Origin of the sequence: Burkholderia perseverans (assembly GCF_022870505.1) — a bacterium.
Classification (GTDB): Bacteria; Pseudomonadota; Gammaproteobacteria; order Burkholderiales; family Burkholderiaceae; genus Burkholderia; species Burkholderia plantarii.
This window is the reverse complement of the sequence record NZ_CP045094.1, coordinates 2,283,190-2,513,875: the sequence shown is the minus strand read 5'-3', so window position 1 is coordinate 2,513,875 and position 230,686 is coordinate 2,283,190. Positions and strand designations below refer to the sequence as shown.

Below are 230,686 nucleotides of genomic sequence, written 5' to 3'. Positions count from 1 at the left end.
ATGCCCATGTTGCTGCTGTTGCCGGGCCCGGCGGGGCTGCAGTTCGAACTCGAGCCGCAGACCTCGGTGATGGCGAGCACCTGCACGTTCTCGGCTTTGACCGATGCGCTACCGGCGCCCGACACCTGTACCGGAACCTGAACCAGGTAGCCGAAATACGAATTCCCGCTGCTGGAATACCGGTAGGGCAGCTTGCCCGAGATCACGAGGCCGGTGGTGTCGTGCTCCGGGTCGGCGGGGAAGCCGTTGATCCGCCAGGCGGGAATCGCCAGTGCGTTCGAGCCGGTGTCCACCAGCACCTTGGCCGCATCGCCGCCGTTGACCTTCACGGACAGATGGTAGCCGCCCGCCACGGTGAACGGCTTGCCCTTGGCGGCCGTCGCCTGCAGCGCGACCGACAGGCCGGTCGGCGACACGGTGCAGGACGGGGTGCGGGAAGTCTGCGAAAAGGCGGGCGTCACGAGGGCCGCGTTGCCGGACAGCAGGCCGATGACGGCGGCGCTGCGCAAAGCCATGGCTGTTTTCATGAATGTCATTGTTATCTCTGTGGGATATGGAGTGTTGGCCTCTTCGGTCATGATGGCGGATTTCGCTCGCGCTCCGTATCGCGGCACATCATGATTTGAAAATGCCGCGCAACCTGCTGGTCGAGAGGATTGACGTTCGCGAAATCGCCCCCGCGAAAAATTCGCAATTCATATGCCAATCCAGAACCGTTGATGATTCACGGAGATGCGGGGCGCGGTTGGTGAATCGTTGCTTGGTTTCGCGTAAAGCGGGCGGCGCAGCTGGGTTGAATCGCGCCCGGTGATGTCGGGGGATGTCAGTCAGTGAGGTGGCCGGCGATGTAGCGCTGGAGACGCGGCGCGAATTTGTGTCGTATTCCGGCGCGGATGGCGTCTCGAGCCAAAGGAATGGCGGCCTCCGTTCAGGAGGCCGCGATATGAGCGAATCGCCGCGTTCAACGCGGCTTGCGTCATTTCCGGATCATCATCTCGCGATGAAGCTCCAGTCGATTCACTGATGAATGTCAGCAGAAGCGCGATCGGAGCACGTCCGCTGAATCCCGGTCATGCCGCTTGGCTTCGGATCCGGTCGAGCACCGGCAGCAGTTCTTCGGGATCGGGCCGCCGCGTGTAGTCGGGATTGACTTCGGCATAGACGATCACGCCGTCCTGGCCGATCACGAAGCGCGCGGGCATCGGCAGCGTCCAGCTCGGATCGCCGTTCGCCACGGCCAGATCGTTCTTGAAGACGTTTTTATAGAGATCGGCCAGATAATCGGGCAACTGGAAGCGAATGCCGAATGCGGCGGCCACGGCATTGCCCGGGTCCGACAGGATCGGGAAGCTCAGCTTGTTGTCGCGCTGGCTGCGCCGGCTGTTCGGCGCGGTCTGCGGGGAAATGGCCACCAGCCGGGCGCCGCGATTTTCCAGTGCCGGGAGCGCGGCCTCGATCGCCTGCAGATCGAAATTGCAGTAAGGGCACCAGACGCCACGATAGAACGTCACGATCAACGGCCCCTGCGCGAGCAGGTCGGCGGACGCGTGGGGTTTGCCGTCCGCGTCGTCGAGCGTGAAGGCCGGTGCCGTGTCGCCGACCTTCAGGGCCTGTCGCGCGGCGCCCGATTCGATCAGTTCGCGGGTGGCGCGATGCATCGGCTCGTGAATATGGGCGGGCGCATGGTAGGGCGGGCCGCCGGCTTCGAAGTTGGCACGGAATGCGTCGAGTTTGTCTTGCAGTGACATGGGAGAGCCTCGGTGGGAGTCGGGGGAGTCAGGCGGCGGTTGCCGCGGCGTGGAACGGGTAATCGACGTAGCCGCGGTGATCGCCGCCGTAGAACGTCGAGCGGTCGTAGGCGTTGAGCGGAAGGTTCCGCCGGAACCGCTCGGGAAGATCGGGATTGGCCAGGAACGCCCGACCGAACGCGATCGTGTCGGCGACGCCGGCCTCGAGAATGGCTTCGGCGCTCGCGCGATCGAAACCGCCGGCCGCCATCAGCGGGCCCTGGAAGTGCCGGCGCAGCATCGCGGCGGCGACCGGCTGCGCGCCGTCCTCGAGATCCTCGGTGCCCTTGATGCGCGGCTCGATGACGTGGAGGTAGGCGAGGCCGAAACGATTCAGCGCTTGCGTTGCGTAGGAGAACGTAGCTTGTGGGTTGCTGTCGGACATGCCGCCGAACTTGCCGCTGGGCGAAATCCGCACCGCGGTCCGGTTGCCGCCCCAGACCGAGGTCATGGCTTCCACGACCTCGAGCAGGAAGCGGGCGCGCTTTTCGAGCGTGCCGCCGTAGGCGTCGGTCCGGACGTTGCTGCCGTCCTGCAGGAATTGATCCGTGAGATAGCCGTTGGCCGAGTGCAGCTCGACGCCGTCGAAACCGGCCTCCATCGCTCGCTCCGAGGCACGCCGGAATTGTGCGACCAGCTCCGGGATTTCGTGCGGCTCGAGCGCGCGTGGCAGCGCGAACGGGATCTCGCCGTTGCGGGACACGGCCACGCCTTCCGCGAGCAAGGCGGACGGGCCGACCGGCGTTTCGCCACCGATCAGGTCGGGGTGCGATTGACGTCCGCTGTGCCAGAGCTGCAGGAAGATCCTCGAACCGGCGGCATGCACCGCGTCGGTGACCTTGCGCCATCCCGCGATCTGCGCGTCCGCGTAAATGCCGGGGGCGCCGGCATAGGCGATGCCGAGCGGCGAAACCGGCGACGCCTCGGCAATCATGAAGCCGCCCCGGCTCGCGCGCTGGCGGTAGTACTCGACCATCAAGTCCCCCGGTATGTCGCCGGGCTCGGAACGCATTCTCGTCAGCGGCGCCAGGATCACGCGATGGGCGATTTCGTAAGGGCCGATCACGCTCGGGCTGAATAACTTGCTCATGGAAACTCACTCGTGTGATGGGTGAGTCAGCACGTTAATTTATTCCTATAAAATCGAGTAGATCGATTAAAGCCATAACATTGATTCCACCAAGGAATGAGAAATGGACAGGTTCGCCACCATGGAAGCGTTTGTGCGCATTGTCGAGACGGGCTCGTTTTCGGCCGCGGCGCGACAGTTGCGGATTGGCCAGCCGGCCGTGTCGAAGGCGATCGCGCAGCTCGAGGCGCGGCTCGGGGTCCGCCTCCTGTCGCGTTCGACGCGCGGGCTGGCGGCGACCGAGGCCGGCCAGGGTTTCTATGAGCGGGCGAGGCGCGCGCTCGAGGAGGCGAGCGAAGCGGATCTGGCGGCCACCGGAGCGGGAACGGGGCTCGCCGGGCGCTTGCGTTTCAGCGCCACCGTGACGTTCGCGCGGCTGCACGTCATGCCGCTGTTGCCCGCTTTCGTGGAGGCGCATCCGGCGCTGACGGTCGAGGCGATTCTCGATGACCGCAACGTCGACCTGATCGGGGAGAACATCGACATTGCGCTGCGGATGGGCGACCCGACCTCGATGACGGCGTCGGGCAGGCGGATCGCGACGTCAAGGCGTCTGGTGGTGGCGACGCCGGCCTATCTCGAACGGCATGGCGTGCCGAAGCGGCCGGTGGACTTGCCGCGGTTTCCGGCGGTGATCTACACGCAGGGTGGGGGTGGGGAGACGTGGACGTTCACTCGGCGTTCGGCGTCGGAAGTCGTGACGCTCAAGGATACGGTCAGCACCACGGCCGCCGAGGGCGTGCGCGAGGCCGTCTTCGCCGGGATGGGGCTGGCGGTGGCCACGGAGTGGATGTTCCAGCCGGATCTCGATCAGGGCCGCGTGGAGGCGGTGCTGACCGACTGGGCGCTGCCGTCGCTCGATCTGTGGGCGGTGTATCCGGCGGGGCGGCAGGCCAGTGCGAAGGCGCGGGCGTTTGCGGGGTTTATTCGGGAATGTCTGGCGAAGACGCCGTTTGCACCGGAGTCGGGATGAGGCAGTCCGTCCGCCCGATCGCGTCGATGGCAGGCGGCGTGTTGGTCGCGCGTTGGTCGCGCGCCCGGGCGGATGAGACATCGGGCGGGTATTACGCCTGCGCCGGCGACGAGCACGGCCCGGTCTTCCCGGCGGCCGGCAGCGTCGATGCTTTCCTGACGATCCAGGCTCGGCCGCCACGCGGCTGGCCGCACCGGCGCGCTCGACCGTCGCGGCGAGGGCATCGCGCGGGCTTCGAGACGGATCCGATCGGCGGCACGAGGAATGCATGCGGTCCGGTTCCTTCGTATCGGCATGCTTGAAATATTGCGATCGCCTGCTGCAAAAATGTCGAGGCACCAGCGCGGCGGCTGGATGCGCCTGCCTATCGCCGAAGCCCGTGGGGCAAGCGGCGCGAGCCCGCGTCGTGGCTTCTCGCGATGGGCATGAAGCTTGCGGAGCCGATGTCGTGACCATTCATGACGAGAACGCGACGATGCCGAAGATACCCGGAAAGCAAAACCATTGCGCCGCCGCCGCGGGTGTGGCCGTCGTGGGCGTGACGAACGCGGGCATGCCGCGCAGCGAGGCCGTCGATCAAACACGTCGTGCCGGCCGGTCCGTCACGGCGGGCGGCTACATCGTTCGCGATGACGGCATCCCCGGCTGTGTCCCGTACCGCAGCGCCACGCAAGGCAAGCCCCGCGCCCGCAACGATCACACGCGTGACGCTTCGCAGAGGTTCGACCCGCATCCGCATCGATGACCCCGCCGACCCGGCGTTTCGTCCAACTTCCCGCTCCGGTGACGGCACCGGAGGCGATCCATCGCGCCGGTCCGCGCCGGCCGCGTTCCCACGGCAAGGAGCCCTCATGATCGGCGTCGTGATTCCCGCCCACAACGAAGCCCGCCGGCTCGCGCGATGCCTGGCGGCGGCCGGCGCGGCCGCGCGGCACCCGGCGCTGCGCGGCGAGCCCGTGCGCATCGTGGTGGTGCTCGACAGTTGCACCGACGCGTCGCCGCGCATCGCCGCGCGCCATGGCGTCGAGACGGTCGCGGTGCAGGCGCGCAACGTCGGTGCCGCGCGTGCGGCCGGCGCCGACCTCCTGCTGCGTCACGGCGCCCGCTGGCTGGCATTCACCGACGCCGACAGCCGCGTGGCATCGGACTGGCTCGTCGCGCAGCTTTCGCTCGGCGCGGATGCCGTGTGCGGTACCGTGGCCGTCGACGACTGGCGGGGCCATCCGGCGAGCGTCGTCGAGACGTGGCGGCTTCGCTATCGCGACGCCGACGGCCATCGCCACGTGCATGGCGCGAACCTTGGCGTCAGTGCGCGGGCCTACCGCCGCGCGGGCGGGTTTCCGCCGCTCGCCTGCGAGGAGGACGTGGCGCTGGTGGCGCGGTTGACCGCCACCGGCGCGCGGATCGCCTGGAGCGCCGCGCCGCGCGTGACCACCAGCGCGCGCCTCGATCCGCGCGCGCGAGGCGGCTTCGGCGACACGCTCGCGGCCTGGGCGGGCAGGGGCCTCAACACGCTGCGCGGCGAGGGCGGCGCAGCGATGATCGAGCCGGCGCCGCTGGCCGACGGTGCCGCATGAGGCCGTCCATGCCTCGCGTCAGGCCCGGCCCCGAGATGCCGCGCCACGAAGCCGACGAGGCGCGCCCGGCCCGACGCGCGTCGGCGGGCCGCCAGCGTTCCCGCGCCGACGATGACGACGCGATGCCGGCGCTCCACGCCGATGCGCCGCTGTTCGTGGTGTCGCCGCATCTGGACGACGCCGTGTTCAGTTGCGCGTCGCTGGTCTCGACGCGCCCCGGCACGGTGGTCTGCACCGTGTTCGCGGGCACGCCGGAGCCGCCGCAATGCCGGCCGTGGGACGTGGCGGGCGGTTTCGCCGATTCCACGGCGGCCTTGCGCGAGCGCGTCCGTGAGGATGACGAAGCATTGAGGATCTGCGGCGCACGCGGCGTGCGGCTGCCGTTTCTCGACGGGCAGTACGGTCCGCCGCCCGGCGTGCGGACCCTGGCGCGCGCGCTGGCGGCGCAGTTGGCGCGCTGCCCCGGTGCCGTGCCGCTGGTCCCGCTCGGCTTGAACCATCCCGATCACCGTTGCGTGGCCGACGCGTGGCTGCTGCTGGCGCGGCGCCGGCGGCTGCGGACCTGGCTCGTGTACGAGGAGGCGATCCATCGCGGCGTAGCGGGCGTGACGGCCGCGCGCCTGCGCGAACTGGAGCGGGCGGGCTGGCGCGTCACGCCGCTCGACGCCGGCTGGTGCGCGGCGCGCGGGAGCGAGCCGGCCCGCGCCGTCAGGCGGCGCGCGATCGCGGCCTATGCGAGCCAGCTGCGTGCGTTCGGCGACGCGAGACTCACCGATCTCGACGCGCCCGAGCGCTACTGGCTCGCCGAGCGCCGCGATCGCATGCGCTGACGGCGCGGCCGGCGCCGTTGCCGCGGCATCAGCGCGGCGTGAGGTCCGAGGCCCTGGTGCTCCAGATATCGAGCAGGAAATCGGCGTCGGCCACGCGCGTGAGCGCATGCAGGCCGGCGCTGCGGGCGGCCCGCGCGAACAGCGCGTGGACCGCATCGCCGGTCAGCCGCATGTCGTCGGCGCCATGGCGCCAGTGGCAGCACGCCAGCGTGCCGTCGGTGTCGAGCGCTTCGCAGGCGAGCCGGGCCAGCCGCGCGCAGCGCGCGGCGTCGAGGTAATAGGCGAATTCGCTGATGACGATCAGATCGAAGCGGTCCTCGGGCCAGTCATCGGGCATCGTCAGCACCTCCACGGCGGCCTGCGCGAAGCCGGCGAGGCGCTCGCGCGCGAGCGCGGCGGCGCTGGGGGCGAAGTCGGCGCACCGCAGCGTCTCGCAGCGCGGTGCGAGCCACGCCGACAGTTCGCCGTTCGCGCAGCCGGGCTCGAAGCCGCGCCGATAGTGCTGCCGCGGCAGCGCGGCCAGCATCAGCGCGCGCTTGCGCGCCTCGTACCAGCTCGTGCGGTAGTGCCACGGGTCCGCATGCTGCGCGAACATCGCCTCGAAATGGTTGAGTTGGGCGCGGTGGATTTCCCGTTCGTCAGCCTCGGCCATCGTGCGTCCCCTCAAAGGCGCCACGGCGCGGGCTCGTTCGCGACGGCTGCGCCGAGCGCGGCCAGATCGCGTTCGGCATGGCTTTGGCGCAGAAACACCGGCAGGTCGGCCGCCATCTGCGCGAACCAGCGGTCGCGGCACAGCGGGCCGGCGCCGAGGCCGTGCGCGGCGGCGCGCAGTACGACTTCGGCCGCGGCCTCCACCGCGCCGCGCACGCGCAGCGCGAGCGCCATGGCATCCGCCCCGGGGCTGGCATCGATCTGCTGCGACGCCTCGCGCAGCAGCGCGCGGGCGCTGGACAGCGCGACGTCGGCGGCGCCCAGGTGGGCGCGCAGATGCGGATCGTCGCGCCGCGCGGCGGCGTCGCGCAGGCGGGTGGCCAGCGCCGCCGCCGCGCCGTACCAGCACGCGGCGATGCCGGCGCCGCCGTGCCAGAAGCCGGGACGCTCCAGATAGGCGCCGCTCGCGCCGACCAGCCGCGCGCGCGCGTTGACCAGATCGATCTCGACGCTCTGCGTGGCGCGCATGCCGAGCGCCTCCCAGCCACGCTCGCTGACCGTCACGCCGGGCTGCCGCATTGAAACCAGCGCCAGCTCGTCGCGCCCGTCCGCGCCGACGCAGGTGACGAGCGCCGCGTCCACGAAACGCGCCCCCGAGCACCACGGCTTGCTGCCGGTGAGCCGCACGTAGCGGCCTTCGGGGCGCGTCGCGGGCGTAAGGTCGTGGCCCAGGTCGTGCGCGACGATGCGCAGCTCGTCGCGCGGCGCGCGCGCGGCCCAGACCGCGAGCAGACCGCAGTCCGGGGCCGGCTCGGTGCCGAGCTCGTCGAGGATCGCGCGCGCGTCGGCATGGGCCTCGTAGATCTTCACGAGCGGCAGGTCGAGCGCGGCCAGCTCGGCCAGGAAGCGCCAGCGCGCGAGCGTGTGGCCGCCGCCGGGGCGCGGCAGCGACGGGCAGGCGGCGGCCACGCGGCGGGCGGCGACGGCCAGCGAGGTGTCGTCGAGCGGCAGCGTCAGGCCGTCGAGCAGCGCCTCGGGGTGCACGGCATGCGCGGCCGGCATGCGGGCCGCGGGCGGGACGGCACCGGGCGCCTGCCGCTGCGCGCTTCGCGGGCCGGAGGGGGGGCGTTCCGGAGTGGTCGGCGTCATCGCGGGTTCCTCGTCAACAAGGGAGTGAAGGGGGAGGCCGATGCCGCGGCGCGGCGAACGGCGCTTTTTCGGGGTGTCCCGGCGCGCCGGACGAACCCGTCGCGAGCGGGTTTCCGGCCGTCGCCGAAGCGTCGGCGCCCGACGCCGCAGGAATGCCAAATGCCCGCATCGAACGCGCCTCGTCAGGTCGGGGCGACGATGCGCACCGGAATCGACTTCGCGCCCGGCACCTTGCTGCCCTTCGCGTGATGCCAGAGCGGCAGCAGCGGATTGCATTCCGGGTAGTAGCCGGCCACGCAGCCGCGCGGAATGTCGTAGGGCACCAGTTTCAGGCCCGCCACGCGCCGCTCGATCCCGTCGTCGGCGACGGTCTGCAGCGTGATGCGCCGGCCTGCCTCGAGCCCGTGCGCGGCGATGTCGTCGCGATGCATGAAGAGCACCATCCGGTCGCCGTAGACGCCGCGAAACCGGTCGTCGAGGCTGTAGATCGTGGTGTTGAACTGGCTGTCGCCGCGCATCGTCATCAACCGCAGCACGCCGGGGCCGCCCGCGGCCATGTCGGGGTCCGCCCCGAGCGATTCGACCATCGCGAATTCGGCCTTGCCGCTCGGTGTCTGCCAGCGCCGCTCGCGAGCCGGCAGCGGCCGGGCGAAGCCGCCGGGCGTCCACATCCGCGCGTCGAAATCGTGGAAGATGTCCGGATAGGTCAGCGCGATCGCCTCGCGGACCAGCCGGTAGTCGTTGCGCCAGGCGCTCCACGGCACCGTGCTGCGCGCGCCGAGCGTGGCCGCGGCGAGTTCCGCGACGATGAACGGCTCGGAGCGCAGCGCGTCGCCGGCCGGCTCGACCACGCCGCGCGAGCCGTGCATGCGGCCGGTGCTGTCCTCCATCGACACGGCCTGCTCGCCGCCCGCCTGCCGGTCGATCTCGATGCGGCTCAGGCACGGCAGCAGATACGAGGCCCGGCCCGGCAGCAGGTGCGTGCGGTTCAGCTTGGTGGCGACGTTCACGGTCAGCTTCAGCGCCCGCCAGGCCGGTTCGATGCGGCCGCGGTCGGGCACCGAGCGGACCAGATTGCCGCCGAGGTTGAACACCGCGTCGACGCGTCCGTCGATCATCGCCTCGAACGCCTCCACCACGTTCATGCCGGTCTCGCGCGGCGGCTCGAAGCGGAACTGGCGGCCCAGCACGTCGAGCGGCGCGAGCTCGGGCTTCTCGGTGATGCCGACGGTGCGCTGGCCCTGCACGTTCGAATGGCCGCGGATCGGCGAGACGCCGGCGCCGGGCTTGCCGAGGTTGCCGCGCAGCATCAGGAAGTTGCAGATCATCCGCACGTTCTGCACGCCGAGCCGGTGCTGCGTGATGCCCATCCCGTAGTGGACGATTACCGCGTTCGCGCGCACGTAGAGAGCGGCGGCGCGCTCGATGTCGGCGCGCGCGAGCCCGCTCTCGCGCTCGATCGCATCCCAGCCGGTCTCGCGCATCTGCCGCGCGAACGCATCGAAGCCGTGCGTGTGGGCCTCGATGAACGCCACGTCGAGCACGCGCGGCTCGCCCGCGGCGAGCGCCGCGTCGTCGGCCGCGATCACGGCCTTGCAGAGCCCGGCCAGCACGGCGCCGTCGCCGCCGATCCGCAGCTGGTGGTACTGCGTCGAGATCTGCGTGTCGCCCGGCGTCAGCATCTCGCGCGGCGACTGCGGGTTCGCGAAGCCGACCAGGCCCGGCTCGCGCAGCGGGTTGAACGTGACGATCGGCACGCCGCGGCGGCGCGCGTCCTGCAGCGGGTGCAGCATGCGCGGGCTGTTGGTGCCGACGTTGTGGCCGAAGAAGAACATCAGGTCGGTCTGCTCGAAGTCCTCCAGGCCGATGGTGCCGACGCCGACGCCGATCGACGCCTTCAGGCCGACGCTGCTGCTCTCGTGGCACATGTTCGAGCTGTCGGGCAGGTTGTTGGTGCCGTACTGGCGCGCGAACAGCTGCAGCATGTAGGAGGTTTCCAGCGAGGCGCGGCCCGAGGTGTAGAACACCGCGCGGGCCGGTTCGGTGGCGCTCAGTTCGCGGCCGATCTCGTCGAACGCCTGCTGCCAGCTCACCGGCAGGTAGCGGTCGCTGGCTGCGTCGTAGCGCAGCGGCTCGGTGAGCCGGCCGGCCGCCTCGAGATCGTGGTCGTGCCAGGTTTCGAGTTCGGCCAGCGTGTGCGCGGCGAAGAAATCGGCGTCGATGCGCTTCGAGGTGGCGTCCCAGGCGGTCGCCTTCGCACCGTTCTCGCAGAACTCGAACGGATGCGGGCCGGCCGGCTTCGCCCACGAGCAGCTCACGCACATGAAGCCGTCGGGCTTGTTCTGCCGCATCAGCGCGGCGCCGCCCTTGCGGATCGCGTGTTCGCTCGCGAGGATCGAGACCACCGCCTTCATCGATCCCCAGCCGCCCGCCGGACGGGGATAGGCCTCGTTGCGGTGTTCCGGATCGGCGTCGAGCTGGCCGTCGTGCGTGGCGTGATCGTGGGTGTCGTGCATGATCGATGCTCCCTGGACAGGTTCGGCCGGCACGGTTCAACCGTGGACCGGGCAGCCGTTGAAGCGCTCGCGAAACGCCGCGGACTGTTCGTAGGCCGGGCGGCGCACGCGCATCACGCCGCCGATCGGCCGGTGCGCGGCGAGTCCGTGCCACGGGCTGAACGACATGCCGTCGTCGATCGCGGCCGAGCGCGCGTCGCTCCAGCCCGGCTGCGCGGCGACGCGGACGGTCGCGACGGTTACATATGGGCTCAGGTCCTCGGGCCAGACCACCGAGGCGTCCTCCACCGGCATTCGCTCGATGTCGGTCGCCAGCTGCGCGCGCAGCTCCCAGACGCCGCCGTGGCGCGCGAAGAACGCTTCCACCTCGTCGCGCAGCGCGTCGGGGCGATCCTTCAACTCGACCGGCGCGTCCTTGAGCGCGACCAGCTCCGGCGACACCGGCACCATGGCCAGCTTCGCGAAGTACGGCCCGTAGAGGCACGGCGCGCAGGTGTAGAAGGTCTCGCCGAGAATGTGGGTGGCCGGGTGGCCGCCGAGATTCTTCAGCGTCGCGCTTTGCGCGCCGAGCGCCTCGATCGCGCGCTCGGCGCCGCGCATCACGGCCGACAGCGCCTTCTTGCCGCCCGGCGCGCGGTCGGTCGTCTTCGACAGCATCTTCAGGCTGCGCACGAAGGCCTTGGGGGTGGGCGCGGCGAAGGCCGGCGCGTTGACCATCACGAAGTCCTGGGTGGTCAGCGCCTCGCTGCCGGGCAGCCGTTCGCCGTCGACGTCGGCGATCTTCAGCGCGAGGCCGCGCGGCGTCGACACCGCGTCGTCGAGCAGGTCGCCCGGGTTGGTGGACAGGCGCAGCGTCACGCGATAGCTGCCGCGGCGCGCGAACACGCCGTGCGCGAGTGCCGGCGGCAAGCTGCCGGCCACCGTCAGCTCGCCGTCCAGCAGGCCGTGGCTCTTGGCGTGCACGCTGCGCACCGCGTGGCCGTAGTCGTTCGCGGTGATCGTCTGGATGTGGTTCAGCGCGTCGATCAGCTCGCGCACCGTGTCGGCTTCGTCTTCGGGAATCTGCTCGAACATCGGGTCGAACGGCAACGGCTCGATCGTCAGCAAGGGAACGGTCATCGGGAGCTCCGCGTGGCGGGTGGGATGCGTCATGGCGCAAGCGGCGTGCCCGGTGGTGCCGCCCGCCCGCAGCGCGGCTGCGCGCCGCGAAGCGCGTGGCGGGGGTGGCGCGGTGCGCGCAACCGGGCGGTGCGGTTTGTAGAAAGGTGTGACCCCCGATCTCGTCGACAGGGCGCGTCGCGCGACGCCATGGCGATGCGCCTCGCCTGCGCGCGGCGGGCCGGGTTCGAAGGGAACGTTTTTTTCTTCTTCAAACTCCGAAGCCGAGCAACGAGGGGCGGGTCATGCGGACGGCCGCGGTCCGGATTGAAATTATGGATAGCACGCTATGGAGGTGGGCGGCCGACGCACGATCCGGCGGATCGAAGCGCCGGTTCGACATGCGCGTGCCGGGCTTGCGATCGGTTGCCGGCACGGCCGGCCTCGGGGCGGGGTTGCCGAACACCCGGCGGATCGAGGCCGATGCGCGAACCGGAACGCCCTTGACTGGCTGGTGGGAACGTGCGGGCCCGCAAGTCACACTTCGGAAACCACAATACACATTCTCGGCACGCTTTATTTGCTGATCGGCCGCATGATAGGAAACACGTAACAAAGGAAAGGACGGTATGAACGCCATTCACGCCACCCGCTGTTCGCCCAGGACATTCCGGCGGCCCGACGATCAGGCAATCCGGGTGCTCGTGGTTGACGACCATGCCGACGCGGCCGAAGCGACCGCCTTGTACCTGTCGGTGGTGGGATACGACGTGCGGTATGTGACGACGGCGCATGCCGCCGTTGACGCTGCCGCGCAGCATGCGCCCGCGATCGTGCTGCTCGACATCAACATGCCGGACAAGAACGGCTTTGTCGTCGCGGGGGAACTGCGTGCGCTTGACGTCACCGCACCCGCAATCCTGATCGCCTATACGTCGGACGAGTGGGCCGCCATCCGCGAGCCCGCCGCAAGTGCCGGATTTGACGGGTATTTCCGCAAGGCCTCGGAGCTGTCGGCACTGTTGAGCCTGATGACGTCGTATGCGGTGGACGACGCCGTCGAACTCGGGGCCGCCGTCAAATCGTCATGAGCGCGGTACCTCGATGGTGAGGACGGTAGCGCCGGGATCCGCGGATTGGACCGTGGTCCGCCCCGTGCAGGGGGACCCGCCGAACGACGTTGCGTCCCGATGTTGCGCTCGCCGTGAACGGCTCGAACCGGCGGGGATTGCGTCACCGTCAGTTCGCGAGCCTGTTGTAGATGGTTTTCAAACTGACGTCCAAGGTTTCGGCGGCCCGCGACTTGACGCCACCATGATGGGCAAGCGTCGCGGATATCAGGCGGCGATCCATTTCCTCGAGCGCGGTTCCGAGCGGCACCGTGACGACCTGGTCGCCCGTCGTCGCGCCTATCGACAACTCTTCCATGACAGGCATCGGTAGCGAATCGATCACGTCGCCGCTGCAGAAGATCGCCGCGCGCTGGACCAGGTTCCGTAGCTCCCGGACATTGCCGCGCCATGTCCTGCCTTCCAGGTCGGCAATGGCCGTGGGCGAGAACGCGAGGCGGCTACCGGTTTCCTGATTGATTGCCGCGAGAAACGCATTGGCCAGCAGCACGACATCGCGGCCGCGGTCACGAAGCGGCGGCAGCGCGATGGGGTAGACGTTGATCCGGTGATAGAGATCCGCCCGCAGCGCTCCCGATTCGATGGAAGCCTCCGGGTCCCGATTCGTCGCGGCGATGATGCGCACGTCGACGTCGATTTCGCGCGTTCCCCCCAGCCGCACGATCCTCCCTGTCTCGAGCACGCGAAGAAAGCGAACCTGCAACTCGGTCGGCATTTCGGTGATCTCGTCGAGAAACAGCGTGCCGCCGTGGGCGCGCTCGAAAAAGCCCTTATGCTCGCGCTCCGCGCCAGTGAAGCTGCCGCGTTCATGGCCGAACATTTCACTTTCGATGAGATTGGGCGGAACCGCGCCACAGTTGATCCCGACGAACGCGCCATGACGGCGATCGCTGAATTCGTGGATCGTTTGAGCGGCGACTTCCTTGCCGGTACCGGACTCGCCGGTGAGGAGCACGGACGCGCCGGTGGCTGCAACACGTGCGATCGAGTCGTAGACGGTCAGCATCGGTGGAGAGTCGCCCAGCATCCGGCCGAATCTGCCGGATTTCCTGAGTTCCTCGGCCAGGCCCGTGATGTCGGCAACGGGCGACCCCCGTCGAGATACCTGGGAGAGAAGCTGCTGTAGCCGCTCGATGTTGAGAGGCTTGACCAGGTAATCGGTTGCGCCCGCACGGATCGCGCTGATCGCGGAATCAAGCGAAGCGTGGCCGGTCGCGACGACGAAGTCGCAACCTGCGGGAGCCGAGTCGAACAGCAGCATGCCGCTGCCGTCCGGCAGCATCAGATCGCACAGAATCAGATCGGGCCGGCGCGAGGCAAGACACGCGCGGGCTTCGTCGATCGAGGCGGCGGTATCGCATGTCACGCCCAGCACGTCGGCGAGCGCGGCCAGCGAGGCGCGCGTTTCGAAGTCGTCGTCTACGACCAGGATGTGGGGCACGGGCTTCCTGTGAGTGGATGTTTATCGCGAGCACGCCCCGCATGCATCTTCGGGCCTGTCGTCGAACGCTGCGACGCGAATACCCGGAAGATCGGTGACGTCATGACGTCGATCTTCAGCATAAGTCGTTCCCACAGCGAATTCGTCAAGGCGTGAAAGCTCGGTTGGGAAATGCTGATGGAAAGCGGAGCACGTGTTGGCTTCCGGTATTGTCGGAAGTGATTCGGGATTCCATTCGCCAGATAGTCGTTTCTTTCCGGAGCGGTTGCGGGAAAACCGGGCTTCATCGGGGCGGGAAGCGCCGTGAAGACGGCTGCCTTCACATGGCAGCGCCGATCGCGAAACGATGCGCGTCGGGTGCGGCAGCACGCGCTTTCTGCAACGTTTGTAAATCGCGCTGACCGTGACGCCGGCGGTCGTGTTCGATTTCACCTGGCGGCGGCGATCTTCTCGCTCCCGACAGCTGGAACACCGATTGCCTGATCCGCACCAAGGCGCCGTTCATGGCGTGCCGTATTCCCGTCCCATGAAGGAGAACAGCATGAAGGCAATCGTTTTTCACGGCATCGGCGACATTCGGCTCGACACCGTGCCGGACCCCGGCATCCGCCAGCCCACCGACGCGATCGTGCGGATCACGGCCAGCGCGATCTGCGGCACGGACCTGCACATGGTGCGCGGGACCTTGGGCGGCATGCGCGAGGGCACCATCCTCGGCCACGAAGCGGTGGGGGTGGTCGAGGCCGTCGGCAGCGACGTGCGCAACTTTCGCGCGGGCGACCGCGTGCTGGTGCCGTCGACGATTTCATGCGGCGCCTGCGTCTACTGCCGCGCAGGCTACACGTCCCAATGCGACACGGCCCATCCCGGCGGCATGCGCGCCGGCACGGCGTTCTTCGGGGGGCCGAAGGCGGCGGGCAGCTTCGACGGCCTGCAGGCCGAGTACGCGCGCATCCCGCACGCCAACGCGAGCCTGATCAAGCTGCCCGACGCCATCGACGACGATCGCGCCATCCTGCTGTCGGATATCTTTCCGACCGCCTGGTTCGGCGCGGAGCTCGCCGAGATACGCCACGGCGACACGGTGGCCGTGCTCGGTGCCGGGCCGGTGGGCCAGTTCGCGATCGCGAGCGCGCGGCTGCAGGGCGCCGGTCGCGTGATCGCGATCGACCGCGTGGCCTCGCGGCTCGACATGGCGCGCGCGCAGGGGGCGGAAAGCGTCGACTTCGATCGCGACGACCCGGTGGAGACGGTGCTGAGGCTCACGGGCGGGATCGGCGTGGATCGCGTGATCGACGCGGTGGGGGTGGACGCGATCCGCTATCCGTCCGCCGCGGCCGACCCCGCGCAAGCCGGCGCGTTCGACGCGGAACTCGACGCCGTGGCGCCGGAGCGCCATCCGGACGGTGCCAACTGGGTGCCGGGCAACGGGCCGTCGCAGGCGCTGACGGCGGCCACGCAGATGGTCGCGAAGGCGGGCACGATCGGCATCGTCGGCGTGTATCCGCCGCAGTTGCGCGTGTTTCCGATCGGCGAGGCGATGAACCGGAATCTCACGCTCAAGATGGGCAACTGCAACCACCGCACGATCGCGCCGCGGCTCGTCGAACTGGTGGCCGGCGGCACGTTCGATCCGCTGTCGGTGCTGACGCAGCGCGAACCGTTGATGAGCGCGATCGATGCCTACCGGATGTTCGATACGCGCGAGCCCGGCTGGATCAAGGTGAAACTGGAGCCCTCGGCCGGACCGCGCTGAGCCGGCGCCCGCCCGGCGCGCCGCGATGCGGTACGCTCCTTGCGGCACCCGGGAAGCGATAACGCCACGCCTGACAAGGAGGCACGATGAACCCGTTGAACGCTGCCGTGATCCAGATTCCCCCGATGCCCGATCCGGACCCCGGCGACCTGCCCGGGCAGGACGACCTGCCCGACCTGCCGCCCGAACCGTTACGCGATCCGCAGCGGGTGCCGCCGCTGCCCGTCAATGGTCCCGCCATCCGGTGTCCGGCTCCCGGCCTGGCGGGGCGCGGTGCCCACGCGAGGTGCCCGACGCCATGACCGATCAACGCGAGATGTCCCGGAACGCGCGCCGCGGCAGGCGGCAGGGCGGGGCATGGCTGCGTCACGCGGCCGTCTGTTTTCTGGTCGCGACGATTGCCGGGGTACGCGGCTTCGGCGCCCATGACATGCCGGCCGGCGCCGCGGCGGCGGCGCAGGTCGTCTCGGTGGCGGGGTTCGCGGCCTGCGTGGCGCTGTTCGTCATGGCCGTGCGCCGGCGGCGAACCTGACCGGCACGCCGCAAGCTCGCCGGGCGCGCGCACCGGATGGTCGCCAGTCCCGCCTTGCCTGACGCATCATTCCCCGAACACCCTTCGCGCCGGCCAGTGTCACGGTCGTCGATGGCGAGGTCTCGCGCTGGAAAACGCGCGATCCGCCAGGCCGATCTTCCATGCGCGACTCGCTCGCCGGCCACGTGTCGCGGTCGCTCCCAGGTTTTTGCGCACGATGCGCTGGCGTGCGTCGCAAATTGTTCTATAACCCCTATATCCGAGAGACGGGGGCGGGCTGGATCGCGTCCGGTGCCGCCGGCATGCCGCATACGCTTTTTCACAAAGCAGACCTGTGTCCCTGAAGGCTGGCCGCGCCTGAGGGCAGTGCTGGTTGCCTGTTTCGAACCCGCCTGCATCGAGAGCACCCGTTATGAGTCTGCCGGTTTTCATAGAAACCCATATCGAAGCCCTGATCGACGACTGGGCACGGCATGCAGCCAGTCTCGTTGAAGGGCGTAGCCGCCTTTCGACCACCGAATTGCGCAATTCGGCCCGCCGCATCCTCATCGAGGTCGCGGCGAACATGCGAAAGGCGCAGACCGCCGTCCAGCAGGAAGACAAATCCCACGGCGCCAAGCGTGAACTCGATCAGGCGCTCGATTCCGTCTCGGTGCTGCACGCCGACGACCGTCTCGCGCAGGGATTCGATCTCAACGAAGTGATCGCCGAATATCGCGCCCTGCGCGCGAGCGTGCTGCGTCGCTGGGAGCAGGGCGGTGCGGCGGGGCCGCTGGCGTTCCAGGAGATGATCCGCTTCAACGAGGCGATCGATCAGGGCATCACCGAGTCGGTGCGCCAGTTCTCGCAGCGCACCGAGCGGATCCGCGACCTGTTTGCCGGCGCGCTCGCGCATGACCTGCGTTCGCCGCTCGGGGTCGTGCTGATCTCGGCCGAGATCCTGCTGCACGACGACACGCTCGCGCCGTCCAGCCGCCACGCGGCGGTGTACGCGCAGCGCAGCGGCCTGCGCATCAAACGGATGATCGACGATCTGCTGGTCTTCACGCGCACGCGGCTCGGCGACGCGATGCCGATCGACGTCTCGCCGCAGGACATGGGGCGCCTCTGCCACGACGCGTGCGACGAGATCCGCCTGCTGTTCGCGGAAACGGTGATCGACGTGGACTGCGCGGGCGAACTGGTCGGCACCTGGGATGGCGGCCGCGTCGGGCAGCTGCTGTTCAACCTGCTGTCCAATGCCGCCCGCTACGGCACCGGCGAGATCGGCGTCGAGGTGCGCGGCGGCGGCGGCTGGGTGACGCTGGCGATATCGAACCCGGGAGAACCGATCCCGGCGCCGGCGCTGCCCACGCTGTTCGATCCGCTCACGCGTGCCGACTCCGTGCCGCGCCGCGCCGGCATGGCCGCCGGCATCGGGCTCGGGCTGTATATCTGCCGCTGCATCGCGACGGCCCACGGCGGCACGATCGACGTGGTGTCGGACACGCGCGGCACGCGCTTCACGGTGCGCCTGCCGCTCGATGCCGCCGCAGCCGGGACGGCGCCGTCGCCGCCCGGCGGCGGTGCCGTGTGAAGCGGGGACGCGTATCACGGGCTGCCTTGGGCGTTCAGCGATGGATCGCCGCGCGCAGTGCCTGCACCTCGCGGGTGGCGACCGGCGCCGCGCGGTTGCTCCACGCGCCGCGCACGAAGCTGACCACGTCGGCGATCTCGGCCGATGAAAGCCTGCCGGCCATCGCGGGCATGGCGCGCGAGTCCCGCGCCGGATCCGGTGGGCCGGGCGGCGGGACGTAGCCCTCGACCACGATGCGGATCGCGCTGGTCGCATCGTCCGCGACGACGACCGGATTGCCGTCCAGCGGCGGCGCCCGGCCGCCGCGACCGCCGCCGTCGGCACCGTGGCAGCGCGCGCAGAAGCTCGCGAAGAGTCCCGCGCCGGGCACCTGCCGGCCGCCCGATGTGGCCGGGCCGGCGGGCGTCGCGCGCGGCAGGCCGATCGCGAACGGATTGGCCGCGGCAGTCGGTTGCGCGGGCAACGACTTCAGATAGACGGCGATGGCGCGGCGATCGCCGTCGGTCAGGCGCGAGGTGCTTTCCGTCACCACCGGCGCCATCGCGCCGAACGCGGCGCCGCCACGCGCGTGTCCGGTCGCGAGGAAGGCCGCGATGTCGTCGGCGGACCAGCGGCCGAGGCCGTCGCGAGGCGCTGCGGTCAGGTTCGGCGCGAACCAGTGGTCGTTGAGTCCGCCCGTGAGGTAGGCCCGGCTGTCGTCGCCGTAGCCGCGTTCGTTGTAGGCCGGGCCGCGCGGCGTATGGCAGGCGCCGCAATGGCCCGCCCCCTGCACGAGGTAGGCGCCGCGATTCCACTCGGCCGAATGCGCGGGCGACGGCACGAACCGCGCGTGATTGCCGAACAGCGCGCTCCACACCGCCAGCCCCCAGCGCTGATCGAACGGGAACGGCAGCCGCGTGGCCGGGACCGCGTTCGACGCGGGCGCCACGCCCTGCATCAGATAGGCGTAGAGCGCCGCGGTGTCGGCGTCGTTGAGCTTCGCATAGGAGGCGTAGGGCATGGCCGGATACAGGCGCGCGCCGTCCGCGCGCACGCCGCGACGCAGCGCGGCATCGAACTGCTCGTAGCTGTAGCGGCCGATGCCGTGGACCGGATCGGGCGTGATGTTGGGCGCGTAGATCGGCCCGAACGGCGAGTTGACGGGCAGGCCGCCCGCCAGCGGCCGGCGGTCGGCGCCGTCGTGGCAGGCCGCGCAGTCGGCCGCCGTGGCCAGGTAGCGGCCGCGCTCGATCCGGGCCGCTTGCGCTCGGCTCGGGTCGGGACCGAGCACGCCTGGTGGCGACGCCGTGACCGGCGCGGGAGCGGGCGCGCTCGCCGAGGCGGCCTCGACCGGCCCGACAGGCCGCGCCGGCTGATGGCAGCCGAACAGCCCGCCCGCGATGAGCCAGGCAATCGCTGTGCGGGGCAGCGACGCGGTGCCGGATGCGGCGCGCTTCACCATGATGCGCAGGGCTCCACGAAGTACACCGCGATGCCGGTAAACACGAGGCCGATCGTGAAGCCGAGCGCGGCCAGCAGCCCGCATCGCGCGAGAAACTGCCGGCCGCCGTCGGGTTCGCCGCGCGGCGCCCGACCGGCCGGGTCGGTCGCGCGCAGCACCGTGCGCCCGACCCAGGCGACGCAGCCGAGCGCCAGCACGAACGCGATCGCGGCCAGCGCGGCCAGCGTGGCGCCGAACGGCAGCCGGTGCGCGAGCGCGGGCCCCACGCCATGCGTATCGCAGACGGTGGCGGCGAGCGTCTCCGAGCCCAGCATCTGCAGGCCCCAGAGCGCGGGCGCGCCGAGCAGGCCGGCCGCCACCGGCATCCAGCGCAGCAGTCGCGCACGCGATGGCGGGGGCGGCCTCATCCCGCGCTCCTCAGCCACCAGGGCGTGAGTGTCAGGGCGGTGAAAATGAACAGCCAGACCACGTCGACGAAATGCCAATACAGCGCGCCGACCTTCAGCGCGGCATGGCGGCGGCCGTCGAACGCGCCCAGGCCGGTCCAGACCGCGAGCATCGCCAGCATCAGCAGGCCGGCGAATACGTGGGCCAGGTGGAAACCGGTGATCGTGAAGTAGAGGCTGCCGTACAGATGCGTGGCGGGACCGTAGGCGCGCTCATGCCATTCGTGCAGCTGGACGAGCGCGAACGCGGTGCCGAGCATCAGCGCCAGCGCCAGCATCGTCACCGCGCGCCAGCGGCGGCCGGCGCGCACGGCGCGTTCGGCGAGCCAGACGAAGCCGCTGCTCGACAGCAGCACGACGGTGTTGACGGCCGGCGTCGCAAGCTTCGGCGGTCCGTCGGGCGGCCAGACGGCGTGGGTCTGCGACTGCAGGTAGAAATAGCAGAACAGCAGGTAGCCGAACAGGCCGGCCTCGGTGACGATCAGCGTGACCACGCCCCACCAGCCGCTCGCGTGCTCGCCGGTGCTGCCGACCGGCAGCGGCGTCTCGCAGGGCGCGGGCGCGCCGGCGGGCAGCCCGGCCGGCGCGGGCGGCGGGCGGCCCGCGCCGGCGTGCGATTCGGGGGCCGCCGGGCCGCGCGCCCGCTGCCCGAGGGACCCGCGCGGCCACAGCCAGAACCCCAGCGCCGCCGCGCAGCCGGCCGTCGCAAGCGCCGCGAGCGCGGGCGAGCGCACCAACATCGCCGCGCCGAGCGCGGTGGCGAGCAGCGCCAGCACGAGCGGGACGCAGCTGTCGTCGGGCATCTTCAGGATCGCGTCCGGCTGCGCGGCCAGCGGCGTGACCGCCAGCGCCTCGCGGCCCTCGCGCAGCCGGTAGCCGACGCGCAGGCTCGAGCGCCGCGGCGCGTCGGCCGGTTCCCACATCGGATGGCGCGAGCCGATCAGCGGCAGCGTCGCGAAGTTGTAGGCGGGCGCCGGCGACGGCACCGACCACTCGAGGCCGGGCGCGTCCCACGGGTTCGCGTCGGCGCGCCGGCCGCGCCGCGCGCTCACGAGCGCGTTGGCGACGAACATCAGCGTGCCGATGCCGAACACGAATGCGCCGATCGTCGTCAGCAGGTTCGAGGTGTTCCAGCCCATGTCGGGCGGATAGGTGTAGATGCGGCGCGGCATGCCCAGCAACCCGGAGACGTGCATCGGAAAGAAGCCGAGGTTGAAGCCGATCGCGATCACCCAGAACGTGGCGCGGCCGAACCGCTCGTGCATCAGGCGGCCGGTGAACTTCGGGAACCAGTAGGTGATGCCGCCCAGCACCGGGAACACGTTGATGCCGAGCAGCACGTAGTGCAGGTGCGCGACCACGAAGTAGGTGTCGGTGAGCTGCCAGTCGAGCGGCACGGCGGCCGTCATCACGCCCGACACGCCGCCCACCGTGAACATCAGCACGAAGCCGGCGAAGTAGAGGAACGGCGTGCGGAACACCGGCCGTCCGGTCCAGATCGTCGCGATCCAGGCGAACACCGCCACCGCGCTCGGGATCGAGATCAGCATGCTGGCCGCGCCGAAGAACGCCAGCGCGAGCGGCGTGATGCCGGTGGCGAACATGTGATGCACCCAGACCTCGAAGCCCACCAGCATGGTGGCGACGGTCGAGACGGCCACCGCCTCGTAGGCCACCAGCGGGCGCCGGCAGAAGGTGGGCAGCGCATCCGAGACGATCCCCATGGCCGGCAGCACCACCACGTACACCCACGGATGCGCGAACATCCAGAACAGGTGCTGCCAGAGCAGCGGCCGGCCGTCCTGCGCGACGTCGAAGAAGTGAGTGCCGGCGTTGCGGTCCATCCAGAGCAGGAAGAACGCGAGGCTCACCGACGGCACCGCGAGCAGATTCGCGACCGAGGCCGTCAGCGTGCCCCAGACGATGATCGGCAGGCGGTCCACCGACATTCCATGCGCGCGCATGCGCAGCAGCGTGACGACGAAGTTCGCCGCGCCGCCGGTGGTCGAGATGCCGAGCAGGATCATGCCGATCGCGTAGATGTCGATGTTCACGCCGCGGCTGTAGTCGAGCGAGGCGAGCGGGACGTAGTTGAACCAGCCCGCGTCGGGCGCCGCGCCGAGCGGAAAGCTCGCGTACAGGAACAGGCCGGCGAACAGGAACGACCAGTACGAGAACGCGTTCAGGCGCGGGAACGCCATGTCGCGCGAGCCGAGCATCAGCGGCCAGAGATAGTTCGCGAAGCCCGACAGCACGGGCAGCGCGTAGAGAAAGATCATCGTCACGCCGTGCATCGTGAACAGCGCGTCGTACTGCTGCGGCGTGAGCACGGTGGAATCGGGCCGCGCGAGCTGCACGCGCATCAGCAGCGCCTCCGCGCCGCCGGCCAGCAGGAACGCGAACGCGGTCACGATGTAGCGCAGGCCGATGCGCTTGTGATCGACGGTGCCGAGCCAGCCGCGCAGGCCGGGCGGCGATTCCCACAGTTGCGCGAGCGCCTCGGCGTCGGGCGAGCCGGGCGCGATCTCGCCGACCTCGGGAATCCGGGCGAGCGGCGGCGGCCGGGTGTCGGCGGGGGGACGAGTGGAAGGAGGGGAGGCCATGGTCGGCTCAGCGCAGGGTGGCGAGATAGGCGGCGAGCGCGTCGGCGTCGCCGGCGCCGAGCGCGATCGACGGCATCGCGCTGCCGGGCTTGAGCTGCTGCGCTTGCGCGATCCAGCGGCGCAGGTTGGCGGGCGTGTTGGGCAACGCGCCGGCCGCGAGCAGCCGGCGCGAGCCCAGGTGCGTGAGATCGGGCCCGGCGGTGCCGGCCGCCTCGCTGCCGCGGATCGCGTGGCAGCCGGCGCAGCGCGCCGCGAACACGGCCTGGCCGCGTCGCGCGTCGGCCGCGCGCGGCGCCTCGGCCGGCCGGCGCTGCGCGGCGAGCCACGCGCGGTAGGCATCGGGCGGCTGCGCGATCACCTCGAACGCCATGTGCGCATGCTGCACGCCGCAGTATTGCGAACACTGGCCGCGGTAGACGCCGGGCTGGTCCGCCTGCAGCCACTGGCGGTTGGTCTGGCCGGGAATGGCCTGCGTCTTGCCGGCCAGCTGCGGCACCCAGAACGCGTGGATCACGTCGGCGCTGTGCAGTTCGACCAGCACGGGCTCGCCGACCGGAATGTGGATCTCGTTGGCGGTCACCATCGCGGCGCCGTTCGCGCCGTCCGCGTCCGGATAGGCGACGCGCCACCACCAGTCGTAGGCGGTCACCACGATCGTCAGCGCCGGCGGACGCGGCGGCGCGGCCACCACGCCGAGCACGCGCAACATCGCCACCATCGCCGCGAACAGCAGCACCGTCGAGACGATCGTGCCGCTCACCACCATCGTCAGGCCGCCGCGCCCGTCGCGCCGGCCGCGGCGCCAGATCGCCAGCGCCAGCAGCACGGCGATCACCACGCACACGCCCGCCGTCAGCGCGATCAGGGCCCAGCCCAGCACCAGCACCGGCCGCGCGGCCGGCCCCGCCGCGTGCGCGACATAGGCGAGCGGCAGCGCGTCGTGGCCGGTCTGGTCCGCGACGGCGCACGCCGGCAGTCCCGCGGCGAAGCCGCCGACGGCGGCGTACCGGGCGGCGCTGCGCAGCGACTCGGCGGACTCCGCACGCGGCCTGCGCCTCGCGGGACGGCGGGCGGCGAGCGCGGACGGACCGGCGGCCGGCGTGGACGCGCGGCGCGCGGGCGTCGGGTGCGCGGCGGCGCGACATGCGGTGTCCGGGAACGGAAGGGAACGAGCCGGCAATCGGATCTCTCGGAACGGGGCGCCGCGGCGCGGCGCCGATGCGAAGCCGGCGAGCAATCTCCATGCGCACTCCATGCGCGGCGCGGCGGCCGCGCACGGGCCGGCCGGCGGCGGCGCGGCCGGCATCGGTTACAAGCGTTTGTACAAAAGCCGTCTTGACCAAAGCCGGTCGCGAGGCGGCGGCGCGGCGGGCGGTGGCGGCGTCGCGCATCGCGAACGCGACGCGGCGCGTGCCTTCGCGCAGCGGGGGGCGCGGCGGACGGATCGCGGCCGCGAGGCGCGCGGGATGGCAGCGGGACGGCGGCGGGACGGCGAAGGCAGGGCCGGCGGATCCGGGCACCGCGTTTGCGGATGCGCCCGGGCGGCCCGCCCGGGCCGCGTCGTTCAGTTGACGTTTACCGGAACCCCACATGGCATTGTCGAAACAACCCGAAATCGGCGACGTTCGCGCCCGCGTCTGTCGCGTGCCGACCGAGCGCCCCGAGGCGGATGGCACGCTCGAATGGAACGAGACCACCATCGTGATCGTCGAGCTCGACGCCGGCCCCGTGACGGGGCTCGGCTATACCTACGCGGATGCGGGCGCCGCCGCGCTGATCGCCGCCACGCTCGCGCCGCTGCTGCGCGGGCGCCATGCCTGCGACATCCCCGCGGCCGTCGCGGCGCTGTGGCGCGCGGTGCGCAACATCGGGCGGGCCGGCATCGCGGCGAGCGCGATCTCGGCGCTCGACATCGCCCTGTGGGACGCCAAGGCGAAGCTCGCGGGCCTGCCGCTCGCGAGCCTCGTCGGCCGGGCGCGCGAACGCGTCGAGCGTTACGGCAGCGGCGGCTTCACCAGCTACGACCTACCCACGCTCGCCGCCCAGCTGGAGGGCTGGCGACGCGATGGCATGGCGGCCTGCAAGATCAAGATCGGCGCGCGCGACGCGTCCGACCCGTCCCGGCTGCGCGTCGCGCGCGAGGCGCTGGGGCCGGACGGCGTGCTGTTCGTCGATGCGAACGGCGCCTACACGCCGCGCGGCGCGACCGGCTTCGCCGATGCGGCCGCCGCGTTCGACATCGCGTGGTTCGAGGAGCCGGTGAGCAGCGACGATCTCGACGGCCTGCGCTTCGTGCGCGAGCACGCGAGCGCCTATTGCGAGATCGCCGCCGGCGAATACTGCTATGTGCCCGACGACTTCCGTCGCCTTCTCGCGCATGGCGCCGTGGACGTGCTGCAGGCCGACGCGACGCGCTGCGGCGGCGTGAGCGGCTTCCTCGCGGCGGGCGCGCTGGCCGACGCCCATCACGTGGACCTGTCCGCGCACTGCGCGCCGGCGTTGCACCGCCAGCTGGCCTGCATGGTGCCGCGCATGCGCCACATCGAATGGTTCCACGACCACGTGCGCATCGAGCGGCTGCTGTTCGACGGCGCGCCCGAGCCGGGCGGCGCGAGCGTGGCATCCGACAACGGCGAGCCCGGGCTCGGTCTGCTGCTGAAGGCGGCCGACGCCGAACGCTACGCGCAATGACGACCAGGAGCCGATCATGTTCCGCCGAACCCGACACGCCGCCATGCAGCGTCACGACGCGCTGGCGATCGACGCGGCACGCCTGCTCAACCGCGCCACGCTGCTGCTGTCGGCCTCGGTGCTGGCCGACAGCAGCGTCGAGCACTACCGCGGCACGTTCCACAACCCGGCGATGCTGACGCCGCTCGCGGCGGCGATGCTGTCGATCGCCGCCAGCCTGCACGGCCACGGCGACGACACGCGGGCGCGCCACCGCGTGCGCGATGCGATCCATCTCGGCTCGGCGGCGGCGGCGCTGGCCGGGCTGGCGTTTCATGCCTTCAACGTGGTCAGGCGGCCGGGCGGCCTCGATTGGCACAACCTGTTCTATGGCGCGCCGCTTGGGGCGCCGTTCGCCTTGCTGCTGTCGGGGGCGCTCGGCGCGGCCGGGGAGCGCCTGCGCGATGGCGCCGCGAGCAGGCCGACGCTGGCGGGCTACCCCGCCGGGCGCGCGCTCGCGGCGCTGGTCGCGGCAGGGCTGGCGGGCACGGTGGGCGAGGTGGCGCTGCTGCATTTCCGCGGCGCGTTCCAGCATCGCGCGATGGTGCTGCCGCTGGTGCTGCCGCCGGTGGCCGCCGCGGCGATGGCGCGCGTCGCGTGCTCGCCGCGCGCGGCGCCCGACCCCGGCGGCCTCGGGCGCGCGTGGCTGCGCGCCACCGCGGCGCTCGGCCTGGCCGGTGCCGCGTTCCACGCGCGCGGCGTGGCACGCCAGATGGGCGGCTGGCGCAACTGGACGCAGAACCTGCTGTCGGGGCCGCCGCTGCCGGCGCCGCCCGCGTTCACGGCGCTCGCGATGGCGGGCCTCGCCGCGCTGGAGCTGGCCCGCCACGACGCCGGCCCGAACCCGGAGGACGCGCGATGAGCGACGCCCGCCCGCCGCAACAGCGGCCCTATCCCGGCTACGACGTGCTGGCCGGACGCGACAGCCCGTCGTGGAACGACGCCACGCGCCGCGTCGTCGATGCGCGCCTGCGCTTGCCGTCGCGCGCGCCGCGCTTTTTCGACGCCGCCGCCTACGCGACGCTTGGCGCCGTGGCCGCGCGCATCGTGCCGTCGCCGGCCGACGCGCCGGTACCGGTGGCCGCGCTGCTCGACGCGAAACTCGCCGATGGCCCCGGCGACGGCTTTCGCGACCACCGCCTGCCCGCCGCCGGCCAGGCATGGCGCATCGGGCTGGCCGCGCTCGAGGCGATGGCGCGCGCGGCGCACGGCAGCGCGTTCGCCGCGCTCGACGGCGCCGCCGCCGACGCGCTGCTGCGGCGCGTGCAGCAAGGCGAGGTCGCGGCCGACGCCGGTGCCGATGCTGGTGCCGACTGGCACGGCATGGACCCCGCCGTGTTCTTCGCGAAACGCGTGCTGGCCGACCTGAGCGGCGCGTACTACAGCCACCCGGCGGCGTGGAGCGAGATCGGCTTCGGCGGCCCGGCGAGCCCGCGCGGCTACGTGCGGATGGGTTTCAACCGGCGCGACCCGTGGGAAGCGCCGCTCAGGGAGCGCAACGATGACACGAACTGACGCGCCGCCGCCCGCCGACGCCGTCCCGCGCGGCAAGGACGGACGCGCCCCCGATCCGCTGCGCCCGGGCGGGTGGGTGCCGATGCGCGAGTATCGCGACAGCGAGCCTGTCGATTTCGTGATCGTCGGCACCGGTGCCGGCGGGGGAACGCTCGCGGCCAGGCTTGCCGAGCACGGCTATTCGGTGGTCGCGCTTGATGCCGGCGCCTGGTGGCGGCCGCTCGAGGAGTTCGCCTCCGACGAGGCGCACCAGCACAAGCTGTTCTGGACCGACGAACGGATCTGCGACGGCGCCGATCCGCTCACGCTCGGCTCGAACAACAGCGGGCGCGCGGTGGGCGGCAGCACCGTGCATTTCGCGATGGTGTCGCTGCGGTTCCGGCCCGAGTGGTTCCGCTCGCGCAGCCGGCTCGGCTACGGCGTGGACTGGCCGCTCGACTGGCGCGAGATGTGGCGCTACTACCGCGAGGTCGAGCAGGCGCTGCGCGTCAGCGGCCCGCTGCGCTACCCGTGGGGGCCGAAACGGCCGCGCTATCCCTATCGCCAGCACGAGCTGAACGCGGCCGCGCTGGTGCTCGCGCGCGGCGCCGACGCGCTCGGCATCGGCTGGACGCCCACGCCGCTCGCCACGATTTCCGCGCCGCGCGGCGCCGCGCCGCCGTGCGTCTACCGCGGCTTCTGCATCAGCGGGTGCGCGACCAACGCCAAGCAGAGCGCGCTCGTCACCTGGATCCCGCGTGCCGTGGCGGCCGGTGCCGAAGTCCGCGATCTCGCCACGGCGCTGTCGATCGAGGCCGCCGGCGATCGCGTGACGGGCGTGCATTACGTGCGCGAGGGCCGCAGGCGCTTTCAGCGCGCGCGCAACGTGGTGGTGGCCGGTTATGCGATCGAGACGCCGCGCCTGCTGCTGCTGTCGGCCGACGGGCGGCATCCGGCCGGGCTGGCGAACGGCTCGGGCCTGGTCGGCCGCAACCTGATGGCGCAGTTGAACCAGGCCGCCTGGGGCACCATGGACGACGAGGTGCGCGGCTACAAGGGCCCGCCCTCGCTGGCGCTGACCGAGCACTGGAATTACGCCGATGCCGGCAAGGATTTCTTCGGCGGGTACTGCTGGATGAGCCAGGGGCCGCTCCCGGTCGACTGGGCGCGCAAGCTCGCCGGACGCGGGCTGTGGGGCGAGGCGCTCAAGCGCGAGATGGCGAACTACAACCGCGTGGCGGGGCTCAAGATCGTCGGCGAGACGCTGCCGAACCCCGAGCGCCGCGTGACGCTGGCCGACGAGCGCGATGCGTTCGGGCTGCCGGTGGCGCGCGTGACCTATGCCTACGACGACAACGACCGGCGCATGATCCGCCATGCGCTCGCGCAGATGTCGGCCTCGCTCGCGGCGGCCGGCGCGCATGACATCTGGCACGAGACCGACGACACCTGCCACCTCGCCGGCACCGCGCGCATGGGCGACGATCCGGCCACCAGCGTGGTGGACGCCGATTGCCGGAGCTGGGATATCCCGAACCTGTGGATCTGCGACGGCTCGGTATTTCCCACCGTCGGCGGCGTCAACCCGTCCCTGACGATCCAGGCGATCGCCTGCCGCACCGCCGATCGCATCCGCGCGCTCGACCGTCGTGGCGAGGGCATCACGCGGGCGCGGCGCCGCTGAGCGGCGCGGGCGCGGATCGGGTTTCGTTGCGCGTGCAACCAGCGGCACGAGGCACCGGCGGTGCGATCCGCACGCATGCGCATGCTTGAAATATGGCGAACGGCCGCTGCAAAAATGTCGGCCCCGGCGCGCCGGCCGTGCGGTGCCGGTCGACCGCCGAGGCCCGCGAGGCAGGCGCGGCCGGGGACGGAGGGTGATTGACGGTAACGGGCATGACGTTTGCGGCGCCCATCTCGTGACCATTCATGACGAGGATTCGACGATGCCGAAGACACCCGGGAAGAAAAGCAACTTTGCCATCGCCACCGGCGTGGTCGTGGTGGGCGTGATCGCCTACATGGCCTACATGGCCAGCTCGGGCACGCAGCGCAGCGAGGCCATCAACGAAACGCAGCGCGCCGACCGGTTCGTCACGGCATGCGGGCGCATCGACCAGGACCAGGGCATCCCCGACTGCGTCCGTTACTACAACGACACGCTGAACGTGGTGTACGCCGACAAGAGCGGAAAGTGGCCGTTCGTGGGCGGCCCGGACCAGGCCGATTACGAGGCGACCTACCACAAGCTCGCGGACCGGACGCGCGCCTATAACGACCGCACGAGCGACGCCTCGCAGAAGCTCGACCTGCATCCGTATCGATGAGCCTGCCGGCCCGGCTCCGGGCTTCGGGCTCCTGGCTCCGTTCGCCGGGAGCCAGGCGACGGGCCCGGTTTCTGGCGCGCCGTGCCACGCAACCGGGATGGCGCGCTCGCCCTGATGCGCGTGGCCGGCCCGTGATCGTTCCCGCGGGTCGACGAGGCCGCGCTCCACGTCGAATCGCCTCGCGTGGTGCCGCCGCCATGCCGGCGCGGCGGCGCGCCGGCCAGTTTCTCGCCGGTGCCGCCGCGGCGGCGCGCCCCCTAGCGGCTTCGTCCCAGCGAATCCGTGCGCAGATCGGATCGAACGGCAACGACCGGCTCGTCCCACCGGCGGTGGTCGTCGGTGCCGTGGCTCTCGCCGCCCTCGCGGCCGCAGCCGGTCGCGCCAGCGCCGGCCTCGATCCGGTCGCGGAAATAGCGGGCCGTGGCGGCCAGCCCGTCGTCGAGCGTCGTGGAAGGCTGCCAGCCGAGCAGCGCACGCGCGCGCGCGATGTCGGGCTGGCGATGCCACGGATCGTCCACCGGCAGCGGGTGCAGCACGATCGGCGAGGCCGAGCCGGTGAGGGCGACGATCCGCTCGGCCGTCGCGCGCATCGTCATCTCGTGCGGGTTGCCGAGATTGACCGGGCCGCCGGGATCCTCGTCGAGGTTCATCAGGCGCACGAACGCGTCGATCATGTCGTCGACGTAGCAGAACGAGCGGGTCTGCGAGCCGTCGCCGTAGAGCGTGAGGGGCTTGCCCTGCAGCGCCTGCATCATGAAGTTCGACACCACGCGGCCGTCGGCCGGATGCATGCGCGGCCCGTAGGTGTTGAAGATCCGCGCGATGCGGATCTGCAGGCCGTGCTGGCGCCGGTAGTCCATGAAGAGCGTCTCGGCGCAGCGCTTGCCCTCGTCGTAGCAGGCGCGCGGGCCGAGCGGATTGACGTGCCCCCAGTAGTCTTCCTTCTGGGGATGCACGAGCGCGTCGCCGTACACCTCGCTCGTCGAGGCCTGGAAGATGCGCGCCTTCACGCGCTTGGCGAGGCCCAGCATGTTGATCGCGCCGTGGACGCTGGTCTTGGTGGTCTGCACCGGGTCGTGCTGGTAGTGGATCGGCGAGGCCGGGCAGGCGAGGTTGTAGATCTGGTCGACCTCGACATAGAGCGGGAACGTCACGTCGTGGCGCAGCAGCTCGAAGTTGCCGCAGTCGCGAAGGTGCGCGATGTTGTCCTTGGTGCCGGTGTAGAAGTTGTCGACGCAGAGCACGTCGTGGCCGTCGGCCACCAGCCGCTCGCATAGATGCGAGCCGAGAAATCCGGCGCCGCCGGTGACCAGGATTCGTTTGCGCGTCAGTTCTTTCATGGTGCCTCGTCCCTCGATGAATTCAGAATGCGCGCTCGCGCGCGCTCCGGCCGATGCGTGTCACGCGGCGACCTGCAGCAGCGTCCGGTGCCAGTCGTCGGCGAAGCGATCGATGCCGAACCGCTCGAGCGCGGTGCGCCGCGCGCCGTCGCCGAGCCGCCGTGCCTCGGCGGGATCGCGCAGCAGGGCCCGCATCGCGTCCACCAGGGCGGCCGGATCGGTGTGGATGAAGCCGTTGTCGCCGTTGCGGATCACGGTGGCGAGTTCGGTGGCGGCGAGGCCCACGATCGGCATGCCGATCGTCATCGCCTCGACGATCGCGAGGCCGAGGCTGGTCCAGCGAATCGGATTGAAGAAGAACCGGTAGCGCGCGCTGAACGCGGCCAGCTCGAGGTTGCCGATCTCGCCCAGCCCGCCCAGCCGTTCCGCGTCCATCCCGACCAGATCGAGCGGCACCTGCTCGCGCGCGGCCTCGAACAGGTCGGCGCCGAGCCGGCGCCCGCGCTGCGCGAGATGATTGACCACCACGATGCCGCGCTCGAGTTCGCCGCTGTAGCGCACGCCGGCGGGCACCACCACGCCGTGCTCGATCACCGCGGTCGGCGTGGCGCCGCAATCCCACATCACGCGGTTGAAATGCGTGACGTGGACCAGCAGCGTGTCGCGATCGTCCACCCAGTGCCGCTGCGCGAACGGGTTTTCCTGCGGCGGATCGTGCTCGATATAGATGCGCGGCAGGCGCTGCTGCGTGGCGCTCAGCACCTGCTCGCGATCGTGCTCCCAGTGCGTGCGGTGCTGGTACAGGATCACGTCGAAATCCTCGTGGCGCACCTGCCCGGCGGGGATCTCGTGGACGTTGTCGCCCCACGGCAGCACGCCGACCCTGCCCGCGTAGCCGGGCGGATTGCCTGGCTGCGTGACGAGATGGAATTCATGGGGCGTCTGGGTCAGGTAGTACAGGTAGTTGCCGTGGACGTGCCAGGTCAGCACGCGCAGCCGGCGGCGGTCATGCAACATGATGGGTCTCCTTCGCGGGGCCGGTGGCCCGCGCATGCAGGACGTCGGGCGCGGCCCGGCGGGCGCCGTGGACGCGTTCGAGTTGCGCGCGCGCCGCGCCCGCGATCTGGTCGACGCTGACGTTCAGCGCGCAGACGTGGCCGTAGGGGCAGTCGCGGAACATGCAGGGGCGGCACGGCGGATAGTCGGCCAGCACGCGGTGCAGCACGCGGTCGAGCGGTGCCCAGCGGCGCGTGTCGCTGCCCGAGGCGACCACCACCGAGGCGGTACACATGGCCGCCGCGATGTGCGAGATGCCGGTGTCGTTGCAGACCACCAGGCGTGCCTTCGCGACCAGCGCGGCCAGTCCGCCGAGCGAAGTGGCGCCGGCCAGATGCAGCGCGGGGGCCGTCATCGCGCCGAGCACGGCGCCGGTGAGCGGCGCTTCGGCGGCGGTGCCGGTGATCGCGATCTGCCAGCCGTCGGCGGCCAGCTGGTCCGCCACCGCCGCGAAGCGCCCGGACGGCCAGCGGCGCGACGGCAGCTGCGCGCCCGGGTGGACCAGCACCAGTCGCTCCGGTTCGAGGCCATGTGCGGCGATCAGGGCCGCGCACGCGTCGTGGTCGCGTGGCTGCAGCGGGAACGCCAGCCGCCGGTCCGCCGCCGGCGCGCCGAGCGCCTCCATCAGCACGAGGTAGCGCTCGGGCTCGGGCAAATCGTCGGGCCAGTCGACGAAGGTGCCGTGCCGCGCCGCCTCGCCGGGCTGCACGAAGCCAGCGTTGGCGCGCGCGCCGAGTTCGAGCAGCAGCGCATTGGCCACGCCGCCGCTGCCGTGCAGCTGGATCGCCAGATCGAACTGCCGCGCGCGCATGGCGGCGAAGAACGCCGGCAGGCCGGCGTCCGTTTCGGGCTGTTCGGGGAATCCGGCCGCGCCGGGAAACACGATCAGCTCGTCGAGCAGATCGGCGTAGCGCTCGACGAACGCCTGCGCCCAGGGCAGGCCGATCAGCGCGATATGGGCCTCGGGCGCCGCGCGGCGCAGGGCGCGCAGGGCCGGCACCGCGCACAGCATGTCGCCGAGCTGCAGCGCCCGGAATACGACGATGCGGCGCGGCGCGGGCGCCATCGGAAACGGGGATGCGCTCATAGGAAGAACACCTTGAACCGGACCGCGCCGTAGAGGCGCCAGTACAGGGAGAGAAACGGAATCGGCACCGAGGTCCAGGCCATCTCGGCGATGTGTCGCCAGCTGCGGTCGCGGCCGCGCAGCCGCATCACGCAGAACCGCGCGGTCAACGCGAGCCAGATCGCGAAGGCGGTCAGCGCCAGGGCGGCGGCGCCCGCCAGCGCGGCCGCGCAGGCCGTCAGCGCCGCCGCGAGGATCGCGTAGTAATGCAGCGGCGGCCCCGCGCTGATGCGCGCGCGGTACAGCTCCGGGTGCTTGCGGTAGAGCAGCGCGTCGAACTGGCTCTTTCGCTGCTGCGCGATGCTGACGCCCCACGGAGCCGGGCGCACCGGATGCACGACCACCGCATCGGGCGCGCGCACGATCTCGCCGCCCGCGCGCAGCAGCGAGAACTGCAGGTCGGAATCCTCGCGCCAGGCGGCGGTGAAGCGCTCGTCGAAGCCGCCCGTGGCGGCGAGGAAGCGGCGCGCCACGAACACGTTGGCGGTGGCGAACTCGGCGCGCTCCAGGCCGCTCGCGTCGGCCTCGTAGTCGGTCGGCCAGGCCGGCAGCGGCACGAAGATCGTGCCGGCCGCGGCGGCCGCGCCGTGCCTCAGCGCCGCCGAGCCGGCCGACAGCCAGCCCGGGTCGGGCCGCGTGTCGTCGTCGGTGAAGGCCACGAGCGGCGCGCGGGCGGCCTGCCAGCCCGCGTTGCGGGCGCCGGCCGGGCCCTGCGTGCGCGTCACCGGCAGATAGCGCACGACGAGCCCGCGCGCGGCGTGCTGCGCGGCGAAGCGCGCCACGCAGGCATGCGTGGCCGCGTCGGGGCCGTCGTCGCAGACGAGGATCTCGTAGCGGCCGGGCGCGAAATCCTGCGCGCAGAGCGCGTCGAGGCAGGTCGCCAGCAGGGCCGGCCGGCGATAGGTGGGCACCACCACCGAGACGTCGAGATCGGCCGGCGGCACCCGCGTGGCATCGCCGGCGGCGCGCGCGTCGATGCCGTGCCCGTGGTCGGTGACATGGGCGGCCTCGAACGGATCGAACGCCGAGGTGCTCATGACGCACCTCCGGCCTTCTCGATCAGGAACGGGCCGATCACGAGCGCGTCGAGCGGCGAGGTCCAGAACGATTCGACCGCATCGCGCGGTGAATTCACCATCGGCTCGCCGCGCGTATTGAACGAGGTGTTGACGAGGATCGGCACGCCGGTGCGCTTGCGGAACGCCTCGAGCAGATCGTAATAGAGCGGATGCTGCGCGCGGTTGACGGTCTGGATCCGGGCCGTGCCGTCCACGTGGCGCACGGCCGGAATCCGCTCGGCCCGGTCGGCGCGCACGTTGAACACGAACAGCATGAACGGCGCGGCGCGGCCGCCCACGAACCAGTCGTGCGCGTGTTCTTCCATCACCACCGGCGCGACCGGCCGGAAGTCCTCGCGGTCCTTGATCTCGTTGAGCCTGGCCTGCATGCCGGGGTCGACCGGCGAGGCGAGGATCGAACGCGCGCCGAGCGCGCGCGGCCCGAACTCCGTGCGCCCCTGGTACCAGCCGATCACCTTGCCGTCGGCAAGCAGCGCGGCGGTGTCGCCCGGGACGTCGGCCAGCCGGCGGTACGGCAGCTTCGACCAGCGCAGGAACTGCTCGATCTCGTCCTCGCCGTAGTCGGGGCCCAGGTAGGCGTGGTCCATGGTCCAGCGCCGCTCGGGGTCGCCTTGCGCGGCACGCTCGCGATGATCGATCCAGAGCGCCGCGCCGAGCGCGGTGCCGGCGTCGCCCGCGGCCGGCTGCACCCAGACCTCGGAGAACGGCCCCGCGTCGCGCAGCTTCGCGTTCATCACGCAGTTCAGCGCGACGCCGCCCGCGAGGCACAGCCGGTCGAGCCCGGTGCGCCGGTGCAGCCAGGCCGCCAGCTGCAGCACGGTGTCCTCCAGCACGCGCTGCAGCGAGTGCGCGATGTCGAAGTGGCGCTGTTCGAGCGGGCCGCCGCGTTCGCGTGGCGGGCCGAAGCGCTCGACGAGGCGCGGCGCGTCCACCGTATAGGTGCCGTCGTTGCGATAGCGGACGATCTCGTGGAACGCGTCGAGGTAGGCCGGCTCGCCATAGGACGCGAGCGCCATCACCTTGTATTCGTCGGACGACCGCAGGAAGCCGAGCCAGTCGGTGACGGCCTCGTAGAGCAGGCCGAGCGAGTGCGGCAGCTCCACCTGCCTGAGCCGCTCGTACCGGCCGCCGACGAACTGCCCCATGCTGGTGGTGACCCCTTCGCCGCGGCCGTCCATGGTCAGCACCGCCGTGTCGCCAAACGGCGCGGCGAGAAAGGCGCTGGCCTCGTGCGCGAGATGATGCTCGACGAAGTGCCACTGGAAGCCGCGTTCGCGATCGACCCCCTGGAAACGCTTGCGCAGATGATGCGGCGCGCCGTCGAGCAGTTGCTCCTTCGCGTTCGTGATGTAGCTGAGGAACAGCGGATCCCACGGCGAGGCGGACGGGTCGGCGAGCGGCGCGGCGCCGGGGCGCAGCGGCAGCTCGATGGTGGCGCCGGCCTTCGCGGGCATGCCGCCGAACCGCGCGGGATCGTAGGAATAGGCGACGTGGTCCACCTCCGCGAGCGTGATGCCCGCCGTCTTCAGGCAATAGTCGATCGCGTCGAACGGCAGCTGCCAGGTGGAAAACGGCACCGGGCGCTTGGCATGCTTGACGTGGGTGAAGCGTTCGTCTTCGGCGGCGGCGAGTACCACGCCGTCGCGCATCAGGGCCGCGGCACTGTCGTGATAGACGGCGTTGATTCCGAGTGTGTACATGGGCGTTCGCTTGGAGTGAGGGGTTCAGGGGATCACGGCCGCGCCGGCTGCCGGCTGCACCGGCGAGGCGGCCCGCGGCGCGAGCAGTTCCAGCGCCGCCGCCGCGACCTCGTCGGGCGTCACGCCGAGCAGGCAGCCGTGGTGTTGCTGCGGACAGACGCCGCGATAGCACCAGCGGCATTCGACGTCGCGGAACAGCACGCGGTGCGGCGTCTGCCACGGCGCATGCTGCGGGTTGGTCAGCGCGTAGATGTCGACGACCGGCGTGCCGAGCGCCGAGGCGAGATGCACCGGGCCGCTGTTGTTCGACACGAGTACGCCGGCACGCTCGATCAGCGCGCCGAGCTCACCGAGCGCGAGCGCTCCGCTCAGGTCGTGCAGCCGCGCGCGCGCGGCCGGCCCGGCCGCCTCGATCAGCGCCGCGGCCAGCGCGCTTTCGCCGGCGCCGCCCGTGACCAGCAGCGGCAGGTCGGTGTCGCGCGCGAGGCGCGCGGCCACTTCGCCGAAGCGTTCGGGCGGATAGCGCCGCGAGGCGGCCGTGGCGCCGGGATGCAGCACGATCCAGCCGGCCGCGCGGGCGATGCCGCGGGCCGCGAGCTTCGCGTCGAGCGCATGACGGTCGCCGGCGGCGAGCCGAAAGCGCATGCGCGCGTCGCTCGTCTGCGCACCCACCTGCCGCACCAGATCGAGCTGGCGCGCCACCTCGTGGCGCGTGTGCTGCTGCGGCTCCGTTTCGCGCACCCAGTCGGTCAGCACGCCATACGGATTCTCGCGGCAGTGCGCGAGGCGCCGCGGAATGCCGGCCAGCCGGCACAGCATGGCGGCCGGTAGCGGGCTCTGGCTGTAGACGGTGAAGATCACGGCGGCGTCGAAACGGCGCTCGCGCAGCGCGGCCAGCATCCGCGCATCGTCGTCGGCCGTGCGCGCCGTGCCGGGCGGCTGCGCGACCCACGGCGCGTCGTAGGCGATCAGTGCGTCGACATCGTCGAGAAACGGCGCGAGCGCGGCGCCGCTGCGCGAGGCCAGCAGCGTGAGGTGGCGCCCGGGGGCCGCGTGGCGCAGCGCGTGCAGTGCCGGGGTGGTCATCAGCACGTCGCCGAGATTGTCGGGGCGCACGCAGAGGATGCGGCGCACGTCCTCTCCCCAGGGGGCGAGCGGTGCGGTGTCGGGCACGCGGGCATGCGGCAGCGTCGGCTGGACGATCGACAGCGGAGAAGTCACGGTGCCGCCTCCTCGCCGGCGCGCCGTGCGTCGACGCTCGCGCCGGCGTCGTGCGCGACGATCAGGCGGGCGGCCTCGTGCAGATCGGCCGCGCGGGCGTCGGGCACGCGACACTCGCCGGGCAGCCACTCGGTCTCGTGGCCGTTGTCGAGCAGCACGGTGCGGCAGCCGGCGCGGTTGCCGGCCTCCACGTCGTCGAGGATGTCGCCGACGAACCAGCTGCGCGCGAGGTCGAGCCCATGCTCGCGCGCGGCTTGCAGCAGCATGCCGGGAGCCGGCTTGCGGCAGTCGCAGGCGCGCGCGTAGGCGGCAACGCTGCCGCGCGGATGATGCGGGCACCAGTACACGCCGGCCAGCGTCGCGCCGCACTCGGCGAACATCGCGCGCAGGCGCGCGGCGACCGCGTCGAGCGCCTCGGGCACGAAGCGGCCGAGCGCGACGCCCGACTGGTTGCTGATCACGATCAGCGCGACGCGTTGCGTGGCCAGCAGCGTCAGCGCCGCGCGCGCGCCCGGCGCGAAGCGCATGCGCGCCGGATCGACGTTGTAGGGGACGTCGTCGAGCAGCGTGCCGTCCTTGTCGAGAAACACGGCGGTCGAGGTCATGGGTGTCGAATGGCGGGAGTCGGGGGAAGGGCGGAGCACCGCGTTCAACCGGCCGAGGCGCGCGCCGCGGCGTGCTTCGGCCGAACCGCCGGCGCCGCATGCTCCGGCGCGAGCCTGGCCACGCGCGCGTAGATTTGCGCGAGCGCGTCGCCGACGCCCTGCCAGGTGAATTCCGCGCGCGCACGGGCCAGCCCCGCGGCGCCCATGCGCCGGGCGAGCGCGGGATCGGCGCGCAGCTGCGCGAGCCGCTCGGCCAGCGCGGCGGGATCGCGCGGCGGCACCAGGAAGCCCGTCACGCCGTCGGCCACCGAATGGCGGATGCCGCCCACGTCCGCGCCGATCACCGGCGTGGCGCAGGCCATCGCCTCGACCGGCGTGATGCCGAACGGCTCGTACCACGGCGTGGTCACGAACACGTCGGCGGCGCTGTAGAAATAGCGCAGATCGGCGCGCCCGCGGCGGCCGAGGAAGGTGGTCAGGTCGGCCACGCCGGCCTCGCGCGCGACCGCGCGCAGCCGCGCGATCTCGGGCGTGGCCTGCTCGTTCGGCGCATCCGAATTGCCGCCCACCACCATCAGCCGTGCCTCGGCGCGATGGGCCTGGCGCAGCACGCCGACGCCGCGGATCACGTTGTCGATGCCCTTGCGCTGCACCAGCCGGCCCAACTGCAGCACGACGAATTCGTCGTGGCGCCAGCCGAGCGCGTCGCGCGCGGCGGCGCGCTCGAGCGGATGGAACTCGGCCGCGTCGAAGCCGCACGGCACGATCTCGATGCGCGCCGCGTCGGCGCGGTAGTGTTCGAGCAGGTCCGAGCGGTCCTGCGGGCATTCGGCGACGACCAGGTCCGAGCGGGCGACCAGCTCGTCCTCGATCGCGAAGCGCGCGTCGGGAAAGCCGTCGTCGGCGCCCTGGTGGATCCGGCGCACGCGGCCGAGCGCATGGAACGTGGTGACGAGCGGCACGCCGAGCGCGGCCTTCACCTTCAGCGCGGCGAGGCCCGACATGAAGAAGTTCGCGTGCATGACCTGATAGGGCTCGGCCTCGTGCCGGAAGAACTCGATGAGGAACGCGGCGAATTCATCCATGAACGGCAGCAGCTGCTCCTTCGGCAGCTGTGTCGGGGGCCCCGCGGGGACATGGATCACGCGCACGCCGTCCATGGCCGAGATGCGCGGCAGCAGCGAGCGGTCGCGCCGCGTGAAGACGTCCACGCGGTGCCCCGCCTCCACGAGCTGCCGCGCCACGTTCGCGACATAGATGTTCTGTCCGCCGCTGTCGACGCCGCCGGCCACGGCCAGCGGCGAGGCGTGTTCACTGATGAGCGCGATTTTCATGGCGATCCTTTGCAAGCTTCGATGGAGGGGACGGTTGGGGACGGCGCGGGCCGCTGCCCTCGTGCGGGGCGCGGGTAAAAGCGGCGTCACGGCAGATCCAGCATTCGCCGTGCCCATCTGCGCGGCCGGCGCGAAAGACAGGTTCGAGACGTTGGCGGAAACGCTTGATGGACGGGCGATCCGGACGACGATGGCGAGCGCCTTGCCATGGTTTTTTACAAACGCTTGTAATGCAGCGGCGCTGGAGGATGGTCCGGAGTCCGATTGATCACATGGGTGCCGAAAAAACCCGGAAATGCGCCGCGCGGCGGGCCGGGCGGCAACGCGCGCGAGCGGCCCGGCCGGGCGTGCCGTTTGCTCGACTGCGCCCGCATGAGGTGGGCGAAGCGAGCGGGCGCCGGCACGGCCGGCCCGCCGCGCCGTCCACGGCCGCCGTTCACCGCCGCGCCGCGCGCGGACCGAAACCGGGGATCCGATGCCGAATACCGCCGCACCGCCACGTTCACGACTGACCGGCCGGATCGCCGGCGAACTCGCGCGTGCCGTCTGGCGCCACCGCCGGCCGACCGTGAGCGCGTTCTCGCTGCTGGTAACCGCCCGGCTCGCCACCGTGCTGATCCCGCTGGTGCTCAAGCAGATCGTCGACGAGCTGGGCCACGGCGCGGCCCGCGCGCTGTTCCCGGTGTTCCTGGTGCTGGCCTACGCGCTGCTGCGCTTCCTCGGCGACGCGCTCAACGAGGCGCGCGACGTGGTGTTCAGCGGCGTCACGCAGCACACCGTGGCCGATTTCACCGAACGCACCTTCGCGCACCTGCACCGGATGGGCGCGCGCTTCCACGCGCGGCGCGAGACCGGCGGCATCGTGCGCGACGTGCAGAAAGGCGCCGACGGCATCGGCTTCCTGCTCGGCACGGCGCTGTTCGCGATCGTGCCGACGCTGATCGAGATCGCCGCGATCGTGGCGATCGTGGTGCGCGGCTACCCGCGCGAGTTCCTGTTCGTGATCGTCGCGACGTTCGCGGGCTACACGGCCTGGACCGTCGTCTTCACGCGCCGGCGCGTGGCCTACCAGCGCGCCGTGAACGGCATCGAGGCGCAGTCCGACGGCCGGCTCGTCGACAGCCTGCTCAACTACGACACCGTCAAGTATTTCGCCACCGAGCCCACCGAGACGCGCCGGCTGCGCGACGTGCTCGACCGGTGGATCGTGGCGCGGGTGGCCAACCAGCGCGCGCTGACCGCGCTGCACGTGGGGCAGAGCGCCGTGATCGCGCTCGGCATCGCGGCGATCATGCTGCTCGCCGCGCAGCGCGTGGTGGCCGGCACCCTGAGCGTGGGCGACCTGATCCTCGTGAACGCGTACATCATCCAGGTCTGCGCCCCGCTGAACACGCTCGGCTTCGTGTTTCGCGAGACCAACGACGCGCTCGTCAACGTCGAGCGCATGTTCGCGATCCTCGACACGCAGGGCCGCGTGGGCGAGGACGTGGACGAGCCCGCCGCGCGCGCGCTGGTGGTGGGCGCCGGCCACATCGAGTTCGACGCGGTCGATTTCGGCTACGAACCGGCGCGGCCGATCCTGCGCGGCGTCTCGTTCCACGCCTACGCGGGCCGGACGCTGGCCGTGGTGGGCGGCAGCGGCTCGGGCAAGTCGACGCTCGTCAAGCTGCTGTTCCGGCTCTACCAGCCCGGCGCCGGCGCGATCCGCATCGACGGCCAGGACATCGGCGGCGTCACCCAGCACAGCCTGCGCGAGGCGATCGGCATCGTGCCGCAGGACACCGTGCTGTTCAACGAGACGATCGCCTACAACATCGCCTACGGGCGGCCGTCGGCCACGCGCGCCGACGTCGTGCGCGCCGCGCGGGCCGCGCAGCTCGACGCGTTCGTCGAGCGCCTGCCCGATCACTACGACACGCGCGTGGGCGAGCGCGGCGTGCGGCTGTCGGGCGGCGAGCGGCAGCGCATCGCGATCGCGCGCGCGATCCTGAAGGATCCGCGCATCATCGTGTTCGACGAGGCGACCTCGGCCCTCGACACGCGCGCCGAGCGCGCGATCCAGACCGAGCTCACGCGGCTGGCCGAGGGGCGCACCTCGATCGTGATCGCGCACCGGCTGTCGACCGTGGTGGACGCCGACTGGATCCTCGTCATGGAACACGGCAGCGTGGTGGAGCAGGGCACGCACCGCGAACTGCTCGCGCGCGACGGCGTGTATGCCCGGATGTGGTCGCTGCAATGGCAGCAGGGCGAGCTCGAGCATGCGCAGCGCAGGCTGACCGCGCAGTCGATCAGCCTCGCCGCGCTGGCCGCGGGCGTGATCGACGCGCTGCACGACGAACTCGCGGCGCGGCATGTGAGCGTGCAGGCCGAGCTCGGCGAGCGCGACCTGCGCGTGACCGGCGACCCCGGCGTGCTGCTGCCGCTCATCGTCGAGCTGTGCCGTACCGAACTCGCGCAGGCGCGCCCCGGCGACCGGATCACGCTGCGCGCGGCACGCCACCAGAACCATGCCTGGGTCAGCGCGCTGGGCATGGGCGAACAGCCTGCCGAACTGTCACAGGAACTCGCGCAATGGCTGGAAGGCGCGCTCACGGCGGCGGGGGGCGACTTCACGCTGACGCCGCTGAACGGGCGGCTGGCCTACGTGGCGATGCTGCCGCTGCGCCCTCTGGCCGACGGCGGCGCGGGCGCCTCCCGGCAAGCCGCCGGCGAGGGGCCGCTGCGCGGATGCAGCGTGCTGGCCGTGGATGATCAGGAGGCCGCGCGCGACGCGCTGGAGGCGGTGCTGCTTGCGAACGGCGCACGCGTGAAGCTGGCGGCGTCGGGGGACGAGGCGCTGGACTGGCTTGAGCGGACCGACGCCGCGCACTGGCCGCAAGTGCTGCTTTGCGACATCGTGCTGGCCGGCGAGGACGGTTACGCGGTGCTGTCCCGCGTGCGCGCGCTGGAAGACGCGAGACGGGTGCCGCCGCGCGCGCGGCTCCCGGCCGTCGCGTTGACCGGACACGTCGACGAGGCAAGCCTCGCCCGCTCGCAACAGGCGGGATTCGAAGTCCACTTGAGCAAGCCGGTGGAGCCGGGGCGCCTGATCACGGAAATCGGTGCGCTCGCGCGGGGCGGCGAGGCGGCCGCGGGCGGCTGACGCGCGTCGGCCCGTGGTTGCGCCGCGGTTTGGCAGATCGGGCTTCGTGGACGGCGTGTCGGCTGGCGCGGTCGATGGCGTCGGCGGGAGGCCGCGTCGGCCGGCGGGCGGAACCGTCGCCGCCGGCCAACCCGGCCTGCAAACCCGGCCCGCGAATCGGCCCGACTCTGTCGCCGAGGCGTCGTCCGGAGCCGGCCCGCTTGCCGAGTCCGGCGCACGGAGTCCGGCGCACCGAGGCTGGCGATGATCGTCTCAGGAGCTGACGTCCACCTTGCCGGCCGGCTGCCGCGCGGCGGCTTCGGCCTCGACCGCGGCTTTCGCCATGGCCACCGCCGTGGCGGGCGCGGGCGCATGGGGGCGTCGCTCGGCGAGCGCCACGCGCCGGCGCAGGGCCATCAGGTTCGGCGGCACCACCCTGCGGCGCGGCAGGATCCATCCGAGCCCGCGCAGCAGCGCGAGGGCGTCGCGCAACAGATGGCCCTCGCGCGCGAACGTGCCGAGGGCGCGCAGCGTGGCCCGGCATGCTTCGGGCCAGGGCAGGCGCAGCCAGCCGACCCAGGCGGCGTTGCGCGCCAGCATCCGCCGGCGCAGGCCGCTGTCGCGCTGCATCGACGGATGATGATGCACCGTCAGCTGGTCGCAGTAGACGATCGAGTGGCCGCGGGCGAGCACGTCGAGCGCGACCAGTTCCTCTTCGCCGCCGATGAACAGCCTCGGCTCATAGCCGCCGACGTCGCGGAACAGCGCGGTGCGAAACACGCAGGCGCCGGCCATGTAGCCCACCAGCGCGGGCCCGGGCAGGCCTTCGCTGCCGAGCGGGCTCAGGCTCATCGCCGCGCAGGTCGGATCGGTGGCGGCTGCGTCGCCCACCACCACGCGCGCGCTCAACACGCCGACGTTCGGCCAGGCGTCGAGCACCTGCACCGCGCGCGCGAGCGCGCCCGGCTCCCACCAGGTGTCGTCGTCGCAGAACGCGACGTAGTCGGTCGCCACGCAGGCCGCCGCGAGATTGCGTCCGGCGGCGCCGCGGTTCTCGCCGCATTCCACCACGCATACGGTCGGAAAACGCGCCTTCACGAGCGCGACCGTATTGTCGTCGGAGCCGTTGTCCGCCACGAAGATCGGGGGGCTCTCGGGCAGTGCGAGCAGATGGCCGAGCGTGGCCGCCAGTTCATCGGCGCGGTTCCAGGTCAACACCACCACGGAGATGCGTTGCGAAATCGGTGCGTGTTCCATCCGTTCGATCCTCCCTAGCGTAATGATGATGACGTTGCGCGCGCTTCCGGCTCGCGGCGCGAGGCGCCGGGATCGCCGTTCGTGGCGGTGCCGGCCGTCCCGCGCACGCGCCAGTGGCGCTCCGCGGCATGCAGATTGGCCTGCCCGTCGGGGCCGAAGGCGCGCAACTGGCTGCGATAGGCCGCGATGGCGGCCGGTTTCAGTCTGCCGAGCCGGGTGTCGTCGCTGGCGCTCGCGAGCTCGACCTGCTCCATCGACCAGTCGTTCGCCGCGAGCAGGCGCAGGCGCGCCTCGACGAAGCCGTCCATCATCCGATACGGCACGTCCTCGTAGGCGTAGGCGGCCGGCGGGGCCGGCGGCGCGTCGCCGGATGCCTCCGGTCGCAGCCCGGCTAGGCAGGCGAGCACCGCGTCGGCCACCAGCGTGTGATCCGAATGGAACAGCCCGAGCGGCATCAGCAGCGTGTCCGGGCGGACCGTGGCGAGCGTGTGGCGCAGCACCGTCTGCAGCCGGTCGAGCGCCGGCGGCGTCTCGTACTGGGCGTCGCAAAACGGCAGATGCACGGCGGACGCGCCCAGCAGTGCCAGCGCCTGCCGGTCCTCGTCCCTGCGCACGCGCATCGCCTCAAACGCATCGGCGAAGCCCGACGCCCGGTCCCACGCCGTCGACATGTTCCGTTCCGGCGGCGCGCTCAGCACCGTGCAGACGACGGCCCCGGGATGCTGTGCCAACACGTGGCCGCAGCTGAGCACCGCGTCGTCGAGATGCGGGGAGACGACGAGCAGGCGGCCTGCCATCGGGATTCGGCTCATGGCAGGTGATGGCCGCCCGTCACGCCGTAGATCTCGCCCGTCACGTAGCTCGACTCCTGCGAGGCGAGCAGCACGTACACGGGCGCAAGTTCGGCCGGCTGGCCGGGGCGCTTCATCGGCGCCTCGGAGCCGAACACCTCGACCTTTTCCTGAGGCTGGCCGCCGCTCGGCTGCAGCGGCGTCCAGATCGGCCCCGGCGCCACGGCGTTCACGCGCACGCCGCCGCCCACCACCTGCTTGGCGAACGCGTGCGTGAACGCGGTGATGGCGGCCTTGGTGGAGGCGTAGTCGAGCAGGCCGGGGCTGGGCTGGTAGCTCTGGATCGAGGTGGTGTTGATGATGCTCGCGCCGGGCGGCAGGTGCGGCAGCGCCGCCTTGCAGAGCCAGAACATCGCGAACACGTTGGTGCGGAACGTCGCCTCCAGCTGCTCGGTGGTGAGATCGGCGATCTGCTCGACGTAGACCTGCTTGCCGGCCACGTTGACGAGGATGTCGAGGCCGCCGAGGCCGTTGACGGCGTCGGCCACGAGCTGGCGGCAGAAGGCCTCGTCGGCGATGTCGCCGGGCAGCGCGAGCGCCTGGCGGCCGGCGCCCTCGACGAGTTCGACGACCTCGCGGGCATCGGCTTCCTCGCTGTGTAAATAGTTCAGGGCGAGGTTGGCGCCTTCGCGCGCGAAGGCGATCGCCACGGCGCGGCCGATGCCGCTGTCGGCGCCGGTGATCAGCGCGCGGCGGCCGGTCAGGCGGCCCATGCCGCGATAGCTGGTTTCGCCGTGGTCGGGCTTCGGGTGCATGTCGCGGGCGAGGCCCGGCGCGGGCTGCGGCTGCTTCTCGAAGTCGGGGCGCGGGTATTGCGTGAGCGGATCACGCATCGTGGTTTGATCGGGCGTATCGGCCATCGACAGACTCCTTCCTGGAACGGGGTGCCGGCGCCCGGGGAGGGGCCGGCGGATGTTCATGTCCAGCAATGACCGTGCCGCGCGCGGACCCACGGGACGATTCGCTTCGGAATCGACGTCGTGCGTGGCGCCCGCGCTTCCCGGTTGCCGCCGATACCGGGCCACCGAGCGAATGCTTGCCGCGACGTGATGCGCGAGCCACGCGCGCGCGTGAATTCGTTCGACTCGTTTTCAAGTCGGCTCGGCGCGTGCTGCCCGGCCCGATCGACGGGCATGCGGCGCGCCGTCGAGGTGCCCGATGGCGAATGTCGAGGCCCGACGGGATCGCGGCCGGTACTTCACCTTTTTGCACGGTCTTGCAGTCATGCCGCCGTCGTGGCGGTCGCCAGCCACCGCCGCCGGGGTGCGTCGCCGGTACGGCGCTTGCGGCTGGCCTGCCGGGCGCGGCTTCCGCGTCCTGCTCGCGTCCGTGACGCGTCATTCCGAGGAGCTCACGATGAGTGTGATGAAAGCATGGCGGATCCACCGTTTTGGTGGCCGCGAAGCGTTGCAGTGCGACGAAGTCGGACTGCCGGCGCCGAGGCCGACCGACGTGCGGGTGCGCGTCAGCGCGGCCGGCCTGAATCCGGTCGATCTGAAAACCAGCAAGGGGCAATATCCATTGGTGGAAGAGGGCGCGCTGCCCTACACGCTCGGCCGCGATTGCGCGGGCGTGGTCGACCAGGTCGGCTCGGCCGTGACCGGCTGGCGGCCCGGCGACGAAGTGATGGCGTTTGTCGGCCAGCGCGAAGGCGCGTTCGCCGGACAGGTTTGCGTGGCCGCCGACGCGCTGGCCCGGCGCCCCGCGAAGGTGGATTTTCCCGTGGCTGGCGCGCTGCCGCTCGCCGCGCTGACGGCATGGCAGGGGCTGGCCGAGCATGGCCGGCTGACGACCGGCCAGCGCGTGCTGATTCACGCGGCGTCGGGCGGTGTCGGCCATCTCGCCGTCCAGTTCGCGAAACGACTCGGTGCGCACGTCATCGCGACCGCGTCCGGCGACGGTGCCGATTTCGTGCGCGGGCTCGGCGCCGACGAGGTGATCGATTATCGGCGCGAGCGTTTCGAGGACGTGGTGCGTGACGTCGATCTCGTCTATGACCTGCTGGGCGGCGAGACGCAGACGCGTTCCTGGCGCGTGCTTCGCAAAGGCGGCACGCTGGTCTCGACGCTGACGCAGCCGTCCGGGGAAAAAGCGGCAGAGCATGGCGTCCGGGCGATGCGCTACACCACGCGGCCGGACGGCGCCGCGCTGGCGCAGATCGGCGCCTGGCTCGACGAGGGGGCGATCGCCGTGACGCTCGTCGACCGTTTCGGCTTCGATGCGCTGCCCGAGGCCTTCACGCGGCTCGAGGCCGGCCACCTATACGGCAAGCTGGTGCTGACGCGCGCCGCGTGACGCCTCATCCGCGGAGACGGGAGGCGCCGCGGCTCAGCCGGGCGCGCGCATCCTCGCCACCAGCGGGTAGTGGTCCGAGGCACGCCGCGCCAGCGCGCTGCGATGCGCGCTCACCTCGACCAGCCACTCGCCGGGGTGAATCCAGATCCGGTCGAGCGCGAACAGCGGGCAGACGGTCGGAAACGTGCGCAGCGCCGGCGCGCGGCGGAAATGCGAGGTCAGTGCGCGCAGCGCGCGGCCGTGGACGAACCACTCGTTGATGTCGCCGAGCAGGATCACCGGCATCCTGCCGGTGTCGAAGCTGGCAAGCAGGCGCCGCACCTGTTCGCTGCGCTCGGCCGCCGACAGGCCCAGATGGCACGCCACGACGCGCACCGGCGCGCCGCCGATGCGCAGGTCGGCGTCGAGCGCGCCGCGCGGCTCGCGCCCCGCCACCGACAGGTCCAGCGTGCGCGCGGCGAGCACCGGAAAGCGCGACAGCACGGCGTTGCCGTAGCGCCGCGAGTGCGTGTCGATGGTCGGCCCGGCCACCGCATGCATGCCGGACGCCGCGGCGAGGGCGGCCAGCACGTCCGGCGCGTCACGGCCGCCGAGCGGCACTTCCTGCAGTGCCACCACGTCGGCGTCGAGTTCCGCGATCACGGCCGCGATGCGTCCGGCGTCGACGGCATGCGGCGTGGCGATGCCGCCGTGGATGTTGTAGGTGGCGATCCGCCACGCGTGCCCGGGCGCTTCTTCGCCGCCGGGCGCCCGGGCGGCGGTCGTGACGACCGCATGCGGCCCGGCTTGCGGGGCCGTCAGCGCCATCGCCGCACCGCCCGGATCAGCAGCGCCGAGAGGGCGACCAGCGCGAGACCGATGCCGATCAGCCAGGCGAACGCGGCGGCGTCCGGGTGGCGCAGCGCGGCGCTCAACTGATGGGCGAACGCCACGGTCAGCGCGATGCCCGGCAGCATGCCGAGCGCCGTGCCGATCAGGTAGTCGCGCAGGCTGATGTGCGAGGCGCCGGCCACCAGGTTGACCGCGGTGAATGGCGCCACCGGCAGCAGCCGCAGCACGATCATCGCGACGATGCCATGCTCGCCCAGTTGCTCGCTGACGCGCCGTGCGCGGTTGCCCGCGTAGCGGTGGATCGCGTCGTGACCGAGCCATGCGCCGGCCGCGTAGGTCGCTGCGGCCGACAGCAGGGTGCCGACGGCCGCGTAGGCGAAACCGGGCCAGGCGCCGAACACCAGCCCCGTCACCGTGATCAGCAGGGTGATCGGCACCGACAGCGCGGCGGCGACCACATAGGCGGCCACGATGACGAACGGCGCGAACGGATACGCGGCGATGCGCAGTGCCGCGTGCGACAGCGAGGCGATGCTGACCTGCTGGCCGAGCGGCGAGTAGCGCCAGAACAGGGTGAGCGCGGTGATCGCCAGCACGGCGAGGCCAGGCGCGAGGAAGCGTGCGGCGAGCGAGCGGCGCCGGTGGGGCGGCACCACTTCGGTGACCACGCGTGTCGGCTCGATCGGCTTTTCCGGATCGAACACGGCGCTGACCGGAATCAGCGCGTCGAGCGCCGGCGAATTGGCCGGCTCGAGCGGCAGCAGCGTGCGGCCGTGCGGCCGGCGCAGCCGGTCGATCGCCGCGTTCGGCCGCGCGCCCGAAGCCAGTGCCTGCGCGACCGCCTCGACGGTGGTGCCGAGATGCTCGGCGAGCAGGCGTTCGCGCAGCTTCGCGATGGCCGCGCGCACGCGCGGCTCGCCCGCGGCGACGAGCGCGACACCGCATTCGGTGTCCAGCAGCATCGAGCGGTTATTGAAATTGGCGCTGCCGATCAGCAGGCATTCGTCGTCCACGATCAGCAGCTTGCTGTGGACGTTGATGCAGTGCTCGCCGAGGCCGTCCGCGTGTGGATACAGCAGGCGATAGCGATCGTGCCGGTCCGCTTCACGCAGGGTCGCGTGCAGGCGCGCGCGCAGCACGCCCATGGTCGCCTCCTGGAGCCAGCCGCTCTGCACGCGCGGCACGATCACCGTCACGTCCGGCGCGTCGGGCCGGGCAAGCCGGGCGCTGAGGCTGTCGCGCACCACCGCCGCGGTGAAGTACTGGTTCTCGATGTAGAGATGGTGCCGCGCTGCGCGTATCGCATCGGCGATCAGCGCGGCGGTCTGGGTGAGCGCGGGCTGCGCGCCGTGGCGCGGCGCGGTGAGCACGATGCCGAGCCGGACGTCGGTCACGTCGGCCGGCACCCCGGCCGGCCAGGGGTCGCCGGGTGCCGATGAGGCCGGCGCGGCAGCGGGCCCGTCGTCGGCGTGGGCTTCGCCGTGCGCGTGCTGCCAGCGCCGCCGTACCAGCGCACCGATAGCGGCGGCGGCATCGCCGTCGAACATGGCCTGGATGTCGTGGAACGGCCCGTAGGGGGAGCCGTCCGGGCCGCGTCGCAGCGGATTGGCCGCGTCGTGCGCGCAGTCGTCCCAGCGCGCGCTCGTCAGGTCGAGGCCACCGACGAACGCGAGCCGATCGTCGATCACCACCATCTTCTGATGATGCGAGGCGCCGGGCGGATGCGTATCGTCGAGCCGGAATTCGATGCCGGCGTGGCGGAACCAGCCGGCCCCCGGCGCGAACGGCGATTCGCGTTCGAGCGCGTAGATCATCGCGAAGTCCCAGGCAAGCACGTGAACGCGCAATTCGCGGCGCGCGAGCGTGAGCGCCTGCAGGAACGGCGCGAGCGGCTCGGGAAACCCGTCGTTCGCGCCGTCCGGCACGAGCCGGAGGCGGCTGTCGATATCCCAGCCAACGATGAACACCGAGTGCTGGGCGCGACACAGGGCGGCGCGCAGCGTCCGGAAATAGGCTGCGCCGTCGACGAGCGCCGTGAAGCGCCCGGCGTGGCGAATCGTGTCGCAGTTGCGGCCCGCTTCGAGCAGCCCGTGGCGGCTGCGTGGCGCGTCGTGGAGGCCGTGGCCGGCGTCGGGCGGGTGCCGGACGCCGGTGGGCGCGGCGGGGCGGTCGGGCCTCATCGACGCGTCTCCGTCGCGCTTGCCATGTCGGGCGCGCCCGGCGGCAGCGTGCGGCTGCCCGCGCGAGCGCAGGGCGGCCCGGCGGCGGGCGAGACATGCGCACCGGCGGGCCGCGGCGCGGGAGCCGGCCGGCCGCGGTATCGGCGTCGGATAGGCGGAGCGGGCCGATGTCGCTTCGGCGGCCGGTGGCATGAGGGCGGCATGATGTTGGTGGGCTCTGGCGGCACGGCGTCCGGGCTTGGGCGGAGCAAGAGGGTCAGCAGATAGCGTGCCCACCGCGTCGCGGGTTGCCCGTCGACGCGGCGGGCACATCACGCGATGCGCGATGCAGGGGCCACCGCGCGAAAATTGCAAACGCCGGCGAAAGAAAGTCTCGAATCGAACGGCCGGATGGAAGGCCCGCCGCGTGACGCGCTCGACGCGTGCGCCATGCCCATGGCACGCGGGTTGCGCATGCCTTGCGTTCTTCCACCGCGAGCCGTCCCGGCATCGCCAACCGCAAAGGAGCATGACGATGGAACCCTACGACAGCGCCGAGCCGGCCGATTTCGCGACGCGTCCCCGTGACGGCGGCAACGAGGTGGAGATCGACGACATGGGAACGGTCCGTCGGACGGGCCAGGGCGGTGTGGACGACATCAGGGTGGCGCAGTGGCCCGAGCCGGATCGCGAGTTGCACGAACCGGCCGGCGGCCGCCTCGACGAGGTGAGGGCGATCGGGCCGCACGGCGACACGGAGCTTTCCGCCTGAGCTGCCGTGCCGATGTGCAAGCGCGCCGCAAGGTCATCGTTGCGCGGCGGCTGGCACGTGCGTGTCCTGGATGAGGGATGGCCGGCCGCCCGGCGTGGGGTCGTGCCTTCCGGCCGAAGGCGCGTGCGTCGTCCGCGGCGCGGGCCCGATCCGGGGCCGGCGCCGCCTCGGCTTTGGGGCATTGCGCGCGCTTCGTGGAACTGAACCCGAATTCGAGGAGATGCGCGCTGGTAGTCGTCTGGTCAGTGCCGTGGAGCGGGCCGGCGAATCGGACGCGCGCGTCAAGACGCGGATGGATTGCTTCAGGGTGGAGTGCGGAAGGCATAGGGCTGCAAAACCGAAACTGTCGCCTGAGCAGTGGGCCCGTGGCCCGAATGCATCGGGAGCTTGATCCGCGAACTGCTACGCCTGAGTGGTCGAGGCGCTTCATCTACCGGTATCGGCACCAGCCGTGCGTGAGGTTTCTCTGCGCGATGCATGGGCCAAGCGCGTGGACGTGAGCACGGCCCGTGACTTGCCTGATTTCATCGGACCGCTTGAATCCCCGAGTGAAAGGGACGCATCGATCAACCGCCCTCGCTCCGCCGCCCGGTGCGCGGTGAGCTCGAGTTGCCGGCCAACGCTGTTCCGGCCCGTTTGTTTTGAATCGCAGAACCCTAAATCGCTGTAAACTCTCGCTTTTGCCGCCACACCCCCCACAAGATTCCGATGTCCCATACCCCGAAAGTAGGATTTGTAAGTCTTGGCTGCCCGAAGGCTTTAGTCGATTCCGAACAAATCATCACCCAGCTGCGCGCCGAGGGCTACGAGATCTCCGGCACCTACGACGGTGCCGACCTCGTCGTCGTCAACACCTGCGGCTTCATCGACGACGCCGTCCAGGAAAGCCTCGACGCGATCGGCGAGGCGCTGACCGAGAACGGCAAGGTGATCGTGACCGGCTGCCTCGGCGCGAAGAAAAGCGCGAGCGGCGCGGGCCTGATCGAGGAAGTCCACCCGAAGGTGCTGGCCGTCACCGGCCCGCACGCGCTCGGCGAGGTGATGCAGGCGGTCCACAGCCATCTGCCGAAGCCGCACGATCCGTTCGTCGATCTGGTGCCGGCCGCCGGCATCAAGCTCACGCCGCGCCACTACGCGTACCTGAAGATTTCCGAAGGCTGCAACCACCGCTGCACGTTCTGCATCATCCCGTCGATGCGCGGCGATCTGGTCTCGCGCCCGGTCGCGGAAGTGATGCTGGAAGCCGAGAACCTGTTCAAGTCGGGCGTGAAGGAACTGCTCGTGATCTCGCAGGACACGAGCGCCTACGGGGTCGACGTGAAGTACCGCACGGGCTTCTGGAACGGCCGCCCGCTCAAGACGCGCATGACGGAACTGGTGGCGGCGCTCGGCGAACTCGCCGCGCAGTACGGCGCCTGGGTGCGCCTGCACTACGTCTATCCGTATCCGCACGTCGACGAGATCATCCCGCTGATGGCCGAGGGCGCCTATCGCGGCCATGTCCTGCCGTACCTGGACGTGCCGTTCCAGCACGCGGACCCGGAAGTGCTCAAGCGCATGCGCCGCCCGGCGAACGCCGAAAAGGTGCTGGACCGCGTGCGCAAATGGCGCGAGATCTGCCCGGACCTGACGATCCGCAGCACCTTCATCGCGGGCTTCCCGGGCGAGACGGAAGCGCAGTTCGACACGCTGCTCGACTTCATCCGCGAGGCGGAACTCGATCGCGTCGGCTGCTTCGCCTACTCGCCGGTGGAAGGCGCGACGGCGAACGAACTCGACGGCGCGCTGCCGGACGAGGTTCGCGAGGAGCGCCGCGCGCGCTTCATGGAAGTGGCCGAGGAAGTGTCGGCGGCGCGCATCGAGCGCAAGATCGGCCAGACGCTGAAGGTGCTGATCGACGAAGTCAACGCCGAGGGCGGGATCGGCCGCACGGCGGCCGACGCACCGGAAATCGACGGCGTGGTCTACGTGGAACCGGCGGCGAAGGGCGCGAAGCGCTACAAGGTCGGCGATTTCGTGTCGGTGGCGATCACCGGCGCGGACGGCCACGACCTGTGGGGCGAGGTCGAAGCGGCATGACCCAGGCGATGCCGGCACCGGGCCAGCCGGCGCGGCCCGAGATCCTCGCGTTCGGCGAGGCGATGGTCGAGTTCAACCAGTCGCAGCCGGGCTCGCCGCAGTATCTGCAAGGCTTCGGCGGCGACACCTCGAACTTCTGCATCGCGGCGGCGCGCCAGGGCGCGCGCACCGGCTTCGTCTCGGCGGTCGGCAGCGACCACTTCGGCCGTCTGCTGCTCGAGCTGTGGCGGCGCGAGCAGGTGGAGACGGCGACGGTCCGCGTCGACGCGGCGGCTCCCACCGGCGTCTATTTCGTCTCGCACGGCGAGCATGGCCACGCGTTCGACTATCTGCGCGCCGGCTCGGCCGCGAGCCGCTACGCGCCGGGCGACCTGCCGCTCGACGCGCTGGCCGCGGCGCGCGTGCTTCATCTGTCCGGCATCAGTTTCGCGATCAGCGCGAGCGCCTGCGACGCGGCGTTCGCGGCGATCGATCAGGCGCGCGCGCACGGCGTGCAGGTCAGCTTCGACACCAACCTGCGCCTGAAGCTGTGGCCGCTCGCGCGCGCCCGCGCGGTGATGCTGGAGGCGCTGCGCCGCACCGACATCTGCCTGCCGAGCTGGGACGACGTGACGGTGCTGACGGGCCTCGACGAGCGCGACGCGATCGTCGACGCGCTGCTCGACTGCGGCCCGGGGGTGGTCGCGCTGAAGCTCGGTAAAGAAGGCGCCTACGTGGCCACGCGCGACGCGCGGCGGCTGGTGCCCGCGTTCGTCGTCGATGCGCTCGACGCGACCGGCGCGGGCGACTGCTTCGGCGGCGCGTTCATCGCGCGGCTGGTGGCCGGCGACGACGCGTTCGCGGCGGCGCGCTACGCGAACGCGGCGGCGGCGCTCTCGACGCGCGGCTACGGCGCGGTCGCGCCGATTCCGGACGCGCAGGCGGTCCGCGCCTTGCTGGACGGCTGAGCCGGCGGCCGGCCGGGCGCCGGCTCAGCGGCCGCGCAAGGTCCGCGGCCCGGCCCGGTCGAAGGATTCCTCGGTTGCCGTCGACGGCTTCCGTATTACCCTGCGGGTCATCCGACACACAATGAGGCAGGGAGGCGCGATGCAACGCGAAGTGGTGGTGGTCAGCGGGGTCCGTACCGCGATCGGCGGGTTCGGCGGCAGCCTGAAGGATTTCGCGCCGACGGCGCTCGGCGCGCGCGTGCTGCGCGAGGCGCTGGAGCGTGCGGGCGCGGCGGGCGACGAGGTCGGGCACGTGGTGTTCGGCAACGTGCTCCACACCGAGCCGAAGGACATGTATCTGGCGCGCGTGGCGGCGATCGAGGGCGGCGTCTCGCAGCACGTGCCGGCGCTGACGGTGAACCGGCTGTGCGGTTCGGGTCTGCAGGCGATCGTCTCGGCGGCGCAGAGCGTGCTGCTCGGCGACGCCGAGATCGCGGTGGCGGGCGGCGCGGAAAGCATGAGCCGCGCGCCGTACTCGATGCCGGCGGCGCGCTTCGGGCAGCGCATGGGCGACGCGAAGGTGGTCGACATGTTGCTCGGCGCGCTCAACGATCCGTTCCAGGCGATCCCCATGGGCGTGACGGCCGAGAACGTGGCGGCGAAGTACGGCATCACGCGCGAGGCACAGGACGCGCTCGCGCTCGAATCGCACCGCCGCGCCTCGCACGCGACGAAGGCCGGCTACTTCACGACCCAGATCCTGCCGATCGAGATCGGCTCGAAGCGCGGCACCGTCACGTTCGACACCGACGAGCACGTGCGCCACGACGCGGCGGCCGAGGATTTCGCGAGGCTGCGCCCGGTGTTCGCGAAGGAGAACGGCACGGTGACGGCCGGCAACGCGTCGGGCATCAACGATGCGGCGGCCGCCGTCACGCTGATGGAGCGGCGCGTGGCCGAGGCACGCGGCCTGAAGCCGCTGGCGCGGCTGGTGGCCTACGCGCACGCGGGCGTCGATCCGGCCTACATGGGCATCGGCCCGGTGCCGGCCACGCGGAAGGCGCTCGAGCGCGCCGGCATCGGCGTGGCCGAGCTCGACGTGATCGAGGCGAACGAGGCGTTCGCGGCGCAGGCCTGCGCGGTCGCGAACGAACTGGGCTTCGATCCGGCGAAAGTGAATCCGAACGGCTCGGGCATCTCGCTCGGCCATCCGATCGGCGCGACGGGCGCGCTGATCACCGTCAAGGCGCTTTACGAGCTGCACCGGATCTCGGGCCGCTACGCGCTGGTGACGATGTGCATCGGCGGCGGGCAGGGCATCGCCGCCGTGTTCGAACGTATCTGACGACATCCGGGCGGCCGGCCTGAGCCGCCCCGCAACCGAAGGAGTGACACGACGTGGCAGCCAGCCGAACCCGAATCCGCATCCTACTCGCGACGGCGCTCGCGCTGGCCCTCGCGGCCGGCACGCTGCAGGCGCAGCAGAATCCGCCGGTGGCGAAGCCGCATGCGCCGCCGGCCGCCGCCACGGCGGGCGCCTCGACCACCGAAGCCGCCGCGGCCGCGGCCGCGGCGCCGCCGGAGCGCGACGACACGGCGCCGGCCAGACCGCTGAAGCCGGACCCGGCGCTCGAAAAGCTGCCGCGCTACACGGGCACGCTCGGCGGCCGCGCGATCGTCGCGCATCTGGGACCGAAGACGAACGAGTCGGGCCTGCACGGCGAATACCGCTACAGCGACACGGGCCAGGTGATCCTGCTCGCCGGCGATCGCGACGGCGAGACGCTCGAACTCGAGGAATCGAACGACGGCACCAACATCACGGGCCTCTGGACCGGCCGCCTCGATGCCTCGGGCGCGCTGTCGGCGGACCGCACCAACGCCGACGAATCGGACCCGCAGCCGGTCGTGCTGCAGCTGGCCACGACGCCGACACCGGCACCGGCGCCGCACCCGGGCGCGACGGCACCGGCCGGACACGCGGTCGGCGGTGTCGGCAACCTCACCACCTCGGATTGAGTCTCGCCGCCCGTGATCGCAGCGGGCCGCCGCGTCCCGGCGGCCCGCCGTTTTCTTGACGGCGGTCCGCCGATCCGGCGCCGCTGCGATCGACTGTATCGGGTCACGGCGCGTGATTCGGGCTACGCTGTGCGGATCGTTCGATCCCGCATCGTTCCCGATCCACTCATCTCGCTCACCGATCCCGCCATGACCGATACCACCCCGAAGCGCGCGCTCCAGACCCGCATCGTCCAGCCCGAAGCCGAACTGCCGCCCGGTTTCGCGTCGTTCGTCACGCCGGTCACGCGCGCGTCGACCATCGTGTTCCCCGATCTCGCGACGATGCGCTCGCTCGACTGGCGCGAGGACGACCGCTGGCGCTACGGCCTGCACGCCACGCCGACCTCGCTCGAACTCGCGCGCCAGATCGCCGTGATCGAGGGCGGCGCGCATGCGCTGCTGCAGCCCTCGGGCCTCGCGGCGATCATGAACGTCTACTTCGGCTTCGTGAAGACGGGCGACGACGTGCTGGTCCCGCACAACGCCTACAACCCGAACGCCGATCTCGGCAACTGGCTCGCGCGCGACTACGGCATCTCGGTGCGCTTCTACGATCCGCTGGTCGGCGCCGGCATCGCCGAGCTGATCCGCCCCGAAACGAAGCTGCTGTGGCTGGAGGCGCCCGGCTCGGTCACCATGGAAGTGCCCGACGTCGCCGCGATCACGGCCGTGGCGCGTGAGCGCGGCGTGGTCACCGCGATCGACAACACCTACTCGGCGGGCCTCGCGTTCCAGCCGTTCGAACACGGCGTCGACATCTCGGTGCAGGCGCTCACGAAATACCAGTCGGGCGGCAGCGACGTGCTGATGGGCGCGACCATCACGGCCGAGCGCGCGCTGCACGAGAAGCTCAAGCTCGCGCGGATGCGGATCGGCATCGGCGTGTCGGCCGACGATTGCGCGCTCGTGCTGCGCGGCCTGCCGAGCATGCGCGCGCGCTTCGAGGCGCACAGCCGCTCGGCGCTCGGGCTCGCGAAGTGGCTGAAGGCGCGGCCCGAGATCGCCGCCGTGCTGCATCCGCAGCTGCCCGACTGTCCGGGGCACGCGGCGTTCGTGCGCGACTTCACGGGCGCGGGCGGGCTGTTCTCGGTGGTGTTCGACGCACGTTACCGGCCCGAGCAGATCGACCGTTTCGTCGAGGCGCTCGCGCTGTTCGCGATCGGCTGGAGCTGGGGCGGCGCGCGCAGTCTCGCGATGCCGTACGACGTGCCGTCGATGCGGCCGAACTGGCCGCATCGCGGCACGCTGGTGCGCTTCTACGCCGGGCTGGAGGAAGAGGCGGACCTGCGCGCCGACATCGAGCGCGCGCTCGGCAGCGCGCTCGCTTGAGCCGGCAGGCTTCGCCGCGGCGACGCGTCTGATCGAGGGCGCGGCCGGCGCGGCGGCGCAACCGCGTTCGCCAGAACAAACGGCGTATCGGCCCGGGCCCCGGGCCCCGGGCCGATACGCCGTTTCCGCATGGCACGCCGTGGCGACGCGCGAGTGCGTCAGAACAGCCGCAGCAGGCCGTCTAGCCCGACATGGTCGAACGCGACGCTGGCGGCGTCGCGCACCACCGGCTTGGCCCGGAACGCGACCGAGAAGCCGGCTGCGGCCATCATCTTCAGGTCGTTCGAGCCGTCGCCCATCGCGATCGCGCGGGCCGGCTCGATGCCGAGCGTCGCGCAGGTCTCGCGCAGCGTGCGCGCCTTCACGTCGGCATCGACGATCTCGCCGATCACCTTGCCGGTCAGCTTGCCGTCGACGATCTCGAGCCGGTTCGCGTTGGTGAAGTCGAGGCCGAGCCGCTCGCGCAGCCGCTCGGTGAAGAACGTGAAGCCGCCCGACACCAGCAGCGTCTTCAGGCCCGCGGCGCGCGCGCCGGCCAGCATCGTCTCGGCGCCCGGCGACAGGCGCAGCCGCTCGGCGTAGACGGCTTCGAGCGCGCTCGCGTCGAGCCCGGCCAGCAGCGCGACGCGGCGCGTCAGGCTCTCGCTGAAATCCTTGATCTCGCCGCGCATCGAGGCTTCGGTGATGGCGGCCACCTCGGCCTTGCGTCCGCAGAAATCGGCGATCTCGTCGATGCACTCGATCGTGATCAGCGTCGAATCCATGTCCATCGCGAGCAGGCCGAAATCGCCGAGCTTGCGGCCGGCCTCGACGAACGCCGCGTCGAGCCCGTGTACGCCGCAGTACACGGAGATATCGGGCCGCTGCGCGGGCTGCGCGTTCTCGATGCGGATCGCATGCGCGTCGACCGGGGCGAGGCGGGTGCCGCGCGCGAGCGCCAGCAGCGTCTTGTGGTGGGTGGAGGACAGCGGCGCGGGGCTCTGGATGACGAGATTCGTGGTCATGACATGTCGCGTGGGACGAAAACGGCGCGCCAGGCGCGCCGGAAGAGGCCGCTATTGTAGCCGGTCGGCGCGCGCCGGCCGTCAGGCTTTGCCCGGATCGGCGCGGCGGGCGGCGGCCGGCGCGCGAGCGTGCTCGTCCACGCGATCCCAGTAGGGCGGGTCGCCCAAGTGCGCGGCGATGAAATCGATGAACGCGTGCAGCTTCAGCGGCACGAACGCGCGGCTCGGATAGACGGCCCAGATCGCCGACGGCTCGGCGAGCGGATAGTCGGCCAGCACCGGCACCAGCGAGCCGTCGCGCAGGTTCGGCCCGACGTCCCAGGTGGACTTGATCGCGATGCCGAAGCCGTCCACCAGCGCCTCGCGGATCGCCTCGCCGTTGCTGGCCACCAGCCGGCCGCCCACGCGTACCGTGAGCGGGCCGGCCGGCGTCTCGAAGGCCCAGTCGCGCTGCTCGCCGAGGATCACGCACTCGTGGCGCGCGAGATCGGCCGGATGGCGCGGCGCGCCGTGCTCGGCCAGATAGGCGGGCGAGGCGCACACCACGCGCCGGTTCACGGCGAGCCGGCGCGCCACCAGCGACGAGTCGCGCAGCGCGCCGATCCGGATCGCGACGTCGATGCCGTCGTCGACGAGGTCGACGATCTCGTCGGACAGCCGCAGGTCGATCGACACCTGCGGGTAGCGGCGCAGGAACGCGGGGATCACGGGCGCCACGTGCTGCCGCCCGAACGACGACGACATCGACACGCGCAGCCGCCCATGCGGCTCGCGGCGCGCATGCCCGACCGCCGCGCGCGCCGCGTCGGCCGCCTCGAGCAGCGCCTGCGCGCGCAGCAGGAACAGCTCGCCGTCCTGGGTCGGCGTCACGCGCCGCGTCGTGCGGTGCAGCAGCCGCGCGCCGAGCTGGCGCTCGAGCTGCGCGAGCCGCGCGCTCGCGACCGTGGCCGAGACGCCGAACTCGCGCCCGGCCGCCGAGACGTTCGCGAGCAGCGCGGCACGCACGAACATCGCGACGTCGAGCAGGTCGAGCGGCTTGTCGGGCGAGGCGGCGGGCGAGGCGGGTGAGATTGCCGGAGCGGCATCCGGGAGCGGGCGCGAAGTCATTATCCGGAAATTCCAAAAGATGTTTCCGGGATTATGTCGGTTTTTCTTCAGGATCGGACGGCTTACGATCGCTTCCATCGTCAACCCGGATTCCCCTCTCTCGAAGGAGCCCCACCATGAAAGCCGTAGGACTGACCCGTTATCTGCCGATCGACCATCCCGAGGCGCTGCTCGACGTCGAGCTGCCGACGCCCGTGCCCACCGGCCGCGACTTGCTCGTCAAGGTCGAGGCGATCTCGGTGAACCCGGTCGACACCAAGGTGCGCGCGCCGAAGGACAAGCTCGAGGACAGCCCGCGCGTGCTGGGCTGGGATGCCGCCGGCACGGTGGCCGCGGTCGGCCCGGAGGTGACGCTGTTTCGCGTCGGCGATCCGGTCTACTACGCCGGCAGCATCACGCGCGCCGGCGCCAACAGCGAGTTCCATCTGGTGGACGAGCGGATCGCGGCGCTCAAGCCCGCGTCGCTCGATTTCGCGGCCGCGGCGGCGCTGCCGCTGACGGCGATCACCGCCTGGGAGGCGCTGTTCGACCGGCTCAAGGTGTCGCCGCAGGGCCGCGACGCGGGCAAGTCGGTGCTCGTGATCGGCGGCGCGGGCGGGGTCGGCTCGATCGGCATCCAGCTCGCGAAGCAGCTCGGGCAACTGAAGGTGATCGCCACCGCGTCGCGCCCGGAATCGGCGCAATGGGTGCGCGAGCTCGGCGCCGACCACGTGGTCGATCATTTCGGCGACCTGCCCGCGCAGGTCCGCGCCGCCGGCTTCGAATCGGTCGATTACGTGCTGGTGTTCAACGACACCGATCGCCACTTCCCGGCCGCGGCCGAGATCATCAAGCCGCAGGGCGCGATCTGCACGATCGTCGAGAACGCGCGGCCGGTGCCCGTCGAGCAGCTGAAGGCGAAGAGCGCCGCGTTCCACTGGGAGTTCATGTTCACGCGCGCGATGTTCGGCACGCCGGACATGATCGAGCAGCACAAGCTGCTGACCGAGGTAGCGCGGCTGGTGGATGCCGGCACGCTGCGCGGCACGGTCGGCCAGAACCTCGGCGCGATCAACGCGGCGAACCTGCGCGAGGCGCATCGCCTGCTCGAAGGCGGGCGCGCGATCGGCAAGCTGGTGCTGAGCGGGTTCTGACGCGCCGGCCGCGCGGCGTGCGGAGCCGGTGCCGGCCGGGGCGGGGCGACCCGCCCGCCGGAACGGGCCGGCGCACTGTGCCCTGGCTCACGACACGACGAACAACGGCGGCTGCCGCGAGAGATCGCGGCGGCCGTCGTCGTTCGGGGCATGCCATGCCGAGACCCGGCGCCGCCGCGCGCGAAATGCAGCGAGGCCAGGGCCAGTGAGGCCGGCGAACCGGAACGACCGGCGGACGTGACGCGGCGACAACACCGGGCAGTTCCCGCTCACCGGGGCCGCCGCCAGCGACTAGACTGGATAGCGCGTACATCGGGTCTTGCCATAAAACCAGGCGCCCGCCGCGGCGCCACGATATCAGGAGGACAGCATGAGCCTGCGCAATCCGTCCGTCGTCGTCTGCCTCGCCGCGCTCGCGGCGGCCCTGGCCGGCGCCCCCGCGCTCGCGGCGCCGCCGATCAAGGCCAGCGCCAGCGGCGGCAACGACGGCCAGCTCCAGTACACGGTGAAGGTCGATTCGAAGCGCTACGGCGCCTCGCAGGAAACGCGCAAGATCCGCTCGGGCGAGACCGACGACTTCAACTGGAAGTCGGTGCCGCCGTCGGGCGCGGTGGCGATGCCGGACGGCTGCCCGGACGCCGATTCGGTGCCGCGCGACGCGAACGGCGCGATGGTGCGCCAGACCCAGGTGCGGCTCGCGCCGTCGGTCGACGCGAAGGGCGTGGCGACGGTGCAGGTCAGCTTCCAGGCCAGCGCGCCGGACGGCACCGCGCCGGTCACGGCGGGCGGCAGGACGCTACAGTGCCCGAAGGCGGTGACCGTCAGCGAGGTGCGGCGCGTGTCGATTCCGACCAAAGGCGGCGCGAAGACGCTCGCGCTGCGCGACGGCACGCACGTCACGATCTCGATCCAGCCCTGAGTCGATGCCGCACGCGGCTGGCCGCCGGCGGGCCGGCCGTGCCCGGCGCGGGCGCGTGACGATACCTGATGACGCACGAGCCGATCGGCCTGCGTCCACCTGAATCCGTCAGCCCGGGCCCGGCTCAGGCCGCCTTTCTGCGTCGCTTGCGCTCGACGAGCCGCGCGGCGAGGAAGCGGTGCTCGGCCGAGAACAGCCGGCGGTAGGTCAGCAGCACCGCGCCGACGGTGGCGAGCGCCGCCGCCGCGGCGATCAGGAACATGATCACGATCTGGTAGCGCACGGCCTGCAGCGGCGGCTGGCCGGCCAGCACCTGGCCCGTCATCATGCCCGGCAGGCTGACCACGCCCACCACGGCCATCTGGTTCAGCGTCGGCATCATGCCGGCGCGCACCGCCTGGCGCGCGGCGTCCTGCGCCGCCTCCCAGCGCGTCGCGCCGAGCGCGAGCGCGGCTTCCACGCGGTCGCGGCGCGCGGTCAGTTCGCCCGTCATGCGCTCGACGCCAAGGCCCACGCCCGTCAGCGCGTTGCCGAGGATCATGCCGAGGATCGGGATCGTGTATTGCGGCTCGTACCAGGGATGGATGCCGATCACGACGAACAGCCCGAGCGCGCCCACCGCCCACGAGCCGATCCAGATCGACACGATGCTGTCGATGCGCTGCCCGCGGTAGCCGCGCTCGCCGCGCGCGGCGCCGGCGAAGCCCGCCACCAGCGTCATCACGACCATCAGCGGCAGCACCACGTACCAGCGCGGATGCCCGAACACCCAGCCGAGCAGGTAGCCGATCGCGAGCAGCTGCACCACGGTGCGCGCCGCCGCAATCGCGAGCTGGCGGCCGAGGCCGAGCGAGAGCGCGAACGACAGCGCGCCGTTGACGGCCACCAGCGCGGCCGCGAGCGCGACGTCGCCGAGGCTCAGGTCCTGCAGCACCGGGCTCATCGGGCCACCCCGCCGTGGCGGTCGTCGCGGCTGCCTGCCTCGCGCGGCGAAGCCGCCGGGCCGCTATCGACATCGGCATCGGCAGCCGTTTCGCCGAGCACGCCGGCGCGCATCGTCACGTGGCGCGCCGCGATCCGTGCCGCCTGGGCGGGATCGTGCGAGACCCACAGCAACGCGCGCGCCTCGGGCGCCGCGGCGAACCATGCCTGAACCAGCGCCTCGATCGCGCGTGCCGATTCGGGGTCGAGCGCCGAGGTCGGCTCGTCGAGCAGCAGCACCTCGGGGTCGAGCAGCAGCACGCGCAGCAGGGCCGCGATCTGCGCCTCGCCGCCCGACAGCTCGCTTGCCTCCTGGTCGAGGAAGCCGTCGGCGCGGCCCGCCTGCCGCGCGAGTTCGACGGCGCGGTCGCGATCGAAGCGCAGGTCGCGGTACACGGCCAGCGAATACGGATAGCGCAGGATGTCCTCGACGGTGCCGTCGGCGGTGGCCGGCCGCTGCCGCAGATAGGCGACGCTGCGCCGGTAGCGCGTGATCGATGCGCGCGCAACGACCGCGCCGCGCCAGTGCAGCGTGCCGCCGTCGAGCGGATCGAGCAGCGCCAGCGCGCGCAGGAACACGCTCTTGCCCGAACCGGACGGTCCCGTAACAGCAATGCGCATGCCCGGCGTCACGCTGAAATCGGTCGGTGCGACCAGCACCCGCCTGGAGACTGGGTCGCGGCGGGTCAGGCCGCGGGCTTCGATCAGGCCGGCTGCTGTCATAAATGCAATAAAGGGTAAATGGGGGAGGAGACTTCGCGCGCGGTGCCATAATACCGATACTCGGTTGCGGCAGGCTCGGCGCGGCCTTCGCGTCGATCATCTTCCCGATAAAAACAACGGAGCTCGGCATGACGCTTCCACGAGTCATCGGCAAAACGGCGGCCTGGATCATCGGCATCCTCGTGGTGCTGGTCGTCGCGCTCGTCGTCTTCATCATCACTTTCGACTGGAACCGCGCGCGCCCCTGGATCAACCAGCGCGTGAGTACCGAGATCGGCCGGCCGTTCGCGATCCGCGGCGACCTGAAGGTCGGCTGGCATCGTCCCCGGGACGAAACCGGCTGGCGTTCGTGGGTGCCCTGGCCGAGCTTCACCGCCAACGACATCGCGATCGGCAACCCCGACTGGACGAAGTCGCCGCAATTCGCGACGCTCGACTCCGCCCACTTCGATCTGGCCGTGCTGCCGCTGCTCGTGCATCGCGTCGTGATTCCCTCGATCGACCTCGTCAATCCGGCGCTCGACGTCGAGCGGCTCGCCGACGGCCGCAACAACTGGACGTTCCAGTTCAAGCAGTCGGGCGAGCCGTCCACCTGGAAGGTCGAGCTGCACAACTTCGGCTTCGCGAAAGGCACCGTCACCTATCGCGACGCGATCACCAAGGCCGACCTGAACGTCGCGATCGACACGCTCGGCCAGCCGATCCCGCTCGGCGAGGTGATGAAGCAGCAGGAGGCGACTTCGCGCGCGGCGTCGGCGCAGCGCGTCGGCAAGGCCGGCGCGACGCAGCTGGCGAACAAGGTGGAGGCGGCTTCCGCGGCGTCGGCCGCCTCGGCCGCGCAGGCCGGGGCCGATGTCCCGGCAGCTTCGGCACCAGCCGCAAGCGGAGCGAGCGCGGCCGCGGCCACTTCCGGCACGACGGCCATCGCGTCAGGCGCCTCGGCATCCGCCACGGCGAGCGGTGCCAGCGGCGCGGCCGCGTCGGCACCGCCACCGCCCACCTACGCGTTCGGCCTCGTGGTCCACGGCCGCTACAAGAACGTGCCGATCGACGGCACCGGCAAGATCGGCGGCGTGCTCGCGCTGCGCGACACGAGCCGGCCGTTCCCGCTGCAGGCCGACGTGAAGGCCGGCGACACGCGCCTGGCGATCGTCGGCACGCTGACCGATCCGATGCAGCTCGCGGCGATCGACCTGCGGCTCTGGCTGCAGGGCTCGAGCATGTCGCATCTCTATGCGCTGACCGGCGTGACGCTGCCTGACACGCCGCCCTATGCGACCGACGGCCATCTGGTCGGCCAGTTCCGCCGCAACGCCAGCACGTTCCGCTACGAGAACTTCGACGGCCGCGTCGGCGGCAGCGACCTGCATGGCACGCTGGTCTACGCGCAGGGCTCGCCGCGGCCGAAGCTGTCGGGCGAACTCGTATCGAACCTGCTGCGCTTCTCCGACCTCGGGCCGGTGGTGGGCGCCGACAGCAACGCGAGCAAGCGCGCGCGCGGCGACACCACCAAACAGCCGGCCGACCGCGTGCTGCCGGTCGAGACGTTCCGCACCGACCGCTGGAAGGCGCTCGACGCGGACGTGAAGTTCACCGGCCGCCGGCTGATCAAGGACAAGGCGCTGCCGATCTCGGACCTCTACACGCACATCGTGATGCAGGACGGCGTGCTGTCGCTGATGCCGCTGCGCTTCGGCGTGGCGGGCGGCACGCTGTCCACCGACGCGCGCCTCGACGGCAGCACGGTGCCGCTCAAGGGGCGCTTCTCGGTGGCCGCGCGCCACCTGAAGCTCAAGCAGCTGTTCCCGACCGCGCAGGTGATGCAGTCGGCGCTCGGCGAGATCAACGGCGACGCGACGCTCTCGGCCACCGGCAATTCACCGGCCGCGCTGGCCGCCACCTCGACGGGCGAGTTGAAGGCGCTCGCCACCGACGGCGCGATCAGCCGGCTGCTGATGGAGGCGGCCGGGCTCAACGTCGCGAACGTGGTCTACGAGAAGCTGTTCGGCAACCGCGACGTGAAGATCAACTGCGCGGCCGTCGATTTCGTCGCCACCGACGGGATCCTGAACTCGAAGCTGTTCGCGCTCGACACCGACGACGCCGTGATCCGCGTGGACGGCAACGTCGACCTGCGCAACGAGGGCATGGATCTCGGCATCCATCCGCAGACCAAGGGCTTCCGCGTGTTCTCGCTGCGCTCGCCGCTCTACGTGAAGGGCACCTTCAAGAACCCGAAGGTGGGCGTCAACGTCGGCGCGCTGGCGCTGCGGGCCGGCGCAGCGGTGGGCCTTGGCCTCATCAACCCGTTCGCGGCGCTGATTCCGCTGATCGCGCCGAGCCACAACCGCGACGTGCCGTGCTCGGAGCTGTTCTCGCAGTTGAAGGCGTCGCCGCAGGCGAAGGCCGCCGCGGACGCGGCGAAAAAGAACTAGCGCGCCGGCGCCGCGCCGCCCGCCGGCGCGGCGCCACGCTGGCGGTCGATCGGGCGCGGCCGTCGCCATGCGGCGGGTGCCTGCGGCGGCCAGCCGGCTCGGCCGCCTGCCTGCGTCGGTTGCCCGCAGGCCGGCTCCCTGACGTGGCGGCCCTCGCAGCCGCCACCCTCGCAGGGCCACCGCCCATATCGGCCCCCCCCATCGGCCGCCTCCTACCGGCCGCCTCCCTATCGGCCGCTCGTCACCGGGAAAATCACCCGATAAAGGCGTCGCATCATATTTTCCCGCGCCGCGGTGACGGCGCCGGCCCGCAGCGCTTCACCGAGACCTGCTAAAATGCCTGGTTTCAGTCGATCCATCATCTACCGGGCCACGCTGTGCTTTCTACCGCCAACATCACGATGCAATTCGGGCCGAAGCCCCTGTTCGAGAACATCTCGGTCAAGTTCGGGGAGGGCAATCGCTACGGCCTGATCGGCGCGAACGGTTGCGGCAAGTCGACCTTCATGAAGATCCTCGGCGGCGATCTCGAGCCGTCGGGCGGCAACGTGGCGCTCGAACCGAACGTGCGTCTGGGCAAGCTGCGCCAGGACCAGTTCGCCTACGAGGACGTGCGCGTGCTCGACGTGGTGATGCAGGGCCACACCGAGATGTGGGCCGCGATGACCGAGCGCGACGCGATCTACGCGAACCCGGAAGCGACCGACGACGACTACATGCACGCGGCCGAGCTGGAGGCGAAGTTCGCCGAGTTCGGCGGCTATGACGCCGAGGCGCGCGCGGGCGCGCTGCTGCTCGGCATCGGCATCGACGAGAAGTACCACAACGGCCCGATGAGCGAGGTCGCGCCGGGCTGGAAGCTGCGCGTGCTGCTCGCGCAGGCGCTGTTCTCGAAGCCGGACGTGCTGCTGCTCGACGAACCGACCAACAACCTCGACATCAACTCGATCCGTTGGCTGGAAGACACGCTGAACCAGTACAACTCGACGATGATCATCATCTCGCACGATCGTCACTTCCTGAATTCGGTCTGCACCCACATGGCCGACATGGACTTCGGCACGCTGAAGGTCTGGCCGGGCAACTACGACGACTACATGCTGGCCTCGGCGCAGGCACGCGAGCGTCAGGCCAACGCGAACGCGCGCGCCAAGGAGCGCGTGGCCGAACTGCAGGACTTCGTGCGCCGCTTCTCGGCGAACAAGTCGAAGGCGCGCCAGGCCACCAGCCGCGCCAAGCAGATCGACAAGATCAAGATCGAGGAATTCAAGCCGTCGTCGCGGCAGAACCCGTTCATCCGCTTCGAGTTCGAGAAGAAGCTGCACAACATCGCGGTGGTGGCCGAGGACGTCACCAAGAAGTACGACCGCACGATCTTCAGTCACTTCAGTCTGTCGGTGCAGCCGGGCGAGCGCATCGCGATCATCGGCGAGAACGGCGCGGGCAAGACCACGCTGCTGCGCACGCTGCGCGGCCAGATCGATCTCGATCACGGCACCGTGAAGTGGGCCGAGAACGCGAACGTCGGCTACATGCCGCAGGATACCTACGAAGAGTTTCCCGACGACGTCACGCTGATGGACTGGATCGACGACTACCGCAAGGAAGGCGACGACGAGACGGCCGTGCGCGGCACGCTCGGCCGCCTGCTGTTCTCGGCGGACGACATCAGGAAGTCGGTGAAGGTGCTGTCGGGCGGCGAGAAGGGCCGCATGATCTGGGGCAAGCTGATGCTCGGCCGCCACAACGTGCTGCTGATGGACGAGCCGACCAACCACATGGACATGGAATCGATCGAGTCGCTGCAGATCGCGCTCGAGAAGTTCGAAGGCACGCTGATCTTCGTCTCGCACGACCGCGAGTTCGTGAGCGGCCTGGCCAATCGCATCATCGAGGTCAAGACCGACGGCACGCTGACCGACTTCGGCGGCAACTACGAGGACTTCCTGGCGACGCAGGAAAAGGCGTAAGCGGCAGGTTCGAGGTCCGGGCGCCCCGCGCGTTCCGCTCATTCCGCGACGACGATCGCCGGGATGGCCGGAAGCGCGGGGCGCCGCCGTTTACAGCCGGACGCCGGCGCGCCGTACCGCCCGGTCACGCGGCTTCGGGATCGCACTATCGCGAGCGCAACGCGCCGGCACCTTGAATTTGACGCGTATCAACCTCTGCATTTCCCGATCCCCGATCATCGAAGCTTTCGACACGTTCGACGAGTTTTCGATGACCATTTCCAGTTCCTTCCCGCCGCTCATGATCCGCGGCCGTGCGCTGCTGCCCATCGTGCAGGGCGGCATGGGTATCGGCATTTCCGCGCACCGGCTGGCCGGCAGCGTCGCGCGGGAGGGAGCGCTCGGCACGATCGCGAGCATCGACCTGCGCCACCACCATGCCGATCTGCTCGAACGCTGCCGCGCCAACCCGGTGCGCGACACCTTCGACGCCGCGAACCTCGAGGCGCTGCGCCGCGAGATCAGCCGCGCCCGCACCTGGAGCGAGGGCCGCGGCATGATCGCGGTCAACGTGATGAAGGCGGTGCGCGCGCACGCCGACTACGTGCGCGTGTCCTGCGAGGCGGGCGCCGACGCGATCGTGATGGGCGCGGGCCTGCCGCTCGACCTGCCCGACATGACCGAAGGCCACGACATCGCGCTGATCCCGATCCTGTCCGATAGCCGCGGCATCGCGCTGGTGCTGAAGAAATGGATGAAGAAGGGGCGCCTGCCCGACGCGATCGTGATCGAGCATCCGGCGCATGCGGGCGGCCATCTCGGCGTCGGCAACGTCGACGAGATGCACGACGCGCGCTTCTCGTTCGCGCGCGTGCTCGAGGAAGCGGGCGAGGCGATCCGGACGCTGGGGCTCGCGCGCGAATCGATCCCGCTGATCGTCGCGGGCGGCATCAACAGCCACGAAGCCGTGCGCGCGGCGCTCGCGCTCGGCGCGAACGGCGTGCAGCTCGGCACGCCGTTCGCCGTCACCGAGGAAGGCGATGCGCATCCGGCCTTCAAGCACGTGCTCACGCACGCGCAGCCCGAGGACATCGTCGAGTTCGTCAGCGTGACCGGCCTGCCGGCGCGCGCGGTGCGCACGCCCTGGCTCGACCGCTATCTGCGCCATGAAGCGCGCATTCGCGCCAAGCTCGGCGCGTTCCGGCAGCGCTGCCCGACCGCGTTCGAATGTCTGTCGGTGTGCGGCCTGCGCGACGGCGTCGAACGCTTCGGGCATTTCTGCATCGATACGCGGCTCGCCGCCGCGTTGCGCGGCGACGTGGCCAACGGCCTGTTCTTCCGCGGCCGGGAGGCGCTGCCGTTCGGCGAGGCGATCCGCAGCGTGCGCGATCTGCTCGCGTTGTTATTGACCGGTGTGGCACCGGAGGCTGCGACAAACCGCCCCATGTTCTCTCTGGCTTGACGGGCATCAAGTTGACGCAGTCGACACCCCCCGACAATCACTACCGTTCCCAGGGGGTTATTGCCATGAAAGAAAAAGTTCGCTGTCTGGTCTCAGCCGTTGCCGCTGCCGCAACCTTCGCGATGATCCCATCGGTCTCACATGCCGCGTCGCCAGGCGAAGGCATTGCTGCGGGTGACTTCCTCGCGCGCCTGCGCGCGATCGAGATCGCACCCGCGGATCGCGGCAGCGGCACGCTGTCGGCGATCCAGGCCGGTGTGAACAATGCCGTGGTCCCCGAGCTCGACTTCACCTACATGATCCGCGACTACCTCGGCGTCGAGCTGATCCTCGGTACGTCGCGGCACCAGGTCAATTCGAACCTCGGCCATCTCGGCGGCGTGAACGTGCTGCCGCCCACGCTGCTGCTGCAATACCACTTCAACCACGCGGGCAAGGTCCGGCCGTATGTCGGCGCGGGCCTGAACTACACGTACTTCTACAACGACGGCCTCAATGTCGGCGGCGAGGGTGTCGCGGTCCACAAGAGCAGCTTCGGGCCGGCCCTGCAATTCGGCGTCGACGTCCAGGTCACGAAGCGCTTCTTCGTGAACGTCGACCTGAAGAAAATCTGGATGCATACCGACGCGACGCTCGGCGGCCAGCCGATCGGGCGCCTGCACATCGATCCGATCATTGTCGGCCTTGGCGTGGGTATGAAGTTCTGACGAACCGGTAACAAGAGTTGGGGTTGGACGGCACGGCTGTATCGCGTGCCGCTTTTTTTTGCAAATCGCCCGGACATAGCGTGGCGTGATGCGGCAGCGCGCGCCGTGCTCGCTACGCCGCTCGCCACGCGTCAGAGCTTGTCGTACTGGAAGCGCATCGCCGTGCCTTCGCGCGTGATGCGCGCCCACACCGCCGCCTTTTCCTCCTCGCTCATGAACACCCAGTTCGCGACTTCGAGCGCGGTGCGCCCGCAGCCCTTGCAGACGTCGTCGAAGAGGGTCGAGCAGACGCCGATGCAGGGGCTGTCCGGTTTGTCGTGAAGATTGGAACTCATGGATGGGCGGCGGTCGGTGGGTGCGGCAAAACGTTATGGTAAAGCATCAGCGCGCGATGCTCACGCCAACGCGCGCGATCCAGTGCTGGCGCTGGTTGTAGTCGAGCAGGTCCTCGCCGTAGCCGTCGAAGAAGCCGAGCCACAGATAGCCGCCCCAGGCGTTGCCGAACAGTTTCGCGAGCGGGTACGAGAGCTGGGTGTCGACGCTGCCGTACCAGTGGTGGGTGCCCTTGCGCAGCGTGGTGGCCAGCTGCCAGCCATCCGGGCTGCCGTACTTGACGAGCAGGTCCATGTAGCCGCGATAGTCGGCGATGTCGCGGTTGTCGCTGATGCCGACGTAGTAGTAGAGCATCGGCGACACCTGCAGGTGGTAATCCGACAGGTCGCCGAACTCCCAGGTCGGTTGCACGAACGCGATGTTCAGGCTGCGCGAGTCGGTGCCGGCCTTGCCGTTCGACTCATGGCCGATCCCGGCCGCGAAACCCATCCGCGTGAACCAGCTGCTGCGCAGGCCGGTGTCGGCCACGTAGTAGAACAGCCGCGGCTTGTAGCTGGTGTCGCGAAACGGGCTCGAATCGGCGGACAGATCCCAGATCGACGTCTGCGTGTAGCCGAAATAGAGGTTGTCGAGCAGTGCGTGCGACGACGGATCGTCGGGTATGTGCAGCCGGTACTTGAAGCTCAGCTGCAGCTTGGCGGTGACGTCGCCGTTCACGCCCGCGCCGATGAACATCGGTTCGTAGTACGAGATTCTCGACAGCAGGCCCTGCGCGCCGGTGGTCAGCGCGTCGGAGACCGGCGGCGGCGTGCCGGCCGTCGCGGCGACGGTGGTGGCGGCCGCGGCCACGCCGGCCGGCGTGGTCTGGTGCGTCTCGGCCGCTTCGGCCTGCGCGACGCGCGCCTGGTTCGGGCCGCGATCGAGCGAGACCACGGCGGCCGAGGCGTCGAAGCCGACCGGCGTGATGGTCACCGTGCCGCGCGCGCTGTCGGGCCACGGCGCGGAATATCGCACCTTGCGGAACTGGCCGGCGTGCAGCGTGAAGCGCGCCGGCGCGCCGGGCTCGCGCGCGAGCCGGACCGGCACCGGCGGCTGCTCGGCGTTGGTGACGGTCACCTCGAGCGAGTCCGGCGAGGTGATCGCGAGCGGCGCACGGTCGTCGTCCGAGTAGATCAGCGTCAGCGTGAGCGGCGCGCTGGCGGCGGCTTCGCGCGGTGGCTGCACGAGCGAGACGGTGGCGCGCGCCGGCATCGCGGCGCAGGCGAACGAGGCGGCGGGGATCAGCGCGGCGAGCACGCGGCGGGCGGAACGGGGCAGGGCGAGGCGATGGCGGGAGCGATGGCGCATGAGTTCGAGGAATTGACGAAGCACGGTGGAAAGTCGTGCCGCAAGCGGACACTGCGACGAGTCGGGCTATTGTAAAGGACGTGCAGGGGTCGAAACTCAGGGGGTGCAACGGATTGGCGGTCCTGGCCGGGTCCAGCCAGGCAGGATTGGTGCGCGCCAGTTGGCGGCCCGATGGGCGTGGCAGCGCAGGCGCCGCGCTCCGGCCGTCCGCGCTCGCGCGACGGTGTGCATGGATCGGGGCGCATCGTTCCGGTGCCCGTGCCCGAGGCTCGCGCATGACGGCCGGCAACGCGCGGCTACCCGGTTATTTTTCCGGGTGGACACGCGCGTATAACCCGATAAAATGCGCGCACTTCCCGATCCCCGTCCGGCCGCGGCGGTACGCACCGGCTCGGGGAAGGCGAGGTGTCCCGTTTGCGCGACATCGGCGCATTTTTTTTGTGACACCACGGGATTAGTGATACTTTTCGGGGTTTTGAGGGACGGGTCGCGCGGGCGCGGGCCGTCGTGACGACAAAGTCGATACCGGCCGCGCACGGCCGGACGGGAGAACGGGATGAAAGCAAAGGTGGCAGGCCGGTTCGTGGCGCTCTCGCTTTGTGTGGCCGCGTCGGCGGCTGCGGCGAAGGATACCCAGCTCAACGTGTACAACTGGTCCGACTACATTGCCAAGGACACGATCCCGAACTTCGAGAAACAGACGGGCGTGAAGGTCCGCTACGACAACTACGACAGCGACGACACGCTGCAGGCGAAGCTGCTGACCGGCAGCTCGGGCTATGACATCGTGGTGCCGACCAGCAACTACGCGGGCAAGCAGATTGCTGCCGGCATCTTCTCGCCGCTCGACAAGTCGAAGCTGCCGAACCTCAAGAACCTCGATCCGCAGCTGATGGCGCTGGTGGCCGGCGCCGATCCGGGCAACAAGTACGTGGTGCCCTGGGCCTACGGCACGACGGGCCTTGCCTACAATGTGAACAAGGCGCAGCAGATCCTCGGCAAGGTGCCGCTCGACAACTGGGACATCCTGTTCAAGCCGGAAAACATCTCGAAGCTGAAGGCCTGCGGCGTGTCGGTGCTCGACGCGCCGGACCAGATGTTCGCGGCCACGCTGCACTACATCGGCAAGGATCCGATGAGCACCAACCCGGCCGATTACCAGGCCGCGATGCAGGTGCTCAAGAAGATCCGCCCGTACATCACGCAGTTCAACTCGTCGGGCTACATCAACGACCTGGTCGGCGGCGACATCTGCTTCGCGTTCGGCTGGTCGGGCGACGTCGTGATCGCCAAGCACCGCGCGCTGGAAGCGAAGAAGCCGTACAAGGTCGAGTACTACGTGCCGAAGGGCGGCGCGCCGGTCTGGTTCGACGTGATGGCGATCCCGAAGGACGCGAAGAACAAGGAAGCGGCCCTCGAGTGGATCAACTACATCGAGGATCCGAAGGTACACGCGGCGATCACGAACGCGGTCTACTATCCGAGCGCGAACGCCGAGGCGCGCAAGTTCGTGAGCCCGGACGTGGCCAACGATCCGGCCGTCTATCCGCCGGCCGACGTCGTCAAGACGCTGTTCCTGCTCAAGCCGCTGCCGCCGGAAATCCAGCGCCTGCAGACCCGGCTCTGGACGGAACTGAAGTCCGGCCGCTGAGCGCCAGCCCGGAACACCGGCGCCGGTTCACCAAGCCCCTGGTAGCCCCGGGGGCTTTGTTCGTGTTCGCGCGCCTTTGTCGATGCGCGCCGTCGTTCGTTCGCCTCGGTTCATCAACACGCAGGAGTGATGCAGCAGATCATGAATAGCCAGTCGCGCATGCCGGTAGCCGGCGCGCCGTCCACCGTCGCACCGTCCGGCGCCGCCGCGAATTTCGTGCAGATCGTCGACGTGGTCAAGCAGTTCGGCGATACCACCGCGGTGCGCCAGGTCAATCTGTCGGTCGGCAAGGGCGAGCTGTTCGCGCTGCTCGGCAGTTCCGGCTGCGGCAAGTCCACCTTGCTGCGCATGCTCGCCGGCCTCGAGACCGTCACCTCGGGCAGGATCCTGATCGACGGCGAGGATCTCGCGCAACTGCCGCCGTACCGGCGGCCCGTGAACATGATGTTCCAGTCGTATGCGCTGTTCCCGCACATGACGGTCGAGGCGAACGTCGCCTACGGGCTGAGGCAGGAAGGGGTGCGCAAGGCCGAGCTGAAGGAACGCGTGCGCGATGCGCTCGAACTCGTGCAGATGAGCCGCTACGCGGGCCGCAAGCCGCACCAGCTGTCGGGCGGCCAGCAGCAGCGCGTGGCGCTGGCGCGTTCGCTCGTCAAGCGGCCGAAGCTGCTGCTGCTCGACGAGCCGATGTCGGCGCTCGACAAGCAGATCCGCCAGCGCACCCAGATCGAACTCGTCAACATCCTCGACAAGGTCGGCGTCACCTGCATCATGGTCACGCACGACCAGGAAGAGGCGATGACGATGGCCAACCGCATCGCCGTGATGAGCGAGGGCGAGATCGTGCAGATCGGCGCGCCGCGCGAGGTCTACGAATATCCGAACAGCCGCTTCTCGGCCGAGTTCATCGGCTCGACCAACCTGTTCGAGGGCAAGGTGGTGGAGGACGAGCCCGACTACGTGTTCATCGAGTCGCCGGACCTGCCGTGCCGCATGCACGTGAGCCACGGCATCACCGGCCCGCTCGGCATGGCGGTGACGGTGTCGGTGCGCCCCGAGCGCATCGCGCTGACCCGCAAGCCGGGCGAGGGCGCCTACAACTGGGCGCACGGCGTGGTCACCAACGTCGCCTACATGGGCGGCTACTCGCTGTATCACATCAAGCTCGATTCCGGCAAGACGGTGATCGCGAACGCGACGAGCCTCGCGCTCTCCGAGATCGACACGCCGCAGTGGAACGACGAGATCTACGTGCGCTGGAGCGCCTCGGCCGGCGTGGTGCTGACCTCATGAACACCCTGTCGACGTGGTTCTGGTGGCCGGTGCGCAAGCTCGGCCTGAGCGGGCGCTCGGCCGTGATCGCCGGGCCGTTCTTCTGGCTCGTGCTGTTCTTCCTGGTGCCGTTCGTGCTGGTGGTGAAGATCAGCTTCGCCGAACTCGAACTCGGGATTCCGCCGTACACCGAGCTGACCTCGTTCGCCGACGGCGTACTGAACATCAAGCTGAACTTTACGCACTACGCGTTCCTGTTCACCGACAGCCTGTATTTCGCGACCTACGTGAACTCGGTGCTGGTGGCGGCGGTCACGACGCTGCTGTGCCTGCTGCTCGGCTATCCGATGGCGTACTACATCGCGCGCTCGAACCCGGCCTCGCGCAACCTGCTGATGATGGCGGTGATGCTGCCGTTCTGGACGTCGTTTTTGATCCGCGTCTACGCCTGGATCGGCATCCTGAAGAACAACGGCCTGCTGAACAACTTCCTGCTCTGGATCGGGCTGATCCACGCGCCGATCGAGCTGTACCGCACCAACACGGCGGTCTACATCGGCATGGTCTACACCTACCTGCCGTTCCTCGTGATGCCGCTCTACGCGCATCTGGTCAAGATGGACCTGCGCCTGCTGGAGGCGGCCTACGACCTCGGCGCGAAGCCGTGGAAGGCATTCCTGACGATCACGCTGCCGCTCTCGAAGAACGGCATCATCGCGGGCTGCCTGCTGGTGTTCATCCCGGCCGTCGGCGAATACGTGATCCCCGAGCTGCTCGGCGGCGCGAACACGCTGATGATCGGCCGCGTGATGTGGAATGAGTTCTTCAACAATGCCGACTGGCCGATGGCCTCGGCCGTGACCTGCGCGATGGTGCTGCTGCTGCTGGTGCCGATGGCGATCTTCCAGCATTACCAGGCCAAGGAAGCGGAGGGCCGCCGCAAATGATGCCGAATCGTTACCTGCGATTCCTCGCGCTGGCGATCGGCTTCGCGTTCCTCTACATCCCGATCCTGAGCCTGATCGTCTACTCGTTCAACGAGTCGCAGCTGGTGACGGTCTGGTCCGGTTTCTCGACGCGCTGGTACGCGGCGCTGCTCGGCGACGACGAGCTGATCGCGGCGGCCTGGCTGTCGCTGAAGATCGGCGTGCTGACGGCGTTCGCCTCGGTGGCGATCGGCACCTGGGCCGGCTACGTGCTGGCGCGGATGGGCCGCTTCCGCGGCTTCGCGCTTTATTCGGGGATGATCAACGCGCCGCTCGTGATTCCCGAGGTGATCCAGGGCATCTCGCTGCTGCTGCTGTTCATCGAGCTGGCGAAGTGGATCGGCTGGCCCGCGCAGCGCGGCATGCTGACGATCTGGCTCGGCCACGTGATGCTGTGCCTGTCCTACGTCGCGATCATCGTGCAGTCGCGCGTGCGCGAGCTCGACCCGTCGCTGGAGGAGGCTGCGCTCGATCTCGGCGCCACGCCGCTGAAGGTGTTCTTCACGGTCACGCTGCCGCTGATCTCGCAGGCGCTGGTGTCGGGCTGGCTGCTGTCGTTCACGCTGTCGATCGACGACCTGGTGCTGTCCGCGTTCCTGTCCGGCCCCGGCTCGACGACGCTGCCGCTGGTGGTGTTCTCGCGCGTGCGGCTCGGCCTGAATCCGGAAATGAACGCGCTCGCGACGCTGTTCATCGTCGCCGTGACGATCGGCGTGATCGGCGCGAACATGATGATGATGCGCCGCGAACGGCGCCGGCTCGCGGTGGCCGCCTGAGCAGGGGCGGGGCCGCGCTTCGCCCGGATTTGTTGGCACGACGCCCGGCATCGCTGGCCACGATGCCGGGCGTCGTCGTCTGGGGCGTTCGTGCTCCAGGCGTGGGCGCTCACGCCTCGCTGATCATCGGCCGCGCGTACCACTCGCGGCCTTTCAGCATCGCGTGCCAGTACAACGGCGGCAGCACCTTCTCCTTCAGGAACCAGGCGAGGCGCGACGGCCGCGTGCCGTCGTTGACCCAATTCGGGAAGGTCGGCGCGACCTTGCCGCCGTAGAGGAATTCGGCCAGCACGATGCGGCCGCGCTCGACCGTCAGCGGGCATGAGCCGTAGCCGTCGTAGCGCGCCACGCCGCGCGCGCGGCCGAGCGCGGCCAGGACGTTGTGGGCGACCACCGGTGCCTGCTTGCGCGCGGCGGCGGCGGTCTTGGCGTTGGTGGTGCCGGTCGCGTCGCCGAGCGCGTGGATGTTGGCGAACGCGCGATGGCGCAGCGTCGCCGGATCGACGTCGATCCAGCCGGCCGCGTCGGCGAGCGCGCTGTCGCGCACGAAGCCCGGCGCGCGCTGCGGCGGCACCACGTGCAGCAGGTCGAACTCGCGCGTGATCTCCTCGCTGCCGCCGCCGTCGGCCTCCGCGCGGGCGCGCCGGAACGTGGCGCGCCGGCCCGGGCCGTCCACGGCGATCAGCTGGTCGCCGAAGCGCAGGTCGATCCCGTAGGCCTGCACCGACTCCATCAGCGCGGGCACGTAGGCCGGCACGCCGAACAGCGCGGCGCCGGCCAGGTGGAACTCGATCTCGATGCCGGCGAGCCGGCCGGTGCGGCGCCAGTGATCGGCGGACAGGTACATCGCCTTTTGTGGCGCGCCCGCGCACTTGATCGGCATCGGCGGCTGCGTGAACAGCGCGCGCCCGCGCGTGAGCGACTGCACGAGCTGCCACGTGTAGGGCGCGAGATCGTAGCGGTAGTTCGAGGTCACGCCGTGGCTGCCGAGCGTGTCGACCAGCCCGTCGATACCGGCCCAGTGCAGTTCCAGCCCGGGGCAGACGATCAGCTCGCGATAGCCGAGCGTGGCGCCGCCGTCGAGCGTGACGGTGTTGTGCTCCGGCGAGAATCCGGTGACCGCCGCGCGGACGTGCGTGACGCCGGGCGGCAGCACCGATTGCATCGGCCGCGCGGTGGACGGCGCGTCGAAGATGCCGCCGCCGACCAGGGTCCAGCCGGGCTGGTAGTAGTGCGTGTCGGCCGGGTCGACGAGCGCGATGTCGAGCGAGCGGTCGCGCCGGAGCAGGCTCGCCGCCGTGGCGATGCCGGCGGCGCCGGCGCCGACGATCACGATCTCGTGGCGCGCGGACGGCGTTCGGGCGGAACCGGCGGCGGCCGGTGACGGGACGGACATGGTTGGGGCTCCTGACAGGGATGTTTCGTGATGGATGTTGTGGTGGCCGTGAAGCGGAGCACCGGGCGGGCTCGGCGCCTGCCGCGCCCGGCGGTGCGTTACAGCGCGTCGATCGGCAGCTTCAGGTAGCGGACCCCGTTCGTCGCGGGCTCCGGCAGCCGGCCCGCGCGCATGTTGACCTGCACCGACGGCAGGATCAGCACCGGCATCTCGAGCGTCGCGTCGCGCGCGGTGCGCATCGCCACGAAGGTGTCCTCGTCGATGCCCTCGTGGACGTGGACGTTGTCGCGCCGCTGCGCGCCCACGGTGGTGACGAGGCAGACCGGGCGGCCGTCGGGCGCGTAGTCGTGACACAGGTAGAGCGGCGTGTCGGGCGGCAGGCTCAGCACCTTGCGGATCGAGCGGTAGAGCGTGCGCGCGTCGCCGCCGGGGAAGTCGCAGCGCGCGGTGCCGTAGTCGGGCATGAACAGCGTGTCGCCGACGAACGCGGCCGTCTCGGCCGGCGCCGACGTGCCGTCCGCGCGCTCGACCAGGTAGGTCATGCAGGCCGGTGTGTGGCCCGGCGTGTGGATCGCGCGGATCGCGAGCGTGCCGAGCGCGAGCGTGTCGCCGTCGTCGACCAGCCGGTCGAACGGGCGGCCGTCCGGCACGAAGTCCGGACCGGCGTCGAACAGCGCGCCGAACACCTGCTGCACGCGCGTGACTTCGCGGCCGATCGCGATCTCGCCGCCGAAGCGCGCCTGCAGCAGCGGCGCGGCCGAGAGGTGATCGGCGTGGACGTGCGTTTCCAGCAGCCAGCGCACGCGCGCGCCGAGCGCCTCGACATGCGCGGCGACGCGCTCGGCGCTGCGGTGGCCGGTGCGGCCCGACTTCGGATCGAAGTCGAGCACCGGGTCGACGATCGCGCACGCGTGCGTGGCGGTGTCGACGACGACGTGGGTGGCCGTGTTGGTGACCGGATCGAAGAACGAATCGACGGTGAAGGCGGGATGGGACATCATGCGGCACTCCGGAATCAGAAATCGGGAAAACGCCTGATCGAGACAAGATACGTGCCAGCGTCATGCTTGGCGCGCGCTTATCGCTTAATTGTTTGATCCGACTGCTATTTTTCGCGAACGCCGGTGGGGCCGCCGCCTCGAGACGCGCGAGCCGGATGCGCGATGGCTGCCACGCGTGGCAGCGGCGTGGCAGAATTGGCAGCGTGTCGCGCGGAGGCAAAATGCCCCAGCGCGCGGCGCGCCCGCCGCTTTCCGTCCCGCGAACCGAGCCCGTCCGATGCCGATTTCCCCTCCCGCCGAGATGGCGGATACGCCGCCGCCCGCTGATTCCTCCGACTCGTCCGCCGCCGCCGGCGCCCCCGATGCGGCCGCGCGCCGCCCGCGCACCGCGCGGCGCGCGATCCCGATCGTGCCCGCCGATGCTGCCCCGGCGGCGCTGCCTGCCGAGGCGGCCGCCGCCTCCGGGATCGGCGCGCTCGTCTCGTATCTGGAACACGATCCGCAGCCGATGATCGTGGTCGATCGCGACTACCGGATCCTTGCCGCGAACGGCGCCTATCAGCGGCAGTTCGGCGGCGCGGGCCGCGAGCACGTGGGCCGCCACTGCTACCGCGTCTCGCACCACTACGACGTGCCGTGCGACCAGGCCGGCGAGCACTGTCCGATGCGCGCCGCGCTCGAATCGGGCGCGGCCTCGCGCGTGCTGCACATCCATCACACGCCGCGCGGGCCGGAGCACGTGGACGTGGAGATGCGCCCCGTGTTCGATGCCGGCGGCGCGGTGATCGCCTACGTCGAGCGGCTGACCACGGTGCGCAGCGCCTCGGCGCGGCCGAGCGCGGGCGGGCTGGTCGGCAGTTCGGACGCGTTCAACGACGCGCTGTCGGCGCTGCAGCGCGTCGCGCCGTCGATGCTGCCGGTGCTGCTGCTCGGCGAATCGGGCACCGGCAAGGAGCTGTTCGCGCGGGCCCTGCACGAGGCCAGCGCGCGCGCGGGCGGGCCGTTCGTGGTGGTCGATTGCTCGGGGATCGCCGAGTCGCTGTTCGAGAGCGAGCTGTTCGGCTACGAGAAGGGCGCGTTCACGGGCGCCAACGCGCGCAAGCCGGGGCTCGTGGAGACCGCGCAGGGCGGCACGCTGTTCGTCGACGAGATCGGCGACGTGCCCGCCTCGATGCAGGTCAAGCTGCTGCGGCTGATCGAGTCGGGCACGTTCCGGCGCGTCGGCGGCGTGGAGGCGCTGCGCGCCGACTTCCGGCTCGTCGCGGCGACCCATCAGCCGCTGCGCGAGATGATCGGCGACGGCCGTTTCCGCCAGGATCTCTATTACCGGATCAGCGCGTTTCCGATCGAGCTGCCGCCGGTGCGCGAGCGGCCCGGCGACATCGGCCTGCTGGCCGAGTCGATCCTGCGCCGCATCGCCGCCGCGCGGCCCGGCGCGCGCGCCCACGTGCTGCACGAGACGGCGCGCGCCTGCCTCGACGCCTATGCGTGGCCGGGCAACATCCGCGAGCTGCGCAACGTGCTCGAACGCGCCTGCCTGTTCGCCGACGACGGCGTGATCCGCGTCGAGCACCTGCCCGACGCGCTGCGCGCGCCGCCTGCGGACGAGGCCGCGCGCGGCGCGCCCGACGACGACACGCTGCGGCAGGTGGCGCGTACGTTTCGCGGCACGCGCAAGGCGCTGGCCGCGCGGCTCGGCATGAGCGAGCGCACGCTGTATCGGCGGATGCGGGCGCTGGGCCTGGGTGGGAGCGGCGAGTGAGCCGCGCGCCGGCTTGGGACGATGAGCGGCCGGCGCGATCGAGATAATCGCCTTATCAACGGGCTATCCACCTCACTGCTCGACCACCCGCTTCGCTTCCTCCGGCGGCGTGCCCATCGCCTGGAACAGTCGCGCCGTATCGCTGAGCCGCGTGCCGGTCGCGCGGATCGCGTCGAGCTGCGCGTTGCGATACTGCTGCTCGCTCGAACGGCCGGCCGACGGCGGCAGCGCGCCGAGCCGCACGCGCGCGGCCGTGTCGTCCGAGGCGCCGCGCGCGGCGTCGGCCGCGCGGCTCGACGCGTCGAGCGCCTGCGCGTCGTTGTCGAGCGCGGCCAGCGAATCGGCCACGTTCTGGAACGCGCTGAGCACGGTCGCCTTGTATTGCTCGACGGCGGCCTGGTAGCTGGCCTGCGCGGCCCGCCGCTGCGCCAGCAGCGCGCCGCCGTGGAACAGCGGCTGGGTCAGCGAGGCGCCCACGCTCCAGATGCCGCCCGCGCCGGACAGCGCCGCCGGCCAGCTGAAGCCGCCCTGGCCGAGCGAGGCGGACAGCGAGAGCTGCGGGAACAGCTGCGCGGTCGCGGCGCCGACGGCGGCGGCCGAGGCCTTCAGCGCCGCGTCGGCCGCGCGGATGTCGGGCCGCGTCTGCAGCAGCGTGGACGGCACAGCCACCGGCACGTCCTCGGGCAGATGCAGCTCGGCGAGCGCGAGATCGTCGGGCGCCTGGTCCGGCGTGCGGCCGAGCAGCACCGCCAGCGCATGCCGCGCGCCGAGCCACTGCTGGCGCAGCGCGGGCAGCGTGGCCGCGAGCGAGGCGGCGCTCTGGCGCGCGTTCAGCAGATCGGCATGCGATGCCGAGCCGAGCCGGTTGCGGCGCTCGGTGTCGTCGGCCTGCTGGCTGGCGAGCGCGACGAGCCGCTCGGTGACGCGCATTTGCTCGGCGAGCGTCGCCGAGGTGATCACGGCGGTGACGATGTTGGCGGCGAGCGCGCGCCGCGTCGAATCGAGCTGGAACGCGGTCACGTCCACGCGCTGGCGCAGTTCGCGGTTCGCGAAGCGCGCGGCGCCGAACAGGTCGAGCGTGTAGTTGGCCTGGAGCTGGCCGACGAAGGTCCGGTACAGCACGGTCTGCGGGCCGAAGCCCGGCACCCCGAGGCCGCGCTCGCGCGTGGTCTGGCCGCCGGCGTCGATGGTCGGCAGCAGCGAGCTGCCGATCTGCGCGCGCAGCTGCTCGCGCGCGGCCTGCAGCGAATGATCGGCGGCGGCCAGCGTCGGGCTCGCGCGCAGCCCTTCGTCGACCAGCGCGTCGAGCCGCTCGGAGCGATAGCGCGTCCACCACGCGGGTACCGGCTGCGCGCCGACCTCGAAATGCTGCGCGACGCCCTGCGCGGCGACGGTGCGCTCGGGCAGCGGCGCGGCGCCGTATTGCGCCGGCGACGGCATCTCGGGCGCGGCGCCCGACGGCCCGAACAGCGAGCAGCCGGTGAGCGCGACCAGCGCCGAGAGTGAGGCTGCGGCAGCCAGCGGCCGCAGCGAGGGCAGCGACCGCAGTGCCCGCGGCAGCTTCGGCGAGCGTGGCGCGGCGCGTGACGGACGGGGCGACGTGAAACGGGAAGGGAAGCGTGGCATCGTCAGGCTCCGTGGGACGTGGCGGGCGGCGGCGTGCGATCCGCATCGGCGCGCTCGGTGGGCTTGACGCGGAACCAGGTGGCGTAGAGCGCCGGCAGATAGAACAGTGTCAGCACGGTCGCGCTCGTGATGCCGCCCATCAGCGCGGTCGCCATCGGCCCGAAGAAGTTGGAACGCAGCAGCGGGATCAGCGCGAGCACGGCGGCCGCGGCGGTCAGCGTGATCGGCCGGAAGCGCCGCACGGTGGCGCCGACGATCGCGTCGAAGCGCGCGTGGCCGGCGGCGATGTCCTGCTCGATCTGGTCGACCAGGATCACCGAGTTGCGCATGATGATGCCGAACATGGCGATCACGCCGAGCATCGCGACGAAGCCGAACGGCTGGCCGAACAGCAGCAGCGTGGCGGCCACGCCGATCAGGCCGAGCGGTGCGGTCAGCACCACCATCAGCACGCGCGAGAAGCTCTGCAGCTGGATCATCAGCAGCGTGAGCACGGCGATCAGCAGCAGCGGCATCTGCGCGTTGATCGAGGCCTGCGCCTTGCCGCTTTCCTCCACCGGCCCGCCGATCTCGATCCGGTAGCCCACCGGCAGTTGCGCGCGCAACGTGTCGAGCTGCCTGTCGATCGCCTGCGTGACGTCGATGCCCTGGGCGCCGGCGCGCACGTCGGCCTGCACCGTGATGGTGGGCTGGCGGTCGCGTTCCCAGATCACGCCGTATTCGAGCGTGTCGTGGAAGTGGCCGAGCGAGCCGAGCGGCACCGGGCCGTTCGGCGTCGGCATCGCCAGCGTGGCGAGCTTCGACGGATCGACGCGCTCGGCCTTCGGCGCGCGCAGGTCCACGGCGATCAGCTTGTCGCGTTCGCGGTACTGCGTGACGGTGGTGCCGGTCAGCGTCATGGCGAGGAAGCTCGACACGTCCTGCGAGGTCACGTTCAGGTCGCGCGCCTTGTTCTGGTCGAGCTCGAAGCGCACCGAGCGCTCGGCCGGCTCGTCCCAGTCGAACTGCACGTTCAGGCTGCGCGGATCCTTGCGGACCGCGGCGGCCACCCGGTCGGCGATCGAGCGCACCGTGGCGATGCTGTCGCCGCTCACGCGGAACTGCACCGGATAGCCGACCGGCGGCCCGTTCTCGAGCCGCGACAGACGCCAGCGGATCGCCGGGAACTGGTCGCGCAGCGTCGGGGCGAGCCAGCTCGCGAGCTTCTCGCGGTCCTTCACCGATTTCGCGGTCACCACCAGCTGCGCGAAGTTCGGCTGCGGCAGCTGCTGGTCGAGCGGCAGGTAGAAGCGCGGCGCGCCGGTGCCGACGAAGCTCACCGTGTGGTCGATCTCGGGGCGCTTGGCGAGCACCTGCTCGAGGCGTTTGGTCTGTTCGAGCGTGGCCGGGTACGACGCGCCCTCGGGCAGCCGCACGTCCACCAGCAGCTCGGGGCGGTCCGAACTCGGGAAGAACTGCTGCGGGATCAGCGAGAAGCCGCCCAGCGCGACCACGAACAGCACCACCGTGATCGCCAGCACCACGAAGCGGCGCTCGATGCACCAGCCGATCCAGCCGCGCAGCCGCGCGTAGAAGCGCGTGTCGTAGATGTCGTGCTCTTCGTGATGATCGGCATCGTGCGGCGCGGCCGGGTTCGTGCCTTGCGTCGCTTCGCGCTTGCGCTCGGGCAGCAGGTGATAGCCGAGCAGCGGGATCAGCACCACCGCGGCGAACCACGAAGCGATCAACGCGATCGCCGAGACCTCGAAGATCGAGCGCGTGTATTCGCCGGTGGACGACTGCGCGAGCGCGATCGGCAGGAAGCCGGACACGGTCACGAGCGTGCCGGTCAGCATCGGGAATGCGGTGCTGGTGTAGGCGAACGCGGCGGCGCGCGTGCGGTTGTAGCCCTGCGCGAGCTTCACGGCCATCATCTCGACGGCGATGATCGCATCGTCCACCAGCAGCCCGAGCGCGAGCACCAGCGTGCCGAGCGAGACCTTGTGCAGGCCGATGCCGAACAGGTTCATGAACAGGGCGGTGATGGCGAGCACGATCGGGATCGAGATCACCACCACCATCCCGGTGCGCAGCCCGAGCGAGACCAGGCTCACGATCAGCACGATCGCCACGGCCTCGGCCACGGCCTCCAGGAAGTCGTCCACCGAGTGCGAGACGGCGAGCGGCATGCTCGACACCTCGGTCAGCGTGAGGCCGGCCGGCAGTTGCGTGCGCAACTGCCGGGTGGCGGCTTCGAGCGCCTTGCCGAGCCGGATCACGTCCCCGCCGGGCTGCATCGTCACGCCGATGCCGAGCACCGGCCGGCCGTTGGCGCGCATCTGCGAGACCGGTGGATCGTCGTAGCCGCGCTTGACGGTGGCGAGTTCGCCGAGCCGGAAGGTGCGGCCGTTGACGCGTATCACCATGTCGGCCAGCGCCTCGACCGTCGCGAACTGGCCGCTCGGGCGGACGTAGACGCGGTCGTTGGTGGTGGTCAGCGTGCCGGTGGAGGCCACCGCGTTCTGCGCGTTGATCGCCTCGCCGAGCTGGGTCGGCGAGATGCCGAGCCGCGTGAGCCGCGCGTTGTCGACCTCGATGAAGATCCGCTGGTCGGGGTCGCCGAAGTAGTCCACCTTGCCCACGCCGGGCACGCGCAGCAGCACCGCGCGCAGCTGGTCGGCGTAGTCGTGCAGCTGCGCGGCCGAGAAGCCGTCGCCGTCGAGCGTCCAGATGTTGGTGTAGACGTCGCCGAACTCGTCGTTGAAGAACGGCCCCTGCACGCCCTGCGGCAGCGTGGTGCCGATGTCGCCGACCTTCTTGCGGATCTGGTACCAGGTCTCGGGCACGTCCTTGACGGGCGCCGAATCCTTCATCGTGAAGAAGATCATCGACTCGCCGGGCCGCGAGTAGCTGCGCAGGAAGTCGATCGCCGGGGTTTCCTGCAGCTTGCGGCCGATCCGGTCGGTCACCTGCTCCTGCACCTGCCGCGCGGTCGCGCCGGGCCAGAAGGTGCGGATCACCATCACGCGGAACGTGAACGGCGGGTCTTCCGACTGCGCGAGCCGCGTATAGGCGAAGATGCCGGCCAGCGTGGCCAGCACGATCAGGTAGACCACCAGCGCCTGGTGGCGCAGCGCCCAGGCGGACAGGTTGAAGCGGCTTTCTTCGCGGGCGCTCATGAGGCGGCGTCCTCCGCGTGCAGCGGCGCGACCGCGCGCACCTTCTCGCCGGCGCTGACGGCATGCACGCCCTGCTGCACGACGCGTTCGCCGGCGCGCAGGCCCTGCGAGACGGTGACGCTGTTCTCGCCGTAGCGCGCCACCGTCACGCGGCGCAGCTCGAGCGTGTCGTCCTGGCGGATCACCCAGACGGCCGGCGCCGCGCCGTCGTGGAACAGCGCGGTGGACGGCAGCGTGTAGCGCGCGCCGTCGGCGGCCACGCCCGCGAGCGCGACGTTGGCGGTCATGCCGAGCCGCACGGCTGGATCGGGATTGCCGAGCGTGAGCCGCACGCGATAGGTGCGGCTCTGCGGATCGGCGGCCGGCGCGATCTCGCGCACGCGCGCCTCGAAGCTGCGCCGCGGCAGCGCCGGCAGCGTGACGGTGGCCGCGTGGCCCGGCTGCAGCAGCGCGAGCGTGGCCTCGGGCACGTCGGTGACGATATCGACGTCGCCCGACCAGGCGAGCTGGTAGACGGCCTGGCCGGCCGACACGTTCTGGCCGGTGTCGGCCTGCTCGGCCGTGATGTAGCCGGCGTGGTCGGCGACCAGCGTGGTGTATTGCAGCTGGTTCTTCGCCAGCGCGAGCTGCTGGGCGGCCTGGTCGCGCTGGGCGCGCGCCGATGCGTAGGCGTTCTCGGTCTGTTCGAGCTGGGCGGGCGCGATCAGGTTCTCGCGGGCCTGCGCGCGATCGCGGTCGACCTGCTGCTGCGCGTAGGTGAACGCATGCGCGGCCGCATCGTATTGCGCCTGCGCGCTCGCCGCGTTCTTTTCGGGATCCGAAGGATCGAGCCGGGCCACGGCCTGGCCTTTCTTCACCGTATCGCCGAGCCGCACGCTGCGCTCGATGATCTTGCCGGCGATCCGGAACGACAGCGGGGTGGCGTAACGCGGCTCGACGTCGCCGGGCAGCGTGGTCGCGACGGTCGCGCCGTCGGCGGCCACCGGCGTGGCGACGACCGGGCGCGGCGCGGGAGGCGCGCCGTCGCCCCCGGGATGACAGGCGGCAACGAGGAGCGCGGCGCCGAGGACGACGACCGCGCGGGAACCGGAACCAATCACGACAACCTCACGAGAAAGGGCTGAGGAAATCCGGCAGGCGCGGCGCGCCTGCCCGGGCGCCGCCGGTGCCGCGCACCCGGAGGGCGGCGGCGCTGGCAGCAACATTACACTTATTACAACGGAGCTTACACTTCCCGCTCTATCTCGAAAACGGTGATGGATTCTAATACATGGCTGTATCTGAATGCAAAGCTGAATCGGAAATTGAAAAGTGCTAGACTTCGCGCCTATGAAACCGAAGCGCCTGACCCGCGAGCAGAGCAAAGACCAGACGCGTGAGCGCCTGCTCAATTCCGCGCACGCGATATTTACGAAGAAGGGGTATGTGGCCGCGAGCGTCGAGGACATCGCGGCGGCGGCCGGCTACACGCGCGGCGCGTTCTATTCGAATTTCGGCGGCAAGGCCGAACTGCTGTTCGAGCTGTTGCGGCGCGACCACGAGACGGTGCGCTCGGAGCTGTACCAGATCTTCGAGGCGGGCGGCACGCGCGAGCGCATGGAGGCGAGCGCGCTGGCGTTCTACAGCGGCTTCCTGCGCAAGAGCCCGGCGTTCCTGCTCTGGTGCGAGGCGCGGCTGCAGGCGGCGCGCGACGCGAAGTTCCGCACCCGCTACATCGCGTTCATGCGCGAGAAGCTCGAGGACATGACGCACACCATCGAGATGTTCGTCGAGCAGTCGGGCACGCCGCTGCTGCTGCCCGCCGAGGTGCTCGCGATCGGCCTGATGGGGCTGTGCGACGGCGTGCAGTCGTTCCACGTCGCCGACCCGCAGCACGTGTCGCTCGACCTGACCGAGGCGACGCTGGCCGGCTTCTTCGCGCGCGTCGTGCTGGGCCGCGCGCCCGACTGACCTGCGCCGGGCCGCGGCCGGCGTTGCTCGCGCGGCGTCGCCGCCGTTCCGTTCCCGCCGTTTTTTCCTGCTGCCGCTTGCCGTTGCCGCTTGCCGCGCGTCGCCTCAGCGGCTCGCGTTCATGCGCCGGTACGCGTCGAGCAGCGAGGTCTTGTAGACGACCCCCGCCAGCACCGGCTCCGCGAGGCTTTCCACCACCGGCAGCCGCTCGCCCTGGAAGCTCATGAAATGCTCGAAGGCGGCGCCGAGCGCCATGTCGGGCGTGAGCAGCGGGAACGGCGTGTGGACGTAGCCGGCGGCCGTCCGGTGCGCGGTGTCGCGGCCTTCCAGCAGGTCCGAGGTGATGTCCTTCAGCGCCACCGCGCCGCGGAAGCGGCCGTCCTCGTCGGTCACGTAGAGGTACTTGACCGGATATTCGAGGAACACGCGCGTCATCTCGGCGACGCTCGCGTCGAGCCGCACGACAGTCTGCGCGGGCTGGATCAGCGCGCGCATCTGGGTCGCGCGCAGCCGCAGCCGCTCCTCCTCGTCGCGATGGCGGCGCAGCGTGATCTCGTACATCGAGGTCCGGCCGAGCGCGCGCGCGCCGAAGTAGGCCACCACGCACGACACCATCAGCGGCAGCACCACCTGGTAGCTCAGCGTCATCTCGAAGATCATCAGGATCGCCATCAGCGGCGCCTGCGTCGCGCCGGCCAGGAACGCGCCCATCCCGACGATCGCGTAGGCATACGCGGCCGACACGTGGCCCGGCAGCAGCGCCTGCATGGCGAGGCCGAACAGCGCGCCCACCGTGGCGCCGACGAACAGCGTCGGCGTGAAGATCCCGCCCACCGCGCCCGAGCCCGAGGTGGCCGCGGTGGCCAGCAGCTTGAACACGAGCACGATGACGAGTGCCTGCCAGGTCCACGGCGCGTGCAGGATCGAGTTGACCACGCTGTAGCCGTTGCCCCAGACGTCGGGCACCCACACCGAGATCACGCCGACCGCGAGGCCGCCGAGCGCGAGCCGCACCGGCAGCGGCGCGGGCAGCTGGCGAAAGCGCGCCTTCGAGGCGGCCAGCAGGCGCAGGAACTGCGGCGCGGCGGCGCCGCACAGCAGGCCGAGCGCGACGAACGCGAGCACCTCGAGGCCCGCCACGGCCGGGAACACCGGCATCTCGTAGGGCGGGCGGTAGCCGGCGAACTCGCGCATCGTGATGTTGGCCACCACCGAGGCCACCAGCATCGGCCCGAAGCTTTCCATCGCGATCGCGCCGAGCACGATCTCGCCGACGAAGAACGCGCCGGCGATCGGCGCGTTGTAGGCCGAGGTGATGCCGGCCGCGGCGCCGCAGGCCACCAGCAGGCGCAGGCGCGGCGGATCGAAGCGCGCGACGCGTCCCACCAGCGAGGCGGCCAGCGCGGCGAGCTGGACCATCGGGCCTTCGCGGCCGATCGAGCCGCCGCTGCCGATCGTCAGCAGCGACGACGCGCTGCGCCAGAGGCTTTCGCCCACCGGCACCACGCCGTCGCCGAGCGCCACCGCTTCCATGTAGTCGGCGCCCGATTTCTTGGCCTGGCCGCGCTGCGCGGCCAATAGCACGCAGCCGGCCAGGAAGCCGCCCGCGGCCGGCAGCCAGACCCGCGTCTGCCACGGCAGGCGCCTGGCCATCTCGACGAAGCTGCCGGACGAGCCGGACACCAGCCGCTGGATCGTGTCGATGCCCTCGCGGAACAGGATCGTCGCGAACGCGCCGCTGATGCCGACGATCACGGACCAGATCAGCATGGTGTGGGCGTCCGACAGGCGGAACAGCGCTTGTGCGCGGGTGCGCAGCTTCAGGAGAAAGGACAGCACGAGGTCGACGGGCGGGCGGAGAAAGTCGACGGCAAGCATAGCACCGCGCCGCGCGCGCCTGAGCCAGGCGGGCGCGGCGCGGAGGCCGGGGCGGCGGGCGCGGTCGGGCGAATCAGCCAAGCCAGCGCTCGACCAGCCAGGTGATGCCGAAGCCGCCCGCGATCAGCCACAGGTACAGCACGAAGCCGGCCGTCAGCGCGCGCGGGCCGGCCGCGCGGATCTGCGAGAGGCGCGTCTCGATGCCGAGCGCCGTCATGGCCATGGTCAGCGCGAACGTGTCGAGCGTGTTCAGCGCGTGGACCGTCGGGTCGGACAGCACGCCGAGCGAATTCACGATCACGAAGCCGAGGAAGCCGAGCGCGAACCACGGCACCGCGAGCCTGCGCCGGCCGTGCCCGGCGGCGCCGCCGTGCTCGCCATTCGCGCCATGCGCGCCGCGGACCGGCCGCGCGAGCCAGGCGCCGAGCGCGAGCAGCACCGGCACCAGCAGCATCACGCGCGTCATCTTGACGATCGTCGCGGTATGCACCACCTGCGCGCTCACGTCGCTCGCCGCGCCCACCACCTGCGCGACCTCGTGGATCGTGCCGCCGAAGAAGAGGCCGAGGCCCTGCGCGTCGAGCGGAATCCAGCCGGCGTGCCAGGCGAGCGGGTAGGCGAACATCGAGAGCGTGCCGAACAGCACCACGCTGCCGACCGCCATCGCGCTCTGGTGCGGCTTCGATTGCAGCGTCGATTCGAACGCGAGCACCGCCGCGGCGCCGCAGATCGCGCTGCCGGCCGCCGTCAGCAGCGCCGTGTCGCGGTCGAGCTTGAGCAGCTTCGTGCCCACCCAGGTGCCGATCACGAGCGTGCTGACCACCACCAGCACCGAGACGGCCAGCCCGGGCAGCCCGACCTGCGCGATCTCCTGCAGGCTCACGCGCAGCCCGAAGAACGCCACCGCGATGCGCAGCAGCTTGCGCGCCGAGAAGTTGACGCCGGCCGCCCAACTGGCCGGCATGCCGTCGCGCAGCGCGTTGCCATAGACGGTGCCGGCGATGATCCCGACGATCAGCGGCGAGAGGCCGAGCCGCGCGACCGCGGGCAGCGCGGACAGGCTCGTGACCGCCGCGGCGAACAGCGCGACGAACAGCACGCCGTTCAGCTGGCCGCGCAGCGACGGCGCGGCGGCATGCGACAGGGTGGGAGTGGCGGTGCTCATGGCGGTGGTTCCGGCGTTCGATGCGATGGCCTAATCCTAATTTGGATATATAGATATGAAAAATTGTGATTAGTGACATCAATTATCGGAAAATCTGATATTTTTCAGGAATGAACCCGGATCAACTGATAACGTTCGTGACCGTGGCCGAGTTGCTCAACATCAGCCGCGCGGCCGAGGCGCTGCATCTGTCGCAGCCGGCCGTGTCGGGCCAGCTGCGGCAGCTGCAGGACGAATTCGGCGAGCCGCTCTACCTGCGCGACGGGCGTGGCGTGCGCCTGACGCCGGTGGGCGAGCAGCTGGTGCCGCTGGCCGCGCGCCTGCGGGACACCTTCGCGCAGGCGCGTGCCTATCGCGACGCGGTGCGCGGCGTCGAGCGCGGCACGCTGCGGGTGGGCGCCAGCACCACGCCGGCCAGCTACCTGCTGCCGTACCTGATCGCCGAATTCCGGCCGCTCGCGCCCGGCGTCGCGATCCAGACCATGACCGGCAACACGGCCGACGTGGTGGCCGCCCTCGGCTCGCTCGATCTCGCGCTGATCGAAGGCCCGCCCGGCGACGCGCTGCCGCCCGGCACGGCGGTGCATCCGTGGCGCGAGGACGAGATCGTCGCGATCATGCCGGCCTCGCATCCGCTCGCCGCCTCGGCGGGCCGCGCGGTCACGCTCGAAGTGCTGGCCGAATCGCCGCTGGTGCTGCGCGAGGCCGGTTCGGGCGTGCGGCAGCTGGTGGAGCGCGCGTTCGCGCGGGCCGGCGTGCCGGTGCGCGTGGCGCTCGAGATTGCCGGCGTCGAGGCCGTCAAGGAGGCCGTGCGGGCCGGGATGGGCGTGGGCTTTGTCTCGGCGATGTCGCTGCGCGGCGACGCGGCGCTGGTGATGCGCTCGATCGCGCCGCAGCCGCTGGTACGGCGCTTCTCGGTGCTGGTGCCGCATGCGGCCACGCCGTCGCGCGTGGCCGCGAAGTTTCTCGAGATGAGTCTGGCGCAGGGCGACGCGCCGGACGAGCGGCGAGCCGGCGATTAGGGCGTGACGAGCGGCACGACGAAGCCAGCCCGGCGACGGACGCGGCGCGATCTGCCGAACCGGCTTTCGCCGCGCTTTCGCCGCCGATCCCCTCGCCGCCGCACCGGTATTTCCTAGGGATTTCCTCTATGGCCGCCGCAAAACCCGAGGCGCACCATTCGGTCCATTGAACTGGAACCGGTTCCAATCATTGCGGGTCGAATCGGTTCGACCTGCATCATTGATCGAGGGAAGGGCAGACATGGCAGACATCGTGATCGTCGCGAGCGCCTACGGGGCCGACGCGATTCGCCGCGAGGGGCACGCCGCGTTCGTCGCGGCCGCGGCGCAGGCGGGCGCGTCGGGGTTCGAGGTGCGCCGCGAGCTGTTCGCGGCGGAGCACGACGCGTCGGGCGCCGCGCTGGCCGCGCTGGGCGGCGCGATCGCCGCCGCCGGCCTGTGGGCCGTCTATTCGACCCCGGCCAACCTCTATCGCGACGACGGCGCGCTCGACCGCGACGCGCTCGTCACGTCACTGACCGAGGCCGACGCGCTTGGCGCGCGCTTCGTGAAATTTCAGCTTGGCGGCTTCGCCGGCGCGACGCATGCGCGCGCGATCGCCGAGGCGGCGCGCGGCGCGCGGGCGCGCGTGCTGGTCGAGAACAGCCAACTCGTGCTCGGCGGCACGCTCGCGCAGTTCACCGGCCTGTTCGGCGCGCTGCGCGAGGAAGGTGCCGCGGACCTGATCGGCATGACGTTCGACGTCGGCAACTGGATCTGGCCCGGCGAGGTGCCGCTCGACGCGGCCGGCGCGCTGGCCGCCCATGTCGAGTACATCCACTGCAAGGCCGTGACGGGCGAGGGCGCGCGTCGCTTCGCGGTGGCGCCGCAGCCGGCCGATCCGCTCTGCGTGCCGGTGCTCGCGGCGCTGCCGCGCCACGTGCCGCGCGGCATCGAGTTCCCGTTCGATCCGGCCGACCTCGCCGCCGACGCGCGTCGCCGCGTCGCCTGGCTCGAAGCCGCCTGATCCCGTTTTCCGAAGGAGTGTTCCGTATGTCGCAATCCCCCGTCGAAATCGTCACCTACGGCGAGGCGATGACGCTGTTCGTCGCGAACGCGCCCGGCCCGCTCGCGCAGGCCGAGCAGTTCACGAAGCGCATCGCCGGCGCGGACCTGAACGTCGCGATCGGCCTCGCGCGGCTCGGCTTCCGGGTCGGCTACGTGAGCCGGGTGGGCGCCGATTCGTTCGGCCGCCACGTGCTCGACACGCTCGCGCACGAAGGCATCGACGCGTCGTGCGTGACGATCGACGAACGCCACCGCACCGGCTTCCAGCTCAAGGCGCGCGCCGAGGACGGCGCCGATCCCGACGTCGAATACTTCCGCAAGGGCTCGGCCGCGAGCCATCTCTCGCTCGACGACTACGCCGCCGGCTACGTGCTCGGCGCGCGCCACCTGCACCTGACGGGCGTGGCGCCGGCGATCTCGTCGAGCTCGTGCGAACTCGCGTTCCATCTCGCGCGCGAGATGCGCGCGGCCGGCAAGACCATTTCGTTCGATCCGAACCTGCGCCCGACCCTGTGGCCGTCCGCCGAGGTCATGGCGCGCACGCTCAACGAACTCGCCTCGCAGGCCGACTGGGTGCTGCCCGGGCTGGCCGAAGGCCGCAAGCTGACCGGCCTCGACACGCCGGCCGAGATCGCGCGCTTCTATCTGGCCAACGGCGCGCGCGCCGGCGTCGTGATCAAGCTCGGCGAGGCCGGCGCCTACTACCTGACGGCGCGCGGCGAGGAGGGCACGGTGGCCGGCGAGCGCGTCGAGCGCGTGGTCGACACGGTCGGCGCCGGCGACGGCTTCGCGGTCGGCGTGGTCAGCGCGCTGCTCGAAGGCCGGCCGATCGAAGCGGCGGTGGCGCGCGGCAACCGGATCGGCGCGCTCGCGATCCAGGTGATCGGCGACTCCGAGGGGCTGCCGACGCGCGAGCAGCTCGACCGCCTCGAAGGCGTAGTGGCGGCGCATCATCCATCGCAGGCCACCGCCGAGGCGCCGCTCGCGCGATAATCGGCGCGCGCCGGCGCCGTGCGAGCGGCGCGGCGCGCGACCGGCCGCAACCCGCGGGCGCGGCCCGCGGTAGACGAAGAACCCGATACGGCGGCTCACGCCGAAGGAGACAACCCCATGCCCCAAACGCTCGCGATTCGCCGCTGGTGGAAGATCATGCCGATCGTCTTCATCACCTACAGCCTCGCCTATCTCGATCGCGCGAACTTCGGCTTCGCCTCGGCCGCCGGCATCAACCACGATCTCGGCATCGGCAAGGGGCTCGCCTCGCTGATCGGCGCGCTGTTCTTCCTCGGCTACTTCTTCTTCCAGATTCCCGGCGCGATCTATGCCGAGCGCCGCAGCGTCAAGCGCCTGGTGTTCTGGAGCCTCGTGCTGTGGGGCGCCTGCGCGGCGCTGACCGGCGTGGTCAGCAACATCCCGTCGCTGATGGCGATCCGCTTCGCGCTCGGCGTGGTCGAGGCCGCCGTGATGCCGGCCATGCTGATCTACATCAGCAACTGGTTCACGAAGCACGAGCGCTCGCGCGCCAACACGTTCCTGATCCTCGGCAACCCGGTCACGGTGCTCTGGATGTCGGTGGTGTCGGGCTATCTCGTCCATGAATACGGCTGGCGCCACATGTTCGTCGCCGAGGGCGTGCCGGCGCTGGTCTGGGCCGTGTGCTGGTGGTGCCTGGTGCAGGACCGGCCGGCGCAGGCGAAATGGCTGTCAGCCGACGAGAAGCGCGACATCGAGCGCGTGCTCGCCGGCGAGCAGGCCGCGCTGAAGCCGGTGCGCAACTATCGCGAGGCGTTCCGCCAGCCGGCCGTGATGGTGCTCAGCGCGCAGTATTTCTGCTGGAGCATCGGCGTATACGGCTTCGTGCTGTGGCTGCCGTCGATCGTCAGCAACGGTTCGTCGCTCGGCATGGTGGCCACCGGCTGGCTCTCGGCGCTGCCGTACCTGGCCGCCACCATCGCGATGCTCGTCGTGTCATGGGCGTCGGATAAACTCGATACCCGCAAGGCGTTCGTCTGGCCGTTCCTGCTGATCGGCGCGCTCGCGTTCGCGGGCTCCTACGCGCTCGGCTCGACGCATTTCTGGCTCTCGTATGCGCTGCTGGTGCTCGCGGGCGCCGCGATGTACGCGCCCTACGGGCCGTTCTTCGCGATCGTGCCCGAGCTGCTGCCGAAGAACGTGGCGGGCGGCGCGATGGCGCTGATCAACAGCATGGGCGCGCTCGGCTCGTTCGTCGGCTCCTATTTCGTCGGGTATCTGAACGGCGCCACCGGCACGCCGGCCGCCTCGTATGCGTTCATGAGCGTGGCGCTGCTGGCGTCGGTCGTGCTGACGCTGATCGTCAGGCCGCAGCCGGACGAAGCGCCGCCGCTCGCGCACTCCACTACAGGGAAATGAATCGCATGACTTACCGTATCGTCGCCTACAAGGCGCTGCCCGATGATGTCCTCGCCTATCTGCGCGACCACGCCGAGGTGATCCAGGCCGACGGCGCCGCCGCGCTGACCGAGGCGCTCGCCACGGCCGACGGCGCGATCGGCGCGAGCGTGCCGGTGACCGCCGCGATGCTCGACGGTGCGCCGAAGCTGCGCGCGTGGTCGACCATCTCGGTCGGCTACGACCAGTTCGACGTCGCGGACCTGACGCGACGCGGCATCGTGCTCGCCCACACGCCCGACGTGCTGACCGAATCGACCGCCGACACCGTGTTCGCGCTGATCCTCGCGAGCGCGCGCCGGGTGGTGGAGCTGGCCGAGTACGTCAAGGCGGGCGAGTGGAAGAAGAGCATCGGCGAGCCGCATTACGGTACCGACGTGCAGGGCAAGACGCTCGGCATCGTCGGGCTCGGCCGGATCGGCGCGGCGGTGGCGCGGCGCGCGGCGCTCGGTTTCCGGATGCGCGTGCTGTACACCAACCGCAGCCCCAACGAGCAGGCCGAGGCGCAGTTCGGCGCGCGCCGCGTGCCGCTCGACGAGTTGCTCGCCACCGCCGACTTCGTCTGCCTGCAGGTGCCGCTGACCGAGGCGACGCGGCACCTGATCGGCGCGCCCGAGTTCGCGAAGATGAAGCGCAACGGGATCCTGATCAACGCCGCGCGCGGGCCGGTGGTGGACGAGGCCGCGCTGGTCGAGGCGCTGCGCGCCGGCACGATCCGCGGCGCCGGCCTCGACGTGTTCGAGCACGAGCCGGTGGCCGCCGATTCGCCGCTGCTCGCGATGAAGAACGTGGTGGCGCTGCCGCATATCGGCTCGGCTACCGCCGAGACGCGTCACGCGATGGCGCGCAACGCGGCCGAGAACCTGATCGGTGCGCTCGACGGCACGCTGCGCGAGAACATCGTCAATCGCGACGTGCTGAACGGGCGCGGCTGAGGCCGGGCCGCAAACGAGACCATACGGGCTGGGCCGGAGATGCCGGCGTCCGGATAGACGATATCGGATGGCCGGTATTCGGCGTTGCGCGAACGGCCACCGGGCGTGCCGGCGCGAAGGTGTCCCATGGAGCGCGCCGGCGCGGCCACTTCGGCCCGGGAGCCGCGCCGCGTGGGCGGCCCAGCCGAATCGCGCCGCTGGCCGAGCGCCGATGGTTACCGCGCACCGTCGCGGGCCTTGCCCGCCGGCGCCGATCGCCGGCCCGCGACCGCGGCGCGCGAACCGAGTGAACCCTCGTTTCGGGCCGCGACCGGCTGCGTTATGATCGCGCGCTGGCCATGCGATCGTGCCGGTTCGCGAGCGCGGCATCACGCTGTCGCGCGGGCCGGGCGAACCTGCCGCGGCGCCGCGCTCACTGGAGAATTGATCAGTTGACCTGCTTGTTCCGATCCCGCCGACGTCGCGCCCGCCTCGCGCGAGCCGCCCACCCGCAGGCCACGCGATGAGCGAGTTCCGTCCGCCGTCGGCCGCGCGCCCGGCCACGATCAGCGACGTCGCGCGCGAAGCCGGCACCGGCAAGACCAGCGTCTCGCGCTATCTGAACGGCGAGACCAACGTGCTGTCGGCCGACCTGCGCGGGCGCATCGAGGCGGCGATCCAGCGTCTCAACTACCGGCCCAACCAGATGGCGCGCGGGCTCAAGCGCGGCCGCAACCGGCTGCTCGGGCTGCTGGCCGCCGACCTGACCAATCCCTATACCGTCGAGGTGCTGCAGGGCGTCGAGGCGGCCTGCCACGCGCTCGGCTACATGCCGCTGATCTGCCATGCGGCCAACGAAGCCGACATGGAGCGCCGCTATCTGCAGCTGCTCACCACCTATCGCGTGGAAGGCATGATCGTCAACGCGCTCGGTGCGCGCGAGGATGCGCTGCTGCCGCTGCGCGGCTGCGGGATTCCGACCGTGCTGGTGGATCGCCGCGTGGACGGCTTCGACGCCGACCTGGTCGGCCTCGACAACGCCGCCGCGGTGCGCGCCGGGCTCGCGCATCTGCTCGACCGCGGTTATACGAGCGTGACGTTCGTGGTGCAGCCGTTCGAGCAGGTCAGCTCGCGCCGGCTGCGCGAGGCGGCGTTTCGTGCCGCGCTCGCCGAGGCGGGCCACGAGGTCGCGCCGAGCGTGATCGCCGATCTCGGCGAGCCGGACGCGCTGCGCGTCGCGCTGGCCGAGGTCGATGCGCGCGTCGAGGCGGCCGGCCGGGCCGGGCGGCGCGCGGCGCTGTTCGCCGCCAACGCGCCGGTCGCGCTCGCGCTCGCGCGCCATCTGCACGCGCGGCATGGCGCCGGCTGGCAGGCAAAGGCAGCGCTGCTGTCGATCGACGATCCCGAATGGGCCGAACTGCTCGGCATCACCACCATTCGCCAGCCGACCTATGAAATCGGCCACCGTGCCGTGGAATTCGTCCACGACCGGATCGACGGCGCCACCGGCGCCGCGCGCGAGGCGCTGCTGCCCGGCGAGCTGGTGGTGCGCACGTCCACCTCAAGCTGAGTATCATGCGGGGTCGCGCACCGCTCGGTGCGCCCGCACTCGCTCAAGGATCGTCATGACTGTTGCTCCCGCCACGCTGGTGGCGCTGATCGTCGGCACGCTGCTGGTCGCGCTGCTGCCGATCGTCACGTACCGTCTGCTGAAAGCCCCGATGAAGCTCGACCGGCGCGACGCGATCGTCGGCATCGCCGCGTTCATGCTGTTCGCGACGCTGCTCGAACGCGGCTTCTACGCGCTCGCGCTCGGCATGCCCGCCATCACGCAGTTCCTCGTCAAGCCGGCCGCGTTTGTCGCGTTCGGCACGATCGCGGCCGCCGTGTTCGAGGAGGCCGGCCGCTATCTCGGGATGCGCTTCGTCGAGCGGCGCTACGGCGCGTCGCCCGGCGACGGACGCGGGCTCGGCTACGGCATCGGCTTTGGCGGCGCGCAGGCGTGGTTCGTCGGCGTGATCGTGCTGGGCCAGTGGACCTGGCTCGTCTGGCTCGCGCAGCGCGGCCAGCTCAACGAACAGCTCGCCACCATGCCGACCGATCTCGCGCTGCGCATCCAGATGATGCTGGTGACGATGTCGGTGCCGTCGATCGGCGTGCGCGTGTTCGAATGCATCGCCGCGTTCACGTTCCAGCTCGCGATGTCGGTGATCGTCTGGCGCGGCGTGCAGGCGCGCAAGCGCTGGATCCTGCCGCTCGCGATCGTGCTGCATCCGATCGGCGACCTGCCGCTGATCGCGTTCAATGCCGGCGCGATTCCCATTTCGACCATGGTCACGCTGTACGGCGTGCTGACGATGATCCTGATCGCCGGGCTCGCCCGGTGGTGCCGGGCGGCGTCGAACGCGGCCTGAGCCGCCACGGAGACCACTGATGGATGACTACCACTACGATTGCGCGAGCGCCGAGTTCAACGAACTCGCGCATGTGATCTGCGACCTGTTCCCCGAACAGACCAGCTTTGCCGAGCGCCGCGACGACGCGGGGCGCCTGCTGCACGTGCAGTGGCTCGGCATGCGCTTCGGCTCCGCGCCGCGGCGCATGGCGCTCGACGTCCGGATCGAGGCGGCCGCGCTGGCGCGCTATCTGGCCATGCGGCCGATGCAGCGCGCGCGCAGCCACGCGGTGCTGCGCGCCTATGTCGAGGCGTTCATCGGTTCGCTCGAGGAGCGGCACGCGGAAGGGCAGGCCGTGGAGCGCGAGGCCGCGCTCACGTTGGGTGAGGAGTTCGCTTAGGCGTGGTTTGCCGCGTTGTTTGCTGTCGCGTCGCGGCTCAGTCCGCGACGCGATAGACCTGCGCGAAACGCTGGGCCTGGACGACGCCGTAGTCGCCGGGCGCATATTGCATGACCCAGTCGCCGGCCGCGCCGCGCAGCACGTCGCCGTTCTCGGAGCGCGCGATCGTGAACGGCGCGTCCATTTGCCGGGCCAGCACCACGCTCGGACGATTGCGGTACGCGCCGGGTCGGCCAGGTTCGAGGTCGGGCTGCGCGGGCAGGTATTTCGCATCGAAGCGCTCGCGCGACACCACCCAGCGGTCGCCCGTCGAGCCCGTCACGAGCGCGTCGCCGGCCGCATAGCGGTTCGGGCCTTCGAGGCTCATCAGCTCGCCCGCCTCGGGCGCGAATTCGACTTCCACCGTTTCATCCTTGACGACGCGTTGCGCGGCCGGGTCCGTGCGCAGGTCGATCTGCTGCAATTCGATCATGATTCGCGTGCTTTTCGGTGAAAAGCACGCACTGTAGCGTGAAATCTGGCGGCTGTGGGGAGGCGTGGGGCGGCCGGGTTGCGCGGGGAACCCTTTTTTCGGCAGAATCGCCGGAGCCTTGTGGGGCAAGGGGGGGCGGGGAGAGGGGAAATTCGGGTGGAGAGGGTGTTTGTTAAGGGAAGGTTTTTAAAATCAGTGGGTTGTGGGGTTGTGGGGCTAGTTCGCTGCCGCGTAGGTAGCTTAGAAAGTCAGCGCGAAGAGCCTCGACGCCGTCAACGGGTTCGCTGCCGCGTAGGCAGCTTAGAAAGATGCAAACCAGACCGAGTTCGGACACGTTACGTTCACTGCCGCACAGGCAGCTTAAAAATCCGGACGCGGCCCAAAAAAGGTAATCGACGGCACCCGCCTCCACACCTCCCACGCCGCCTCCACCACAAAAAACCGCCGCAAAAAAAACCGGCCCACCGCGATACCGCGGTGGGCCGGGCCGTCAGCGTCCCGGAGCAAAGCCCCGGGCAGCCGTCCTTACTGCGCAGCCGGGGCGCTGGCCGCGTCGGCGGCCGGTGCTGCCGGTTTCTTCATCGCATGATGCGGTGCTCGCTTCGCGGCGTGCTGGCCGTGATGCTCCCAGCGCTCGCCGAACGTCTTGTCGGCCAGTGCCTTCTGCTCCGGCGACAGCGCGTCGTAGAGCGGGCTGAACGTGTCGACCAGCTTCTTCGCGCCGTCCGCGTTCGCCTGGGCGATGTCGGCGTATTGCTTGACGTCGTCGACGGCGGTGGCCGTCTTCTTGTTTTCCATGCGCTCGCCATAGAGGCGGCCCATCGTTTCACCGTTGTCGCGCATCGTGTCGGCGAACGGCTTCCACTGGGCTTCCTGCGCCGACGTGATCTTCAGCTGCTTGTGCAGGTAGGCGATCCGTTCCTCGACACGTGCCTCGTGGCGGGCAGCGTGCGTGGCGGCCGACGCCGATGCGGCAGCGGGAGCCGACGCGGGCGTCTGGGCTTGGGCGGCGATCGAGCCGGTGAGCGCGAACAGCGCAGCGAGGGTCAGCGAGATCTTTTTCATTTGAACTCCTGTGTGGTGTCATACGGCAACCGGCGGCGCCCGTCCATCGATCGGAAGCAAGCCGCGAGCCGGAGCCGCGCGCTATTAGTAGCATGCTCCCGGCAAAATGTGCAGTGCAGCGACATCTGCTTACAACCGAAACGAAACCGAAATCGCCGCGACCAAACCGTCCGCACGGTCGCCAGGCCTCGCGCGAACGCCGTCTCGCGCGGCCGCGGGGCGGGCCGCGTTTATCTCGGAAGGCGCTATTATCGCGACACCTTGTCACGGAAATTGTCATGCGCCCACCCCGACTCGACCAGCTCGATGCGCTCGACCGCAATCTCGTCGCGCTGCTGCAGGCCAACGCCCGCGCCAGCGTGGCCGAGCTCGCGCGCCAGCTCGACGTGGCGCGCACGACGGTGATCGCGCGGATCGAGCGGCTCGAGCGCACGCAGGTGATCGCCGGCTACAGCGCGCGGCTGGGTCAGGACGTGCTCGATGCGAGCCTGGTGGCCTATGTCGGCATCATCCTCGCGCCGAAGTTCGGCCAGGACGTGCTGAAGCGGCTCGACCGGATGCCCGAGGTGCAGTTGCTCTGCGCGGTGAGCGGCGAATACGATTACGTCGCGTGGCTGCGCGCCGATTCGCCGGGCCGCCTGAACGACCTGCTCGACGAGATCGGCTCGCTCGACGGCGTGGAGCGCACCACCACCTCGATCATCCTCGCGCGCAAGATCGATCGCGGCACGATCGCGGTGTGACGCCCGGCATGGCCGCCACGCGCGGGCCGCCGCGCAGCGCATCGACGCGAGAAACAGGGCGGCGCGGCACGGCGCACGCGCGCCGCTGACGCCGCTAGCCGCGAAGGCACGCCCGGCACGCGGGCGCGAAGCGGTTCCACGCGGCATGAACTGCACGAGCGGCAGCAGGCGGCATCAGCGATCCCAGACGGAGAGAAGCCATGAAGACCAGTCAGGCGTTTTCCCGCCCCGAACGGTGGCTGCGCATCGCATCATGGGCGATCGCGATCGTGTTCGCGCTGTTCCTGAACATGCTCGGCAGCCTCGTGATCCGCGACCTGATGTTCGCGCCGCGCGGCGGCCCGCCCGATATCTCGCAGTTCTCCGACACGGCGCGCGACGCGGCCCTGCGCGACGAGCGGCGCGCGCTCGACGGCGAGCGCGAGAGCCTGAGCGCGCGGCAGGAGACCGCGAACGCCGGCGCCACGCGCGCGCGGCGTGATTACGACAACGCCCGCGAGGGCTTGCGCAACTGGGTCGCCACGCGCAGCGCGACGGGCGACAGCAGCCGCAATCCGGAACTGCTCGCGCGCACGCAGGCGCTCGACACGCTGCAGGCGGCGCTGGCCGGCTGGCAGAAGCAGCAGGACACGCTCGGCGACCAGCTCCACGCGCTGGCGGCGCGCTCGGCGGTGCTCGACGTGCGCACCGAGCAGGCGCACCGCGACGCCGACACGCGCTACGAGGCCGCGCTGCGCCGCTATTCGCTGACGGTGTTCGGCTATCGCCTCGCGTTCACGCTGCCGGTGCTGCTGATCGCGGTCTGGCTGTTCGTGCGCCATCGCCGCGCGCGCTACTGGCCGTTCGTCTATGGCTTCGGCCTGTTCGCGCTGTCGGCGTTCTTCGTCGAGCTGGTGCCGTATCTGCCCGACTTCGGCGGCTATGTGCGCGTGGTGGTCGGGATCGCGCTGACGGCGTTCGCGGGCGTGGCCATGCTGCGGGCGTTCCAGCGCTATGTCGAGCGCAAGCGCGACGAGCTGCAGCGCAGCCGGGACGAACGCGCGCAGGCGATCGGCTACGAGAAGGCGATCGCGTCGTTCCAGAAGAAGACCTGCCCGTCGTGCGACAAGCCCTGGAGCCTCGGCGGCGAGCACGCCACATTCTGCATCCATTGCGGGCTGCGTCTGTTCCAGACCTGCGCCTGCACCACGCGCAATTTCGCGTTCTTCCCGTTCTGCAGCGGCTGCGGCACGGCGGTGCAGCGCGAGGCGCCGCCGGCGAAAGCGCTGTAGCCAGGCCGGAGGCGAAGGCGAGGCCAAGGCGAGGGTGACGATGCCGCTCGCGATCGGCGTGCGTGCCGGTTCGTACCGGAGCATGCCGGCGGGGCCGGTGGTGGCGATTGCCTTGTACCTCGACGCCGCCCTGGCGCGCCAGCCAGGGCGATGGTCATTCGCGCGGGCCGCCCCCGCCATCCGGCCGCCGCACGGGGATGCGCCGCGGCGCGTCCGCATCGCGCCTCGAGCTTGCCAGGGCGGGCCGTATCGACGCTGCCCGAGGCCGCTTCGCCATCGTCGCGCTGAAGGCGGACGTGCCGCCCCTCGCCCGCAAGCGGCGGATTGTTTCCGTCCGGACAACATGGCGTCTGCACCCGCGATGCTACTGCCGCGCGTCGCCTCTGATTACTATCCCTCACGCGCTTCTTCGACATTCGATCGCAACGGGTACGAGGCACTCCGGGCCTCCCGTGAATCGCGCCGCAAGTAATCCAGACTCCCCCATTCATAAGGACTATTGATGATGAAACAGGCGATCCGCAATATCCAGCCCGTTACCAGCAACCTCGGCACGGCAGGCGCGGGAGAACTCGTGCCGTCGCGCTACGCCGTTCAGGTGGGCGACGTTCAGGTCGTGCTGATCAGCGACGGCGTCCTGCCCCTGCCCACTTCCACGATGTCCACCAACGTGAGCGAAGCCGACCGCAACGCATGGTTCGACGGCCGTTTCCTGCAGCGCGACATGTTCGACTGGGCGCTCAACGTCGCGCTCGTGCGCAGCGGGGAGCGCCTGATCCTGATCGACTCGGGCGTGGGCGACGGCTTCGAGTACTTCACGCGCGCCGGCCGCTCGATGATGCGGCTGGAAACGGCCGGCATCGACCTGGCCGGGATCACCGATATCGTGATCACGCACATGCACATGGACCACGTCGGCGGCCTGAACGTCGACGGCATGAAGGCCCGGTTGCGCGAGGACGTGCGCATTCACGTCTCGGCACAGGAACTCGCGTTCTGGAAGAATCCGGACTTCAGCAGGACGGTGATGCCCGCAGCGGTGCCGCCGGCGCTGCGCAAGGCGGCTGCCAGCTTCGTGGAGCAATACGGCGGCAACATCGTGCCGTTCGACGGGGCCGCGCAGATTGCCCCCGGTGTATCGGCGCGCGTCACGGGCGGCCATACCCCGGGACACTGCGTCGTGGACATCGCCTCGAACGGCGAGAAACTGACCTTCGTCGGCGACGCGATTTTCGAAGTCAATTTCGATCATCCCGAGTGGCAGAACGGTTTCGAGCACGACCCCGAGAAAGCGCTCGACGTGCGTGTCGCGCTGCTCGAGGAGGCGGCCGAAACGGGGGCGTTGCTGGCTGCCGCGCATGTGGCGTTTCCGTCCATCGGCCACGTTTCGAAACACGGCGATACGTTCCGGTTCGTGCCGGTAACTTGGGATTACTGATCGATTCCCGGCGGGCGGTTCGCCGCATCATTCATCGGAACGAAGCATGACTATGAAGACCCTTCTGTCCGCGTTGACCTGCAGTGCGATGGCGCTGTCGCTGATGCCGGCGGCCGCCGGCGCCGAGCCGTTCACGGTCAAGGTCGCGGATCTCACGCGCGGGCGGTTTTCCGGCGAGCAGGTGTATGGCGGCTTCGGCTGCCATGGCAAGAACGTCTCGCCCCGCATCTCGTGGACCCACGTGCCGCGCGGCACGAAAAGCCTGGTGGTGACCATGTTCGACCCCGACGCCCCCACGGGCGGCCTCGGCTGGACCCATTGGGAGATCGCCAATCTCCCGCCGTCCGTCTCGGTGCTCGAAAAAGGCGCCTCCGGCCATCCCGAGCGGTTGCCGGCGGGCGCGATCGAGACCTTGACGGACTTCGGTGAATCGCGATACGGCGGCCCGTGTCCGCCCGCGGGCGAAACGCATCGGTACGTCGTGACGGTATCGGCGCTCGACGTCGCGCGGCTCGACGTGGCGCCGGCGGCCAGCCCGGCCGTCGTCGCGTTCCAGATGCACGGGAACGTGATCGGCCGCGCACGCTATGTCGCCCGATACCACCGCGCTCCGGACTGACGCCCGGCGGATGGCCCGGCCGGACGAACGTCAGGCGTGCGCGGCGATCGCGGCCGGGTGCCGCGGGGCGCTCGCCCGCCCGGCTTTCCAACGCTCCCGGGGATTGTTGCCGCGCAGGCAACGCGGTGACTTCCCCGGGGGATCTACTGCCGCTGAATGGCGGCGTCTACGCTTTGTCACGACGGCGATCGGCGCGGACGGGATCGCCCGGCCACCGGCAATCGTCGCGGCGTGCCGCCGGTGCCGGGCGTGGCTGGCCCCGGAGCGCGCCGCCTGTCTGGCAACCCGAAACCTGAGGTGTGAAACATGTCGCAGAAAATCTTGATTGTGGGCGCCGGCTTTGCCGGCGTGTGGGGCGCGCTCGGCGCGGCGCGGGTGCTCGACCGGGCCGGCATGGCCGCCGAGGTCGACGTCACGCTGATTTCGCCGAAACCCGAGCTGCAGATTCGGCCCCGGATGTATGAGAGCGAACCGCGTCGCATGTTCGCGCCGCTGTTGCCGCTGCTCGATGCCGCGAACGTGCATTACAGCGCCGGGCGTGTCGACGCAATCGCCGTTCACGACAGGACCGTGCGCGTGACGGGCCCCAGCGGCGAAACCCGTTCGCTCGATTATGACCGGCTGCTGCTGACGAGCGGCAGCCAGCTCGCCCGGCCGGCGATTCCCGGGCTCGCCGACTATGCGTTCTCGGTCGACTGCATGGAGGACGCGGCCGAACTCGAGAGCCATCTCGAGGAGCTGGCCAGGCTACCGGATTCGCGTGCGCGAAATACGGTGGTCGTGGCGGGATGCGGCTTCACCGGCATCGAGATCGCCACCGAGCTGCCCAAGCGGATGCGCGCGCTGATGGGCCCCGACGCCGCGATCAAGGTGATCGTCGTGGGATCGCAAGCCGAGATCGGACCCGACCTCGGGCCGAACCCGCGGCCCTATGTTGCCGAGGCGTTCGAGGCGCTCGGCGTGGAAACCGTGCTGGGCGCCCCGGTCGTGTCGGTCGAAGCGGGCGGCGTTCGCACGGCATCCGGCGCGCATATCGAAGCCATGACGGTGGTGTGGGCGGGCGGCATGCGCGCGAGCAAGCTCGCCGCGCAGGTGTCGTCGCGCCTCGATCAACTCGGCCGCGTCGAAGTTGCGCCCGATCTTCGCGTGGCGGATGCGCCCGAGGTGTTCGTGGCGGGCGACGTGGCACGCGTGCGGACCGACGATGCCGGGCATGACGCGTTGATGTCATGCCAGCATGCGATGGTGATGGGGAAGTTCGGCGGCCACAACGTGGCGGCCGATCTGATCGGCGCGGCGACGCTGCCGTATCGCCAGCCGTTTTACGCGACCTGCCTCGATCTCGGCGAGTGGGGGGCAGTCTACTCGGAAGGCTGGGACCGGCAGATCAAGCTGACGCACGCGGAGGGGAAGGCGCGCAAGCAGATGATCAACACGCAGTGGATCTATCCGCCGGCGCCGAATCGTGCCGATGCGTTGGCGGCGGGCGATCCGCTGGCGTCGTTCGGCTGAGCGGCGCCATGCGGCCGGTCGGTTCCGGCGCACGGGAGCCGACCGGTCAGGCCGATGGCGAACGGCGCGCCGCGTGGCCCGCGCCGGCCCGATCCGCCGCTTGGGGAAGGCCTTGCCCGGCAGGCCGTTGCGGTTCATCCGGTTTCGTGGCGGAATACGGGCCGGCGGTGCGATCGCCCCGGGCGCCTTGCGGGGCACCGGGCGCGCTTGCGGCACGGCGCATCGTCCGCCGCCTTCAACGTCACTGTGCATGAGGATCGCCCGATGGACGACGCGAGTGTTTTCGACCGGCTGCGCCCCCGGCTGCAGGGCATCGCCTACCGCATGCTGGGCTCGGTGGCGGAGGCCGAGGACGTGGTCCAGGACGCCTGGCTGCGCTGGCATTCGGCCGCCCGCGACACCATCGAGAACGCCGAGGCGTGGCTCGTCGCGGTGGCCACGCGCATCTCCATCGACCGTCTGCGCGCCGCGAAAATCCAGCGCGAGCGGTATATCGGCATCTGGCTTCCCGAGCCGCACCTCGCCGAGGCGCCCGCCACGCCGGAGCAGGTGAAGGAGCGCGCGGACGACATCTCGGTCGCCTTCCTGATGCTGCTCGAACGCTTGAGCCCGGAAGCGCGCGCGGCGTTCCTGCTGCGCGAGGTCTTCGATGCCGACTACGACGAAGTGGCGAAGGTGATGGGCAAGAGCGAGGCGGCGTGCCGGCAGATGGTGAGCCGCGCCAAGGCGCAGTTGCGCGAGGGGCGGCCGCGCTACGCCGTGTCCCCGCAGACGCACCATCGGCTGCTTCAGACGTTCGCCCACGCGCTGGAGCGCGGCGATTTCAGCGTGATCCATTCGATGCTGGCCGAGGACGCGATGCTGCTGGGCGACGGTGGCGGCCGGGTGCAGAGCTTTCCGGAGCCGATGGTGGGCGGCCGGCGCATCGCCCAGCTTTTCTACGCCGCGGCGCTGCGCTACCGGGCCGACCTGCAGGTCAGGCTCGTCGTGCTCAACGGGCAATGGGCGCTGCTGCGCTTTATCGAAGGCGCGCTCGAATCGGCGCAGACCTACGAGACCGACGGCGAGCGCATCGTGCTGATCCAGGTGCAACGCAATCCCGACAAGCTGGCGCGCATCGCGGCGCGCGTCGCCGGCGGCTGACGGGCGGCTCGGGTGGCCGACGGGCGGCCGGCCTGTGGCCGATTTGCGGCCGGTTTGCGGCCGGCCCGAGCCCGGACGAACCAGCCCGATTGATCCGATCGACCCGATTGGCCGGGCGGCGCCGGATCGGCCGGCGGCATTGCGCAGCGCGGCGGCTCGTCAGGCCACCGTTGCTGGCCGGCCATGTCACAGCGGATTCGGTTGAAACGTCTTGTCGAAGACGAAACCCCGAATCATGCCGACCATGTCCGACGAATCGTTTTCCCGCCTCCACGCCGCCAGCTCGCTCGCGAGCTGTTTCGCCACCAGTTATGCCGGCGTCGTGTCGTTTCTCGCCGTAGCCGACGAAGGCAGCTTCGCCAGGGCCGGGGACCGCCTCGGCATCGGCCGCTCGGCGGTCAGCCGGAACGTGCAGAAGCTCGAGGCGCAGCTCGGCGCCCGGCTTTTTCTGCGTACCACGCGCAGCACCTCGCTGACGCGCGAGGGCGAACTGTTCTATCGAAACTGCCACCCGGGCGTGGAGCGCATCGTGCAGGCGCTGGAGGACATGCGCGAATTGCGCAGCGGGCCGCCGAGCGGGCCTTTGCGGATCAGCGCGCCGCCCGGATTCGGGCGCAAGGTCGTCGCGCCGCTGCTGCGCGGCTTCCAGGCCCTGTATCCGGACATCGGGCTCGAACTCCTGCTCGACGACCGTCCCGCCGACTTCATCGCGGCGCGCGTCGACGTCGGATTTCGCGACGGACGCATGGAAGACAGCGAGGTGGTGGCGAAGAAACTGATCCCGATGCAGATGATCGTCTGCGGCTCGCCGCTCTATGCGAAACAGTACGGCCTGCCGCGGTGCATCGACGAGCTTGCCCAGCATCGCTGCATCAACTTTCGCAGCACCTCGGGCCGCGTCAGCGAGTGGGAATTCAAGGTCGACGGCGTGGTCCGCAAGCAGCTGCCGCGCGCGCAGCACACCTTCAACGACATCGACCTCATCGTGCAGGCGGTGCTCGACGGCGTGGGCATTGCCCAGCTGCCCGCCTATCAGGTCTGCGATCTCCTGCGGCAGACGCGCCTCGTGTCGTGCTTGACGCCTTATGCGCCCGACGACCGCGGCCACTACGTGTGCTACCTGAGCCGCAAGCATCTGCCGGCCCGCATTCGCGTGTTCGTCGACTACATGGCGGAGCAGGTTCGCGCGCTCGATCTGCATTGCGCGAGCGAGGCGGCGGCGCTGTCGGCGCTCTGATGCGCCCACGCCGTGCCTTCAAAATGACGGGACGTCGAAACGACGAAATCGATCGTCGAAACGACATGATTCGGCGTCGAAGCGCATCATTTTCCGTCTATCAAGTGTTTTTGCCGATCCGTACACTCTTCGACAGGCAAGCCGCCATGCCACTCACAACAATCACGTCAGGAGCGTCACCATGAAGATCGCCATCGTCGGCGCCGGTCTCATCGGCCATACCATTGCCCATCTGCTGCGTGAAGCCGGCGACTACGAGGTGGTCGCGTTCGATCGTGACGCCGACGCGCTCGCCAGGCTCGCCGAGGCCGGCATCGCCACGCGCCGCGTCGATTCCGCCGATTCGAACGCGCTGCGCGACGCGCTGAAGGGCTTCGACGCGCTCGTCAACGCGCTGCCGTACTACCTGGCCGTGAACGTCGCGCGCGCCGCGCGAGCCGCCGGCGTCCACTACTTCGACCTGACCGAGGACGTGCGCGCCACGCAGGCGATCCGCGGCCTCGCCGACGGCGCCGAGCATGCGTTCATGCCGCAATGCGGGCTCGCGCCGGGCTTCATCGGCATCGCCGCGCATTCGCTGGTGGCGGGCTTCAGCGAGGTCCGCGACGTGAAGATGCGGGTGGGCGCGCTGCCCGAATTTCCGACCAACGCGCTGAAGTACAACCTGACCTGGAGCGTGGACGGGCTCGTCAACGAATACTGCCAGCCCTGCGAGGCGATTCGCGACGGCCAGCGCCAGTGGGTGCAGCCGCTCGAAGGGCTCGAGCATTTCTCGCTCGACGGCACCGAATACGAGGCGTTCAATACCTCGGGCGGGCTCGGCACGCTTTGCGAGACGCTGGCCGACAAGGTCGGCACGCTCGACTACAAGACGGTCCGCTATCCCGGCCATCGCGACCTGATGCAGTTCCTGCTCGGCGACATGCGGCTCGAATCCGACCGCGACGCGCTGAAGGCGATGCTGCGCCGCGCGGTGCCGACCACCACGCAGGACGTGGTGCTGGTGTTCGTGACCGTGACGGGCGTGAAGCGCGGCCAGCTCGTGCAGGACGTGTTCACGCGCAAGATCTTCGCCAACGAGATCGGCGGCATGCCGATGAGCGCGATCCAGATCACCACCGCCGGCTCGATGTGCGCCGTGCTCGACCTGTTCCGCGAAGGGGCGCTGCCGCAGCGCGGCTTCGTGCGGCAGGAGCAGGTGTCGCTGGAGGCGTTCCTCGGCAACCGCTTCGGCAAGCTCTACGACGGCGCGACGCTGGTGCCGGTCCACGCGCTGGCCTGAGTGCGGCCCGCCGGCGGGCACGCGATCCGGCACGCGCGAGCGCGCCGGGAACGGCGCTCCGTAGGCCCGCGGCGCGTCAGTGTGGCGGCTTGCCGATCGCCGAGGCGCCGGCATGCATCCGGGGGCGGCTCTCCCACGTAATTGCGAGGGTTGCGCCGCCATTCCGGCGGCGCGCGAACCGGAGCCGGACATGAAGCTTCTGATGACGAGCATGGCAATTCTGGCGGGCGCGGCATGCTGCCCGCCTGCACAGGCCGGGCAGGGCGGCAATGCGCATGGCGCCGCCACTGCCGGCATGACCTATCACGGCGATCCCGTCTCCGGCCCCACGAGCCCGCTGACGCCGTCGGCGCGGGCCTCGCGGCCGGCGCCCGGCGATCGGGGCGGCCCGCACGCCGCGTCGATGGCGCAGCCCGCCGAGCCGAAGGCGAACGGCCGGTAACGCCGCCGGACCAGGGCGGACGCCCGCCGGCACCTGCGGCGGCGCGCGGTGCCGGATGCTCGGCGGCAATCGAGCAGCAACCGGGCAGTAACCGGGCAGTAACCGGGCGGGCGAGGTCGGTCTCGCAAGCCCGGCGGCACCGGCCACGGCGTCGCGCGAAAAACGCGGGGCCGGCCTCGCGCCAGCGCTGCAAGCGCTCCGGTCCACAGGCCCGGCCCGGCCGTGATCGCTTCGCTGTCGCGCCTCAGCCCCGCAGCTTCTCCGGCAGCAGCGGCGTCTCGCGGATGCGCTTGCCGGTGGCATCGAAGATCGCGTTGGCGATGGCGGCGGCGGTCGGCCCCTGCGCGGCCTCGCCGACGCCGAGGAAGGGCATGGCAGGCCGGTCGATCAGATGCACCTCCACCGAGCGCGGCAGCGAGCCGAAGCGCAGGATCGGGTAAGCGCTCCAGTCGAAGCTGGTCACGCGCTGCGTGTCGAACGTGGTGCGCTCGAACAGCGTCCAGCTCGCCGACTGCACGATGCCGCCTTCGATCTGGTTTTTCACGCCGTCGGGGTTGACCACTTGCCCGCAGTCCACCGACGCGACCACGCGCCCGAGCGCGACCTCGCCGGTGTCCGCGTCAACGGTCAGTTCGACGGCGATCGCCAGGTAGGCCATCAGGTTCTTGTACTGGGCGAACGCGAAGCCGGTGCCGTGCCCGCGCCCGCCGGCGGGCCGGCGCGGCCAGTCGAAGCGCGCCGCGGTGAGCCGGATCACGTCGATCGCGCGCGCGTCGCCGAGATGCGCGAGGCGGAACGCGACGGGGTCGGCGTGCGCCGCGTGCGCGAGTTCGTCGATGAAGCTCTCGGTCGAGAACACGTTCATGTAGGCGCCGAGCCCGCGCATCGCCGAGACGCGGATCGGCGCGGTCTGGATGAAGTGGTCGGTCACGCTCAGGTTCGGGATCGCGTAGAGCGGGACGCTGTTGCGGTCGGCGCCGCCTTCCGGCATCGGAATTTCCTTTTGCGGCTTCGGCGTGAACGGTTGCGCGAGCAACCAGGTCGGCATCAGGCGCCCGGCGTTCTCGACGCGGTTGTTGTGGCCGTTGCTCCACAGTTCGTAATGCCAGCCGACGATGCGCCCCGAGGCGTCGAGCCCGGCCGAGACGCGTGTCGTCATGGCCGGGCCGAACGGCTCCCAGCCATGTTCCTGCTCGCGCATCCATTGCACGCGCACCGGCCGGCCGGGCACGGCGCGCGCGATCAGCGCGGCGTCCGCGGCGGCGTCGTCGGCGCCGTTGTGGCCGTAGCAGCCGGCGCCTTCCAGATGGATGCAGTGAATCCGCTCGGGCGGCATCGACAGCATCTCGGCCAGGCCCGCGCGCAGCGGGAACACGCCCTGGGTGTGGGTCCAGACCGTCAGCGTGTCGCCGTCGAGATGGGCGACGGCGCAGGACGGCCCGATCGAGCCGTGCGAGAGATAGGGCTTGCGGTATTGCGCCGAGCGCGTGGTCACGGCCGCGCCGGCCGGCGCGGCGCGCGCGGCCACGGCGATGTCCTCGGCGGGAAACGTCATCAGCAGGTCGTGAACGGTGGCCTGGGCCGGCAGCGCGGGGCCGGGCCGCCATTGCGCCGACGCCGCCAGCGCGCGCATGGCCTGAATGGCCTCCCATTCGTCGCGGGCGACCACCGCCAGATAGCTGCCGTCGCGCACCACCGCGAGCACGCCCGGCATGGCCCGCACCGCGTCGAGATCGGCCGAGATCAGGCTCGCGCCGTAGGCGGGCGGGCGCACCACGCGCGCATGCACCATGCCGGGCAGGCGCAGGTCCTGCACGTAGCTGGGGCCGCCCGAGACCTTGCCCGGGATGTCCACGCGCGGCACCGGCCGCCCGACGACGCGCCAGGCGTCCGGCGCGCCGAGATCGGAGCGCGCGGCGGCGTTGCGATGCAGGTTCACGTCGCGCACCACTTCGGCGTAACTCAGGGCGCGGCCGTCGTTCGCGAACACCTTGCCGTCGCGGGCGCGCAACTCGGCGGGGGCCACGCCGAGCTTGCGCGCGGCCGCCTCGACCAGCAGCTCGCGGGCCTGCGCGGCGGCGTTGAAGATCGCGGTGCCGCTGTCGGCGATCGAATGGCTGCCGGCCGTGTAGCCCTCGTTCGGCGTGAGCCGCGTGTCGGCGGTGACGAGCGTGACGGCATCGACGCCCACCCGCAGCTGCTCGGCCGCGAGCTGGATCATCGCGGTGCGGATGCCGGTGCCCAGCTCGACCTTGCCGGTGCAGACGGTGATGCCGTGTTCGTCGATCCGGATCCAGGCGTCGAGCAGCGGCGCGAGCTTCAGGCTGCCGGGCAGCGTCGGCGCGCTGGCGGTGAAGCTGCCGGCCTCGGTGGTGGTCTGCTGCGCCATGGCGCGCAGCGCGGGCGCCAGCGTGAAGCCGACCACCAGCGCGCCCTCGGTCAGGAACCGGCGGCGCGCCGCGCTCGCCGGCCTCGCGAGCGGCTTCATGCGCCGCTCCGGGGCGGATGGGCGGGGCCGCCGGCCACGTCGCGCACGGCCGCGAGGATGCGCATGTGGGTGCCGCAGCGGCACAGGTTCGGCTGCATGTGTTCGCGGATTTCCGCGTCGCTCGGATGCGGATTCGCTTCGAGCAGCGCCTCGGCGCGCATGATCATGCCGGCGATGCAATAGCCGCACTGCGCGGCCTGCCGGTCGATGAAGGCCTGCTGCAGCCGGCCGGGGCGCGCTGCCGTGCCGAGCCCCTCGACGGTCCGGATCGCGCGGCCCGCCACGGCCGACACCGGCAGCAGGCACGAGAACACGGCGTCGCGGTCCAGCATCACGGTGCAGGCGCCGCATTGGCCGAGCCCGCAGCCGAACTTGGCGCCGTTCAGGTCGAGATGATTGCGCAGCACGTACAGCAGCGGCATGGCGGGATCGACGTCCACCGCGCGCGGCTGGCCGTTGACGCTGAGGATGAGCTTCACGGTGAGGTCTCCATGCGCAGCCGCGCGACATAGGCGGCGTCGAGATCGGGCCAGGGCGGGCCGGAGCCGTAGCGGTCGCGCACATAGCGCGTGAGCTGCGCGATCTGTTCGTCGGTCAGCAGGTTCGCGAAGCCGGGCATGTAATAGGCGCCGTGGCTGCCGTCCCAGCCGTTGCCGTCGAGGATCATCCGCACGGCGTTGCGCGGCGAACCGGCATGCAGGCTCGTCGCGTTCGACAGCGGCGGCCGCGCGCCCGCGATCTGCATCGGCGAGCCGGCGGCATGACAGGACGCGCAGGCGCCTTCGAACAACGGGTTCGGCGCGAGCGAACGCGGGCCGGGCGCGGGCGAGGGTGGCGCGGCCGGACCGGGATCGAGCGACAGCAGGTAGGCGGCGATCGCTTCCACCTCGGCGCGCGGCACCTGCCGCAGGCTGTCCGTGACCGGTCGCATCGGCCTGGCCGCGGCGCCGTGCGCGGACGAGAAGCCGTCGTGCAGATAGTCGGCCAGCTCGCTCGCGGTCCAGCGCGGCGCGCCGCTGCCGCCGCTGTTCAATGCGTTCAGCGCGGGCGCGTCCCAGCCGTCGATCAGGCCGCCGCGAAACGCGCGCGACGGCTGCTCGGCGCCGAGCCGGTTCATCGGCGTATGGCAGGCCCCGCAGTGGCCGAGCGCGTCGACCAGATAGCGGCCGCGATTCCAGTCGGCCGGGCGGGCCGGGTCCGGCTGCTGCGGGCCTTCGTGCAGGAACAGCAGGTTCCAGAACGCGACGAGCGGCCGGTGATCGAACGGAAACGCCAGATGGTTGCGCGGCGGCGGCGCGGCGGCCGGCCGGCGCGACATCAGGAACGCGTAGAGCGCCGCGATGTCGGCGTCGGACAGCTTCGTGAAGTGCGGATAGGGGAATGCCGGGTAGAGGTAGTGTCCGTCGCGGGAAATGCCGCGACGCATCGCGCGCGCGAACGCTGCCACGGACCAGCGGCCGATGCCGGTGTCGGGGTCCGGCGTGATGTTGGTCGATTCGATCGCACCGAACGGCGTGGCGAGCGGCCGGCCGCCCGCATAGGGGCGGCCGTCACGCGCGGTATGGCAGACCATGCAGTCGCCGGCCGCGGCCAGCACGGCGCCGCGCCGGGCCGGCTCCGACTGCGGCGACACCATGGGCACGCTCGCCAGCGCGTCGATCGGCCGGGGCCGCGCGAACCACCACGCGACACCGGCCAGCACCACCAGGCAGGCAGCGAGCCACATCACCGTGCGCCATCTCGATCGCATCGTGTCTCCGTTGGTGGCGGCCATTGCCGGCCGGTGGCATGCCGGGCGCGCGGGCGCATCCTGTGCCGGGGTGACCTCGATCGCGGCGCGCCGGTCCGGCACCGGCCCGCTTCGGCGCGAAGCGGGTGCCGCAATCGTGCTTATGCCGGCAGCGGCGGCACCATCGCGCCTTGCGCGGGCGGCACGATCCGGTGCATCAGCGCCTCGATGTCGGCGCCACCCGGCGCGCTGTTGTCGAACCTCAGCAGTCCTTCGCAAGCGGCGCCGTCCGGCACGAAGCGGCGCTGCCGATAGTCATCCCAATGCGCGAGCTTGTAGGCATCGTTCGGATTGCCGCGCGCGATGATGCGCGCGCGCGCGGTGTCCTCCGAGGTTTCCACCCACACCACGCGCAGTTCGATGTCGTGGCCGATGCCGAGCCATTGCCGGTTCAGCAGCCGCCCGTCGCGGATCTCGCGCGACAGCGGCGCCACCACCAGCACGCTGATGCCGAGTTCGAGGTTCTCGCGCGCGGTGTCGAGCAGGCCCTGGTATTCGGGGTCGCGCAGATGCTGCAGGTAGAGCGGGCTGTCGCGATCGTTCGGGTCCTGCGTGAGCGCGCCCATCGCGGCCGAACTGTAGCGGCCGTACAGCGTGTCCTTGTCGAGCAGGCAGAACGCCTCGCCCGTGGTCCGCATCAGCGGGCCGATCAACTGCTTGGCGAGCGTGGTCTTGCCGGTGCCGGCGTGACCGCAGAAAAACACCAGGTATTTCACGAGCGCGGGCCTCCGGAAGTGGCGGCGGCAAACCGAACGGGAACGGCACGAACACCCTAAGCGCCATGAATGCCATGACGACAGTGAATGCGAGGCATGCGGGGGACGCGCGACGCTTCAGGCCGCGCTTCCGGCCGAAAGCGCGCCGCATCCGCCGTGTCGGCGAAACGAAAGTCGCGGCCGACGGTGCCGCCATGCATCCGCGATCATGACCGCGAACGGCGGGGCGTGCAAGCGCGCGCGGCGCGACGCGGGCTCCTGCGCGCGGGGGGGCGGAGCCGCTACACTAGCGGATCGACTTCAAGACCGAAACAGACGTTTCCCACGACACAATGTTGATCAACTGCGTTGCGTATCAGAACGGCCAGAAGCTGGCCGACATCGAAATCGACGACATCAGCGACTACGTCGCGCGCCCCGAGTGCTTCGTCTGGGTCGCGCTGAAGGAGCCGGCCCCGGAGGAGCTCGAGCGCATGGGCGAGGAGTTCGGCCTGCACGAGCTGGCGCTCGAGGATGCGCGCAACGGCCACCAGCGCCCCAAGATCGAGGAGTACGGCGATTCGCTGTTCGCGGTGATGCATACGGTGGAATTCGATGCCGACGACGAGTTCGAGATCGGCGAGCTGAACGTGTTCGTCGGCCCGAACTACATCCTGTCGATCCGCAACCACACCTCGCACGGCTTCCAGGACGTGCGCCTGCGCTGCGAGCGCGAGCCGCACCTGCTGAAGGAAGGTTCGGCGTTCGTGTTCTACGCGCTGATGGACCAGGTCGTCGACCGCTATTTCCCGACCATCGAGCGGCTCGGCGCGGAGCTGGAAGCGCTCGAGGACCGCATCTTCGAGAAGTCGTCGCCGGCCACCGCGCGCGCGATCATCCAGGATCTCTATTCGCTCAAGCGCCGGCTCGTGACCGTCTACCAGCACACGGCGCCGCTGCTCGAACCGCTCTCGAAGCTGGTGGGCGGGCGCACGCCGCAGGTCTGCAGCGGCATGGAGCATTATTTCCGCGACGTGTACGACCACCTGCAGCGCATCACCAAGACGCTGGAGGCGCGGCGCGAAATGGTGGTGACGGCGGTGCAGGTGGACCTCGGCATGATCTCGCTGGCCGAGAGCGAGGTGACCAAGCGGCTCGGCTCGTTCGCCGCGCTGTTCGCGATCCCGACCATGGTGGCCGGGATCTACGGGATGAACTTCAACAACATTCCGGAGCTGCACTGGCGCTTCGGCTTCTATGCCTGCCTCGGCGTGATGGCGGTGGCCGATCTCGCGCTCTGGTGGCGCTTCCGGCGCGCCGGCTGGCTGTGAGCGCCGGCGGCCGGCCCGCCTGAGTGGCGGGCGTGGGGCGTGTCAGGGCGTGGCGGGATCAGAGCTTCGCGTAATGGCCGGCGGCGACGTTCCAGAGCCGCACCTGCCACTGCCGCACGAGCCCGTTGCGCACGTAGGGGTCCGCCGCCGCGAACGCCTCGGCGGCGGCCGGCGTGTCGCCCGTGAACAGCAGCACCGCGCAGTCGGCCGGGTCGGCGAGCGCGCCGCCGAGCAACAGCTCGCCGCGCGCGGTCGCGGCCTGCGCGAGCGCGAGGTGTTCCTCGCGATACGTGCCGCGGCGTTCGGGATAGTTGTCGACCAGATCGTAGGTCAGCAGATAGAACATCGGGCCTCCAGTGGCGGGATCGGGTAGCGGTGCCGCGGATCGGCCGGCGGCCGGGAACGTCCAGTATAGGCGCCGCGCCGGCGCCGGCGAACAAATGCTTACGATTCGATACGGTAGCGAATGGCGTGCCGGGGCACACTGCGCCCGCGGCCTGGCCGGGCGCGTCGCGAGGGGCGGCGCGCGGCGGGCCGCTGAAGGATCCTGTCGATGAAAGTTCGTACCCTGTTGCTCGCCGGCGCACTCGCGCCGCTGATGGCCGCCTGCGGCTGGTTTCACGAGGGCCCCGCGCCGGCCGACATCGACGCCGCGGTGCGTCGGGCGCTCGACGCCGAGAATCATGGTCCCGTGAACGCATTCCTCGGGCGGCCGCTGCCGGTGGCCGCCGACATCGCCTCGATCCGCGAGGACGGGCCGTGCCGCAAGACGGCCGAGCACGCCTACACCTGCGAGGTGGTGATCGCGTGGCACTCGGGCAAGGCCGACGACGCGTCGTCGTCGCGCGCCTCGCTGGTGTTCTCGAAGAACGGGCAGGACGAGTGGCAGACCGATGGCGTCGATACGGCGATCGTGGCGGGCGCCGCGCATGCGATGGTCGACGGCATCCGGCAGGCGCTGCCGGGCAGCGCGGCGTCGGAGAGCGGGGCGCAGTAACGCGAGGGCGGCCGGCGCGGTGATCCGCGCGGCCGCCCGTGCATGCCGATGCGCCGAGGGCCGGCGCTGACTCAGTGATGAGAGTAGGCGGGCGGTGGCGCGGCGTGATGGGGGCGGCGAGCCCGATGCCGGCTGCGCGAAGGCGTCGGGCGATGGGCCGGCGCGCGATGGGCGCCGGGGGCCGGCTGCGGCCGTGCGTCGGGCGCTCGCGGCGGCGCGGCGTGACCGTCCGCATGCTGGCCCGGCAGCGTCGACTGGCCTTCGCCGAAATGGAACGTCTGGGTTTGCGCCGACGCGGCGTGACTCGCGGCCAGCGCGGCCAGCGTGGCGAACGCGAGCAGCGTGCGCAGCAGCGGATTCAGGGTAGGGAGGGGCATCGCGGGAGGGGAAGGAGCAGGTCGGGAAAGCAGGCGTGACGCGCGAGCTTCACGACGAACGAAGCGAGGCGCACGTGCAGGTGCATACGGTCACGCGGGCCGGCGTCGAACGTTCAGGCCGGCCCGCCGCGATGCTTACCAGCGGTGGTCGTCGTGGTCGTGATCATGGCCGTGGTCGTCGTGGCCGCGATCACGGCCGCCGCCCGGCGGATGCGAGCGGTTCCACTCGTCGCGGCCCCAGTAGCGGCGGCCGTCCCAGTAGCGGTCGCCGTGCCAGCCGACGCTGACGTCCACCACGGCCACGCCCGGCTGCGCATAGCCGGGCTGCGCGGCGTAACCGCCGCCGCCATAGCCGCCGCCATAGTCCGGGCCGGCCGGATACGCGACGCAACCGGTCAGCAGCGAGCCGGCGGCGAGCGCCGGCAGCAGCAAGGTGAGCTTGTTCATGGCATTCCCCCAAAGGTGTTGGTGTGATGATCGCAGCATAGAGGGAGCGATCGTCACATGCGGTAAAGGATTGCAACCGTGTATGACGACGGTGAAAGCCGCGTGAACGGCGCGTGTCAGGTATGCCGCCGGCCTCACTGTCGCCGGGCCGCGGCGGCGTCCTCCACGGGGAGGGCGCCCGGCGCGTTCTGGATCATCAGCATCTGCGGGCTCGACAGCGTGATCGCGGCGGCGCGCAGCTGCTTCAGGATCTCGAACAGCAGGTCGCTCTTGGTCGAGGCCGTCACGCGCGGGCTGCTCACGTAGCCGGTCACGCTGAGCGTGATGCCGTCCGGCGTGAGCTGGCTGAAGGTCACCGACGGCGCCGGTTTCTCCAGGATGCCGGGGTGCGTCTGGTAGGCGTTCAGCAGCAGGTCGCGCACCTGTTCGGGATCGGTGTTGAGCGGGAACGTGAGCATCAGCGTGGCCACGCCCTGGGTGCTGTTGCCCATCGTCACGTTGCGCAGGTTCTGCGAGATCAGCTGCGAGTTCGGCACGATCACGGTGGAGCGGTCGGCGAGCTGGATCTCGGTGGCGCGCACGTTGATGCGGCGGATGTCGCCTTCCACGCCGCTGATGCTGACCATGTCGCCCACCTTCACCGGCCGCTCGGTCAGCAGGATCAGCCCCGACACGAAGTTCTTGACGATCTCCTGCAGGCCGAAGCCGATCCCCACCGACAGCGCGCTGACGATCCAGGCCAGGCTGCTCCACTGCACGCCGAGCAGCGACAGCGTCATCAGCACCAGCAGCACGTAGCCGAGGTTGCTGAACAGCGTGACGAGCGAGGCGCGCATGCCCGGGTCCATGCCGAGCGTGGGCAGGAACTCGTTGTCGAGCCAGCGGCGGATCGAGCGCAGCAGCCAGAAGCCGATCACCAGCGCCAGCACCGCGTTGACGATGCGGTCCGGCACGATGTTGAGGCTGCGCAGCCGGGTGCCGCCGAGCATCGTCAGCAGGCTGTCGAGCAGGTCGCTCGGGGTGGTGCCGAAGCCGCCCGTGACCAGCGACAGCGCGGCGAGCAGTACCAGGATCGCGACGCCGAGACCCGACAGCAGCGTCGAGGCCTGTTCGAGATGGTGGTCGGCGAGCCCGAACAGATGCTTGATGGTGTTGCCGCTCGCGTAGCTGGTGGAGAACAGGCTCGCGCAGACGTCGCGCGTGAGCTGGGTCAGCACGTAGAAGCTGCACAGCACGATCTCGAACCAGACCAGTTCGTAGGTGATGAAGCGCGCCACCGTGACGTAGCCGATCAGCAGCGCGGCGAGCGAGGCGATCACGGCCAGCGTCACGCCGGCGTGGATCAGGCCGGTCAGCGTGGAGCGCGACTCGGGCGGCTCGCCGGCGGCGGCCAGCTCGGCGCGCGCGCGGTTGGCGCGCAGCAGCGAGGCGCCGATCGTCAGCGCCACCACCAGCGCGACGATGCCGCGCCCGAACACGGTCACGGGCAGGCTCGTGTCGGCGATCCGGTTCAGCTGTTCGAGCGTGCCGGAGACGAGCAGCAGCGCGGCCAGGATGGTCGGGAAGCGCCGCATCGCGAGCGCCACCGGATCGGCGATGGCGGGCAGCCGCCAGCTCGGGTGGCGCGTGCAGAGCAGCGCGCGGCCGAGGCCGGCGATCAGCGCGCAGGTCAGCGCGAGTTCGGCGAACTTCGCGGCGAAATCGTCGAGCGCGGGCGTGAGCGCCTCGCCGCGCGTGAGCGCGAGCAGCAGCAGCTGTACGGCGATGCCGGTGGCCAGCAGCGTGGCGAGCGCGGTGGTCAGCGCCAGCGCGCTGCGGCGCAGCCGGGTGGGCGGCAGCCGGTTCAGGCAGAACCACGAGAAGCCGCGCTCGAGCAGGCGCCGGCCGGCGCTCCAGATCGCCACGGCCAGCACCAGCATCACCAGCGTGCCGACGCGCCGCTCCGGGTCCCAGGCGAACGCGAACTGCTCGGCGATCTGGCCGGAGAACGCGTGCAGGCGCTGGCGGTCGTCGGGCAGCGGGGTGTGCAGCGGCGCCCAGAAGGTCGGCCCGAACAGACTGCCCGAGCGCAGCGCGAGCTGGTCGCGCAACAGTCCGCGCCGCAGTTTCGCGAATTGCTGGTTCAGGTTCGTGAGGTCGTTCTTCTCGGCGGTGGCCTGCTTGAGCACCGCGTCGAACTGGTCGCGGCGCGCGGTGAGGTCGGCGCGCTGCCGTGCCACGGCCGGCGTCTCGGGCGCCGCGCCGGCCGCGGGCGGCGGGCCGAGCACGTCGAGCTGCGCCTGCAGCTGCGCGCGTTGCGGCGTGAGCGCGTCGAGCAGGTTGTCGACGTTGGTGACGAGCTGCTCGGCGGCGGCGTCGAGCGTGTCGAGCTGCTGGTTGCTGGTGGCGGCCGAGGTCTGCTGCTTGATGCGGTCCTGCTCGGCCTGCAGGCGCTTGAGCGAGGCCACGGCATCGTCGTAGGAGATCGACGGCGCGGCGGCGCCGCTCGCGCTCGGGGCCGAAGCGGCGAACGGCGCGGCCTGCGCGGCGGGCGAGAGCGGCACGGCGACGAGGCCGAGCAGCATCCATGACAACGGCGCGAGCAGGCGCGCGAGTCGGGCGGTCAGGGGCATGGACGAAAAACCTTTTTCTTGTCGGCGGGGCCGGCGACGGCCGGCGATCCGGGCCGCCAGCTTGCCATGAAGCGCGGGATCGAGATGTTACCGGCTGCGCCCGCGAATGGGGAGCGGGGGCGCGTACCCGGGCCGGCGCGGACGAGGCGTGGGCGGCGTGCCCCGTCGGTCGCGCGCGGGCCGCCGGCCGGGGCGGTGGCGCGCTGCCGGGGCTGCCGCCGCGTCGCGCGCGGGGGCGTGCCGCGTCACAGATGGTTACGCGCGTTACATCGAAAACGCGGGGCGGGACGCGGCAGGCGAAGCGGCACGGCCTTCGCGGCGGCGGGCAGGGCGATGGCGAGGCGATGCAGGACGGTGCCGGCGCGCTCCGGGTGACGCCGGTTGGCGGGCCGTTCGCCGGCCGCTGTCATCGCTGCTGTCACCGCCGCGATTGCCCATGCGTCCACGCTCCGGCTAGCTTTTCGACGTCGATCATGCGTAGAATCGCGCCTTTCGCGCGCATGGGCGGCCGGGGGGCCGCCGTCGCCGCGTCGCGGGTGGGGTTGCCGTGCGGGCGAAAACCGGAATATCCATGACAAATCGGCCTGCCGCGCCGCGACGCGCGAGGCGGGCCGCCCGACGTGTCTCGCCATGACTGAATCCACCTCCGTCGCCGCGGCGACGCGCGACGCCCGAGCGCCGACGGCCGCGCCCCGTGCCGCGGCCGGCTATCGGCCCGACATCGACGTGCTGCGCGCGCTGGCCGTGCTCTCGGTGGTCGTGTTCCACGCGCTGCCGGCGGCGCTGCCCGGCGGCTTCGTCGGCGTCGACGTGTTCTTCGTGATCTCCGGCTACCTGATCACCTCGCACCTGCTGCGCGATCTCGACGAGTCGCGCTTCTCGCTCGCCGCGTTCTACGGCCGGCGCATCCGCCGCCTGTTTCCGGCGCTGCTGGTGGTGCTGGTCGGCGTCTACCTGTTCGGCTGGTTCAACCTGCTGCCCGACGAGTTCAAGTCGCTCGGCGAGCACATCGCCGGCGGCGCCACCTCGGTGGCCAACCTCGTGCTGTGGTCCGAGGCCGGCTACTTCGATGCCTCCGCCGACCACAAGCCGCTGCTCCATCTCTGGTCGCTCGGCGTCGAGGAACAGTTCTACCTGGCCTGGCCGCTGCTGCTGTGGGCGGCGAGCCGCGTGCGGCGCGGGCCGCTGTGGGCGGTGCTGGTGCTCGGCGCGCTGTCGTTCGCGGCCAACCTCGCGATCGTCGGGCATGCGCCGACCGCGGCGTTCTACTGGCCGGTCACGCGCGCCTGGGAGCTGATGATCGGCAGCCTGCTGGCCTGCCGCGAGGCGCGCTCGCCGCAACCCGCGCCGCGCCATCCCGAACTCGGCGCGCTGGCCGGCCTCGCGCTGCTGCTCGGTTCGATGGCGCTGATGAACGCGCAGCTGACGTTTCCGGGCGGCTGGGCGCTCGCGCCCACGCTCGGCGCGGCCCTGCTGATCCACCACGGCCGCGCCTCGCGGCTGATGGCGCGGCTCGCCACGCGGCCGGTGCTGCTGGTCGGCCTGATCAGCTATCCGCTCTACCTGATCCACTGGCCGATCCTGTCGTTCCTGCGCCTGATGTCGATCGGCGTGCCGGCCTGGTCTCTGCGCGTGGCCGGCGCGCTCGCCGCGGTGCCGCTCGCCTGGCTCGTCTACCGCTGCGTCGAGCGACCGGCCCGCCGCTCGCGCCGGCCGCGCCTCGTCACCGGGCTGCTGCTGGTGCTGGTGCTCGCGATCGGCTACCTCGGCTACAACACCTACCGGCGCGACGGCCTGGCGTTCCGGATGTCGCGGCTCACCGAGCGCTTCGCCGGCGGCGCGCATTTCGATCTCGACCACGACTGGCGCCGCGGCACCTGCTACCTGGAAGGCGCCGACCAGGAGCACTTCGCTTCGACCTGCGTGGAGCCCGGCCATGCGCCGCTGGTGTTCCTGTGGGGCGACTCGCGGGCCGCCGCGATCTACCCGGGCTTCGTCGCGCAGCAGGGCCGCTTCGGCGTGCGGCTCGGCGAGTTCAGCGCCTCGGGCTGCCCGCCGCTGCTCGGCGGCGACGATCACTGCGGGCGCATCGCCGCCGGTGCGCTCGACGCGCTGCGCGCGGCCCGGCCGCATACGCTGGTGCTGACCGCGAACTGGGACGCCGCGCGCCTCGCCGCGCTGGACCGGACCGTGGCGGCGGCCCGCGCGGCCGGCGTCGAGCGAATCGTATTGCTCGGGCAGGTCGCGACGTGGCAAAGTTCGTTGCCGACCCTTTACTGGGTCTACTGGCGTGCGCACCATGTCGAGCTGCCCGAGCGTTCGGATTTCGGCATCGATCCGGCGGCGCGCCGCTACGACCTGCTCGGCGCGGCCACCGCGCGGCGGCTCGGCATCGACTACGTGTCCGCCTACGACGCGATGTGCGACGCGGCCGGCTGCGTGACGCGCTCGGGCGACGGCCGCGGCAGGATCGTGTCGTTCGACGGCTCGCACCTGACGCCGGACGGCGCGCGCGACGTGATGAGCCGCATCGCCCCGCAGTTGCTGCACTGAAGCGGGGGCACCCTGGCGGCGCGACGATCGCCGGCATGGATCATCTTTACGGAGGGCATCGAGATGGCATTTCCGAACCGGCCGATCGCTTTCGTTCTGGCTGCTTCGAATCACGGCACGATGATCGTGAACCGCCACGATCACAACACGGCCGCGGAGGGCTACACCTACGGCGTCGGGCATCAGATCCTGCAGAACGGCTGCTTCGACGCGAGCGAGATCGGCTTCGTGCTGGCCATGCTCACGCGCCGCCGCGAGCTGCACGGCGACGGCATCGTGGCGATCGACGGCGGCGCCAACATCGGCGTGCATACGATCGAATGGGCGCGGCACATGCACGGCTGGGGCCGGGTGCTGAGCTTCGAGGCGCAGGAGATCGTGTTCTACGCGCTGGCCGGCAACATCGCGCTGAACAACTGCCTGAACGCGCGCGCCAAGCTGGCCGCGCTCGGCGAGCGCTGCGGCGAGCTGGTGGTCCCGCAGCCCGACTATCTCTCGCACGCCAGCTTCGGCAGCCTCGAGCTGCGCCGCCGCGACGGCAACGAATTCATCGGCCAGGTGATTTCGTACGACACGGCCGCCGGCACCACGGTGCCGATGGTCAGCATCGATTCGCTGGGCCTCGCGCGCGTGGACCTGATCAAGCTCGACATCGAGGGCATGGAGCTGGAGGCGCTCACCGGCGCGCGCGACACGCTGCGCCGCTGCCGGCCGATGCTGACCATCGAGGTGCTGAAGACCGACCCGGTGCTGGTCGAGCGCTTCCTCGACGAGTTCGGCTACCGCTGCGTGCCGGCCGGGTTGAACATGATCGCCGTGCATCGCGACGATCCCGTCTCGCCGCACCTGCAGCAGGGCGACGGGGTGGTCTACATCAGCTGAACGGCAGCCGCCCGGGAGCGCGGCGTGCCGTTCCTGCCGGCGCCACAGCCGCGCCCGGCCGGCGCGGCGTGCATTGTCGGCATCCGGAAAACATCAAGTAAGACAAATGTCGGAAACGCGCGCGTTTCGGCATCCTGCCGATGCCGCGTTGGTTCGTCATGCCAAACGCGCGCGGCCGGGCCGCGGTTGGCCCGACCGGACCCGTGGAAACCCGCTAGGGGCTTGCCTTTACGTAGTCGCCGCGAGGGGCGCCGGCACGCTTTTCCAGTATCATGCGCGGATTCCGGCGTGGCGCGCGCTCGCCGGCCGGGGGCGGTTCGCCCGCCGTTCGTCAGAACCCGGTCGGCTTGCGAAAAACAATTTGTAATGTCGCTCCGGTAGACTCGCGCATCCCTGACGCCGGCACGGGCCGGACGTCATGCTTGCGAAGACCGCGTCCGGGGACGCGGCCGCATACGACGATGACAACGGCTGCAGCGTCAATTCTCGCGACAGGTTTCAGCCTGACTTTTCAGATTCATGTCCTTCAGTGATTTACCGCGGCGCGCGACGGCCACGATCGCGCGCGTTCGCCAGTCCGTCCCGCTCGATCGGCTCGTCTCGCCGCTGCTCGCGCTCGGCATCGGCATCGCGCTGCTGTTCGTGTTCCAGCACCTGTCGGAGACCGTCGACTACAAGTCGGTGATCCGCAACCTGCGCCATCTGGCGCCCGGCGAATGGGCCGGCGCGCTCGGCGCCACCGCGCTCAGCTACGTCGGGCTGGTGGCGCGCGACGCGATCGGCCTGCGCTACGTGGGCGCGAAGGTGCCGCGCGTGTCGCTGTGGATCGGCACCATCGCCGGCACCGCGCTCGGCAACGCCACCGGCTTCGGCGCGCTGACGGGCGGCGCGGTGCGGGTGCGCGTGTACGGCGCCTCGGGCGTCACGGCCGCGCAGATCGGCCGGATGACGGTGTTCATGGGCGGCACGCTGGTGCTCGGCATCGTCGGCATGACGGCGCTCGGCATGGTGGGCGGCTCCGTGCCGCTGGCCTCGATGCTGCCGGTGGCGAGCGGCTGGCTGCGCGCGGTCGGGGTGGCGCTGCTGGTGCTGCTGGCGGGGCTGATCGCCTGCTGCGGGCCGGCGCCGCGCCAGATCCGCTCGCGCTGGCGCTGGCTGGCGTTCGACATCCCGTCGCGGCGCGACCTGGCCGGCCAGCTGGTGTTCGCGGTGGTCGACGTCGCCTCGGCCGGCCTCGCGCTGTGGTCGCTGCTGCCGCACGGCCACGTCGATCTGGTCACCTTCCTCACCGTCTACGCCGCCGCGCTGCTGCTCGGCATGATCGGCCACACGCCGGGCGGGATCGGCGTGTTCGAGGCGGCCATGACGTTCGCGCTCGGCGGCGCGGTGCCGCCCACCTCGATGCTGGCCGCGCTGATCGCCTATCGCGCGATCTATTTCGGCGTGCCGCTGGTGCTGTCGGCCGGGCTGCTGGCCGTGTTCGAGGGGCGCGCGGTCAGCCAGCGGTTCGTCTCGTCGCAGGCGGCCCAGGTCTCGCAGCTCGCGCCGCTGTTCCTGAGCCTCGTCACGTTCGCGGTGGGCAGCATGCTGGTGGTGTCGGGCGCGACGCCGGCGTTCTGGCAGCGCATCGCGGTGCTGCGCAACGTGATTCCGCTGTGGGTGCTGGAAGGCTCGCAGGTGCTCTGCAGCGTGCTCGGCGTGTCGCTGCTGTTCGTCGCGCGCGGGCTGCTGCGCCGGCTCGACGCCGCCTGGTGGATGGCGCTCGCGCTCACGCTCGCCAGCCTCGCGCTGTCGTTCTCGAAGGGGCTCGCGTTCGTCGAGGCCGGCGTGCTGGTGGCGCAGCTGGTGCTGCTGCTGGTGTCGCGGCGCCGTTTCAACCGCCATTCCTCGCTGTTCGCCGAGCCGTTCACGGTCGGCTGGTTCATGTCGGTCGCGCTGGTGCTGATGCTGGCGGTGTGGGTGCTGCTGTTCGCGTTCCGCGACATCCCCTACACGCACGGGATCTGGTCGCAGTTCGCGTTCGACGAGCGCGCCTCGCGTGCGCTGCGCGCCACGCTCGCGGCCGGCGTGTTCGCGGCGATGGTCTCGCTCTGGCAGCTGCTGCGCCCGGCGGCCGGCCGCTTCGTGGTGCCCGAGCCGCAGGACCTGGCCGACGCGGCGCGCATCATCCGCGCGCAGGACCGCAGCGACGTGGGCCTCGCGCTGATGGGCGACAAGAGCTTCCTGTTCTCGGAGTCGCGCGAGGCGTTCCTGATGTACGCCAAGCACGGCCGCACCTGGGCCGCGCTCTACGATCCGGTCGGCCCGCGCGGCGAGTGGGCCGGGCTCGTCAACCAGTTCATCGCGCGCGCCCATTCGCACGGCGGGCGCGCCGCGTTCTACCAGGTGCGCGCCGAGGCGCTGCCGCTCTATCTCGACGCCGGCCTCACGCTCGTCAAGCTCGGCGAGGAGGCGCACATCGCGCTCGACCGCTTCGACCTGAAGGGCTCGAACCGCTCGCACCTGCGCTACGCGCTGCGGCGCGGCGACCGCGACGCGATGTCGGTGGAGGTGATCCCGCCGCACGGCGTGCCCGACATGCTGCCGGTGCTGCGCGAGATCTCCGACGACTGGCTCGACAGCCGCGACGCGCGCGAGAAGAGCTTCTCGATCGCCGCGTTCCACGACGGCTACCTCGCCACCCAGTCGGTGATGCTGGTGCGCCAGAACGACGAGCCGGTGGCGTTCGTCACGTTCATGACCACCGACCTGAACACCGACGCCACGGTGGGCGTGATGCGCCACGTGCCCGAGGCCTCGCCGTATGCGATGGAATATTTGTTCACGCAGCTCGCGCTGTACCTGAAGGAGGCCGGCTTCCGGCGCCTGAGCCTCGGCATGGCGCCGTTCTCGGGGATGGGCACCGCGCCGATGTCGTCGCTCTGGCACCGGCTCGGCCGCGTGGTCTGGCGCTTCGGCGGGCGTTTCTACAATTTCCGCGGCTTGCGCGCGTTCAAGAGCAAGTTCGAGCCGCAATGGGAGCCGCGTTATCTCGCGGCGTCCGGATCGGTCGGCGTTTTCGTTACACTCGCCGATCTTTCCTTGCTGGCGGGAGGTCGGCGTTCATGATGGGACAGGGTTGGAAGCGGCTGGCGGCGATGGCCGCGGCCGGAATCGCATTCGCGCAGGCGCCGGGCGCGTTCGCGGCACAAACAGCACAAGCGGCACCGGCGCATGCGGGACATGCGGGACATGCGGAAACAGGCAGGGCGGCCAGCGGCGCGGCCGCGCCTGCCGTGACGGCCAGCGCGGCTTCGGGCGCGACGCTGGCCGGCCGCAGTTCGGGCCGGCTGCCGGGCGGGCGCTACGGCGACGTGACCGTGGTGCGGCCGGACGGTGAGGTCCACGGCTTCGTGGTGCTGTATTCGGCGGCGGGCGGCTGGAGCGCGGCCGACCAGGCGACCGCCGAGGCGCTCGCGAAGGCGGGCGCGCTGACGGTGGGCGTCGACACGGCGCGCTACGCCGCGAACCTGGCGAAGACCAAGGAAAGCTGCCATCAGCTGGTGGGCGACGCCGAGGCGGTCAGCCACCAGCTTGAACGGCAGCTGAAGACCTCGCGCTATTTCGCGCCGATCGTGGCCGGCATCGGCCAGGGCGGCACGCTCGCGCGGCAGGTGCTCGCGCAGGCGCCCGAGAACACCATTTCGGGCGCGGTGACGGTGGCGCCGGCCGCCACGCTCGATCCGCGCTTCAAGATGTGCCCGCCGGACCCGACCGTGAGCCGCCGCAAGACGCCGGGCTTCGTCGACACGGCCGCCAGCGGCGACGTCGCGCGGCTCGTCACGCTGCTCGCGCCGCATCTGCGCGACGGCAGCGCCGACGAACTCGACGTGTCGGACCTGCCGCTCGTCGAGCTGCCGGCCGCGAAGGGCGGTGCCGGCAACGGTCTGCTCGCGATCGTGATCTCCGGCGACGGCGGCTGGCGCGATCTCGACAAGACCATCGCGGAAGCGCTGCAGAAGGACGGCGTGGCGGTGATCGGCTGGGACAGCCTGCGCTACTTCTGGAGCGAGAAGACGCCGGCGCAGACCAGCCACGATCTGGCGCGCGTGATGCAAACCTACATGGCGCGCTGGCATGCCTCGCATGTCGCGCTGATCGGCTATTCGTTCGGCGCCGACGTGATGCCGTTCGCCTACAACCGGCTGCCGCCGCCGCTGAAGGACAAGGTCGCCGTGATTTCGCTGCTCGGCTTCGCGCCGGCCGCCGATTTCCAGATCCGCGTGACGGGCTGGCTCGGCATGCCGGCGAGCGACAAGGCGCTGCAGGTGCGGCCCGAGTTCGACAAACTGCCGCTCGCGCAGGTGCAGTGCTTCTACGGCGCCACCGAGGAAGACACGCTGTGCCCGGCGCTGGCGAAAAGCGGCGCCGAGGTCATCAAGACGGGCGGCGACCACCATTTCGGCGGCGATTACGTGGCGCTGGAGCGGCGCATTCTGGACGCGCTGCGCAGGAACGCGGCGGGGCACTGAGGCGGGATGAGGCGGAGCGGGCGGCACGCCGGATGGCGTGGCCGCCCGTTTGTTTTTGCGAGACCGGCACTCGCGGGACGGCATCAGGGAATCAGAGTTCCACGCTGAACGGCCCGATGTGGAATTTCTTGAACGGCCAGATTTTCCCGCGGCCTTCGAGGACCAGTTCGACGTCGTCCGAAAAATCGATTCACGCCGCGGCCAGCGCCGGCAGCCCCGCCGCATATTTCCCCGGCGTCACGCCAAGCGCGCGCCGGAACATCTCGATGAACGCGCTGACGTTGTCGTAGCCGAGTTCGAGCGCGATGGTGGTGACGGGCGTGCCGTCGGCGAGCCGCTCCAGCGCGCGCAGCACGCGCGCCTGCTGGCGCCACTGCGCGAAGCTCAGGCCGGTCTCCGCGACGAAGCGCCGGCTCAGCGTGCGCGGCGCGATGCCGGCCCAGCGCGCCCAGGCCTCGGCGCCGCGGTTGTCGGACAGGTCGGCGGCCAGCGCGTCGGCGATGCGCGCCACCCGTGCTTCCACCGGGCGCGGCAGGCCCAGCGCCTGGGCCGGCGAGGCCGCGATCTCCGCGAGGATCAGTTCGGCGATGCGCGTCTCGTCGTGCCCGAGCGGGCCGCCCGACCAGGTGGCCGCGCGCCGCGCCGCCTCGCGCAGCAGCGGGTTGGCGCGGATCGCGCGCGGCGCGGCCGGCAGCGCCGCGCAGGCCGCCTCCTCGACGAACACGCTCCAGCCCGAGAACGGCCCATACGAACGCAGCGAATGCAGATGGTGCGGCGGCACCCAGATCGCATGCGTGGCCGGCACCACCCACTGCTGCGTCTCGAGCCCGACCGACAACAGCCCGCTCAAGGCGCCCACCAGCTGGCCGCGCGGATGCCGGTGCGTGTCGGTGGCGCGCGCGGCTGCCTGCGTCAATTCCGCAGCCGCAACTAACGGTCCGCCCGATTCGAGCACGAGGGGGGGCGGGAGCAGTGGATCATGCATGGCCGAAACTCCGTATCGATTGGCTTTCATGCCGGAGGCGGGCCGATTGTATCTCGATAAAGTGACGACATCGACCAACCCGGAGGATCATCATGCAAGCCGAACAACTGCTGCCCGACGGCATCAACGAAGTGGAACTGAACGGCGTGACGGTGCGCAAGGGCACGGTGGGCGCGTTTCTCGCCAACGTCCGCGTGCTGGGCACGCCCGATGCGCCGCAGGCGGCGCGCGAGGCGGCGCGGGCCGACATCGCGGCCGCGCTGCCGGCGCTGCGCGTGCTCGGGCTGTTCGAGGTGTTCGAGATTCGCGATCCGGCGCTGCGTGCCTGGGTCGAGGCACACTGAGTCCGGCGGACCGGCCCGATGCGCGTGGCGAGTGTCGAGTGGCGCGCGGCGTGTGGACCCGGGGCCGGCGCCCAACGAATGGAGGAATCCGCAATGAACCCCAGCATGAAAGCCGCGATCGTGAGCGCGGCCGGGCAGCCGCCCGTCTATGGCGAGTTCGACGCGCCGCGCGCGGCCGAGGGCTGCCGCACGATCCAGGTGCGCGCCTCGGCGCTGAGCCACGTCGCGCGCTCGCGCGCGGCGGGCGTGCATTACACCTCGGAGAACGCGACGCACGGCCTGCCGTTCGTGGCCGGCATCGACGGCACGGGAGTGCTCGACGACGGCCGGCGCGTCTATTTCTTCGGCCCGCTGGCGCCGCACGGCGCGCTGGCCGAATACACCGTGGCCGCCGACGCGCACTGCCTCGCGCTGCCCGAGGGGCTCGACGACGTGACGGCGGCGGCGCTCGCGATTCCGGCGATGTCGTCGTGGGCCGCGCTGACCGAGCGCGCGCGCTTCGAAGCGGGCGAGACGGTGCTCGTGAACGGCGCGACCGGCTCGTCGGGGCGGCTCGCGGTGCAGATCGCGAAATATCTCGGCGCGGGCAAGGTGATCGCAACCGGGCGCGACGCGACGGCGCTGGCCGAACTGGCCGCGCTCGGCGCCGACGTGCTGGTGCCGCTGACCGGCGACGAGGCGCAGGCCGACGCGCTGCGCGGGCAGTTCGCGCAGCGCGTGGACATCGTGCTCGACTACCTGTGGGGGCCGAGCGCCCATGCGCTGCTGGTGGCGGCGGCGCGCGCGCTGCCCGATCTGGCGGTGCTGCGCCACGTGCAGATCGGTGCGATCGGCGGCTCGGAGATCTCGCTGCCGGCCGCCGTGCTGCGCTCGACCGCGATCACGCTGCTCGGCAGCGGGATGGGCAGCGTGCCGATGCCGAAGCTGATCGAGTCGCTGCGCATGGTGCTCGACATCGCGCCGAAGGCCGGGCTCCGGATCGACACGCGCGCGGTGCCGCTCGCGCAGGTCGGCGAGGCCTGGGCGAAAGCCGACAGCCGCACCCGCACGGTGTTCACGATCGGTTGAGGCGGGGTGGGCGCGGTGCGATGCGGCGTGCCGCGTGGGGTTCGCATGCGGGATGTTCGTCGCGTGATCGCTGCTCGTGGAGCGGACGCGTTTCGCCTCCCGAATAGCGCGTCATGTCATTTATCCACCGCGCCGCGCCTGACGTGAACGCGCCGCCGGACATTCTCCACGATGCGTTCCGGATCGGACCGCAACCGGAATCGAGTCGATCAATCATGCGGATGTTTACCGCTAACATGGCAAGACCATCGACTCGAATTCGATTTCCGGATGAATGACCGATTCCAATCGCTGCAGCTGTTCGCGCGCGTCGCGCGCACCGGCAGCTTCTCCGCGGCCGGCCGCGAACTGGGCATGTCGCAGCCGACCGTGTCGCGGATCGTGGCCGCGCTCGAAAAGCAGGTGGGCGCCGCGCTGTTCACGCGCACCACGCGCGCCGTCACGCTGACCGAGGCCGGCACCGACTATCTGGCGCGCATCGAGGCGATCCTCGCCGCGCTCGACGAGGCCGATCACGCGGTGCGCGGCACGGGCGAGCTGCGCGGCGTGCTGCGGCTCGCGCTGTCCACCTCGTTCGCGGTGCGCAGCGTGATGCCGCGCATCGAGCGCTTCACGAGCCGGCATCCGCGGCTGCGCATCGAGTTCATCCTCAACGACGAGATGCAGGACCTGGTCGGCGACGCCGTGGACGTGGCGCTGCGGGTGGGCCACCTCGGCGATTCGACCGCCGTGGCGAGGAAGCTCGGCGTGGTCCATCGCGTGCTGGCCGCCTCGCCCGACTATCTGGCGCGCGCGGGCACGCCGCGCGTGCCGGCCGATCTCGCCCGCTTCTCGATCATCGTCGGGCCGGCCGGGCGCGGCATGGAGGCCTGGGCGTTCCGCAAGGACGGCAAGACCACCACGGTGCGCGTGGACGGACGCTTCATCCTGAACGGCGGCGAGGGCGCCACGGCCGCCGCGGTGGCCGGGCTCGGCATCGTCTCGGCCGGCTCGCTCGGCATGCTGCGCGAGCTGCAGAGCGGCCAGCTGGTGCGCGTGCTGCCGGACTGGGAAATGGGCAGCGCCGAGATCCACGCGATCCTGCCCGCCGGCCGCGCGGCCAAGCCGTCGGCGCGTGCGTTCGCCGACTTCATCGGCGCCGAACTCGGCGAGATGGAGGCGGCCTGCCGCGAACTGCGCTGCTAGGGCGGCGGCGCTCGTTCGGTTCAGTCCAGTCTTGTTCGTATCCATTCGGGAATCGAATGAATGAAAGTCGATTCTCGCGGCTACCGGGCCACCAACGGATCAAACATCATCTCCCTGGTGCTGCGGGTGCAGCCGGTCGCAGTGCCGCGCGCCGCCACGACTTTGAATCGGACGACTGAATCGACAAGGAGCAGGATCATGCTGGACCTCTATACCGACGCCACGCCGAACGGCCTGAAGATCTCGATCGCGCTCGAGGAGCTGGGACTCGACTATCGCGTCCATCGCGTCTTCCTCGGCGGCGAGCAGAAGACGCCCGACTTCACGCGGCTCAATCCGAACCAGAAGATCCCGGTGCTGGTGGACGATGGGCTCGTCGTGACCGAATCGGGCGCGATCCTGATCCACCTGGCCGAGAAGGCCGGCAAGCTGCTGCCCGCCGAACCGGCCGCGCGCGCCGCCGTGATCGAGATGCTGATGTTCCAGATGGCCTCGGTCGGGCCGATGCTGGGCCAGTTGCTGGTGTTTCGCGGCCCGTGGCAGAACCGGGCGCCCGAGGTGTCGAACCGTTATTTCCAGGAAGTCAGCCGGCTGTACGGCGTATTGAACACGCGGCTCGCGGGGCGCGAGTATCTGGCCGGCGACGCGTTCTCGATCGCCGACATCGCGCTGCTGCCGTGGATCCGCACCGGCTCGCTGGCGCCGTTCACGGCCGACCTGCCGCTCGACGCGAATCCGCACCTGAAGGCCTGGTTCGAGCGCGTGATGGCGCGCCCGGCGGTGCAGAAGGGGCTGACGATTCCCGAGCCGTTTGCGCCCGAGAAGCAGTTCGAGGGCTTCATCAAGGCGACGGTCGGCCTCGGCGACCTGCACGCGGCCTGAGCGGCGAGGTCCGCGCACCGGCGCGCGAGAGCGCACGCTATCGCCGCGATAGCGACAATTTCTCGAAGCAATCCGTACCGGCCGGAATAAGCCGGCATCGTTCGTGTTCACCTTGATGCAAGCCCCTCAACATTCGAATCGCTCGAATACTCGTCAAGGAGTCGAACATGAAGACCCAGATCGCCCGTCTCGTCGCGTTGTCCGCCGTCGTGCTCTCGTCGCTCGCGCATGCGCAGGGCCTCACGCGCGCCGAAGTCCGCCAGCAGTTGATCGAAGCCGAACAGAACGGCTCGCTGAACTACACCGACGCGTCGTACCCCGAGGTCAATCCGGCGTTCCGCCAGGGGCTCGCCGCCAGCCTCGGCGTACCGGCCGCCTCCGCCTACGGCAGTGCCGCGGCGGCGCGCAGCGAGGGCGGCCGCCGTGCGATGCCGCCGGTGGCGGGCATGCCGCCGGCCTGTACCGGCCCGGTCAGCTTCTGCAACGTCTACGCCGGCTCCTGATGCATCTCCGCGCCACGTCCAAAAATATTTTTCCGGCGAGGGAATAACGGACGGCATGCGGTGTTTGCCGTGTCGTCACCCTCTCCGTTTCGCCATGAACTCCGCACCCGAACCGATCCCGACCGAGCAGGACATGCAGGCCTACGCCGATGGCCGGCTTGCCGCCGAGCGGCAGGCGAGCGTGTTCGCGTACCTGGCGCGACGTCCCGCCGAGGCGCGCCGCGTCGCGTTCTACGCACGCGTCAACGCGCAGTTGCGCGCCGGTTTTCCCGATGACGGCCACGGCGTCGGCCCGGCTTTGGCCGCCATCCCGTCCCAACCCGACCGTCGCGGCACCGCGAAACCCGTCCGCCGATATCCGGCGCTGCGCATCGTGCTGGCCGCCGTCGCGGCCGCGATCGTGGCGGCCAGCCTGCCGACGCTCGCGCGCGTGCCGGACCATCGGCTCGACGCGGCCGCCTACGACACGCTGGTCGCGCTGTCCGCCCACGCTCCGGCCTTGCCGGGCGCGGGCGCGGGCGCGGGCGAGGGCGAGGGCACGGGCGCGGATGCACGCACATCGTCGCCGCTCGCGCCGCTCGCGCCGCTCGCCTCGCCGCGCTTCGCCCCGGCGCCGCCGGCACCGCTCGACACGGCCCCGGACCTCAGCGCGGCCGGCTTCCATATCGCCGACGCCCGCCGGCTCGAAATCTGGCCGTTCGCCGGCGCTAACGCGTTCGTCTACCGCAACGCGGCGGGCGAGCCGGTGGTGCTGGTCGCGCCCGGGCCGCCCGACGGCGGCGGGCGCTGGCAGGCGCGCCGTGTCGGCGCCGCCCGGCTGCTGGCGTGGACATCGCGCGCCGGACAACATATCGTGATCGCCGGCGGCGCGCGCACGCGCGGGCTGATGCGGGCCGCCGATCTGCTGGCCGGAGACTGAACGTGCCGCCGAACCTCCTGAGTGTCCGTCATCGGGCCAACCTGCTGCCATGACCATACGAGACGAACTGATCGACCATGTCCCGCGCCTGCGCCGCTACGCGCGGGCGCTGATCCACAACCGCGAGCTCGCCGACGATCTGGTGCAGGACACGCTTGAACGCGCGCTGCGCCATACCGAGCAGTTCCAGGCCGGTACCGACCTGCGCGCCTGGCTGTTCACGATCATGCACAACGTGTTCGCGAACCAGGCGCGGCGCCCCGGCGCGCGCGCCGAGCACGTCTCGGTGGACGACGATTCGCTGCCCGAGGCCGCGCTTGCCGTGGCGGGCGCGCCCACGCGCTCGCTCGAAGTGCGCGATCTCGACTACGCGCTGCAGCGTCTGCCGCTCGACCAGCGCCAGGTGGTGCTGCTGGTCGGCCTCGAGGAGCTCAGTTATGCCGAGGTGGCGCTCGCGCTCGGCATTCCCGTCGGTACCGTGATGTCGCGGCTTTCGCGCGGCCGCGAGCGTCTGCGCACGCTGATGTCCGGAACCCAACCCAGCGCCAATCTGAAGGTGGTGCGATGAACGACCCAACCACGCCGATCACCGAATCGGAACTGCACGCCTATGTGGACGGCACGCTCGACGACGCGCGCCGCGCGCGGATCGACCGCCTGCTCGAAACCGACGAGGCGCTCGCCGCGCGCATCGGCGACTTTTTCTCGATCAACGCGATGCTGCACGAGCGCTATGACCGCGTGCTCGACGAGCCGCTGCCGGCCCGGCTGCTGCCGCCCGAGGATTTCGCGCCGGCCGGCGAGGGCGCCGCTTCGGCCGGTGCCACCGCTTCGTCCTCTTCTTCCGCTTCTTCCGCTTCTTCCGCCGCGCAGGCGCTGCCGCCGGGCGTGACCACGGTGGCCGGCGCGGCGCGCCCGGCCGCGAACTGGAAGCGCTTCGCGGGGCTGGCCGCGGCGCTCGTGATCGGCATCGGGATCGGCGCGGGCGGCATGCTGAGCCCGGTCGGGCGCGGCGTGATGAACGGCGACGACGGCGGCCCGTCGATCCTGCGCGCGTCGTATGGCGGCGAGGCGCTGGCGCGGCAGTCGGCGATCGCCTACGTCACCTACGCGCCGATGGTCACGCGCCCGGTCGAGGTCGGCGCCGATCGCGAACAGGAACTCGTGCAATGGCTGTCGAGCCGGCTCGGCACCGACGTGCGGCCGCCGGTGCTCACGCGCGCGGGCTACGAGCTGATGGGCGGGCGCCTGCTGCCCGGCGACGACGGCCCGATCGCGCAGTTCATGTATCACAACGCGCTCGGCGAGCGGATCACGCTGAACATCTCGCACCGCAAGCTCAGCTCGGACGTGACGGCGTTCAAGCTCTACCAGAGCGGCCCGGTGAACGTGTTCTACTGGGTCGACGGCCGCTTCGGCTACGCGGTGTCGGGCGGCATGGACCGCCACGCACTGCTGGACCTGTCGCACGAGGTGTACGAGCAGCTGACCGCGAGCGGCGGGCCGCGCCCGGCCAACTGAGCGGCACCGAGCGGCACCCTGGCCTCGGGAATCGCCGCGCCCCTTGCGGTTTCGGGCGCGGCGTTTTCGCGTGATGCGCCGCGTTATTGCTCGGCGGGGAAGTGGATCGAGGCGATCGGCGAGAACTCGCCCGGGTCGCGGTTCAGCAGCCGGTCGGGCGCGAAATCGGCGAGCAGCGCGTCGCGCCGCTCATGCACGAGTTCCTCGGCGACGAGGCGCCCGAGCAGCGGGCCGAGCGTCATGCCGCTATGGGTGGCGGCCACGTAGGCGCGCCGGCGCGGCGTGAGGAAGCCGATGGCGGGCAGCCCGTCGGCGGGGCGCGAGCGCTGGCCCACCACCAGCCGCTCGATGCGCGCGTGCGCGGTGTTGTCGAACCAGCCATGCAGCCGGCGCAGCATCTCGCGTCCGATCTCGCTGTCGGGCGCGGGCGGGTTCGCCGGGTCGGCCTGGTCGTCGAGGTCGACGGCCTGCAGCAGCAGGCGGCCGCCGCCGTCGGGGCGCACGTTCAGGTCCGGGCCGATCAGGTTGCTGCGCAGCTGCACCAGCTGCGGATCGGTCGAGGCGAGGAAGCCGCAGGCGACGCGGTCGCGGCGCTCGGCGTCGACCATGGCGAGGCCGATGCCGAGCGAGGCCACGAGGCGCGCGGTCCAGCGGCCGGTGGCCAGCACGCAGAAGTCGCCGTTCCAGGCCTCGCCGGCGGCGAGCCGCAGCGACACGCCGTCGGCGCGTTCGTTCACTTCCAGCACCTCGGCCTGCTGATGCAGGACCGCCCCCGACGCGCGCGCGTCCGACCACAGATACGCCATCAGGATCGCCGGATCGAGCAGTCCTTCGCTCGGGAAATGCCAGATCGGGCCGGCGTGGGACGCGATCCGCCATTCGGGAATCCGCGCGCGCACGAACCCGGGCGAGACCTCGGCGGCCGGATAGTCGAGCGCCTGCAGTTTCCGCACGCGCTCGTCCAGCCGCTGCTGCCCGGCCGCGTCGGCGGCCCATTCGAAGGTGCCGCACGCGTCGAACCAGCGTGCCTCGCTGCCGGCGCGCTGCTGCAGCACCGCGTGTTCGGCCATGCCGGCGCAGTTGAGGCGGTGGTAGCTGGCCGGCGCCTTGCCGTTCGAATTGACCCACGCGAAGCTGGTGCTGCTGGTGCCCGCGCCCGGGCGGCTCCGTTCGAGGATCGTCACGGCGGCGCCGAGCTGCGCCAGCGAGCGGGCGATCGCCAGGCCGATGACGCCGCCGCCGATCACCGCGATGCGGGGGGAATGGGTTTGCATGAGGCATCCTGTGCGAGAGGGGAAAACACGCGCGGCATGGCCGGCGCCATGCGCGTTCGATCGCGTCGCGGCGCGCAAGTTCGGGCCGCCGGAGTCGACATTCTTTCGCGGATCGTCGATGCGGGCCAGCGTTTCAATTTTGGCCGGCCGCGCCACTTCCCCCTGAAGGAGCCGCCATCGGCGTCAGCGGGCGCGCGGTCAGGCTCCCGCGCGCGCCGCTCGCCCCGCGCCACTCGTTGCTGGTCAGGCCTCGCCGAGCGCCTGCCGCCCCGCCTCCAGGTAGGCATTCATCTCGGCCGCCGGGACCATGCCGCCGCCCGTCGCCCAGATCACGTGGGTCGCCTCGCGCATCGCCGCCGCGTCGAGCGCCATGCGCTCGCGATAGCCCTGCCGCTCGTGGACGACGCGCGCGAAGCCGGGCGCGCCGGCCAGCGCGGACGGCTCCAGCCGGATGTCCTCGGTGTTGGCCATCAGCGCGAGCAGCGCATGCAGCTCGCGGTCGTCCACCGTGTAATAGCCGTCGATCATGCGCTGCATCGAGCGCCCGACGAAGCCCGAGGGCCGGCCGACCGCGAGGCCGTCGGCGGCCGTCAGGTTGTCGATGCCGAAGTCCTGCACCGCGAGCTGTTCGTGCAGCCCGGTGTGGACGCCCATCAGCATGCATGGCGAATGGGTCGGCTCCGCGAACACACAATGCACGGCGTCGCCGAACGCGAGCTTCAGGCCGAACGCCACGCCGCCGGGGCCGCCGCCCACGCCGCAGGGCAGGTACACGAACAGCGGGTGCCCGGCGTCCACGCGCAGGCCGGCCGCATCGAACTGGCGCTTCAGGCGCTCGCCGGCCACCGCGTAGCCGAGGAACAGCGTGGTGGAGTTCTCGTCGTCGACGAAGTGGCAGCCCGGATCATCCGCGGCCAGCCGCCGGCCGCTCTCGATCGCCTCGCCGTAGTCGCCCGCGTATTCCACCACCGTCACGCCGTGCGCGCGCAGCCGGTCCTTCTTCCACTGGCGCGCGTCGGCGGACATGTGGACGGTGGTCGTGAAGCCGAGCGTGGCGCTCGCGATGCCGATCGACATGCCGAGGTTGCCGGTCGAGCCCACCGCGATGCGGTGCTCGCGAAACAGCGCGCGGCAGGCGTCGCCGGCCAGCACGCGGTAGTCGTCGTCCTCGGTGAGCAGGCCGTGCCGGATCGCGAGTTGCTCGGCATGGAACAGCACCTCGTAGATACCGCCGCGCGCCTTGATCGAGCCGGAGATCGGCAGATGGCTGTCCTGCTTCAGCAGCAGGCGCGGCGGCGGCTCGACGCCGTAGCGCCGGCTCGCGGCGGCGGCGAATGCGGGGATCGCGGTCAGCGGCGACTCGATGATGCCGCCCGCCTCGCGCACGTCGGGGAACGCCTGCGCGAGCAGCGGCGCGAAGCGTTGCAGGCGCGCGCTCGCGTCGGCCACGTGCGAGGCGTCGAGCGCGATGTCGTGGCGCGCCTCGGCCAGCGGCGCGACCGCCGGGTTGAACCATTCGACCGGCTGCAGCGCCAGCAGCGGCTTCAGCAGCGGGTAGTCGCGAAGCCAGGCGTCGAGCGGCTTGCCGTGGAGGGAGTCGGTCATGGCGGGATCAGACGGCGGAAGCGGAAAGGTTGAGGGACGGCGCGGCGTCGAGTACCGGCGGATGCGTGACGATCGACTTCAGGTCCACCGTCGTGGCGCGCAGCTTCGCCGCGTCGGGAATCGGGCGGCGCGTCTCGTCGGAGCCGGCGAACAGCGTTTCGACGGCCAGCGCCGCATCGAGCAGCGCGAGATCGCCGCGAAACGCGCCGATCATCTGCAATCCGAACGGCATGCCGCGATGGTCGAGCCCGCACGGCAGCGACAGCGCCGGATTGGTCGCCAGCGTGACGACGTAGGTGAGCGACAGCCAGCGGTAGTAGTTCTCCAGCGCCACGCCGTTCACTTCCTTCAGGTACGGCGTGCTCCACGGGAACGGCGAGACCGGCGTGGTCGGCGAGACGATCACGTCGTAGCGCTCGAACAGCGCCTGGAAGCGGCGGAACAGGCGCGTCTGGTCGGCATGCGCGCGCACGCAGTCGGCGAGCCCGAGGCCGATGCCCATCTCGTAGTTGGCGCGCGGGTTCGGGCCGAGCAGGTCGGGATCGGTCTCGTAGGCCGATTGCAGCCCGGCCACGAAGGCTTCGGCGCGCAGCACGTCGAAGGTGCGATGCGCACCCTCGAAATCCACCGCCACCGGCTCGCACACGGCCACCTCGCGGCGCAGCACCTCGAGCTTGCGGCGGAACACGGCGCGGATCTCGTGATCGACCTCGCAGACGCCGAAGTCCTCGGTATAGCCGACCCGCAGTTTGGCGAGATCCACCGGCGCGCGCCCGTGCAGGGTCGGCGCCAGCGTGCAGGCATAGCCGAGCGGATCGCCGGCCGGCACGCCGACCGTGGCAGCCAGCTGCAGCCAGGTGTCGCCGACGTCGCGCCCCATCGGCCCGACCACCGCGAGCGGCGTCCAGCCAAGCGGCTTGCGGTCGCTCGGCACGAGGCCCGGCGAAGTCCGCAGCCCGACCACGCCGCACTTCGCGGCCGGGATGCGCAGCGAGCCGCCGGTGTCAGAGCCGCTCGCGAGCGGCACCAGGTCGAGCGCGAGCGCGGCGGCCGAGCCGCCCGACGAGCCGCCGGCGTTCAGGCGCGGATCGAACGGGTTGCCGGTGGCGCCCCACACCGGGTTGAAGCTGTTCGCGCCCGCGCCCATTTCCGGCACGTTGGTCTTGCCGACCACGATCGCGCCCGCCGCGCGCAGCCGGCGCACCAGCGTGTTGTCGCGCGCCGGCAGGTTCGCGCGGTGCAGCGGCGAGCCGTAGGTGGTCAGGAGGCCTTCGGTCTCTTCCAGATCCTTGATGCCGATCGGCAGGCCGTGCAGCATGCCCACGGCCTCGCCGCGCGCGAGCGCGGCATCGGCGGCGCGCGCCTCGGCCCGCGCGCGCGCGAAGCAGGTGGCGGTGATCGCGTTGACATACGGGTTGAGCGCCTCGATGCGCGCGATGCAGGCTTCGAGCAGTTCGACGGCGGAGATCTCGCGCGCCAGCAGCATGGCGCGTAGCGCCACGGCGCCGTGCCGGGTGAGTTCGTGATGATCGGTCATCGGGCAGTCCTTCATGCGGTGATCGGGAATGCGCCCAATGTAGACGAGGCCGCTGCCCGCAACCAGTGATGTTTATCGAACGCTCGCTTCACTTTTCAACAACCGGCGCCGGCGGCGCGAGTTCGTCGCCGAGCCGCGCGATGAACGCCTGCAGCAGCGCCGGCAGCGCGCGGCGCGCGAGCGTCTGGATCTCGATGGTGCGCTCGCTGGTGGCGAGTTCGGGCACCGGCAGCACGACCAGCTCGCCGGACGCGAGGCGCGGGCGCGCGAACAGCTCGCCGCTGAACGTGACGGCATCGCTGGCGAGCGTGAAGCCGAGCAGCGTCTCCAGCGTGGCGCTGCTGAGCACGCTCTGGCAGGCCACGCCTTCGCGGCTGCAATAGATGTCGATCAGCTTGTGCAGCGTGGAGTGCGGGCCGGGCAGCGCGAGCGGATAGGCCAGCAGCTCGCGGAACGACACCTGCGGCGCGCGCGCGAGCGGATGCGAGGCCGCCACGATCGCGAACACCGGCGACGGCGCGCTGAACGCGACGTGGACGTCCTTCGCGGGGCCGAAGCTGAACGTCAGGCCGAGATCGCATTCGGCCTCGCGCACGCGCTGCGTGACGCCGGCGGCCGTATCGACCACGACCTCGAACGAGGCCGGCGCGACGTCGCGCCGGAAGCCCGCCATCGCGCGCGGCAGGAAGGTGGCCGCGAAGCCCTCGGTGCAGGCGATCCGGATCGTGCGTTCGGTCTCGCCGCGCAGCGCGTCGATCTCCAGCGAGATCTGTTCCGCGTCGAGCTGCGAGCGGCGCGCGTAGGCGGCGAGCATCTGGCCGGCCTGGCTCGGCACCATGCCGCGCGACTGGCGCACAAACAGCGGCGTGCCGAGTTCGCTCTCGAGCCGCGCGATCTGCCGGCTCACGGCCGAGGGCACCACGTTCAGCCGGCTCGCGGCGTCGGCGACGGAGCCGGTGTTGACGACTTCGAGGAAATAGCGGACGGCGGTTTCCTGCAGGATGCGGGCGCTCATGACGAATCGGGGGAAGGGCGCGAAGCACGCGAGGCGCCCATCATAGCGCCTGCCCGCCGGGGCGAGGCAGGCCGCGCCCGCGGCGCTTCGAGCCTTGCCGCGCGCTCAAGCTTCGCGGGTCTCGCCGAGATGCGGCTGCACCTGCGGCCCGAGGCGGATCGACAGGCTGGTGACGAGCGCGAAGCCGGCGGCCGCGATCAGGAAGCCGAACACCGCGTCGTAGTTGCCGGTGGTCGAGACCAGCAGGCCGATCACGGCCGGCGCGACGAAGCCGGCCACCTGCCCGCCGAAGTTGACCATGCCGGCGCCGGTGCCCATCAGCGTGGTCGGCAGGAAGCGGGCCGGCAGCGCGAACACGCCGGCGAACACGAACGATTTGAAAAAGTAGACGATCGACTGGTAGGCGATCACGCCGCCCACCGTCCGGGCCGTATACATCTCGTAGAGGAAGAAGCCGGAGATCGCGCAGCACGCGGCCATCAGCCATTTCTCGCGGCCGTCGAACCAGCGCGTGAGGATCCAGCCGCCGAGCGCGGTCGAGATGCTCGCCGCCACGAACGGCAGCGGCGTGAGCAGGCCCACCGCCTTCAGGTCGAGATGACGCTCGGTCAGCAGATAGGCGGGCATCCAGGCGTCGAGCCCCTTGTTGACAATGCCCATGCCGAACCAGGTCAGCAGGATCTTCCACATCAGCGGCATCTTCAGCAGCGCGCGCGTGGCCGCGCCGTCGATGCGCGCCGCGCGGCCCGCCGCATCCCGGCCGCGATGCGTGTCCTTTACCGCCAGCAGGTAGAACAGCGCGAATCCGATCCCCACGCAGCCGGCCACCATGAACGCGTGGCGCCAGCCGAGCCAGAGGATCAGCGGCGCGATCGCGAGCGGCGCGATGAAGCTGCCGACGTAGTTCGACGACATCAGCAGCGCCGACATCTTCGGGCGGTCGGCGCGCGCGCAGGATTCGGTGACGCCCTTGACCGCGGCGCCCGGATAGCCGCCCTCGCCGAGCCCGAAGATGAAACGGATCGCGATCAGCGAGGCGACCGACCAGGCCAGCCCCGTCATCAGCGTGAACAGCGACCAGAACGCGATCGACACGACGATCACCTTCTTGCTGCCCCAGCGGTCGGCGATCCAGCCGCCGGGAATCTGCATGGCCGCGTAGCTGACGTAGAACGTGCTCATCACCACGCCGAGCGCGGCCGAGCCGACGTGGAACTCCTTGCCGATCGCGACCAGCGAGAGCGCGATCGCCGAGCGATCGATGTAGGAAAGGCAGTAGCCGATGTAGAGCAGCACGAATACCGCGAGGCTCGCGCGCCGGCCTTGAGTGGGATCGATCATGATGGGTTGCTTGCCGATGGTGATGAAATCGGGCTCGCGCCGGCCGTGCCGGGCGCGCCCACCGTGACTAGTCGAATCGATCCTAAGTAGCCTTAAATGGGCCGGCAAGTGACGAATTCCGATGCCTGCGTTCACGAAAACTCATCGGAGACGTGGCGGGCGAGGGTGGTTCGAATCTGCGGTTACGATCGGAGGAATGCGTGCCGGCGCATGGGCCGGGCGGGGGCGTTCGGCGCGGATGGGGATCGTCACGCCATCGCGGTGCCATCGGGGCAGGCGGAGCGGGTACCACCGATCATGAGGAGAACTGCCGAGCGCGGGCCGATGGTCGGCTTCGCGGCAAGGGGCGTGAAGCGGATGATGGAATCGCGGCGGCTTCATGCCGTCGCCGCGAGTCTCGAATGCGAATGCGTGAACGCCGGGCCGAGCGTGCGGCATGCATGGGCGCTGACGCACTCCATGCATGCCCGCGCCCCTCAGCGGTTCACGTCCACCACGAGCCGCCCGCGCACCTGGCCGGCCAGCAGTTGCGCGGCGGCCGGAATCGCGTCGGCCAGCGCGATCTCGCGCGTGATGGTGTCGAGCTGCGCGAGGTCGAGCGTGTCGGCCAGCGCGCGCCAGGCCGCCTCGCGTTCGGCGTAGGGGCGCGTGACGCTGTTGATGCCGAGCAGGCTCACGCCGCGCAGGATGAACGGCGCGACCGTGGCCGGGAACGCCATGTCCTGCGCGAGCCCGCAGGCGGCCACCGCGCCGTCGGCGCGCGTCGCCGCGCAGACGTTGGCGAGCGTCGTGCCGCCCACGGAATCGATCGCCGCGCCCCAGCGCTCCTTCTGCAGCGGCTTGCCGGGCTCGGCCAGCGTGGCGCGGTCGATCACCTCGGCCGCGCCGAGCGCGTGCAGGTAGTCGGCCTCGCGCGTCTTGCCGGTGGACGCCACCACGCGGTAGCCGCGCCGCGCCAGCAGCGCGATCGCGAAGCTGCCCACGCCGCCGCTCGCGCCCGTCACGAGCACGTCGCCGTGCGCGGGGCCGATGCCGTGGCGCTCCAGCGCGAGGAGGCAGAGCATCGCCGTGTAGCCGGCGGTGCCGGCCGCCATCGCCTGTCGCGCGGTGAGCCCGGCCGGCAGCGGAATCAGCCAGTCGCCGTTGACGCGCGCCTTCTGCGAGAGCCCGCCCCAGTATTGCTCGCCCACGCCCCAGCCGTTCAGCACCACCGCGTCGCCGGGCCGGTAGGCCGGATGCGCGCTGTCGGCCACGGTGCCCGCGAAGTCGATGCCGGGCACCATCGGGAAGCGCCGCACCACCGGGCTCCTGCCCGTGATGGCGAGCCCGTCCTTGTAGTTGAGCGTGCTGTAGGCGACCTCGACCAGCACGTTGCCGTCGGGCAGGCGGGCCTCGTCGAGCGTCTCGACGCGCGTGCGGCTCGCGCCGTCGGCGTCCTGGTCGATCAGAAGACAGTGGAACATGGTGCGTCTCTCGTTGGGAAATCAGTCCGCTGGCGGACGGGCGGGCGCCCGGGCCGGCCGCGTGCGCGGCAGGCCGGCGAGGAACCCGTTGAAGAACGTGTCGAGCGGCGTGGCGTTGCGCACCAGCCGCGCGCGCAGCACCGCGCCTTCCCAGCCGATCCAGAAGAACGCGGCGAGCGCGTCGAGATCGGCGTCGGCCGCGAGCACGCGCTCGTGCTGCGCGTCGCGCAAGCAGCGTGCGATGCGCGCCTGCCAGCCCGCGAAGATCCGTTCGAGCGCCTCGCGAAAGCCGTCCGGCAGCGCGCCCACCTCGAGCCCGAGATTGCCGATCAGGCAGCCGCGCGTGAAATCGTGGCGCGCCATGCCGGCCTTCGCGTCGTCGACGAACGCGGCGAGCCGCGCGAGCGCCGGGCGGCTCGCGTCGAGCAGCCAGTGGTCGAGCTTCGCGGCGAAGTAGGCGTCGTAGGCGTCCATCAGCTCGCGGCCGAACGCCTCCTTGCTCGCGAAGTAGTGATAGAAGGAGCCCTTCGGAATGCTGACGCGCTTGAGCACGGTGTCGAGCCCGGTGGCCGCGAAGCCCTGCTCGGTCAGCAGTTCCATGCCGGCGCGCAGCAGCACGGCGCGCGTGTCGGCATGGGCCTGCGGGTTTTTCGGGGGGCGGCCGCGGCGCGGCTTGTCGGGGGGCGTGAGGGGTGGCGTGCTCATGCGGCGAATTTTAGACCGATCGTCTATAAAATTCAACGACGAGATGGGAAGCGTGACGATGAAGCCCGTGCGTGGCGAGTGCCGGGCGGACGAAAAAAGGGGAATGAACGGGGGAGCGATGCGGTCGCGAGGGAGCTGGCAGGGGCCGTGATCCGACGTGAAACGGGGCGCGTTCGGACGGTGCGCAGCGCGAATCGGGCGGCCCGCCCGGCACCGTCATGTCGCGTTTGAGGGGACACGTGCCGGCCAACCGGCATCGCCTGTTTCATCTACGCGCCGCGCCGGCGCGGCTCACGCCTGGGCGTCGGCCGCGCTGCGCAGCGCCGTGACGAGCTTGCGGCCGGCGTCTTCGATGTGCCGCACCAGGATCGCGCAGGCCCGCTCGAGATCGCGCCCGCGCAGCGCGTCGATGATCTCCATGTGCTCGGCGCGGCTGTTGGAGCTGTGGCTCATCACGTCGTATTGGAACCGCAGATACCGGTCCGCCTGCATATGCAGCGCGTCGAGCGTGATCAGCAGGCGGTGGCGCTGGCCCTTCTCATATAGCGTGCGGTGAAACAACCAATTGACGTGGCTTTGTTTCGCGGGGTCGTTGCCGATGTGCTCGACCTTGTCGATCAGGTCCTCCGCTTCGCCGAGCACGCTCTTGGTCAGGAACGGGAACGCCATCTCCAGCGCGAGCGGCTCGAGGCGCGAACGCATCATCCACAGATCCTCGGCCTCGTCGGCGCGCAGCGGCGCCACCGTCAGGCCGCGCTTGCCTTCCTGGCGGGCCAGTCCGTCGGCTTCCAGGCGCACCAGCGCCTCCCGGATCGGGATGCGGCTCACACCGTATCGGGCCGAGAGATTTTCCTGGATCAGCGGCGTTCCAGGCGGCAGTTCCCCGCGCAGGATGTCCTCGCGAATGGCGTCCGCAACGAGCGTGTTTGGGGGTCGCAATGCCCACCTCCGGTTCAATTTTTTTGTTCTTGCCAATTGTATCTTGGCAACGATATGCTACGAATGTATCCAAATATGAAATATGGATACATAGGAAGATTTGAAGCGTTGCATCGTCCTCGCCGAAAGCGGCGAATCCGGGGGCGCCGGGCGTTGCCGGATGGGCTGTGATCGAAGGGCGGGTAGTGGTTCAAACATGGACCCGGCCAGCCGGGCACTACGGGAAGCCCCTAAAAAAACACTCGCAGGAGAGCACCAGTTGAAACGAGCAAATTCATCCAGCGTTCTGAAGCTTTCGCTCACCGCCACGGCCACGTTGTTGGTGCTTGCCGCCACGACGGCAGCGAGTGCCGATCAGGTCGTCGTGAAGATCGGCAGTGTCGAGCCGCTGACGGGCGGTATCGCCCATCTTGGTAAGGACAACGAAAATGGCGCGCGCCTCGCGATCGAGGAAATCAACGCGAAGGGGCTGACGATCGGCGGCCAGAAGATCACGTTGCAGCTCGATGCGCAGGATGACGCGGCCGACCCGCGCACCGCCACGCAGGTGGCGCAGAAGCTCGTCGACGACAAGGTCGTGGCGGTGATCGGCCACCTGAATTCGGGCACCTCGATCCCGGCCTCGAAGATCTACAGCGATGCCGGCATCACGCAGATCTCGCCGTCCTCGACCAACCCGGTCTACACGCTGCAGGGCTTCAAGACCACCTTCCGCGTGGTGGCCACCGACGCGCAGCAGGGCCCGGCGCTGGCCAACTACGCGAAGAAGCTCGGCACCATCCACCGCGTGGCGATCGTCGACGACTCCACCGCCTACGGCCAGGGTCTCGCGAACGAGTTCGAGAAGCGCGCGAAGGAACTGGGCCTCACGGTGCTGTCGCACGACGCCACCAGCGACAAGGCCGTCGACTTCCGCTCGGTGCTGACCAAGATCAAGGGTGAGAACCCGGACGCGATCATGTACGGCGGCTCGGATTCCACCGGCGGCCCGTTCACGAAGCAGGCCAAGCAGCTCGGCCTGCGCGCGAAGGTGTTCACGGGTGACGGCGTCTGCACCGAGTCGCTGGCCAACCTGGCCGGCGACGCGACCGAGAACGTGGTGTGCTCGCAGGCCGGCGCGGCGATCGAAACGATGCCGGGCGGCGCCGAGTTCCAGGCGAAGTACAAGAAGCGCTTCGGGCAGGTGGTCGAGTATGACGCGCCGTTCGCCTACGACGCGGTGAACATCATCGTCGACGCGATGAAGCGCTCGAAGTCCACCGATCCGGCCAAGATCCTGGCCGCGATGCCGTCCACCGACTACAAGGGCGTGATCGGTGAAACCACCTTCGATTCGCACGGCGACCTCGCGCATGGCGTGATCTCGCTGTACGTCTACAAGGCGGGCAAGAAGACCTTCCTCGATCAGGTGAAGATGTAAGCCGGCTCGAGCCGGGATCGCGGAATCGAGAAATTTTGCACGGCGGTCCGGTTGAGGCCGGGCCGCGCGCGGATCTTTTTCAAGGAGAGCCGTTGTGTCCGTAATGACCTATTTCGAATTCCGCGACCAGCTCAAGCGGGCGCGGCTGACCGCGCGGGAATTCGCGAATCTGGTGAAGATGAATGAAAATTCGATCACCAATTATTCACAAAAGGGCGTGGTGCCGTCGCATCTCGCGGTGATCGTGTTGCTGATGGGCGAGATGGCGGAGCATCAGGTCGAGTTTCGCGACATCATCGAACAGATGGAAATCGAGCAGAAGAAGCCGCGCGGCGCGTCGGTCAAGTTTGGCATCAGTGCGACCAAGGCAGCCCTGCAAGGTTGAGCTGTCATTCCGCTTTCGGTTCGCGGCACGCCTGTCGCGAACCTTCCCCGCCGTTCGCAATCCCTCCCCCGGCAGTCGAATCAAAATAAAACAATAATAAAAACAAAAATAATCCCACCTTGTCAGTGAATTATTCTGGATATAAAACGTTATCTCCAATCCGAGGGCCGGAGAAATAACCGTGAGTAATCAAATCGAGGTAGCTGCATCCCAATTCGCCCTGAGCCAGGATGAGTTGGCGAGTTTCCATCGCAATGGCTATATCGGGCCGTTCGATCTTTATCCGGGCGATGAAATGGAGGCGAATCTCCAGGCGTTGCGTCCCAAGCTGCTCAATACCAAAAAAGCCATTTACAGCCAGGAAAAATCGATTTCCGGCGTGACCAATCTGGCCAATTACGATCGCCATCTCGATGTCGATTTCCTGGCCTCGCACATCACGCGTCCCGAGATCGCCGACCGGGTGGCGAGCATTCTCGGCCCGGACGTGCTGTGCTGGCGCACCGAGTTCTTCCCGAAGTACCCGGGCGACGAAGGCACCGACTGGCACCAGGCCGACAACTTCTCGAACGTGGCCGGTTCCAAGCACCCGCAGATCGTGTGGCCGGAGGATGCGGAGTTCGGCGGCACCATCACGGTGTGGGCCGCGTTCACCGAGGCGAACGTCGAGAACGGCTGCCTGCAGTTCATTCCCGGCACGCACCGCACCATGAACTACGACGAGTCGAAGGTCATGGAGTACCGCGAGGACGCCATCAACAACCTGGAGAAGGACGGCGTGCGCCGCGGCTTCTTCGGCTACGACTACCGCCAGCTCCAGAAGGATCCGGACTGGAGCCCGGACGAGAGCCAGGCCAAGTCGATGGTGATGCGCCAGGGCCAGTTCATCATCTTCTGGTCGACGCTGATGCACGCCTCGCATCCGCACAGCGGGCTGACCGACAAGATGCGCCTGGGCTTCGCCGCGCGCTACCTGCCGAACTCGGTGCGTGTGTACCCGTATTCCAACACGCTGGAGGAATTCGGCGGCAGCGCCAATCTCGACAAGTTCGGCTGCGTGCAGGTGGCGGGCCAGGACGCGTTCGGCCATAACCGTTTCGTCAGCGAAAACGTCAACGGTTTCCGTTTCCAGTCGCGTTGATCCAGGAGCAGGCAGACATCATGAGCAATCGCAACGACATCAAGGACGTCCAGGCGTGGCTGGTCGACGCCTGCGGCGCGCTGGGCCTGCGCGTCGAGAGCGCCGATAGCGACTTCTTCGAGGCGGGCGGCACCTCGATCACCGCGGTCAAGCTGCTCTCGCGCGTGGAAGGGCACTTCGGCGAGGATGCGCTGACCCCGGAGGCGCTGTTCGAGCAGAGCCGCCTGTCGGACATCGCGAGCCACATCGTGCAGCACGGCGAGACGCGCGCCTCGTGAGCGACGCGCGAGCCCGGCAACGGGCCGCCGATACGGCACGCTGGTGCCTGATCCCGCGGCCCGTCGCCAAGCCTCGTCTGCGGCTTATCTGCTTTGCCTATGCCGGCGGCAGCGCCGACCTGTTCCGCGGCTGGGTCGACCTGCTCGATCCCGACGTGGAACTGGTGGCGGTGCGCCTGCCGGGCCGCGGCATGCGCCTGCGCGATCCGCTCTACGACGCGTGGCCGGCACTGGTCGAGGACTGCGCGTTCGCGCTGGCGCCGTACCTCGCCGAGCCGCACGCGCTGTTCGGGCACAGCTTCGGCGGCCGGCTCGCCTACGAGATCGCGCAGCAGGTCCGCCCGGCGATCGAGCCGGGCACCTGCCGGCGCCTTTTCATCGGCGGCTGCCGCAGCCCCGACCACCCGCAGGCGCGGCCCTACCTGCACGACCTGCCGGAGCCCGCCTATCGCGTCGCGGTGCGCGCGATGGGCGGCACGCCGGCCGACGTGTTCGACGACGAGCGGCTGATGAAGCTGGTGCTGCCCACGCTGCGCGCCGACATGCGGCTCGCGGAGCTGTGGGGCAACTGGCACGTCACGCCGCTCGAGGTGCCGCTGCACATCTACTACGGCCATGCCGATCCGACCGACGGCGCGGCCAGCGTGGCCGGCTGGCAACGCTTCACCCGGTCCCGATGCGAGCTGGTCGGTATCGACGGCGCGCATTTCTTTCTCGATAGCCATCGCGAACCGTTGCTCGAGCACATGGTCGCGCGTATGAGGAGCCAGTCCGATGAAACCGCTTCGCTGCGATGAAGCCGCCCTGTCGCTTCACGAGCGGATCAACCAGACTTCCGTGCCGTATCCGGACGAGGTGAGCATTGCCGCGCTGTTCGAGGCCGCCGCGGCGCGCTGGCCCGACGAGCCGGCCGTCGTCTCGGCGGCCCGCAGCTGCAGCTATCGCGAGCTCGACCACGGCGCCGACGTGCTGGCGTGGCGCCTGATCGAGCAGGGCGTGCGGCCCGGCGACGTGGTCGCGCTGAGCCTGCCGCGCGGCGCGGACCTGATCGTCGCGCTGGTGGCGATCCTGAAGGCCGGCGCGACCTACCTGCCGCTCGACGCGGCCTGGCCCGCGCAGCGGATCACCCACCTGCTCGGGCAGACCAACTGCCGCCACGTGCTGTGCGCCGCCACCGGCCTGACCCACCCCGCGCTCGAATCCTGCCGTGCGCTGCCGGTCTCGCTCGACGCGCTGCGCGAGGCGGGCCGGCGCGAGGTGCCCATCGGGCTGGCCACGGCCGATTCGATCGCCTACATCAACTTCACCTCGGGTTCCACCGGCCAGCCCAAGGGCGTGCCGATCGCGCATCGCAGCATCGCGCGGCTGGTGTTCGGCGCCAGCTACGCGCGGCTCGATCGCGACAGCCGCGTGCTGCACATGGCGCCCGTCACGTTCGACGCGGCCACCTTCGAGATCTGGGGGCCGCTCCTCAACGGCGGCGTCTGCGTGGTCTACGAGGACGGCTTCGTGCGTGCCTCGCGGCTGCGCGAGCTGATCGAGCGCCAGCGCGTCAACCTGCTGTTCCTGACCACGGCGCTGTTCAACGCGCTGGTGGACGAGGCGCCGGCCACGCTCGCCAGCGTCGCGACCGTGCTGACGGGCGGCGAGGCGCATTCGTTGCGCCACATGCGCGAGGCGCTGCGCCGCTACGGCACGGAGCGCATCGTCAGCGTCTACGGTCCGACCGAATGCACGACCTTCACCACCTGGTATCCGGTGCGCGAGATCCACGCCGACGAGACCATGCTGCCGATCGGGCTGCCGATCCAGAACACGCGCCTGTACCTGATCGAGGACGACGCACTGTGCGGCGCCGGCGAGCCGGGCGAGATCTGCGTGGCGGGGCCGGGCCTGACGCCGGGCTATCTCGGCATGCCGGAGGTCACGCGCGAGCGCTTCGCCGAGTACGAGATCGGCGGGCGCCGCGAGCGCCTCTACCGCACCGGCGACATCGGCTACCTGCGCGAGGACGGCGTGCTCGTGTTCAAGGGGCGCCGCGACGACCAGGTGAAGATCAACGGCTTCCGGATCGAGTTCGGCGAGATCGCGTTCCACCTGCAGAGCCGGCCCGAGGTGCGGCGCAGCTACGTGACGGTGCATGACAACGGCATCGAGAAGCGGCTGGTGGCGTTCGTGGTGCCCGTGGACGACGGCTGCCGCCCCGAGCAGATCCGCGCCGCGCTGGCCGAGGTGCTGCCCGCCTACATGGTGCCGGCGCAAATCCATCTGTGTGACGATCTGCCGATGTCGGCCAACGGCAAGATCGACCATCGACATCTGAAACAGACACTGGAGTGATCGAGCAATGAGTCTGAGCAAACGCGCCCAATATTTCCAGGAAGTGCTGGCCGAACGTGGTCTGGAGATGGAAGTCCTCGAGCTTCCCGCCTCGACGCGCACCGCCGACGATGCCGCCCGCACGCTCGGCTGCGAGAAGGCGCAGATCGTCAAGTCGCTGGTGTTCCGCTCGCTGGCCGACGACCGGCCGGTGGTGGTGCTCGCGAGCGGGCCGAACCGCGTCAACGAGGAGGCGATCTCGCAGCTGATCGGCGCGAAGATCGTCAAGGCCGACGCCGATTTCGTGAAGGAGGCGACCGGCTTCGCGATCGGCGGCGTGCCGCCGCTCGGGCACAAGCAGGAGGTCGCGTTGCTGGTGGACGAGGATCTGCTCGCGTTCGACGAACTCTGGGCGGCGGCCGGCACGCCGAGCGCGGTCTTCAAGATCGCGGGCCGCTTCACCGACATCCTGCCCGCGCATCGCGTGGTCTCGGTGAAATGACCGGACCCAATCATGTCTAGTCCCTATCCGGCCGAGTCGTACCGGACCTTCGCCGGCGAGGTGCGCGAGCGGCTGCGCGCCTGCCTGCTGCCCGAGGCCGAGGGCGCCGAGGCGCGCGGCCATCTTCCGCGCGCGATCTGGCGCACGCTGGCCGGCGAGGGGCTGCTCGACCTGCCGCTCGAAGGCGAGGGCTTCGTGCGCAGCGCCGTGTTCCTCGAGGAACTGGGGCGGCTCGGCTATGCCGGCGTGCGCGCGGCGGTGGGCGTCCACGCGTTCATGGCGGCGTCCTATCTCGCCTGGTTCGGCAGCGAGGCGCAGCGCGAGCGCTATCTGGCAAGGATGCGCGACGGCACGGCGGTGGCCGCGCTCGCCATCACCGAGGACCAGGCCGGCAGCGACCTGAGCAACCTGCAATGCCTGGCCGAGGCGGATGGCGACGCGTGGCGCGTCAACGGCACCAAGCGCTTCATCTCGAACGGCTCGCAGGCCTCGCTGATCGTGGCGCTGGTGCGCAGCAACGCGCAGCGGCACGCGCTGGGCGGCTGCAGCCTGCTGCTGATCGACGCCGACGCGCCCGGCGTCACGCGCACGCCGCTGGATCTGCTCGGCTGGCGCAGCGCCGACGTCTGCGACATCGGCTTCGAGCAGGTCGCGGTGCCGCGCGAGAACGTGCTCGGCAAGCCCGACAAGGCGTTCACCTACCTGATGCGCTGCCTCGACTTCGAACGCATGGTGGCGGGCATGCTCGCGCTGGGCGGCGCGGCGCACGGCATCCGGCTGGTCGACCGCTTCGTGCGCCAGCGCGTGGTGCGCGGCGCGCCGCTGAGCGCGAACCAGTCGGTGCGCCACGAGCTGGCCGACCTGATCGCCGAGCTGCGGCTGCTGCGCTGCTTCGGCTACCAGCTGGTCCTGCAATATGCGGGCGGCAGGCTCGGCAGCGGCGACGCATCGATCCTGAAGCTGCGCAGCACCGAACTGGCCAAGCGCGCCGCGCATCTGTGCGCGCAGTTCCATGGCGCGCGCGGCTACCTGTCGGAGTCGGAGGTCGCGCGGCTCTATCGCGACGCGACGGCGGGCACCATCGCCGCCGGCGCGAGCGAGCTGGTGCGCGAGATCATTTTCGACAGCGTCGACGCGGAGGCGCTGCTCGATTAGCATGCCGGGCCGCGCGGCGCGGGTTCCTTCTTTTGCACGGAGCATGGGATGTGGCTGATACAGGTAGCGCTCGTCGTGCTGGTCTGCAACGGCTGCGGCGTGATCGCCGAACGCATGGGGCAATGCAAGGTGATCGGCGAGATCGCGGGCGGCATCCTGCTCGGCCCGCTCGCGCTCGGCTTCGTCACGCCGTCGCTCTATCACGAGCTGTTCGCGCCCGGCACCACCTCGGCGATCAGCCAGTTCGGCGAGATCGGGCTCGCGCTGCTGATGTTCGAGATCGGCCTCGACGTGCGCCTGCCGTCGCAGCGCGCGCTGCTCGGCCCGGTGCTGATCGCCGTGCCCGGCATGCTGCTGCCGTTCGGCGGCGGGCTCGCGGTGGGCTGGTTCGCGCACGACGCCATCGCGCCGCAGCAGCCGTTCTGGCCGTTCGTGCTGTTTTGCGGCGTGGCGCTGTCGGTGTCGGCGGTGCCGGTGATGGCGCGCATCGTCACCGACCTGAACCTGACGCGGCACCCCGCGGCCGCCTCGGCGCTGTCGGCGGCGATGGTCGGCGACCTGCTCGGCTGGTGCGCGCTGTCGCTGATCATCGGCGTCTCGCGCCATGACGCCGGCTGGCGCGCGCTCGGCATCAACCTCGCGCTGCTGGCCGCCTACGTGGGGCTGCTGGTGGTGGCCGCCAGGGGCGTGCTGCTGCGCGCGGTGGAGCGCTCGCTCGCGCAGGGCTGGTCGCGCTACACGGTGGTGGCGCTGGCCGCCGCGGTGCTGGTGTCGGGATGGATCACCTCGCGGCTCGGTTTTCACAGCGCGTTCGGCGCGCTGCTGATCGGCATGCTGCTGCGCCGCGTGCCCGGCGTGCGCGAGCAGTTCGACCGCCTGCTGGGCGGCTTCCTGCACACCATCCTGATGCCGATCTTCTTCGCCTGCGCCGGGCTGAGCCTGCAGTTCTTCGATTTCACCGCGCATTCGCAGTGGCTCTGGCTGATGGCGTTCATCGCGGCCGGGTTCGCGGGCAAGTACGTGGGCGTGTTCCTGGCGTCGCGCGTGATCGGACACGGGCGCGCCGACTCGACCCTGATCGCCACGCTGATGAACGCGCGCGGCCTGATGGAGCTGATCTTCCTGTCGATCGGGCTGCAGTTGCGGATCCTGCCGCAGAACGTCTACACGATGCTGGTGATCTTCGCGCTGTTCACCACCGGCGTGACGGCGCCGCTGCTGCGCCGGCGGATGCGCCCGGTCGCGGCCGGCGCGACCGGGTCGGTCTGAGCGCGGGCGGCGCGGTTGGCACGACGAGTTTGACGCGATGAGGGGTGCGTGCCGGGCGGCGCCGGGCACGCGAGATGGGGGGAGACGCGGCGCCGGGCGAAGGGCGGCGGTCCGGCCGAACGACGCGCCGGGCCGCCGCATCGCGCCGGCCGATCGGTCGGTCGCCCCCCGTCAGTCGAAGCTCGTATCCGCGGCGAGCAGCACCAGGCAGTCGCCGGGTTCGACGCCCGCGAACGAGCGGATGCAGACCACGGTGCCGTCGGCGTCGAAGCGCAGCTCGCGCGGCGCGGCCCACGGCGCGTGCGGATCGAACACGCGCCCGGCCGGCTGCTGCCGGCTCACGCGTTCGCCGAGCCGGACCGCGGGCTCGAAGATGCCGGCCACGGGCGAGAACACGTAGTGCTGCTCGCCTTCCACCTGCAGGTAGCGCGTGGGCTGGTGTATCGGCGGCGGCGGCAGCGCGTCCGGCCGCACGATGCCGAGCGTGGCGAGCAGGCGCAAGAGCCCTTGCTCGACGATCGCGAGGCCGTCGGGGTTGCAGGTGCCGAAGCCGCCGAATTCGCCGCACAGGAACAGCTTGCCCTGCCGCTCCACGGCCGCGCCGTAGGTGCGATCTTCGCCGAGCATGTCCATCACCATCGCGTGGGGCGCGGCGAACGCGCGGACCAGGCGCAGGTAGGCGTCGCGCTGCGCCGGCTCGCGCGGCGGATAGACCAGCAGCGTGGGCAGGTGGTTGAGCGACTGGCCGCCCGAATGGATGTCGAACACGACGTCGGCGCGCGGGAACAGTTCGGTGTCGGCGTAGTGCGCGATCAGCTCGGTGACGGTGCCGTCGCGCTTGCCGGGGAACACGCGGTTCATGTTGGCCTGATCGATCGGCGAGGTGCGCCGGCCGGCGAGGAACGCCGGGAAGTTCAGGCCGGGCACGACGATCACGCGGCCCTGGATGGCGCCGTGCGGTAACTGTTGCAGGCGCTGCAGCAGCTTCATCAGCGCGATCGGGCCTTCGTATTCGTCGCCGTGGTTGCCGCCCGTGAGCAGCAGCGTGGGGCCTTCGCCGTGCTTCATGACCGCGATCGGCACGGGGATGTGGCCGTAGGCCGAACGATCCACCGAATGCGGCACGCGCAGCGTGCCGGTCTGGAAGCCGTCGTCGTCGAAGCGGAGGGCGGTGGTGATGCGTGATTTCCGTGCGTCCACGCTGGATGGCCCGATCGGTTGAATGAAGGGCGGCGCGCGGGCGCGCCGGGCTGCCTGCATGATCGACCAGGCCGGGGCGCGCGTTCCAATGCCGTTTGCTGCGCGCGGCGATGCTTGCGCGGCATCGCCATGTTGCGTCGCAGGCGAGGCTAGGCGGGCACGCCCGCGTGCAGCGATTTCAGCATCTCGATGAAGCGCGCGAGCGTGGGATTGCGGTTGTCCGCCCGGTAGGCGAACACGAGTGGAATCTCCATCTCCAGGTCGGGCAGTTCGAGGAACTGCACGCGTGCCGGCTGGCGGCTGCGGTTCGCGGCGTTGACGATGGCCGCGCCGATCCCGGCCGCCACCAGCGACAGGATCGATGCCTCGGTGCTGACCTCCTGCACCACGTTCAGCGTGAGCCCGGCGCGCGCGCAGGCCTGCACCAGATAGTCGTGATAGGCCGGATAGGTGTTGCGCGGAAACGAGATCAGCGGCGTGCCGTTCAGCTCGCCGGCGCGCACGGCCTTGCCGTCCGGCCACTGCCAGCGGCCCGGCACGGCCAGGATCACGCTGAAGCTCACCAGCGCGATGCTGACGATCCCGGCCGGCAGCGCCTCGAACGTGTAGAGGAAGCCGCCGTCCACGCGGTCGGCCATGATCGACTCGATCTGTTCGGGCGAGCCCTGCGGCAGCAGTTCGAGATGGACGTCCGAGGCCTGCGCCTGATAGCGCGCGAACATGTCGGGCACCAGCCCGTCCCAGCCGCTGTTCTCGACGAAGCCGATGCGCAGGTTGCCGGCCAGCCCGCCGGCGACGCGTCGCGCCGAGAGCGTCGCGGCGCGCAGCGCCGACAGCACCGTGCGCACTTCGCGCAGGAACAGCTCCCCGGCCGGCGTCAGTACGGCGCCCGCCGGCGTGCGCTGGAACAGCGCGACGCCGATCTCGGCCTCGAGGTATTGAATCTGGCGCGTGATGGCCGGCTGCGTGATGTGGATGCGCTCGGCCGCGACACGGAAGCTCTGGTTTTCGGCCACGGCGATGAAGTAACGCAGATGACGCAATTCCATGTCGAGTCCGTGCGGGAGGGAAGTGGCGACGTTCCATTATCGGGCCGTGCCGCCGCGTTCGGACGGGGAAAATGCGTGGGGTGGCCGGGGGCGTGCGCTAGCGCCGGCCAGCGGATTCAGCCAGCTGGTCCGACTGCGCGGCCGGCTCGTCGCGCGTTCCAGGCAGCAGGCTGCCGACGATGCCGAGCGCCGCGCCGAACAGCAGATAGAACGCGAGCGAGAGCGGCGAGCCGGTGGCGTGCAGCAGCAGCGTCAGGAAGAACTGCGCGAAGCCGCCGAAGATCATCACGGTGATGTTGTAGCTGATCGCCATGCCGGTCGAGCGGATCCGCGCCGGGAACTGTTCCGCGATGGCCGCCGCGTAGGGCCCGAGAAACAGGCCCAGCACGCCGCACAGCACGATCTGCGTGATCATCAGGCGCGCCGCGCCGGGCGCCGCGAGCAGCCAGCCGAACAGCGGCAGCAGCAGGAGGAAATAGCCGGCCAGCGAGGCGACGATCAGCGGGCGCCGGCCGATGCGGTCGGACGCGGCGCCGGCGAACGGCGTGACGAGCGTCATCGCCAGCACGGCCACGCACTGCGAGCCGAACGCGGCGTCGAGCGCGATCCCGAGGCTGCGATTGGCGAAGGTCGGCATGTAGATCACCAGCACGTAGAACGCGATCGTGACGGACGCCGTGAGCAGCGCGCTCGACAGCAGCGCCCGGCCGTGGCGGCCCAGCGTCGGCGCCATCGATGGCCGCGCGTCGCGGGGCACCTGCCCGGCGCGCGCGGCGGCATCCGGCTCCTGCAGGTGGCGGCGAATCCAGAACCCCACCGGCGCGATCAGCAGGCCGACCGCGAACGGGATGCGCCATCCCCAGGCGTGCAGCTGCACGGGCGACAGCAGGTGCGTGACGAGCGCGCCGATCGCCGTGCCGGCCAGCAGCGCGAGGCCCTGGCCGACCATCTGCCACGAGCCGTACAGGCCGCGCCGCCCGGCCGGCGCCAGTTCGATCAGCAGCGCCGTCGAGCTGGCGAACTCGCCGCCGGTGGCGAGTCCCTGCAGCATGCGCGCGACCACCACGATCAGCGAGCTGCCCACGCCGATCGCCGTGTAGGGCGGCGCGAACGCGAGCAGCGCGGTGGCCAGCGCCATCAGCGCGATGATCAGCTGCAGCGCGGATTTGCGGCCGCGGCGGTCGGCGTGGATGCCGATCAGGATGCCGCCGACGGGACGCATCACGAAGCCCACGCCGAAGCTGGCCGTGGTCAGCAGCAGCGCCGCGTAGGCGTCGCCGGCCGGGAAGAACACCGGCGAGATGATGGCGGCCATGAAGCCGAACACGATGAAGTCGTACCACTCCAGCGCGTTGCCGATGACCGCGGCCGCCACCTGCCGGAGATGCGTTTCGCTGCCTGTCGATGCCATGTCTGGGGTCCTGGAAGGGGCGGGACCGGACGAGGTCCGGTGGCGTCGCGAGCGTGCCGGCGCGCCGCCGCCTGGCGCAGGCGGCGACGTCGGGCCGGCCGGTCGGCTCCGCTTACTGTCCCCCGCGGAAAACAGGATTTCAAATGCCGATTGGTGTCGTTCGCGATGCCTGGCCGGCATCGCGGGTGGCGGGGCGGGAGGCGCAGACGCGGCGGCTGGCGAGTGGTGTTCCGAAGCCGGCGCGGCAGCGTGGCGGGGCGGTTGCGTGGTGGTGGGCTTGGCGGGCTGCGTGTCGTATCGCCCGAGCGGACCGGCACGAGCGATCCACGCGAGCGGCTGGCCCGAGCCGTCAGCGCGGCGCGGACGCGCCGTCCGCCGCCGGCGTGAGATCGAGCACGCTGGTTTCGCTCGCGACGAACCGGCCGCCGGCCGCGTCGTGGTCGTAGCGCGTGACGAGCACGCGGCGCGCGCCCGTCGAGGCCCCTTCATACGCGATCAGGTTGACCGAGTTCGGCCGGCCGTCGCGCACGCGCCGCGACACGGCCGTGCCGCCCTGGATCGCGTAGACCCGGCGCGTCGAGCCCGCCATCGCCACCACGTTGATTTCCGGCCGGTGCGTATGGCCGCCGAGGATCAGGTCGATGCCGGCATCGGCCCAGCGGCGCAGCGCGGCTTCGCTGCCGTGCAGGCGGTCGCGCGGCTTGCGCGGCCCGGCGCCGGCGATCGGCTGGTGCACGACCGCCACGCGCAGTTGCGCCGGCTGCGCGAGTTCGAAGCGCCGCGCGACGCGTTCGATCTGCGCGGCCGAGATCTCGCCCGCCGTATGGCGCGCGGGCCGCGTCGTGTTCACGCCCTGGACCAGCAGCGCCGGCGCGTCGAACACCGGCTCCAGGTCGGCGCCGAACGCACGACGGTATCGCGCGTAGGGGCGGAACAGCCGCGCGATCGGATCGAACAGCGGGATGTCGTGATTGCCGGGAATCGCGAGCAGCGCCTGCGGGCCGAGCCGTTCGACGAACCCGCGCGCTGCCTCGAATTGATGGCGCCGCGCGCGTTGCGTCAGGTCGCCCGACAGCACCACGAGGTCCGGGCGCAGCGCGGCCGCGAGCGTCACCAGCGCATCGACGGCGGCCGGCCATTCGGCGCCGAAATGCGGATCGGAGACCTGCAGCAGCGAGCTCATGCGCGGTTGCGCTCGGCCACGTCGGGCTCGGGCTTGAGCAGGCGCAGCGGCCGGTCGGCCACGCGAAATTCGAGCGGCAGGTCGAGCCAGGCGATCTCGCCGTCGGTGGCGACCTTGATGCGGCGGTGCCGCCGCGAGGCGCGCGCGACGGTGAAGCGCGTGAAGCCGAAGCCGACCACGTCGCCCGCGTCGCGCACCCGGCTGAACGCGCCGCGCAGCGACAGCAGGATCTGCGCGAGCCGCCCGTGCGCGAGCGGCGCCAGCGCCACCAGCATGCCCTGCGCGAGCAGCGGCGCCTCGGCCGCGCCCACCTGCTCGAGCTGGAGCCGGTTGTTGGCGACGAACAGCGTGGTGGTACGCAGCTCGCGCGCGGTGCCCTCGTGGTCGACGCGCAGCCGCAGCAGCCGGTGCGGACGCAGCAGCGTGGCGATCGCCGAGCCGAGCGCCACCAGCCGGCTGCGGCCGAACTGGCGCTTGTAGGCCTCGCGCTGTTCGAGCAGCTTCGGATAGAGCCCGAGGCTCGCGTTGACGAGAAACAGCGCGTCGTTGACGAAGCCGACCTGCACCGGATGCACGCGCGCCGTGAGCAGCAGCGCGATGGCCTGTTCGGGATCGGCGGGGATGCCGTGATCGCGGCTGAAGTAATTGAAGGTGCCGCGCGGCAGCACGCCGAACACGCAGCCCGCGTCGAGCGCGGCGCGCGCCACCGTGCGCAGCGTGCCGTCGCCGCCCACGCCCACCAGCACGCCGCCGCGCGCGAGGCTGGCCGCGCGCGCCACGCTCGCCTCCAGCCGCGACGGCTCGGTGACGCTGACGAGTTCGTAGCGGCGCCCGGCGCGGCCGAACGCGTCGTCGAGCCGGGCGACGAGCGTGTCGAGTTCGCGCCGCCGGCCCGAGCCGGCGTTGACGACGAACACGAACGGCGCGTCGGCGGTGGGGGCAGGTTCGGGGGCAAGGTCGGGCGCGGACGGTAATGCGGCTGGGGTGGACATCGTGGCGGCCCTCGCGGCGAATGAATGCTTACGATTGTATTTCAGTTGCCGGGCGCCGGGCGATTGCGTCGCCGATGCGTCTGCGCATCGCCAAGCCGGTCTCGCCCCGATACACTGGCCGGCGAACCGGTCGCGCGGCGGCCGGAGCGTCGCGACCGGCCGTGGGCCGCGCGGTGCCCTCGACAGGAGATGCAGGACATGAACGGCATGAAGGCGACCGGGGCGGACGCGATCGCGGTGACCACCTGGCGCGGCGACGCGCTCGAGAACTCGCATCGCGCGCATATCGCGGTGGTCGATGCGGGCGGCCGGCTGCTGGCCGGTTTCGGCGACCCGTTCCGGGTCACGCTGGCGCGCTCGGCCGCCAAGCCGGCGCAGGCGCTCGCGGTGGTGGAGACGGGCGCGCTCGAGCGCTTCGGCTTCGACGCGGCCGATCTCGCGCTGATGTGCGCCTCGCACAGCAGCGAGCCGCGCCACGTCGAGCGTGCGCGCGCGATGCTGGCCCGGCTCGGCGCGGCCGAGGACGACCTGCGCTGCGGCCCGCACCAGCCGATCTCCGACGCCATCGCGCGCGACTGGATCCGGCGCGGCATCGAGCCGAGCGCCGTATGCAGCAACTGCTCGGGCAAGCACGCGGGGATGCTGGCCGGCGCCCGCGCGCTGGGCGCGACGCTCGACGGCTACCATCTGGCCGGGCATCCGATGCAGCTGCGCGTGAAGCAGACCATGGCCGAGCTGTGCGGCCTGCCCGAGGACGGCGTGGCTTGGAGCATCGACGGCTGCAACCTGCCCACGCCGGCGTTCCCGCTCGATCGCCTCGCGCTCGTCTATGCGGGGCTGGCGCAGGCGGCGGACGCCGTCGCCGGCGGCGTCGACGAACCGCGCCCGGCGGCGCTCGCCCGGATCCATCACGCCATGACGCGCCACCCGGAGATGGTGGCCGGCGAGGGGCGTTTCTGCACCCAGCTGATGCAGGCGTTCGACGGCGCCGTGGTGGGCAAGCTCGGCGCCGACGGCTGCTACGGGATCGGCGTGCGGGCCTCGGACGACACGCGGCGGCTCGGCGCCGACGGCGCGCTCGGCATCGCGGCGAAGATCGAGGACGGCAACGTCGCCGTGCTCACCATGCTGGTGAGCGAGCTGCTGGCGCGGCTGGGCATCGGCAGCGAGGCGCAGCGCGGCGCGCTGGCCGCGTTCCATCGGCCGCCGATGCGCAATACGAAGGGCGTCGAGACGGGACGCGTGGCGTTTCCGTTCGAGCTTCAGGCGCACTGAGGCAGGTGGCGCCGGGCGCCGTGGGCGCGAGGCTGGCGGCGAAGTTCGCGGCGTGTGGCGTCGTAGCCGTTGCCGCGGGCTGCATCAACGCCGCATCAAGTTCGCCCTCGCCAGGCCCGCGCCACCAACGTCATCGCGGCAGCACGCGCATCGGTTGCCCCGCTCCGGCGCCACTGATTCCCGGCGCCTGACGCAGCCTGACAGGCGATACCCGCCGCACCTGCCATCGCCACGCAGCCGGCCGGTGCGAACACACTCACTCCGGCCCGGCGTCGCCGACCTTCGGCGCCCGATGCAGCCGGATATGCGAGATCCGCCGGACCTGCCACGCGGCGGCCACCGCCACGCAGCCGGCCAGCGCGATGCCGATGTGGATCGATTGCACCATCACGCGGCGCGCGGCCTCCAGCAGCGCGAGACCGTCGAGGCCGGCGCTGCGCAACTGGCCCAGCAGCGTCTCGCCGAGCGCGGGATCGACCAGCACGCGCGGGTCGGCCAGATGCGGCACCCACTGCGCGGCCACGCCGCTGCCGAGCACGCTCATCGCCTCGGTCACGCCCGCTGCGTAGTGATGGTGGACGATGGTCGCGAGGATGCTGGTGCCGAGCATGCCGCCTACCATCCGCGTCGATTGCAGCAGCGCCGTGGCGATGCCGAAGCGCTCGCGCCCGGCGATCTCCTGTGCGAACACGTTCAGGTTGTTGAGGATGAAGCCGAGGCCGATGCCCACCGCGGCCATCGCCACCTCCAGCACCGGATGCGGCGTGAGCGGCCCGGTCAGCGCGAGCGTGACGGAGGCGGCCGCGAGCAGGCCGAAGCCGACCGAGAGGATCAGCGTGGGCCGCTTCAGGTGCATCACGATGCGGATGTTGATCAGGCTGCCGAGGGCGATGCAGGCGGCGATCGGCGTGGCGAGCAGGCCGGCCGTCTCGGGATCGAGGCCGAAGCCGCCCTGCAGCAGCAGCGGCGCGAAGAAGATCAGCGAGAACATCACGAAGCCGGCCAGCGTCGAGAGCGTGAACAGCGTGACGAGCTGCGGATCGCGGAACAGGTCGAGCGGCACGATCGGGTGCGTGGCGCGGCGCTCGCAGACGAGGAACGCGCCGAACGAGACCACCACCACGGCGGCCAGCGCCGCGGTGCCGGCGCCGAAGCCGCGCGCCGGCAGCGCCTCGATCAGGAACTGCAGGCAGCCGAGCGCGATCGCCACCAGCACCGCGCCGGCATAGTCGATGCGGACCTTGCCGTCGCGCGGACGCGGGAACTGCGGCAGGTGTTTCCAGATGAAGTAGAGCGCGAGCACGCCCACCGGCACGTTGATCAGGAACGTCGAGCGCCAGCCGAAGTGCTGGCTGAGCCAGCCGCCCAGCGACGGCCCGGCCGCCGTGCCGATCCCGTAGGTGGCGGCCATCACCACCTGCCAGCGCACGCGTTCGCGCGGATCGGGGAACAGGTCCGGGATCGACGCGAACGCGGTGCCCACCATCATGCCGCCGCCCACGCCCTGCAGCGCGCGCGCCACGGCCAGCATGCGCATGTCGGTGGCGAGCGCGCACAGCACCGAGGCGAGCGTGAACACGACCACCGCCGCCACCACGAAGCGCTTGCGTCCGAAGTAGTCGCCGAGCCGGCCGAAGATCGGCACCGTCACGACCGAGGCGAGCAGGTAGGCGCTGGCGATCCAGGCGTAGTACTCGAAGCCGTGCAGGTCGGCGACGATCGACGGCAGCGCCGTGCTGACCACGGTCTGGTCGAGTGCGACCAGCATGTTGACGAGGCCGATGCCGAGCATCGCGAGCAGCGCGTCGCGAAACGGCAGGGAGGGCGAGGAGTCGTTCACGGGAGAGGCGCGCGGGGCGCGGTGCGGCAAAAGCCTGTCACGATAGCGACGCCGCGCGCGCAGCGCAACCGTTTCGCTTCGTTTCGCGCCGTTTCGGGGCGGGTTGGCGCGATCGCGGATGCCGATGCGGGCGGCAAGGGCCGGCCCGAAGGTCCGGCCCGCGCCGTGCTTGCCAGCCGCACCGCCTGCCGGCGCCCGGCGGTCCGTCATCCCTCATCCGCCCCGGGCATCGGCCGGCCCGGCTTCACACCGTCTCGGCGAACACGGTATGAAATACCACCCCGTCGAACATCTCGATCAGCGCGCGCGATTCGGCCTGGCTCTCGCGCCGCACCGGCGAATCGAGCGCGGCGTCGATCGCGGCCTGATCGGCGAAGCGCATCGAGATCACGAGCGCGAACGCCGGCTCGCCGGTGTCGCTGTGCTGCTGGCGCAGCACGCGCACGTCGCGGGCGCCGGGAAAGCGCGTCCAGAGCGGCACGAGCCGCGTCCGGACATGCTCGTCGAAGCGCGCCTCGAAGCCGGGCCGGACCCGGCCGCTGAAGAACGCGCAGCGCGTCAGCACGGCGGCCCCGCCGCGGCACGGCCGGCGCGCGGCGCCATCAGCCGCGCCCCACGAACGGCATGTGGCTTGCCATCACCGTCATGAACAGCACGTTCGCGTCGAGCGGCAGGCTGTCCATGTAGAGCACCGCGCGCACCACGTTGTCCATGCTCATGCGCGGCTCGACCCGCAGCGAGCCGTCCGCCTGCAGCGTGCCTTGCGCCATCAGGCTGCTCATGTCGCTGACCACGTTGCCGATGTCGATCTGCCCGCAGGCGATGTTGAAGGGGCGCCCGTCGAGCGAGGCGGCCTTGGTGAGCCCGGTGATGGCGTGCTTGGTGGCCGTGTAGGCGGCCGCCTGCGGGCGCGGCGCATGCGCCGAGATCGAACCGTTGTTGATGATCCGCCCGCCGCCCGGCTGCTGTTTCTTCATCAGGCGGAACGCGCCCTGGGTGCAGAGGAACGCGCCCGTCAGGTTGATGTCCACCGCCTGCTTCCAGTGTTCGACGGGCATCTCCTCCAGCGAGCACTGCGGCGTGAACACGCCCGCGTTGTTGAACAGCAGGTCCAGGCGCCCCCAGTGCGCTTCGATGCGCTCGAACAGGCCCTGCACGGCGGCCGCGTCGCCGACGTCGCAGCCGACGGCCAGCGCGCGCTCTGGCGCGCCCGATTCGTCGGCCACCGCCTGCAGCGCCTCGACCTTGCGCGCCGCGAGCACCACGCGGTAGCCGGCCTGCAGCAGGCCCAGCGCGACGCTGCGGCCGATGCCCGAACTCGCCCCGGTGACGAGGGCAACCTTTTCGTTCATGTATCTCTCCATGGTTGAGCGCCCGGCGGTGCCGGCACGGGCCCGCGTCGCGAGCCCATGCCGTGCGGCCGGGCCGGTTTCTTCAGTGGATCGCGTCGTCGAGGTCGGTCAGGTCGCGCCCGCGCGTCTCGGTGGACATCGCCACGCCCACCAGCGTCAGTGCCGAGAGCACCGCGGTGTACAGGCCCATCACCCAGAACGCGCCGCCCGCCAGGCCGATCAGATAGATGCCGAGGATCGGCGCGAGGCCGCCCGAGAGCACCGCGCCGATCTCGCGCGAGAGCGCGACGCCCGAGTAGCGGTAGCGGTTGCCGAACAGCTCGGCGAAGTGCGCGCACTGCGCGCCGAGCATGCTGTTCGCGCCGATCGCGAGGCCGCCGAACATGGCCACCGCCACCCACACCGGCTCGCCGGTGCTGACCATCCACCACGACGGCACCGACCACAGCAGCATGAACACGGCGCCGCAGCGGTAGATGGTGCGGCGGCCGAAGCGGTCCGACAGCGCGCCGAACAGCGGCGTGGTGATCACGCTGGCCAGCGTGGCGATCATCGCACAGCTGGTGCCGATCCTCGCGAGCTGCGCGGCCGGCACGCCGAGCCGGTTGGCCACGGTGCCGCCGAGGAACGCGATCACGATGGTGGTGTAGATGGTCGAGCCGCCCTGTTCGGCGAGCCGCATCAGCACGGCCGCGGCCACCGGCCGGCGCGCGTCCTTCAGCACCAGCCGCATCGGCGAGCGCGCCACCTGGTGGCCGCCCTCGAGCGCCGCGAACGCCGGGCTCTCGCGCAGCCGCAGCCGGATCCAGACCGCCACCGCGATCAGCACCACGCTGGCGAGGAACGGAATGCGCCAGCCCCAGGCGAGGATCGCGGCGGTGTCCATCAGGTGCTGCAGCAGGCTGAAGGTGGCGGTGGCGATGCCGAAGCCGGCGAAGATGCCGACGAACGGCAGCGCCGCGAAGTAGCCGCGGCGCGGCGTGGGCGCGACCTCGGCCATCAGCGTGGAGGCGCCGGCCTGCTCGGCGCCGGCGCCGAAGCCCTGGATCAGCCGCAGCACGATCAGCCCCACCGCGCCGAGCGGGCCGGCCGGCAGCAGGCCCACCAGCGTGGTGGACACGCCCATGATCGCGATGGTCATCAGGAGCACGAACTTGCGGCCCTTGCGGTCGCCGAGCGAGCCGAAGAACAGGCCGCCCAGCGGCCGCGCGAGAAAGCCCACGCCGTAGGTCGCGAAGCTCGCGAGCAGGCCCGCATGGGCATCGAAGCTGGAGAAGAACACGCGGCTGAAGATCAGCGCGGTGGCCAGGCCGAAGATCGCGAAATCGTAATACTCGAGCGCGCTGCCCACCGCGCTCGTCAGGATCGCGCGGCGCAGCTGCCTGGCCGATACCGGCGCCGCGGCGCCGTCTGGGGAGGGCTCGCTCCGCTGCGCGGCGGCGTGGGCGCTCGCTGCCGCCGGCGTGAGCGCGTCTCGGTGGATCGTCATCTGTCTGTCTCCATGTTCCGGCTTCTTGTCTGCGCGCCCGTTTCCCGGGTCGCGTCCGGCTGGCCGAACGGCGGCCGCGCCTGCTTGGCGGGGCGTCCGCCCGCGCTACCTGGCGCTCAAACGACTTACCAGGCGGCGTGGCTTCGGCTACACTTGGTTATCGGTAACCAAGCATATCAAAATCTAACATGCGGAGATGCGGATGTCCAAGGAAGCCATATTGGTTGTTACCCGATACCCCGAGGCCGACATGGTCGTGCTGGGCGAGCAGTACGAACTGCACGTGCTGGCCGAGGCGCCCGATCGCGCCGCGCTGCTGGCCCAACTCGCGCCGCGCGTGCGGGTGCTGGCCACCAACGGCGAAGCGGGCGCCGACGCCGCGCTGATCGACGCGCTGCCGAAGCTGGAGATCATCGTGTCGTATGGCGTGGGCGTGGATGCGATCGACCTCGCGCATGCCGCGCGGCGCGGCGTGCGCGTGACGAACACGCCCGACGTGCTGACCGAGGACGTGGCCGACATGGGGCTCGCGCTGATGCTGGCGGTGGCGCGCGAGATTGCGCGCAACGACGCGCGCACGCGGGCCGGCGAGTGGGGCCGCGAGGCGTTCACGCTGACCTCGCGGATGTTCGGCAAGCGGCTCGGCATCGTCGGGCTCGGGCGCGTGGGGCGGGCCGTGGCGCGCCGTGCGGCGGCGTTCGAGATGCGCATCGCCTATACCGACCGGATCCGCTTCGACGACGTGCCGTATGCGTTCCATGCGAGCGCGGCCGAGTTGGCGGCGCAGGCCGACTACCTGATGGTGTGCGCGGCGGCCGACCAGATCCCACGCGGCGCGATCGGCCGCGAGGTGTTCGACGCGCTCGGGCCGGACGGCTTCCTGATCAACATCGCGCGCGGCAGCATCATCGACGAGCCGGTGCTGATCGACTATCTCGGCGACGGCCGGCTGCGCGGCGCCGCGCTCGACGTGTTCTGGAACGAGCCGGCCATCGACCGGCGGCTGCTCGCGCTGCCTAACGTGGTGCTGCAGCCGCACCGCGCGAGCGCGACCGTGGAGACGCGCGCGGCGATGGCCGGGCTGGTGCGAGCGAACCTGGAGGCGTATTTCGCGGGCAGGCCGCTCGTCACCGAGTTCACGGCGCATCTGGCGAAGGCGGGCTGACGACGGGGCGGGGCCGAAGCGCCGGACGCGCCTCGTCGCGCCGGCCGCCGTGATGCGATGGCGGTCGATGTGCGAGGCGGTAACGATCCGGCGGCGGCCAGCGATGACCAGGCGGGCGAGCGGCGCGATCGATATCGGCTTCCGACCGGGCGGCGCCGGCGGCGGCGCGCCCGAAGCGGGGCGCGGTGTGTTGCCGGTGTGTTGCGTACGCGCCGCGCTTCGGGCCGCCTGTCGAGCCGTCCGCCGCGGCCTCGCCTACGCGCTTTCGCGCGCCACCACCTCGTAGGGAATCCGGATCAGCGGCGGCGCGTCGTGCTGCCGGCGCTGCGCCTGCACCGAGGCGATCTCGCGGCGCGAGACGTTGGGCCGCTCCGAGCCGTCGATCGCGGCGAGCAGCGACTGGCCCGTCGAGTGGCCGATCCCGTAGGCATCGACCGAGATCGTCGTGATGGTCGGATAGCAGTGACGCGACACCTCGAAATCGCCGAAGCCGGCCACCGCCAGGTCCCCCGGCACCGTGAGCCCGAGCCGGTGGCAGGCCATGATCGCGCCGAACGCGTGGATGTCGCTGGTACACATCACCGCGTCGGTGTCGGGCCATTCGGCCAGCAGCTGGCTCAGCGCGGCGCTGCTGTGGCCCATCGCGGCGCCGTGCGCCATGTCGTTGGCGGGCGTGGGCCGCACCACGTCGCGCGGCGCATGCAGGCCGGCTTGCTCGACCGCCGCCAGATAGCCGTTGCGCCGCGCGATGCCGCGCAGGTCCAGCAGCGAGGTGCTGCCGATGAAGCCGATCCGGCGGTAGCCGCGCTCGTACAGATAGCGCGTCATGGCCTGCGCGGCGTCCTCGTTCGAGAAGCCGACCACGCGGTCGATCGGCCGGCCCGGCAGCTCCCAGGTCTCGATCACCGGGATCCCGGCCTGCTCGAGCATCGCGCGCGCCTCCGGCGTGTGGTGGCCGCCCGTCACCACGATGCCGCGCGGCTGGTGGCTCAGCAGCGAGCGGATCAGCGATTCCTCGCGCTCGGCGATGTAGTCGGTGTTGGCGAGCAGCAGGCGCAGGTTGCGCGTCTCGACCACGTCGTTGATGCCGCGCACCGTGTCGGCGAAGTTCGAACTCGACAGCGACGGCACCACCACCGCGATCACGTTGTTGCGGCCCGACGAGAGCGCCCCCGCCACCGCGTCGGCCACGTAGCCGGTCCTGCGTACCGCGTCCATCACGCGCTCGCGCGTGGCGTCGCTGACGTGCTGGCCGGTCAGCACGCGCGACACCGACATCTTCGAGACGCCGGCGAGCCGCGCGACGTCGGCCATGCGGACCGGCGCGCCCGGCTCGGGCAGGGAATCGTGGTTTGCACTCATGGGTTCTGGAAACTGCCGTTCGGGTCGGACGCCCGCGTGCTGCGCGGTGGTCGCGGCATCGCGCACCGCCCCGCGGCGCGCGACGCCCGCGGGACGGGCGACAAACGCCAATTGTAGCGTCACCGCGGGCCGCTTCCGGCGCCGCGCGCGGAATCCGGCCGGGGCGGGCGGGTCCGGCGCCGGCTCGCGGGCGTGATGCGGCCGGGCCGATGCGCGGTTCGCGCCGGTCGCGCGCCCGGCCGCCATATCCATCGGCCGGGAAACTGAGTAGAGTGACGATCCTTTCCGATCGATCGACGCCGCGCATGAATACAGCCGCCTGGTCCGAAGCGCAGACCTTCCTGTCGGTGGCCGATGCCGGCGGCTTTGGCGCCGCCGCGCGCGAACTCGGCGTGACCCAGTCCACCATCAGCCGGCGCGTGGCCGTGCTCGAGGCGCGGCTCGGCGTGCGGCTGATCGAGCGCACCACGCGGCGCGTGGCGCTGACCGAGGCGGGCCTTGCCTATGCCGCCGAGCTGCGCGAGATCCTGCAGCGGCTCGAACAGGCCGACGCGCGCGTCCAGCAGGGCGCGCCCGAGCCCGAAGGGATGCTGCGCGTGACGATGCCCACCGGCTACGGGCGTGCCCGCGTGCTGCCGTGCCTGACGCGGCTCGCGCGGCGCTATCCGCGGCTGCGCTTCGAGGTGGACCTGTCCGATCGCTACGTCGATCTGCTCGACAGCGGCTACGACGTGGCGATCCGCGCCGCGCCCACGCCGCAGTCGGGCGTGGTCGAGCAGCGCATCGCCTCGGTCGGCATCCTGCTGTGCGGCTCGCCCGCCTACGTGGCCGAGCACGGGTACGTGACGCGGCCGGACCAGCTGATCACGCACGACTGCCTCGCGCTGCGCACCTACGCGCCGCGCACCAGCTGGCGCGTGACCTGGCGCGGCGAGCCGGCCGAGGCCGCGATCGCGCCGAAGATGCTGGTCAGCGACGTGTTCGCGCTGCGCGACTTCTGCGCGGCCGGGCTTGGCCTCGCGGTGCTGCCGATGTACGCGGCCGACACGGCGCTGGCCGACGGCAGCCTCGTGAACGCAGCGCCCGAGCTGCGCTGGGCCGATCTCGACATCCATGCCGCCCATGCGCGCGACCGCGCGAGTCTGCCGAAGGTGCGCGTGCTGATGGACGCGCTGCTGCACCCCGAGCACGCTGCCGCGCCCTGAGCCGCGCGGCGGGCGGGGGGATCGTATCGATTCCTGCATCCGCCCCGCATTCATCCCGCAGTCGTCCCCGCATTCGTCGCCGTCGCGCGTTTCATTCCGGCCCCGTTCCGCTCCCGCCGGCCGTCTACAAAAAAATCCCGAAGCGCCTGTAACCGTTCGGCGCCGCCGAACGATCTGATCCATGACAGCGCCGCACGACCGTGCGCGCGCCAATCACGGATCTCACGGCTCCCTGCCTCGGGGCCGTTCCTCGATACAGGATGCCTTCATGACACCGCTTCGCTCGCTGTTCCGTCTCGCCGATCCCGCCTGGCTCGCCGCGCGGCTGCAAAGCTGGGCGCCGCTGCCGGTCCGGCTGATCGTCGGCTACGGCTATGTCGCCCACGGCTACGCGAAGATCGTCAAGCACCCCGAACATTTCGCGGCGATCCTGCAGGCGCTCGGCGTGCCGGCGCCGCACCTGATGGCCTGGGCGACCATCGCGATCGAGCTGCTGGGCGGCCTCGCGGTGCTGGCCGGCGCGTTCGTGCCGGTGGTGGCGGTGCCGATGCTGGTGGTGCTGGCGGTGGCCTCGCTCACCGTCCATCTGCCCTACGGCTTCACCTCGATCAAGCTGATGGACGTGGTCCACGGCGTGCCGCAGTTCGGGCCGCCCGGCGTCGAGACCGACCTGCTCTACGTCGCGGGGCTGCTCGCGCTGGTGTTCGGCGGCGCCGGGCCGTTCGCCGTGGACGGCCTGCTGCGCGGCTGGTATGCGCGCCTGCATGCGCCGCGCGCGGCCGGCCGGGTGTCGGCCTGAACGCGATGGCAAGCGGTGCTTCCAATCTGTCCGCGCGTGTCTTCATGACGGCCGGCGACGCCGATTTCGCCGCCGGGCGTGATGGGTCCGCGCCCGAAGCGGCCTCGGCCGCGAGGCCCGACGCCGAACGGCGGCTCACGGCGCTGCTGCTGCGCGCGCTCGACGGCGACAAGGCCGCCTATCGCGCGTTCCTCGTCGACCTGACGCGGTTCCTGCGCGCGCGGCTGCGGGCCAGGCTGCGGCGCCGCGACGAGGATGTGGAGGATCTGCTGCAGGAGGTGCTGATCGCGGTCCATCACGGCCTGGAGACGTTCCGGCCCGACGTGCCGCTGACGGCCTGGATCAGCGCGATCGTGCGCTACAAGGTGGCCGACCACCACCGCGCGCGGTTTCGCTGGGATGCGCTGCACGCGCCGCTCGACGACGACGGCGAGCTGTTCGTGGAATCGGACAGCGAGGCCGCCGACGCGCGGCGCGACCTGCAGCGCCTGCTGGCGACGCTGCCGAAGGGGCAGCGCGAGCCGATCGTGCATACGCGGCTGTGGGGGATGTCGGTGGCGGAGACGGCGGCGGCTACCGGCATGTCGGAATCGGCCGTGAAGGTTGGCGTGCATCGCGGGCTCAAGGCGCTCGCCGCAAAAATACGAGGAAAAGGCGATGAACACCGATGAACTGATCATGACGCTGATCGATGCGCCGCGGCCGCCCGGGCGCGCCGCGGTGAGCCGGCGGCTCGGGCTCGCGGCGCTGGCGGGCATCGCCGTCGCGCTGCTGTTGCTGCCGGCGATTCGCGGCGACACGGTGCGGCTCGCGCATGCGCTCGGCACGCCGCTGTTCTGGGTCAAGGTGATGCTGCCCGCCTCGATGACGCTCGCCGCGCTGCGGGTGGCCGCGCGGCTGGCGCGGCCCGGGATCGCGGTGGGGCACGCCTGGCTCTGGCTCGGCCTGCCGCTCGCGGCGGTGAGCGTGGCGGCCGCCGCGGTGCTGGCCGCGGCGCCGCCCGAGCTGCGGCCGTCGCTCGTGCTCGGCCATACGTGGCGCACCTGCTCGCTCTATATCGTCGGACTGTCAGGCGTGCCGCTCGTCGTGCTGCTGCACGCCATGCGCGGACTGGCGGCCACGCGGCCGACCGTGGCCGGCACCGTGGCCGGGCTGCTGGCCGGCGCGATCGGCACGCTCGCCTACAGCTTCCGCTGCCCCGAGACGGCGGTGCCGTTCTGGGCGGTCTGGTATTCGCTCGGGATGGCCGTGCCGGCGCTGGTCGGCGCGCTGGTGGGACGGCGTGCGTTGCGCTGGTGAGCGGGGGCCGTGGCGGGCGGCGCGGCGAGTGGCCGGCACCCGGGGCCGGCGCGACGGCGATGAACAGGGCCGCATGCCGAAGGCAGCGGCTTTGATGGCGTCGAATCGCATCGGCAGCGCTGAATGCATCGGATGCGCCAACGCGCCAACGCGCCAAACCGCCGGCAGCACCTACAGCATCCCGCTCCCGCCCGGCGCCCTCAGGCGTGCCAGACCGAGCCGCCGCCGGCTGGCTCGATCCACACCGCCGACGGCGCGTGCGCGCGAGGCTCGCCGCCGCCCGGCGGTGCCGCTTCGTCGGCCGCCTGCGCGAGCCGGCGCGCCGCGCGCAGCGCCTCGACGATCTGCTGCCACGCGCGTTCGCGCGAATCGGCGCCGCGCGTGCGCAGCACCTGGGCCGGCGCCAGCGTCGCGATCACGCGTTCGCCGCCGGGCAGCCGGTACGGCAGCGGCATGCGATGCACCACCGCGTCCGGATCGTCGAGCACGGCGCGCAGCGCGACGGCGCCGAACGCCACGATCACGCGCGGCGCAACGCTGCGAATCTCGCGTTCGAGCCAGTAGCGGCAGGCGTCGATCTCGTGCCGCGTCGGCGTCGCCGCGCCGGGGTGACCGCCCGGATTGCCCTGATTGCCCTGATTGCCCGGCGCGGCACGCTTGATGTGCTTGAGCGCGTAGGTCGCGTGGATTTCGCTGCGCGCCAGCGACGCCTCCGTCAGCGCGCGGTCGAGCAGGCGTCCGGCGGTGCCGCCGAACGGCCGGCCGGTGCGGTCCTCGTGCTTGCCCGGCTGCTCGCCCACCAGCATGATCGCGGCACGGCGCGGGCCGGCGCCCGCCACCGGCCGGGTGGCGGGTGCCCAGAGCCCGCAGCGCCGGCAGGCGTCGAGCGTGGCCGGCAGATCGGGATCGGCGGCGGGGAAGATCGGATCAGACATCGGCGGCCTCCGTACTGCGGGAAAGGGGCGGGCGCGGCGCGGCGGGCAGCCGGCCGGCGGCGCGGGCAAGGCCCGGCGGGACGACGTGGCGCGGGGCGTGCGGCGCGCGCGGTGAAAAGGGTCGAGGCGTCATGTGAGGTCGTCTCCCGGGACAGGCGCCAGCATGCAGCAATCCGCGTGCCACGCGTGTGACGGCTTCGAGGCAACTGCGCGACGGCGCGGGAATGGGGCTTGCCGCGCGGGTGAACCGAACCCAACCGAACCCGTTTCCTCGCGAGGTCCCCGATGAACCCGAATGCGAAGCCGCAGCCCCTGCCGCCGCAGGCGCAGGTCCGCCGCGGCCAGATCACCGGCATGCTGAGCCGCGAACAATTCCACCAACGTTTCGCCGCGCGTTTTCACGATCCGGCGTTCCGCGCCGAGGACGCCGCGCTCGCGCGGCTCGAGGCGATCGCCTGGGACGCCTACCAGGGTGGACGCAAATCCCCGGTGACGCATCCGGCCGGCGAGGGCTATGCCGACCCCGGCTACGCGCTGTCTGACGAGTGGCGCGCCGCGCGCGAGCGCATCGACGCCGCCCAGGCGCGCCAGCGCGATCGCGCCGCGCCCGCGCGCGTGCTGGTGGTGAACGCCTCGTCGCGCAACGACTACACCTGCCCGGGCGAGATGTCGAAGAGCTTCCGGCTCGGCCGGATCGTGCAGGGCACGCTCGAGCGCCGCGGCTGCGAGGTCGATTTCCTCGACCTGTCGCGCCTGAACTCCGATCCCGACTTGCGGATCCACCCGTGCAAGGGCTGCGTGTCGACGGCGATGCCGCTCTGCCACTGGCCCTGCAGCTGTTATCCGAACCACGCGCTCGGCCAGGTCAACGACTGGATGAACGAGATCTACGAACGCTTCGCGGCGAGCCACGGCGTGGTGTTCGTGACGCCCGTCTACTGGTACCAGGCGTCGAGCGCGCTGAAGCTGCTGATGGACCGGCTGGTGTGCGCCGACGGCGGCAACCCCGACCCCACCACCACGCACGGCAAGGATCCCGAAGCCGCCAAGCGGCTCGAACTCGACGGCTGGGACTATCCGAAGCATCTGGCCGGGCGCGCCTACGGGCTCGTCGTGCATGGCGACGTGGCCGGCATCGAGGGCTCGCGCCGCGCGCTGTCGGACTGGCTCGACTGGATGGGGCTGGTCGAGGCGGGTGCGAAAGCGCGACTCGATCGCTTCATCGGCTATTACGCGCCCTACGCGACGAGCCATGCCGTGCTCGACGCCGACGAGGGTATCCAGCGCGAGGCCGGGAATGTGGCCGAGGCGGTGGCGAACCGGATTCAGCAGCTGCGCGAGGGCGCGACGGCGCCCGACGCGGGGCTCGCCACGCCGCGCGCGAAGTGAGGCGGGGCGGGTAGCGGGTCCGCCGCCCTTGCCGGGTGCCTTCCAGCCGGGGCCGGCCGCGGGCCACGGGCGGGCTCGCGCCGCGTCCGTCCTCGTGCCGAAATCGGGCCGCATCGATTCGGGCCCGGCCCGGCGGCGCCTCGTTACGTGGTTTGCAGTTTTTCCCCGCCCGCGTCGCCGGCTCGCGCACGGGCTGCCGCGCCGCCCCGAGCCCGCCGCCGGCCGGCCCGGCGGCGCGGACGCGCCACCGGCCGGCGCCGCGCCCGCGCGGCACATCCGATGCTGAAGCGACGGGAGGCTGCCGCGCGCAGCCGTCCCGTTCCCCAACCCTGCAAAGGAGTCGCCGATGAAAGCGCTGGTTTATGAAGGGCCGCGAAAGGTCGCCATCAAGAACATGCCGGATGCGCGGATCGAGAAACCCACCGACGTGCTGGTGAAAATCACCACCACCAATATCTGCGGGTCGGACCTGCACATGTACGAAGGCCGCACCGACATGGAGACCGGCCGCATCCTGGGCCACGAGAACCTCGGCGTGGTGGTGGAGGTCGGCGGCGGCGTGGAGCGCGTCAAGGTGGGCGATCGCGTCTGCCTGCCGTTCAACATCGGCTGTGGCTTCTGCAAGAACTGCGAGCGCGGCCTGACCGGCTTCTGCCTGACCGCGAATCCCGGCATGGCGGGCGCCGCCTACGGCTTCGCCGGCATGGGGCCCTACAGCGGCGGGCAGGCCGAACTGCTGCGCGTGCCGTTCGGCGACTTCAACTGCCTGCTGCTGCCGCCCGACGCCGAGGAGAAGGAAAACGACTACGTGATGCTGTCCGACATCTTCCCGACCGGCTACCACGCCACCGTGCTGGCGGGCGTGGAGCCCGGCGACAGCGTGGTGATCTACGGTGCCGGGCCGGTGGGCCTGATGGCGGCGATGTCGGCGCAGATCCGCGGCGCGAGCCGCGTGATGGTGGTCGACACCCACGCCGACCGGCTGGAACTGGCGCGCAAGCTCGGCGCCGAGCCGATCGACGACAGCGACGGCTCGGCCGTGGAGCGCGTGCTGGAGCTGACGGGCGGCGAGGGCGCGGACCGCGGCTGCGAATGCGTCGGCTACCAGTGCAGCTGCCACGGGCGCGAGGTGCCGCACGCCACGCTCAATTCACTGGTGAAGACGGTGCGCCCGACCGGCGGGATCGGCGTGGTGGGCGTGTTCGTGGCCGAGGATCCCGGCTCGCCCGACGCTCTCGCGAAACAGGGCAAGCTCGCATTCGACTTCGGCCCGTTCTGGATGAAGGGGCAGCGCATCGCCACCGGCCAGGCCAACGTGAAGGCTTACAACCGCAAGCTGCGCGACCTGATCGCGGCCGGACGCGCGCATCCGTCGCGGATCATCTCGCACGAGCTGCCGCTCGAACGCGCGCCCGAGGGCTACGAGAATTTCGACGCGCGCAACGACGGCTGGACCAAGGTGGTGCTGAAGCCGGCCGCCTGATCGACGGCGGCGGGGTGCCCGCGCCCGCCCGTGCCCGCGGATGCCGGCATGCCGACGACGCCAGCGCCGACAGTGCCATCGGTGGCTGGCAGAGGCCCGCCGGCACGGGCTCCGGCGAAAACTACAAGCGTCGATCGGCGTGATGTCAAAACTACATACGGGGCCCGACGGGACGCGGCGCCATGACCCGGCGCTGCCCGACGCCGGCGTTTCGGCCCCCCCATGCGCGGCGCGGCCTGTGGTGCTTTGCAGCAGATTTTTTCCGAGTAAGCGCAAAGCTGGCTTGGAGATTGCTAAATACCCACTGTCCAGTTTCGGGAACGGCCCCTGTCGAGCGACCGCTCCCCGATTGCGGGCCGGCATATGCTGCGCCCGCGTCGCATTTCATTCAACCGAACCCAGTGGGGAGTTACCTTGTCGCTTAACGTCCTGATGGTCGCCGCCGAAGCTGCGCCGCTTGCCAAGAGCGGCGGCCTCGGCGACATGGTCAGCGCTTCGGCGAGCGCGCTGCGTCAGCGCGGCATCGATGCATCGATCCTGTTGCCCGGTTACGAATCCGCCTTCGACCGCGCGATCGCGCCGACGCCGCTCGGCACCATCCGCGATCTGCCCGGCGGCGACGCGCGATTGTGGCGCGCCGCGATGCCCGACTCCGACGTGCCGGTCCTGCTGCTCGAAATGAAGCATCTGTACGGACGGCGCGGCAGCGGGCTCTATCAGGACGAATGCGGGCGCGACTACGTCGACAATTTCGTGCGCTTCGCCTCGCTGTCGGCCGCCGCCGCGCGGATCGCCTCGGGCGTGCGCGGCGTCAAGCGCCCGCGCATCGTCCATGCGCACGACTGGCACACCGGCCTCACGCCGCTGCTGATGAAGCTGGCCGGCTCGCCCGCGCGCAGCGTCTTCACGATCCACAATCTCGCGTTTCAGGGCAACTATCCGACGGGCCTCGCGCCCTACGCGGGGATTCCGTCCGAGCTGCTCGCGCCGGCGCCGCACGAGCCGCACAGCATCGAGTTCTACGGCGCGCTGAGCTGCATGAAGGCGGCGATCGTCTACGCGGACCGCCTGACCGCCGTGAGCGAGCGCTACGCGCAGGAGATCCTCACGCCGCGCTTCGGCAACCGCATGGAAGGCGTGCTGGCCGCGCATGCCGGCAAGCTGTCGGGCATCGTCAACGGCATTGACGACGCGCTCTGGAATCCGCGCGACGACGCCGCGCTCGCGCAGGGCTATGGGGTGGACGATCTGGTCGGCAAGCACGCCTGCAAGCGCGAACTGCAGCAGAGCTACGGGCTGCAGGTCGATCCGTTCGCGCCGCTGGTCGCGATCGGCAGCCGGCTCACCGGGCAGAAGCTGGCCGACGTGGTGTGCGAGGCGATTCCGGCCGCGCTCGCGCGCTGGCCGCGCGCGCAGTTCGCGGTGCTGGGACAGGGCGATGGGGCGATCGAGGCCGAGCTGCGCCGGCTGGCTGCGCAGTGGCCGGGGCGGCTCGGCGTCCACATCGGTTATGACGAGACGCGCGCGCACCGGCTGCACGCGGGCGCCGACATCCTGCTGCACGCGAGCCGCTTCGAGCCGTGCGGGCTGACCCAGCTTTACGCGATGCGCTACGGCACCGTGCCGGTGGCCTCGCGCGTGGGCGGTCTGGCCGACACGATCACCGACTGCCCCGCCGCGCCGCGCGTGGACGATGCCGACGCGCCGCAGATCGGCGAGGCCACCGGCTTCCTGTTCGACGGCGAGCACGTGAACGACGTGGTGCAGGCGCTGGGGCGTGCGTTCGATCTGTTCGCGCAGCCGAAATCGTGGCGCGTACTGCAACGCAACGCGATGAATCGCGACTCGAGCTGGGAAGGGCCGGCCGCGCGTTATATCGAGCTGTATTGCCAGCTGGCCGGCGTGCCGGTGCCGCGCGCGGCCGCCGTGCAGGCGTCGGCGACGCATCTCGAGACGGTCGTGCGCGAGCGTGCCGCCCCGCGCATGAACGCGGTGGCCACGCGACGCGCTCGCGTGCCGGCCGAGGCGCGCAGCAGCGCCTGACGATACGCCGACATGAGTGGACGATCGGGAGACGGGGAGCCGCTTCGCACTGCGAAATAACGGATCGGTGCGGACCGATGCCTGTCGGGCGAGCGCGGCTGCTCGCGCTGCCGCGACATGCACCGGCGGCGCCGGCTTGCCGCCGATCTCCCGCCTCGTCGCGTGCGTGCCGAGCTTTCCGTCACCTTTCCATCGTTGTCATGAAACCGGCGTGCATCGGCCATCGAGGCCGATGATTCACCGTGTTTCGATGAACTTTCCTCGCCTCTCGAACTCCTGTTAACGGTCGAGCGATACGAAGCCCGCGGCTTCGGGAAAAGGGGGCGGTGCTTCGATGCCGGGGCACCAGGCCCGATGACCCAGGCCTGTCTTCCGGACCCGATGCGAACCGTTGCCGCGACGCATCCGGTCCCGTCGCCCGACGATGCCGGCCACGATCCATGGCCGGCTCCGGCAGTCTCCATCCGCCATTGCGCCCACGATCTCGCATCGCCCTCGATGCGTCTTACCGGAGGTATTTCCCTTGCGAATCCTGACAGTCGTCTCCGTCTTTCTTTTCACCCTGCTGACAGGCTGCGCCGCGTATCGGACTCATGAGGCGCGCGAGGTGCAGGACGGCAAGCTGGTCGGCTCGAACGTGCTCGATCTGGTGCAGTCGGTGGGGATTCCCGACAAGACGATGAAGCTCGTCGATACCGGCGGCTCCGCCGATCGCATGACCGCGCAGTGGAATTTTTCCAACGCCGATGCGGCGCTCGACCTGAACGTGATCGTGCTCGACCTGAAGGTGGGCGGGGCCGGCAAATGCAGCATGACGGCCACCGTGGATCGCTGGGGCGGCAAGGTACTCGCGGTGAATTTTCCGCAGGCGCATAGCGACAGCATCGGTTCGGACTACAGCGCCTGCGAGCCGCTCGTCGAGGAAGCGCTCACGCATATGCCGCATACGCCGATCGATCCGAAGTACGACGCGTTCGCGCTGGTGGGCGCGGCGAAGTGAGGGACTGCGCCGCACCCGTGAGCTTCGAGGCTGTTAGCGATGGACGGCCGATCGACAGGTCGGAAGCCATGAACGAGCGACCGGCGGGGCTTTTCTCCCCAAGCCGGCGTCGCCACCGGGCGTCGGATTCGCCGTGCCGGACGACGGTTTGTCTCCGGCACGGCCTGATGACGCGTGTCGTCCGTTATTGCCGCGCTGAGCTGACGGCCGCGCCCGCATCGAGCAGGCCCGCGCCGCAGGTGCTGGTCGAGCAGCCGGAGCCACTCGGGAACGGCCGCGCCGACGCCTGCAGTTTCTGCAGCACCTGCGCGGGCGTGAGCGAGCCGTTCGCCGCCAGCATCAGCGCGACGGTGCCGGCCACGTGCGGCGTGGCCATGCTGGTGCCGTTGTAGGACGCGTAGCTGTCGGCGGCGGGCGAGGTGGCGCCGCTGTTGAGCGTCGAGAGGATGTTCACGCCCGGCGCCGCGATCTTCACGGCCGTGCCGTAGTTGCTGAAGCTCGCGCGTCGCCCGTTCACGTCGGTGGCCGCCACGGCGATCACGTTCTGGCAGTTGGCCGGCTGCGAGGTGGACACCGGCGCGGCCTCGTTGCCGGCCGCGACCACCACCGTCGCGCCGGCGCCGACCACCGCATTGATCGCGTTCTGATAGGTGCGGCTGCAACTACCGCCGCCGCCTAGGCTGAAGTTCAGCACGCGCGCCGGCGTGCGGTTGGCGGGCGCGCCCGGCACCGAGAGCCCGGCGGCCCAGCGCATGCCGTCCGCGATGTCGCTGAGCGTGCCGCCGCATTTGCCGAGCACGCGCACGGGCAGGATCTTCCCCTGCCACGCGATGCCGGCCACGCCGCGGCCGTTGTTCGAGACGGCGCCGATCGTGCCGGCCACGTGGGTGCCGTGCCACGAGCTGTCGCTCGCGAAGGTGCGGCCGAACTGATCGACCTGGCAGCGGTAGAACGGGCCGTCCGGATCGTCGACCTCGCGCTGCGAGACCCAGTCGCCAGGGTCCGAGGCGTCGCTGTCGCGACCGTTGCCGTCGTTCGCGCCGTCCGGATCCGAGATGAAGTCGTAGCCGGGCAGGACGTTCGCGGCGAGGTCGGCGTGGGGGCGATAGCCGGTGTCGACCACGGCCACCACCACGTTCGCGGAGCCGGTCGTGAGATCCCACGCCTTCGGCAGGTTGGCACCGCCGATGCCGCCCGCATAGCCCCATTGTTCGCCGTAGCGGGTGTCGTTCGGCACCAGCAGCGCATGCATGCGTGCGTCGGGCTCGGCGTACTCGACCGCCGCGTCGGCCGCGAAGTCGTTCGCCAGCGCGGCGGCGTCGGCGGCCGGCAGGCTGCGCTGCAAACGCAGCACGGTCGCGCCGTCCGCCATCTCGCGCTTCACACCGATGCCGGCGGCGGGGTCGCCCGCATTGCCGGGCGCCGAGGCCGCCGCGGCGCCGAACGTGCGCGTCGTGGCGCGAGCGCGGCGCGCGGCGAGCACGCGGTCGATCACGCCATGGATGTCGGGCGCCGCCGCCGCCGCGATCGACGCCGCGCCGCGCGCCGCGACGGCGGCCGGCTTCAGCTTGACGATCAATTGATTGACGCTCTCGGACGCGGCGCCGGCGGCCGGCATCGAGGGCGCCTGGGACTGCGCCTGAGCAAGCGACGCGCAGGCAGTCAGGACGAGGGAAGCGACAACCCGATATGAAGCAGTGCGAACAGAATTTTTCATGCCATACCCCAAAGAGGATCGAATGGAATGCGTGTTGGGAATCGGACCGCTACTGGACTGCGTTGCTGCTTTACCGGAGAGGCGGTGAGGCGATGAAGCCGGCGCGCGAATGCGCGTCATGAAGCCGGCCGCATGCGTGGACATGCCGCCGGTGAAATGCGCTCAGGCTCGTTTGTCTGGGTACTGCCGCCGTGCCGAAAAGCGGCACGGCATCGGAATAATGATCAGGATTGCTGATGGAACTGGATACGCATCGACATGGTGCCGTGTGCGGCATCCCCCTCGTTGCATCGTTGTCTTTCTACCAGCTTTCGCAAAATTATCTTGCCGTAGGCTGGGTGTCAAACTTTTTTAATGAAAATATAAAAAAGTTAGCTCGGCGGTGCGAGCGCCGCGCGGCACGCGCGGTGCCGCACGGCGGCGGATGCTTCATTGCGCCGAGGGCGCGTCCGGCGGCAGGCCGTTCAGGATGCGTTGCGTCTCGTCGGCGGACAGGGCATAGCCGTAGAAGCGCCGGTAGAAATCGCGCGTCTCGTCAGCGAGCTGCCCGGCCGGGAACAACCCGGGATGCAGCGCGCCGGCGGCCCATCGCACTTGCAGCGCGACCTCCGGCCCGTAGCGGTCCCACGGAAACACGCCGGCCGGATTGCGCAGGACGTGGCCGTCGCGCACCGCGCCGAGCGTCTGCCACAGCGCGCGTTGCGGTGAGGCGTCGATCGAGCCGGCGTTCGCGCCGAGGATCACCACGTCAGGCCGCCATGCCAGCACCTGTTCGATCGAGACGGGCCGCAGGTTGCCGATCAGGCCGTCGGCGGCATTGCGTGCGCCGGCGGCCCGCAGCCATTGATCGACGATCGTGTCGCTGCCGTCGACCTTCAGCGGTGTGAGCGATGCCACGTGCAGCACGCGCGGCACGCGCCGGTCGGGCCACGCGGTGAGCGCCTGCCGCGTGGCCGCGAGCGTGGTGTCGAGATAGGCGCGATAGTCGTGCGCGCGCTGCGCGGCGAGCGGTGTATCGAGCGCGGCGGCCGTGTCGTCGAGGCAGCTCAGCATCGAATCGAAATCGCTGAAGCCGACCGGCACGACGTCGAGCCCGAGCCGGCGCATGGCCGCGATGCTCGGCGCGCCGCGCGAGACGAACACGACGTCGGCATTCGCGCGCAGCAAGTCTTCGGCGTTGGGCGCGCCGTTGGCGACCGGCTCGGCTCGCGCGAGCGCCGGCGCGACGCGCATCATCCACGGGAATGCGCGTGGACGCGCCACGCTCGCCACCACATGGTCGGCCGAGCCGAGCATCACCACCACGGCGTTGTGCGCGTACCAGAGATCGGCGATGCGTTGCTTTGGCTGCGCGCTGGCCGAGATCGACGCGAGTGCCGTCGCCCCGGCGATGACCAGCCCCAGCGCGGCATGGATCAACGCGGGCCGGCGGTTTCGTTCGGTGCGCCTCACAGTTCGAACTCCACCGACGCCATCACGGTGCGCGGTGCGCCGAGCTGGGCCGTCGCGTTACCGCTGCCCGTATAGCCGTTCAGGCCGCCCGGCACGATGTTGGTCCAGTAGTGGCGGTTGGTGAGGTTGTCGACGTCGAGGCGCAGCGTGACGGCGCGCCCGAACACGCCGGTCAGGTAGCGCACGCCGAGATCGACGGTGGCGTAGGCGCCCACCGAGCCGGCGTTGGTGTTGTCGGTGGCGCGCGCGCCGACGTAGTGCAGGTTCACGTCGGTGGCGAGGCCCGGCACCGGCCGCACTTCGTATTCGGCGAGCAGGTTGATCGTGTATTTCGGCAGCCCGACGATCTGCTTGCCGTCGGTGGTGGCGTCGCCGGTATCGAACAGCCGCGGGTCGAGCCACGCGATGCCGCCGAACAGCGAGAGATCGCGCGTCAGGTGGCCGTCCAGCATCCATTCCACGCCGAGGTTGCGCTGCTTGCCGCCGGTGCGATAGACGCCGTCGGCCATCGTGTAGGCATAGGGCCGCGTGATGCGGAATGCCGCCAGCGAGGTGTTCCAGTGCGAGAACGCCACCTTGTAGCCGACTTCCCACTGCTTGCTGCGATACGGGTCGAGGATATTGCCGGCGTTGGCCGAGCCGGTGGGCGCCGTGTCGCCCTGCTGCAGGCTGTCCGCGTAGGTGAGGTAGACGCTCTGGTTCGCGGCCGGCTTGAACACCAGGCTCGCGCTGCCGGACAGCCCCTGGTTGGCGGACTCGCTGGTCTGCGTGCCCTTCGCGTTGTCGTTGTGCGTCGACAGCCAGCTCTGGCTGCCGGCCAGCAGCAGCGACCAGCGCGGCGAGAACCGCATGTCGTCGCTGAGCAGCAGTGCTTGCTGCGTGCTCTGCGCGGACTGGTAACGATGCTCGAAATCGGGCGCGCCCGTGACCCAGTACGACTGCGGGTTCGCGAGGTTGCCGCTGCCGAGCGTGGTGGTGCCGCCGGCGACGGGATTGAAGTTGTCCCAGACAAAGCCGCTGGTGCCGATGCCGATGTGATGCTCGACCGGGCCGGTGCGCACGCGGCCGTTCAGGTAGACGAGGTTGCTCGTGATCGTGAAGCGGCTGGCCGTGGCTGTCGAGATCGTGGTGCGGTAGTTGCCGGCGTTGTCGATCAGCGTGTCGGTGGGGCCGGTGCTTTCGCGATCCGCGATCTGGCGCAGCACCGCCGCGTCCAGATGCCAGTCCGGCGAGAAATCATGCTTGAGCCGCAGCGTTCCGGTGGTGGTCGTGTTATCGCTACCACCATTGACCGCGCCATAGGCCGCGTTGGTCGGATCGAGCGCCGACGGGAAATGTACGCCGCTCGCCAGCGCGAAGGTGGGCGGGAAGCCCTTCGTCACGTAGTGATAGCGGCTGAAGTTGGTTTCGATCACCGTTTGCGGCGAGAGATGGAAATCGAGCGCCACGCTCGCGAGCTGGCGGCGCACCGTGCTGTGTTCGGTGTAGCCGCTGCCGGTTTCGTCGAGCAGCGTGAAGCGGTAGCCGATCGCCTTCGACGGCCCGACGCGGTCCGATGCATCGATCTCGCGCAGGAAGCGCGTGCCGCTCGCGTAGCCGAGCGTGACGCGGAACAGGCGCGCGTCGGTCGGGCGCTTCTGCACGTAGTTGAAGGTGCCGGCCGGATTGGCGGGGCCGTACAGCGCGCCGGCCAGGCCGTTCATCACCTCGATGCGGTCGAACTGCTCGAGCGGATAGTCGGTGGTCGAGACCGCGTTGAGCCCGTCGATCCGGCTGTTCTGCACCACGCTGCCCTGGATGCCGCGCGACTGCGGACGGGCGCCGTCGCCCTGCACCGAGGGCAGGTAGCGCAGCGCGTCGGCGATGCTCTTCAGCTGCTGTTCGCGGATCAGGTGTTGCGGGACGACGTTGACCGTGTAGGGCGTGTCCACGCGCTTCATGTCGCCGAGCGGGCCGAGGTTCGCGTTCTCGACGCGCAGCGACTGGCTGGATGGCGCGCGCGCCGTCACGCTGATGGCGGGCATCGCGGTGGCCTGCTGCGCGGAGGGCTTGCCAGGCAGGGTGGCTGCGGCTGGCGTGGCGTCGGTCTTGGCGCCGTCGCTCACGACACCAACGTTGGTGGGCACGCTTTGCGCGACTGCATGATGGCAAAGCACGAACAGCAGGGACGAGGCGAGGGCGAGGTGGCGTGGCTGGCGGTGAGGAAGGGAGGGCATTCGCATGAGCGTCATGAGGGGGGAAGCGGTGGCGCGCGGAAGAACCGCGAGCCGTCGATGTCGATTTGCTCGACGCGTGTGTCGTACAGCGCGCCGATCGCGGTGGCGTCAAGCACCTCGCGCGGCGCGCCGTCGGCGGCGATGCGGCCGCCGTCGAGCACCACCACGCGCGTGGCCGCGTGGCAGGCGTCGTCGGGGCGGTGCGTGGTGTGCAGGATCGCGTGGCCGTCGCTGGCGAGTTCGGCGAGCAGCGCCTGCAGCCGCAACTGATGGCCGTAGTCGAGGCCGGTGAGCGGTTCGTCCATCAGCAGGATCGGCGCACCCTGCGCGAGCGCGCGAGCCAGCAGCACGCGCTGCCGCTCGCCGCCCGACAGGGCGGTGTAGTCGCGATGCGCGAGCGCGGTGATGCGCATTCGTTCGAGCGCCGCGTCGATCGCATCGCGGTCCTCGCCGCGCGGGCGCCGCATCAGCCCCGCGTGCGGCAGGCGGCCGAGCGAGACGATCTGCTCGACCGTGCAGGGCAGCGCCGGCACGTGGTGCTGCGGCACGTAGGCGATGCGGCGCGCGATCTCGCGCCGGCTCAGGCGCGTGAGCGGCACGCCGTCGAGCAGCACGCGGCCCACGGCGGGGCGCGCCACGCCGAGCAGCACACGCAGCAGCGTGCTCTTGCCCGCGCCGTTCACGCCGAGCAGCGCGATGAGTTCGCCGCCGCGCAGTTGCAGGCTCACGCCGTCGAGCACGCGCGCGGCACCGCGCTGGAACACGATGTCCTCGCAGGCGAGCGTCGCGATGGGGGTGGGGGCGCGACTCATCGGGCCAGCCGGCCGCGCTGGCGCACCAGCACGAAGCCGAACGCCGCGGCGCCCGCGATTTCGGTGATCACGCCGAGCGGAATCTCGGAGGCCGTGGCGCTGCGTGCGATGGTGTCGGCCAGGATCAGCACGGTCGCGCCGAGCAGCGCGCTGACCGGCAGCACCGCGCGATTCGAGGCGCCCGCCAGCGCGCGCGCCAGATGCGGCACCAGCAGCCCGACCCAGCCGATCATGCCGCCGAGCGAGACCGTCAGCGCCGTCGCGAGCGTGGCCACCGTGATCACCGCGAGGCGGATGCGCCGGACCGGCACGCCGAGGCTCAGCGCCTCGTCGTCGCTTTGCGACAGCGCGTCGAGCAGCGGCGCAGCCGCGCACAGCAGCGCCGTGCCGATCGCGAGCGGCGGCCCGAGCCGCGCGAGATCGTGCCAGCCCACCTGCGCGAGACTGCCGAGCAGCCAGTAGACGATGGCCGGCAACTGGTCGAGCGGATCGGCCACGTACTTGACGAGCGCGAGCAGCGCCGAGAACAGTGCGTTGCTGACGAGGCCGCCCAGCAGCAGCGCCAGCGTGCCGCCGCCGCCGAGCAGCCAGGCCAGCGCGACGCCGAGCGCCATCGCCGTGCAGCCGGCCGCGAACGCGCAGAGCTGGACCCACCAGAGGTTCGGCACCGCGCCGCCCGTGATGATGCCGAGCGCCGCGCCGAACGCGGCGCCGCTCAGCACGCCGAGCCAGCCCGGCGAGACGAGCGCGTTGCGGAACACCGCCTGATAGGTGGCGCCGCCGCTGGCGAGCGCGGCGCCGGCCAGCGCGGCCGCGAGCAGGCGCGGCAGACGTTCGCCGACGACGATCGCATGCCATTGCGCGAGGGATGCCGCCGAGTGCGGAGCGCCGGCGGTGCCGATGAACGCCCGCGCCACCTGCATCGGCGTGAGCGGGAAGCGGCCGGCGCAGAGCGCGATCAGCGCGGCGATCGCGACGCTGGCGCAGGCGATACCGAACATGCGACGAGGGCGAGCGGGTACGGCGGAGGAGGGCAAGGAGGACGACTGCGTGGCTGGCATCGGCAAGCACGACACGCTGACAGGCAACGCGTATCGGGGTGGAAAGGCAACGTATTCTATGGGATATAGCGAATTGATGCAGTGCGGCATGGTGTGACGTTGAGCGGGAGGCCCGCGATCGTCGCTTGCGCACGCATCGTGTTCGGCAGGTGGACGACAATGCGCATTCGCCAGACAACGCACGACATGGAGACACGATGGAGTTGAACGCGCGCAGTCATGGCGTGGACCTGCTGCGAGGCACGGCGATCCTGCTCGTGCTGATCCTGCATTTCCACCTGACCTATCGGCTGGACGTGCTGCCGTTCGATCTGCCGTGGCTCGCCGATGCGATCCGCGCGGTGGCTCGCAACGGTAACTACGGTGTGACGATGTTCTTTACCGTGTCGGGATACCTGATTACGTCCACGTCGTTGCGCCGGTTTGGTTCGCCAGAAGGGATTCGCTTCGCGACGTTCTACCGTTTCCGCGCCGCAAGGATTTTGCCGTGCCTCCTGCTGGTGCTGGCGATCATGGTCGCGCTCGCTTCATTCGGCATGCGGTCGTTTATCGATAAACCCGGCACCGTGAGCTTGCCGCTGGCCGTGCTGTCGGTGCTGACGTTCTGGCATAACGTGCTGATGGCCAGGGTCGGCTATTTCAATTACGCGATGAATATCCTCTGGTCGCTGTCGGTGGAGGAAGTGTTTTATCTGGGGTTTCCGTTGGTTTTTGTGGGGTTGCGCCGGCCGCGGTATATCGCGTGGGGGTTGCTTGTGCCGATCGTGTTTGCGCCGGTTTATCGGTATTGGCATCGCGATGACGAGATCGTTGCGCTTTATGGATATTGGGCGTGTTTTGATGCGATTGCGATGGGGTGCTGCGTTGCGTTGATGCCGGTGGTGCGGATGCGGCGGGAGTGGCGTTTGGGGTTGCAGGGCGTGGCCATCGGGGCGATGGCGGTGACCTATCTGTGCGGGCCGATCATGCGGCATGTGGTGTGGGGTGTGTCGGTGATGGCGTTGGGGACTGCGGTGCTGCTGGTTTGCTTCAGGATCAGGCAGGAAGAGGTGAGGCGGCAGGAGGCATCGTCATGGGTGCCGCGCGTGATTCGCTGGTTCGGGCGGCGTAGTTATGAGTTGTATCTGTTTCATATCGTCGTGCTCGGTGTGCTGCGTGAGTACCTGACGCGCGAGAGCATTGGCTTGCATGCGAAGCCGCTGTGGCTGGTGGCTTATGTTGCCGTGGCGGCGCTGGTGGCGGGGGGCGTGTTTCGGTGGTTTTCCGAGCCGGTGAATCGGGGGTTGCGGCGGGGTGATGAAAAAAATATGTAACTTATTTATTTTTATGAATTTATAAATACGAAGGGTTTTTGTAATTTTTGATGTGTAAGGATTTTGTATCCGAAGCGCCCAGTGGATCAGAGGCTCATGGGAAGTTTGATTAACAAAAAATAAATGAGGCTCACTAATTCTAATTCATCGTGATGGAGAACGTTTGTCAAAAAATGTTCACTAAATTTTTGCGGTTTTGATGTCATGATAAGTAATTGTTTGTAATGATATGTGCTTGGAAGTCTTGTTATTTTGGTGAATGAGTGGAATGCCTAATTTTAAGAAGGGGTGATTTTGCCAAATGTATGAATAAGTTTCTGTGAGAATTTTAAGGGTTTGCTCAGATTTGTTTGGGGTGTATTTTTATTTAATTTGGTGTTTTGTTAAGTGTCTGGGTGTGGTTTGGATTGATGTTGCGTGTCGGGGGATAAATGCCAATTCGAAAATATGAGAGTGGTAAAGGGGTAAAGTTTGTTGTTTTTTTGTTTTTGATTTCTGGGTGGTTTTCTCAGTATCATCCTGTTTTATTTATTTTTTGTGTGTTGTTTTTTTTGGGATTCGCGATTGTATTTTTTTATTGTCTTGTGTTTCGCCGAGGGTTAATCAAGAGAGGGTGGTGGTGGGTAATGTCGATGGTTTCTATGTTGGTGTGGATGATTCTGATATCGCTGAATAGAAACGATGGGATATTTGATTACCTGGAAGTGCGAAGTGAAATGGCTGAATTTCAGGTGTGTAAAGATGACGGTGTGTCGATTTCGAGCGGTGGGAAATTTTCGATTTGCAAAACTGAGGAATATTGGTGGCGTTCTGGATTTGTACGGTCGATTATCTATGATTCAAGTGGGCAAATTTTGTATTTGAATAAGCGGCAAACTTCGGATTGGAGTGCTGCTACTCTCAAGCTGGGCAACGGATTGGCCAAAGGGGTTGCACCTGATCGAGGGGGATTGTTCGGTATTAGTCCATATGATGCTAGGCATTTGTATGGTAATTACTACATTGTTGATTTCTACAATCCTTCTTAATTTTTGCGGTGAATTTGATAATGAATTCGATTTTTTACGTAAAAAATAATCGCGGTGAAATGGTCGCGGCCCGATTTGTGTCATATAACGGTTCATATGTCAATGACCAAAATTCATTTGTTGCAATAAATACCAAAATATACGATGTGAATGGGAATTTAATAGAAAATGCAAATCCAAATGGATATTTGATTGCTCCGGCTGGCTATAGCATAGATGCGGCACTTTCTGCTGCAAATCAATTGAGTTCGGTTTTTTCGCAAAACACAACATCGCCCATTGAACAGGTAATTGGTATGATGGTGGGCATGTTCATGCCCAATGGTACTCAGGACCAACAGCGAACTTATCCGGAGAGCGACGGCGTGAATCCGGGCGATTTCGTAAGTGCGTTTACTGATGTTGCTTCATTCAATTTTGGATTGATATCTGAATACTCTGGTGTTGGTGAGCGCGCTGCAGTAGTTGGCGGGGGGGCGTTGAATTTACTGCATTGGTTTCTTAATAATGGATATAATTTTTTTGCCCAGCCTTTCACTGACTATAGACGAGGTAGTATCGACATCAGCGGATTATTTGCAAATAATCCACTGAATGTGAATTCGATTTATGCTGGATCTGGTTTGGCCGACCAAATTCTAAAAACTCAACCAAGTGCCGGCGCAACGCCAGGCTCCATACTGGGACTGGTTGTAATTGACAATAGTGCCACTGATCCCGCCTATGGCAATTCAAGTGCAGCGGCCGCGGAGCAATTGGCCGAAGCTGTATACCCAGTGCCAGAAGGAGAATTTCCGGGCGGACCATTGGATTCAGCCTCGGCTCTTCGGTCTCAGCTTCAAAATGTTTTGGGTCAGCAGCTAAGTGGTTTAAATGGTACTATAAAAATATATAAAAATGATGATGGGTCGTTAACTTTGACTGGCGATGCGGGAGAAATTATTTTTATAAAAAATAATTTCTCTGGGGAGCGACTTATTCCTACGGGTGGGGCTGGTGGTTATTCAATAGATAATTTTGATCAAAATGGTAATGTTGTTAACTCTCAAGTTAATAGCTTGTCTATCAACTCTGATGGATCTGCATCGATTAACTTCGTGAGTTCCTCCGGGCAGCCACTTGCTCAATACAACTTTGACACATCTGGTAAAATTGACTCGTCAAGCTATGTCGATGCGTCTGGGAATCTCGTTCCCACGATTTCATATGCTCATAATCCTGATGGAGGTTATTCTGCCACTTTTGCTGACGGCTCTAGCATTACTGTCTCCGGTAATGGCGAGGCTCAGTTGCAGAGTGGCAGTGATGTTGCCGGTCTTTCTGAAGCGTTTGCGATTGCCGCCGGAGGCAACTCCGGTTCGCTGTTGATTGGCGGTCAGTCGGTTTTGAGCTTCAGCTCGATCTCCGGGATCGACGTCAATGCGGGCGGCATCACGATCAGTTCCACCGATGCCCAATCGGGAGCGAACGGCACGTTCTCGCTCGACAGCAATGGCGCTTCATTCAGCGAACAGAATGCCGACGGCTCCATCTCGGCTTCGTGGTCAGGACAATCCTTTGGTTCGCTGACGTTGTCCAGCTGGACACAGAACGGCGTGACCTATAGCAATGGCGACGTCATTTCGTCCGCGATCGCCGCGATCAACACGAACGCCGCACAACAGACCGCATCGGGAGAGACGGCGATCTCCGCGGCTTACGGCAATGATCTTGGCCTGATCGCTACCAATAACGCATCCGGGCTGGCCTCCGATATCTCCGTGCTGGTGGGGCTGGATGGTGCGCTGACGGACGACGTTTCCGCGCTGAGCTATCTCAGCGAGCGTATCGCCAACGGCTATGTTTCCGACAAGTACGTTGCGGATTTCATTGGCCCCGCGCCTGGCTCCACGTTTTCGCTCGACTCGGTTCTGGCGCTGAACACGTTCGATGCCGGCCTGGCAGCGGTGCTGTCCCGTATCGCGATCTCCGCCGAATTGCGGAATATCTCCACGCATAACTGGAATATCTCGGTCCAGGTCGAGGGCTTCGGCGACTCCGGTTCGAGTCCTGACTCCGACCCCGACTCCAAGTCCAAATCCGGCTTCAACTTCAATGTTCCGACGCAGACTCCATCTGTTCCCCAGCTGTCGTATCCACTCGTGCTCGATCTGGACGGCAAGGGCATCAACCTCGTCCAGGCATCGCAAAGCAATACGACGTTCGACATCAACGATACCGGCACACGTCAACAGGTAGGCTGGGTTGGCGCGACCAACGGCATCCTGGTCTTCGACCAGAACCACAACGGCACGATCGACAACGCGAGCGAATGGTTCGGCCAGAAGTTCTCGGTCGACGGCACCACGCCCGCTAGCAGTCAGACCGGTTTTCAGGCACTGGCGAAGCTTGCGGCGGCGGGCGCCACAAGCTTCTCGGAAGCCACCTCGCTCGTCGATCCGACCACCGGCAAGACCTATTTCGACGAAGTTCAGGTGTGGGTCGACAGCAACCAGAATGGCGTGACCGATGCAGGCGAACTTCATTCGCTATCCGATCTGGGCATCACGTCGATCAGCCTGCAGCCGACCCAGGTCGACCAGTACGTCGGCACCAATTCGGTGGCCAGCACGGCTTCGTACACGCTCGCCGATGGCACCACGCGCACCATCGACGACGTCGGCCTGGCTACGACCAGCGCCGGCACAAGCGGTGGTTCGGTTGCGATGTCCGCCGCTGGCGCGCTGTCGGTGGCCGCCTTCGTGAGCAAGGGTTATGCGGCGACGGGCGCGGGGCAGGCCAGCGCCATCGCAAGCGGACTGCAGGGCGTTTCCGTCGGCTTCTCCAGTCAGATCGCCGCCATTCAGCGTTGGTACAACACGAACCGGATCATGGGCGCGGGCAACGGCTCGACTATCGGCCCGACCGCCGGCGTTCCGGACGAAATCTCGGCCTATGGGTCGAGCCCGGTCGCCGGCGCGGTGCCGTGGTCGGGCGGCGGCTACGTCACGCACAGCACGGCGCCGACCGACACGGTCAACGTCCTGAACGGCATCACGGCACTGGCGCCGGTGGCGATCAATACCGCCAACGCCGTTGCGAGCGGTGCCAGCTCGATCATGTCGGCCCAGGTGGCTGCCGAGCACGCAGACATCACCGGCACGGCCAGCGACGTCAGTGCGGCGCAGGCGGCTGCCCAAAGCGCGAACACGGCATGGGGCACGGCCATCGCGGACTATCTGAACGCGTCGGCCCAGGTCGACGTGATGTCCCAGGAACTCTCGAACGTGACGAGCGAGCTCACGGCCCTGGTGCCGGTGAACTACGAAGCGACGGGTAACCTGGCGAACGGCTACAGCTACTTCTCCTCTGGCGACGCGCAATTCGCGTCCGACACGTTCGCCGGCTTCGTCGCGGGGCAAAGCAGCTTCGCGGCATTGAAGGACGGCCTGGACCGCACGCTGGGCGCGATCGCGCAGACGGGGGACTTCGAGCAGATCTTCGTCGGCAAGTCGAACGCCACGACCACGCTAGGGGCCGGTCAGGATGCGTTCCTCGCGGCCGGCGGCAACGAGATCGTCGTCGATGGCGCGGGGCAGGACACGATCCTGCTCAATCCCGATTCGGGCAATCTCACGGTCTGGGGTTTCAAGACCGGGATGAACGGCGACCAGCTGCAGTTCCTGGACGTCGGATCGAGCATCACGCTGTCGAGCGACGGCGGCACCGGCACCTACATCCGTTACGGCAACAATCAATCGGTCGATCTGGTGGGCGTAGATGCAAGTTCGCTCGATCTGTTCAACAACATCACCGGCGTGAGCACGGTGTCGTATGCCGGGATGGCGCAGGCCGGCACGCGCAATACGGCCGGCACGCGCGTCTACGACGGACAGGTTCATGTCACCGGCGTGATCGCATCGAATGCGGGCGATACGTTGAGCGGCGATTCGGCGGCCACGACGCTGACGGGCGGCGCGGGCAACGATACGTTCAAGGTGGAAGGCAACGGCTACGTCGTCAATGGCGCCGGCGGCACGAACACGGTGTCATACGGCGATGTTCCGTTCGGCGTGTCGGTCAACCTCCAGTCCGGCACCGACAATCTCGGCACGACGCTGTTCGCGATCCAGAACGTCGACGGCACGAGCTACGACGACACCATCACCGGCGACACCAACAACAACGTCCTCGACGGCAAGGGCGGTAACGACACGCTGATCGGCGGCGGCGGCAACGACACCTATGTGTTCGACGCAGGCTACGGCAGCGTGACGATCGAGAACGGCCTCGCTCCGAACGGCATCCCGAGCAGCGAATTGCTGTTTGGCGCCGGCATCGACGCGAACGACCTCTGGTTCACCCGTTCCGGTAGCGACCTGCTGATCCGGATGCTCGGCACGGACAACCAGGTGACGGTCAAGGGCTGGTTCTCGAGCGCGTGGCAGCAGCTGGCCTCGATCTCGCTCTCGGACGGCCTGCAGGTTTCCGCGCAGACGGTCGCGACGATCGTGAAGCTGCAGTCGCTCTATGCCGCCACCGACCCGGGCTTCGATCCGGCCACGGCCCAGGCGATGCCGGGCGGCATCGATCTGAGCGGTTATTTCGTACCTCTCTCGAATCCGACCACGGTCCCGACCGCGACCAACGTTGCGCTCGCAACCGAACATCTGTACACGAGCGGAGTCGCGGCGCAGGGCGCGAACCTGGCCGGCTCGGCGGCAACCCAGATCAACAATCCGGTCGGCAGCGCCTGGAGCGCGAACGTCTACGCGGACAACCTCGCCTACGGTTCGAAGGCGTTGCCCGCGCCCTACGGAGCCGGGCAGAACTACGCGTACCAGTACACCATCACGGGTTCGTCGCAACTGTATGTGGCGCTGAGCACGCAGCCGTGGGGGCAGTACGCACCCGGTACGAATTTCAGTACCACGCCGCAAGGTGTCACGGCCTATCAGCAGATCTATGCGCTGACGCCATCGACCTTCTACGTCAAGGCCACGACTTCGGTGTCGCCGTCCAGTTCGAGCAATCCCGATTCGAGTCTGGTGTTCGCCAGCGATCCGAACGTGATGGTCAACGTGATCAATGCGGTCACCGAAGCGGTCGATCTGGCCACGACCGGCGCAACGCTGGCCCAGGCCATATCGACCGCCGACACGGCACGGCAGACGGCGCTTGGCTCGGCGGTCGCCGCCAACTCGGCCGGTGCCGCGTTCGGCTCCCAGCTCGCCGTACAGGCGCGCGCCGATGCCACGACCGCCGAAGCCGATCTGGCCGCGGCGCTCGCGCAATGGGCGCCGGTGCAGAGCAATCTGGTGACGGCGGAGGGCGTGCTCGCGTCGAGCCAGGCCGCGCTCAACGGGATTCTGCCTGCCACGCAGGTCAGCACGCAACAAAGAACCGGCTACGGCCTCTCCGGTCCGAGTACCGTCACGGTCACCTACACCACCACCTACAGCTTCTACACCGCCACCGACCAGGCCGAGTTCAACGCCTTGCAATCGGCCGTGAGCAATGCCCAGAGCGCGGTGGGCGAGGCCGATTTCCTGATGCTCAACACGCTGCAGTCCGCCTTGCAGGATTTCGGCTCCTATGGGCGCGTGCAGGTTGGCGGTACCTCGGCGAGCATCGGTGCCGATGACGGCGGCGACCTGCTGATCGCGGCGGGCGGCGGCTATCACACGGTCACGGGCGGCGCCGGGCGCGACACGTTCGTGTTCGGCGGCTGGAACGACACGTCGTCGGCCACGGTGCAGAACTTCGCGACGGGCACGCAAGGCGATCGCCTGCTGTTGATCCCCGCGCAGAATCGCACCGTCTATCTGACCGACAGCGGCGGCACCACGGACGCCAGCTTCTTCGTGAACGGCGGCGGCGTGGACACGGTCGCGCTGGCCGGCGTCTCGCTCGGTGCGCTGTCGCTCTACGACAACTTCAACGGCGTGGACACGGCAAGCTTCGCGAACGAGTCGCATGGCGTGTCGATCGATCTGGCCACGGTCACGCCGCGTTCGTATGACGGCTCGACGCACATCCGCAATCTCGTCGGCAGCAACTACGGCGATACGCTGACCGGCGACGAACAGGACAACGTCATCACCGGCGGCGCCGGCAACGACGTGCTGTCCGGCGGCGCCGGCAACAACACGCTCGACGGCGGCGGCGGCAACAACACGGTCTCCTACGCCGGCAGCCCGGGCGGCGTGACGGTCGACCTGACGGCCGGCACGGCATCGAACGGCTACGGCGGCACCGATACGCTGAGCCGCATCCAGAACGTGATCGGCTCGGGCGGCAACGACACGATGTTCGGCGACGCTAACAACAACGTGCTCGACGGCAACGGCGGCAACGACGTGCTGGTCGGCGGCGGCGGCAACGATACCTATGTGTTCGACGCCGGCTACGGGCAGGACGTCATCGTCAACGGCGTTGCCGGCAACGCCGGACCGAGCGGACAACTGACGCTCGGCGCGGGGCTGTCGGCGGCCAACCTGCGGTTCGTGCAATCGGGCAACGACCTCGTCATCGAAGTGCTGGGCACCACGGAGCAGGTGACGGTGCAGGGCTGGTTCCAGGCCGGCGCGAGCTACCGTCAGCTGGCGACGATCGCGCTGGCCGACGGCACCACGCTCAGCACGACCGACGTCAACGGTCTGGTGGCAGAGGGCCACGACTGGACGCCGCTGTCCACGCCATCCGCATCGACGTCGCCGACGCTTGCTGGCCGCTACGTGTACGTGCGCAAGAACGATGGCGCGAGCGTGGGCCTCGTGACCTCGGAGATCCAGGTGTGGGGGGCGGACGGTTCGGACCTTGCGCTCGGCAAGGCAGTCACGTCGAGCACGAGCTGGGGCGACAGCACGACGGCGGCGAACGTGGTGAACGGTTCGACGAGCGCGTCGGGCGGCATCTTCGCGAGCGCGAGCGCGGACGGCTGGGTCGAGGTGGATCTGGGCAGCGTGCAGACGATTGCCGGCATCGACGTGTGGGGCCGCGATGATGGCTCCGAGGAAATGAACGGCAACTACACCGTCTACGTGTCGAATCAGGATCTGGCGGGGTTGAACACGGCGCAGATCCAGGCCACGCCGGGTGTCCGGGCGTATCAGGAGAACCAGCAAGGGCCGATGGACGTGAAGGTCGGCGCGTGGCAATCGCCGTCGACGGAGGTGCAGACGACCGGCCGCTATGTGTACGTGCGCAAGAACGACGGCGCGAGCACGGGGCTCGTGACCGCGGAGATCCAGGTGTGGGGCGCCGGTGGCGTGGACCTCGCGCTCGGCAAGACCGTTACCTCCAGCAGCAGTTGGTCGAGCGACACCACGGCGGCGAACGCGATCAACGGCGTGACGAGCGCGTCGGGCGGCCTGTTCGCGAGCGCGAGCGTGGATGGCTGGATCGAGATCGATCTGGGCAGCGTGCAGGCCATCGATGGCGTCGACGTGTGGGGGCGCGACGACGGCGCGTTCGAGATGAACGGCGATTACACCGTCTACGTGTCGAATCAGGATCTGGCCGGGCTCGATGCGAGCCAGATCCAGGCATCGGTCCCGAACGTCCAGCGGTTCCAGCAGAACGACCAGGGGCCGACCGACGTGGCCGTATCGTCGTGGCAAGCGCCGACGGGGCTGGCCGCCACGGCTGGTCGCTACGTGTACGTGCGCAAGAACGACGGCGCGAGCACGGGCCTCGTGACTTCGGAGATCCAGGTGTGGGGCGCGGATGGTTCGGATCTCGCGCTTGGCAAGACGGTTACGTCGAGCACGAGCTGGGGCGACAGCACGACGGCGGCGAACGCGGTGAACGGCTCGACGAGCGCGTCGGGCGGCATCTTTGCGAGCGCGAGCGTGGACGGCTGGATCGAAGTGGATCTGGGCAGCGTGCAGACGATCGACGGCGTCGACGTGTGGGGCCGCGACGACGGTTCGCTGGACATGAACGGCAATTACACGGTCTATGTCTCGAACCAGGATCTGGCGGGGCTGAGTGCCGCTCAGGCGCAGGCCACGGCGGGCGTCAAGCAGTTCCAGCAGAACCAGCAGGGGGCGCTGGATACGGCGGCGACGTCGTGGCAGACGCCGGCCACGGCCGCCACCACGCTGGGCCGCTACGTGTACGTGCGCAAGAACGACGGCGCGAGCACGGGCCTCGCGACCTCGGAGATCCAGGTGTGGGGCACGGACGGTTCGGACCTCGCGCTGGGCAAGACGGTCACGTCGAGCACGAGCTGGGGCGACAGCACGACGGCGGCGAACGTGGTGAACGGCTCGACGAGCGCGTCGGGCGGCATCTTCGCGAGCGCGAGCGTGGATGGCTGGGTCGAGATCGATCTGGGCAGCGCGCAGACGATCGCGGGCATCGACGTGTGGGGCCGCGATGACGGCGCGCTGGACATGAACGGCGACTACACGGTGTTCGTCTCGAACCAGGACATGGCCGGGCTCGATGCCAATCAGATCCAGTCGATCTCGGGCGCGAAGGCGTTCCAGCAGAACCAGCAGGGGCCGCTGGACGTGTCGGTGACGTCGTGGCAGCCAGCGGCGGGCAGCCTGGTGCAGGCGATGGCGGCGTTTTCCTCGTCGTCGGCCGGGGCGACGGATACGACGTTCGTGCCGCAGACGACGCAATCCTCGATGCTGGCCGCCAGCATGCAATGACGGTCGGGTAGCGGAACACCCCGCCCGCGAGCTGTCTCGCGGGCGGTTTTATCTTGGCGAGGACACGCTTCAAGTATTCCAGCAATTTGCCGTTATCCTTGCCGTGCGAGTTTCACACGGGCCATGTTCCTGTGTGGCATGCGGTCGACCGATTCAAGATCCTGTTGACGGTCGATGCATGACGGGGCCACGCGCGGCACGGCGAAACTTCCTGCGGCAGAGAGACGAGGGCGCCGAACGAGTAGCGATCGGGCAATGCCCGATGCCGGCCCACCGGCCGTGTCGGGAGCGACACTTTTACGAGAGCGGGTTTTAAAAACGAAACGGCTGGGGAGCGCGGACACGCTTCGGAAACCGGCCTGGCCACGGATTCGACCTATGACAATGCCATCCACGATGGTCGCCGCGCCGCGCATCCGGCAGACATTCTCTTTCGCGATTCCACCCAACTGTCCGGCGGGCATGTCATACCCACTCATCCGAGCGATCCGGCATCAATGAACGACAACGGCACCCTCCAACGCGACAGGTCATCCGGCCAACAGCACAGCCAACAACGCCGCAAGCAGCGACCCCTGCCTTCACGCGCTCGCCCTGATCGAGATGATTGCGGAACTAAGAATGCGCCCCATTCCGCAATCTGGCCCACCAGATCGATTGCTTGCATTCTCGCTGGCCAGATGATAGGGCTATGAGCGGCCCGGTGGTAGTCGCATGTTTCAAGCATTCATTGTTTCGAGGGCGATCTCGGCAAACGATCCGGAGGACCGGTTAAGAAAAATTCACTGGACAGGACATGCGCAATCAGTGGTAATACGAGTGCAATGTAGGATTTACTATCGAACATTAATAATCACCAACAAAATCCCAACATATTGCCGTCGATTTCATATCGTCCCGGGGGCGGACGGTGATGCACGATCGACGATCGAGCGGCATCAATCGGCGCTCTGTATTTCCTGCAGGCCGCTATCCCACAGAAAACCAGCCGCAGGAGGACCATTTACTCAACGGTGCGATTCGATGGCGTTCGAGCCCACACTTGCAACCGTCTCGGCGGCATCGGCCCTGACCGCCTAACCGCGCAGATCCGGGTAAGTTGCACGTAGATATATGGAGCGCGACTTTGTTAGTCGCTAGTGTTACCCGAGTCAGCGCGGCATCGACGCCCGTGTCGCCCGTCGCAGGGTGAAAAGAGCGAGCGCATCAGCCGGAATCGCCGGGGCGTTGAACGGGCGTGCGCCCGATTCGCGGCTGGTTCGCGGGAGTCGGCAAATTCCGTGTTCGTTTTGAGCGACGCTGCAATATTCATGTTGCTGTACCGTTCCTGGCCACATGTGTCATCTTCTCTCGATTCGAAGATGAGCCGTGTTAGCCGCTTCAGGAGAACCCCGATTTGATGTCGATGAATGAAGCGCCGGCTCGCCTTGTCGAAATTTGAGGTATATGGCGAGGCACGAAGTTGCCGGTAGAAAGAATGAATAAACGCCAATAAGCCAAATGAAAATTTTTCCACAATGCGAGATGTATGTTGACGGCGAAGAGCTATATAGCGTTCAGGGAGTTTGTCAGACAGCAGCTCCATTCGTAGTCCGTAGCGCAAGTCGTGCTGGCAACATGCCAGACATCCGAAATTCAAGACACAAATTCCGTTCTAGAGCCATCAGCAGTGCCTACTAAGCTGAGATCGAAGTTGCAAAGTCGAAATTTATGAAATTGAAATTATTAAGGCATAGATACTTTATGGGGAAAAAATTTTTTATAGCTATTTTTGGGATTATTTTTTTGATGATTCCCTTAATTGACCGGGCGGATGTTGTTAAGATCAGCAAGCCAGATAGTTTTCGTGATTGCGACGATTGTTCGGAGATGGTGATCATCCCATCCGGGAATTTTATGATGGGGGCATCAGAATCTGAACTTAATGGGCAAAAATACGCCAACTTAAAACGCCAATTTGAGACCCCTGTGCATGAGGTAAGAGTTAAATCATTTTCCATCGGACGTTTTGATGTAACCCGCGCGCAGTTTTCAGTATTTTCAAATGAAACAGGGTTCGATGGGGAAGGATGTACGATCTACAAGAACGGACGATGGAAATTCGACCCCGATGCGGATTGGGAGAGGCCTGGATTTGCCCAAACCGATAGAGATCCTGTCGTGTGTGTTTCGTGGGACGATGCTCAAAGCTACATCGCGTGGTTGAATCGAAAAACTGGAAAAGCAAGCAAACGTCACTATCGATTGCCCACAGAAGAAGAATGGGAGTTTGCAGCCCGTGCAGGCAGCTCCACTCCGATGTATTGGGGTTCCAGCAGGCAAGAGCAATGCAAATATGCGAATGCGCGTGACGCATCCGCTCGTGTATTAGACCCTGATGCAGATACAGTTGCTTGCGATGACGGCTATGTTTGGACTTCGCCTGTCGGATCATTTCTCCCTAATGCATGGGGTTTATACGACATGCTTGGGAATGCGATCCAGTGGGTTAGTAATTGTATGAAAATCGGATACCAAATTCCTTCATCTTCATCGGAGAATTCTCCGGATGTATGTAGAGATAGGGCCCAGCGAGGTGCCAGCTGGGCCTCTGCACCTATAGGAGTGAGATCTGCCAATCGGACCGGAGCCCTTCATGATTCACGGAGTTCTACGGATGGTTTTCGGCTGGCAGCTGGTTCGTGATTTTTATGTTAAGGATAATTGAATGTCCGGAATAATTGTTATCCAAACGGGAGCAAATGCGGCGGCGGCAATTGGTGCCTGGAATAGCCTTGCATTGACGCTAAAAAGTTACGCAGGTGGCGATGCCACTCAAGATGATGTACAACAGGCAGCTACAAGCTCAGCTCGCAGTTCCGGCGCGAGCAGCTCGACACGCTGGACAAGGCCAACCAGCAGCTGGCGCAAAGCCGCAACGACGAAACCAAGGCCGATACGCGGCAGAAGCTGCTGAGCCTGAGCTCGCCGGTGGCGGGCACGGTCCAGCAGCTGAAGGTCCATACGCTGGGCGGGCTTGCCACGGCCGCCTCGCCCGTGATGGAGATCGTGCCGGACGACAGCCTCGAGGTAGAGGCTGACATCGAGAACAAGGACATTGGTTTCGTGAAGGCGGGGCAGGAGGCGGTGGTCAAGGTCGAGGCGTTCCCGTATACGCGCTACGGCTTCCTGCACGGCACGGTGGAGACGGTCTCGAACGACGCCGTGTCCGATCGCCGGCGCGGCCTGACGTTTCCGGTGCGGATCCGGCTGGCGACCAACCGGATCCGCGCCAACGACACCTGGATCAACCTCACGCCCGGCATGTCGGTAACCGCCGAGATCAAGACCGGCAAGCGCAGCGTGGCGCATTACTTCCTCGATCCGGTGATCGAGACTGGCCAGGAGAGCCTGCGTGAACGTTGATTGTCTCAAGCCGCGCGCGCTGCCGCGCGTGGTATGCACCATGCTGCTCGCGGCCGGCCTGCTGTTCGTGGCCGCCCCGAGCCAGGCCTTCGACCCGTTGCGTACCGAATCGATGGTGCCGGCCACGCCGTCCGGCGACCTGCTCGGCGAGGGCGCGGCGGTCTGCAGCTTCGGTGAACTGCCCGAGCCGCTGCGCCTGCAGGACGCCGTCGAGCGCGCGCTCTGCCGTCACCCGAAAACGCGCGAGGCCTGGGCCAACGTGAAGATCCAGGCCGCGGCGGTGGGCCAGGGGCGCGCCGCGTACCTGCCGACGCTGAACGGCAACTGGCAGGGCACGCACAACGTCGCGAACAATCACGTTACCGGCCTGCCGCAGTTCGATTCCGACTACAACAGCCGGATCCAGAACGCCAGCGTGACGCTGAGCTGGGTGCTCTACGATTTCGGCGGGCGCTCGGCCGCGCTGCGCAACGCCACCGAACTGCTGGCGGCGGCCCGCGCCAACCAGCAGGTGGCGCTGCAGACGGTGTTCGCGACGGTCGCCAAGGACTACTACGCCGCACAAGCGGCGCAGGGCGCGCTGGCCGCCGCGCGCGAGGTCGAACAGACCGCGCAGGGCAGCGCCGATGCCGCCACGGCCCGCGTCGATCGCGGCGTCGCGGCGATCAGCGACCAGCTGCAGGCGCAGACCGCGCACGGCGAGGCGCTGGTGAGCCGCACCAAGGCGGAAAGCGACTGGGCCAGCGCGATCGGCACGCTCGCCTCGGACATGGATCTCGACCCGGCGACCCCGCTGGTGCTGCCCGACGTGGCCGACGGCGTGCAGCCCGACCACGAGTTCGGCGACTCGGTGGCGACCCTGATCGAGGACGCGCAGCGCCGCTATCCCGGCATCGCGGCGGCGCAGGCGCAACTGGAGGCCGCGCGCGCCAAGACCGACCAGATCCGCGCCGAGGGCCTGCCGAAGCTGAACCTGGTCGCCCAGTACAACTTCAACAACCAGCCCACCACGCTGCAGCTCGGTTTCCCGGTGTTTCCGGCCACCCACCGCGAGTGGTATCTGGGGTTCCAGCTGACGATCCCGTTCTTCGAGGGCTTCGCGCGCACCTACCAGGTGAGGCAGGCGCAGGCGCAGACCGAACTGCAGGCCGACACGCTGGCCGAGGCGCGCCAGCAGCTCGGGCTCGACGTCTGGAACGGCTATCAGGCGCTGCGCAGCGCCACCTCGAACCTGCGCAACAGCGCCAGCCTGCTCGCGCTCGCGCAGCAGTCCTACGCGGCGGCCGAGCACCGCTACCAGATCGGCGTGGGCAGCATCCTGGAACTGCTCAACACGCAATCGGCGCTCGCCAACGCGAAGAAACAGCGGATCCAGGCGCTCACGGACTGGCGTTCGGCACGGCTGCAACTGGCCTCGAAGCTGGGCCGGCTCGACATGGACAGCCTATCGAGCGCGATGCGCTGAGCGTCGACGGGCGGCGCCCGCCGCCCGTCGATGGTCCCACCTGCGCTAGCCGGCTGTCCTCCGGTGCGAGCCCGAGTCGAGTTGGAGCCCGAGCCCGATTCGCTGCCGATAGCCGCAAAACGCCTCAGCGCCCCCCGTCTCGTGGTGAGCTTCGCCCCCTGCACCCCCCGTTACACCACCCTCGGCGGGCCGGTCCAGCCCCGATTGATCGAATCCCTCAGTTTTTTGATCGAATCCCTCATTTCATCTAAAGATAGTTAAGCACTTGCCGTATACCCGTAGTGCATGGTGCTCAAATATTAGATATTCAGGAAAAAATCGATGAATGGGGTAGGGGTGAAGGCGGCGTTCACGCTGCAGGCGCGCATTGCGCTGACGATGGGTTTTCTCGCCGTGCTGATGGTCGCGATCGGGGTGCTGGGCTTGCTGGGAACGAGCCGGGCGAATCGCGCCAACCAGGACACCTACAAGAACAAGCTGACCGCCGCGACCAACATCGGCAACGCCGAAATCTACATCGCCCGCACGCGCCTCGTGCTCGACCGTCTGGCGCTGCACCCCGAGGACCCGAAGGCGCAGGAGCAGATCGACCGCGCCACCGGCTTCTTCGCGAAGTCCGACGAATGGTGGCAGACCTTCGTCAAGCAGCCGCACGAACCGAACGAGGCCGACCTGATCGGCGACGCCACCGAGCGCCGCAAGGCCATGCGTGACGCGGTGTCGTCGTTCGTCGACGCGATCCGCGCCAGCGACACCGCCAAGGTGGACCGCATCGCGATGACCGAGCTTTCCGCGCTCTACAGCCAGATGAGCGCGGCCAACGACAAGGTCAAGCAGGCGCTCTACACCAACGCGAAGAACAACTACGAAGCGTCCGAATCGAGCTTTCGCGTCTATTTCAGCGTGTCGGTCGTGATGATCGTGATCGGCGTGATCGCCTCGGTGCTCAGCTGGCTGTCGCTGCGCCGCGCGATCATGGCGCCGCTCAACGACGCGCTCTCGCACTTCGAGGCGATCGCCGCGGGCCACCTGAACCGCCGCATCGACGCGCACCGCAACGACGAGATGGGCCTGTTGCTGCGCGGCGTGGCCGAAATGCAGACCAGCCTCGCACGCACCGTGCGCGAGGTGCGTACCAGCACCGAATCGATCGCCACGGCCACCCAGCAGATCGCCTCGGGCACCATGGACCTGTCGGTGCGTACCGAGGAGCAGGCCGCCTCGCTCGAGGAAACCGCGGCGAGCATGAGCGAGCTGACGGCCACCGTGAAGCAGAACGCCGAAAGCGCCCGCACGGCGCGTTCGCTCGCGGACAACGCCTCCAACGTGGCCGCGCGCGGCAATGATGTGGTCGAGCGCGTTATCGGTACCATGGGCGGCATCGATCAAAGCTCGCGCAAGATCTCCGATATCACCGGTATCATCGAGGGCATCGCCTTCCAGACCAACATTCTGGCGCTGAACGCGGCCGTGGAAGCGGCGCGCGCCGGCGAGCAGGGCCGTGGCTTCGCGGTGGTGGCGAGCGAGGTGCGTTCGCTCGCGCAGCGTTCGTCGGTGGCGGCCAAGGAGATCAAGGAGCTGATCTCCGCGTCGGTGCAGACGGTGGCCGAGGGCAGCGAGCTGGTGGCCGACGCGGGCCAGACGATGCAGGAAGTGCTGCGCTCGGTGCGCGACCTGACCACGCTGATGAACGAGATCGCGGCGGCCGCCGAACAGCAGCGCATGGGCATCGAGCAGGTCGACACGGCGGTCAGCCAGATGGACTCGATCACCCAGCAGAACGCGGCGCTCGTCGAGCAGGCCACGGCCGCGGCGCAGGCGCTCAGCGAGCAGTCCACGCGCATGCGCGGCCACGTCGAGACGTTCCAGCTCGCCTGAGCGGCTTGAGCGGGACCCATCGAGCAGTTCCGGGTAGTTCCGGGTATTTCCGGGCAGGCGCCCCCGCCGGGGGCCTGCCGGGTGCAACGGCGGCGTGCCTGCGCGGCACGCCGGCACGCCATTCCAATCCAATCCCCACGACAACTTTCAATCATGACAGAAGCGAAAGATCGCAGCCGGCGGAGCTTTCTCAAGGGCTCCATCGCGATTGCACCGATAGCCGTTGTCGGTATCTCGGGTGCCGTAGCGAACCAGGGCCAGCCGGCCGTCGCGCGCGGCATGCCGCCCGCCGACCAGCCCACCGCCAGCCAGTACACGCCCGGCTATTTCACGCCGGAGGAATGGGCCTTCATCAACGCGGCCTGTGACACGCTGATCCCGAAGGACGACGTCGGGCCCGGCGCGGTGGAGCTCGGCGTGCCGCAATACATCGACCGCCAGATGCTAACGCCCTACGGCGACGCGACGCGCTGGTACATGCAGGGGCCGTTCCTGCCGGCCGGTCCCGAGTTCGGCTACCAGGCCAAGCTCACGCCGAAGGAGCAGTACCGGATCGGCATCCGCGCGATCAACGCCTACACGCGCGCGCATTTCAACGGCAAGGCCTTCGCCGACTTCACGGCCGCGCAGCGCACCGCCTTCTTCAAGGGCATCGAGTCGGGCGAGGTCAAGACCGACGACTTCAACTTCAAGACCTTCCTCGGCCACTTCCTGCTCGTCAACGTGATGGAAGGCTACTTCGGCGACCCGTCCTACGGCGGCAACAAGGACATGGCCGCCTGGAAGATGATCGGCTACCCCGGCGTGCGCGCCGATTACCTGGAGTTCGTGGGTGAGGCCAAGCCTTATCCGTATGGTCCGGTCAGCCTCTACGGCAAGCGAGGATAAGCATGGCAAGCATCAAGAAAAAGCCGGTCGACGCGGTGATCGTCGGCTTCGGCTGGACCGGCGCGATCATGGCGATCGAACTGGCGAACGCAGGGCTCAACGTGGTCGCGCTCGAACGCGGCGACGCACGCGAGACGGTGCCCGATTTCGCGTATCCGCAGATCGTCGACGAGATCAAGTACTCGGCGCGCCAGGCGCTGCTGCAGAACCTCGCGAAGACCACCGTCACGAACCGCCACACCAAGGACCAGACGGCCGTGCCGTACCGCCAGATCGGCTCGTTCAAGCCGGGCGAGGGCGTGGGCGGCGCGGGTTCGCACTGGTCGGGCGTGCAGTCGCGCGTGATGCCCGACGAACTGCGCTACAAGAGCCACATCACCGAGCGCTACGGCGCGAAGTTCATCCCGGAAGGCATGAACCTGCAGGACTGGGGCGTGACCTATGACGAACTGGAGCCGTCGTTCGACCGCTTCGAGCGCGTCTGCGGCACCTCGGGCAAGGGCGGCAACCTGAACGGCAAGCCGCTCGACGGCGGCAACCCGTTCGAAGGCCGCCGTTCGGGCGACTACCCGCTGCCGCCGCTGGCCGACCATCCCACCGGCAAGCTGTTCGCGGCCGCCGCACGCAGGCTCGGCTACAAGCCGTTCGCGCTGCCGGCCGGCAACGCGTCGGGGCCGTACACCAACGAATACGGCTGCCAGCTCGGGCCGTGCAACTTCTGCGGCTTCTGCAGCGACTACGGCTGCCTGAACTACTCGAAGGCCTCGCCGCAGACGGCGATCATCCCGGCGCTGCTGCGCAAGCCGAATTTCGAGCTGCGCGTGAACTCGCACGTCGTCAAGGTCAACACCGACGCGAGCGGCAAGCGCGCGACCGGCGTGACCTACATCGACGCGCAGGGCAACGAGGTCGAGCAGCCGGCCGAGATGGTGGTGCTGGCCGCGTTCCAGCTGCACAACGTCCATCTGATGCTGCTCTCGAAGATCGGCCAGCCGTTCAACCCGGACACCAACGAGGGCGTGGTCGGCCGCAACTTCTGCTACCAGCTGCTCAACAGCGTGAACATGTTCTTCGACAAGGACGTGTACATCAACCAGTTCATGGGCGCGGGCGGCGGCGGCCAGGCGATCGAGGAATTCAACGCCGACAACTTCGACCACTCGCAGCTCGGCTTCATCGGCGGCGGCATCATCTGGGGCCGCCAGACCGGCAACGGCCCGGTGCGCGGCATCCCGCTGCCGAAGGGCACGCCGAAATGGGGCACCGAGTGGAAGCAGGCCGCGAAGGACAACTTCCTCCACACCGGCCGCATCGAGTCGCAGTGCAGCAACATGGCCTACCGCAACTGCTTCCTCGACCTCGATCCGAACTACCGCGACGCCTACGGCTCGCCGCTGCTGCGCCTCACGCTCGACTGGCAGGACAACGACCTGCGCGCCTCGGAATACGTGGCCGGCAAGATGATGGAGATCGGCCACGCGATGAACCCGAAGTCGATCTCGGGACGCATCATCAAGCCGGGCACCCACTGGGACACGCGCGCCTACCAGAGCACGCACATCAGCGGCGGCACGGCGATGGGCGCGGATCCGAAGACGAGCGTGGTCAACAAGTACCTGCAGAGCTGGGACGTGCCCAACCTGTTCGTGCTCGGCGCCAACGTGTTCGCGCACGGCATCGGCTACAACCCGACGGGCCTGGTGGGCGGTCTCGCCTACTGGGCGGCGAGCAACATCCGCTCGCAATACCTGAAGAACCCCGGCGCCGCGATGGTGCAGGTCTGAGGCGGCAACGATCATGCGAAAACTGGTAACTGGAATCGTGGCCGCCGGGGTGGTGGCCGTGGGAGCGTTGTGGGCGTTCGCGTCCGTGACGCCGGATGTCAAGCTCGACGCCTCGGTGGCAAACCGCAAGGGCGATGCCGTGCATGGCGCGTATCTGGCGCGCGCCGGCGACTGCATCGCGTGCCACACGACCAAGGGCGGCACGCCGTTCGCGGGCGGCCTGCCGTTCGCGACGCCGGTGGGCACGATCTATTCGACGAACATCACCGCCGACCGCGAACACGGCATCGGCGGCTACACGTTCGACGAATTCGTGCTCGCGATGCGCGAGGGCGTGGGCAAGGGCGGCAAGCGGCTCTATCCGGCCATGCCGTTCACCTCGTATGCGAAGGTGTCGGACGCGGACCTGCAGGATCTGTACGCGTACCTGACCACGCAGGTGCCGGCCTCGCCGCAGGCGAACCGCGCCTCCGACATCGTGTGGCCGCTCAGCGTGCGCTGGCCGCTCGCCTACTGGAGTCGCGCGTTCCATGACGACACGCGCTTCGTGGCCGATCCGGCCCAAAGTGTGGAGTGGAATCGCGGCGCCTACCTGGTGCAGGGCCTCGCGCACTGCAGCACCTGCCATACGCCGCGTGGCGCGGCGTTCCAGGAGCTCGACGTGAGCGGCAAGAGCGACTTGTACCTGTCCGGTTCGTCGCTCGACCATACCGCGCCGATCAACCTGCGCTCGTCGGCGGGTGGCGGCCTCGAGGCGTGGTCGGTGGACGACGTGGTCGCTTCGCTGAAGACCGGTCGCAATCCGCATTCGGCCGTGTCCGGGCCGATGGGCGAGGTGGTCGAGAACAGCACGCAGTACCTCAGCGATGCCGACCTCAAGGCGATTGCCGTGTACGTGAAGAGCCTTGGCGCGCCGCCGCAGGCACCGAGCTTCCATGCCGACGACGGCACGCTGCAGGACATCCTCGCCGGCAAGGCCACGAGCCGCGGCGCGCAGGTGTATCTCGACAGCTGCTCGGCATGCCACCGCATGAACGGGCGCGGTGCCTCGGGCGTGTTCCCGTCGCTGGTCGACAATCCGGTGGTGGCGCAGGCCAACCCGGATTCGCTGATCGGCGTGATCCTCGCGGGCTCGCGCCTGCCCTCGACGCAGGCGGCGCCGTCGCCGCTCGCGATGCCGCCGTTCGGCTGGCGCTATGACGACGAGGACGTCGCGCAGCTGGCGACGTTCGTGCGCTCGAGCTGGGGCAATCACGGCCCGGCCGTCACGGCGAAGCAGGTCGCCGCCGTGCGCGCGAAGGTGGGGGGCTGAGGGCGGCCGCCCGAGGCTTGATGCCTGAGACCTGACATCGGTGTCGATGCCGATGTCGGTGTCGTGAAGCGGCCCGCGTCCGGCTGGATGCGGGCCGCTTTTTTATCCGTGGTGTGGTGGCATGGTGATCTGGTGGGCGAGCGCGACGGGTGTTGCCGGTGCTTTCGCCGCGTCGCTCCGTATATCTGCCGCGCGATGGCGTGGTGATGTGGCTGGCGATGGCGATGGATGCCACCGGCGATTTCGCGTCACGGTTTCGTTCCTGCCACGTTGCCCGGCCTTGCCGTCGATCGCCATCAAGCGGGGCCGTGGCCGTCGTCAGCCCTGCGGTGGCAAGTCATCGGGCGACTCGATCGCCGCCTGCATGCCGGACAGCTTCAGCGAGGTTTCCTGATATTCGCGCTCCGGATCCGACTCGGCGACGATCCCGCATCCCGCGAACAGCCGGCAGGTGTTCGCCATGATCAGCGCGCAGCGCAAGGCGACGCAGAAGTCGCCGTTGCCGTGCGCGTCGATCCAGCCGAACGGGCTCGCGTACCAGCCGCGATCGAAGCCTTCGTGTTCGCGCAGCCAGGCGAGCGCGGCGGCGCGCGGGTGGCCGGCCACGGCCGGCGTCGGATGCAGCGCGGCCACCAGCGCGAGCGGCGTCGTGCCGGCGCCGAGCGTCGCGCGGATCGGCGTGCTCAGATGCTGCAGGCGCGGCAGCAGCTGCAGCGCCGGCCGGTCCGGCAGCTGCAGGTCGTGCGTATGCGGTTCGAGCGCGGCGACGATCGCCTCGACGACGATCGCATGCTCGAGCCGCTCCTTGCGGTCGGCCATCAGTTCGGCGCCGAGCGCGCGATCGCGGTCCGGGTCGGCATCGCGGCGCGTCGTGCCCGCCAGCGCCTGGGTATGGACGACGCGCTCGTGGACGCGCACGAGCCGCTCCGGCGTCGCGCCGACGAAGCCGCCGCCGCCGCGCCGCACGGCGAACAGCTGCGCATTCGCGTCGCGCCGGCGCAGCCGTGCCAGCAGCGGCGCGATCGCCACCGGCGCCGGATAGCGCCGCAGCACGTCGCGTGCGAGCACCACCTTGCTGAACGCGCCGCGGCCAATCGCGTCGATCGCGTCCCGCACCTTGCGCTTCCAGACGCCGGCGTCGAGCGTCACTGTGTCGAGCGCGCCCGATGCGGCGCCAACGCAAGCCGACGCCGCTACCGGCATTGCGTGATCGAGCCGGTGGATCCACGCCTCGTACCGGCGTGCGACCGCCGCGCCGTCGTCGTCCGGCGCGGCCACATGCTGGCAGACCAGCCAATAGTCGCCGCGCTCGCGCACGATCGACAGCCGCGGCAGCATCATGCTCGCGTCGGCAAAGGCTTGCCAATGCGCCTGCCGCGCGCCCGCCGGATCGAAGCGAAAGCCGCCGACGAGGCGCGGCGGCTGATCGCCGCAAACGATGCCGGTGCGGACCAGTTCCCGCCAGCGCGTGTCGATCTGCGCGAAGCGCGCGTCGCCGTGGCCCGACAGTTCCAGCGCGCAATCCCAGCCGAACAGCGCGAACGACGGCGTGACCGTCTCGTGGAAGGCCCACGGCGTGACGCCGTCGTCCCAGCGCCCGATCAGCGTGGGCAGGTCCAGCGGCTTCAGCGGGAACGACACCGAGGCGAGCACCGACGCGCCGCTCGCCGCGGCATGACGCACGGCGCGCATGAACGCGCCGGCCAGCATGTCGCCGAAGGTGTCGGCGAGCGGGGCGCCGAGTGCCTCGGCCAGTGTCTCGCCCGGCGTGGTAGCGGGCGTGCTCATTCGAGCCCTCGCTGCTGCCGCCAGAAGCGCGTCTGCTGTTCGATATACCAATCAATGATCTGCGCAAACAGCGTTTCGACGAAGCCGCCGTCGAGCCCGGCGCGCTCCGCCCAGACGCGCCGCGCCGGCAGCATCGCCGCGACGCGTTCCGGCGCCGCGATGCTGTCCTGGCTCGGCTTGAAGCGCGAGGCCGTCAGCACGTAGCGCATGCGCTGGCCGAGCGCCGCGATGATGTCGGCGTCGAGGCGGTCGATCGCCTCGCGAACCTCGTCGAGATTCGCGCAGTCGTCCGGCTGTTTCATGGCAACTCCTTGGGAGCGGAAAGGGTGAGATCGATCTGCCGGGTCAGCCAGGCGACCAGGGCCGGATACTGCTGCTTCAGATAGAAGTGACCGCCCTCGAACGCGGCCCACCGCGATGCGCCGCGCGTGACCTGCTGCCAGGCGAGCGCTTCGTGGCGATCGACCTCGGTGTCGTCGAGCGGCAGCACGATGTCGAGCGGCGTGTCCAGCAGGGTGGGCCGCGGGCATCGGTAGGTTTCGATCGCCTGGTAGTCGCGGCGGATCATCGGCAGGTAGACCGCGCGCAGTTCGGCGTCCTCGAACAGCGCCCGGCTGTCCGGCGAGAGCCGCGTGATGTCGGCCAGCAGCGCCTGGTCTGACTGGCGGTGCAGATCGGTGCGGCGCTGCTGGTGCGGCGCCGGGTGGCCGGAGACGAACACGCGTAGCGGCGGGCGGCCGGCGCGTTCGAGCCGCACGGCGACTTCATAGGCGAGCACGGCGCCGAGGCTGTGCCCGAACAGCACGAGCGGCCGGTCGGTGTAATGGCGCAGGGCCTCGGCGACGGGGTCGGCGAGCGCCTCGATCGTCGCGGCGCCCGGTTCGCCGAAGCGATCCTCGCGCCCCGGGTACTGCACGGCGAGCAGGTCGAGCTCCCCGCGCAGATGGCCGCGCCAGTTGCGGAAAAATCCCGCGCTGCCGCCCGCGTGCGGCAGGCCGACGATGCGCGCGCGCGGGCCGGGCGACAGCTGCAGTTCGCGAATCCAGCGTGCGTGCGGCGCCGCGCTCATCGGCCGGCCTCGTCGAGTTCGCGCCGCAGCGCCTCGCGCAGCGATTGCTTGCTGGTCTTGCCGATGCCAGTTTCCGGGAAGCGCGCGACGAATTCGATCCGGTCGGGAACCTTGAACGCGGCCAGGCCGCAGGCGCGCAGATGCTGCTTGAGCTGCATCGAGGTGGGCGCGGGCGGGCGCGCCACCACGAACGCGCAGGTCTGCTCGCCGAGCAGCGCATCGGGCCGCGCGACCACGGCCGCGTCGTGGACCCGAGGATGCGTGAGCAGCAGGTTTTCCAGTTCCTCGGCCGAGACTTTTTCGCCGCCCCGGTTGATCTGATCCTTGTCCCGGCCCTCGACGACCAGATAGCCATCGTCCGTCTGCGATACGAGGTCGCCGCTGCGATAGAAGCCGTCCGCCGTGAACGCCGCCGCATCGTGTTCGGCACGTCGGTAGTAGCCGCGGATCGTGTATGGGCCACGCACCTGCAGCTCGCCGATCTGGCCGGGCGCGACCGGCTTGCCGCGCGCATCGACGATGCGGATTTCATCGGCCTCCGACACCGGGCGCCCCTGCGTGTCGTGGATGCGCTCGGGCGGATCGTCGAGCCGCGTGCAGCAGACGAGCCCTTCCGCCATGCCGAACACCTGCTGCAGCCGGCAGCCGAGCGTGGGCGCGACACGTTCGGCCGCATGCCGCATCAGGCGTGCGCCGCCTACCTGGAGCAGGCACAGGCTCGACAGGTCGGCGTGAAGGCGGTCCTGCGCGTCAAGCCAGACCAGCGCCAGCGGCGGCACCAGCGCCGTATGCGTGACGCGCTCGCGCGCGATCAGCGCGAAGCAGGTGTCGGGGTCGGCGCGCCCGGTTGTCACCACGCATCCGCCGTGCAGCAGCGTGCCGATCACGCCGGGGCAGCAGAGCGTGAAGTTGTGCGCCATCGGCAATACCGCCAGATAGACCGTGTCGGAGTCGACGGCGCTCGCCGCCGAGCAGGCGCGCACGTTGTACAGGTATTCGTCGTGGCGGCGCGGGATCAGCTTGGGCGTGCCGGTCGTGCCGCCCGAGAGCTGGAAGCAGGCGACGTCGCCGGCGCGCGCGTCGCAGGCGTCGCGCGCGGGAGCGTCGTACAACGTATCGAATGCGACGAAGCCGGCCGCCGCACCGCTCATCACCACGTGCTCCAGTGCCGGGCACGTCGCGCGCAGCGCCTCGGCCAGCGGGCGGCAGTCGAAGTTGTCGAGTTGGTCGGCGCCCAGGTACGCGCGTGCGCCGGCGAAGCGGCAAAGTGCCTCGATTTCATGTTGCCGGTGCGCGGGCAGCGCCAGCACCGGCACCACGCCGAGCTGGAACAGCGCGAAGCAGGTCTCGATGAAGCGCAGGCCGTTCGGCAGATGGACGACGACGATGTCGCCGCGCCGCAGGCCGAGCCGGTGCAGGCCGCCGGCGAGACGCCGGACGCGCTCGAGCAGTTCGCGAAAACGATGGCGGCGCGCGTCGCCGTCGACGATCGCGATGGCTTCGGGCGTGCGCCGGGCCTGTTCGCGCAGCGCCTCGAAAAAAGTGATGTCCTGCCAGTAGCCGGCGTCGCGATAGCGCCGAATGAAGGCGGCCGGCCAGTTCGGGCAGCCGGATGGAGAGGCAGCGGACGAAACGATGTCGCAGCGGGAGGGAAGCATGAGTTCGGCCAAGGTTCGACGTTGTTTTCAAATGATAATGAGAGTCATTATTGTTTGTTGGCATGACGCTTTCAACGGACCTTCTTTTGATTCCCCGGCTTTTTCATTTGATCCGGTACCAGGCGCGGCTTCGATCCGTCGTTCGATGCGAATCGGGCGGCGGCCCGCGGCACTTCCTCCGTGGCTTGACGTCCGGCGCTGTCACGCGGCAGTGCTTGGCGCACCGATGACACAACTTTGATGACCTCGATCCCGTTCGTCCCGTCCCGAATCGATCCGGCGCCGTTGCCCGGCAGCCGTCCCGACCTCATGCATGTCGATGCCGGCATGACGCTGCTCAGCGGTACCGTCGCTACCGAGAGCCCCGGCTGGCACGAAGGGCCGCTCGAGCAGGGGCTCAAGCTGGTGCTCGTGCAAAGCGGGCGGCTGTGCTGCCGCGTGCCGGGCCAGCCCGAACATTGCGTGAGCGGGCCGAGCCTGTGCCTCATCGTCAACGACGCCGGGCCCACCACCGAGCAGCTTTATTGCCGCGACGCGCCGCTGCGCTACACGATCGTGCAGTTCGGCATCGAGACGCTCGGGCAGGATGCCGGCCTGCTGCCGGCGCATCCGCGCCCGGCGGCGGGCGGGCCGCGCATGATGAGCTGCCCGGCATCGAAGGCCTTGCAGGCGCTGGCCGTGCAGATCGCGACCTGCCAGTTCGAGGGCGCCGTGCGTGCCTATTACCTGAAGGGCAAGGCGCTCGAGCTGATGGCGCTCGGCGCGCAGCTGATGGCGACGCGGCGCGCGCCGCTGCCGGCCGGCGTGCGGGTCACGTCGTCGGACGTCGAGCGGATTCACGCGGCGAGCGAGATCCTCACGCACGACCTGGAGCGCCCGCCGACGCTCGACGCGCTGGCGACGCGGGTGGGCCTGAATCCGCGCAAGCTGACGGCCGGGTTTCGCAAGGTGTTCGGCACCAGCGTTCACGCCTATCTTCAGGAATGCAGATTGAAGAAGGCGCACGGCATGCTCTGCGACGAAGATTCGAACGTATCGACCGTCGCGTACCGGGTGGGCTACAGCCCGGCGCATTTTTCGGTCGCGTTTCGCAAGCGCTACGGCGTCTCGCCGAGAGAGATCCGCGCGTCGTTGAGCGCGCGTGACGAGCTTGGCGGGGGACGCCCTGGAATCGAAAGCAACACACCGGCAGCCTAAAGCAATCGATGCGGGGCATGAGAGCGGATGCGATAGATTTTCATCTGTCATTGCCGCTGTTTTCCAGGCGGAGACATTCATGCCGATCTCATGCGAGGGGCTCCGATGCGCGCATCCGTTGTCGATTCACAGCTCTCGGGAAAGCTGTCCCGCCGATGGTTCGTCGAGCGGTTGGTTGAGTTGCTGGGCGAGTCGTTCGACGACATCACGGCGCTCGACGACAACGAAAACCTGCTCGGCTGCGGGCTCGATTCGATCCGGCTGATGTCACTGCTGGCGAGCATCAACCGCGCGGGTCATGCGCTGACGTTTGTCGATCTGGCGCGCAATCCCAGCCTGGCGGCCTGGCGCGAGTTAGTCGCCAAGGCACCCGCGCGGGGCGGCGAAGTAGAGGCACGCGAAGCGGAGGCGCGAGATGACCGGGAGAACGCGGGACGCAACACGGATATCGTCGTGGACATCCATGCGCCGTTCGAGCTGTCGGCCGTGCAGCAGGCTTATTGGCTTGGCCGTGGCGATGAGCAGGTGCTCGGCAACGTCGCCTGCCACATCTTCATCGAATTCAGCAGCCGCGCGATCGATGCGGAGCGGCTCGAAGCGGCATGCCGGCTGGTGCGCCGACGTCATCCGATGTTGCGCGCGCGCTTCGAGGCGGGGCGGCAGCAGATCGTCGACGAACCGGACGTGCCGGTGTTCGATCATCGAGACTGGCGCGGCGACACGCCCGAGGCGGCCGAGGCGGCGTGGGCCGAGTTGCTGGCGCGGCGGTCGCACGAACGTCTCGCGGTCGAGCATGGCCAGGTTTTCCTGGCGGGACTGGCGGCGATGCCCGACGGCAGCGACCGGGTGTGGCTGAGCCTCGACTTGCTGGCGGCCGACGTCGACAGCGTGCGGCTCGTAATGAAGGAAATCGGGCTCGCCTATGCCGATCCGGCCTCGCTGCCGGCCGAGCCGTCGACCTCGTTTCCTGCCTATCTCGCGCGGCGCGAACGCCGGTCCCGGGCGGCTCGCGACGCGGCGCGCGCATACTGGCTCGAACGGCTGCCACAGCTGTCCGGCGCCCCGATGCTGCCGCTCTCCTGCGCGCCCGAAACCATCCGCGCGCCGCGCTTCGTGCGCCGCGCGTTCACGCTCAGTCATTCCGAACTCGAACGGTTGGGGCAAGCGGCAGCGCGGCATGGGGTGACGCTTTCCTCGGTGTTCGGCAGCGCGTTCTCGCTCGTGCTTGCGCGCTGGAGCGCGCAGGACGCGTTTCTGTTGAATGTCCCGCTGTTCGACCGGCATGGCGACGAAGCCGATCTCGCCGCGATGGTCGCCGATTTCACGACGCTGTTGCTGGTCGAGTGCCGGGTCGAGCCGGCGGCCTGTTTCGTCGACGCCGTGCGCCGCTTCCAGCTCGACATGCACGATGCGATCGCGCATGCCGCGTATCCGGCGCTCGAAGTCCTGCGCGATGCACGCCGGGTGGGCATGCCGCGCGCCGCGCCCGTGGTGTTTTCCAATAACCTCGGCAGCGGCACGTTCGTTCCTGACGAGTTCCGGCGCATCTTCGGCGATCTGCACGACATGATTTCGCAGACGCCCCAGGTATGGCTCGATCACCAGTTGTACCGCGTGACGGATGGCGCGCTGCTGGCGTGGGACAGCGTGGACGGCCTGTTCGCGCCGGGCGTGATCGATGCGATGTTCGGCGCGTATCTGGAATTGGTGCAGGGGTTGTGCGATCGCGACTGGCAATCCCCGGCCGTGCTGCCGTTGCCGCTTGATCAGCAGCGCCGGCGGGACGCGGCGAATTCGGTCGCGTTTTCATCGGTGCCGCGCACGCTGCATCACGATGCGTTTCGGCAGGCGCAACGCCAGCCCGACGCGATCGCGCTGCGCCATGGCGAGCGTGTCGTCACGCGGGGCGAGCTGGCCGCCCGCGCGCTCGCGATCGCGGGCGGGCTGAAGGCGGCGGGCGTCGGCCTGGGTGACGCGGTGGAAATCAGCCTGCCGCGCGGCCCGGGGCAGATCGCGTCGGCCCTCGGCGTACTCGCGCTGGGCGCCTGCTACGTCCCGCTCGACATTGGGCAGCCGGTCGCGCGCAAGGCCCTGATCGAGCGGGCCGCCGGTGTAAAGGCCGTGATCGGCGCGACGGCGGCCATCGACGGATTGTGCTGTCTCGACATCGCGCGGCTGAGCGAGGCCGATCCGCTGCCCGCGCCGCTCGCCGTCTCGCCCCGGCACACCGCTTACGTGATCTATACGTCCGGATCGACGGGCATGCCGAAAGGCGTGGAGATGTCGCACGGCGCGGCGATGCACACGGTCGACGCCGTCGCGCGCTGCGTCGGCTTGACGGCCGATGACCGGCTGCTCGCGGTATCCGCGCTCGATTTCGATCTGTCGGTATTCGACCTGTTCGGCGTGCTCGGGGCGGGCGGCAGCCTGGTGATACCGGAGCAGGACGAGGCGCGCGATGCGCGGCGCTGGATCGAATTGCTGGCACGCCACGCGGTGACGGTCTGGAACTCGGCGCCCGCGCTGCTCGAGATGGCGCTGGCCGCGCATCGCGCGGGAGATGGCTTCTGCGGCGTGCGCGCCGTGTTGCTGTCGGGCGACTGGATCGGCATCGACTTGCCGGCGCGGCTGCGCGCCCATGCCGGCACTCACTGCGCCGTGTATGCACTGGGTGGCGCGACAGAGGCCGGCATCTGGTCGAATCTCCAGACCGTCGGTACGACCGTGCCCCGCTATTGGCGCTCGATTCCTTACGGCGCGCCGTTGCCGGGGCAGGCCTATCGCGTGGTGGACGGCCACGGCCACGACATCCCCGATCACGTCGTGGGCGAGCTGCTGATCGGCGGCGGCAGCCTCGCGCGCGGATATCGCAACGATCCCGAGCTGACGGCGCGCCGCTTCGAATCGACGCCGCACGGTCGCTGGTATCACACCGGCGATCGCGGGCGTTACTGGTCGGACGGCACGCTGGAATTGCTGGGCCGCACCGACCAGCAGGTCAAGATCCGGGGGTATCGGGTCGAACTCGGTGAAATCGAAGCGGCGCTGGCCGAACATCCGGACGTCGAGAGCGCTTGCGCAGCCGTGTCGCAGGGCGAGATCGCGCGCGTGATCGCTACGCTCGTGCCGGCCGCCGCGCAGCCGCAGGACGGCGGCGCGCAGGCCGCCGAGATTGCGCCGGCCAGCCTGCCCGACACCGCCGTTGCCGAGGTCGCCGTGACTGGGTTCGTGTTGACGGAACTGCTGGCTCGACCCGAGCCCGCGGTGCCGGCCGCGCTGCGCGCGCGCTGGAGTGCCTGGCTGGCCGACGCGCGCGCGACGGCACCGATGGCGCCGATGACGCTTGACGATGCGCTGTCGCGGCTGGGCTGGTCGCGCGAAGCGCTGGCCGGCCTTGTTCCGGCGCTGCTCGACCTGATCGGCGACGCCGCCGGTGCGCAGCGCTTGCTGCTCGACGCGCGGCTCGCCCCTCAGTCGATGGCGCTGCAACTGCCGGGCGGCCGGCTCGCGATCACGCAGATCGGCCGCGCGCTGGCCCGGCAGATCGCGGCGGGTAAACCGTCGAGCGTGGCCGTGCTCGATGTTCGCGGAGGTCAGATGCTCACGCCAGGTTTGGCCATGCTTGACGATCCAGGCGTGCGAACCACCTTGTTCGATCCTTCGGCCGGGCTGCTGCGTGAGGCGGCGGCCCGCTTCACGCGGTCCACGCCCGTGCTGCAACCATTGGAGGGCGGCCTCCTGCCGCTGCGCCATCTCGGACAGTTCGATTGCGTCGTCAGCTTCGCCGCCGCCCATACTCATGACAGTCTCGACGACCTGTTCTGGCAAAGCGCCATGCTGCTGGCCGAAGGCGGCTGCCTGATGCTGGCGGACCTGATGCGCGATTCGCCGCTGCGTCAGATCAGTGCCGGCTTGTTCTCCGAGGCGGCGCCGCGCTTTGCCTCGTGGGGCGAGGTGTCAGCGGCGGCGCAGCGCCACGGCTTCGCGCTGGCGCCCGACAGCTGGCACGACCCGGCATTCCTCATGATCGTCGCGCAGGCCGGCGGGACGAAGCTGACCGAGCCGCGGCTCGCCGAATGGTTGCGCGACCGGCTGCCCGAAGCCATGCGGCCCGAGCCGATCTGGTGCCGGCGGTGCTGGCCGCTCAACGCGAACGGCAAGATCGACCGGCGCGCGATCTCCGACGCGATGTGGCGCGCGGGCGATGAATCGCGTTCGTCGAGCACGGCCTTCGTTCCGGCCAACGAGCGGGAAGTCTCGCTGCTGACGTGCTGGGAGCAGGCTCTCGGACACCCCAATAACGCGAGGGAGGCCAGCTTCTTTTCGCTCGGTGGCGACAGCCTGCTCGCCACGCGCTTCATCGCCCGACTGCACGAGCGGCTCGGGGTGCGAATTGGCATGGCCGAGTTCTACCAGCGGCCAACGCTGTCAGGCCTGGCGGCCAGGCTGGCCGCTTCTGCCGAATCCGGCCCGGACGGCGCGGGGCTGGAAGAGGGCGTGCTATGAATCTCGAAGACGTGCTTGAGCTGTGTCGCGAGCGGCAGATCGAACTCTGGAGCGAAGGCGGCCGATTGCACTACCGCGCGCCGGCCGGCTCGCTCGATACGGCGCTGGCCGAGACGATCCGGAGCCGACGGCGCGCGCTGATCGATTTTCTTTCCGAGGACGCCTGGCAGCCGGACCCCGCGAAGGCCTACGAGCGGTTTGCCCTGACGCCGGTGCAGGCCGCCTATGTGCTGGGCCGCAATCCCGCGTTCGAATTCGGCGGCCACGCCTGCCATCTCTACGTCGAGTATCCGCTGCCGGCTTCGCTCGATATCGCGCGCTTCGAGGCAGCCTGGAACGCCTGCGTCGCGCGGCATCCGATGCTGCGCGCCATCGTCGAGGGTAGCGCCTGGCAGCGCGTATTGCCGGACGTGCCATGGCAATCGCTGGTTCTGCATGAACTGCGCGAGGCCGATGATGCCTGCTTCGCGGCCCATCTGGCCGCCGTGCGAAACCGGCTCGATCATGCGGTCCACGCGCTTGACCGCTGGCCGGTGATACGGCCGGAGCTGAGCTTCGGCCGGGCACGCACAGTCCTGCACATGTCGGTGGATTTCACGCTGATCGATTACGCGAGTCTGCAATTGCTGTTGAGCGAATGGCGCCACCGCTACGACGAGCCGCATTGGAAGCCGGATGTGCTTGACGTCACGTTCCGCGACTACGTCGTCAACGAGGCGCGCGCCCGCGACCGCAGCCGGCATGCGCAGGACCGGGCATGGTGGCTGGCACGCCTAGATGCGTTGCCGGGGCGCCCCGATCTGCCGGTCGTGCCGGCGCCGGCTACGCCGGCGTCGCCGCGTTTCACGCATCTTCATGCGCGGCTCGGCGACGGCCCTTGGGGTGCGCTGTGCGCGATGGCGAGCCACCACGGCCTGAGTCCGGCGAGCGTCGCGCTGGCGGCGTTCGCGGAGGTCATCGGGCGCTGGAGCCAGACGCCCCCGTTCTGCCTGAATCTCACGGTACTGAATCGTCCCGACGTGCATCCGCGCATCGGCGAAGTTCTTGGCGATTTCACGGCGTTGAGCCTGCTCGCCGTGGATGTCGCGCAAGGCTGCGACTTCACCGAACGCGCGCGGCGCATCGGGGCGCAGATGTTCGACGATCTCGAGCATCGCGGTTTCACCGGGATCGACGTGATGCGCGAGCTGGCCCGTCGGCGCGGCAAGGGCGCCGATCTGATGCCGGTCGTGTTCACGAGCGGGATCGGCAGTGTCGGACGGTTGCTAGAAGGCCAAGGCGCGCGGCTCGACCGACCGCTCGAGATGATCAGCCAGACGCCGCAGGTCTGGCTCGACTGTCAGGTCACCGATCAGTTCGGCGGTCTCGAAATCGGCTGGGACGTGCGCGAGGCGCTGTTTCCGGCCGGCATGCCCGAGGCGATGTTCGATGCGTTCGTGGCGCTGCTCGGGCGCCTAGCAAGCGACGATTCATGGTGGACGCGGCGCGGCGATCTGGTGCTGCCTACGGTGGCCGAAGCCGAGCCGCCACCGGTGCCGACGAAGCCCGACGCGCATCTGGCCGCCGGTTTCGCGGCCCGGGCGCTGTCCACGCCGGAAGCGACGGCGATCATCGATCAGGCCGGTTCCCACAGCTATCGCTCGATCGTGCAGCGGGCGGCTGCGCTGCGCGACGTGCTCGAACGGGCCGGCGTCGGTGCGGGAGACCGGGTGGCCGTATTGTTGCCGAAAGGCGTCGGGCAGGCCGTGGCCGTGCTCGGTATCGTGCAGGCCGGCGCCGCCTACGTGCCGATCGACGTGCGTCAGCCGGCGTCGCGGCGGCGGGCGATCCTGGACAGTGCACAGGTGCGGGCGGTCGTGGCCGACACGACGCAGGCCTACGATGCGGGAGCCGCCGTGCGTATCGACCTCGATCATGTTCTCGACCGGCTCGGTTCGGCTCCCGGCTGGCTGCTCCGTGCCGCGTGCGTCGGCGGCGGCGATGCCCTGGCTTACATCATCTACACGTCGGGTTCCACCGGCGAGCCCAAGGGCGTGATGCTGAGCCACACGGCCGTCTGCAATACGCTCGACCACATCAACCGCCGCCACGAAATCGGCCCCGACGACGTGGTACTGGGCCTCGCGGAGCTGAGTTTCGACCTGTCCGTCTACGACCTGTTCGGCGCGACGGCACGGGGCGCCTGCGTCGTGCTGCCCGATCCGACACGCCATAGCGATCCGTCGCATTGGGCCGACTTGATGGTGTGCCACGGCGTGACCGTGTGGAACTCGGTGCCCGCGCAAGGGCAGATGCTGATCGATTATCTGGACAGCGAGCCGGATCGGCGCGTGCCCGGGCCGCGTTGCGTGCTGTGGTCGGGCGACTGGATTCCGGTGAGCTTGCCGCTGCGCTGGTGGCGACGCTGGCCGCAGAGCGATCTGTTCAGTCTGGGCGGTGCGACCGAGGCGGCGATCTGGTCGATCGAGCACCGGATTCGACGCGAGGACACACAGCTTGCGAGCATCCCCTACGGCCGGGCGCTGACGGGGCAGACCGTCGAAGTCCTCGATGCGCTCGGCCGTCGCTGTCCGGCCGAGGTACGCGGCGAAATTTATATTGGCGGCGTGGGGCTGGCTGACGGCTACCTGAACGATCCGGAGCGGACCGCCGAGCGTTTCGTTCGCGATGCGGCCGGCCGGCGGCGCTATCGTACCGGCGACCTCGGGCGCTATCGGGCCGATGGCTCGATCGAATTCCTCGGCCGTCAGGACGATCAGGTCAAGATTCGCGGCTATCGCATCGAACTGGCCGAGATCGACGCGGCGCTGAGTGCCCATCCGCTCGTGAGCGCCGCCGCTACCGTCGTACTCGGTGACACGCAGCAGCGGCACCTGAACAGCTTTGTCACGCTCGGCGGCGCGGAACCCGAACGCGGTGACCATGCTGAAGCGCTGAACGACGTGGCCGACCGCGTGTCCGCGGCGTGGGCCTCCGAGGCTTGGCCGACGTTGTCGCGGATACGCGAGTCGGTGGCCCGGCTCGAGGCGGCCTGCGTGGCCTCGCTCGCGGCCTGGATCGGCGAGATGCGCGAGCCCGTCGATTTTCCGGCACTCTCCACACGGCTCGCCGTGCCTGCCGAGCGGCAGCACCTGTTGCGCCATTGGCTCGCGCTGCTGCAGGGCCATGGATATCTGGAGGCGCTGCCTTCGGGTGCGTGGCAGTCGCGCCCCGACGCGCCGACGGCCGAGGCCGACGTGCGTTGGGACCGCTTCGCGAGCGACGCTGCGGTCAGTCTCTGGCCGCCGGACCTGATCGATTATTTTCGTCGCAGCGCGGCGTGCCTCGGCGAGCAGCTGGGCGAGCGCATCTCGCCCGCCGCGCTGATGTTCCCGCAAGGGACGACGCATATCGCGGAGGCGATGTACAGCACGGGACTGCATGCGCAGGCGCTGCATCGCGGCATGGCCGAAGCGGTGCGTCGCATCGTCGAGCGCGAGCCGCAGCGGGTCTGGCGCGTACTCGAGATCGGCGCTGGCACCGCGGCGGCGACGCGTGTGATCGTCGACGCACTGGCCCCGCTGGTGCAGGCGGGCATCGGCATCGACTATCTGTTCACCGACGTGTCGAGCTATTTTCTGGCCGCGGCGCGTGAACGCTTCGCCGGCTGCCCCTGGGTGCGCTTCGCGCGTTTCGACATGAACGTCCGCTCCGAGGAGCAGGGCATCGCTCCGCATTCCATCGACCTTTTGATCAGCTCCGGCGCGCTCAACAACGCGCGGGATACGGTCGCGCTGCTCAACGGCATGCGCGAGATGTCGGGGGCTGACGCGTGGTGGGTGATTCAGGAACTGACCTGCGAGCACCCGGAAATCAGTGTCAGCCAGGCGCTGATGATGGAGTCGCCCGACGATGCGCGCGCCGGGCTCGGGCAGCTGTTCGTCCATCGCGAATCCTGGCTGGCCTGGCTGCAACGCGAAGCAGCGGATTGCGCGACGGGCTGTACCGGGCCGGACGATCCGCTGCGCGCGCTCGGCTACGAGGTCTTTGTCGCGCGCGTGAAGGCTGGCGCGGCACGGATCGCGCCCGACGAGCTGCAGGCGTTCGTGGCGCAACGTCTGCCCGCCTACATGCTGCCTGCGCGGATCGACGTGCTGGAGCGACTGCCGACCACCGCCAACGGCAAGATCGACCGCCGCCGTCTCGGGGCGATCGCGTCGATTCAAGCGCCGCCGGCCGTGACTCGCGCCGTCGTACATGCTGTCGCCGCGGATGCCCTCGAAGCGCGCCTGATCGCGCTATGGGAAGCCGTGCTCGATATCCAGGGCATCACGGTCGATCAGGATTTCTTCGCCGCGGGCGGCGATTCGCTGCTGATTGCCCAGCTGATCGGGCGTTTGCGCGCAGACGAGCCGTTGGCACGCGCCCATTCGTTTGATCGACTGTTGCGTTGCGCGCTGAACCGGCCGACCCCGGCGGCCGTCGCCGCCTTTCTGCGCGACAGCGACGCTGCGGGGAGTGCGCAGGCCGCGCGACTCGAAACAGCAGACACGAAGGAGGCGGAGCAAGACGGAGCCAGTGAGGGCGAGCCCGCGCGCCTCATCGCCAGTCCGCCGGCGCGGCACTGGCGCCGCGTGGAGCCGATCCGCATCGCGGCGGGGGAAGGCGTGCCGCGCGTGCTGGTCCACGAAGGGCTCGGCACGCTGCACGCCTATCGGCGCGTCATGCCGGCCCTCTCGGCACTCGGGCCGCTGCTCGGCTTCGCCATGGAGGACACCGACGACTATCTCGCGATTCCGGCACGCCATGTGAACGCGACGCTCGGCGCGCGCTATGCCCGCGCCCTCGCGCGCGAAGGCGTGGCTGAGGTCGACCTGCTCGGCTATTGCTCGGGCGGCCTGATCGCGATCGAGATGGCGAAAGCCTTGCTGCAACTCGGCGTGGCGGTGCGCTCGCTCGATATCGTGTCGAGTTATCGCATTCCGTATCTGATCGAGGACGAGCGGCTGATCCTGTTCAACTACGCGAAGACACTCGGCCTGCCGGTCGAGCCATTCGGCTATCCGCCCGTCGATCTGCTGGCCGATGCGTTGGAGCAGGCGTTGAAGACCGACGGCACGCGTCTGGCGGCGGGCGCTATCGAGGCACAGCTCGGGATGTTCGGCGACACCTGCCCGCCGCTCGACGCCGTGCGTATCGGCGTGCTGCGCGCGGCAGCCGGGTTGCAGCCGGACGGCGCGCAAGATGGGTTGCAGGACGGGCCGCTCGTCGCGCAGCGCGAGCCGTTTTACCGGTTGTTCGCGCACTCGGTCGCCGCAAGCCATTGGGCGGGAACGGCGCCTTACGTGGCGGGCCTGCGGCTGTTCGTGCCCGAGCGATGCAACCCCTTGATTCCGCAGCAGCGCGCGGTCCTGCTCGACTATTGGCAAACGCAGGCGCTCGGCAAGGTCGCGCTGATCGACTTGCCGGGAGGGCATTTCGATTGCCTGAACGACGCATTCGTCACGAATCATCTGGGGAGGTCGCGATGAGCAGAGACGCGTTGCCGGTCGTGGTGGCCGGTTCCCGCTTCGGTCAGTTCTATGCGGCCGGCCTCGCCAGCTCCGGCGATTATCGGCTGGCCGGCATCCTTGCCAACGGCAGCGCGCGTTCCACGGCGCTGGCGGCCAAGGTCGGCGTGCCGATGTACGAAGCGCCCGAGGCACTGCCCGATGACGTGCGGTTGGCGTGCGTGGCCGTGGGTGGCGCGGCGCGCGGCGCCGAGGGTGGAGAGCTGGCGCGGCGCCTGATGATGCGCGGCATCGACGTGCTGATCGAGCATCCGCTGTTGCCGGTCGAATGGGACGACCTGCTGCGCGAAGCCGGGTGTCATCGGCGCCGCTGCCTGCTGAACGGCTTCTATCCGAACCTGCCCGTCGTCGCGATGTTCATCGACGTCGCTCGACGGCTCAGCCGGCGGCGCGGCGTCGTGCATATCGATGCGACCTGCTCGGTGCAGCTCGGCTATGCGTTGCTGGAGGTGCTCGCCGGCATGCTCGAAGGGGTCGGGCCGTGGTCGATCGAGCCGGCGCGGGCCGGTCGGTCGTCGACGCGGACGTGTTCGATGAGGCTGGCGGAAACGCCGGTCTCACTGCGCGTTCACAACGAAATGGCGGCCGGTGACGATGGCCGCATGCCACTGCTGTTCCGGATCGCGCTGCAGATCGACGGCGGCACGTGGACACTGGCGTCGCCGCATGGCCCATTGCTGTGGGAGCCGGCGATCCGCGCGCCCGGTGCCGATGCGCAGGGGCTCTTTCCGATCTTCGATGGCGCCACCGGCGTTTCCGGCTTGCCAAGCGTCCAGCTCTACGAGGCGACGCCGCCGAGTTGGGAGTACATCCATGCGACGGTCTGGCCGCAGGCGGCGGTACGCGCACTGACGCCGCTCGTCACGGGTCACGGCCTGGCGGCCGCCAACCAGCGCAGCACCGAAGTCACGCGGCTGTGGCAGCGTCTGACCGGCGTGCTCGGTTTTCCGGCGCAGCCGCTTGACGACCTGCCGGGCGAGACGTTGGAACAGGCGTTGGAGCGGGCCGCATGACGCCGCCGCTGCGCCAGATATTGCGGCCGTTTCTGCCGCCGCTCTCGATCGCGATCGGCCTGCAGGCGCTGGCCGGGATCGCATCGATGCTGCCATGGGTGGCGCTGGGGCAGATTGCCGGCCGCTGGCAGGTTCATGCCGGCGCGGAGCGTGGCGTCGCTGGCTGGCTGGGCGCGGCTGTCGTCGCGAGCGTCGCCTGGATGCTCGGCCAGACGCTCGCACAGCATCTGACGCATCGCGTCGATGCCGATCTTGGCGCGCGGCTGCGGCGGCAGCTGGCTGATCACATGCAGCGGCTGCCGCTCGGCTGGTTCGTGCGGATGGGCAGTGATCGCGCGGCACGTTATGTCGATCAGGACGTCCGCTCCCTGCATCAGCTGGTGGCGCATGCGCCGACCGACCTGACGCGCCTGATCGTGGTGCCGCTTGCCGCCAGCATCTGGCTCGTCCGGCTCGATGCGATCCTGTTCACGTGGACGCTGGTGCCGCTGCTGGCCGCGGTCGGCATCTTCCACTGGCTGCGCTCGGCGCGTTACGCACCGGTGTTCGCGCAGCGCAATGCCGCGCTCGAACGGCTGATGGGCGACTATGCCGAACTCGCTCAGCATCCCGTGTTGGTGCGCCAGTATCCGGCCGCCGGTATCGAAGCGGCGGCGCTCGACGCCGTGGCGCGTTTCGAGCGGGCGTTCGTGACGTGGGTCGGCCGAATCGGCGGATGGAGCGCGCTGACGCAGGTGCTGCTGGGTACGCCGTTCCTGCTCGCCTGGGTCATATGCGGCGCGGTGTGGTTCGCGCGCGGGCCGCTGGCCGTTGCCCCGCTTGCCACCTTCGTGCTGCTTGTCTGGGCGATCGCGGCACCGGCGCGTGCGCTGGGCCATGGCGCCGACGCGCTGCGCGAGGCGCAGGCCGCCGCGCAGCGCCTGGTTGAACTGTTCGCGCTGCCGGCATTGCCCGAGGGGCGCTCGGCGCAGGCGCCGCGCGACGCGTCGATCGAGCTCACGGGCGTGACTGTCTCGATCGACGGAGCCACGGTCCTGGCCGAGATCGACGCATGCATCGAGGCCGGCGTGACGACGGCCATCGTCGGTCCGTCGGGTGCGGGAAAGAGCACCTTGCTGATGCTGCTGGCGCGCTTCATGGATCCGGACAGCGGCTCGATCCGGCTGGGCGGCGTCGAACTGCGCGCGCTGCCGGACGAGGTCCTGCACGCGCAGGTGGCCGTGGTGTTTCAGCACGCAGTGGCGCTCGACCTGTCGCTGGCCGCCAATATCGCGCTGCATCGGCCGCAGGCGCCGCTCGATGCGATCCGCGCCGTGGCGCGGCTGGCCTGCATCGATGCGCGGATCGCCGCGTTGCCGCATGGCTACGACAGCGTGTATGGCCGCGACGTGACGTTCTCCGGCGGCGAGTTGCAGCGGCTCGCGATCGCGCGCGCGATGCTGTCGCCCTCGCCGCTGCTGCTGGTCGACGAGTCGATGTCGGCGCTCGATCCGCAGACCGAACGCGCGCTGCACAACGCGCTGTGCGAAGACGGCCGCACGCGCGTGATCGTCAGTCACAGCCTCGTCCCGATTCGTCACGCGGCGCAGATCCTGGTGATGGATCGCGGCCGCATCGTCGAACGCGGCAGCCATGCCTCGCTGCTGGCGGCGCGCGGGCTGTACGCGCAGTTATGGGCACAGCGCGGCGCGGCGGCCGGGGAGGACGCGCCATGAAGATCTGGCTGAAACGCCTGCGCGCGCTGCCGGCCGAGGTGCGCCGTGGCCAGCTTCATGCCGCGGCTTGGGCCTTGATGGCCGCCTGGCTCGACGGTTTTTGCGGCGTGCTGATCGTGCCGCTGATCCGCGCCTGGTTCGCCGGTGAGACGGCCGCCGCATTGCCCTGGGTCGCCGCGCTGGGCACGCTGACGACCTGCCAGACCGTCGTGCTGTATCTGGCGCAGCGCAAGGGATATCGTGCCGGCGGCCGGCTTGCCGCCGGCCTGACCGCGCAACTGGTGCGCCATCTGCCGCGCGTGGCCGAATGGGCGCAGGTGCGGGACCGACATCCCGCCGGGCTGCTGCAGGGGCCGGTCATGCGGGCGATGAGCATCCCCGCGCATCTGTTCGGGCCGCTGATCGGCGCGATCGTGACGCCGCTTGCCGCGCTCTTGGGCCTTGCGCTGATCGATCCGGTGCTGGTCGGCATGCTGGCGCTGGCGATGCTGCTGCTGTGCATGCTGTTCAACTGGAGCGGCACGCGAACGATTGTATTGGAGCAGTCGCGCGCGGCAAGCGGGCAAGCCATGGCCGAGCAACTCCAGACGTTCGCCGCCCATCAGGAAATCCTGCGCTTCGCGGGGCGCGACAGCGCCGCGCGCGCCGTGTTCCAGCAGGCGCTCGACAGCCAGCATCGGGCGACGCTGGCGCTGATGCGGCGCTCCCTGCCGGTCGAACTCGTGTTCGTCGGCTCGGTGCAGCTGATCTTCGTCGCGCTGCTGGTGTGCGGCGCGTGGGCCGTGACGGCGGGGCAACTCGACGCGGCCACCGTGATCGCGACACTCGTGTTGCTGGTGCGCTTTGTCGAGCCGCTTTCGCAACTGACGCAGATCGGCCAGGCACTGGGAGAGGCGGGGCGCGCGCTCGACAGCGTGCTGGTGGTGCTTCAGGCGCGGCGGCTGGAGAGTCCGGCGTCCGGTCCGTCGCCTCGCGACGCCAGCGTCGAGGCGACGCGGCTCGCCTATCGCACTGGCGGCGTGAACCTGCTGTCCGGCATCGATCTGCGCTGTCCCGCGGGCGAACTGCTCGCGATCGTCGGTCCGACCGGCGCGGGGAAAAGCACCGTGCTGAACCTGCTCGCGCGCGTGACGGACCCCACCGAGGGACGCGTCCTGCTCGGCGGCGTCGATCTCCGCGAACTCGATGAAGCCGGCCTGGCGGCGGCGCGCAATGTCGTGTTCCAGGACAACGTGCTGTTTCGCGGCAGCGTGGCGTCGAACCTGCGGATGGGCAAGCCCGGTGCATCGGAGGAGGAACTCGTCGCCGCGCTGCGCGCGGTCGGCCTCGAATACGAGATCGCGCGTCTGCCGCACAGGCTCGACGCCGAGCTCGGCCCGGGTGGCCAACGCCTGTCGAGCGGCCAGCGGCAGCGGCTGTGCATCGCGCGCGGGCTGGTATCGGTCGCGCCGGTGCTGCTGCTCGACGAGCCGACCGCCAACCTCGACGAGCTCAGTACGCGCCGGGTAAGGGACAGCCTCATCGCGATGCACGGGCGTCGCTCCTGCATCGTCGTGACGCATAGCCCGATGCTGGCGCGGGAAGCCGACCGGATCGTCGTGCTCGACGCGGGCCGGGTGCGGGCGCAAGGCTCGCATTCGCAGCTGTGCGCGACCGACGCCTGGTACCGGGCCTTTGCGCGCGACGAAGCCGCAAGCGAGCCGGATCCTCGCATCGGGCGCGAGTCCACTAAGCAAAAATTCGCCGGCGCCGGAGATCGATAGAGAAACGCTGGAGAGCGAAAAATAGCCATCCTCGTTTAATTAATAATAAGAACTACTATCAAATATGAGGGCGCACATGGTGCATCAAGCTATAAGAACGAGCGTGTCGTCGAGGGAGGCGGACGCATCACGATTCAAGCACGCAAGCTGGCGTTCATCGTTGTACGTCGGGCTGCTGCTGGCGGCCCAGCCTTGGGCCTCCGCGCTTGCGGAAACGCCCAGGGCCGACGATACGAAGCACGCGGCAAGCCCCCGTCCGACGAAAGCGAAGGCGCTGCCGGCCATCGAGGTGAAGGCGGCGAAGACGCACGACATCGATCCGTCGGTGGCCACGCTCGGCAAGATGCCGCTTGAATTACGCGAGATTCCGCAATCGGTCAGCGTCACGACGCGCGAGCGCATGGAGCAACAGAACCTGTTCAGCCTCGACGAGGTGATGCAGCAGTCGGCCGGCGTGACGGTGCAGCCCTATGTGCAACTGACCACGGCCTATTTCGTCCGTGGTTTCAAGGTCGATTCGTTCGAGCTCGACGGCGTGCCGGTCGTGATCGGCGATACGGCGAGTTCGCCGCAGGACATGTCGGTGTTCGAGCGCGTCGAGATCCTGCGTGGCGCCGACGGCCTGATGCATGGCTCCGGCAATCCGGCCGCCACCGTCAATCTCGTGCGCAAGCGGCCGCAGTATCACTTCAGCGCGAACGCGTCGGCGAGCTTCGGCAGCTGGGACCGATACCGCGGCGAAGCGGATATCGGCGGGCCGCTCAACGCGGCGCGCACGTTGCGCGCGCGGATCGTCGCGGCCTACGAGGATCGGCATTTCTTCTATGACCACGCCAAACAGGGCACGCGCTCGATCTACGGCGTGGCCGAGGCCGATCTGACGCGCGACACGCTGCTGACCCTGGGGGCGCAATACCAGACGATTCGCGCGGTGCCCGACATGTCGGGCGTGCCGATGACGCGCGACGGCAAGAGTGTCGGCCTGCCGCGCTCGACCTATCTCGACGCCGCCTGGGACGACGAGAACTGGGATACCACGCGGGCGTTCGGTTCGCTCGAGCAGAAGCTCGGCAACGGCTGGCGGGCCAAGCTGAGCGGGGAATATCAGGTGGCGACGGCCGACCTGAAATACGCCGGTTCGTTCGGCGCGGTCGATCCGGTCACGGGCGCGGGTGGCGCCTTGACGGGCGGCGCCTATCAGTTCAGCAGCTACAGCCGCAGCATCGACGCGAATATTCAGGGCCCGGTGCATCTGTTCGGCCTCGAGCACCAGCTGCTGTTCGGCGTGACCTGGGCGAACAGCACCAGCGGGCAGCTGGCCGCGCCGTTGCTGAGCGGCATGGGGACGCCGGTGAACGTCTATCGATGGGATCCGGACAGCGTGCCGGAGCCCGGCGTCGGGCCTTATCGGCAGACGAGCCAGACCAGCATCTCGCAGGAGGGCCTTTACGGGCTCGGCCGCATCAAGCTCGCGAAGCCGCTGACGCTCGTGCTCGGCGGCCGCTACAGCTGGTGGAGCCAGAACAATCTCACCGCTCACTACAACCCCGGCGGCCAGTTCACGCCGTATGGCGGCCTGATCTGGGATTTCGCGAGCGACTGGTCGTGGTATGCGAGCTACGCGGAAGTGTTCCAGCCGCAAACGAAGCTGACCGCGAGCGGCGACATCCTCGAACCGACCAAGGGCAAGACCTACGAGACCGGGGTCAAGGGCCAGCTGGCCGGCGGCAAGCTCAACCTGTCGTTCGCGGTGTTCCGCATCGACCTCGCCAACAATCCGCAGGTCGATCCGGCGGTGCCCTGTGCCGGTGCGAGCTGCTACTACGTCAACGCCGGCAGCGCGCGCAGCCAGGGCTTCGAATTCGAAGCCAACGGCCACATCACGCCGTGGTGGAGCGTGTGGGCGAGCTATACGTTCGATTCCACCAGCTATCCGAGCAACAGCGCCAGTGTCGGGCAATTCGGATCGTTCAGTCCGCACCATCTGTTCCGGCTGTGGACGCACTACGATCTGCCGTGGCAGGAGCGGCGCTGGAGTATCGGTGGCGGCGTGCAGGCGCAGAGCAGCTATTCGGTGGTATCGGGCGGCACGACGCTGCGGCAGGGCGGCTATGCGCTGGCGAGCCTGCAGCTCGGTTATCGCCTCAATCGATACTGGCAGGCCGCGCTCAACGTCAACAACCTGTTCGATCGGACCTATTACCAGAGCCTCGCCAACGTCGGCTGGAATAACCGCTATGGAGAGCCGCGCAGTGTCATGCTGACCGTGCGCGGCACCTATTGATGCGGTACGCGTGGCCATGGCGGGCCGGCGTCGCGATGGTTGGGGCCAGCCTCGGTGCGGTGGAACTGGCCGTGACGCTGGCCCGGCATTATCCGTCGCCCGATGGCCTGACCCGGCTGTATGCCGCGGTTTTCGTGGCGTTGTTCGCCTGCGTGTCGGTGCTCACCTGGGCGCTGCTCGCGCCGGGCTGGCGCCAGCTCGGCTGGCGCGCGCTGGCCTGGCTGGCGGTCCTGACGCCGTGCGTGGTGTTATGGGGAGCGTCCTGAGATGCCGGTGCCTTCGCGCGACCGCTGGCGCGACGTCCACCGCGGTGCCGGCTTGCTGGCCGGCGTGGTGTTGTTCGTGATCCTGTTCAGTGGCGCCTGGAGTCTCGCGCAGGAGTCGATGGCGGGCTGGTGGCGTCGCGCCGCGCTGTCGGACAGCGCCGGCGTGCCGCCGCTGAACCGGCTGATCGGCACCGCGTCGGCGCTCGGTTTCGACCTGCGCGACGCGCGGATCACGTTGCCGCGGCCGACCGACCCGGCGGTCCGGTTTCGTGCCGCGCACGCGCCGCGCTCGCTCGTGCTCGATCCCGCCACCGGGCAAGGGGTGACCACCGAGGCCGCGCGCGGAAAGTGGCTCGTCACGCTGCACAAGACGCTGTTCGCGGGCTTCCCGGGCCGCATTGTCGTCAGCCTGTGGGGCATCGTGCTGTTGCTGCTCGTGATCGCCGGCATCGTCCTGCATCGCCGGCGCTGGCCCGACGTGGCCAGAATCCGCCACGGCCGCGGGCGGCATCTGCTGCTGTTCGACCTGCACGCGTTCGTCGGCCTGTGGAGTTTGCCGTGGCTGGTCCTGTTCGGTTTCACGGGCGCGGTCTCGGGCCTGGGCGCGCTCGGTACCGTGGCGCTCGCCTCCGCGGCGTTTCCCGGTCATCCGAGGCAGGCGTTCGCCGAACTGATGGGGCCACCGCCACCGGCCGCCACGCAGGTCGCCTGGCGGCATCCACCCGACGTCGAATCGATCCTGCGGCTCGATGCGCGGCGCTCGCCCGGCTTTCGCCCCGAAATCGTGATGCTGCATCACTGGGGCGACGCGTCGGCCAGTGTCGAGATTGCCGGCACCACTTCGGGCCTGGCGAGCACCGTGCTGTTCGAGCGGCATCTGTATCGCGCGACCGACGGTTTCGCGCTGGCACGGCGCACCGCGCGCGGGCGCGGCTTCTGGGTGCGCGCGTTCGTTGCGATGCAGCCGCTGCATTTCGCGCGGTACGGCTGGGTGCCGCGCATCGCCGGCGAACTGCGGGCGCTGCATTTCCTGACGGCGATCGGCGCCTGCGGGCTTTGCGTGAGCGGGCTGTGTCTGCGCGCGCGGCGGCGAGGCCGCTCGGGCGGCTGGCGCTCACGCGGGCTCGCCGCATCGGTCACCGGCGTGTGTGGCGGCCTCGTGCTGGCGGCCGGATTGTCGTTGCTGGCCGGCCGCCTGTTGCCGGCCGGCGCGCGCTGCGATGCGTTCCTGCCGCGCCTGCCCTGGTACGTCTGGGGCGGCAGCGTGGCATGCGCGTGGCTCGCGCCGCGTCGGCTGCCGGTCGGACGCTGCCTGGGCGCGGCCGCCGGGGCCGCCTATCTGCTTGCCGGGTTCCTGCACCTGTTCGTCACCGTGCGCGACACGGGCCATCCCTATTTCTGGAGCGTCGACGCCGTGCTCGTGGCTGGCGGCGGTGTGCTGCTGGCGCTGGCCATCCGGCCGCCACGCGATGCGCCGGTGCGCGCCGCCGGGCGATGACCGGCATCCACGAC

182 protein-coding genes (1 of these 182 cut by a window edge) are annotated in these 230,686 nt (G+C 69.8%); 104 read left to right on the top strand and 78 right to left on the bottom strand.

All coding sequences use genetic code 11. The annotated features are described in order from the left end of the window. The 3 genes from BpN12_RS25680 to BpN12_RS25670 all read right to left on the bottom strand — a co-directional run. Positions 1-515 carry the 5' portion of a hypothetical protein gene (locus BpN12_RS25680; protein ID WP_246795057.1) on the bottom strand. 661 nt of this gene lie to the left of the window's left edge, so only the first 515 of its 1,176 coding nucleotides appear in the window; it begins with the start codon at positions 513-515; the stop codon falls past the left edge of the window. Positions 516-1,070: 555 nt separating this feature from the next. After that, a complete protein-coding gene (locus tag BpN12_RS25675; RefSeq protein WP_246795056.1) occupies positions 1,071-1,748 on the bottom strand; it encodes a peroxiredoxin-like family protein in 678 nt (225 codons plus the stop codon). A gap of 28 nt (positions 1,749-1,776) precedes the next feature. Beyond that, positions 1,777-2,877, bottom strand: coding sequence for an alkene reductase (locus tag BpN12_RS25670; RefSeq protein WP_246795055.1), 1,101 nt, complete (start codon positions 2,875-2,877; stop codon positions 1,777-1,779). 103 nt (positions 2,878-2,980) lie between these two features. Between BpN12_RS25670 and BpN12_RS25665 the strand changes: the two genes are divergently transcribed. The 4 genes from BpN12_RS25665 to BpN12_RS25650 all read left to right on the top strand — a co-directional run bounded on the left by BpN12_RS25665 (position 2,981) and on the right by BpN12_RS25650 (position 6,296). Beyond that, entirely contained in the window at positions 2,981-3,889 is a 909-nt protein-coding gene (locus BpN12_RS25665) for a LysR family transcriptional regulator (RefSeq protein ID WP_246795054.1), read from the top strand. Positions 3,890-4,337: 448 nt separating this feature from the next. Then, positions 4,338-4,634: a hypothetical protein gene (locus tag BpN12_RS25660; RefSeq protein WP_246795053.1), complete on the top strand. Its 297-nt coding sequence runs from the start codon at positions 4,338-4,340 to the stop codon at positions 4,632-4,634. Positions 4,635-4,740: 106 nt separating this feature from the next. Continuing rightward, a complete protein-coding gene (locus BpN12_RS25655; protein WP_246795052.1) occupies positions 4,741-5,466 on the top strand; it encodes a glycosyltransferase in 726 nt (241 codons plus the stop codon). Positions 5,467-5,474: 8 nt separating this feature from the next. After that, positions 5,475-6,296 carry a PIG-L family deacetylase gene (locus BpN12_RS25650; RefSeq protein WP_246795051.1) on the top strand — a complete coding sequence of 274 codons (822 nt, stop codon included), beginning with the start codon at positions 5,475-5,477 and terminating at the stop codon, positions 6,294-6,296. A gap of 28 nt (positions 6,297-6,324) precedes the next feature. Here the strand turns inward: BpN12_RS25650 and BpN12_RS25645 are convergent, their stop codons facing one another. The 4 genes from BpN12_RS25645 to BpN12_RS25630 form a co-directional block, all read right to left on the bottom strand. Continuing rightward, on the bottom strand, positions 6,325-6,948 hold the full coding sequence (locus tag BpN12_RS25645; protein ID WP_246795050.1) for an SAM-dependent methyltransferase: 624 nt from the start codon (positions 6,946-6,948) through the stop codon (positions 6,325-6,327). An 11-nt stretch (positions 6,949-6,959) separates the two neighbouring features. Beyond that, entirely contained in the window at positions 6,960-8,096 is a 1,137-nt protein-coding gene (locus BpN12_RS25640; RefSeq protein ID WP_246795049.1) for an acyl-CoA dehydrogenase family protein, read from the bottom strand. Positions 8,097-8,278: 182 nt separating this feature from the next. Further along, the gene (locus BpN12_RS25635) at positions 8,279-10,612 is read right to left on the bottom strand and encodes an FdhF/YdeP family oxidoreductase (RefSeq protein ID WP_246795048.1); all 2,334 of its coding nucleotides are present in this window, start codon (positions 10,610-10,612) and stop codon (positions 8,279-8,281) included. Positions 10,613-10,648: 36 nt separating this feature from the next. Beyond that, a complete protein-coding gene (locus BpN12_RS25630; protein ID WP_246795047.1) occupies positions 10,649-11,731 on the bottom strand; it encodes a catalase family protein in 1,083 nt (360 codons plus the stop codon). 608 nt (positions 11,732-12,339) lie between these two features. On the opposite strand from BpN12_RS25630, the gene BpN12_RS25625 reads away from it, so the two are divergent. After that, complete coding sequence (locus BpN12_RS25625) at positions 12,340-12,801, top strand: response regulator (protein WP_246795046.1); 462 nt, start codon at positions 12,340-12,342, stop codon at positions 12,799-12,801. A gap of 148 nt (positions 12,802-12,949) precedes the next feature. Here the strand turns inward: BpN12_RS25625 and BpN12_RS25620 are convergent, their stop codons facing one another. Then, positions 12,950-14,281, bottom strand: coding sequence for a sigma-54-dependent transcriptional regulator (locus BpN12_RS25620; protein WP_246795045.1), 1,332 nt, complete (start codon positions 14,279-14,281; stop codon positions 12,950-12,952). Positions 14,282-14,302: 21 nt separating this feature from the next. Further along, positions 14,303-14,713 carry a hypothetical protein gene (locus BpN12_RS25615; RefSeq protein ID WP_246795044.1) on the bottom strand — a complete coding sequence of 137 codons (411 nt, stop codon included), beginning with the start codon at positions 14,711-14,713 and terminating at the stop codon, positions 14,303-14,305. Positions 14,714-14,822: 109 nt separating this feature from the next. On the opposite strand from BpN12_RS25615, the gene BpN12_RS25610 reads away from it, so the two are divergent. The 4 genes from BpN12_RS25610 (at position 14,823) to BpN12_RS25595 (ending at position 18,145) form a co-directional block, all read left to right on the top strand. Beyond that, complete coding sequence (locus BpN12_RS25610; RefSeq protein ID WP_246798006.1) at positions 14,823-16,037, top strand: zinc-dependent alcohol dehydrogenase; 1,215 nt, start codon at positions 14,823-14,825, stop codon at positions 16,035-16,037. 86 nt (positions 16,038-16,123) lie between these two features. Continuing rightward, positions 16,124-16,339 carry a hypothetical protein gene (locus BpN12_RS25605; RefSeq protein ID WP_246795043.1) on the top strand — a complete coding sequence of 72 codons (216 nt, stop codon included), beginning with the start codon at positions 16,124-16,126 and terminating at the stop codon, positions 16,337-16,339. Beyond that, positions 16,336-16,569, top strand: a complete 234-nt coding sequence (locus BpN12_RS25600) for a hypothetical protein (protein ID WP_246795042.1) — start codon at positions 16,336-16,338, stop codon at positions 16,567-16,569. Before BpN12_RS25605 ends, BpN12_RS25600 begins: the two co-directional genes overlap by 4 nt. 412 nt (positions 16,570-16,981) lie before the next feature. Next, positions 16,982-18,145, top strand: a complete 1,164-nt coding sequence (locus BpN12_RS25595; protein ID WP_246795041.1) for a sensor histidine kinase — start codon at positions 16,982-16,984, stop codon at positions 18,143-18,145. A gap of 34 nt (positions 18,146-18,179) precedes the next feature. Here BpN12_RS25595 and BpN12_RS25590 read toward each other — a convergent pair whose 3' ends face one another. Genes BpN12_RS25590 through coxB form a run of 4 tightly spaced genes read right to left on the bottom strand, consistent with a single transcriptional unit; the run spans position 18,180 to position 23,659 of the window. Beyond that, the gene (locus tag BpN12_RS25590) at positions 18,180-19,586 is read right to left on the bottom strand and encodes a cytochrome c (protein ID WP_246795040.1); all 1,407 of its coding nucleotides are present in this window, start codon (positions 19,584-19,586) and stop codon (positions 18,180-18,182) included. Continuing rightward, a complete protein-coding gene (locus tag BpN12_RS25585) occupies positions 19,580-19,993 on the bottom strand; it encodes a hypothetical protein (protein WP_246795039.1) in 414 nt (137 codons plus the stop codon). The genes BpN12_RS25590 and BpN12_RS25585 overlap by 7 nt, the downstream gene beginning before the upstream one ends. Further along, the gene (ctaD, locus tag BpN12_RS25580; RefSeq protein ID WP_246795038.1) at positions 19,990-22,635 is read right to left on the bottom strand and encodes a cytochrome c oxidase subunit I; all 2,646 of its coding nucleotides are present in this window, start codon (positions 22,633-22,635) and stop codon (positions 19,990-19,992) included. Before ctaD ends, BpN12_RS25585 begins: the two co-directional genes overlap by 4 nt. 7 nt (positions 22,636-22,642) lie before the next feature. Further along, complete coding sequence (coxB, locus tag BpN12_RS25575) at positions 22,643-23,659, bottom strand: cytochrome c oxidase subunit II (RefSeq protein WP_425306376.1); 1,017 nt, start codon at positions 23,657-23,659, stop codon at positions 22,643-22,645. Between the two features lie 566 nt (positions 23,660-24,225). Between coxB and BpN12_RS25570 the strand changes: the two genes are divergently transcribed. The 5 genes from BpN12_RS25570 to BpN12_RS25550 all read left to right on the top strand — a co-directional run bounded on the left by BpN12_RS25570 (position 24,226) and on the right by BpN12_RS25550 (position 29,186). After that, positions 24,226-25,326 carry an enolase C-terminal domain-like protein gene (locus tag BpN12_RS25570; protein WP_246795036.1) on the top strand — a complete coding sequence of 367 codons (1,101 nt, stop codon included), beginning with the start codon at positions 24,226-24,228 and terminating at the stop codon, positions 25,324-25,326. Positions 25,327-25,342: 16 nt separating this feature from the next. Then, on the top strand, positions 25,343-26,227 hold the full coding sequence (locus tag BpN12_RS25565; RefSeq protein ID WP_246795035.1) for a hypothetical protein: 885 nt from the start codon (positions 25,343-25,345) through the stop codon (positions 26,225-26,227). Continuing rightward, positions 26,224-26,880 carry a gluconate 2-dehydrogenase subunit 3 family protein gene (locus tag BpN12_RS25560; RefSeq protein ID WP_246795034.1) on the top strand — a complete coding sequence of 219 codons (657 nt, stop codon included), beginning with the start codon at positions 26,224-26,226 and terminating at the stop codon, positions 26,878-26,880. Before BpN12_RS25565 ends, BpN12_RS25560 begins: the two co-directional genes overlap by 4 nt. Continuing rightward, positions 26,867-28,543 carry a GMC family oxidoreductase gene (locus BpN12_RS25555; protein WP_246795033.1) on the top strand — a complete coding sequence of 559 codons (1,677 nt, stop codon included), beginning with the start codon at positions 26,867-26,869 and terminating at the stop codon, positions 28,541-28,543. Before BpN12_RS25560 ends, BpN12_RS25555 begins: the two co-directional genes overlap by 14 nt. A gap of 262 nt (positions 28,544-28,805) precedes the next feature. Then, positions 28,806-29,186 (top strand): hypothetical protein, encoded by a 381-nt coding sequence (locus BpN12_RS25550; protein ID WP_246795032.1) that lies wholly within the window; start codon positions 28,806-28,808, stop codon positions 29,184-29,186. A 257-nt stretch (positions 29,187-29,443) separates the two neighbouring features. On the opposite strand, the gene BpN12_RS25545 is transcribed toward BpN12_RS25550, so the two are convergent. The 8 genes from BpN12_RS25545 to BpN12_RS25510 are packed head-to-tail and all read right to left on the bottom strand — an operon-like array spanning position 29,444 to position 38,647. Then, entirely contained in the window at positions 29,444-30,526 is a 1,083-nt protein-coding gene (locus tag BpN12_RS25545; protein ID WP_246795031.1) for a UDP-glucuronic acid decarboxylase family protein, read from the bottom strand. Between the two features lie 60 nt (positions 30,527-30,586). Continuing rightward, entirely contained in the window at positions 30,587-31,543 is a 957-nt protein-coding gene (locus BpN12_RS25540) for a glycosyltransferase family 4 protein (RefSeq protein ID WP_246795030.1), read from the bottom strand. Next, a complete protein-coding gene (locus tag BpN12_RS25535; RefSeq protein WP_246795029.1) occupies positions 31,533-32,669 on the bottom strand; it encodes a glycosyltransferase family 9 protein in 1,137 nt (378 codons plus the stop codon). Before BpN12_RS25535 ends, BpN12_RS25540 begins: the two co-directional genes overlap by 11 nt. Further along, a complete protein-coding gene (locus BpN12_RS25530; RefSeq protein WP_246795028.1) occupies positions 32,666-33,745 on the bottom strand; it encodes a glycosyltransferase family 2 protein in 1,080 nt (359 codons plus the stop codon). The genes BpN12_RS25535 and BpN12_RS25530 overlap by 4 nt, the downstream gene beginning before the upstream one ends. After that, on the bottom strand, positions 33,742-35,487 hold the full coding sequence (locus BpN12_RS25525) for a carbamoyltransferase family protein (protein ID WP_246795027.1): 1,746 nt from the start codon (positions 35,485-35,487) through the stop codon (positions 33,742-33,744). Before BpN12_RS25525 ends, BpN12_RS25530 begins: the two co-directional genes overlap by 4 nt. 24 nt (positions 35,488-35,511) lie before the next feature. Further along, a complete protein-coding gene (locus tag BpN12_RS25520) occupies positions 35,512-36,708 on the bottom strand; it encodes a glycosyltransferase family 9 protein (protein WP_246795026.1) in 1,197 nt (398 codons plus the stop codon). Continuing rightward, entirely contained in the window at positions 36,705-37,313 is a 609-nt protein-coding gene (locus BpN12_RS25515) for a D-glycero-alpha-D-manno-heptose-1,7-bisphosphate 7-phosphatase (protein ID WP_246795025.1), read from the bottom strand. The genes BpN12_RS25520 and BpN12_RS25515 overlap by 4 nt, the downstream gene beginning before the upstream one ends. 44 nt (positions 37,314-37,357) lie before the next feature. Continuing rightward, positions 37,358-38,647 (bottom strand): glycosyltransferase, encoded by a 1,290-nt coding sequence (locus BpN12_RS25510; protein WP_246795024.1) that lies wholly within the window; start codon positions 38,645-38,647, stop codon positions 37,358-37,360. Between BpN12_RS25510 and BpN12_RS25505 the strand changes: the two genes are divergently transcribed. Together BpN12_RS25505 and BpN12_RS25500 are read left to right on the top strand one after the other, a co-directional pair. After that, on the top strand, positions 38,631-38,915 hold the full coding sequence (locus BpN12_RS25505) for a hypothetical protein (RefSeq protein WP_246795023.1): 285 nt from the start codon (positions 38,631-38,633) through the stop codon (positions 38,913-38,915). The genes BpN12_RS25510 and BpN12_RS25505 overlap by 17 nt on opposite strands. A gap of 207 nt (positions 38,916-39,122) precedes the next feature. Next, complete coding sequence (locus tag BpN12_RS25500; RefSeq protein ID WP_246795022.1) at positions 39,123-41,792, top strand: ATP-binding cassette domain-containing protein; 2,670 nt, start codon at positions 39,123-39,125, stop codon at positions 41,790-41,792. Positions 41,793-42,044: 252 nt separating this feature from the next. Here BpN12_RS25500 and BpN12_RS25495 read toward each other — a convergent pair whose 3' ends face one another. From BpN12_RS25495 to BpN12_RS25485, 3 genes are read right to left on the bottom strand one after another with little or no spacing between them, the layout of a single operon-like run. Continuing rightward, positions 42,045-43,028 (bottom strand): glycosyltransferase family 2 protein, encoded by a 984-nt coding sequence (locus BpN12_RS25495; RefSeq protein WP_246795021.1) that lies wholly within the window; start codon positions 43,026-43,028, stop codon positions 42,045-42,047. A gap of 14 nt (positions 43,029-43,042) precedes the next feature. Next, positions 43,043-43,825, bottom strand: coding sequence for a PIG-L deacetylase family protein (locus BpN12_RS25490; RefSeq protein WP_246795020.1), 783 nt, complete (start codon positions 43,823-43,825; stop codon positions 43,043-43,045). 11 nt (positions 43,826-43,836) lie between these two features. Continuing rightward, positions 43,837-44,739: an SDR family oxidoreductase gene (locus BpN12_RS25485; RefSeq protein ID WP_246795019.1), complete on the bottom strand. Its 903-nt coding sequence runs from the start codon at positions 44,737-44,739 to the stop codon at positions 43,837-43,839. Between the two features lie 496 nt (positions 44,740-45,235). Here BpN12_RS25485 and BpN12_RS25480 point away from each other — a divergent pair, with 496 nt between their 5' ends. After that, complete coding sequence (locus BpN12_RS25480; protein ID WP_246798005.1) at positions 45,236-46,174, top strand: NADP-dependent oxidoreductase; 939 nt, start codon at positions 45,236-45,238, stop codon at positions 46,172-46,174. A 33-nt stretch (positions 46,175-46,207) separates the two neighbouring features. Here BpN12_RS25480 and BpN12_RS25475 read toward each other — a convergent pair whose 3' ends face one another. Together BpN12_RS25475 and BpN12_RS25470 are read right to left on the bottom strand one after the other, a co-directional pair. Next, the gene (locus tag BpN12_RS25475; RefSeq protein WP_246795018.1) at positions 46,208-46,981 is read right to left on the bottom strand and encodes an endonuclease/exonuclease/phosphatase family protein; all 774 of its coding nucleotides are present in this window, start codon (positions 46,979-46,981) and stop codon (positions 46,208-46,210) included. Further along, entirely contained in the window at positions 46,972-49,185 is a 2,214-nt protein-coding gene (locus tag BpN12_RS25470; protein WP_246795017.1) for a VTT domain-containing protein, read from the bottom strand. The genes BpN12_RS25475 and BpN12_RS25470 overlap by 10 nt, the downstream gene beginning before the upstream one ends. 514 nt (positions 49,186-49,699) lie before the next feature. On the opposite strand from BpN12_RS25470, the gene BpN12_RS25465 reads away from it, so the two are divergent. The 6 genes from BpN12_RS25465 to BpN12_RS25440 all read left to right on the top strand — a co-directional run bounded on the left by BpN12_RS25465 (position 49,700) and on the right by BpN12_RS25440 (position 56,331). Continuing rightward, a complete protein-coding gene (locus tag BpN12_RS25465) occupies positions 49,700-49,936 on the top strand; it encodes a hypothetical protein (RefSeq protein WP_246795016.1) in 237 nt (78 codons plus the stop codon). Between the two features lie 708 nt (positions 49,937-50,644). After that, a complete protein-coding gene (gene rimO / locus BpN12_RS25460) occupies positions 50,645-52,015 on the top strand; it encodes a 30S ribosomal protein S12 methylthiotransferase RimO (protein WP_246795015.1) in 1,371 nt (456 codons plus the stop codon). Further along, positions 52,012-52,962 carry a sugar kinase gene (locus tag BpN12_RS25455; RefSeq protein WP_246795014.1) on the top strand — a complete coding sequence of 317 codons (951 nt, stop codon included), beginning with the start codon at positions 52,012-52,014 and terminating at the stop codon, positions 52,960-52,962. The genes rimO and BpN12_RS25455 overlap by 4 nt, the downstream gene beginning before the upstream one ends. A 139-nt stretch (positions 52,963-53,101) precedes the next feature. Continuing rightward, a complete protein-coding gene (gene bktB, locus BpN12_RS25450; RefSeq protein WP_246795013.1) occupies positions 53,102-54,286 on the top strand; it encodes a beta-ketothiolase BktB in 1,185 nt (394 codons plus the stop codon). 53 nt (positions 54,287-54,339) lie between these two features. Continuing rightward, positions 54,340-54,960, top strand: a complete 621-nt coding sequence (locus BpN12_RS25445; protein ID WP_425306325.1) for a hypothetical protein — start codon at positions 54,340-54,342, stop codon at positions 54,958-54,960. 189 nt (positions 54,961-55,149) lie between these two features. Beyond that, complete coding sequence (locus BpN12_RS25440) at positions 55,150-56,331, top strand: cystathionine beta-lyase (protein WP_246795012.1); 1,182 nt, start codon at positions 55,150-55,152, stop codon at positions 56,329-56,331. Positions 56,332-56,489: 158 nt separating this feature from the next. Here the strand turns inward: BpN12_RS25440 and serB are convergent, their stop codons facing one another. Both serB and BpN12_RS25430 read right to left on the bottom strand, forming a co-directional pair. Then, a complete protein-coding gene (gene serB / locus BpN12_RS25435; protein WP_246795011.1) occupies positions 56,490-57,335 on the bottom strand; it encodes a phosphoserine phosphatase SerB in 846 nt (281 codons plus the stop codon). An 81-nt stretch (positions 57,336-57,416) separates the two neighbouring features. Further along, positions 57,417-58,442, bottom strand: coding sequence for a LysR family transcriptional regulator (locus BpN12_RS25430; protein WP_246795010.1), 1,026 nt, complete (start codon positions 58,440-58,442; stop codon positions 57,417-57,419). A 116-nt stretch (positions 58,443-58,558) separates the two neighbouring features. Between BpN12_RS25430 and BpN12_RS25425 the strand changes: the two genes are divergently transcribed. Then, positions 58,559-59,575: a zinc-binding alcohol dehydrogenase family protein gene (locus BpN12_RS25425; RefSeq protein WP_246795009.1), complete on the top strand. Its 1,017-nt coding sequence runs from the start codon at positions 58,559-58,561 to the stop codon at positions 59,573-59,575. Positions 59,576-59,945: 370 nt separating this feature from the next. Further along, complete coding sequence (locus tag BpN12_RS25420; RefSeq protein ID WP_246795008.1) at positions 59,946-60,494, top strand: DUF6013 family protein; 549 nt, start codon at positions 59,946-59,948, stop codon at positions 60,492-60,494. 124 nt (positions 60,495-60,618) lie between these two features. Here BpN12_RS25420 and BpN12_RS25415 read toward each other — a convergent pair whose 3' ends face one another. Both BpN12_RS25415 and BpN12_RS25410 read right to left on the bottom strand, forming a co-directional pair. Next, positions 60,619-61,437, bottom strand: coding sequence for an ABC transporter permease (locus tag BpN12_RS25415; RefSeq protein WP_246795007.1), 819 nt, complete (start codon positions 61,435-61,437; stop codon positions 60,619-60,621). Beyond that, entirely contained in the window at positions 61,434-62,198 is a 765-nt protein-coding gene (locus BpN12_RS25410) for an ABC transporter ATP-binding protein (protein WP_246795006.1), read from the bottom strand. The genes BpN12_RS25415 and BpN12_RS25410 overlap by 4 nt, the downstream gene beginning before the upstream one ends. A 128-nt stretch (positions 62,199-62,326) precedes the next feature. Between BpN12_RS25410 and BpN12_RS25405 the strand changes: the two genes are divergently transcribed. The 4 genes from BpN12_RS25405 (at position 62,327) to BpN12_RS25390 (ending at position 68,751) form a co-directional block, all read left to right on the top strand. After that, positions 62,327-64,633: an AsmA family protein gene (locus tag BpN12_RS25405; protein ID WP_246795005.1), complete on the top strand. Its 2,307-nt coding sequence runs from the start codon at positions 62,327-62,329 to the stop codon at positions 64,631-64,633. 377 nt (positions 64,634-65,010) lie between these two features. Next, entirely contained in the window at positions 65,011-66,603 is a 1,593-nt protein-coding gene (locus tag BpN12_RS25400; RefSeq protein WP_246795004.1) for an ABC-F family ATPase, read from the top strand. A gap of 250 nt (positions 66,604-66,853) precedes the next feature. Continuing rightward, positions 66,854-68,044 carry an NAD(P)H-dependent flavin oxidoreductase gene (locus BpN12_RS25395; RefSeq protein ID WP_246795003.1) on the top strand — a complete coding sequence of 397 codons (1,191 nt, stop codon included), beginning with the start codon at positions 66,854-66,856 and terminating at the stop codon, positions 68,042-68,044. A 65-nt stretch (positions 68,045-68,109) separates the two neighbouring features. Further along, positions 68,110-68,751: an OmpW/AlkL family protein gene (locus tag BpN12_RS25390; protein ID WP_246798003.1), complete on the top strand. Its 642-nt coding sequence runs from the start codon at positions 68,110-68,112 to the stop codon at positions 68,749-68,751. A 131-nt stretch (positions 68,752-68,882) separates the two neighbouring features. Here the strand turns inward: BpN12_RS25390 and BpN12_RS25385 are convergent, their stop codons facing one another. Next, a complete protein-coding gene (locus BpN12_RS25385) occupies positions 68,883-69,086 on the bottom strand; it encodes a DUF1289 domain-containing protein (RefSeq protein WP_246795002.1) in 204 nt (67 codons plus the stop codon). Positions 69,087-69,132: 46 nt separating this feature from the next. Continuing rightward, a complete protein-coding gene (locus tag BpN12_RS25380; RefSeq protein WP_246798002.1) occupies positions 69,133-70,431 on the bottom strand; it encodes a phospholipase A in 1,299 nt (432 codons plus the stop codon). Between the two features lie 556 nt (positions 70,432-70,987). Here BpN12_RS25380 and BpN12_RS25375 point away from each other — a divergent pair. From BpN12_RS25375 to BpN12_RS25360, 4 genes are all read left to right on the top strand, one after another. Beyond that, positions 70,988-72,082 (top strand): polyamine ABC transporter substrate-binding protein, encoded by a 1,095-nt coding sequence (locus BpN12_RS25375; protein WP_246795001.1) that lies wholly within the window; start codon positions 70,988-70,990, stop codon positions 72,080-72,082. Positions 72,083-72,223: 141 nt separating this feature from the next. Then, positions 72,224-73,375: an ABC transporter ATP-binding protein gene (locus tag BpN12_RS25370; protein ID WP_246795000.1), complete on the top strand. Its 1,152-nt coding sequence runs from the start codon at positions 72,224-72,226 to the stop codon at positions 73,373-73,375. After that, a complete protein-coding gene (locus BpN12_RS25365; protein ID WP_246794999.1) occupies positions 73,372-74,301 on the top strand; it encodes an ABC transporter permease subunit in 930 nt (309 codons plus the stop codon). Before BpN12_RS25370 ends, BpN12_RS25365 begins: the two co-directional genes overlap by 4 nt. After that, complete coding sequence (locus tag BpN12_RS25360; protein ID WP_246794998.1) at positions 74,298-75,116, top strand: ABC transporter permease subunit; 819 nt, start codon at positions 74,298-74,300, stop codon at positions 75,114-75,116. The genes BpN12_RS25365 and BpN12_RS25360 overlap by 4 nt, the downstream gene beginning before the upstream one ends. 109 nt (positions 75,117-75,225) lie before the next feature. Here BpN12_RS25360 and BpN12_RS25355 read toward each other — a convergent pair whose 3' ends face one another. Both BpN12_RS25355 and BpN12_RS25350 read right to left on the bottom strand, forming a co-directional pair. Continuing rightward, positions 75,226-76,512, bottom strand: coding sequence for an NAD(P)/FAD-dependent oxidoreductase (locus BpN12_RS25355; protein WP_425306324.1), 1,287 nt, complete (start codon positions 76,510-76,512; stop codon positions 75,226-75,228). Between the two features lie 98 nt (positions 76,513-76,610). Next, the gene (locus tag BpN12_RS25350; RefSeq protein ID WP_246794997.1) at positions 76,611-77,513 is read right to left on the bottom strand and encodes an MBL fold metallo-hydrolase; all 903 of its coding nucleotides are present in this window, start codon (positions 77,511-77,513) and stop codon (positions 76,611-76,613) included. A gap of 301 nt (positions 77,514-77,814) precedes the next feature. Here BpN12_RS25350 and BpN12_RS25345 point away from each other — a divergent pair, with 301 nt between their 5' ends. Then, a complete protein-coding gene (locus tag BpN12_RS25345) occupies positions 77,815-79,275 on the top strand; it encodes a sigma-54 interaction domain-containing protein (RefSeq protein WP_425306375.1) in 1,461 nt (486 codons plus the stop codon). A gap of 72 nt (positions 79,276-79,347) precedes the next feature. Here the strand turns inward: BpN12_RS25345 and BpN12_RS25340 are convergent, their stop codons facing one another. Genes BpN12_RS25340 through BpN12_RS25330 form a run of 3 tightly spaced genes read right to left on the bottom strand, consistent with a single transcriptional unit; the run spans position 79,348 to position 85,159 of the window. After that, positions 79,348-80,901: an efflux transporter outer membrane subunit gene (locus BpN12_RS25340; protein ID WP_425306323.1), complete on the bottom strand. Its 1,554-nt coding sequence runs from the start codon at positions 80,899-80,901 to the stop codon at positions 79,348-79,350. A 2-nt stretch (positions 80,902-80,903) separates the two neighbouring features. Then, positions 80,904-84,059 carry an efflux RND transporter permease subunit gene (locus BpN12_RS25335; protein WP_246794996.1) on the bottom strand — a complete coding sequence of 1,052 codons (3,156 nt, stop codon included), beginning with the start codon at positions 84,057-84,059 and terminating at the stop codon, positions 80,904-80,906. Continuing rightward, positions 84,056-85,159: an efflux RND transporter periplasmic adaptor subunit gene (locus tag BpN12_RS25330; protein WP_246794995.1), complete on the bottom strand. Its 1,104-nt coding sequence runs from the start codon at positions 85,157-85,159 to the stop codon at positions 84,056-84,058. Before BpN12_RS25330 ends, BpN12_RS25335 begins: the two co-directional genes overlap by 4 nt. Before the next feature lie 229 nt (positions 85,160-85,388). Here BpN12_RS25330 and BpN12_RS25325 point away from each other — a divergent pair, with 229 nt between their 5' ends. Next, complete coding sequence (locus BpN12_RS25325) at positions 85,389-86,009, top strand: TetR/AcrR family transcriptional regulator (RefSeq protein ID WP_246794994.1); 621 nt, start codon at positions 85,389-85,391, stop codon at positions 86,007-86,009. A gap of 105 nt (positions 86,010-86,114) precedes the next feature. Here the strand turns inward: BpN12_RS25325 and BpN12_RS25320 are convergent, their stop codons facing one another. Both BpN12_RS25320 and BpN12_RS25315 read right to left on the bottom strand, forming a co-directional pair. After that, on the bottom strand, positions 86,115-87,848 hold the full coding sequence (locus tag BpN12_RS25320; protein WP_246797999.1) for a ClcB-like voltage-gated chloride channel protein: 1,734 nt from the start codon (positions 87,846-87,848) through the stop codon (positions 86,115-86,117). 112 nt (positions 87,849-87,960) lie between these two features. After that, positions 87,961-89,052, bottom strand: a complete 1,092-nt coding sequence (locus BpN12_RS25315; RefSeq protein WP_246794993.1) for a YeiH family protein — start codon at positions 89,050-89,052, stop codon at positions 87,961-87,963. A gap of 110 nt (positions 89,053-89,162) precedes the next feature. Between BpN12_RS25315 and BpN12_RS25310 the strand changes: the two genes are divergently transcribed. The 8 genes from BpN12_RS25310 to BpN12_RS25275 all read left to right on the top strand — a co-directional run bounded on the left by BpN12_RS25310 (position 89,163) and on the right by BpN12_RS25275 (position 97,261). Beyond that, positions 89,163-90,074, top strand: coding sequence for a LysR family transcriptional regulator (locus BpN12_RS25310; protein WP_246794992.1), 912 nt, complete (start codon positions 89,163-89,165; stop codon positions 90,072-90,074). A 241-nt stretch (positions 90,075-90,315) separates the two neighbouring features. Beyond that, positions 90,316-91,080: a TIM barrel protein gene (locus BpN12_RS25305; RefSeq protein WP_246794991.1), complete on the top strand. Its 765-nt coding sequence runs from the start codon at positions 90,316-90,318 to the stop codon at positions 91,078-91,080. 26 nt (positions 91,081-91,106) lie between these two features. Next, complete coding sequence (locus tag BpN12_RS25300; protein ID WP_246794990.1) at positions 91,107-92,114, top strand: sugar kinase; 1,008 nt, start codon at positions 91,107-91,109, stop codon at positions 92,112-92,114. 117 nt (positions 92,115-92,231) lie between these two features. Beyond that, positions 92,232-93,512 (top strand): MFS transporter, encoded by a 1,281-nt coding sequence (locus BpN12_RS25295; RefSeq protein ID WP_246794989.1) that lies wholly within the window; start codon positions 92,232-92,234, stop codon positions 93,510-93,512. Positions 93,513-93,517: 5 nt separating this feature from the next. Beyond that, positions 93,518-94,486 (top strand): 2-hydroxyacid dehydrogenase, encoded by a 969-nt coding sequence (locus BpN12_RS25290; RefSeq protein WP_246794988.1) that lies wholly within the window; start codon positions 93,518-93,520, stop codon positions 94,484-94,486. A gap of 502 nt (positions 94,487-94,988) precedes the next feature. Continuing rightward, complete coding sequence (locus tag BpN12_RS25285; RefSeq protein ID WP_246794987.1) at positions 94,989-96,035, top strand: LacI family DNA-binding transcriptional regulator; 1,047 nt, start codon at positions 94,989-94,991, stop codon at positions 96,033-96,035. Positions 96,036-96,090: 55 nt separating this feature from the next. Continuing rightward, the gene (locus tag BpN12_RS25280) at positions 96,091-96,879 is read left to right on the top strand and encodes a YhfC family glutamic-type intramembrane protease (protein ID WP_246794986.1); all 789 of its coding nucleotides are present in this window, start codon (positions 96,091-96,093) and stop codon (positions 96,877-96,879) included. Positions 96,880-96,898: 19 nt separating this feature from the next. Beyond that, entirely contained in the window at positions 96,899-97,261 is a 363-nt protein-coding gene (locus BpN12_RS25275; protein ID WP_246794985.1) for a DUF3022 domain-containing protein, read from the top strand. A gap of 37 nt (positions 97,262-97,298) precedes the next feature. On the opposite strand, the gene BpN12_RS25270 is transcribed toward BpN12_RS25275, so the two are convergent. After that, the gene (locus BpN12_RS25270; RefSeq protein ID WP_246794984.1) at positions 97,299-97,733 is read right to left on the bottom strand and encodes a PGDYG domain-containing protein; all 435 of its coding nucleotides are present in this window, start codon (positions 97,731-97,733) and stop codon (positions 97,299-97,301) included. Between the two features lie 525 nt (positions 97,734-98,258). After that, positions 98,259-98,798 (bottom strand): Spy/CpxP family protein refolding chaperone, encoded by a 540-nt coding sequence (locus BpN12_RS25265; RefSeq protein WP_246794983.1) that lies wholly within the window; start codon positions 98,796-98,798, stop codon positions 98,259-98,261. Positions 98,799-99,076: 278 nt separating this feature from the next. On the opposite strand from BpN12_RS25265, the gene BpN12_RS25260 reads away from it, so the two are divergent. From BpN12_RS25260 to BpN12_RS25220, 9 genes are all read left to right on the top strand, one after another. Further along, complete coding sequence (locus BpN12_RS25260; protein ID WP_246794982.1) at positions 99,077-99,541, top strand: Lrp/AsnC family transcriptional regulator; 465 nt, start codon at positions 99,077-99,079, stop codon at positions 99,539-99,541. 200 nt (positions 99,542-99,741) lie between these two features. Then, positions 99,742-100,812: a zinc ribbon domain-containing protein gene (locus BpN12_RS25255; RefSeq protein WP_246794981.1), complete on the top strand. Its 1,071-nt coding sequence runs from the start codon at positions 99,742-99,744 to the stop codon at positions 100,810-100,812. A 505-nt stretch (positions 100,813-101,317) separates the two neighbouring features. Continuing rightward, positions 101,318-102,250, top strand: a complete 933-nt coding sequence (locus tag BpN12_RS25250; RefSeq protein WP_246797998.1) for an MBL fold metallo-hydrolase — start codon at positions 101,318-101,320, stop codon at positions 102,248-102,250. A 46-nt stretch (positions 102,251-102,296) separates the two neighbouring features. Then, on the top strand, positions 102,297-102,869 hold the full coding sequence (locus BpN12_RS25245; protein ID WP_246794980.1) for a YbhB/YbcL family Raf kinase inhibitor-like protein: 573 nt from the start codon (positions 102,297-102,299) through the stop codon (positions 102,867-102,869). A gap of 306 nt (positions 102,870-103,175) precedes the next feature. Then, on the top strand, positions 103,176-104,381 hold the full coding sequence (locus BpN12_RS25240; RefSeq protein ID WP_246794979.1) for an NAD(P)/FAD-dependent oxidoreductase: 1,206 nt from the start codon (positions 103,176-103,178) through the stop codon (positions 104,379-104,381). Between the two features lie 264 nt (positions 104,382-104,645). Then, the gene (locus BpN12_RS25235) at positions 104,646-105,524 is read left to right on the top strand and encodes an RNA polymerase sigma-70 factor (protein WP_246797997.1); all 879 of its coding nucleotides are present in this window, start codon (positions 104,646-104,648) and stop codon (positions 105,522-105,524) included. Positions 105,525-105,759: 235 nt separating this feature from the next. Continuing rightward, positions 105,760-106,761, top strand: a complete 1,002-nt coding sequence (locus BpN12_RS25230) for a LysR family transcriptional regulator (protein WP_425306322.1) — start codon at positions 105,760-105,762, stop codon at positions 106,759-106,761. A gap of 181 nt (positions 106,762-106,942) precedes the next feature. Further along, on the top strand, positions 106,943-108,043 hold the full coding sequence (locus BpN12_RS25225) for a saccharopine dehydrogenase family protein (protein WP_246794978.1): 1,101 nt from the start codon (positions 106,943-106,945) through the stop codon (positions 108,041-108,043). Positions 108,044-108,233: 190 nt separating this feature from the next. Next, positions 108,234-108,485 carry a hypothetical protein gene (locus BpN12_RS25220; protein WP_246794977.1) on the top strand — a complete coding sequence of 84 codons (252 nt, stop codon included), beginning with the start codon at positions 108,234-108,236 and terminating at the stop codon, positions 108,483-108,485. 244 nt (positions 108,486-108,729) lie between these two features. Here BpN12_RS25220 and BpN12_RS25215 read toward each other — a convergent pair whose 3' ends face one another. The 4 genes from BpN12_RS25215 to BpN12_RS25200 form a co-directional block, all read right to left on the bottom strand. Further along, positions 108,730-110,973 (bottom strand): xanthine dehydrogenase family protein molybdopterin-binding subunit, encoded by a 2,244-nt coding sequence (locus BpN12_RS25215; protein WP_246794976.1) that lies wholly within the window; start codon positions 110,971-110,973, stop codon positions 108,730-108,732. Continuing rightward, positions 110,970-111,395 (bottom strand): (2Fe-2S)-binding protein, encoded by a 426-nt coding sequence (locus BpN12_RS25210; RefSeq protein WP_246797995.1) that lies wholly within the window; start codon positions 111,393-111,395, stop codon positions 110,970-110,972. Before BpN12_RS25210 ends, BpN12_RS25215 begins: the two co-directional genes overlap by 4 nt. Before the next feature lie 53 nt (positions 111,396-111,448). Beyond that, entirely contained in the window at positions 111,449-112,723 is a 1,275-nt protein-coding gene (locus BpN12_RS25205) for a cytochrome c (RefSeq protein WP_246794975.1), read from the bottom strand. Positions 112,724-112,863: 140 nt separating this feature from the next. Continuing rightward, positions 112,864-113,478: a P-loop nucleotide/nucleoside kinase family protein gene (locus BpN12_RS25200; protein ID WP_246794974.1), complete on the bottom strand. Its 615-nt coding sequence runs from the start codon at positions 113,476-113,478 to the stop codon at positions 112,864-112,866. Between the two features lie 332 nt (positions 113,479-113,810). Between BpN12_RS25200 and corA the strand changes: the two genes are divergently transcribed. Beyond that, entirely contained in the window at positions 113,811-114,788 is a 978-nt protein-coding gene (corA, locus tag BpN12_RS25195) for a magnesium/cobalt transporter CorA (RefSeq protein WP_246794973.1), read from the top strand. A gap of 58 nt (positions 114,789-114,846) precedes the next feature. On the opposite strand, the gene BpN12_RS25190 is transcribed toward corA, so the two are convergent. Further along, positions 114,847-115,134 (bottom strand): YciI-like protein, encoded by a 288-nt coding sequence (locus BpN12_RS25190; RefSeq protein WP_246794972.1) that lies wholly within the window; start codon positions 115,132-115,134, stop codon positions 114,847-114,849. A gap of 207 nt (positions 115,135-115,341) precedes the next feature. Here BpN12_RS25190 and BpN12_RS25185 point away from each other — a divergent pair, with 207 nt between their 5' ends. After that, on the top strand, positions 115,342-115,785 hold the full coding sequence (locus tag BpN12_RS25185) for a hypothetical protein (RefSeq protein ID WP_246794971.1): 444 nt from the start codon (positions 115,342-115,344) through the stop codon (positions 115,783-115,785). Between the two features lie 71 nt (positions 115,786-115,856). Here the strand turns inward: BpN12_RS25185 and BpN12_RS25180 are convergent, their stop codons facing one another. From BpN12_RS25180 to BpN12_RS25170, 3 genes are all read right to left on the bottom strand, one after another. After that, positions 115,857-116,162: a hypothetical protein gene (locus BpN12_RS25180; RefSeq protein ID WP_246794970.1), complete on the bottom strand. Its 306-nt coding sequence runs from the start codon at positions 116,160-116,162 to the stop codon at positions 115,857-115,859. A gap of 135 nt (positions 116,163-116,297) precedes the next feature. Further along, positions 116,298-116,609, bottom strand: a complete 312-nt coding sequence (locus tag BpN12_RS25175) for a hypothetical protein (protein ID WP_246794969.1) — start codon at positions 116,607-116,609, stop codon at positions 116,298-116,300. A 134-nt stretch (positions 116,610-116,743) separates the two neighbouring features. Beyond that, entirely contained in the window at positions 116,744-119,173 is a 2,430-nt protein-coding gene (locus tag BpN12_RS25170) for a DUF3772 domain-containing protein (protein ID WP_246797994.1), read from the bottom strand. A gap of 678 nt (positions 119,174-119,851) precedes the next feature. Between BpN12_RS25170 and BpN12_RS25165 the strand changes: the two genes are divergently transcribed. From BpN12_RS25165 to BpN12_RS25150, 4 genes are all read left to right on the top strand, one after another. Beyond that, positions 119,852-121,774 carry an acyltransferase family protein gene (locus BpN12_RS25165; protein ID WP_246794968.1) on the top strand — a complete coding sequence of 641 codons (1,923 nt, stop codon included), beginning with the start codon at positions 119,852-119,854 and terminating at the stop codon, positions 121,772-121,774. Between the two features lie 63 nt (positions 121,775-121,837). Further along, a complete protein-coding gene (locus BpN12_RS25160) occupies positions 121,838-122,656 on the top strand; it encodes an FkbM family methyltransferase (RefSeq protein ID WP_042626624.1) in 819 nt (272 codons plus the stop codon). Positions 122,657-123,175: 519 nt separating this feature from the next. Beyond that, positions 123,176-125,764, top strand: coding sequence for a bifunctional lysylphosphatidylglycerol flippase/synthetase MprF (gene mprF / locus BpN12_RS25155; protein ID WP_246794967.1), 2,589 nt, complete (start codon positions 123,176-123,178; stop codon positions 125,762-125,764). Next, a complete protein-coding gene (locus BpN12_RS25150) occupies positions 125,761-127,167 on the top strand; it encodes an AcvB/VirJ family lysyl-phosphatidylglycerol hydrolase (RefSeq protein WP_246794966.1) in 1,407 nt (468 codons plus the stop codon). The genes mprF and BpN12_RS25150 overlap by 4 nt, the downstream gene beginning before the upstream one ends. A gap of 190 nt (positions 127,168-127,357) precedes the next feature. Here the strand turns inward: BpN12_RS25150 and BpN12_RS25145 are convergent, their stop codons facing one another. Then, complete coding sequence (locus BpN12_RS25145; RefSeq protein WP_246794965.1) at positions 127,358-128,152, bottom strand: AraC family transcriptional regulator; 795 nt, start codon at positions 128,150-128,152, stop codon at positions 127,358-127,360. Positions 128,153-128,244: 92 nt separating this feature from the next. On the opposite strand from BpN12_RS25145, the gene BpN12_RS25140 reads away from it, so the two are divergent. From BpN12_RS25140 to BpN12_RS25105, 8 genes are all read left to right on the top strand, one after another. Further along, entirely contained in the window at positions 128,245-128,496 is a 252-nt protein-coding gene (locus tag BpN12_RS25140; RefSeq protein WP_246794964.1) for a hypothetical protein, read from the top strand. A 105-nt stretch (positions 128,497-128,601) separates the two neighbouring features. Then, positions 128,602-129,564, top strand: coding sequence for a quinone oxidoreductase family protein (locus tag BpN12_RS25135; protein ID WP_246797993.1), 963 nt, complete (start codon positions 128,602-128,604; stop codon positions 129,562-129,564). 270 nt (positions 129,565-129,834) lie between these two features. Next, a complete protein-coding gene (locus BpN12_RS25130) occupies positions 129,835-130,749 on the top strand; it encodes a LysR family transcriptional regulator (protein ID WP_246794963.1) in 915 nt (304 codons plus the stop codon). 198 nt (positions 130,750-130,947) lie between these two features. Next, positions 130,948-131,631, top strand: a complete 684-nt coding sequence (locus tag BpN12_RS25125) for a glutathione S-transferase family protein (protein ID WP_246794962.1) — start codon at positions 130,948-130,950, stop codon at positions 131,629-131,631. Between the two features lie 167 nt (positions 131,632-131,798). After that, positions 131,799-132,134, top strand: a complete 336-nt coding sequence (locus tag BpN12_RS25120) for a DUF4148 domain-containing protein (RefSeq protein WP_246794961.1) — start codon at positions 131,799-131,801, stop codon at positions 132,132-132,134. A gap of 94 nt (positions 132,135-132,228) precedes the next feature. Further along, positions 132,229-133,053: an anti-sigma factor family protein gene (locus BpN12_RS25115; protein WP_246794960.1), complete on the top strand. Its 825-nt coding sequence runs from the start codon at positions 132,229-132,231 to the stop codon at positions 133,051-133,053. A 49-nt stretch (positions 133,054-133,102) separates the two neighbouring features. Continuing rightward, positions 133,103-133,621, top strand: a complete 519-nt coding sequence (locus tag BpN12_RS25110) for an RNA polymerase sigma factor (protein WP_042625080.1) — start codon at positions 133,103-133,105, stop codon at positions 133,619-133,621. Then, complete coding sequence (locus BpN12_RS25105; protein WP_246794959.1) at positions 133,618-134,574, top strand: anti-sigma factor family protein; 957 nt, start codon at positions 133,618-133,620, stop codon at positions 134,572-134,574. Before BpN12_RS25110 ends, BpN12_RS25105 begins: the two co-directional genes overlap by 4 nt. 83 nt (positions 134,575-134,657) lie before the next feature. Here the strand turns inward: BpN12_RS25105 and BpN12_RS25100 are convergent, their stop codons facing one another. From BpN12_RS25100 to BpN12_RS25065, 8 genes are all read right to left on the bottom strand, one after another. Next, positions 134,658-135,848: an NAD(P)/FAD-dependent oxidoreductase gene (locus BpN12_RS25100; RefSeq protein WP_246794958.1), complete on the bottom strand. Its 1,191-nt coding sequence runs from the start codon at positions 135,846-135,848 to the stop codon at positions 134,658-134,660. Between the two features lie 243 nt (positions 135,849-136,091). Continuing rightward, a complete protein-coding gene (gene dsdA, locus BpN12_RS25095; protein ID WP_246794957.1) occupies positions 136,092-137,453 on the bottom strand; it encodes a D-serine ammonia-lyase in 1,362 nt (453 codons plus the stop codon). Positions 137,454-137,460: 7 nt separating this feature from the next. Next, positions 137,461-138,990, bottom strand: coding sequence for an amidase (locus BpN12_RS25090; protein ID WP_246794956.1), 1,530 nt, complete (start codon positions 138,988-138,990; stop codon positions 137,461-137,463). An 88-nt stretch (positions 138,991-139,078) separates the two neighbouring features. Then, the gene (locus BpN12_RS25085; protein ID WP_246794955.1) at positions 139,079-140,005 is read right to left on the bottom strand and encodes a LysR family transcriptional regulator; all 927 of its coding nucleotides are present in this window, start codon (positions 140,003-140,005) and stop codon (positions 139,079-139,081) included. A gap of 105 nt (positions 140,006-140,110) precedes the next feature. Continuing rightward, entirely contained in the window at positions 140,111-141,346 is a 1,236-nt protein-coding gene (locus BpN12_RS25080) for an MFS transporter (RefSeq protein WP_246794954.1), read from the bottom strand. 476 nt (positions 141,347-141,822) lie between these two features. After that, the gene (gene acuI, locus BpN12_RS25075) at positions 141,823-142,809 is read right to left on the bottom strand and encodes an acrylyl-CoA reductase (NADPH) (RefSeq protein WP_246794953.1); all 987 of its coding nucleotides are present in this window, start codon (positions 142,807-142,809) and stop codon (positions 141,823-141,825) included. Between the two features lie 21 nt (positions 142,810-142,830). Beyond that, on the bottom strand, positions 142,831-143,514 hold the full coding sequence (gene acuR / locus BpN12_RS25070; RefSeq protein ID WP_246794952.1) for an acrylate utilization transcriptional regulator AcuR: 684 nt from the start codon (positions 143,512-143,514) through the stop codon (positions 142,831-142,833). A gap of 291 nt (positions 143,515-143,805) precedes the next feature. Then, the gene (locus BpN12_RS25065; RefSeq protein WP_246794951.1) at positions 143,806-144,489 is read right to left on the bottom strand and encodes a GntR family transcriptional regulator; all 684 of its coding nucleotides are present in this window, start codon (positions 144,487-144,489) and stop codon (positions 143,806-143,808) included. A 250-nt stretch (positions 144,490-144,739) separates the two neighbouring features. On the opposite strand from BpN12_RS25065, the gene BpN12_RS25060 reads away from it, so the two are divergent. From BpN12_RS25060 to BpN12_RS25020, 9 genes are all read left to right on the top strand, one after another. Next, entirely contained in the window at positions 144,740-145,873 is a 1,134-nt protein-coding gene (locus tag BpN12_RS25060) for a branched-chain amino acid ABC transporter substrate-binding protein (protein ID WP_246797992.1), read from the top strand. 103 nt (positions 145,874-145,976) lie between these two features. Continuing rightward, positions 145,977-146,258, top strand: a complete 282-nt coding sequence (locus BpN12_RS25055) for an XRE family transcriptional regulator (RefSeq protein WP_425306374.1) — start codon at positions 145,977-145,979, stop codon at positions 146,256-146,258. A 181-nt stretch (positions 146,259-146,439) separates the two neighbouring features. Beyond that, the gene (locus BpN12_RS25050; protein WP_246794949.1) at positions 146,440-147,399 is read left to right on the top strand and encodes a chlorinating enzyme; all 960 of its coding nucleotides are present in this window, start codon (positions 146,440-146,442) and stop codon (positions 147,397-147,399) included. Positions 147,400-147,419: 20 nt separating this feature from the next. After that, complete coding sequence (locus BpN12_RS25045) at positions 147,420-147,677, top strand: phosphopantetheine-binding protein (protein ID WP_246794948.1); 258 nt, start codon at positions 147,420-147,422, stop codon at positions 147,675-147,677. Beyond that, positions 147,674-148,474 carry a thioesterase II family protein gene (locus BpN12_RS25040; RefSeq protein ID WP_246794947.1) on the top strand — a complete coding sequence of 267 codons (801 nt, stop codon included), beginning with the start codon at positions 147,674-147,676 and terminating at the stop codon, positions 148,472-148,474. Before BpN12_RS25045 ends, BpN12_RS25040 begins: the two co-directional genes overlap by 4 nt. Further along, a complete protein-coding gene (locus BpN12_RS25035) occupies positions 148,452-150,017 on the top strand; it encodes an amino acid adenylation domain-containing protein (RefSeq protein ID WP_246794946.1) in 1,566 nt (521 codons plus the stop codon). Before BpN12_RS25040 ends, BpN12_RS25035 begins: the two co-directional genes overlap by 23 nt. A gap of 7 nt (positions 150,018-150,024) precedes the next feature. Further along, positions 150,025-150,498 (top strand): YbaK/EbsC family protein, encoded by a 474-nt coding sequence (locus tag BpN12_RS25030; protein WP_246794945.1) that lies wholly within the window; start codon positions 150,025-150,027, stop codon positions 150,496-150,498. 12 nt (positions 150,499-150,510) lie between these two features. After that, entirely contained in the window at positions 150,511-151,653 is a 1,143-nt protein-coding gene (locus BpN12_RS25025) for an acyl-CoA dehydrogenase family protein (RefSeq protein WP_246794944.1), read from the top strand. A gap of 48 nt (positions 151,654-151,701) precedes the next feature. Further along, entirely contained in the window at positions 151,702-152,922 is a 1,221-nt protein-coding gene (locus tag BpN12_RS25020; RefSeq protein ID WP_246794943.1) for a cation:proton antiporter, read from the top strand. 171 nt (positions 152,923-153,093) lie between these two features. Here BpN12_RS25020 and BpN12_RS25015 read toward each other — a convergent pair whose 3' ends face one another. From BpN12_RS25015 to BpN12_RS24995, 5 genes are all read right to left on the bottom strand, one after another. Further along, positions 153,094-154,122: a succinylglutamate desuccinylase/aspartoacylase family protein gene (locus BpN12_RS25015; RefSeq protein WP_246794942.1), complete on the bottom strand. Its 1,029-nt coding sequence runs from the start codon at positions 154,120-154,122 to the stop codon at positions 153,094-153,096. Positions 154,123-154,271: 149 nt separating this feature from the next. Beyond that, complete coding sequence (locus BpN12_RS25010; RefSeq protein ID WP_246794941.1) at positions 154,272-155,171, bottom strand: LysR family transcriptional regulator; 900 nt, start codon at positions 155,169-155,171, stop codon at positions 154,272-154,274. A 97-nt stretch (positions 155,172-155,268) separates the two neighbouring features. Beyond that, positions 155,269-156,582 (bottom strand): MFS transporter, encoded by a 1,314-nt coding sequence (locus tag BpN12_RS25005; RefSeq protein ID WP_246794940.1) that lies wholly within the window; start codon positions 156,580-156,582, stop codon positions 155,269-155,271. 349 nt (positions 156,583-156,931) lie between these two features. Beyond that, a complete protein-coding gene (locus tag BpN12_RS25000) occupies positions 156,932-157,765 on the bottom strand; it encodes a metallophosphoesterase family protein (protein WP_246794939.1) in 834 nt (277 codons plus the stop codon). After that, the gene (locus BpN12_RS24995) at positions 157,762-158,757 is read right to left on the bottom strand and encodes a diacylglycerol/lipid kinase family protein (RefSeq protein ID WP_246794938.1); all 996 of its coding nucleotides are present in this window, start codon (positions 158,755-158,757) and stop codon (positions 157,762-157,764) included. The genes BpN12_RS25000 and BpN12_RS24995 overlap by 4 nt, the downstream gene beginning before the upstream one ends. Positions 158,758-158,955: 198 nt before the next feature. Between BpN12_RS24995 and BpN12_RS24990 the strand changes: the two genes are divergently transcribed. After that, a complete protein-coding gene (locus BpN12_RS24990) occupies positions 158,956-160,032 on the top strand; it encodes an asparaginase (protein WP_246794937.1) in 1,077 nt (358 codons plus the stop codon). A 256-nt stretch (positions 160,033-160,288) separates the two neighbouring features. Here BpN12_RS24990 and BpN12_RS24985 read toward each other — a convergent pair whose 3' ends face one another. From BpN12_RS24985 to BpN12_RS24970, 4 genes are all read right to left on the bottom strand, one after another. Next, complete coding sequence (locus BpN12_RS24985) at positions 160,289-161,824, bottom strand: MFS transporter (protein ID WP_246797990.1); 1,536 nt, start codon at positions 161,822-161,824, stop codon at positions 160,289-160,291. A 292-nt stretch (positions 161,825-162,116) separates the two neighbouring features. Next, a complete protein-coding gene (locus tag BpN12_RS24980) occupies positions 162,117-162,437 on the bottom strand; it encodes an EthD family reductase (protein ID WP_246794936.1) in 321 nt (106 codons plus the stop codon). A gap of 37 nt (positions 162,438-162,474) precedes the next feature. Continuing rightward, entirely contained in the window at positions 162,475-163,224 is a 750-nt protein-coding gene (locus BpN12_RS24975; RefSeq protein WP_246794935.1) for an SDR family oxidoreductase, read from the bottom strand. Positions 163,225-163,306: 82 nt separating this feature from the next. Further along, the gene (locus tag BpN12_RS24970) at positions 163,307-164,713 is read right to left on the bottom strand and encodes an MFS transporter (protein ID WP_246794934.1); all 1,407 of its coding nucleotides are present in this window, start codon (positions 164,711-164,713) and stop codon (positions 163,307-163,309) included. A gap of 202 nt (positions 164,714-164,915) precedes the next feature. On the opposite strand from BpN12_RS24970, the gene BpN12_RS24965 reads away from it, so the two are divergent. Beyond that, on the top strand, positions 164,916-165,878 hold the full coding sequence (locus BpN12_RS24965; RefSeq protein WP_246794933.1) for a 2-hydroxyacid dehydrogenase: 963 nt from the start codon (positions 164,916-164,918) through the stop codon (positions 165,876-165,878). A 255-nt stretch (positions 165,879-166,133) separates the two neighbouring features. Here the strand turns inward: BpN12_RS24965 and BpN12_RS24960 are convergent, their stop codons facing one another. Continuing rightward, entirely contained in the window at positions 166,134-167,192 is a 1,059-nt protein-coding gene (locus tag BpN12_RS24960; protein ID WP_246797989.1) for a LacI family DNA-binding transcriptional regulator, read from the bottom strand. A 353-nt stretch (positions 167,193-167,545) separates the two neighbouring features. Between BpN12_RS24960 and BpN12_RS24955 the strand changes: the two genes are divergently transcribed. From BpN12_RS24955 to BpN12_RS24940, 4 genes are all read left to right on the top strand, one after another. After that, positions 167,546-168,445 (top strand): LysR substrate-binding domain-containing protein, encoded by a 900-nt coding sequence (locus BpN12_RS24955; protein WP_246794932.1) that lies wholly within the window; start codon positions 167,546-167,548, stop codon positions 168,443-168,445. 268 nt (positions 168,446-168,713) lie between these two features. After that, positions 168,714-169,244: a DoxX family protein gene (locus BpN12_RS24950; protein ID WP_246794931.1), complete on the top strand. Its 531-nt coding sequence runs from the start codon at positions 168,714-168,716 to the stop codon at positions 169,242-169,244. A 44-nt stretch (positions 169,245-169,288) separates the two neighbouring features. Beyond that, a complete protein-coding gene (locus BpN12_RS24945) occupies positions 169,289-169,915 on the top strand; it encodes a sigma-70 family RNA polymerase sigma factor (RefSeq protein WP_246794930.1) in 627 nt (208 codons plus the stop codon). Further along, positions 169,902-170,543, top strand: coding sequence for a DUF1109 domain-containing protein (locus tag BpN12_RS24940; protein ID WP_246794929.1), 642 nt, complete (start codon positions 169,902-169,904; stop codon positions 170,541-170,543). The genes BpN12_RS24945 and BpN12_RS24940 overlap by 14 nt, the downstream gene beginning before the upstream one ends. A gap of 200 nt (positions 170,544-170,743) precedes the next feature. Here BpN12_RS24940 and BpN12_RS24935 read toward each other — a convergent pair whose 3' ends face one another. Continuing rightward, positions 170,744-171,478 carry a uracil-DNA glycosylase gene (locus BpN12_RS24935; protein ID WP_246794928.1) on the bottom strand — a complete coding sequence of 245 codons (735 nt, stop codon included), beginning with the start codon at positions 171,476-171,478 and terminating at the stop codon, positions 170,744-170,746. 285 nt (positions 171,479-171,763) lie between these two features. Between BpN12_RS24935 and BpN12_RS24930 the strand changes: the two genes are divergently transcribed. The 4 genes from BpN12_RS24930 to BpN12_RS24915 all read left to right on the top strand — a co-directional run bounded on the left by BpN12_RS24930 (position 171,764) and on the right by BpN12_RS24915 (position 177,393). Then, the gene (locus BpN12_RS24930; protein WP_246794927.1) at positions 171,764-172,867 is read left to right on the top strand and encodes a flavodoxin family protein; all 1,104 of its coding nucleotides are present in this window, start codon (positions 171,764-171,766) and stop codon (positions 172,865-172,867) included. A 346-nt stretch (positions 172,868-173,213) separates the two neighbouring features. Next, positions 173,214-174,350, top strand: coding sequence for a glutathione-independent formaldehyde dehydrogenase (locus BpN12_RS24925; RefSeq protein ID WP_246794926.1), 1,137 nt, complete (start codon positions 173,214-173,216; stop codon positions 174,348-174,350). A 414-nt stretch (positions 174,351-174,764) separates the two neighbouring features. After that, on the top strand, positions 174,765-176,393 hold the full coding sequence (glgA, locus tag BpN12_RS24920) for a glycogen synthase GlgA (RefSeq protein WP_246794925.1): 1,629 nt from the start codon (positions 174,765-174,767) through the stop codon (positions 176,391-176,393). 523 nt (positions 176,394-176,916) lie between these two features. Then, positions 176,917-177,393, top strand: coding sequence for a hypothetical protein (locus BpN12_RS24915; protein WP_246794924.1), 477 nt, complete (start codon positions 176,917-176,919; stop codon positions 177,391-177,393). Positions 177,394-177,577: 184 nt separating this feature from the next. Here BpN12_RS24915 and BpN12_RS24910 read toward each other — a convergent pair whose 3' ends face one another. The 5 genes from BpN12_RS24910 to BpN12_RS24890 form a co-directional block, all read right to left on the bottom strand. Next, positions 177,578-179,110, bottom strand: coding sequence for a S8 family peptidase (locus BpN12_RS24910; protein WP_246794923.1), 1,533 nt, complete (start codon positions 179,108-179,110; stop codon positions 177,578-177,580). Positions 179,111-179,539: 429 nt separating this feature from the next. After that, on the bottom strand, positions 179,540-180,529 hold the full coding sequence (locus BpN12_RS24905) for an ABC transporter substrate-binding protein (RefSeq protein WP_246794922.1): 990 nt from the start codon (positions 180,527-180,529) through the stop codon (positions 179,540-179,542). Positions 180,530-180,558: 29 nt separating this feature from the next. Further along, positions 180,559-182,778, bottom strand: a complete 2,220-nt coding sequence (locus BpN12_RS24900; RefSeq protein WP_246794921.1) for a TonB-dependent receptor — start codon at positions 182,776-182,778, stop codon at positions 180,559-180,561. Between the two features lie 11 nt (positions 182,779-182,789). Further along, positions 182,790-183,590, bottom strand: a complete 801-nt coding sequence (locus tag BpN12_RS24895) for an ABC transporter ATP-binding protein (RefSeq protein WP_246794920.1) — start codon at positions 183,588-183,590, stop codon at positions 182,790-182,792. Next, entirely contained in the window at positions 183,587-184,591 is a 1,005-nt protein-coding gene (locus tag BpN12_RS24890) for a FecCD family ABC transporter permease (RefSeq protein WP_246794919.1), read from the bottom strand. The genes BpN12_RS24895 and BpN12_RS24890 overlap by 4 nt, the downstream gene beginning before the upstream one ends. A gap of 257 nt (positions 184,592-184,848) precedes the next feature. Between BpN12_RS24890 and BpN12_RS24885 the strand changes: the two genes are divergently transcribed. The 10 genes from BpN12_RS24885 (at position 184,849) to BpN12_RS24840 (ending at position 206,366) form a co-directional block, all read left to right on the top strand. Further along, positions 184,849-185,964 (top strand): acyltransferase family protein, encoded by a 1,116-nt coding sequence (locus BpN12_RS24885; protein WP_246794918.1) that lies wholly within the window; start codon positions 184,849-184,851, stop codon positions 185,962-185,964. A 431-nt stretch (positions 185,965-186,395) separates the two neighbouring features. Then, the gene (locus tag BpN12_RS24880) at positions 186,396-186,992 is read left to right on the top strand and encodes a DUF1129 domain-containing protein (RefSeq protein WP_246794917.1); all 597 of its coding nucleotides are present in this window, start codon (positions 186,396-186,398) and stop codon (positions 186,990-186,992) included. Positions 186,993-188,089: 1,097 nt separating this feature from the next. Further along, positions 188,090-195,634 carry a discoidin domain-containing protein gene (locus tag BpN12_RS24875; RefSeq protein WP_246794916.1) on the top strand — a complete coding sequence of 2,515 codons (7,545 nt, stop codon included), beginning with the start codon at positions 188,090-188,092 and terminating at the stop codon, positions 195,632-195,634. 1,710 nt (positions 195,635-197,344) lie between these two features. After that, positions 197,345-198,319 (top strand): formylglycine-generating enzyme family protein, encoded by a 975-nt coding sequence (locus BpN12_RS24870; protein WP_246794915.1) that lies wholly within the window; start codon positions 197,345-197,347, stop codon positions 198,317-198,319. A gap of 195 nt (positions 198,320-198,514) precedes the next feature. Beyond that, positions 198,515-199,039: an HlyD family type I secretion periplasmic adaptor subunit gene (locus BpN12_RS24865; RefSeq protein ID WP_342346227.1), complete on the top strand. Its 525-nt coding sequence runs from the start codon at positions 198,515-198,517 to the stop codon at positions 199,037-199,039. Then, entirely contained in the window at positions 199,029-200,504 is a 1,476-nt protein-coding gene (locus tag BpN12_RS24860) for a TolC family protein (protein WP_246794914.1), read from the top strand. Before BpN12_RS24865 ends, BpN12_RS24860 begins: the two co-directional genes overlap by 11 nt. Positions 200,505-200,825: 321 nt before the next feature. Beyond that, the gene (locus tag BpN12_RS24855; protein WP_280529139.1) at positions 200,826-202,382 is read left to right on the top strand and encodes a methyl-accepting chemotaxis protein; all 1,557 of its coding nucleotides are present in this window, start codon (positions 200,826-200,828) and stop codon (positions 202,380-202,382) included. A gap of 279 nt (positions 202,383-202,661) precedes the next feature. After that, positions 202,662-203,270 (top strand): gluconate 2-dehydrogenase subunit 3 family protein, encoded by a 609-nt coding sequence (locus BpN12_RS24850; RefSeq protein ID WP_246794913.1) that lies wholly within the window; start codon positions 202,662-202,664, stop codon positions 203,268-203,270. 2 nt (positions 203,271-203,272) lie between these two features. Then, entirely contained in the window at positions 203,273-205,054 is a 1,782-nt protein-coding gene (locus BpN12_RS24845) for a GMC family oxidoreductase (protein ID WP_246794912.1), read from the top strand. A gap of 13 nt (positions 205,055-205,067) precedes the next feature. Further along, positions 205,068-206,366 (top strand): cytochrome c, encoded by a 1,299-nt coding sequence (locus tag BpN12_RS24840; RefSeq protein WP_246794911.1) that lies wholly within the window; start codon positions 205,068-205,070, stop codon positions 206,364-206,366. A 318-nt stretch (positions 206,367-206,684) separates the two neighbouring features. Here the strand turns inward: BpN12_RS24840 and BpN12_RS24835 are convergent, their stop codons facing one another. The 4 genes from BpN12_RS24835 to BpN12_RS24820 all read right to left on the bottom strand — a co-directional run bounded on the left by BpN12_RS24835 (position 206,685) and on the right by BpN12_RS24820 (position 210,881). Further along, the gene (locus BpN12_RS24835) at positions 206,685-208,076 is read right to left on the bottom strand and encodes an isochorismate synthase (protein ID WP_246797988.1); all 1,392 of its coding nucleotides are present in this window, start codon (positions 208,074-208,076) and stop codon (positions 206,685-206,687) included. A 74-nt stretch (positions 208,077-208,150) separates the two neighbouring features. Further along, on the bottom strand, positions 208,151-208,456 hold the full coding sequence (locus tag BpN12_RS24830) for an isochorismate lyase (protein WP_246794910.1): 306 nt from the start codon (positions 208,454-208,456) through the stop codon (positions 208,151-208,153). Further along, positions 208,453-209,223: a thioesterase II family protein gene (locus BpN12_RS24825; RefSeq protein WP_246794909.1), complete on the bottom strand. Its 771-nt coding sequence runs from the start codon at positions 209,221-209,223 to the stop codon at positions 208,453-208,455. Before BpN12_RS24825 ends, BpN12_RS24830 begins: the two co-directional genes overlap by 4 nt. Beyond that, positions 209,220-210,881 (bottom strand): (2,3-dihydroxybenzoyl)adenylate synthase, encoded by a 1,662-nt coding sequence (locus tag BpN12_RS24820; RefSeq protein ID WP_246794908.1) that lies wholly within the window; start codon positions 210,879-210,881, stop codon positions 209,220-209,222. Before BpN12_RS24820 ends, BpN12_RS24825 begins: the two co-directional genes overlap by 4 nt. Positions 210,882-211,121: 240 nt before the next feature. On the opposite strand from BpN12_RS24820, the gene BpN12_RS24815 reads away from it, so the two are divergent. From BpN12_RS24815 to BpN12_RS24775, 9 genes are all read left to right on the top strand, one after another. Further along, the gene (locus BpN12_RS24815; protein ID WP_246794907.1) at positions 211,122-212,078 is read left to right on the top strand and encodes a helix-turn-helix domain-containing protein; all 957 of its coding nucleotides are present in this window, start codon (positions 211,122-211,124) and stop codon (positions 212,076-212,078) included. A 105-nt stretch (positions 212,079-212,183) separates the two neighbouring features. Continuing rightward, positions 212,184-216,584, top strand: a complete 4,401-nt coding sequence (locus BpN12_RS24810; RefSeq protein ID WP_246794906.1) for an amino acid adenylation domain-containing protein — start codon at positions 212,184-212,186, stop codon at positions 216,582-216,584. Continuing rightward, positions 216,581-222,094 carry a non-ribosomal peptide synthetase gene (locus BpN12_RS24805; protein ID WP_246794905.1) on the top strand — a complete coding sequence of 1,838 codons (5,514 nt, stop codon included), beginning with the start codon at positions 216,581-216,583 and terminating at the stop codon, positions 222,092-222,094. Before BpN12_RS24810 ends, BpN12_RS24805 begins: the two co-directional genes overlap by 4 nt. After that, positions 222,091-223,146: a Gfo/Idh/MocA family oxidoreductase gene (locus BpN12_RS24800; protein WP_246794904.1), complete on the top strand. Its 1,056-nt coding sequence runs from the start codon at positions 222,091-222,093 to the stop codon at positions 223,144-223,146. Before BpN12_RS24805 ends, BpN12_RS24800 begins: the two co-directional genes overlap by 4 nt. Further along, positions 223,143-224,861, top strand: coding sequence for an ABC transporter ATP-binding protein (locus BpN12_RS24795; RefSeq protein ID WP_246794903.1), 1,719 nt, complete (start codon positions 223,143-223,145; stop codon positions 224,859-224,861). Before BpN12_RS24800 ends, BpN12_RS24795 begins: the two co-directional genes overlap by 4 nt. Next, positions 224,858-226,624, top strand: coding sequence for an ABC transporter ATP-binding protein (locus BpN12_RS24790; RefSeq protein ID WP_246794902.1), 1,767 nt, complete (start codon positions 224,858-224,860; stop codon positions 226,622-226,624). The genes BpN12_RS24795 and BpN12_RS24790 overlap by 4 nt, the downstream gene beginning before the upstream one ends. Before the next feature lie 172 nt (positions 226,625-226,796). Continuing rightward, the gene (locus tag BpN12_RS24785; protein ID WP_246797986.1) at positions 226,797-228,908 is read left to right on the top strand and encodes a TonB-dependent siderophore receptor; all 2,112 of its coding nucleotides are present in this window, start codon (positions 226,797-226,799) and stop codon (positions 228,906-228,908) included. Beyond that, entirely contained in the window at positions 228,908-229,174 is a 267-nt protein-coding gene (locus BpN12_RS24780) for a hypothetical protein (protein ID WP_246794901.1), read from the top strand. Before BpN12_RS24785 ends, BpN12_RS24780 begins: the two co-directional genes overlap by 1 nt. Position 229,175: 1 nt before the next feature. After that, the gene (locus BpN12_RS24775; protein ID WP_246794900.1) at positions 229,176-230,672 is read left to right on the top strand and encodes a PepSY-associated TM helix domain-containing protein; all 1,497 of its coding nucleotides are present in this window, start codon (positions 229,176-229,178) and stop codon (positions 230,670-230,672) included. Positions 230,673-230,686: the final 14 nt, after the last annotated feature.

Bases quoted from the DNA above. Each gene is read 5' to 3' on its own strand.
- BpN12_RS25675 (WP_246795056.1), bottom strand. From the start codon at position 1,748: ATGTCACTGCAAGACAAACTCGACGCATTCCGTGCCAACTTCGAAGCC.
- BpN12_RS25670 (WP_246795055.1), bottom strand. From the start codon at position 2,877: ATGAGCAAGTTATTCAGCCCGAGCGTGATCGGCCCTTACGAAATCGCC.
- BpN12_RS25665 (WP_246795054.1), top strand. From the start codon at position 2,981: ATGGACAGGTTCGCCACCATGGAAGCGTTTGTGCGCATTGTCGAGACG.
- BpN12_RS25655 (WP_246795052.1), top strand. From the start codon at position 4,741: ATGATCGGCGTCGTGATTCCCGCCCACAACGAAGCCCGCCGGCTCGCG.
- BpN12_RS25650 (WP_246795051.1), top strand. From the start codon at position 5,475: ATGCCTCGCGTCAGGCCCGGCCCCGAGATGCCGCGCCACGAAGCCGAC.
- BpN12_RS25645 (WP_246795050.1), bottom strand. From the start codon at position 6,948: ATGGCCGAGGCTGACGAACGGGAAATCCACCGCGCCCAACTCAACCAT.
- BpN12_RS25640 (WP_246795049.1), bottom strand. From the start codon at position 8,096: ATGACGCCGACCACTCCGGAACGCCCCCCCTCCGGCCCGCGAAGCGCG.
- BpN12_RS25635 (WP_246795048.1), bottom strand. From the start codon at position 10,612: ATGCACGACACCCACGATCACGCCACGCACGACGGCCAGCTCGACGCC.
- BpN12_RS25630 (WP_246795047.1), bottom strand. From the start codon at position 11,731: ATGACCGTTCCCTTGCTGACGATCGAGCCGTTGCCGTTCGACCCGATG.
- BpN12_RS25625 (WP_246795046.1), top strand. From the start codon at position 12,340: ATGAACGCCATTCACGCCACCCGCTGTTCGCCCAGGACATTCCGGCGG.
- BpN12_RS25610 (WP_246798006.1), top strand. From the start codon at position 14,823: ATGAAGGCAATCGTTTTTCACGGCATCGGCGACATTCGGCTCGACACC.
- BpN12_RS25605 (WP_246795043.1), top strand. From the start codon at position 16,124: ATGAACCCGTTGAACGCTGCCGTGATCCAGATTCCCCCGATGCCCGAT.
- BpN12_RS25600 (WP_246795042.1), top strand. From the start codon at position 16,336: ATGACCGATCAACGCGAGATGTCCCGGAACGCGCGCCGCGGCAGGCGG.
- BpN12_RS25595 (WP_246795041.1), top strand. From the start codon at position 16,982: ATGAGTCTGCCGGTTTTCATAGAAACCCATATCGAAGCCCTGATCGAC.
- BpN12_RS25590 (WP_246795040.1), bottom strand. From the start codon at position 19,586: ATGGTGAAGCGCGCCGCATCCGGCACCGCGTCGCTGCCCCGCACAGCG.
- BpN12_RS25585 (WP_246795039.1), bottom strand. From the start codon at position 19,993: ATGAGGCCGCCCCCGCCATCGCGTGCGCGACTGCTGCGCTGGATGCCG.
- ctaD (WP_246795038.1), bottom strand. From the start codon at position 22,635: ATGGCCTCCCCTCCTTCCACTCGTCCCCCCGCCGACACCCGGCCGCCG.
- BpN12_RS25570 (WP_246795036.1), top strand. From the start codon at position 24,226: ATGGCATTGTCGAAACAACCCGAAATCGGCGACGTTCGCGCCCGCGTC.
- BpN12_RS25565 (WP_246795035.1), top strand. From the start codon at position 25,343: ATGTTCCGCCGAACCCGACACGCCGCCATGCAGCGTCACGACGCGCTG.
- BpN12_RS25560 (WP_246795034.1), top strand. From the start codon at position 26,224: ATGAGCGACGCCCGCCCGCCGCAACAGCGGCCCTATCCCGGCTACGAC.
- BpN12_RS25555 (WP_246795033.1), top strand. From the start codon at position 26,867: ATGACACGAACTGACGCGCCGCCGCCCGCCGACGCCGTCCCGCGCGGC.
- BpN12_RS25550 (WP_246795032.1), top strand. From the start codon at position 28,806: ATGCCGAAGACACCCGGGAAGAAAAGCAACTTTGCCATCGCCACCGGC.
- BpN12_RS25545 (WP_246795031.1), bottom strand. From the start codon at position 30,526: ATGAAAGAACTGACGCGCAAACGAATCCTGGTCACCGGCGGCGCCGGA.
- BpN12_RS25540 (WP_246795030.1), bottom strand. From the start codon at position 31,543: ATGTTGCATGACCGCCGCCGGCTGCGCGTGCTGACCTGGCACGTCCAC.
- BpN12_RS25535 (WP_246795029.1), bottom strand. From the start codon at position 32,669: ATGAGCGCATCCCCGTTTCCGATGGCGCCCGCGCCGCGCCGCATCGTC.
- BpN12_RS25530 (WP_246795028.1), bottom strand. From the start codon at position 33,745: ATGAGCACCTCGGCGTTCGATCCGTTCGAGGCCGCCCATGTCACCGAC.
- BpN12_RS25525 (WP_246795027.1), bottom strand. From the start codon at position 35,487: ATGTACACACTCGGAATCAACGCCGTCTATCACGACAGTGCCGCGGCC.
- BpN12_RS25515 (WP_246795025.1), bottom strand. From the start codon at position 37,313: ATGACCTCGACCGCCGTGTTTCTCGACAAGGACGGCACGCTGCTCGAC.
- BpN12_RS25505 (WP_246795023.1), top strand. From the start codon at position 38,631: ATGAGCGCGATTTTCATGGCGATCCTTTGCAAGCTTCGATGGAGGGGA.
- BpN12_RS25510 (WP_246795024.1), bottom strand. From the start codon at position 38,647: ATGAAAATCGCGCTCATCAGTGAACACGCCTCGCCGCTGGCCGTGGCC.
- BpN12_RS25500 (WP_246795022.1), top strand. From the start codon at position 39,123: ATGCCGAATACCGCCGCACCGCCACGTTCACGACTGACCGGCCGGATC.
- BpN12_RS25495 (WP_246795021.1), bottom strand. From the start codon at position 43,028: ATGGAACACGCACCGATTTCGCAACGCATCTCCGTGGTGGTGTTGACC.
- BpN12_RS25490 (WP_246795020.1), bottom strand. From the start codon at position 43,825: ATGGCAGGCCGCCTGCTCGTCGTCTCCCCGCATCTCGACGACGCGGTG.
- BpN12_RS25485 (WP_246795019.1), bottom strand. From the start codon at position 44,739: ATGGCCGATACGCCCGATCAAACCACGATGCGTGATCCGCTCACGCAA.
- BpN12_RS25480 (WP_246798005.1), top strand. From the start codon at position 45,236: ATGAGTGTGATGAAAGCATGGCGGATCCACCGTTTTGGTGGCCGCGAA.
- BpN12_RS25475 (WP_246795018.1), bottom strand. From the start codon at position 46,981: ATGGCGCTGACGGCCCCGCAAGCCGGGCCGCATGCGGTCGTCACGACC.
- BpN12_RS25470 (WP_246795017.1), bottom strand. From the start codon at position 49,185: ATGAGGCCCGACCGCCCCGCCGCGCCCACCGGCGTCCGGCACCCGCCC.
- BpN12_RS25465 (WP_246795016.1), top strand. From the start codon at position 49,700: ATGGAACCCTACGACAGCGCCGAGCCGGCCGATTTCGCGACGCGTCCC.
- rimO (WP_246795015.1), top strand. From the start codon at position 50,645: ATGTCCCATACCCCGAAAGTAGGATTTGTAAGTCTTGGCTGCCCGAAG.
- BpN12_RS25455 (WP_246795014.1), top strand. From the start codon at position 52,012: ATGACCCAGGCGATGCCGGCACCGGGCCAGCCGGCGCGGCCCGAGATC.
- bktB (WP_246795013.1), top strand. From the start codon at position 53,102: ATGCAACGCGAAGTGGTGGTGGTCAGCGGGGTCCGTACCGCGATCGGC.
- BpN12_RS25440 (WP_246795012.1), top strand. From the start codon at position 55,150: ATGACCGATACCACCCCGAAGCGCGCGCTCCAGACCCGCATCGTCCAG.
- serB (WP_246795011.1), bottom strand. From the start codon at position 57,335: ATGACCACGAATCTCGTCATCCAGAGCCCCGCGCCGCTGTCCTCCACC.
- BpN12_RS25430 (WP_246795010.1), bottom strand. From the start codon at position 58,442: ATGACTTCGCGCCCGCTCCCGGATGCCGCTCCGGCAATCTCACCCGCC.
- BpN12_RS25425 (WP_246795009.1), top strand. From the start codon at position 58,559: ATGAAAGCCGTAGGACTGACCCGTTATCTGCCGATCGACCATCCCGAG.
- BpN12_RS25420 (WP_246795008.1), top strand. From the start codon at position 59,946: ATGAGCCTGCGCAATCCGTCCGTCGTCGTCTGCCTCGCCGCGCTCGCG.
- BpN12_RS25415 (WP_246795007.1), bottom strand. From the start codon at position 61,437: ATGAGCCCGGTGCTGCAGGACCTGAGCCTCGGCGACGTCGCGCTCGCG.
- BpN12_RS25410 (WP_246795006.1), bottom strand. From the start codon at position 62,198: ATGACAGCAGCCGGCCTGATCGAAGCCCGCGGCCTGACCCGCCGCGAC.
- BpN12_RS25405 (WP_246795005.1), top strand. From the start codon at position 62,327: ATGACGCTTCCACGAGTCATCGGCAAAACGGCGGCCTGGATCATCGGC.
- BpN12_RS25395 (WP_246795003.1), top strand. From the start codon at position 66,854: ATGACCATTTCCAGTTCCTTCCCGCCGCTCATGATCCGCGGCCGTGCG.
- BpN12_RS25390 (WP_246798003.1), top strand. From the start codon at position 68,110: ATGAAAGAAAAAGTTCGCTGTCTGGTCTCAGCCGTTGCCGCTGCCGCA.
- BpN12_RS25385 (WP_246795002.1), bottom strand. From the start codon at position 69,086: ATGAGTTCCAATCTTCACGACAAACCGGACAGCCCCTGCATCGGCGTC.
- BpN12_RS25380 (WP_246798002.1), bottom strand. From the start codon at position 70,431: ATGCGCCATCGCTCCCGCCATCGCCTCGCCCTGCCCCGTTCCGCCCGC.
- BpN12_RS25375 (WP_246795001.1), top strand. From the start codon at position 70,988: ATGAAAGCAAAGGTGGCAGGCCGGTTCGTGGCGCTCTCGCTTTGTGTG.
- BpN12_RS25370 (WP_246795000.1), top strand. From the start codon at position 72,224: ATGAATAGCCAGTCGCGCATGCCGGTAGCCGGCGCGCCGTCCACCGTC.
- BpN12_RS25365 (WP_246794999.1), top strand. From the start codon at position 73,372: ATGAACACCCTGTCGACGTGGTTCTGGTGGCCGGTGCGCAAGCTCGGC.
- BpN12_RS25360 (WP_246794998.1), top strand. From the start codon at position 74,298: ATGATGCCGAATCGTTACCTGCGATTCCTCGCGCTGGCGATCGGCTTC.
- BpN12_RS25355 (WP_425306324.1), bottom strand. From the start codon at position 76,512: ATGTCCGTCCCGTCACCGGCCGCCGCCGGTTCCGCCCGAACGCCGTCC.
- BpN12_RS25350 (WP_246794997.1), bottom strand. From the start codon at position 77,513: ATGATGTCCCATCCCGCCTTCACCGTCGATTCGTTCTTCGATCCGGTC.
- BpN12_RS25345 (WP_425306375.1), top strand. From the start codon at position 77,815: ATGGCGGATACGCCGCCGCCCGCTGATTCCTCCGACTCGTCCGCCGCC.
- BpN12_RS25340 (WP_425306323.1), bottom strand. From the start codon at position 80,901: ATGCCACGCTTCCCTTCCCGTTTCACGTCGCCCCGTCCGTCACGCGCC.
- BpN12_RS25335 (WP_246794996.1), bottom strand. From the start codon at position 84,059: ATGAGCGCCCGCGAAGAAAGCCGCTTCAACCTGTCCGCCTGGGCGCTG.
- BpN12_RS25325 (WP_246794994.1), top strand. From the start codon at position 85,389: ATGAAACCGAAGCGCCTGACCCGCGAGCAGAGCAAAGACCAGACGCGT.
- BpN12_RS25315 (WP_246794993.1), bottom strand. From the start codon at position 89,052: ATGAGCACCGCCACTCCCACCCTGTCGCATGCCGCCGCGCCGTCGCTG.
- BpN12_RS25310 (WP_246794992.1), top strand. From the start codon at position 89,163: ATGAACCCGGATCAACTGATAACGTTCGTGACCGTGGCCGAGTTGCTC.
- BpN12_RS25305 (WP_246794991.1), top strand. From the start codon at position 90,316: ATGGCAGACATCGTGATCGTCGCGAGCGCCTACGGGGCCGACGCGATT.
- BpN12_RS25300 (WP_246794990.1), top strand. From the start codon at position 91,107: ATGTCGCAATCCCCCGTCGAAATCGTCACCTACGGCGAGGCGATGACG.
- BpN12_RS25295 (WP_246794989.1), top strand. From the start codon at position 92,232: ATGCCCCAAACGCTCGCGATTCGCCGCTGGTGGAAGATCATGCCGATC.
- BpN12_RS25290 (WP_246794988.1), top strand. From the start codon at position 93,518: ATGACTTACCGTATCGTCGCCTACAAGGCGCTGCCCGATGATGTCCTC.
- BpN12_RS25285 (WP_246794987.1), top strand. From the start codon at position 94,989: ATGAGCGAGTTCCGTCCGCCGTCGGCCGCGCGCCCGGCCACGATCAGC.
- BpN12_RS25280 (WP_246794986.1), top strand. From the start codon at position 96,091: ATGACTGTTGCTCCCGCCACGCTGGTGGCGCTGATCGTCGGCACGCTG.
- BpN12_RS25275 (WP_246794985.1), top strand. From the start codon at position 96,899: ATGGATGACTACCACTACGATTGCGCGAGCGCCGAGTTCAACGAACTC.
- BpN12_RS25270 (WP_246794984.1), bottom strand. From the start codon at position 97,733: ATGATCGAATTGCAGCAGATCGACCTGCGCACGGACCCGGCCGCGCAA.
- BpN12_RS25265 (WP_246794983.1), bottom strand. From the start codon at position 98,798: ATGAAAAAGATCTCGCTGACCCTCGCTGCGCTGTTCGCGCTCACCGGC.
- BpN12_RS25260 (WP_246794982.1), top strand. From the start codon at position 99,077: ATGCGCCCACCCCGACTCGACCAGCTCGATGCGCTCGACCGCAATCTC.
- BpN12_RS25255 (WP_246794981.1), top strand. From the start codon at position 99,742: ATGAAGACCAGTCAGGCGTTTTCCCGCCCCGAACGGTGGCTGCGCATC.
- BpN12_RS25250 (WP_246797998.1), top strand. From the start codon at position 101,318: ATGAAACAGGCGATCCGCAATATCCAGCCCGTTACCAGCAACCTCGGC.
- BpN12_RS25245 (WP_246794980.1), top strand. From the start codon at position 102,297: ATGACTATGAAGACCCTTCTGTCCGCGTTGACCTGCAGTGCGATGGCG.
- BpN12_RS25240 (WP_246794979.1), top strand. From the start codon at position 103,176: ATGTCGCAGAAAATCTTGATTGTGGGCGCCGGCTTTGCCGGCGTGTGG.
- BpN12_RS25235 (WP_246797997.1), top strand. From the start codon at position 104,646: ATGGACGACGCGAGTGTTTTCGACCGGCTGCGCCCCCGGCTGCAGGGC.
- BpN12_RS25230 (WP_425306322.1), top strand. From the start codon at position 105,760: ATGCCGACCATGTCCGACGAATCGTTTTCCCGCCTCCACGCCGCCAGC.
- BpN12_RS25225 (WP_246794978.1), top strand. From the start codon at position 106,943: ATGAAGATCGCCATCGTCGGCGCCGGTCTCATCGGCCATACCATTGCC.
- BpN12_RS25220 (WP_246794977.1), top strand. From the start codon at position 108,234: ATGAAGCTTCTGATGACGAGCATGGCAATTCTGGCGGGCGCGGCATGC.
- BpN12_RS25215 (WP_246794976.1), bottom strand. From the start codon at position 110,973: ATGAAGCCGCTCGCGAGGCCGGCGAGCGCGGCGCGCCGCCGGTTCCTG.
- BpN12_RS25210 (WP_246797995.1), bottom strand. From the start codon at position 111,395: ATGCCGCTGCTGTACGTGCTGCGCAATCATCTCGACCTGAACGGCGCC.
- BpN12_RS25205 (WP_246794975.1), bottom strand. From the start codon at position 112,723: ATGCGATCGAGATGGCGCACGGTGATGTGGCTCGCTGCCTGCCTGGTG.
- corA (WP_246794973.1), top strand. From the start codon at position 113,811: ATGTTGATCAACTGCGTTGCGTATCAGAACGGCCAGAAGCTGGCCGAC.
- BpN12_RS25190 (WP_246794972.1), bottom strand. From the start codon at position 115,134: ATGTTCTATCTGCTGACCTACGATCTGGTCGACAACTATCCCGAACGC.
- BpN12_RS25185 (WP_246794971.1), top strand. From the start codon at position 115,342: ATGAAAGTTCGTACCCTGTTGCTCGCCGGCGCACTCGCGCCGCTGATG.
- BpN12_RS25180 (WP_246794970.1), bottom strand. From the start codon at position 116,162: ATGCCCCTCCCTACCCTGAATCCGCTGCTGCGCACGCTGCTCGCGTTC.
- BpN12_RS25175 (WP_246794969.1), bottom strand. From the start codon at position 116,609: ATGAACAAGCTCACCTTGCTGCTGCCGGCGCTCGCCGCCGGCTCGCTG.
- BpN12_RS25170 (WP_246797994.1), bottom strand. From the start codon at position 119,173: ATGCTGCTCGGCCTCGTCGCCGTGCCGCTCTCGCCCGCCGCGCAGGCC.
- BpN12_RS25165 (WP_246794968.1), top strand. From the start codon at position 119,852: ATGACTGAATCCACCTCCGTCGCCGCGGCGACGCGCGACGCCCGAGCG.
- BpN12_RS25160 (WP_042626624.1), top strand. From the start codon at position 121,838: ATGGCATTTCCGAACCGGCCGATCGCTTTCGTTCTGGCTGCTTCGAAT.
- mprF (WP_246794967.1), top strand. From the start codon at position 123,176: ATGTCCTTCAGTGATTTACCGCGGCGCGCGACGGCCACGATCGCGCGC.
- BpN12_RS25150 (WP_246794966.1), top strand. From the start codon at position 125,761: ATGATGGGACAGGGTTGGAAGCGGCTGGCGGCGATGGCCGCGGCCGGA.
- BpN12_RS25145 (WP_246794965.1), bottom strand. From the start codon at position 128,152: ATGCATGATCCACTGCTCCCGCCCCCCCTCGTGCTCGAATCGGGCGGA.
- BpN12_RS25140 (WP_246794964.1), top strand. From the start codon at position 128,245: ATGCAAGCCGAACAACTGCTGCCCGACGGCATCAACGAAGTGGAACTG.
- BpN12_RS25135 (WP_246797993.1), top strand. From the start codon at position 128,602: ATGAAAGCCGCGATCGTGAGCGCGGCCGGGCAGCCGCCCGTCTATGGC.
- BpN12_RS25130 (WP_246794963.1), top strand. From the start codon at position 129,835: ATGAATGACCGATTCCAATCGCTGCAGCTGTTCGCGCGCGTCGCGCGC.
- BpN12_RS25125 (WP_246794962.1), top strand. From the start codon at position 130,948: ATGCTGGACCTCTATACCGACGCCACGCCGAACGGCCTGAAGATCTCG.
- BpN12_RS25120 (WP_246794961.1), top strand. From the start codon at position 131,799: ATGAAGACCCAGATCGCCCGTCTCGTCGCGTTGTCCGCCGTCGTGCTC.
- BpN12_RS25115 (WP_246794960.1), top strand. From the start codon at position 132,229: ATGAACTCCGCACCCGAACCGATCCCGACCGAGCAGGACATGCAGGCC.
- BpN12_RS25110 (WP_042625080.1), top strand. From the start codon at position 133,103: ATGACCATACGAGACGAACTGATCGACCATGTCCCGCGCCTGCGCCGC.
- BpN12_RS25105 (WP_246794959.1), top strand. From the start codon at position 133,618: ATGAACGACCCAACCACGCCGATCACCGAATCGGAACTGCACGCCTAT.
- BpN12_RS25100 (WP_246794958.1), bottom strand. From the start codon at position 135,848: ATGCAAACCCATTCCCCCCGCATCGCGGTGATCGGCGGCGGCGTCATC.
- dsdA (WP_246794957.1), bottom strand. From the start codon at position 137,453: ATGACCGACTCCCTCCACGGCAAGCCGCTCGACGCCTGGCTTCGCGAC.
- BpN12_RS25090 (WP_246794956.1), bottom strand. From the start codon at position 138,990: ATGACCGATCATCACGAACTCACCCGGCACGGCGCCGTGGCGCTACGC.
- BpN12_RS25085 (WP_246794955.1), bottom strand. From the start codon at position 140,005: ATGAGCGCCCGCATCCTGCAGGAAACCGCCGTCCGCTATTTCCTCGAA.
- BpN12_RS25080 (WP_246794954.1), bottom strand. From the start codon at position 141,346: ATGATCGATCCCACTCAAGGCCGGCGCGCGAGCCTCGCGGTATTCGTG.
- acuI (WP_246794953.1), bottom strand. From the start codon at position 142,809: ATGTTCCACTGTCTTCTGATCGACCAGGACGCCGACGGCGCGAGCCGC.
- acuR (WP_246794952.1), bottom strand. From the start codon at position 143,514: ATGAGCACGCCACCCCTCACGCCCCCCGACAAGCCGCGCCGCGGCCGC.
- BpN12_RS25055 (WP_425306374.1), top strand. From the start codon at position 145,977: ATGACCTATTTCGAATTCCGCGACCAGCTCAAGCGGGCGCGGCTGACC.
- BpN12_RS25045 (WP_246794948.1), top strand. From the start codon at position 147,420: ATGAGCAATCGCAACGACATCAAGGACGTCCAGGCGTGGCTGGTCGAC.
- BpN12_RS25035 (WP_246794946.1), top strand. From the start codon at position 148,452: ATGAAACCGCTTCGCTGCGATGAAGCCGCCCTGTCGCTTCACGAGCGG.
- BpN12_RS25030 (WP_246794945.1), top strand. From the start codon at position 150,025: ATGAGTCTGAGCAAACGCGCCCAATATTTCCAGGAAGTGCTGGCCGAA.
- BpN12_RS25025 (WP_246794944.1), top strand. From the start codon at position 150,511: ATGTCTAGTCCCTATCCGGCCGAGTCGTACCGGACCTTCGCCGGCGAG.
- BpN12_RS25020 (WP_246794943.1), top strand. From the start codon at position 151,702: ATGTGGCTGATACAGGTAGCGCTCGTCGTGCTGGTCTGCAACGGCTGC.
- BpN12_RS25010 (WP_246794941.1), bottom strand. From the start codon at position 155,171: ATGGAATTGCGTCATCTGCGTTACTTCATCGCCGTGGCCGAAAACCAG.
- BpN12_RS25005 (WP_246794940.1), bottom strand. From the start codon at position 156,582: ATGGCATCGACAGGCAGCGAAACGCATCTCCGGCAGGTGGCGGCCGCG.
- BpN12_RS25000 (WP_246794939.1), bottom strand. From the start codon at position 157,765: ATGAGCTCGCTGCTGCAGGTCTCCGATCCGCATTTCGGCGCCGAATGG.
- BpN12_RS24995 (WP_246794938.1), bottom strand. From the start codon at position 158,757: ATGTCCACCCCAGCCGCATTACCGTCCGCGCCCGACCTTGCCCCCGAA.
- BpN12_RS24990 (WP_246794937.1), top strand. From the start codon at position 158,956: ATGAACGGCATGAAGGCGACCGGGGCGGACGCGATCGCGGTGACCACC.
- BpN12_RS24985 (WP_246797990.1), bottom strand. From the start codon at position 161,824: ATGCTCGGCATCGGCCTCGTCAACATGCTGGTCGCACTCGACCAGACC.
- BpN12_RS24975 (WP_246794935.1), bottom strand. From the start codon at position 163,224: ATGAACGAAAAGGTTGCCCTCGTCACCGGGGCGAGTTCGGGCATCGGC.
- BpN12_RS24970 (WP_246794934.1), bottom strand. From the start codon at position 164,713: ATGACGATCCACCGAGACGCGCTCACGCCGGCGGCAGCGAGCGCCCAC.
- BpN12_RS24965 (WP_246794933.1), top strand. From the start codon at position 164,916: ATGTCCAAGGAAGCCATATTGGTTGTTACCCGATACCCCGAGGCCGAC.
- BpN12_RS24960 (WP_246797989.1), bottom strand. From the start codon at position 167,192: ATGGCCGACGTCGCGCGGCTCGCCGGCGTCTCGAAGATGTCGGTGTCG.
- BpN12_RS24955 (WP_246794932.1), top strand. From the start codon at position 167,546: ATGAATACAGCCGCCTGGTCCGAAGCGCAGACCTTCCTGTCGGTGGCC.
- BpN12_RS24950 (WP_246794931.1), top strand. From the start codon at position 168,714: ATGACACCGCTTCGCTCGCTGTTCCGTCTCGCCGATCCCGCCTGGCTC.
- BpN12_RS24945 (WP_246794930.1), top strand. From the start codon at position 169,289: ATGACGGCCGGCGACGCCGATTTCGCCGCCGGGCGTGATGGGTCCGCG.
- BpN12_RS24940 (WP_246794929.1), top strand. From the start codon at position 169,902: ATGAACACCGATGAACTGATCATGACGCTGATCGATGCGCCGCGGCCG.
- BpN12_RS24935 (WP_246794928.1), bottom strand. From the start codon at position 171,478: ATGTCTGATCCGATCTTCCCCGCCGCCGATCCCGATCTGCCGGCCACG.
- BpN12_RS24930 (WP_246794927.1), top strand. From the start codon at position 171,764: ATGAACCCGAATGCGAAGCCGCAGCCCCTGCCGCCGCAGGCGCAGGTC.
- BpN12_RS24925 (WP_246794926.1), top strand. From the start codon at position 173,214: ATGAAAGCGCTGGTTTATGAAGGGCCGCGAAAGGTCGCCATCAAGAAC.
- BpN12_RS24910 (WP_246794923.1), bottom strand. From the start codon at position 179,110: ATGAAAAATTCTGTTCGCACTGCTTCATATCGGGTTGTCGCTTCCCTC.
- BpN12_RS24900 (WP_246794921.1), bottom strand. From the start codon at position 182,778: ATGCCCTCCCTTCCTCACCGCCAGCCACGCCACCTCGCCCTCGCCTCG.
- BpN12_RS24895 (WP_246794920.1), bottom strand. From the start codon at position 183,590: ATGAGTCGCGCCCCCACCCCCATCGCGACGCTCGCCTGCGAGGACATC.
- BpN12_RS24890 (WP_246794919.1), bottom strand. From the start codon at position 184,591: ATGTTCGGTATCGCCTGCGCCAGCGTCGCGATCGCCGCGCTGATCGCG.
- BpN12_RS24885 (WP_246794918.1), top strand. From the start codon at position 184,849: ATGGAGTTGAACGCGCGCAGTCATGGCGTGGACCTGCTGCGAGGCACG.
- BpN12_RS24880 (WP_246794917.1), top strand. From the start codon at position 186,396: ATGCCAATTCGAAAATATGAGAGTGGTAAAGGGGTAAAGTTTGTTGTT.
- BpN12_RS24870 (WP_246794915.1), top strand. From the start codon at position 197,345: ATGAAATTGAAATTATTAAGGCATAGATACTTTATGGGGAAAAAATTT.
- BpN12_RS24855 (WP_280529139.1), top strand. From the start codon at position 200,826: ATGAATGGGGTAGGGGTGAAGGCGGCGTTCACGCTGCAGGCGCGCATT.
- BpN12_RS24850 (WP_246794913.1), top strand. From the start codon at position 202,662: ATGCCGCCCGCCGACCAGCCCACCGCCAGCCAGTACACGCCCGGCTAT.
- BpN12_RS24845 (WP_246794912.1), top strand. From the start codon at position 203,273: ATGGCAAGCATCAAGAAAAAGCCGGTCGACGCGGTGATCGTCGGCTTC.
- BpN12_RS24840 (WP_246794911.1), top strand. From the start codon at position 205,068: ATGCGAAAACTGGTAACTGGAATCGTGGCCGCCGGGGTGGTGGCCGTG.
- BpN12_RS24835 (WP_246797988.1), bottom strand. From the start codon at position 208,076: ATGCTGGCCGGCGCGTTCATGCGCGCCGTGCGTCATGCCGCGGCGAGC.
- BpN12_RS24830 (WP_246794910.1), bottom strand. From the start codon at position 208,456: ATGAAACAGCCGGACGACTGCGCGAATCTCGACGAGGTTCGCGAGGCG.
- BpN12_RS24825 (WP_246794909.1), bottom strand. From the start codon at position 209,223: ATGAGCGCGGCGCCGCACGCACGCTGGATTCGCGAACTGCAGCTGTCG.
- BpN12_RS24820 (WP_246794908.1), bottom strand. From the start codon at position 210,881: ATGCTTCCCTCCCGCTGCGACATCGTTTCGTCCGCTGCCTCTCCATCC.
- BpN12_RS24815 (WP_246794907.1), top strand. From the start codon at position 211,122: ATGACCTCGATCCCGTTCGTCCCGTCCCGAATCGATCCGGCGCCGTTG.
- BpN12_RS24810 (WP_246794906.1), top strand. From the start codon at position 212,184: ATGCGCGCATCCGTTGTCGATTCACAGCTCTCGGGAAAGCTGTCCCGC.
- BpN12_RS24805 (WP_246794905.1), top strand. From the start codon at position 216,581: ATGAATCTCGAAGACGTGCTTGAGCTGTGTCGCGAGCGGCAGATCGAA.
- BpN12_RS24800 (WP_246794904.1), top strand. From the start codon at position 222,091: ATGAGCAGAGACGCGTTGCCGGTCGTGGTGGCCGGTTCCCGCTTCGGT.
- BpN12_RS24795 (WP_246794903.1), top strand. From the start codon at position 223,143: ATGACGCCGCCGCTGCGCCAGATATTGCGGCCGTTTCTGCCGCCGCTC.
- BpN12_RS24790 (WP_246794902.1), top strand. From the start codon at position 224,858: ATGAAGATCTGGCTGAAACGCCTGCGCGCGCTGCCGGCCGAGGTGCGC.
- BpN12_RS24780 (WP_246794901.1), top strand. From the start codon at position 228,908: ATGCGGTACGCGTGGCCATGGCGGGCCGGCGTCGCGATGGTTGGGGCC.
- BpN12_RS24775 (WP_246794900.1), top strand. From the start codon at position 229,176: ATGCCGGTGCCTTCGCGCGACCGCTGGCGCGACGTCCACCGCGGTGCC.